160 protein-coding genes, 4 pseudogenes and 1 riboswitch (2 of these 165 only partly in view) are annotated in these 230,686 nt (G+C 70.3%); of the genes and pseudogenes, 78 read left to right on the top strand and 86 right to left on the bottom strand.

All coding sequences use genetic code 11. The features are described 5' to 3' along the window. Positions 1–616, top strand: partial view of a fatty acid desaturase family protein gene (locus EER30_RS11710; protein WP_127500415.1) — the 3' portion only. It extends 452 nt beyond the left edge of the window; the window shows 616 of its 1,068 coding nt (coding positions 453–1,068); its start codon lies beyond the left edge, outside the window; it ends in the stop codon at positions 614–616. Between the two features lie 168 nt (positions 617–784). Here EER30_RS11710 and EER30_RS11715 read toward each other — a convergent pair whose 3' ends face one another. Then, positions 785–961 (bottom strand): CsbD family protein, encoded by a 177-nt coding sequence (locus tag EER30_RS11715; protein WP_127500416.1) that lies wholly within the window; start codon positions 959–961, stop codon positions 785–787. 147 nt (positions 962–1,108) lie between these two features. Beyond that, positions 1,109–1,993 carry a YihY/virulence factor BrkB family protein gene (locus tag EER30_RS11720; RefSeq protein WP_240669964.1) on the bottom strand — a complete coding sequence of 295 codons (885 nt, stop codon included), beginning with the start codon at positions 1,991–1,993 and terminating at the stop codon, positions 1,109–1,111. Positions 1,994–2,236: 243 nt separating this feature from the next. On the opposite strand from EER30_RS11720, the gene EER30_RS11725 reads away from it, so the two are divergent. The 6 genes from EER30_RS11725 to EER30_RS11750 are packed head-to-tail and all read left to right on the top strand — an operon-like array spanning position 2,237 to position 8,929. Further along, positions 2,237–2,680 carry a formate dehydrogenase subunit gamma gene (locus EER30_RS11725; RefSeq protein WP_205650195.1) on the top strand — a complete coding sequence of 148 codons (444 nt, stop codon included), beginning with the start codon at positions 2,237–2,239 and terminating at the stop codon, positions 2,678–2,680. Then, positions 2,677–4,218 carry a formate dehydrogenase beta subunit gene (locus EER30_RS11730; protein ID WP_164842291.1) on the top strand — a complete coding sequence of 514 codons (1,542 nt, stop codon included), beginning with the start codon at positions 2,677–2,679 and terminating at the stop codon, positions 4,216–4,218. The genes EER30_RS11725 and EER30_RS11730 overlap by 4 nt, the downstream gene beginning before the upstream one ends. After that, complete coding sequence (gene fdhF, locus EER30_RS11735) at positions 4,215–7,016, top strand: formate dehydrogenase subunit alpha (RefSeq protein WP_127500420.1); 2,802 nt, start codon at positions 4,215–4,217, stop codon at positions 7,014–7,016. The genes EER30_RS11730 and fdhF overlap by 4 nt, the downstream gene beginning before the upstream one ends. After that, positions 7,016–7,222, top strand: a complete 207-nt coding sequence (locus tag EER30_RS11740; RefSeq protein WP_127500421.1) for a formate dehydrogenase subunit delta — start codon at positions 7,016–7,018, stop codon at positions 7,220–7,222. Before fdhF ends, EER30_RS11740 begins: the two co-directional genes overlap by 1 nt. 8 nt (positions 7,223–7,230) lie before the next feature. Beyond that, on the top strand, positions 7,231–8,043 hold the full coding sequence (locus EER30_RS11745) for a hydroxypyruvate isomerase family protein (RefSeq protein WP_205650196.1): 813 nt from the start codon (positions 7,231–7,233) through the stop codon (positions 8,041–8,043). Position 8,044: 1 nt separating this feature from the next. Then, complete coding sequence (locus tag EER30_RS11750) at positions 8,045–8,929, top strand: 2-hydroxy-3-oxopropionate reductase (protein ID WP_127500423.1); 885 nt, start codon at positions 8,045–8,047, stop codon at positions 8,927–8,929. Here EER30_RS11750 and EER30_RS11755 read toward each other — a convergent pair. Further along, positions 8,921–10,156: a molybdopterin molybdotransferase MoeA gene (locus tag EER30_RS11755; RefSeq protein ID WP_205650197.1), complete on the bottom strand. Its 1,236-nt coding sequence runs from the start codon at positions 10,154–10,156 to the stop codon at positions 8,921–8,923. The genes EER30_RS11750 and EER30_RS11755 overlap by 9 nt on opposite strands. Further along, positions 10,153–10,386, bottom strand: a complete 234-nt coding sequence (locus tag EER30_RS11760; RefSeq protein WP_127500425.1) for a DUF6457 domain-containing protein — start codon at positions 10,384–10,386, stop codon at positions 10,153–10,155. Before EER30_RS11760 ends, EER30_RS11755 begins: the two co-directional genes overlap by 4 nt. 103 nt (positions 10,387–10,489) lie before the next feature. On the opposite strand from EER30_RS11760, the gene EER30_RS11765 reads away from it, so the two are divergent. Together EER30_RS11765 and fdhD are read left to right on the top strand one after the other, a co-directional pair. Next, positions 10,490–11,851 carry an MFS transporter gene (locus EER30_RS11765; protein WP_127500426.1) on the top strand — a complete coding sequence of 454 codons (1,362 nt, stop codon included), beginning with the start codon at positions 10,490–10,492 and terminating at the stop codon, positions 11,849–11,851. 19 nt (positions 11,852–11,870) lie between these two features. Then, positions 11,871–12,716: a formate dehydrogenase accessory sulfurtransferase FdhD gene (fdhD, locus tag EER30_RS11770; protein ID WP_127500427.1), complete on the top strand. Its 846-nt coding sequence runs from the start codon at positions 11,871–11,873 to the stop codon at positions 12,714–12,716. An 89-nt stretch (positions 12,717–12,805) separates the two neighbouring features. On the opposite strand, the gene sucD is transcribed toward fdhD, so the two are convergent. Continuing rightward, entirely contained in the window at positions 12,806–13,681 is an 876-nt protein-coding gene (gene sucD / locus EER30_RS11775) for a succinate--CoA ligase subunit alpha (RefSeq protein ID WP_127500428.1), read from the bottom strand. Positions 13,682–13,686: 5 nt separating this feature from the next. Further along, positions 13,687–14,865, bottom strand: coding sequence for an ADP-forming succinate--CoA ligase subunit beta (gene sucC / locus EER30_RS11780; RefSeq protein WP_127500429.1), 1,179 nt, complete (start codon positions 14,863–14,865; stop codon positions 13,687–13,689). Positions 14,866–15,202: 337 nt separating this feature from the next. Between sucC and frc the strand changes: the two genes are divergently transcribed. The 5 genes from frc (at position 15,203) to EER30_RS11805 (ending at position 21,856) form a co-directional block, all read left to right on the top strand. Continuing rightward, positions 15,203–16,432, top strand: a complete 1,230-nt coding sequence (frc, locus tag EER30_RS11785; RefSeq protein ID WP_127500430.1) for a formyl-CoA transferase — start codon at positions 15,203–15,205, stop codon at positions 16,430–16,432. Positions 16,433–16,461: 29 nt separating this feature from the next. Continuing rightward, positions 16,462–18,627 carry an acetate--CoA ligase family protein gene (locus EER30_RS11790; RefSeq protein ID WP_127500431.1) on the top strand — a complete coding sequence of 722 codons (2,166 nt, stop codon included), beginning with the start codon at positions 16,462–16,464 and terminating at the stop codon, positions 18,625–18,627. A 138-nt stretch (positions 18,628–18,765) separates the two neighbouring features. Further along, the gene (locus EER30_RS11795) at positions 18,766–20,280 is read left to right on the top strand and encodes an Nramp family divalent metal transporter (RefSeq protein WP_205650198.1); all 1,515 of its coding nucleotides are present in this window, start codon (positions 18,766–18,768) and stop codon (positions 20,278–20,280) included. A 20-nt stretch (positions 20,281–20,300) separates the two neighbouring features. Then, positions 20,301–20,852 carry a hypothetical protein gene (locus EER30_RS11800; protein ID WP_127500432.1) on the top strand — a complete coding sequence of 184 codons (552 nt, stop codon included), beginning with the start codon at positions 20,301–20,303 and terminating at the stop codon, positions 20,850–20,852. After that, positions 20,852–21,856, top strand: coding sequence for a TerC family protein (locus tag EER30_RS11805; RefSeq protein WP_127500433.1), 1,005 nt, complete (start codon positions 20,852–20,854; stop codon positions 21,854–21,856). The genes EER30_RS11800 and EER30_RS11805 overlap by 1 nt, the downstream gene beginning before the upstream one ends. Before the next feature lie 20 nt (positions 21,857–21,876). Here EER30_RS11805 and EER30_RS11810 read toward each other — a convergent pair whose 3' ends face one another. Beyond that, positions 21,877–22,086 carry a hypothetical protein gene (locus EER30_RS11810; protein ID WP_127500434.1) on the bottom strand — a complete coding sequence of 70 codons (210 nt, stop codon included), beginning with the start codon at positions 22,084–22,086 and terminating at the stop codon, positions 21,877–21,879. A 670-nt stretch (positions 22,087–22,756) separates the two neighbouring features. Here EER30_RS11810 and oxc point away from each other — a divergent pair. Together oxc and EER30_RS11820 are read left to right on the top strand one after the other, a co-directional pair. Then, a complete protein-coding gene (gene oxc / locus EER30_RS11815) occupies positions 22,757–24,490 on the top strand; it encodes an oxalyl-CoA decarboxylase (protein WP_127500435.1) in 1,734 nt (577 codons plus the stop codon). Positions 24,491–24,581: 91 nt separating this feature from the next. Continuing rightward, the gene (locus tag EER30_RS11820) at positions 24,582–25,943 is read left to right on the top strand and encodes an NAD-dependent succinate-semialdehyde dehydrogenase (protein WP_127500436.1); all 1,362 of its coding nucleotides are present in this window, start codon (positions 24,582–24,584) and stop codon (positions 25,941–25,943) included. Between the two features lie 3 nt (positions 25,944–25,946). On the opposite strand, the gene EER30_RS11825 is transcribed toward EER30_RS11820, so the two are convergent. The 7 genes from EER30_RS11825 to EER30_RS11855 all read right to left on the bottom strand — a co-directional run bounded on the left by EER30_RS11825 (position 25,947) and on the right by EER30_RS11855 (position 35,019). After that, the gene (locus EER30_RS11825) at positions 25,947–26,708 is read right to left on the bottom strand and encodes a GntR family transcriptional regulator (RefSeq protein ID WP_127500437.1); all 762 of its coding nucleotides are present in this window, start codon (positions 26,706–26,708) and stop codon (positions 25,947–25,949) included. A 136-nt stretch (positions 26,709–26,844) separates the two neighbouring features. Beyond that, complete coding sequence (gcl, locus tag EER30_RS11830) at positions 26,845–28,548, bottom strand: glyoxylate carboligase (RefSeq protein ID WP_127500438.1); 1,704 nt, start codon at positions 28,546–28,548, stop codon at positions 26,845–26,847. Positions 28,549–28,552: 4 nt separating this feature from the next. Further along, complete coding sequence (locus EER30_RS11835; protein ID WP_127500439.1) at positions 28,553–29,539, bottom strand: 2-dehydropantoate 2-reductase; 987 nt, start codon at positions 29,537–29,539, stop codon at positions 28,553–28,555. 369 nt (positions 29,540–29,908) lie between these two features. Next, positions 29,909–30,361, bottom strand: coding sequence for a hypothetical protein (locus EER30_RS11840; protein ID WP_127500440.1), 453 nt, complete (start codon positions 30,359–30,361; stop codon positions 29,909–29,911). 126 nt (positions 30,362–30,487) lie between these two features. Beyond that, positions 30,488–31,006 (bottom strand): hypothetical protein, encoded by a 519-nt coding sequence (locus tag EER30_RS11845; protein ID WP_127500441.1) that lies wholly within the window; start codon positions 31,004–31,006, stop codon positions 30,488–30,490. A gap of 29 nt (positions 31,007–31,035) precedes the next feature. Continuing rightward, entirely contained in the window at positions 31,036–31,890 is an 855-nt protein-coding gene (locus tag EER30_RS11850) for a hypothetical protein (protein ID WP_127500442.1), read from the bottom strand. 48 nt (positions 31,891–31,938) lie between these two features. After that, positions 31,939–35,019 (bottom strand): AfsR/SARP family transcriptional regulator, encoded by a 3,081-nt coding sequence (locus tag EER30_RS11855; RefSeq protein ID WP_127500443.1) that lies wholly within the window; start codon positions 35,017–35,019, stop codon positions 31,939–31,941. A gap of 609 nt (positions 35,020–35,628) precedes the next feature. On the opposite strand from EER30_RS11855, the pseudogene EER30_RS48560 reads away from it, so the two are divergent. From EER30_RS48560 to EER30_RS11865, 3 genes and pseudogenes are all read left to right on the top strand, one after another. Continuing rightward, positions 35,629–35,904 (top strand): annotated as a pseudogene (locus EER30_RS48560) (PA domain-containing protein); the annotation flags it as partial. 69 nt (positions 35,905–35,973) lie between these two features. After that, positions 35,974–36,648, top strand: a pseudogene (locus tag EER30_RS48565) (M28 family metallopeptidase); the annotation flags it as partial. Between the two features lie 164 nt (positions 36,649–36,812). Continuing rightward, positions 36,813–37,451, top strand: a complete 639-nt coding sequence (locus tag EER30_RS11865; protein ID WP_240669965.1) for a DUF4352 domain-containing protein — start codon at positions 36,813–36,815, stop codon at positions 37,449–37,451. 10 nt (positions 37,452–37,461) lie between these two features. On the opposite strand, the gene EER30_RS11870 is transcribed toward EER30_RS11865, so the two are convergent. The 5 genes from EER30_RS11870 to EER30_RS11890 all read right to left on the bottom strand — a co-directional run bounded on the left by EER30_RS11870 (position 37,462) and on the right by EER30_RS11890 (position 46,078). Then, positions 37,462–38,013, bottom strand: coding sequence for a PASTA domain-containing protein (locus EER30_RS11870; RefSeq protein ID WP_127500444.1), 552 nt, complete (start codon positions 38,011–38,013; stop codon positions 37,462–37,464). 92 nt (positions 38,014–38,105) lie between these two features. Further along, entirely contained in the window at positions 38,106–39,326 is a 1,221-nt protein-coding gene (locus tag EER30_RS11875) for a TIGR02679 family protein (protein ID WP_127500445.1), read from the bottom strand. Further along, a complete protein-coding gene (locus EER30_RS11880; protein WP_127500446.1) occupies positions 39,323–43,372 on the bottom strand; it encodes a TIGR02680 family protein in 4,050 nt (1,349 codons plus the stop codon). Before EER30_RS11880 ends, EER30_RS11875 begins: the two co-directional genes overlap by 4 nt. Then, positions 43,372–44,586, bottom strand: coding sequence for a TIGR02678 family protein (locus EER30_RS11885; RefSeq protein WP_127500447.1), 1,215 nt, complete (start codon positions 44,584–44,586; stop codon positions 43,372–43,374). The genes EER30_RS11880 and EER30_RS11885 overlap by 1 nt, the downstream gene beginning before the upstream one ends. Next, positions 44,579–46,078: a TIGR02677 family protein gene (locus EER30_RS11890; RefSeq protein ID WP_164842292.1), complete on the bottom strand. Its 1,500-nt coding sequence runs from the start codon at positions 46,076–46,078 to the stop codon at positions 44,579–44,581. Before EER30_RS11890 ends, EER30_RS11885 begins: the two co-directional genes overlap by 8 nt. 87 nt (positions 46,079–46,165) lie before the next feature. Here EER30_RS11890 and EER30_RS47000 point away from each other — a divergent pair, with 87 nt between their 5' ends. Then, positions 46,166–46,885, top strand: coding sequence for a hypothetical protein (locus EER30_RS47000; RefSeq protein ID WP_164842293.1), 720 nt, complete (start codon positions 46,166–46,168; stop codon positions 46,883–46,885). A gap of 137 nt (positions 46,886–47,022) precedes the next feature. Continuing rightward, positions 47,023–48,360, top strand: coding sequence for a DUF2786 domain-containing protein (locus EER30_RS11895; RefSeq protein WP_127500449.1), 1,338 nt, complete (start codon positions 47,023–47,025; stop codon positions 48,358–48,360). Between the two features lie 132 nt (positions 48,361–48,492). Here the strand turns inward: EER30_RS11895 and EER30_RS11900 are convergent, their stop codons facing one another. Further along, positions 48,493–49,380 carry a PPK2 family polyphosphate kinase gene (locus tag EER30_RS11900; protein ID WP_127500450.1) on the bottom strand — a complete coding sequence of 296 codons (888 nt, stop codon included), beginning with the start codon at positions 49,378–49,380 and terminating at the stop codon, positions 48,493–48,495. Positions 49,381–49,447: 67 nt separating this feature from the next. Between EER30_RS11900 and EER30_RS11905 the strand changes: the two genes are divergently transcribed. Beyond that, positions 49,448–49,975 carry a hypothetical protein gene (locus EER30_RS11905; RefSeq protein WP_127500451.1) on the top strand — a complete coding sequence of 176 codons (528 nt, stop codon included), beginning with the start codon at positions 49,448–49,450 and terminating at the stop codon, positions 49,973–49,975. Here the strand turns inward: EER30_RS11905 and EER30_RS11910 are convergent. Continuing rightward, positions 49,929–52,040 carry an MMPL family transporter gene (locus EER30_RS11910; RefSeq protein WP_127500452.1) on the bottom strand — a complete coding sequence of 704 codons (2,112 nt, stop codon included), beginning with the start codon at positions 52,038–52,040 and terminating at the stop codon, positions 49,929–49,931. The two genes, EER30_RS11905 and EER30_RS11910, sit on opposite strands and share 47 nt — an antisense overlap. 158 nt (positions 52,041–52,198) lie before the next feature. Between EER30_RS11910 and EER30_RS11915 the strand changes: the two genes are divergently transcribed. Next, positions 52,199–55,651: a PQQ-dependent sugar dehydrogenase gene (locus EER30_RS11915; protein ID WP_240669966.1), complete on the top strand. Its 3,453-nt coding sequence runs from the start codon at positions 52,199–52,201 to the stop codon at positions 55,649–55,651. Here EER30_RS11915 and EER30_RS11920 read toward each other — a convergent pair. Genes EER30_RS11920 through EER30_RS11935 form a run of 3 tightly spaced genes read right to left on the bottom strand, consistent with a single transcriptional unit; the run spans position 55,639 to position 79,791 of the window. After that, positions 55,639–78,330, bottom strand: coding sequence for a DUF8616 domain-containing protein (locus EER30_RS11920; RefSeq protein WP_164842279.1), 22,692 nt, complete (start codon positions 78,328–78,330; stop codon positions 55,639–55,641). The two genes, EER30_RS11915 and EER30_RS11920, sit on opposite strands and share 13 nt — an antisense overlap. Before the next feature lie 13 nt (positions 78,331–78,343). Further along, entirely contained in the window at positions 78,344–79,381 is a 1,038-nt protein-coding gene (locus tag EER30_RS11930; protein WP_127500456.1) for a hypothetical protein, read from the bottom strand. Beyond that, positions 79,378–79,791, bottom strand: coding sequence for a YbaB/EbfC family nucleoid-associated protein (locus EER30_RS11935; RefSeq protein WP_127500457.1), 414 nt, complete (start codon positions 79,789–79,791; stop codon positions 79,378–79,380). Before EER30_RS11935 ends, EER30_RS11930 begins: the two co-directional genes overlap by 4 nt. A 324-nt stretch (positions 79,792–80,115) precedes the next feature. On the opposite strand from EER30_RS11935, the gene EER30_RS11940 reads away from it, so the two are divergent. From EER30_RS11940 to EER30_RS11990, 11 genes are all read left to right on the top strand, one after another. Next, positions 80,116–80,436: a WXG100 family type VII secretion target gene (locus EER30_RS11940; RefSeq protein WP_164842294.1), complete on the top strand. Its 321-nt coding sequence runs from the start codon at positions 80,116–80,118 to the stop codon at positions 80,434–80,436. A 34-nt stretch (positions 80,437–80,470) separates the two neighbouring features. Beyond that, on the top strand, positions 80,471–80,773 hold the full coding sequence (locus EER30_RS11945; RefSeq protein WP_127500458.1) for a WXG100 family type VII secretion target: 303 nt from the start codon (positions 80,471–80,473) through the stop codon (positions 80,771–80,773). Positions 80,774–80,866: 93 nt separating this feature from the next. After that, a complete protein-coding gene (locus tag EER30_RS11950; RefSeq protein WP_127500459.1) occupies positions 80,867–81,679 on the top strand; it encodes a hypothetical protein in 813 nt (270 codons plus the stop codon). A gap of 64 nt (positions 81,680–81,743) precedes the next feature. Then, positions 81,744–84,206: a hypothetical protein gene (locus tag EER30_RS11955; protein ID WP_127500460.1), complete on the top strand. Its 2,463-nt coding sequence runs from the start codon at positions 81,744–81,746 to the stop codon at positions 84,204–84,206. Further along, the gene (locus EER30_RS11960; protein ID WP_127500461.1) at positions 84,199–84,564 is read left to right on the top strand and encodes a hypothetical protein; all 366 of its coding nucleotides are present in this window, start codon (positions 84,199–84,201) and stop codon (positions 84,562–84,564) included. The genes EER30_RS11955 and EER30_RS11960 overlap by 8 nt, the downstream gene beginning before the upstream one ends. Continuing rightward, positions 84,561–88,514 (top strand): type VII secretion protein EccCa, encoded by a 3,954-nt coding sequence (gene eccCa, locus EER30_RS11965; protein WP_127500462.1) that lies wholly within the window; start codon positions 84,561–84,563, stop codon positions 88,512–88,514. The genes EER30_RS11960 and eccCa overlap by 4 nt, the downstream gene beginning before the upstream one ends. Before the next feature lie 13 nt (positions 88,515–88,527). Further along, positions 88,528–89,907: a type VII secretion integral membrane protein EccD gene (eccD, locus tag EER30_RS11970; RefSeq protein WP_127500463.1), complete on the top strand. Its 1,380-nt coding sequence runs from the start codon at positions 88,528–88,530 to the stop codon at positions 89,905–89,907. Positions 89,908–89,913: 6 nt separating this feature from the next. Further along, positions 89,914–91,257, top strand: coding sequence for a type VII secretion protein EccB (eccB, locus tag EER30_RS11975; protein WP_127500464.1), 1,344 nt, complete (start codon positions 89,914–89,916; stop codon positions 91,255–91,257). Positions 91,258–91,263: 6 nt separating this feature from the next. Further along, positions 91,264–94,305, top strand: coding sequence for a hypothetical protein (locus EER30_RS11980; protein WP_127500465.1), 3,042 nt, complete (start codon positions 91,264–91,266; stop codon positions 94,303–94,305). Continuing rightward, positions 94,305–97,460, top strand: coding sequence for a right-handed parallel beta-helix repeat-containing protein (locus EER30_RS11985; protein WP_127500466.1), 3,156 nt, complete (start codon positions 94,305–94,307; stop codon positions 97,458–97,460). The genes EER30_RS11980 and EER30_RS11985 overlap by 1 nt, the downstream gene beginning before the upstream one ends. Positions 97,461–97,476: 16 nt before the next feature. Further along, positions 97,477–97,776 carry a YbaB/EbfC family nucleoid-associated protein gene (locus EER30_RS11990; protein ID WP_127500467.1) on the top strand — a complete coding sequence of 100 codons (300 nt, stop codon included), beginning with the start codon at positions 97,477–97,479 and terminating at the stop codon, positions 97,774–97,776. A gap of 43 nt (positions 97,777–97,819) precedes the next feature. Here EER30_RS11990 and EER30_RS11995 read toward each other — a convergent pair whose 3' ends face one another. Beyond that, positions 97,820–98,899 (bottom strand): aldo/keto reductase, encoded by a 1,080-nt coding sequence (locus EER30_RS11995; RefSeq protein ID WP_127500468.1) that lies wholly within the window; start codon positions 98,897–98,899, stop codon positions 97,820–97,822. 90 nt (positions 98,900–98,989) lie between these two features. On the opposite strand from EER30_RS11995, the gene EER30_RS12000 reads away from it, so the two are divergent. Then, positions 98,990–99,874, top strand: coding sequence for an AraC family transcriptional regulator (locus tag EER30_RS12000; RefSeq protein ID WP_127500469.1), 885 nt, complete (start codon positions 98,990–98,992; stop codon positions 99,872–99,874). A gap of 2 nt (positions 99,875–99,876) precedes the next feature. On the opposite strand, the gene EER30_RS12005 is transcribed toward EER30_RS12000, so the two are convergent. The 6 genes from EER30_RS12005 to EER30_RS12035 form a co-directional block, all read right to left on the bottom strand. After that, positions 99,877–101,877 (bottom strand): M6 family metalloprotease domain-containing protein, encoded by a 2,001-nt coding sequence (locus EER30_RS12005; protein ID WP_127500470.1) that lies wholly within the window; start codon positions 101,875–101,877, stop codon positions 99,877–99,879. A gap of 50 nt (positions 101,878–101,927) precedes the next feature. Next, positions 101,928–102,239: an Rrf2 family transcriptional regulator gene (locus tag EER30_RS47890; RefSeq protein WP_349290863.1), complete on the bottom strand. Its 312-nt coding sequence runs from the start codon at positions 102,237–102,239 to the stop codon at positions 101,928–101,930. Positions 102,240–102,317: 78 nt separating this feature from the next. After that, the gene (locus EER30_RS12020; RefSeq protein ID WP_127500471.1) at positions 102,318–103,892 is read right to left on the bottom strand and encodes a peptide chain release factor 3; all 1,575 of its coding nucleotides are present in this window, start codon (positions 103,890–103,892) and stop codon (positions 102,318–102,320) included. A gap of 91 nt (positions 103,893–103,983) precedes the next feature. Further along, a complete protein-coding gene (locus EER30_RS12025; protein WP_127500472.1) occupies positions 103,984–105,078 on the bottom strand; it encodes a Gfo/Idh/MocA family protein in 1,095 nt (364 codons plus the stop codon). Beyond that, positions 105,048–105,752 carry a ThuA domain-containing protein gene (locus EER30_RS12030; RefSeq protein WP_127500473.1) on the bottom strand — a complete coding sequence of 235 codons (705 nt, stop codon included), beginning with the start codon at positions 105,750–105,752 and terminating at the stop codon, positions 105,048–105,050. The genes EER30_RS12025 and EER30_RS12030 overlap by 31 nt, the downstream gene beginning before the upstream one ends. A 94-nt stretch (positions 105,753–105,846) precedes the next feature. Further along, positions 105,847–107,058, bottom strand: a complete 1,212-nt coding sequence (locus tag EER30_RS12035) for a cupin domain-containing protein (RefSeq protein WP_205650201.1) — start codon at positions 107,056–107,058, stop codon at positions 105,847–105,849. Between the two features lie 230 nt (positions 107,059–107,288). On the opposite strand from EER30_RS12035, the gene EER30_RS12040 reads away from it, so the two are divergent. Genes EER30_RS12040 through EER30_RS12055 form a run of 4 tightly spaced genes read left to right on the top strand, consistent with a single transcriptional unit; the run spans position 107,289 to position 110,457 of the window. Continuing rightward, positions 107,289–108,191, top strand: coding sequence for a metal ABC transporter substrate-binding protein (locus EER30_RS12040; protein ID WP_164842295.1), 903 nt, complete (start codon positions 107,289–107,291; stop codon positions 108,189–108,191). Next, positions 108,188–108,922, top strand: a complete 735-nt coding sequence (locus tag EER30_RS12045; protein ID WP_127500474.1) for a metal ABC transporter ATP-binding protein — start codon at positions 108,188–108,190, stop codon at positions 108,920–108,922. The genes EER30_RS12040 and EER30_RS12045 overlap by 4 nt, the downstream gene beginning before the upstream one ends. Continuing rightward, complete coding sequence (locus EER30_RS12050; protein ID WP_127500475.1) at positions 108,919–109,794, top strand: metal ABC transporter permease; 876 nt, start codon at positions 108,919–108,921, stop codon at positions 109,792–109,794. The genes EER30_RS12045 and EER30_RS12050 overlap by 4 nt, the downstream gene beginning before the upstream one ends. A gap of 6 nt (positions 109,795–109,800) precedes the next feature. After that, entirely contained in the window at positions 109,801–110,457 is a 657-nt protein-coding gene (locus EER30_RS12055) for a hypothetical protein (RefSeq protein WP_127500476.1), read from the top strand. 718 nt (positions 110,458–111,175) lie between these two features. Here the strand turns inward: EER30_RS12055 and EER30_RS12060 are convergent. Beyond that, on the bottom strand, positions 111,176–113,992 hold the full coding sequence (locus EER30_RS12060) for an ATP-binding protein (protein WP_164842296.1): 2,817 nt from the start codon (positions 113,990–113,992) through the stop codon (positions 111,176–111,178). A gap of 131 nt (positions 113,993–114,123) precedes the next feature. Further along, a riboswitch (cobalamin riboswitch) is annotated at positions 114,124–114,332 on the top strand. Between the two features lie 119 nt (positions 114,333–114,451). Here EER30_RS12060 and EER30_RS12065 point away from each other — a divergent pair. Next, positions 114,452–116,752 carry a ribonucleoside-diphosphate reductase subunit alpha gene (locus EER30_RS12065; RefSeq protein WP_127500478.1) on the top strand — a complete coding sequence of 767 codons (2,301 nt, stop codon included), beginning with the start codon at positions 114,452–114,454 and terminating at the stop codon, positions 116,750–116,752. Between the two features lie 17 nt (positions 116,753–116,769). After that, positions 116,770–117,765 carry a ribonucleotide-diphosphate reductase subunit beta gene (locus EER30_RS12070; RefSeq protein ID WP_127500718.1) on the top strand — a complete coding sequence of 332 codons (996 nt, stop codon included), beginning with the start codon at positions 116,770–116,772 and terminating at the stop codon, positions 117,763–117,765. 47 nt (positions 117,766–117,812) lie between these two features. Here the strand turns inward: EER30_RS12070 and EER30_RS49915 are convergent, their stop codons facing one another. After that, positions 117,813–118,304: a PepSY domain-containing protein gene (locus tag EER30_RS49915; protein ID WP_164842297.1), complete on the bottom strand. Its 492-nt coding sequence runs from the start codon at positions 118,302–118,304 to the stop codon at positions 117,813–117,815. Positions 118,305–118,418: 114 nt separating this feature from the next. Between EER30_RS49915 and pdxY the strand changes: the two genes are divergently transcribed. Further along, complete coding sequence (gene pdxY / locus EER30_RS12080; protein WP_127500479.1) at positions 118,419–119,270, top strand: pyridoxal kinase PdxY; 852 nt, start codon at positions 118,419–118,421, stop codon at positions 119,268–119,270. Here the strand turns inward: pdxY and EER30_RS12085 are convergent, their stop codons facing one another. Beyond that, positions 119,271–122,267, bottom strand: a complete 2,997-nt coding sequence (locus EER30_RS12085; protein ID WP_127500480.1) for a discoidin domain-containing protein — start codon at positions 122,265–122,267, stop codon at positions 119,271–119,273. Between the two features lie 71 nt (positions 122,268–122,338). After that, positions 122,339–122,536 carry a hypothetical protein gene (locus EER30_RS12090; RefSeq protein WP_127500481.1) on the bottom strand — a complete coding sequence of 66 codons (198 nt, stop codon included), beginning with the start codon at positions 122,534–122,536 and terminating at the stop codon, positions 122,339–122,341. Between the two features lie 117 nt (positions 122,537–122,653). Here EER30_RS12090 and EER30_RS12095 point away from each other — a divergent pair, with 117 nt between their 5' ends. Continuing rightward, complete coding sequence (locus EER30_RS12095; protein WP_205650202.1) at positions 122,654–123,544, top strand: SDR family oxidoreductase; 891 nt, start codon at positions 122,654–122,656, stop codon at positions 123,542–123,544. A gap of 60 nt (positions 123,545–123,604) precedes the next feature. On the opposite strand, the gene EER30_RS12100 is transcribed toward EER30_RS12095, so the two are convergent. The 3 genes from EER30_RS12100 to EER30_RS12110 all read right to left on the bottom strand — a co-directional run bounded on the left by EER30_RS12100 (position 123,605) and on the right by EER30_RS12110 (position 128,158). Beyond that, positions 123,605–126,406: a PQQ-dependent sugar dehydrogenase gene (locus EER30_RS12100; RefSeq protein ID WP_127500482.1), complete on the bottom strand. Its 2,802-nt coding sequence runs from the start codon at positions 126,404–126,406 to the stop codon at positions 123,605–123,607. A gap of 195 nt (positions 126,407–126,601) precedes the next feature. Further along, positions 126,602–127,354, bottom strand: a complete 753-nt coding sequence (locus EER30_RS12105; RefSeq protein ID WP_127500483.1) for an SDR family oxidoreductase — start codon at positions 127,352–127,354, stop codon at positions 126,602–126,604. 102 nt (positions 127,355–127,456) lie between these two features. Further along, positions 127,457–128,158, bottom strand: coding sequence for a class I SAM-dependent methyltransferase (locus EER30_RS12110; RefSeq protein WP_127500484.1), 702 nt, complete (start codon positions 128,156–128,158; stop codon positions 127,457–127,459). Between the two features lie 468 nt (positions 128,159–128,626). Here EER30_RS12110 and EER30_RS12115 point away from each other — a divergent pair, with 468 nt between their 5' ends. From EER30_RS12115 to EER30_RS12125, 3 genes are all read left to right on the top strand, one after another. Further along, positions 128,627–129,091 (top strand): hypothetical protein, encoded by a 465-nt coding sequence (locus EER30_RS12115; RefSeq protein ID WP_127500485.1) that lies wholly within the window; start codon positions 128,627–128,629, stop codon positions 129,089–129,091. Next, positions 129,058–129,249, top strand: a complete 192-nt coding sequence (locus EER30_RS12120) for a hypothetical protein (protein WP_127500486.1) — start codon at positions 129,058–129,060, stop codon at positions 129,247–129,249. Before EER30_RS12115 ends, EER30_RS12120 begins: the two co-directional genes overlap by 34 nt. 69 nt (positions 129,250–129,318) lie before the next feature. Further along, positions 129,319–130,455 carry a Fic family protein gene (locus tag EER30_RS12125; protein ID WP_127500487.1) on the top strand — a complete coding sequence of 379 codons (1,137 nt, stop codon included), beginning with the start codon at positions 129,319–129,321 and terminating at the stop codon, positions 130,453–130,455. A 46-nt stretch (positions 130,456–130,501) separates the two neighbouring features. On the opposite strand, the gene EER30_RS12130 is transcribed toward EER30_RS12125, so the two are convergent. Next, complete coding sequence (locus tag EER30_RS12130) at positions 130,502–131,278, bottom strand: NPP1 family protein (RefSeq protein WP_127500488.1); 777 nt, start codon at positions 131,276–131,278, stop codon at positions 130,502–130,504. A gap of 169 nt (positions 131,279–131,447) precedes the next feature. Further along, entirely contained in the window at positions 131,448–133,865 is a 2,418-nt protein-coding gene (locus EER30_RS12135) for a X2-like carbohydrate binding domain-containing protein (RefSeq protein ID WP_240669969.1), read from the bottom strand. A 337-nt stretch (positions 133,866–134,202) separates the two neighbouring features. Between EER30_RS12135 and EER30_RS12140 the strand changes: the two genes are divergently transcribed. From EER30_RS12140 to EER30_RS12150, 3 genes are read left to right on the top strand one after another with little or no spacing between them, the layout of a single operon-like run. Next, positions 134,203–135,189: an ABC transporter permease gene (locus EER30_RS12140; RefSeq protein WP_205650203.1), complete on the top strand. Its 987-nt coding sequence runs from the start codon at positions 134,203–134,205 to the stop codon at positions 135,187–135,189. Beyond that, the gene (locus EER30_RS12145; RefSeq protein WP_127500489.1) at positions 135,186–136,079 is read left to right on the top strand and encodes a carbohydrate ABC transporter permease; all 894 of its coding nucleotides are present in this window, start codon (positions 135,186–135,188) and stop codon (positions 136,077–136,079) included. The genes EER30_RS12140 and EER30_RS12145 overlap by 4 nt, the downstream gene beginning before the upstream one ends. A gap of 30 nt (positions 136,080–136,109) precedes the next feature. Next, on the top strand, positions 136,110–137,768 hold the full coding sequence (locus EER30_RS12150) for an extracellular solute-binding protein (protein ID WP_240669970.1): 1,659 nt from the start codon (positions 136,110–136,112) through the stop codon (positions 137,766–137,768). 54 nt (positions 137,769–137,822) lie between these two features. Here the strand turns inward: EER30_RS12150 and EER30_RS12155 are convergent, their stop codons facing one another. Further along, a complete protein-coding gene (locus tag EER30_RS12155) occupies positions 137,823–140,060 on the bottom strand; it encodes a glycoside hydrolase family 95 protein (protein WP_127500491.1) in 2,238 nt (745 codons plus the stop codon). A gap of 215 nt (positions 140,061–140,275) precedes the next feature. Between EER30_RS12155 and EER30_RS12160 the strand changes: the two genes are divergently transcribed. The 3 genes from EER30_RS12160 to EER30_RS12170 all read left to right on the top strand — a co-directional run bounded on the left by EER30_RS12160 (position 140,276) and on the right by EER30_RS12170 (position 147,951). After that, positions 140,276–141,397, top strand: coding sequence for an ROK family transcriptional regulator (locus EER30_RS12160; RefSeq protein ID WP_240669971.1), 1,122 nt, complete (start codon positions 140,276–140,278; stop codon positions 141,395–141,397). Between the two features lie 226 nt (positions 141,398–141,623). Then, positions 141,624–147,383 carry a ThuA domain-containing protein gene (locus EER30_RS12165; protein ID WP_127500493.1) on the top strand — a complete coding sequence of 1,920 codons (5,760 nt, stop codon included), beginning with the start codon at positions 141,624–141,626 and terminating at the stop codon, positions 147,381–147,383. A 64-nt stretch (positions 147,384–147,447) separates the two neighbouring features. Next, entirely contained in the window at positions 147,448–147,951 is a 504-nt protein-coding gene (locus EER30_RS12170) for a hypothetical protein (protein WP_127500494.1), read from the top strand. Here EER30_RS12170 and EER30_RS12175 read toward each other — a convergent pair. Genes EER30_RS12175 through EER30_RS12230 form a run of 13 tightly spaced genes read right to left on the bottom strand, consistent with a single transcriptional unit; the run spans position 147,946 to position 159,982 of the window. Further along, positions 147,946–148,653, bottom strand: coding sequence for a DUF6390 family protein (locus EER30_RS12175; RefSeq protein WP_127500495.1), 708 nt, complete (start codon positions 148,651–148,653; stop codon positions 147,946–147,948). The two genes, EER30_RS12170 and EER30_RS12175, sit on opposite strands and share 6 nt — an antisense overlap. Position 148,654: 1 nt before the next feature. Continuing rightward, entirely contained in the window at positions 148,655–149,698 is a 1,044-nt protein-coding gene (hypE, locus tag EER30_RS12180) for a hydrogenase expression/formation protein HypE (protein WP_127500496.1), read from the bottom strand. Continuing rightward, positions 149,698–150,798 (bottom strand): hydrogenase formation protein HypD, encoded by a 1,101-nt coding sequence (gene hypD / locus EER30_RS12185; protein ID WP_127500497.1) that lies wholly within the window; start codon positions 150,796–150,798, stop codon positions 149,698–149,700. The genes hypE and hypD overlap by 1 nt, the downstream gene beginning before the upstream one ends. Continuing rightward, positions 150,795–151,043, bottom strand: a complete 249-nt coding sequence (locus EER30_RS12190; RefSeq protein WP_127500498.1) for a HypC/HybG/HupF family hydrogenase formation chaperone — start codon at positions 151,041–151,043, stop codon at positions 150,795–150,797. The genes hypD and EER30_RS12190 overlap by 4 nt, the downstream gene beginning before the upstream one ends. Before the next feature lie 11 nt (positions 151,044–151,054). Next, a complete protein-coding gene (gene hypF, locus EER30_RS12195; protein ID WP_127500499.1) occupies positions 151,055–153,538 on the bottom strand; it encodes a carbamoyltransferase HypF in 2,484 nt (827 codons plus the stop codon). 1 nt (position 153,539) lies between these two features. Further along, on the bottom strand, positions 153,540–154,073 hold the full coding sequence (locus tag EER30_RS12200; protein ID WP_127500500.1) for a hydrogenase maturation protease: 534 nt from the start codon (positions 154,071–154,073) through the stop codon (positions 153,540–153,542). Further along, positions 154,070–154,192, bottom strand: a complete 123-nt coding sequence (locus tag EER30_RS49375; RefSeq protein ID WP_255436569.1) for a DUF6893 family small protein — start codon at positions 154,190–154,192, stop codon at positions 154,070–154,072. The genes EER30_RS12200 and EER30_RS49375 overlap by 4 nt, the downstream gene beginning before the upstream one ends. Further along, a complete protein-coding gene (locus EER30_RS12205) occupies positions 154,186–155,523 on the bottom strand; it encodes a hypothetical protein (protein WP_127500501.1) in 1,338 nt (445 codons plus the stop codon). Before EER30_RS12205 ends, EER30_RS49375 begins: the two co-directional genes overlap by 7 nt. Continuing rightward, positions 155,520–156,149, bottom strand: a complete 630-nt coding sequence (locus EER30_RS12210; RefSeq protein ID WP_127500502.1) for a DUF6084 family protein — start codon at positions 156,147–156,149, stop codon at positions 155,520–155,522. The genes EER30_RS12205 and EER30_RS12210 overlap by 4 nt, the downstream gene beginning before the upstream one ends. Continuing rightward, positions 156,146–156,724, bottom strand: coding sequence for a DUF5947 family protein (locus EER30_RS12215; RefSeq protein ID WP_127500503.1), 579 nt, complete (start codon positions 156,722–156,724; stop codon positions 156,146–156,148). Before EER30_RS12215 ends, EER30_RS12210 begins: the two co-directional genes overlap by 4 nt. Then, a complete protein-coding gene (locus EER30_RS12220; protein WP_127500504.1) occupies positions 156,721–157,176 on the bottom strand; it encodes a hypothetical protein in 456 nt (151 codons plus the stop codon). Before EER30_RS12220 ends, EER30_RS12215 begins: the two co-directional genes overlap by 4 nt. 3 nt (positions 157,177–157,179) lie before the next feature. Next, positions 157,180–158,937 (bottom strand): nickel-dependent hydrogenase large subunit, encoded by a 1,758-nt coding sequence (locus tag EER30_RS12225; RefSeq protein WP_127500505.1) that lies wholly within the window; start codon positions 158,935–158,937, stop codon positions 157,180–157,182. A gap of 13 nt (positions 158,938–158,950) precedes the next feature. Beyond that, a complete protein-coding gene (locus EER30_RS12230; protein ID WP_127500506.1) occupies positions 158,951–159,982 on the bottom strand; it encodes an NADH-quinone oxidoreductase subunit B family protein in 1,032 nt (343 codons plus the stop codon). 165 nt (positions 159,983–160,147) lie between these two features. Here EER30_RS12230 and EER30_RS12235 point away from each other — a divergent pair, with 165 nt between their 5' ends. Then, positions 160,148–160,471, top strand: coding sequence for a hydrogenase maturation nickel metallochaperone HypA/HybF (locus EER30_RS12235; RefSeq protein WP_127500507.1), 324 nt, complete (start codon positions 160,148–160,150; stop codon positions 160,469–160,471). Between the two features lie 31 nt (positions 160,472–160,502). Next, complete coding sequence (hypB, locus tag EER30_RS12240; RefSeq protein WP_240669972.1) at positions 160,503–161,120, top strand: hydrogenase nickel incorporation protein HypB; 618 nt, start codon at positions 160,503–160,505, stop codon at positions 161,118–161,120. Here the strand turns inward: hypB and EER30_RS12245 are convergent. Together EER30_RS12245 and EER30_RS12250 are read right to left on the bottom strand one after the other, a co-directional pair. Next, positions 161,110–161,628: a hypothetical protein gene (locus EER30_RS12245; protein WP_127500509.1), complete on the bottom strand. Its 519-nt coding sequence runs from the start codon at positions 161,626–161,628 to the stop codon at positions 161,110–161,112. The two genes, hypB and EER30_RS12245, sit on opposite strands and share 11 nt — an antisense overlap. 175 nt (positions 161,629–161,803) lie before the next feature. Continuing rightward, positions 161,804–162,781: an NADH-quinone oxidoreductase subunit B family protein gene (locus tag EER30_RS12250; protein WP_127500510.1), complete on the bottom strand. Its 978-nt coding sequence runs from the start codon at positions 162,779–162,781 to the stop codon at positions 161,804–161,806. 46 nt (positions 162,782–162,827) lie between these two features. On the opposite strand from EER30_RS12250, the gene EER30_RS12255 reads away from it, so the two are divergent. Both EER30_RS12255 and EER30_RS12260 read left to right on the top strand, forming a co-directional pair. Then, positions 162,828–163,394, top strand: a complete 567-nt coding sequence (locus tag EER30_RS12255) for a helix-turn-helix domain-containing protein (protein ID WP_164842298.1) — start codon at positions 162,828–162,830, stop codon at positions 163,392–163,394. A 124-nt stretch (positions 163,395–163,518) separates the two neighbouring features. Then, the gene (locus EER30_RS12260) at positions 163,519–163,905 is read left to right on the top strand and encodes a VOC family protein (protein ID WP_127500512.1); all 387 of its coding nucleotides are present in this window, start codon (positions 163,519–163,521) and stop codon (positions 163,903–163,905) included. A 9-nt stretch (positions 163,906–163,914) separates the two neighbouring features. Here EER30_RS12260 and EER30_RS12265 read toward each other — a convergent pair whose 3' ends face one another. Then, a complete protein-coding gene (locus tag EER30_RS12265; RefSeq protein ID WP_127500513.1) occupies positions 163,915–164,781 on the bottom strand; it encodes a pyridoxamine 5'-phosphate oxidase family protein in 867 nt (288 codons plus the stop codon). Continuing rightward, positions 164,778–165,377, bottom strand: a complete 600-nt coding sequence (locus EER30_RS12270; RefSeq protein WP_240669973.1) for a CGNR zinc finger domain-containing protein — start codon at positions 165,375–165,377, stop codon at positions 164,778–164,780. The genes EER30_RS12265 and EER30_RS12270 overlap by 4 nt, the downstream gene beginning before the upstream one ends. A gap of 221 nt (positions 165,378–165,598) precedes the next feature. On the opposite strand from EER30_RS12270, the gene EER30_RS12275 reads away from it, so the two are divergent. Beyond that, positions 165,599–170,311, top strand: coding sequence for a family 78 glycoside hydrolase catalytic domain (locus EER30_RS12275; protein ID WP_205650204.1), 4,713 nt, complete (start codon positions 165,599–165,601; stop codon positions 170,309–170,311). Between the two features lie 47 nt (positions 170,312–170,358). Here EER30_RS12275 and EER30_RS12280 read toward each other — a convergent pair whose 3' ends face one another. Continuing rightward, positions 170,359–170,652 carry a hypothetical protein gene (locus tag EER30_RS12280; RefSeq protein ID WP_127500515.1) on the bottom strand — a complete coding sequence of 98 codons (294 nt, stop codon included), beginning with the start codon at positions 170,650–170,652 and terminating at the stop codon, positions 170,359–170,361. Between the two features lie 23 nt (positions 170,653–170,675). Between EER30_RS12280 and EER30_RS12285 the strand changes: the two are divergent. From EER30_RS12285 to EER30_RS12295, 4 genes and pseudogenes are all read left to right on the top strand, one after another. Continuing rightward, positions 170,676–171,032: pseudogene (locus EER30_RS12285) on the top strand (alpha-L-rhamnosidase-related protein); the annotation flags it as partial. A 283-nt stretch (positions 171,033–171,315) separates the two neighbouring features. After that, the gene (locus EER30_RS47010) at positions 171,316–171,453 is read left to right on the top strand and encodes a hypothetical protein (RefSeq protein WP_164842299.1); all 138 of its coding nucleotides are present in this window, start codon (positions 171,316–171,318) and stop codon (positions 171,451–171,453) included. A gap of 172 nt (positions 171,454–171,625) precedes the next feature. Further along, entirely contained in the window at positions 171,626–173,005 is a 1,380-nt protein-coding gene (gene tnpB / locus EER30_RS12290) for an IS607 family element RNA-guided endonuclease TnpB (protein ID WP_127500517.1), read from the top strand. A 53-nt stretch (positions 173,006–173,058) separates the two neighbouring features. Then, complete coding sequence (locus EER30_RS12295; RefSeq protein ID WP_127500518.1) at positions 173,059–173,745, top strand: HAD family hydrolase; 687 nt, start codon at positions 173,059–173,061, stop codon at positions 173,743–173,745. Positions 173,746–173,796: 51 nt separating this feature from the next. Here EER30_RS12295 and EER30_RS12300 read toward each other — a convergent pair whose 3' ends face one another. Beyond that, positions 173,797–175,281 (bottom strand): MFS transporter, encoded by a 1,485-nt coding sequence (locus EER30_RS12300; RefSeq protein ID WP_127500519.1) that lies wholly within the window; start codon positions 175,279–175,281, stop codon positions 173,797–173,799. A gap of 105 nt (positions 175,282–175,386) precedes the next feature. On the opposite strand from EER30_RS12300, the gene EER30_RS12305 reads away from it, so the two are divergent. Continuing rightward, on the top strand, positions 175,387–175,830 hold the full coding sequence (locus tag EER30_RS12305; protein ID WP_127500520.1) for an OsmC family protein: 444 nt from the start codon (positions 175,387–175,389) through the stop codon (positions 175,828–175,830). Here the strand turns inward: EER30_RS12305 and EER30_RS12310 are convergent. Beyond that, entirely contained in the window at positions 175,803–179,396 is a 3,594-nt protein-coding gene (locus tag EER30_RS12310) for an alpha-L-rhamnosidase (RefSeq protein WP_127500521.1), read from the bottom strand. The two genes, EER30_RS12305 and EER30_RS12310, sit on opposite strands and share 28 nt — an antisense overlap. A gap of 155 nt (positions 179,397–179,551) precedes the next feature. Here EER30_RS12310 and EER30_RS12315 point away from each other — a divergent pair, with 155 nt between their 5' ends. Continuing rightward, positions 179,552–180,058 carry a hypothetical protein gene (locus tag EER30_RS12315; protein WP_127500522.1) on the top strand — a complete coding sequence of 169 codons (507 nt, stop codon included), beginning with the start codon at positions 179,552–179,554 and terminating at the stop codon, positions 180,056–180,058. A gap of 444 nt (positions 180,059–180,502) precedes the next feature. On the opposite strand, the gene EER30_RS12320 is transcribed toward EER30_RS12315, so the two are convergent. The 6 genes from EER30_RS12320 to EER30_RS12345 all read right to left on the bottom strand — a co-directional run bounded on the left by EER30_RS12320 (position 180,503) and on the right by EER30_RS12345 (position 186,496). Beyond that, complete coding sequence (locus tag EER30_RS12320; RefSeq protein ID WP_127500523.1) at positions 180,503–181,057, bottom strand: Uma2 family endonuclease; 555 nt, start codon at positions 181,055–181,057, stop codon at positions 180,503–180,505. A gap of 336 nt (positions 181,058–181,393) precedes the next feature. Next, the gene (locus EER30_RS12325; RefSeq protein WP_127500524.1) at positions 181,394–181,639 is read right to left on the bottom strand and encodes a hypothetical protein; all 246 of its coding nucleotides are present in this window, start codon (positions 181,637–181,639) and stop codon (positions 181,394–181,396) included. Between the two features lie 173 nt (positions 181,640–181,812). Continuing rightward, on the bottom strand, positions 181,813–183,567 hold the full coding sequence (locus EER30_RS12330; protein ID WP_349290864.1) for a hypothetical protein: 1,755 nt from the start codon (positions 183,565–183,567) through the stop codon (positions 181,813–181,815). Positions 183,568–183,631: 64 nt separating this feature from the next. Next, positions 183,632–184,432 (bottom strand): polysaccharide deacetylase family protein, encoded by an 801-nt coding sequence (locus tag EER30_RS12335; protein WP_127500526.1) that lies wholly within the window; start codon positions 184,430–184,432, stop codon positions 183,632–183,634. Positions 184,433–184,550: 118 nt separating this feature from the next. After that, positions 184,551–185,207, bottom strand: coding sequence for a response regulator (locus EER30_RS12340; RefSeq protein ID WP_127500527.1), 657 nt, complete (start codon positions 185,205–185,207; stop codon positions 184,551–184,553). Next, the gene (locus EER30_RS12345) at positions 185,204–186,496 is read right to left on the bottom strand and encodes a sensor histidine kinase (RefSeq protein ID WP_127500528.1); all 1,293 of its coding nucleotides are present in this window, start codon (positions 186,494–186,496) and stop codon (positions 185,204–185,206) included. Before EER30_RS12345 ends, EER30_RS12340 begins: the two co-directional genes overlap by 4 nt. Positions 186,497–186,652: 156 nt before the next feature. On the opposite strand from EER30_RS12345, the gene EER30_RS12350 reads away from it, so the two are divergent. Further along, positions 186,653–187,345, top strand: coding sequence for an ABC transporter ATP-binding protein (locus EER30_RS12350; RefSeq protein WP_127500529.1), 693 nt, complete (start codon positions 186,653–186,655; stop codon positions 187,343–187,345). After that, positions 187,342–189,669: an ABC transporter permease gene (locus EER30_RS12355; RefSeq protein ID WP_127500530.1), complete on the top strand. Its 2,328-nt coding sequence runs from the start codon at positions 187,342–187,344 to the stop codon at positions 189,667–189,669. Before EER30_RS12350 ends, EER30_RS12355 begins: the two co-directional genes overlap by 4 nt. A gap of 44 nt (positions 189,670–189,713) precedes the next feature. Here the strand turns inward: EER30_RS12355 and EER30_RS12360 are convergent, their stop codons facing one another. From EER30_RS12360 to EER30_RS12375, 4 genes and pseudogenes are all read right to left on the bottom strand, one after another. Next, positions 189,714–190,298, bottom strand: a complete 585-nt coding sequence (locus tag EER30_RS12360; protein ID WP_127500531.1) for a hypothetical protein — start codon at positions 190,296–190,298, stop codon at positions 189,714–189,716. 270 nt (positions 190,299–190,568) lie between these two features. Beyond that, positions 190,569–191,975 carry a non-reducing end alpha-L-arabinofuranosidase family hydrolase gene (locus EER30_RS12365; protein ID WP_127500723.1) on the bottom strand — a complete coding sequence of 469 codons (1,407 nt, stop codon included), beginning with the start codon at positions 191,973–191,975 and terminating at the stop codon, positions 190,569–190,571. Between the two features lie 134 nt (positions 191,976–192,109). Then, positions 192,110–193,507, bottom strand: a pseudogene (locus EER30_RS12370) (glycoside hydrolase family 10 protein); the annotation flags it as partial. Positions 193,508–193,624: 117 nt separating this feature from the next. Further along, positions 193,625–195,688 (bottom strand): family 43 glycosylhydrolase, encoded by a 2,064-nt coding sequence (locus EER30_RS12375; RefSeq protein WP_127500533.1) that lies wholly within the window; start codon positions 195,686–195,688, stop codon positions 193,625–193,627. Positions 195,689–196,152: 464 nt separating this feature from the next. Here EER30_RS12375 and EER30_RS12380 point away from each other — a divergent pair, with 464 nt between their 5' ends. After that, positions 196,153–197,577 (top strand): sigma-70 family RNA polymerase sigma factor, encoded by a 1,425-nt coding sequence (locus EER30_RS12380; protein ID WP_127500534.1) that lies wholly within the window; start codon positions 196,153–196,155, stop codon positions 197,575–197,577. 7 nt (positions 197,578–197,584) lie between these two features. On the opposite strand, the gene EER30_RS12385 is transcribed toward EER30_RS12380, so the two are convergent. The 4 genes from EER30_RS12385 to EER30_RS12400 form a co-directional block, all read right to left on the bottom strand. Next, positions 197,585–197,869, bottom strand: coding sequence for a hypothetical protein (locus EER30_RS12385; protein WP_127500535.1), 285 nt, complete (start codon positions 197,867–197,869; stop codon positions 197,585–197,587). Positions 197,870–198,039: 170 nt separating this feature from the next. Beyond that, entirely contained in the window at positions 198,040–199,416 is a 1,377-nt protein-coding gene (locus EER30_RS12390; RefSeq protein ID WP_127500536.1) for a sensor histidine kinase, read from the bottom strand. After that, positions 199,413–200,144 carry a response regulator gene (locus EER30_RS47015; RefSeq protein WP_284699706.1) on the bottom strand — a complete coding sequence of 244 codons (732 nt, stop codon included), beginning with the start codon at positions 200,142–200,144 and terminating at the stop codon, positions 199,413–199,415. The genes EER30_RS12390 and EER30_RS47015 overlap by 4 nt, the downstream gene beginning before the upstream one ends. Positions 200,145–200,234: 90 nt before the next feature. After that, positions 200,235–200,594, bottom strand: a complete 360-nt coding sequence (locus EER30_RS12400; protein ID WP_127500537.1) for a hypothetical protein — start codon at positions 200,592–200,594, stop codon at positions 200,235–200,237. Positions 200,595–200,902: 308 nt separating this feature from the next. On the opposite strand from EER30_RS12400, the gene EER30_RS47020 reads away from it, so the two are divergent. Continuing rightward, positions 200,903–201,058, top strand: a complete 156-nt coding sequence (locus tag EER30_RS47020) for a hypothetical protein (protein ID WP_164842300.1) — start codon at positions 200,903–200,905, stop codon at positions 201,056–201,058. Beyond that, positions 201,055–202,179, top strand: coding sequence for a glycosyltransferase (locus EER30_RS12405; protein ID WP_127500538.1), 1,125 nt, complete (start codon positions 201,055–201,057; stop codon positions 202,177–202,179). The genes EER30_RS47020 and EER30_RS12405 overlap by 4 nt, the downstream gene beginning before the upstream one ends. An 88-nt stretch (positions 202,180–202,267) precedes the next feature. On the opposite strand, the gene EER30_RS12410 is transcribed toward EER30_RS12405, so the two are convergent. Next, complete coding sequence (locus EER30_RS12410; protein ID WP_127500539.1) at positions 202,268–202,876, bottom strand: FHA domain-containing protein; 609 nt, start codon at positions 202,874–202,876, stop codon at positions 202,268–202,270. Continuing rightward, positions 202,873–204,525 (bottom strand): serine/threonine-protein kinase, encoded by a 1,653-nt coding sequence (locus tag EER30_RS12415; RefSeq protein WP_127500540.1) that lies wholly within the window; start codon positions 204,523–204,525, stop codon positions 202,873–202,875. Before EER30_RS12415 ends, EER30_RS12410 begins: the two co-directional genes overlap by 4 nt. Positions 204,526–204,651: 126 nt before the next feature. On the opposite strand from EER30_RS12415, the gene EER30_RS48580 reads away from it, so the two are divergent. Both EER30_RS48580 and EER30_RS12425 read left to right on the top strand, forming a co-directional pair. Beyond that, a complete protein-coding gene (locus tag EER30_RS48580; protein ID WP_349290865.1) occupies positions 204,652–204,963 on the top strand; it encodes a hypothetical protein in 312 nt (103 codons plus the stop codon). Next, positions 204,924–205,367 carry an ATP-binding cassette domain-containing protein gene (locus EER30_RS12425; protein WP_205650205.1) on the top strand — a complete coding sequence of 148 codons (444 nt, stop codon included), beginning with the start codon at positions 204,924–204,926 and terminating at the stop codon, positions 205,365–205,367. The genes EER30_RS48580 and EER30_RS12425 overlap by 40 nt, the downstream gene beginning before the upstream one ends. A gap of 43 nt (positions 205,368–205,410) precedes the next feature. Here the strand turns inward: EER30_RS12425 and EER30_RS12430 are convergent, their stop codons facing one another. Beyond that, on the bottom strand, positions 205,411–206,424 hold the full coding sequence (locus EER30_RS12430; RefSeq protein ID WP_127500543.1) for a hypothetical protein: 1,014 nt from the start codon (positions 206,422–206,424) through the stop codon (positions 205,411–205,413). Beyond that, complete coding sequence (locus tag EER30_RS12435) at positions 206,421–206,690, bottom strand: hypothetical protein (RefSeq protein WP_127500544.1); 270 nt, start codon at positions 206,688–206,690, stop codon at positions 206,421–206,423. Before EER30_RS12435 ends, EER30_RS12430 begins: the two co-directional genes overlap by 4 nt. 501 nt (positions 206,691–207,191) lie before the next feature. Between EER30_RS12435 and EER30_RS12440 the strand changes: the two genes are divergently transcribed. Then, entirely contained in the window at positions 207,192–207,473 is a 282-nt protein-coding gene (locus EER30_RS12440) for an SCO0607 family lipoprotein (protein ID WP_127500545.1), read from the top strand. A 53-nt stretch (positions 207,474–207,526) separates the two neighbouring features. On the opposite strand, the gene EER30_RS12445 is transcribed toward EER30_RS12440, so the two are convergent. Beyond that, positions 207,527–209,089, bottom strand: coding sequence for a lysyl oxidase family protein (locus EER30_RS12445; RefSeq protein ID WP_127500546.1), 1,563 nt, complete (start codon positions 209,087–209,089; stop codon positions 207,527–207,529). A 290-nt stretch (positions 209,090–209,379) separates the two neighbouring features. Here EER30_RS12445 and EER30_RS12450 point away from each other — a divergent pair, with 290 nt between their 5' ends. After that, positions 209,380–214,737 carry a GH92 family glycosyl hydrolase gene (locus tag EER30_RS12450; protein WP_127500547.1) on the top strand — a complete coding sequence of 1,786 codons (5,358 nt, stop codon included), beginning with the start codon at positions 209,380–209,382 and terminating at the stop codon, positions 214,735–214,737. Between the two features lie 598 nt (positions 214,738–215,335). On the opposite strand, the gene EER30_RS12455 is transcribed toward EER30_RS12450, so the two are convergent. Beyond that, the gene (locus EER30_RS12455) at positions 215,336–215,656 is read right to left on the bottom strand and encodes a nuclear transport factor 2 family protein (protein ID WP_127500548.1); all 321 of its coding nucleotides are present in this window, start codon (positions 215,654–215,656) and stop codon (positions 215,336–215,338) included. On the opposite strand from EER30_RS12455, the gene EER30_RS12460 reads away from it, so the two are divergent. Continuing rightward, positions 215,655–216,485: a MerR family transcriptional regulator gene (locus tag EER30_RS12460; protein WP_127500549.1), complete on the top strand. Its 831-nt coding sequence runs from the start codon at positions 215,655–215,657 to the stop codon at positions 216,483–216,485. The two genes, EER30_RS12455 and EER30_RS12460, sit on opposite strands and share 2 nt — an antisense overlap. A gap of 71 nt (positions 216,486–216,556) precedes the next feature. Here EER30_RS12460 and EER30_RS12465 read toward each other — a convergent pair whose 3' ends face one another. Continuing rightward, on the bottom strand, positions 216,557–217,921 hold the full coding sequence (locus EER30_RS12465) for a CBM96 family carbohydrate-binding protein (protein ID WP_127500550.1): 1,365 nt from the start codon (positions 217,919–217,921) through the stop codon (positions 216,557–216,559). Between the two features lie 150 nt (positions 217,922–218,071). Here EER30_RS12465 and EER30_RS12470 point away from each other — a divergent pair, with 150 nt between their 5' ends. Continuing rightward, positions 218,072–219,316, top strand: coding sequence for an MFS transporter (locus EER30_RS12470; RefSeq protein ID WP_240669975.1), 1,245 nt, complete (start codon positions 218,072–218,074; stop codon positions 219,314–219,316). Continuing rightward, positions 219,313–220,320 (top strand): TolB family protein, encoded by a 1,008-nt coding sequence (locus EER30_RS12475; protein ID WP_127500551.1) that lies wholly within the window; start codon positions 219,313–219,315, stop codon positions 220,318–220,320. The genes EER30_RS12470 and EER30_RS12475 overlap by 4 nt, the downstream gene beginning before the upstream one ends. Before the next feature lie 77 nt (positions 220,321–220,397). Here the strand turns inward: EER30_RS12475 and EER30_RS12480 are convergent, their stop codons facing one another. Together EER30_RS12480 and EER30_RS12485 are read right to left on the bottom strand one after the other, a co-directional pair. Further along, positions 220,398–220,934, bottom strand: a complete 537-nt coding sequence (locus EER30_RS12480; protein ID WP_127500552.1) for a FadR/GntR family transcriptional regulator — start codon at positions 220,932–220,934, stop codon at positions 220,398–220,400. A 702-nt stretch (positions 220,935–221,636) separates the two neighbouring features. Continuing rightward, positions 221,637–222,746, bottom strand: coding sequence for a MerR family transcriptional regulator (locus tag EER30_RS12485; protein ID WP_127500553.1), 1,110 nt, complete (start codon positions 222,744–222,746; stop codon positions 221,637–221,639). A 295-nt stretch (positions 222,747–223,041) separates the two neighbouring features. Here EER30_RS12485 and EER30_RS12490 point away from each other — a divergent pair, with 295 nt between their 5' ends. Next, entirely contained in the window at positions 223,042–225,999 is a 2,958-nt protein-coding gene (locus EER30_RS12490; RefSeq protein WP_127500554.1) for a GH92 family glycosyl hydrolase, read from the top strand. A 225-nt stretch (positions 226,000–226,224) separates the two neighbouring features. Here EER30_RS12490 and EER30_RS12495 read toward each other — a convergent pair whose 3' ends face one another. Next, a complete protein-coding gene (locus EER30_RS12495) occupies positions 226,225–226,887 on the bottom strand; it encodes an HAD family hydrolase (RefSeq protein ID WP_127500555.1) in 663 nt (220 codons plus the stop codon). A 256-nt stretch (positions 226,888–227,143) separates the two neighbouring features. Between EER30_RS12495 and EER30_RS12500 the strand changes: the two genes are divergently transcribed. Beyond that, complete coding sequence (locus tag EER30_RS12500) at positions 227,144–228,277, top strand: glutamate--cysteine ligase (protein ID WP_127500556.1); 1,134 nt, start codon at positions 227,144–227,146, stop codon at positions 228,275–228,277. Between the two features lie 460 nt (positions 228,278–228,737). Here EER30_RS12500 and EER30_RS12510 read toward each other — a convergent pair. Beyond that, positions 228,738–229,630, bottom strand: a protein-coding gene (locus tag EER30_RS12510; protein WP_432417531.1) for an IS5 family transposase whose coding sequence is annotated in 2 segments (ribosomal slippage) — positions 228,738–229,270 and positions 229,270–229,630 — 894 coding nt in all. Because the reading frame shifts where the segments join, the coding sequence is not laid out codon by codon here. Between the two features lie 285 nt (positions 229,631–229,915). On the opposite strand from EER30_RS12510, the gene EER30_RS12520 reads away from it, so the two are divergent. Further along, positions 229,916–230,686, top strand: the 5' portion of a protein-coding gene (locus EER30_RS12520) for an acyl-CoA dehydrogenase family protein (RefSeq protein WP_127500559.1). It continues 288 nt past the right edge of the window; the window shows 771 of its 1,059 coding nt (coding positions 1–771); the start codon lies at positions 229,916–229,918; the stop codon falls past the right edge of the window.

Here is a 230,686-nt window from a genome sequence, read left to right on the forward strand (position 1 = left end):
GGGGATCAAGGGCTTCGTCAGCCGGCACCAGGCCGGGCTCTTCTTCCCCTTGCTCACGCTGCTCAGCATCGACCTGCGCATCTCCAGCATCAAGGCCCTGCGACGCCCGGGCATGAAACGCCGCGGCCTGGAAGCGAGCCTGATGGGGCTTCACCTGGTCGCCTACGCGACGGTGCTGCTGCTGGTCCTGTCCCCGCTGCAGGCGCTGGTGTTCTTCGTCGTGCACCACGCGGTGTTCGGGGTATATCTCGGCATGACGTTCGCTCCCAACCACAAGGGCATGCCGCATCCGACCGGTGACGAGGACTACCTGCGCAAGCAGGTGCTGACCTCACGCAATGTCACCGGCGGCCGGCTGACCGACGTGGCCCTGGGCGGGCTGAACTATCAGATCGAGCATCACCTGTTCCCGGCGATGCCCACCCCGAACCTGCCGAAGGCGCAGCCCATCGTGCGGGCCTACTGCGCGGAAGTCGGGGTCTCCTATGTGGAGACAAGCTTGCTGACCTCGTACCGCCAGGCGCTCAATCATCTGCATGCCGTCGGCGCTCCGCTGCGGACGGCGCGGCGCGACCGGCGATTCGCCGCCGACGAGTTCACGCCGACGTCCCGCTGACCTCAGTCCGGCCACCAGAGCTTTTCTCGCACTGGGTTGGTTCCTGCGGGCCGCCTGTCCGAGGGGGATGCCGGTCGGCCCGCGGGGGCCACCTGTACCGGCGAGCCACCTGTACCGACGAGCCGGCATCCGGGAACGGATGCCGGCTCGCCGACGCGTGCGCCGTCATCAGTCCTTCTTGAAGGCGTCCTTGATCTTCTCGCCGGCCTGCTTGATCTTCGACGACCTCTCGTCCGCCTTGCCCTCGGCCTTCAGTTCCCGGTCGTCGGTGGCTTCGCCGACACCCTGCTTGGCCTTGCCCTCGGCTTCTTGCGCCTTGTTCTCGATCTTGTCGTCGAAACCCATGACGTTCCTCTCCCGTGCTCCCGCACGGACGTCGTCGGCTGACGACGTCTCGCTGAAGCGACGGTGCATCAGGTGGGTGCCCTGAACCAGCGATGCGAAACGCCGCGTCGGCCTGATCGCCCACTGAGGTGGGAGCGCCGGGCCGCGTCATCCGTCGGTTCCGCTGGTGACGGCCGCCTCGCCGGCATCGTCCGCCGTGAGGTCGGCGGGCCGGCCCGCCTCGCTCGTCGCCGTCAGAGCGGCGGCGAAAAGGACGGTCTGGTTGACCGCATTCAGGAAGACCAGCAGTCCGACCGAGCCCGCGACCAGGTGGTACGTGGGGTTGGCCTCGGTGGCCCGCACGTAGACCCGGCCGAGGGTCTTGAGCAACTCCAGGACGACGGCCACGAGCAGCGCGGGCCCCAGGACCCGGCGCAACGGCATCCGCACCCGGGGGAGCCCGGTGAGCATGCCGGCGGCCAGCGCCATGTTGACTCCCAGGCCCAGCACGAGCCCGACCGCGGCGAGCAGCCACCGCGAAGGGGTCGCGCCGGTGTCGGCCGCGTCGACCAGCCGGTTCGCGACCGACGTGGTCAGGTAGGCCACCGAGAGCGAGACGGCCAGCAGGACTCCCAGCCCGGCCAGCACGAGCAGGTCGATCAGCACGCGAGTGACGAGCCGGCCCGGGTATTCCGGCAGGTGCCACATCTTGCGGATCGACGAGCGCAACACGTCGGCCCAGAACCAGCCGGTGATCGGCAGACCGATGAACGCGATGACGCCGGCGGTGTTCCGGGCGTCGCGCAACGTCCGCACATTGACGTGGGGCAGGTACTCCGCGAAGTAACGCTCGACCGCACGCATCACCGCCGGGTCGTCCAGGAGGAACCCGAAGGCCGCGAAACCCATCAGCCCCAGGGCGAAGATGGCGAAGAACGCGTAGTAGGTCACCGCCGCGGCGAGCCGGCCACCGTCGGCCTCGTCGTACCGCAGTCCGGCTCGGGTCAGGTGATCGAGCCAGCCGACCCGGCGACGCAGCCGCCGCCAGGTCACGGGGAGACCTCGCAGAAATCGTCGACTCGTCACCCAGCCACCGTTACCCCCTGGCGGGGTTAGGCATGTCAGCGCGGTCCGGGTGAGTACGCCCAGCCGGACGGCAGGAAGCGCGGCCGGTCCGAATAGGGCACAGCGATTGCATACGGTATCCAGATCGCAGTATGGTGGATCCGCGGTCGATCGGTGTCGATTGGAGGCGGGGACGTCGTGGTCAGTCCTGGCAGTTCGGTGACGGATCGGGTGCGTGCGCTGGTCGCGGCGCATCGTGGGGATCGAGGGGCACTGCTCCCGATCCTGCATCGCATTCAGGCCGAGTTCGGCTACGTCGACTCCGACGTCGTGCCGGTGCTCGCGGCCGAGCTCAACATCTCCCGCGCCGACGTGCACGGCGTGATCACCTTCTACACCGATTTCCGCTCCGAACCCGCCGGCCGGACCGTGCTGAAGCTCTGCCGGGCCGAGGCCTGCCAGTCGGTCGGCGCGGAACAACTGGTCGCGCACGCCGAACAGGTTCTCGGCATCAAGTGCGGCCAGACCACCCCGGACGGTTCGGTGACGCTGGAGCAGGTGTTCTGCCTGGGTAACTGCGCGCTCGGCCCAGCCGGTCAGGTCAACGACAGGGTGCGGGGACGGCTCAGCCCGGCCCGGCTCGACGCCCTGCTGACAGAAACGGTGAACCGGTGACGACGATCTACGTACCCCGGGATTCGGCCGCACTGTCCCTCGGCGCCGACGAGGTCGCCGCCAAGCTGCGACAGGCAGCGGGGGACCGCCCGATCCAGATCATCCGCAACGGCTCGCACGGCATGCTCTGGCTGGAACCACTGGTCGAGGTGGTCACCGAGCGCGGACGGATCGGCTACGGCCCGGTCGAGCCGGAGGCGGTCGACGACCTGGTCGCAGCCGGCCTGTTCGACGGCGCCGACCACGAGCTGTGCCAGGGCGTGGTGGCCGACCTGCCGTGGCTGAAAGACCAGACCAGGCTCTGTTTCGCCCGCGTGGGCGTCACCGACCCGCTCGACCCCGACGACTACGTGGCCCACGGCGGCCTGGCCGGCCTGCGGAAAGCGCTCGAGAAAACCCCGGAAGAGGTCGTCGCCGAGGTCACCGATTCGGGCCTGCGGGGCCGCGGCGGCGCCGGTTTCCCGGCCGGCATCAAGTGGAAGACCGTGGCCGGCACACCCGGCCCCCTCAAGTTCATCTGCTGCAACGCCGACGAGGGCGACAGCGGCACGTTCGCCGACCGCATGCTGATGGAGGGCGACCCGTTCACCCTCATCGAGGGCATGGCGATCGCCGCCTACGCCGTCGGAGCGTCCGAGGGCTACATCTACATCCGCTCGGAATATCCCGACGCCGTCCGTACGATGCGCGAGGCCATTGCCGTGGCCCGTGACCAGGGTTGGATCGGCGAGAAGGCCGGGCACCGGTTCGACCTGCACGTGCGGGTCGGCGCGGGGGCGTACATCTGCGGTGAGGAAACCGCGATGCTGGAAAGCCTCGAAGGCAAGCGGGGCATGGTGCGCGCGAAGCCGCCCATCCCGGCGATCACCGGCCTGTTCGGCAAGCCGACCGTGGTGAACAACGTGCTGACGCTGGCCTCGGTGCCCGCGATCCTGGCCGGCGGCGCGGCGGCCTATCAGGAACTGGGCGTCGAGCGGTCGCGCGGCACCCAGGTGTTCCAGTTGGCCGGCAACGTCGCGCGCGGCGGCATCTTCGAGACGGCCTTCGGCATGACCCTTGAAAAGCTCATTCACACGTACGGTGGGGGAACGCGCACCGGTCGCCCGGTGCGCGCGGTGCAGGTCGGCGGCCCGCTCGGCGCCTATCTGCCGGCCGACGGCCTCGACCTGCCGATGGAGTACGAGGCGTTCGCCGCCGCCGGGGCGATGCTCGGGCACGGCGGCGTCGTGGTCTTCGACGACACCGTCGACATGGGCGCGATGGCCCGGTTCGCGATGGAGTTCTGCGCCGAGGAGTCGTGCGGCAAGTGCACACCCTGCCGGGTCGGCGCCGTGCGCGGCGTCGAGGTGATCGACAAGATCCGCGCGGGCCAGGACCCGGACGACAACCTCGCCCTGCTGGGCGATCTGTGCGAACTGATGACCGAAGGGTCGCTGTGCGCGATGGGCGGCTTGACGCCGATGCCCGTACGAAGCGCCCTGTTGCACTTCGCCGACGACTTCGGCCCCGGAAGCCCGAATGGAGGAGGCCACCGATGAGCCTGCTGAAGGAACCCGACCTCGGAACCCCCGCCAAGCCCGGCCCGGCAACAGTGTCGCTCGAGGTGGACGGCCTGCCGGTGACCGTGCCCGAAGGCACCTCGGTCATGCGGGCCGCGGCGTTGAGCGGCATCGATGTCCCGAAACTCTGCGCCACCGACAGCCTCGAGGCGTTCGGCTCGTGCCGGCTCTGCCTCGTCGAGATCGACGGCCGCCGAGGAACCCCGGCCTCCTGTACGACCCCCGTCGCCGAGGGCATGCGCGTGAGCACCCAGACGCCGAAGCTCGAGAAGCTGCGGCAGGGCGTCATGGAGTTGTACATCAGCGACCACCCGCTGGACTGCCTGACCTGTTCGGCGAACGGCGACTGCGAGCTGCAGGACATGTCCGGCGCGGTCGGCCTGCGGCAGGTCCGCTACGGCTACGACGGCGCCAACCACCTCGACGAGAAGACCGACACCAGCAACCCGTACTTCGACTTCGACGCGTCCAAGTGCATCTCGTGCTCCCGCTGTGTGCGGGCTTGCGGCGAGGTGCAGGGGACGTTCGCGCTGACCATCGAGGGCCGCGGCTTCGAGTCGAAGGTCTCGGCCGGCGGTACGGACTTCATGAGCTCGGAGTGCGTCTCGTGCGGCGCCTGCGTGCAGGCCTGCCCGACGGCGACGTTGCAGGAGAAGTCGGTGATCCAGCTCGGGATGCCGAGCCGCAGCGTGATCACGACCTGCGCGTACTGCGGGGTCGGCTGCTCGTTCAAGGCCGAGCTGCGCGGGAACGAACTGGTCCGCATGGTGCCCTACAAGGACGGCGGCGCCAACGAGGGCCACTCCTGCGTGAAGGGCCGCTTCGCTTTCGGGTACGCCTCCCATCCCGACCGGGTCCTCACGCCGATGGTTCGCGAGAGCATCACCGACGAGTGGCAGCCGGTCGACTGGGACACCGCCATCCTGTTCACGGCGGCGAAACTGCGCGACATCCAGTCCCGGCACGGCGTCGGCGCGATCGGTGGCATCACCTCTTCCCGCACCACCAACGAAGAGGTGTACGTCGTACAGAAGATGATTCGAGCGGCGTTCGGCAACAACAACGTCGACACGTGCGCGCGGGTCTGCCACTCGCCGACCGGATACGGCCTGAAGCAGACCTTCGGCACCTCGGCCGGCACGCAGGACTTCCGTTCGGTTGCCAAGTCTGACGTGATCATGGTGATCGGCGCGAACCCGACCGACGGGCACCCGGTGTTCGCGTCCCGCATGAAGCGACGTCTTCGCGAGGGCGCCAAGCTGATCGTGATCGACCCGCGCCGCATCGACCTGGTCCGTTCGCCGCACATCGAGGCGCAGCACCACCTGCAGCTCGCCCCGGGCACCAACGTGGCCATCGTGAACGCGATGGCCCACGTCGTGCTGACCGAGGGGCTGGTCGACCGGTCGTTCGTCGACGAACGCTGCGAGGACTTCGACGACTGGGCCGCGTTCATCGCCCGGCCCGAGAACAGCCCGGAGGCGGTCGAGGAGCTCACCGGCGTGCCGGCCGAGGAGGTGCGGCAGGCGGCGCGGCTGTTCGCCACGGGTGGCAACGGCGCGATCTACTACGGTCTCGGCGTCACCGAGCACAGTCAGGGCTCGACCATGGTCATGGGCATGGCGAACCTGGCCATGGCGACCGGCAACATCGGCCGCGAGGGTGTCGGGGTCAACCCGCTGCGTGGGCAGAACAACGTGCAGGGCTCCTGCGACATGGGTTCGTTCCCGCACGAGCTGCCCGGCTACCGGCACGTCTCCGACGACGTCGTACGCGGAGTGTTCGAGAACATGTGGGGCAGCACCCTGCAGGCCGAACCCGGTCTGCGCATCCCGAACATGTTCGACGCCGCGATCGAGGGCAGTTTCCGCGCGCTCTACGTTCAGGGCGAGGACATCGCGCAGTCCGACCCGAACATCAAACACGTGCACGCCGCCCTCAAGGCGCTCGAGCTGGTCGTCGTACAGGATCTGTTCCTGAACGAGACGGCCAAGTTCGCGCACGTGTTCCTGCCCGGCACGTCGTTCCTCGAGAAGGACGGCACGTTCACCAACGCCGAGCGCCGCATCAACCGCGTACGCCCCGTGATGGCGCCCAGGACCGGCAAGCACGAGTGGCAGATCGTCGCCGAGATCGCGCAGGCCATGGGCTACCCCATGCAGTACGGCCACCCGAGCGAGATCATGGACGAGATCGCCGCCCTCACCCCGACGTTCGCCGGGGTCTCGTTCGCCACGCTCGACAAGCTGGGCAGCGTGCAGTGGCCGTGCAACGAGAACGCCCCCGAGGGCACGCCGATCATGCACATGGACGGCTTCGTGCGCGGCCGGGGCCGGTTCGTGCAGACCCCGTTCGTGCCGACCCGCGAGCGCAGCACCCGTAAGTATCCGCTGATCCTGACCACCGGGCGCATCCTCAGCCAGTACAACGTCGGCGCCCAGACCAGGCGTACGGCGAATGTGGCCTGGCACCCGGAGGACGTGCTCGAGATCCACCCGCACGACGCGGAGGTGCGGGGCATCAACGACGGGGACGAGGTCGTGCTGACCAGCCGCGTCGGCGAGACCTCGCTGCGCGCGGTGCTGGCCGACCGCATGCCGGTGGGCGTCGTCTACACCACCTTCCACCACCCGGTGACCGGCGCGAACGTCGTCACCACGGAGAACTCCGACTGGGCGACCAACTGCCCGGAGTACAAGGTCACCGCCGTCCAGGTGGGCCTGCGGACCGCGCCGAAACCGGTCGAGGAGTTGCAGACGGCGATGGCGGCCGAGTGATGTCCCCGCAGATCCGCATGATCAACGACATCGCCGTCCAGTTCCAGCACCAGGCGCCGGACGCCGCGGCGGCCGCCATCGCCGAGCACATCCGGGCGTTCTGGGATCCACGGATGCGCGCCGAGCTGATGCGGCGGGTCGATTCCGAACCCGAGATGCTCGACCCGATCGCCCTGGCCGCCGCCCGGCTGCTGACGACAGGATAGGAGCGCCCGTGCCCCGTTTCGACGTCAACTGCTCGATCCTCTTCACCGAGCTACCCCTGCTGGAACGGCCCGCCGCGGCGAAAGCGGCCGGCTTCGACGCGGTCGAGTTCTGGTGGCCGTTCGCCTCGGCCGTGCCGCCGGTCTCCGAGATGGCGGCGTTCATCAAGGCCATCCGCGACGCCGGCGTTCAACTGGTCGGCCTCAACTTCTTCGCCGGGGACATGGCCGGCGGCGACCGGGGCGTGGTGTCGTGGCCGGCCCGCTCGGCCGAGTTCCGTGACAGCGTCGAGCTGGCCGCCGAGATCGGTTACGCCACCGGATGCCGGTCGTTCAACGCCCTGTACGGCAACCGGATCGCCTACCTCGACCGGGAGGTGCAGGCCGAGACGGCCGTGGCGAACCTGGCCTTCGCGGCGGCCGCGGTGTCCCGGATCGGCGGCACCGTGCTGGTCGAGCCGGTGAGCGGGCCGCACCCCTACCAGTTGCGCACCGCCGCCGACGTCGTCTCGGTGCTCGACCGGGTGCGGACCGAACGCGGCGTCGACAACCTGGCGTTCCTCGCCGACCTCTACCACCTGACCGTGAACGGCGACGACGTGTCCAAGGTGCTGAAGGAGCACGCCGACCTGATCGGGCACGTGCAGATCGCCGACGCCCCGGGGCGGCACGAGCCGGGCAGCGGCGACATCGATCTCGACGCTCTCCTGAACCAGCTCGACCAGGCCGGGTACGACGGCTGGGTCGGCCTCGAGTACATCCCGAGCGGGGCGAGCGCGCTCAGTTTCGATTGGTTGCCCCGCGAGTGGCGAAAGGGAAGCTGACATGACAACCGTGGGGTTCATCGGTCTCGGCATCATGGGCGGTCCGATGGCCGTCAACCTGGTCAAGGCCGGCTACGACGTCCTCGGTTACGACGTCACCCCGGCCCGCACCGAGCTGCTGGTCGAGGCCGGTGGCCGGGCCGCCGTCGGCATCGCCGAGGCGGTGCAGAAGGCCGACGTCGTCGTCACGATGGTCCGCGATTCGGCCGACGTCGAGGCGGTCGCCCTCGGCGATCACGGCATCCTGGCCAACTCCCGGCCCGGCCAGCTCTACATCGACACCAGCAGCATCTCGCCCACGACCTCCCGCGACGTCGCCGAGGCGGCAAAGCCCTTGGGCGTACGGGTCCTCGACGCGCCGGTCAGCGGCGGCGAACCCGGCGCGATCGAGGGCAATCTGTCCATCATGGTAGGTGGCGAAGCGGACGACTTCGAGGCGGCGCGGCCGGTTCTCGAGGTGGTCGGCGCGACCGTGGTGCACGTCGGCCCGCACGGCGCCGGGCAGACGGTGAAGGCGGCCAACCAACTGATCGTGGCCGGCACCATCGAGCTCGTCGCCGAGGCGATCGTCTTCCTCGAGGCGTACGGGGTGGACACCGAGGCGGCGATCCGGGTGCTGGCCGGTGGTCTGGCCGGCAACCGGATCCTGGACCGCAAGGCGGCCGGGATGCTGGCCCGCCGCTTCGAGCCCGGCTTCCGGATCGACCTGCACCACAAGGACATGGGCATCGTCACCTCGGCGGCCCGGGAAGCCGGGGTCGTCATCCCGCTGGGGTCGGCGGTCGCGCAGCTGATCGCCTCGCTGAAGGCGCAGGGCGACGGCGGCCTCGACCACAGCGCCCTGCTGAAGCTGGTCGAGCAGCTCTCGGGCCGCGTCTCACGATGAAGTAGGAACACGCACGGGCCGGCGGCCCGCCTCGATCACCGGGGGCGGGGCGCCCGCCGGCGCGACGGGAACCTGCACGGGCGCTTCGACGGCGGGCAACGGGAGCAGTTCGACCTCGCCGCCGTGCCAGCGCGGCGGCACGACCGCGAGCGCTTCCGCCCCGGCGGCGCCCCAGAGCGAACCCGGCCGGTCGTGCCCGACGGTTACGGCCAGGGGTCCGAGCCGGGTCACCGGCACCAGGCGGGTGTCGTGGGCGTGCGGCGTTACCGGGCCCGCGAGGGTGGCCGTCGCCAGCGGCGGTTCGGTCCGCCCGGCCAGCGCGCCCAGCAGCGGGGAGAGCAGGGTCAGGGCGGCGACCAGCGCCGCGAACGGGTTGCCGGGCAGGCCGACGACGAACCGGCCGTCCGGCAGCACCGCGAACAGCTGCGGATGACCGGGGCGGCAGGCGACACCCCGGATCGGGACACGCGCGTCCACGGTGTCGAGGGCGGCGCGCAGGTGGTCGGCGGCACCGGCCGACGTGGCCCCGCAGACGACCAGGACGTCGGCGTCCGAGCGCCGCAGGGCGTCGACCAGCGCGGTCGGCCTGTCGGTGACGCGGGTTTCCCACGCCGGCTCGGCGCCCGCGGCCCGGATCAGGCCGGGCAGCATCGGCCCGATGGCGTCGCGCACCTGACCCGCGGCCGGGATTCCGGAGGTGCGCAGTTCGGCCCCGGTGACCACGACCGCGGCCCGGGGACGGCGGTGCACGGTCAGCGTGTCGTGGCCCAGACTGGCGGCCAGCCCGAGCACGACCGGGTTGACCACGGTGCCGGCGGCGAGCACCTCCTGGCCGGCCGGGCAGTCCTCACCCCGCCGGCGGATGTGCCGGCCGGGAGAGAGGTTGCCGTTCACCATGCCGTCTGTGCGGGTGCATCGCTCGTACGGCAGCACGGCATCGGCGCCGACCGGCACGAGCGCGCCGGTGCCGATCTCCATCGCGGTCCCTGGCCGCAGCGGCGAGGCCGGAGCCGGGTCGCCGGCCAGGACCCGCCCGACGATCCGCCACGGGCCGGTGCCCGCGACGGCGTACCCATCCATGGCGGCGGAGTCATAGGCCGGCAGTGGAGACAGCGCGACCAGCGGTTTCGCCAGGGTGGCGCCGGCCGCTCCGCCGAGCGGCACGTCGATCGGGGGGAGCGGGCGGCCCGCCTCACGGGCGAAGCGCCTCGCTTCGTGCCAGTTCATCGTGCGGGCCATTCCTGGGCGAGCTTGGTCAACCGCTCGGCCGCCTCGGCGAGGGTGGCGCCCTGGCCGACGACCACGCCGAGCAGGAAGGTGCCGAGCGGCGCCGCCGGCCGGGTGACCCCGTGCGCGACGTCGCGGGCGACGTCCAGGATCAGCCGCTGGTCGAGCACCGCCGGATCGAGCCCGAGCTCGTCGATCGCCTTACGGGTCCAGTCGTCCAGCACGCTCATCGCTGAGCCTCCTCGTCATCGCCCGGACCTGGACAGTCAGCCCGCTCCGGGTGGAGAATATGGATTCCACATACTGTATACGATGGTCGGTCGGAGGTGCCAGATGACGGATTCCCGTGACGACACGACAGTGCGTGAGGTAAGGGACTTCTACGGTCGTCGCTATCGGGTCGGCGAGAGCGATCACGTCCTGTTGGGACGGTCGCGAAGCTGGATGCTCGTGTTGCCCGTGGCCGCGATGCTGGCGATCAGCCTCTTCCAGTACGGGTTCGGCGCGGCCCTGCCCACCCTGGTCGAGGCGAACGGGTGGAGCGTGTGGCAGGCGTTCGGCGTACTCGGGCTCTGGGTGATCTTCCAGGCGGCCGGCTCGCCACTCGGCGGGTGGCTGTACCGGCGGATGCGGACGCGGCTCGCCGTGCCGATGCTCGCCGGAGCGACCTGCTGCCTGATCGCGCTGGTGACCCTGGCGCACGGCGACGCGCTGGTCACCGTACTGCTGGGTTATTCGGTCCTGGGTGGTCTCGGCGCCGGCGTCATCTACATGACCTGCATCGCCACCGTCGCCGAGTGGTTCCCCGAGCGGCTCGCCTCGCGGGTGGCGATGGTCGGCGCCGCGTTCGGCTACGGCGCGATCCCGTTCGTCGTCCTCGCCGGCTACACCCTCGACCCCGGCAACCGTACGGTCGTGCTCGACGGCACCGCAGTGGTCGTCTTCGGCGTGGTCGCGGCCTGCGGGCTGCTGATGCGCAAGCCGCCACGGAACTGGTGGCCCGCGCGGATCGACCCGAAGAGCTGGGCTCTCGACCGGCGGCTCAACCGCAGCCTGCCGAATAATCGTCCCGCCACCCGGCCCTATCCGCCGCGGGCGGCCTGGCGCAGCGGCATGCTGCCGATGATGTTCGTGGTCGTGGCGCTGACCGCGGCGATGGCGCTGTTCGACCTCGCCTACCTCGCCGGCACCGCGTACACCCGAGGTCTGTCGGCCTCGACGCTGGTCGCCGCGATGGCCGCGCTGGCCGCCTCGAACGGCATCGGGCGGGCGGTGACCAGCTCGCTGGCCGACCGCATCGGCCGGCGCGGAACCCTGGGGCTGTCCCTGCTGGTCGGCGGGGTGGCCCAGTTCGGCCTGCTCGCCGCCGCGACCAACGACAACCATCCGGGCGCGCTGGTGGGCTTCGCCGCGCTGGCCGGGGCCGGAACCGGGGCGGGCTACTCGCTGCTGGTCAGCCTGGTGCGCGACTGGTTCGGCGACGACGGGACGGTGCCGAACTACGGGATCGTCTACAGCGGCAAGGCCGTGGGCGGGTCGGCCGGCATCGTGCTCGCGGGGCTGGTGGTGACGACCCCCGACTCGGTCGTGCCGTTCGTGGTGGCCGGCTGCCTCGGCCTGCTCGGCGCGGCGCTGACCCGCTGGATGCGCCAGCCCGGCCTGACCTTGCGCCTGCTCCCGGCCGACCGGATCTAAGAGAAAGGACGGTGACGTAATGGGACGGGTGACGAGTAGGCGAAGAGTGGTGCGGATCGTCGACGGGGTGGACAGCGAGCCGGTCGACACCCTGGCGGCCGAGGAGCCGCTGGAGATCCGGGTGAACGGCCGCTCCCTGGTGGTGACGATGCGGACCCCGGGCGACGACTTCGACCTGGCGGCCGGGTTCCTGGTCAGCGAGGGGGTGGTGCGGCGGGCCGACGAGATCGCCGGCATCCGGTACTGCGCGGGCGCCACCGCCGACGGGGTCAACACCTACAACGTGGTCGACGTGGTGCTGGCCGCCGGGGTGGCGCCACCCGACCCGTCGCTGGAGCGCAACTTCTACACCACCTCGTCGTGCGGCCTCTGCGGCAAGGCGAGCCTGGACGCGGTGCGTACGGTCGCGGCCTGGTCGGTGCGCGACGATCCCCTCCGGCTCGAACCCGACGTGGTCAGCTCCCTGCCCGACACGTTGCGCACGGCTCAGCGGGTCTTCGACCGCACGGGCGGCCTGCACGCCGCGGGGCTGTTCTCGTCCGAGGGGCGGCTGCACTGCCTGCGCGAGGACGTCGGCCGGCACAACGCGGTCGACAAGGTCGTCGGCTGGGCTTTACGCGACGGACGGTTGCCGTTGCGCGACACCGTCCTGATGGTCAGCGGCCGGGCGTCGTTCGAGCTGGTGCAGAAGGCGGTGATGGCCGGCATCCCGGCGCTGGCCGCGGTCTCGGCCCCGTCCTCGCTCGCCGCCGACCTGGCCGCCGATTCCGGGCTCACCCTGATCGGCTTCCTGCGGGGCCGGTCGATGAACGTGTACGCCGGCGCCCACCGAGTATCGCGCGAGGTCCGGGCGGAGGCGGGCTGACTCCGCCCGGACCGACGCTGCCGCGGGCGCGGCGCCGCGGGTCAGCCGGCCGAGGGAAGCGCGGCTGACCCGGCGCCGATCGTCGTCGGTCAGCGTGCCGGTAACGTCTCGCGCATCAGTGCGGCCGCCTCGGACGGCGTCCGGCCGACCCGCACCCCGGCCGCCTCCAGGGCTTTCTGCTTGGCCGCCGCGGTTCCGGACGATCCGGAGACGATCGCGCCGGCGTGCCCCATCGTCTTGCCCTCGGGCGCGGTGAAGCCGGCCACGTATCCGACCACCGGCTTGCTGACGTGTTCCCTGATGTAGTCGGCGGCGCGTTCCTCGGCGTCCCCGCCGATCTCGCCGATCATCACGATCGCGTCGGTCTCGGGGTCGTCCTCGAACGCCCGCAGGCAGTCGATGTGGGTGGTGCCGACGATCGGGTCGCCGCCGATGCCGACGCAGGTGGAGAAGCCGAGATCGCGTAGCTCGTACATCATCTGGTAGGTGAGGGTGCCGCTCTTGCTGACCAGGCCGATGCGCCCGCGCGTGGTGATGTCGGCCGGGATGATGCCCGCGTTGGACTGGCCGGGGCTGATCAGGCCGGGGCAGTTCGGTCCGATGATGCGGGTGGCGTTGCCGGCGGCCTGCGCGTACGCCCAGAACGCCGCGGTGTCGTGCACCGGGATGCCCTCGGTCAGCACCACGGCCAGGGCCAGCTCCGCGTCGATCGCCTCGATCACCGCGGCCTTGGCGAAGCGGGGCGGCACGAAGACCACCGACGTGTCGGCGCCGGTCTCCTTGACCGCCTCGGCCGCGCTGTTGAAGACCGGGATGCCGTCGACCTCGCGGCCGCCCTTGCCCGGGGTGACCCCGGCGACGATGTTCGTGCCGGCGGCGACCATCCGCCGCGTGTGCTTGGAGCCTTCGCTGCCGGTGATGCCCTGCACCAGCACCCGGCTCTTGTCGGTGAGGAAGATTGACATGGCGGTTACGCCCCCTTGCCGGCGAGCTCGGCGGCGAGTCGCGCCGCGCCGTCCATCGTGTCCGAGCTGATCACGCCGGGCAGCGCCGCCTCGGCGAGAATCTTGCGCCCTTGCGGGGCGTTGTTGCCGTCGAGCCGCACGACGATCGGTTTGCTGACCGTCTCGCCCAGCTCGTTGAGCATGCCGATCGCCTGGACGATGCCGTCGGCGACCGCGTCGCACGCGGTGATCCCGCCGAAGACGTTGACGAGCACACTCCGTACGTCGGGGTCGCCCAGGATGATCTCGAGACCGCCCGCCATGACCTGGGCCGAGGCGCCACCGCCGATGTCGAGGAAGTTCGCCGGTTTCACCCCGCCGAACTGCTCGCCCGCGTACGCGACCACGTCCAGGGTGCTCATCACCAGCCCGGCGCCGTTGCCGATCACACCGACCGAGCCGTCGAGCTTGACGTAGTTCAGGTTCCTCGCGGCCGCCCGCACCTCCAGTGGGTCGGTGGCGGTGACGTCGACGTACTGCGGGTGGCCCGGCTGGCGGAAGCGGGCGTTGTCGTCCAGGGTCACCTTGCCGTCCAGCGCGAGCACGGTGCCGTCGGCGAGCTTGGCCAGCGGGTTGATCTCGACGAGAGTGGCGTCCTCGCCGCGGCACACGTTCCAGAGCCGCACCAGCACACTGGCGACCTGATCCCGTACGTCGTCCGGTAGCCCGGCGTCGTAGGCCAGCCGCAGCGCCTCCTCCCAGCCGAGCCCGGCGTCCGGGTCGACCTGGAGCCGGGCCAGCGCGGCCGGGTTCACGGCGGCCACCTGCTCGATCTCGACGCCGCCCTCGCGCGACGCGAGCGCGAGGAACGACCGGTTGGACCGGTCGAGCAGCAGCGACACGTAGTATTCCTCGTCGATGTCGCCGGCCTCGGTGATCAGCACCTTGTGCACGGTGTGGCCCTTGATGTCCATGCCCAGGATCGCGTCCGCGACCTCGCGGGCGGCGTCCGGGCCGTCGGCCAGTCTGACCCCGCCGGCCTTGCCCCGGCCGCCGGTCTTCACCTGAGCCTTGACCACTACGCGTCCGCCGATCTCGGCGGCGGCCGCGTACGCCTCCTCGGGGGTGGTGGCGACGCGGCTGCGACTGACCGGTACGCCGTGTTTGGCGAAGAGTTCCTGGGCCTGGTGCTCCAACAGATCCACCGGGCCTCCCTTCTGTTCGACCTTCGGTGGGTTGTTCCCGGCGCGGACGCATCGGGCGGGATCGATCGTGATGACGGTGCCGATCGGTCCACGGAGGAATCCGGCGGCTGGTCCGCGCCGAGTTTCGGGGAAGGTGCCGATCCGCTGAGGACTTGCCGGAAAACGTTCCGCGATCCCCTAGACACCTGGCTGTTACATGGGCCACGATATTGCCTACCCCATACGGTATGCAATCCCCGAAGCCGGCGGAGGTCAGGCCCTCAGCGGCGTCGGCACCAGCGGAAGTTCGTCTTCACGGTCCGACGTGCACGGCGCGGCGCACACAGGAGGTTCGCTCATGGGTAAGGCACTGGAGGGCGTACGAGTCCTCGACATGACGCATGTTCAGTCCGGCCCCTCGTCCACGCAGATCCTCGCCTGGCTGGGCGCGGACGTCATCAAGCTGGAGGCCCCGGGCCAGGGTGACATCACCCGCTCCCAGCTGCGGGACATCCCCGACGTGGACAGCCTTTACTTCACGATGCTGAACGCCAACAAGCGCAGCATCACCCTCAACATGAAGCACCCGCAGGGCAAAGAGGTCTTCACCAAGCTCGTGTCCGGAGTGGACATCCTGGTCGAGAACTTCGGCCCGGGCGTGGTCGAGCGTTTCGGCTTCCCCTGGGAGAAACTGCAGGAGATCAACCCCGGCCTGGTGTACGCCTCCATCAAGGGCTTCGGCCCCGGCCGGTACGCCGATTTCAAGGCGTACGAGGTGATCGCGCAGGCGATGGGCGGCGCGATGAGCACCACCGGTTTCGAGAGCGGGCCACCGACCGCGACCGGCGCGCAGATCGGCGACTCCGGCACGGGCATCCACCTGGTCGCCGGCATCCTGGCCGCGCTGTACCAGCGGACCAACACCGGGCGCGGTCAGCGGGTGCAGGTCGCCATGCAGGACGCGGTGCTCAACCTGTGCCGGGTCAAGCTGCGCGACCAGCAGCGACTGACCCACGGCCCGCTGGGGGAGTACCCCAACGAGACCTTCGGCGACGAGGTGCCCCGGTCCGGCAACGCGTCCGGCGGCGGCCAGCCCGGCTGGGCCGTGCGCTGCGCCCCGGGCGGGCCGAACGACTACATCTACGTGATCATCCAGCCGGTCGGCTGGAAGCCGATCTGCGAGCTGGTCGGCCGGCCCGAGCTGGTCGAGGACCCCGCCTGGAGCACGCCGCAGGCCCGCCTCGACAAGCTCGACAAGGCGTTCGCGCTGATCGAGGAGTGGACCGAGCGCCACACCAAGCAGGAAGTCATGGAACAGCTCAACGCGCGCAACGTCCCGTGCGGGCCGGTGCTGTCGACCAAGGAGCTGATCGAGGACGAGACCCTGGCCGCGCTGGGCTCGGTGGTCGAGGTCGACCACCCCGAGCGGGGCCGGTTCAAGACGGTCGGCAACCCGATCAAGCTGTCCGACTCGCAGGTCGACATCGAGCGGTCGCCGCTGCTGGGCGAGCACACCGAGCAGGTGCTCGGCGAGCTCGGCTACAGCGAGCAGGGCATCGGCGAGCTGCGCGCCGCCGGCGCCGTCTGACGATCTTCAACGACGAAGGAGACGACGAAATGCCGATCGACGATCGCGGCTACGACCGCGAAACCGTACGCCGGGTGCTCGAGCAGGCCGGCGCCGAGGGACGCAGTTCGCTGACCGCTCCGGAGGGGCGGCTGGTGGTCGAGGCGTACGGGATCGCCACGCCGGGCGAGGGCCTGGCCGGCGACGCCGACGAGGCGGTGGCGCTGGCCGAGAAGATCGGCCTGCCGGTGGTCCTGAAGATCGTCTCGCCCGACATCCTGCACAAGACCGAGGCCGGCGGCGTGCTGGTCGGGCTGGGCACGGCCGCCGACGTCGCCGCCGGCTACGACACGATCATCGCGAACGCGAAGGCCTACAACGCCGGGGCGAAGATCGTCGGCGTGCAGGTGCAGCAGCAGCTCACCTCCGGGCACGAGGTCATCGTCGGCACGGTCACCGACCAGACCTTCGGCAAGGTCATCGCTTTCGGGCTCGGCGGCGTGCTGGTCGAGGTGCTCAAGGACGTCACCTTCCGCCTCGCCCCGACCGACAACGCCACCGCGCTCTCGATGATCGACGGCATCGCCTCGGCCGAGATCCTGAGGGGCGTACGCGGGGCCGAGCCGGCCAATCGCGAGATCCTCTCCGACCTCATCGTGCGGCTGTCGGACCTGGTGACCGACTTCCCGCAGCTGGCCGAGGTCGACCTCAACCCGGTGCTGGCCACCTCGACCGGCGCGACCGCGGTCGACGTACGCATCCTGGTCGACCCCAAGGCGGCCGAGCGCCCCGAGCAGTTCACCGACGAGGAGATCCTCGCGAGCATGAACCGGATCATGCGGCCCGCGTCGATCGCCGTCATCGGCGCGTCGGCCGAGACCGGCAAGATCGGGAACTCGGTGATGAAGAACCTGGTCAACGGCGGCTACCAGGGCGAGATCTACCCGATCAACCCCAAGGCCACCGAGATCGAGGACCGGAAGGCGTACCGGAGCATCTCCGACGTGCCCGGCCCGGTCGACGTGGCGATCTTCGCGATCCCGGCCAAGTTCGTGCCGGCCGCGCTCGAGGAGGTCGGCGCGAAGGGCGCGGCCGGGGCGATCATGATCCCGTCCGGGTTCGGCGAGATCGGCAACCACGAGCTGCAGGCCGAGGTGCTCGGCATCGCGCGGCGGCACGGCGTACGGATTCTCGGGCCGAACATCTACGGCTACTACTACACCCCGGAGAGCATGTCCGCGACGTTCTGCACCCCGTACGACGTCAAGGGCGGGGTGGCGCTGTCGTCGCAGAGCGGCGGCATCGGGATGGCCATCCTCGGTTTCAGCCGGTCGGCCCAGATGGGCGTGTCGGCGATCGTCGGGGTGGGCAACAAGGCCGACATCGACGAGGACGACCTGCTGACGTTCTTCGAGAGCGACCCGAACACCCAGCTCATCGCCATGCACCTCGAGGACCTCAAGGACGGCCGGTCGTTCGCCCGGGCCGCCAAGCGGGTCTCGGCGACAAAGCCGGTGCTGGTGCTCAAGGCCGGCCGCACCGACCAGGGCGCCAAGGCGGCCAGCTCGCACACCGGCGCGCTGGCCGGCAACGACAAGGTCTACGACGACATCCTGCGGCAGAGCGGCGTGATCCGCGCTCCCGGCCTCAACGACCTGCTCGAGTACGCCCGCGGCATCCCGCTGCTGCCCACCCCGCAGGGCGAGAACGTCGTCATCATCACCGGCGCCGGCGGCTCCGGGGTGCTGCTGTCGGATGCGTGCGTCGACAACCAGCTCACGCTGATGGAGATCCCGGACGACCTCGACGAAGCGTTCCGCAAGTTCATCCCGCCGTTCGGGGCCGCCGGCAACCCGATCGACATCACCGGCGGCGAACCGCCGTCGACCTACCGCAACACGATCGCGCTCGGCCTCTCCGACCCGCGCATCCACTCCCTGATCCTCGGCTACTGGCACACCATCGTCACCCCGCCGATGGTCTTCGCCGAGCTGGTGGTGGACGTGGTCGAGGAGTTCCGGGCGAAGGGCGTCAACAAGCCCGTGGTCGCCTCGCTCGCCGGCGACGTCGAGGTCGAGGAGGCCAGCGAACACCTGTACCGGCACGGCATCGTCGCCTATCCGTACACCACGGAGAAGCCCGTCGCCGTGCTCGGCGCGAAATACCGGTGGGCACGCTCCGCCGGACTGCTCGGCGACCGGCCGGACGGCCACTGAGTCGTGCACAGTTCCACCACACCGGGCAGGTGGAGGGGCCACTAGCGACACAGCGACCGCTCCGCGGCCAGGGTCAGAGGACAGACGCCGTGCCGGGCCGTCCCTCGGTCCGGACGTCGCAATTCCAGGAGGTCCAACGTGGACGCTTCGAACAACCCCTCTCCCAACGAACCCACCAGCAGCACGACACCCACCGCCACCGTCACCGCTCCCGACGACCGAGTATGGCGGGCCGGAAGGCTCGAACCCATGCCGATCAGGGAGCTGCCCAAGGCGCCGCCCTCGATCCACCTGCTCGGCCCGACCGTGTTCCTCGTCGCCCTCGGCGTGGGAATGGGCGAGTCGTACATGTGGCCTCGCCTGGTCCTGATCTTCGGGCCGGAGATCCGGTGGCTGTTCCTGATCGGCGTCACCCTCCAGGCGTTCGTCATGCTGGAGATGGCCCGCTACGCGATGGCGACCGGAGAGAGCATCTTCTTCGGCGCCGCGCGGGTCTTCAAACCACTGATGTGGTTCTTCTTCAGCGTGGCGATCCTGGTCTATATCTGGCCCGGGCATCTGTCCACCGGCGCCGCCGCCTTCGAGGAGGTGACCGGCATACCCTGGACCGTCTCGGCCTGCGTCGGTCTGATCCTGGTCGGCATCGTGTTCAGCCTGGCCAAAGTCATCTACCCGCTGCTCGAGAGCCTGCTCGGCCTGCTGATCGGCGTGCTCGTGGTCGGCACCTCGGTCGTCGCCTCGCTGGTCGGCCGGTGGAGCGACGTCACCTCGACCCTCGGCGGCATGCTCCACTTCGGTTACCTGCCCGACGAGGCGATGTCGGCGGCCTGGTTCCCGGTCATCGTGGGCGCGATCGCGTTCGCCGGCCCGTCCGGGATGCAGCAGATGTGGTACACGCTGCACCTGCGGGACTCCGGCGCCGGCATGGGCGCGCACATCCCCAAGATCCGCGGTCTGCGGCACGCGGGCGAGCAAGAGGTCATGCCTTCGCGGGGCTTCATGTTCGACACCGACAACCCCGAGGAGATGAAGAAGTGGAAGGGCTGGCGGCGGTGGGTCACCTTCGACGCCCTGCTGCTCTTCTGGGGCATCACGATGCTGGTCACGGTCTCGTTCACCGTTCTGGCCCAGACCGCCGTACGGGAGAACCCGAACGTCGGTGACCTCATCCGCGACGGTGATCGGGAGGTCGCGCTGACGGCCATGGCCGACGCGTTCGCCTCGGCCGGCGCGCCCGTGCTGCACGGCGTGTTCCTCGGGTTCATCGCGCTGATCGGGCTCAACGCCACGCTCGGTCTGTTCGACTCGTTCTCGCGGGGCCAGGCCGACATGACGTACCACTTCGTGCCCGGTGCGAAGCGGTTCAGCATGTCGAAGCTCTACGCGGGCTTCCTCTGGGGCGTCATCACGTTCGGCATCCTGATCCTGAACTTCGGCCCCGCCGACGGTCCGGGCGCGATCCTCGACGTGCTGGCCTTCCTGTCCACCTTCGCGATGGGCGCCTACTGCGTCGTGCTGCTGCTGGTGAACAACCGGATGCTGCCCAAACCGATCCGTCCGGGCCTTCTGCAGAACGCCGTGATCGGGTTCGGCGCCGTGTTCTACCTCGGCATGCTGGTCTACAGCCTGGTCCGCTTCGGCGTGGTCATCTAGTGGCGGGGCAGGGGGAACTCATGACCAAGTGGCGTCACCTCGGGAACCTGGCCCTGCCGGGCGTCGGCATCGGAGCGATCGCCGGTCCGGCCGCCTTCGGGCTGGCCCTGATCGCGGGGCAGCCCCTCGACTGGGCCCTGGCCACCGCGTTGGCCCTCGGACTGCCCCTGGCGCTGCTCGGCGGCGGATTCGGGCTGCTGATGGCGGCCGGGAAGATCTCACCGGGGGTGTTCGCCCCGACGGCGCTCTACTGGCTCGTCGGGTTTCCCCTCGCCCGGTTGACGCACGAGGTGCTGGTCGGCCTGCTCCTCACCGGCCGGCCGACCCTGCCGCCCGACGTGTGGGGGTTCCTGGCCTTCCAGGCGATCGTCAGCCTCGGCTTCGCGATCGGGTTCAGCTGGCTCTACGAGCGGGTGGCGCCGGGCTGGCTGCGCCGCATCCGGCACGGTGATCCTCGCGCCGAGCGGCTGTACCAGTTCTACCTGCGGCACGCCGAGGCGCAGTGGAAGACGAGAGAGAACCGCCGGCAGGCGCGGGCCGCCGCCCGTGCCGTCCGACACAAGGGGGCGTAATGAATTTACCGCTCTGGGTATGGGCCGTGACGATCATCGGGTTCGCGGTGATGATCGCCTTCGACTTCTACCTGGTCGCCCGGAATCCCCATGAGCCGTCGTTCCGGGAGTGCGTGGCCTGGGTCAGCTTCTACGTGCTGGCGGCGGTCGCGTTCGGGTTCTTGATCATGGGAACGGCCGGGGTCACCTACGGAGGCCAGTTCTTCGCCGGGTGGCTCACCGAGTACTCGCTCAGCGTCGACAACCTGTTCGTCTTCATCATCATCATGAGCCGGTTCGCGGTTCCGGTGAAGTACCGGCAGAAGGTGCTGCTCATCGGCATCGTGCTGGCGCTGCTGATGCGGGGCGTGTTCATCGCGGCCGGCGCCTCGGCCGTCGCACGGTTCGACTGGTTGTTCTACCTGTTCGGCGCGTTCCTGATCTACACCGCGTTCAAGCTGGTCGGCCCGCAGCAGGAGGACGAGTTCTCCGAGAACTTCGCCCTCCGTACGGCGAAGCGGATCCTGCCGACCACCGAGACGTATCAGGGCTCGTCGGTGCTGGTGCGGATCGACGGCCGGCGGATGGTCACGCCGATGCTGATCGTGATGGTGGCGATCGGCACGACCGACCTGCTCTTCGCGCTCGACTCGATCCCGGCGATCTTCGGACTGACCCAGGAGCCGTACCTCGTCTTCACCGCGAACACCTTCGCGCTGATGGGTCTGCGGCAGCTCTACTTCCTGCTGGGTGGCCTGCTGAACCGGCTGGTCTATCTCAGCAAGGGCCTGGCGTTCGTCCTGGCCTTCATCGGCGTCAAGCTGGTGCTGGAGGCGCTGCACCACGACGGGGTGTCCTGGGCGCCGGCGGTGCCGATCACCGTCTCGCTCGGGGTCATCGTCGGCACGCTGGCGATCACCACCGTCGCCAGCCTGATGAAGTCCCGGCGGCAGACCGCCGCCACGGAAGACGCGGAAGCCGAAACCTCCCGCGAGACCGTGACGGCGGACCGGGACGCGGTCTGACCGAGTGGTTCGGCCCGTTGTCAGGCCTTGATCAGGTCGTCGTCCGGGGCGGTGCCACGGAAGAAACGCGCGATCTCCTCGTCGCTCGGCCGGGCGGCCCGGCGCTGGTTCTCCAGCGCGGCCGCCAGGCCGAGCCCGAGGGAGCGTCCGTCGGCCGGGGACCCGGACGGCAGGGCCAGCCGGTCGGTGAGGCGGTTCAGGGAACGGGAGAGCTTCCGCCAGGTGGTCATGACAACATCACTCCTGCTTGTCGGTCTTCCCGGGAACGGCTTTTCCCGGGGCCGTGCGCACCGGACCGGACTGGAACTGTCCGGAACGGTGGTCCGGCAGGACACCCGGGTGGGCCTGGTGGGGCCGGGCACACCCGGGTCGCCGGAGCTTTCGCCGTCACGCGACGTCGCATTACGGCCGGAACCATGCTTTCGCCGTCACGCGACGTCGCACGACGGCCTGAACCATCTCTGTCACCGGAGAGGGCGACCGGCGGGGGTTGCCCGCGGCGGCCGTGTGGGGGCTTCGGCCTCGCGCCCGCATGATCGGGACGCTGCGCCGCGTCTCCTGCGGTCGACTACCCGCAGCCGTGCCACCACAAACCCTCACTGCTCGTCCTCTGGGGACAGGTGCCTGTTGGCAATTTCAGGATACAGGCTTCGGTATACAAAAAACGATTGAGTGAGACCTAGGCCACCGTTCCACCGGCCGGTTCCCGACTGATGGCACGGCCGGTAGGGGCCTGTGGCCCTACGGGAATCTCTCCGTCGCCCCTAGACACTCCGCCGTCGTATGGTCCACGATTATTGCCTACCCCATACGGTATACAACTCGCGGTACGGCCCGGCGGGCGGGTACGACCGCTGACTGTGTACAGAAGTCGCGCGACCATGATGGAGGGCTCGGATCATGACCATCGCTCCACACCGGGAATCAGAAGCCGGCGACACCGTCGACGCCCAGCAGCTCACCGACGGGATCCACCTGGTCGTCGATGCGCTCAAGCTCAACGAGGTCGAGGCCATCTACGGCGTGGTCGGCATTCCCATCACCGACCTGGCCCGCCTGGCGCAGGCGTCGGGCATCCGCTATGTCGGCTTCCGGCACGAGAGCGCCGCCGGGCACGCGGCGGCGGCGGCCGGGTTCCTGACCAAGAAGCCGGGAATCTGCCTGACGGTGTCCGCCCCGGGATTCCTCAACGGACTCGTTGCCCTGGCCAACGCGACCGTGAACTGCTTCCCGATGGTGCAGATCTCCGGCTCCAGCGAGCGGCACCTGGTCGACCTGCAGCGCGGCGACTACGAGGAGATGGACCAGCTCGCGGCGGCCCGGCAGTTCGCCAAGGCGGCCTACCGCGTGCACCGGGCCGAGGACATCGGCCGCGGCATCGCCCGAGCGATCCGCACCGCCGTATCGGGACGGCCGGGCGGGGTCTACCTCGACATCCCGGCCGCGGTCCTCGGCGAGGTCATCGACGCGGAACTGGGCGCGAAGTCGCTGTGGCGGGTCGTCGACCCGGCACCGCGTCAGGTGCCGGAGACCGCCGCGCTGGACCGCGCGATCGAACTGCTCGCCGGTGCCGAACGGCCGCTCGTCGTGCTCGGCAAGGGCGCCGCGTACGCCCAGGCGGACGAGCAGATCCGCCAGTTCGTCGAGCTCACCGGCGTGCCTTACCTGCCGATGTCGATGGCGAAAGGGCTGCTGCCCGACGACCACCCGCAGTCGGTGGCCAGCACCCGGTCGCTGGCGCTGAAAAGGGCCGACGTCGTGCTGCTCGTCGGCGCCCGGCTGAACTGGCTGCTCGGGCACGGCGACGCGCCGCAGTGGAACCCCGACGCCAAGTTCATCCAGGTCGACATCGCCAGCACCGAGCTGGACAGCAACCAGCCGATCGCGGCGCCGCTGGTCGGTGACGTCGGTTCGGTGATGCAGGCGCTGCTCGAGCGGACCAAGCCCGGCCAGATCTCGGTGCCGGCCCCGTGGCGCGACGAGCTGTCGTCCCGGTCGGCCGCGAACGTGGCCAAGATGGCCAAGCGGCTCGAGGCGGCCGAGACGGCCCATCCGATGAAGTTCCTGGGCGCGTTGCGGGCTATCCGTGACGTCCTGCGGGAGAACCCCCGGGCGTACGTGGTCAATGAAGGCGCGAACGCGCTCGACCTGGCCCGCAACACGATCGGGATGAGCGTGCCACGGCACCGGCTCGACAGCGGTACGTGGGGCGTGATGGGCATCGGGCTGGGGTTCGCGATCGCCGCGGCGGTCGAGAGCGGTGACCCGGTCGTGGCCATCGAGGGCGACAGCGCGTTCGGGTTCAGCGGCATGGAGCTCGAGACGATCTGCCGCTACGACCTGCCCATCGTCACGATCGTGCTGAACAACAGCGGCGTCTACCGTGGCGACGCGGCCGCCTCGGCGTCGGGCGACCCCGCTCCGACCGCCCTGCAGGCCCGGCACGACGTGATGATCACCGCGTTCGGGGGTAAGGGCTATCAGGCGACGACGCCCGAGGAGGTCACCGCCGCCCTCCGCGAGGCCCTGGCGCTGGGCAAGCCCGCGCTCATCGACTGCGTCATCGACCCGGCCGACGGGACCGAGAGCGGCAACATCGCCCACCTCAACCCGAAAGGCATTACGGTCCGGTGAGGACCTCGACCTAGACGCCGGGCGGCCCGCGCACGCGGGCCGCCCCCGTGTGCGCGTCAGATCACATCCTGGAAGAAGACGGAGGCTCGCTATGTACACAGTGACCAATCCCGCGACGGGTGAGCTGATCGAGAAGATCGAGAACTCGACCGAGGAGGAGATCCAGGACGCGATCGATCGAGTGCACCGCGGATACGTCGCCTGGCGGCAGCGTACGGTGGCTGACCGGGCTGAGATCGTGGCCCGCGCGGCCGACCTGTTCGCCGAGCGCGCCGACGAGCTGGCCGCGATCATGACCCAGGAGATGGGCAAGCGGATCAACGAGGGCCGCGGCGAGGTCGGCGTGGTCGTCGACATCTTCCGGTACTACAGCGGCAACGCCGCCGCGCTGCTGGCCGACGAGCCGCTGGAGATCAAGGGCGGACGGGCGGTCATCACCAAGAACCCCATCGGGCCGCTGCTCGGCATCATGCCGTGGAACTTCCCCTGCTACCAGGTCGCCCGGTTCGTGGCGCCGAACCTGGTGCTGGGCAACACGATTCTGCTCAAGCACGCCTCGACGTGCCCCCGGTCGGCCGTCGCCATCGAGAAGATCCTCCACGAGGCCGGCGTGCCCGAGGACGCGTACGTGAACATCTTCGCCTCCAGCTCGCAGATCCCGATGATGCTCGCGGACCCGCGCATCCAGGGGGTCTCGCTGACCGGCAGCGAGCGGGCCGGCATCTCGGTCGCCGCCGAGGCCGGCAAGAACCTGAAGAAGGCCGTGCTCGAGCTGGGCGGTTCCGACCCGCTGATCGTGCTGGACAGCGACGACCTCGACCGTACGGTGAAGGCCACCGCGACCGCCCGCATGCGCAACTGCGGCCAGTCGTGCAACGCCCCGAAGCGGATGATCGTGCTGGGCGACGTCTACGAGGAGTTCGTCGACCGTCTCACCAGGTATGTGGCCGAGACGTTCGTGCCGGGCGACCCCAGCGACCCCGCGACGAAGCTGCCGCCGCTCGCGTCGGTCGCGGCGGCCGACGAGGTGGCCGGTCAGGTCGAGCTGGCGATCCGGCAGGGCGCGACGTTGCGTACGGGCGGTCGTCGTATCGACGGGCCGGGCGCCTATCTCGAGGCCACCGTGCTCACCGACCTGACCCCGGACATGGACGTCTACTACGAGGAGGTCTTCGGTCCGGTCGTGCTGGTCCTCCGCGCCGAGACCGAGGAGGAGGCGATCGCCATCGCGAACGACTCGCCGTTCGGGCTCGGCGCCAGCGTGTGGGGGACCGACCCCGACCGGCTGCGCCGCGTGGCCGGGCAGATCGAGTCGGGCATGGTGTATCTGAACAGCGCCGGGGGATCGCAGGCCGATCTGCCGTTCGGCGGGATCAAGCGCTCCGGGATGGGCCGGGAACTGGGCCCGGCCGGCATCGAGGAGTTCATGAACAAGAAGTCGATCAGGCTGTAGTACCTAGCTCGCGGCGTCCTGCTCCTCGCCGTCCTTGCGGCGCTGGTGGTAGGACTCGCGGGTGCGTTCGGTGTGCCGGCGCATCAGCTCGCCGGCACGCCGGCTGTTCCCGGTGGCGATCATCTCGATCAGGAGCGCGTGCTCGTCCCACGCCTCGCGGCCGCGGGTGCGGGCGATGGGGGAGTAGTACCACCGCACGCGGCGGTCGACCATGGCGATCAGCTGGGCCAGGACCTTGTTGCCGGACATCTCGACCACGTGCGCGTGCAGGGCCGCGTTCGCGGCGACCAGGGCCACCTGGCTGTCGTCGCTGAGGGCCTGTTCGCCGACGCTCTGCAGCTCTTTGAGGCGCTCGATCTGTTCCGGTGTGGCCAGCTTGGCGGCCAGCCGCGCCGATTCGGCCTCGAGCAGGGTGCGGGTGGAGAGAAGCTGGTCGGCCTCTTCCTCGGTGGGCACGTGCACGAAGGCGCCGAGGGCGGGCCGCAGGTCGACCCAGCCCTCGTTGTGCAGCCGCTGCAGGGCCTCGCGGACGGGCTGGCGACTCACGCCGAGGTGGGCGGCGAGCTCGTTCTCGACGAGGTGCTCGCCGGGCTGCAGCTCACGATTGATGATCATCTCGGCGATGACGTCGTAGACCGCCTCGCGCAGCGGAGCGGGTCGCTCGAGGGGCTGACGCGCCGCCCGGGGTTCGCCGCGGGCCGCGCCGAGGGACCGTCGCCGGCCGTTGGCGCCGGCCGGTGAGGTCGTGCCTCTCCGATCGGTCATGGAATACCTCCGGGTGCGAGAGCGATCGGGTGGGCTATAGCATACAGTCGGCGAGATGCAATGAACGACAGGTCGGCTTCTCGGGGCGCGACGAGGGTGGGCGGTTCGACCGCCCACCCTCGCACTGTCATTGCTCTCAGCCGGCGACCGGGTCCGGCTCGAACTCGTTGACCTTGGCGATCGAGAGGCCGTGCGCGGTGTTCCCCTCGCGCTCGATCATCACCTCGACCAGGACCGGCCGGCTGGTGCGCCTCGCCTCCTTGCTGGCCCAGGCCAGCGCGTCGGCGATCTCACCGGGCTGCGACACCCGGCGGCCGGAGCATCCGTACGCCTCCATGATCTTGACGTTGTCGGTGCCGTACTCGTCGTAGTGGATGTCGACCTCGTAGTTCATGTCGTAGCCGATCTCGGCCTGACGGATCAGCCCGAGGTACTCGTTGTTCAACATGATCAGTACGAAGGGGATGTCGTACTGGGCGGCGACGGCGAGCTCCTCGACCAGGAACTGGAACGAGTAGTCGCCGACCACGCCCACCACCTCCGCGTCGGGCCGGGCCGACTTGACCCCGATCGCCGCCGGGATCTCCCAGCCGAGCGGGCCGGCCTGACCACAGACCTGGTAGTGCCGGGGCTTGAACACGTTCTGGAACTGGCCGGACCAGATCTGGTAGAGGCCGATGGCGGTGACGAAATAGGTGTCCGGGCCGAAGAACTCGTTGATCTCCCTGAACACGCGGGGGGCCTTGATCGGGACCGTGTCGAAATCGTCGCGGCGGCCCAGGGTCTCGCGGAGCTGCCGCACCCGCGCGGTCCATCGGCCACGATCTGTTCTTGCCCGCCGTTGTCTCGCCGCGGCCAGCAACGCCGCGAGGAACGGTTTGGCGTCCGACACAACGCCGAGATCAGGGCCGAACACCCGGCCGAGCTGGGTCGGCTCGATGTCGACGTGGATGAACTTGCGGCCGGCGCGGTAGGTCTCCAGGTCGCCGGTGTGCCGGTCGCCGAAGCGGGCGCCGATCGCCAGGACCAGGTCGGACTCCAGGAAGGAGGCGTTGCCCCAGCGCTGGGTGGTCTGGATGCCGGTCATGCCGGCGAACAGATCGTGGTCCTCGGGCAGCGCGCCCTTGCCCATCAGGGTCACCTGCACCGGGATGTCCAGGGTCTCGGCGACCTCGCGCAGCAGGTCGGTGGCCTCGCCGATGATGACCCCGCCGCCGGCCAGGATCAGCGGGCGCTCGGCCGCCAGCAGGAGGTCGAGGGCCCGTTCCACCCGGGGGAGGTGCGGTTCGACCACGGGCACCGGCAGCGGCGCGTCGATCGTGGCGTCCCATTCGATCTCCTGCCGGGCCACGTCGATCGGCAGGTCGATCAGCACCGGTCCGGGCCGTCCCGAGCGGGCGATCCGGAACGCCTCCCGGAAGATCCAGGGTGCCTGGGCCGCCTCCTTCACCTGCACGGCCCACTTGGTCACCGGCTTGGCGATCTCGACGATGTCGACCGCCTGGAACGCCTCCTGGTGCAGCTTGCCGGTGGGCGCCTGCCCGGTTATGCAGATCATCGGGATGGAGTCGGCCTGCGCCGTGTAGAGCCCGGTGATCATGTTGGTGCCGGCCGGTCCGGACGTGCCGATGGCCACGCCGACCCGGCCGTTGGTGCGGGCCCAGCCGTCGGCCATGTGGGTGGCGCCCTCTTCGTGCCGGACGATCAGGTGCTTGATCTCGCTGCGCTTCAATGCCGCGTAGAGCGGCAGAATGGCGGCGCCGGGACAGCCGAACGCGATGTCCACGCCCTCCGACGCGAGCACCGCGACGACCGCGTCCATGCAGGGAATCTTGGCCATGGAATCAACCTCCTGGTCGGGAGCGGGACATGGTTTTGGCCAGCAGATCGGTCGCGGCGTAGACGGTCCGCAGCGTCGGGGCCGGGGCGCCGGTGATGTCGGCCATCTCGACCACGGCCGCGACGACGGCGTCGAGCTCCATCTCTTTACCGGCCTCGAGGTCCTGCAGCATGGAGGTCTTGTGGTGACCGACCCGTTGAGCGCCGTCGAGCCGCTTCTCGATGGAGATCTCGGGCTTGCTGCCCACCCGGGCGGCGATGTCGAGCGTCTCCTCCATCATCTGCTCGACGACCCGCCGGGTGCCCGCGCTCTCGCAGATCTCGACCATGGTGGCCCGGGTGAGCGCGCTGATCGGGTTGAGCGAGGCGTTGCCCATCAACTTGATCCAGATGTCGTCGCGCAGCCGCGGTTCGACCGGGCACTTCAGACCGCCGGCGACCATGGCTTCGCTGAACTTGAGGCACCGCTGTGACACCGTGCCGTCCGGTTCGCCGATCGAGAACCGGGTTCCTTCCAGGTGCTGGATCACCCCGGGCGACTGGATGACGGTGGCCGGGTAGACCACGCAGCCGATCGCCCGTTCCGGCGCCATCACCGCCGAGGTCGCGCCGCCCGGGTCCACGGCCTCAATCCGATGATTCTCGTACGGTCCCGGAAGCTGGTGGAAATACCACCAGGGGATGCCGTTCTGGCCGGCGACGAGGGCGGTCTCCGGGCCGAGCAGGGGAGCGAGCAGGGGGCCGGCCGAGGCGTACGAATGTGCCTTGAGGCCGAGAAAGACGTAGTCGACCGGCCCGATCTCGGCGGGATCGTCGGTGGCGTGCGGATGGGCTTCAAAGTCGCCCCGAGGGCTGATGACCCGTACCCCGTTCGCCCGCAGCGCGGCCAGGTGCGCCCCGCGGGCGATCAGATGGACGTCCACTCCGGACCGGCACAGCGAGGCGCCGACGTACGCGCCGATGGCGCCGGCTCCGAGCACCGCAACTCGCATAAGCGACCCCTTCTCGCGCCGGCCGTCAAGAGACCCCCGTCGTGCTGCCCCGTTTTCACGCCGCAGGACCGAGAGGCCGGCAAGAAATGTGTATGCATTATGGCGAGTACAGTATGCAATCTGGGAGACAGTGACAAGCCTCGAACTGCGGCGACGGGTTCGCTGTCGTCGGGCCGGGAGGGCTTGTGGCGGCAACCAGGCGGAGCGGACAGCGGCCGGCGCCGGCATGATGCGGGCGCCGGAGGGCCATGCCCGGCCGCCCCTGTTCAACGACCCGCTGGCCGGGCGCTTCCTGAGCGGGTGGCCGGCCGTCGTCGCCGGCAACTGCGCGCTGCAGCGTCTTCGAAGGCGAGCGGGTGGTGGACGCCGTCAGGCGGTGGCGGTGGCGGCCAGGCTGACGACCACCGCGTCCTCGAGCAGGGCGGCGGGGATCGCGGGCCAGCCCCGGTCGGCGGCGTAGGCGCGCCACCGGGCGCCGGCGAAGCTGCCGGCGAGGGCTCCGGCTGCGGCCGGCAGCACGACCCGGGCCGGGTTGGCGCCGCTCCGGGCGGCCAGCAGCGCGGCCGATGCGACAGCGGAGGCGGTTCGGCCGGCGAGGGAGCCCGGCGCCAGCCTGCTCGGGGTCTGGGGCAACTTGTCGACGACCAGCTCGCCGGCGGCGGCGACGGTCAGCAGGGTCCGACCCCGCCGGCCGGCCACGGCATTCCACGGCGACGGCAGCGCGCTGGGCTTCGTGGTGCGGGCGACCGCGGCCAGGCCGGTGACGCTGCGGCCGCCGGTGGCCAGCCCGAGGAGGAAGGCCCGGAGAACGAGGGTGCTCATGACCTCAAGTGTGCTCGCCCTGGTCTTCTGCACGACAGGAAACGGGTTCCCGGGAGGATCTCCCGGGAACCCGTCTCGCTCGGCCGCCGCCACTGCCCCCGAAGTGGCGTCCGGCCGGTCCCCTAGTTAAAGCGTGTTGTTGTTACCGCACCAGTCGACCCACTTGTGGGAGGTTCCCCGGTCGTGGACCGTCTCCCACAGGGGATCCAGCTCGAAGCCGGAGTCGTCATGCGCGTGGGTCCACGAGAAGACGTAGTCGTCCTCACGGAGGTTCCAGAAGTCGCCGTTGCCGATGCAGGCGTAGGCCCCGACGTGCCACGGATAGTCGTAGATGTTGACGTCGTCCTGCGAGCCCGGGAAGCCGTTGTTCCACAGCTGGTCGACCTTGTCGTTCCACCCGGTCGGCCACTGCGTCGAATTTCCTGCGTAGGTCTGGTCGCTGCCCATGTCGTCGGAGTAGACGTAGAACAGGCCGTTGCGGTCGGCCATGGGCTTCACCCCCGCTCGCAGCGAGCCGGCGATGGTCCCGTCCGGCTTGCTCTGCTTCACGGCGGCGGGCGGCGCCGTCGGCTCGGGCGCGGCGTGGGCAACGCTGGGGGTGCCGACGATCGCGGCGGCGATCACGGCGGCGAGGAGTTTTCTCATGGAGCGGTTCCCTTTCTTCGCCTGGTGTGTCATTGGGACACCAGGTGGTCAGATGACCGGGTGAGCACGTCACGCGCTCTCGGCAGGGCTGCTTGCCGAAGCCGTTCGGCGGTGTCGTACTCGGCCCGGTACTTCTTCTCGAGGGCCGACGCGTTGGCCGCGTCCAGTTGCCGGGCGACCGTCGACAGTTCGGACCGCGCCGCACATCTCGCCTCCGACATCGCGGCGGCCCGATCCCGGGCCTCAGCGTCGGCTCCCTCGTACTCGAGCTGCTGGATGCGGAAACTGAGCGGGGCCCCGGCGGCGAAGCCCTCGGCGCTCATGCACTCCTGCCAGCGCTTCCTCGCGGCGACGTAGCGCTCGTCCCGGCTGGTCTGCCCGACCCGCATCTGGCCGAGAGCGTCCGTGATCCGGCTGACCCGGAACCATTCGCGCATGTCGCCGTACAGGTCCTGCCAGGCCCGCGCGGCGCAGCCCTGGTCGCTGTGGCCGACCGTTCCCCCGAACGGCAAATCGGCCTTCAGCCCCGAGGCCCGATCGCCGTGATAGGCCGCGAGCCACGCCTTTTGCTGTTCTTTCGGCAACCCGCCGTAGTAGCTCGCCGTCGAGGAGGCTTCCTGCTCGAGCTGCCGCCGTTCCGCCCGGCCGTATCCGTTCGCCCGCGCCCATTCCAGGTCGTCGACCACGTAGGGAAAGCGTTCGACGTCGGGTGCGGGCGTCCGCGGCCGGGGCTCGTACGTGAAGCCCTGTCTTGCCATGCAGTCGCGGACAAGAACTTCCTCGGCCCGATGGAGCACGTCGAGGGCCGGTTTGTCGGGGGCCGGCGTGCAACCGGATCCCATCAGGACGGCCACCAGAATGCCGACCCGCAGTGGCGCTCGCATCTCGTCTCCTCATCCCTCGGCCGGTGCCGGGGATGAGAGTTCCAAGGGCTACTCTCGCATCGCTCTTGTCAGGTCCTCGAGGAGCGAGCGCGTCAGGTCCTCGCCGATGCGGAACCCGCAACGTTCGTGTGCGGTGAGGGCGCGCCGAGCCGTCTCGATCGCCTCGTCCGTCCGGCCCTCCGCGGCCAGGATCCGGGCCTCGACGGTGAGGCACAACGCCGCGAGGGCGGGCAGCGCCGAGGCCGCGACAGCACCCTGCGTCAGGTGTTCACGGGCCGCGTCGAGCCGGCCGACCGTGACATAGGTGTCCGCCAGCCCGATCCGCGCGGCCGCCTCGTACCGTCGGCTCACACCACCCGCGGCGAGGTGCAGCGCTCGCGTGTACTGCTCGACCGCCTCGCCGTGCTTTTTCGCACGAAGGGCGGCTGAGCCGAACTCCACGTGGGCGCCGGCCAGCAGATCCGTCGCGCCGATCGTGGTGGCCAGGGCGAACGCCGTGTCCGCGTGCAACCGCGCGGTGTCGTCCCGGCCCGCCGACGCGTAGACCCGGGCGAGCGTCAGATGTGCCGAGGTCTCCGGCCGGCGATAGACCACGCGTTTCGCCAGCACCAGACAGCGTTCGAGGGCCTCCGCCGCCTCGGCGAGCCGCCCCGCGTGCCAGTGAGCGCCGCCGAGGTCGAGCAGGCCGAAGAGCACACCCTCGGTGAGATCCAGCTCCTCCGCCGCCGCGATCGTCCGCAGGTAACAGTGGATCGCCTCATCGGTGCGGCCCACCAGCTCGTACGCGTTGCCGAGATTGCTGATCGCATTGGCGTTGACGGCCAGCACGCCGGTGCGGCGCGACAGCTCGGCCGCCCGCGTGAGCACCTCCACGGCGTCCTGCGCGCGGCCCAGCTCGACATAGTCCTCGCCGAGCCCGATCAGCACGCGCGCCTCCTCCGCCTCGTCACCGAGGGCCCGGGCCAGCGCGGCCGCCTGCTCGGCGTAGTCGGCCGCCGGCTCGCGCTCGCCACAGACGGCGTGCCCGTCGGCGAGGAACCGCAGCATCCGCACTTCTTGTTCGCGGTCCTGGCTCGCCCGGGCCGCGCGCAAGCCGGCGGCGGCGACCCTCTTCAGCTCCTGCCCGTGCGACCCGAAGTAGAAGTAGCCGACCAGGACGGTGGCCAGGCGGATCGCTCCCGCGTCGACCGCCGCGATGAGGTTCTCGCGTTCCTGGTCGAGCCAGGACCAGGCCGTGTCCCGGTCGGAGAACTTAGTCGCGTGCGCCACGTCCGGCACGTCCTCGTCGGTTCCGCCCGACAGCGCCGGATTGATCTGCCCGGCCGCGTTCGTGGAACTGGCGACGTAGAAGTCGAGCAGCCGTCCGAGCCGCGCCGTCTCGGGCTCGGCGAGCTCCGCCGCGTACAGCTTGATCAGGTCGTGCTGCTGATAGCGCCCGGGCCGATATTGACGTACGAGGTGCGCCGTATCGAGGCGGTGCAGGAGCCGCTCGGCGTCGGCGGGATCGCATCCGGCCAGCGCGGCGGCGGCCGACACGTCCACATCCTGGCCCGGCACCAGCCCGAGCAGCCGGAACAGGTGCCGCTCGGCGTCGGCCAGGGTGACATAAGACAGATCAAAGGCCGCGCGTACGCCGACACGCCGGTCTCCCGGCACCGCGAGCCGGGCGAGGCGACGGCCGGCGTCGCGCAGACTGTCCAGGTAGGGCTCGACGCCGGAGCCGCGGGCGGCGATGTCGGCACCGGCGATGCGCAGCGCGAGGGGAAGCCGTCCGCACAGCTCGACGAGCTCGGCGACGGCCCCGGGCTCCCGTTCGCCGATGATCTCGGTCATCAGGGACGACGCCTCGTCGACGTCGAGGACGTCGAGGGTCAGGCACAGCGCGCCGAACCGTACGGCCAGCCCGATCAGGTCTTCCCGGCTCGTGACCAGCACGGCGCAGCCGGGGCCGCCGGGCAGCAGCGGCAACACGTGCTCGACGTCGGCCGCGTCGTCCAGGACGAGCAGCACGCGCCGTCCGGCCAGGCGGCTGCGCAGCGCGGCCGATCTTGCTGCCGGGCTGGGCGGCACCTGCGCGTCGCCCAGCCCGGAGGCCAGCAGCAGCTCACCGAGCACCCCGCCGACGTCTTTCGGGGCCGAGCCGCCGCCGAGCTGCACATACCACTGCCCGTCCGGGAAATGACCGGCGACCGCGTGGGCAACCCGTACGCCGAAAGCGGTCTTGCCGACGCCGGCGAGCCCGGTGAGCGCCACGATCGGCATGGTGCTGCCCGCGTCGGCCAGCCGGGCGATCACCCGCGCGGCCGGCTCGGTCCGGCCCACGAATCCGGGCAGGTCGAGCGGCAGTTGGCGGTGCACCGTCCACTCGGCCTCGACCGCCGGGTGCGCGGACGTGGTGGTGCCGAGCGACGGGTCGGACACCAGGATCGCCTCGTGCAGACGGCGTGCGGCCGGGCCCGGATCGATGCCGAGCTCGTCGGCCAGCATGCGGCTCAGACGCCGGTACGTGGTGAGGGCCTCGCTCTGCTGCCCGTCGCGGTAGAGGGCCAGCATCAACTGGGCCCAGAAGCCCTCGCGCAGCGGATGCTCGGCGGTGAGGGCGCGCAGCTCGGGCACCACCTGGGTGTGGCGGCCCGCCTCGAGGTCGGCGTCGACGCGACTCGACAGCGCGGCCAGGACCTCGTCGGTCAGGGGCGGCACGAGGTCGCGTTGCAGCACGTCGTGGCGGATGTCGGTGAGGATCGGCCCCCGCCGCAGGTCGAGTGCCGCCCGCAGCCGCCGCGCGGCCTCGCCCGCGCTTGCTGTTTTCGCCTCCGCGACCAGGGATCGGAACCGGTCCAGGTCCCGCTGGTCGGTGGTGAGCAGATAACCCTGTGGCCGGGTGACCAGGCCCCCGCCCACTTTCTTGCGCAAACGCCATACGTAGTTCTGCAACGTGGCCCGCGGGTTGTGCGGCGAGCCGTCCGGCCACAGCCACTCGATCAGCTCATCGACGCTGACGACCTGGTTGGCGTGGATCAACAGCACCGCGAGAAGCAGGCGCTCCTGATCGGCGCCGATCGTGACTTCCTGACCGTCGCGTTCGACCACGAGCGGCCCGAGGAGCCCGAACCACGTCTGCTCGGTCACCAGGCGCAGCCATACATCGACATATGTCGCATCTTACGGGTCACCGCAAAACGATTTCCCCGGACGCATTCCGGGACCGGCCGATCGGGCCATCCCCGGCTCCTTGAACGCACGTTAGATTCCGAGCGACGCGTCTCATGAGAATCACGGTGATCAATCGTCCAGGTATCAGGGGGAACCGTGCTCATCCATCGTCGAAAGGGAGCCGTCGGCGTCGCTGCCATAGTCGCGACGCTGGCCCTGGTCTTCGCTCAACCCACACCGGCGAGCGCCTCGTCGCTCGACGACGTCTTCGCCAAACTGCTGGTCAAGCAGGTGACCGGCGCGCACGCCAAGGAGCACCTCAACGCCCTGCAAGCGATCGCCAACAAGAACGGCGGCAACCGCGCCGCCGGCACGTCCGGCTACCGGGCCTCGCGCGACTACGTCGCCAACAAGCTGCGGAAAGCCGGCTACAAGGTCACCCTCGACCCGATCAACTTCATTCAGAACTGGACCGAGAACAGCCCGCCCACGCTGACCCAGACCGCGCCGACCAGCAAGGTCTACATTCCCAACGAAGACTTCTTCACCTTCCAGCCCTCACCCGCCGGCGACGTGACAGCGCAGGTGCAGGCGGTCGACCTGACCCTGCCGCCGACCCCGGCGCCGACCTCGACCAGCGGATGCGAAACCGCCGACTTCAACGGTTTCGTCGCCGGCCGGATCGCTCTCATTCAGCGCGGCACATGCGCCTTCGCCACCAAGATTCGTAACGCCGGATTCGCCGGCGCCTCCGGGATCATCGTTTTCAACGAAGGCCAACCCGGACGCACCGACGCATTCGCGCTCGACATCGGAGAATGGCGCGCCGGCATCCCGATGGTCTTCGCCGACTTCGCCGTCGGCAACGAACTCGCCGCCAATCCGGGCACCACCGTCCGGCTCAAGGTCGACGCCACCCTGACCCTCGGCACCGACCACAACGTGATCGCCGAGACGCGCCTGGGCAACCCGCGCAACGTCGTCATGGTCGGCGCCCACCTCGACAGCGTGCCCGCCGGTCCCGGCATCAACGACAACGGCTCCGGCACCGCCGCGATCCTCGAGACCGCCCTGCAGATGAAACACTTCCCGGTACGCAACAAGGTCCGGTTCGCGTTCTGGGCCGCCGAGGAGATCGGCCTGCTCGGCTCCGACCAGTACGTCGAAGGCCTGTCCGCCGCCGAACGCGACCGGATCAAGCTCTACCTCAACTTCGACATGATCGCCTCACCCAACTACGCGTACAAGCTCTATGACGGCGACGACTCCGACGCTGTCGGCTCCCCGGCCGGGCCGCCCGGCTCCGCGCAGATTGAACAGCAGCTCGCGGCCTTCTTCGCCCGCCGCGGCCTGGCCACCGTCGGCACCGACTTCGACGGCCGCTCCGACTACGGCCCGTTCATCGCGGTCGGCATACCCGCAGGCGGCATCTTCACCGGCGCTGAAGGCATCAAGACGCCGGAGGAACAGGCCCTGTTCGGCGGCACCGCCGGCGTCGCCTACGACATCTGCTACCACCTGGCCTGCGACACCATCAGCAACCCGAACCTGACGGCGCTGGACGTCAACGCCGACGCCATCGCCGACTCGGTGGCTCGATTCGCCTTCAACACCAGCGCCATTCCGTAACCATGGCCACGGAAGCCGCCCGGCGTCGAGTCCGGGCGGCTTCCCCAGCGTGGTGAAAAATCCGCGATCGGCCGGCAGTGCAACCTTCCGGTGATGGGCTGAACCTCGTTCCATCGGCCCCGATTCGACGGAGTTTCGCCGTGACTTACCAGCCACCGCAGTACGGGACTCAGCCCACTTCAGGCGCGTCGCACGGCGCCCCGCCTCCCGGTTACGCGCCGATCCCGCCGCCGAAGAAGAAGCGCAAGTGGCCGTGGATCGTCGGCGGCATCGTCCTGCTCGGCATCGTCGGCTGCATCGGCGTCTTCACCCTGTTCGTCGGAGGGGCGGCGAAGGTCGCCACCGACCTCGACAACAACAACAAGGGCAAGAACGCCGTCGCCGGTGAGATGAACTCGCCGGCCACCGACGGCAAGTTCGAATTCACCGTGACCAGCATGAAGTGCGGCGCGAAACAGGTCGGCAGCGACCTCCTGAACGCGAAGGCGCAGGGCCAGTTCTGTCAGGTGAGTGTGACGGTGAAGAACATCGCCGATTCGGCCGAGACGTTCGACGGGTCCTCACAGAAGGCCTACGACGCGAGCGAGGTCGAATACTCGTACGACGGGACCGCGAGCCTCTACGTCAACGACCAGAACCAGACCTTCCTCGAGCAGATCAACCCGGGCAACCAGGTCAAGGGCGTCCTGGTGTACGACGTGCCCGCCGGCACGAAACTGACCTCGATCGTGCTGCACGAGAGCGCGTTCACCGAAGGCGTCCGCATCCCGCTGAAGTAGCCCCGCCGGATCAGTCGTCGCTGTACTTCTTCACCGTCGCGGTGATAGGTGTGCCCGTCGCGACCTTCGAGCCGGCCTTCAGATCCTGCGAGAGAACCACCCAGTTCGCGTCGAGCACCGGCAGGCGATTGGCCCCGGTGGCGTCGGTGGCCGGCGCGACGACGAGGCCCGCCGAGCGCCACAGATCCTGCGCGGACTGGTAGTTCATTCCCACACCGTCGGGCACTTCGATCGTGGACGCGGCCTGGGTCGTCGTCTCCGCTGCGGGCTCGGTCTGCTTGACCGGCTCGGCGGCGACGGCCGTCGGGGTGGGTGCCGTCGTCGCCGGGGTGGTCGGTTGAGCCGGGGCCTGCGCCGCTGCGGCACCCGGCGCGTAGCCCTCGGCGAAGCTCTCCTTGTCGCCGTCACTGGACACCGCCGCGATGATGGTGCCGCCAAGACACAACGCGACGACCACTGCGACCCCACCAAGAACGTACGGCAGCTTGTTGCGCTTCTTCGGCGCGGGGCTCGGCCATGCCGGCTGAGGCTGCTGCGGCTGGTGAGGCGGAGGGTAGGACACGCTGCACTCCTCAGGATTCGTCTTAGCTGCTCCGGTCCTCCTCCGAATCGGCCGTCAATGGAATCGGTTGAGGAATCGCGGCGGGTGGCCCCTCAGCGAGGTCGACGCAGGTCGTTGAGGAGGCTTTCGATCAGGGCCTCCTCGTGGATGGCGATTCCGAGTGAGGACATGGATTCGGTCAAGGCCGGGTCCCACGACGCAGCCGTCGGACGCCCCGTCAGGTTCTGGCGCGGCGTGCCGCGCGATGCTGCCTGCTCGACGGCCGAGCGGTAGTCGGAGGAGCTGAACTGCCAAGGGCGGGTGGGATAGCGGGCGAAGACGCGGTTGGCGATGCCGACGCCGGGCCAGTCGAAGTCGCCGTGGTAGGCGAGTTCAACCTGTTCGGTGGCGGTGATCGCGTCGAGGAGGGCCAGGGTCACCGTGGTCGGGTTGCCCATCGTGCAGACGATCGGTGCTTCGATTTCGTTGTCCACGGCGGCTTCGAGGACGCGGGGGTTCTCGCATACGAACACGGTCCCGGACGAAAGGCTCATCGGCGCGAGCCGGCGGACCTCTCGTAGCGTCAGATGAGTCTCCCAGCCGCGGTCGGTCCGTTCGCACAGCCAGGGAACGTCGCGCGGGCGGAGCCCGTACGTGAGAACTGTGGTGGCCACGGTGTCGCCGGCGACGCCCGCTGCGTCCCACAGGGCCCGCCGTTCAGCGGCGCCGCCGGGGAGGTCCGCGCTGCCGGTCAGGGCGAGCGCCAAGCCGCGCGTCACCAGGCGGTTCAAGGTCGTGTCGTCGTCCAGGCCGTGGGCGCTGCCGGTGACGGCCTGGGCGAGTTCGCCCCGGGACCAGGTGCGGGCGTGGGGGCCCACGGTCAAGCTGAGCACGGTAGCGGCCTGCCGCACGTAGGCAGTGGGTAGACGGGCCGGAAGCCAGGCGGAGATCCAGGCGTATCCGTCCAGGCCGGCGTCGCGTACGGCGGCTTGGGCCTCTTCTTGGAGCAAAGCGCGGCGTTCGCGCTCGGCTGCGGCGTCGGCGCGCCGGTCCGGGATCGGGCCGATGACGGCTTCGACCACGCCGAGCAGGCCGGTTCCCGCCGCGGTCGCCCGCAGCCGCCGATCCAGCTGGGACAGATCGACGGTGGGGGAGTCGCCGACGACGCGGGCGAGGAGCTGGCCGAGGGCGTCGCGTTGGGCGAGGTCGAGGCCGGTCAGCGTGAGCCGCCCGGTGGCGACGCGGCCGTTGCCGGACAGGCGGCGGTGAGCGGCGGCCCAGAGCACGCGTAGCGCGGGGGATTGAAGATAGGAGAGGGCGCTGCTCGGGATCATGTGGCTAGCACCGTGCGGCGGCGGCCGTCCCAGCGGAAGTGAAGTGTGGCGACGCCGGGCTGGGCCGGGTCGCGCAGGCACTCGTAAATGCCGAGCGACGGCACCTCAGGGAAGCAGCCCCAGAGACGTTCGCTGGTGAGCACGGCGTCCAGGTCGAGGTCGACGAGCAGGCCGAGCAGTCGTCCGTGGGTGGGCTCGTCGACCTTCGCGAAGGCGTCGTCCAGCAGGATCAGCCGGGGCGCGGGCGGGTAGCTTTCGCCGACCGACGTGAAGTGGGCGGCCGCGGCGGCGAACAGGACCAGGTAGGACACCACCCGTTGTTCGCCTTGGGACATCGCGGTGCGGGCGGAGAGCGTACGCTCGCGGTCCGGCCGGGCCTGGTCGGTGACCTTGACCGTGAACGAGAACCAGCTCCGGTAGTCGAGCGCCGCTCGCAGGTGAACGGCGTAGCCGGCGGACGGGTCCGAGCGGCGGGCGTCCTCGACGCGGCGGGCCAGCGCCTCGCGCAACCGGTCGTTGTTGTCCCGCGTACGCAGTTCGAGCGGGGTCCGCAGCAGAGCGACCGCACCGCGGGTGTCGGCGTCGGAGTCGTCACGCAGCGCCCACACGAGCCGCGCCCCGAGCCCGTGCGACGTGCGGACCTCGGCGAGGGTGGTGTTCATGGCGGCGACCAGGCTCTCGGCCGAGCGGATCTGGCGGGAAAGGGCGTCGCCCAGCTCGCCGAGCAGGAACCGTTCGAAGGCGTGTTGTTCGCGTTCGGCCAGGGCGGAGCGCTTCTGCGCCAGCTCCGCACCGAGCCGCGCGGTCGCCGCCGCGACAGGGTGCTGGCCGATGTCGTCGGTGATCTCGACGACCTTGACCCCGTCGCGGTCCTCCCAGACCAGGTCGAAGCCGCCCGGCAGCCGCCCGCGGACGTCGGTGTAGCGCTGGTGCAGGCCGTTCTCGCCGAGGTCCTGCTGCGGCCGTCCGAGTGCGTCCCGCAGTCGGGCGGCGAGGTTGTCGAGCTGCCGGATCCGCTCGGGCGGCGTACCCGTAGCCACCTCACCGATAACGTCGGCCGCCAGGTCGAGCGCGGAGCCGACCCCGGGCAGCGTCAGCACGCGCGGAAGGGCGGTGCCGGCCTGGAGGGCGTCCTGTTCGTACTCGGTCAGCCGGAGGCGATCCTGGTCGCGCGCCGAAGCGGCCTGGACCCGGCGGTCGCGGCTGTCCTCGTACTCACGGCGGGCGGCCGGGAGCCGTTCGTCGGCGGTTCGTACTCTGGCCTCCGCCGCGGTCTCCTGACGCAGGATCTCGGCCGGCTCGACGCCGAGGGAGCGTTCGAGCACCGCGAGTTCCTGCTCGGCGGCGAGGTGATTGCCGGCGGCGACCCCCGCGAGGTCGGCGGAGTGCGCCGCCTGGGCGACAGCTTCACCGTGCTTGTCCAACAGACCACGGTACGGGCTCAGTTGCGCGACGAACTGTTCGGCGTTGCGCGCCTCGCGGGGCAGGTCGGTGGCGAGCTGCCGCAGCCGCTGGCCGACGAGGGCGAGCTCGGCCCGGTCGGTCGGCAGCAGGTGGGCGGCCGCGGCCGACTCGGCGGCGGCCTGTTGCCGGTCGGCGTGACCGCGCAGCTCGCGGGTCCGGCGCCGGGCCTCGGCGACCTGCCGCGCGAGTCGTTGCACGGCTTTCGCGGCCTCGTCGTGGCGGGTCCAGCTCTCCCGCAGGCCGGCCCCGTCGGGCAGCGCGCGCAGGGCCTCGGTAAGCTCGCGCCGCCGCTGCTCCACGACGCCGAGCTGGTCGTCGAGCCCGGCGATCTGTTGCTCCAGCTCGTCGATGCGGGCTTGCAGTTCGGACAGCCGTCGCCGGCGCAGGGCCGCCCGGCTGGTGGCGCCGACGTACTCCGCCTGCGGTTTGCTCCACGCGCCGTGGGCGACGCCGAGACGCCACCGGCCGTCGGCGGCGATCCAGCTCGGCGCGGTGCTGTCCGAACCCCAGCCGATGCCGCTCAGCAGAGTGGCGACCGCTTCGGCGCCGGGGACGACGACCAGGGCGTCCAACAGGGACGCTCCTGGCACGGGTGCCTCCGGCCGCAGCACGATCTCACCGCTGTGCGGGTTCAGGACCGGGCCGTCCGCGGCGAACACGCCGTCGATCAGGCCACTGGACTCCAGAGCGGCCTCCAGCCCGGCCCGGCTCCGCTGATCGAGGTGGCCGGCGAAGTCGATCAGCCGGAACAGGGGAGTGCCGGCGGGCACCTCGCGGCCACGGAACCGCGATCGCGGCGGCTCCGGGTCGGTCATCGCACTCCAGTCACGGTGCTCCGACCGTACGGAATCAAGGTCCTGCTCGGCTGCACGCCGGGCCTCGCGCAAGGCGTCCCGTTGGGCCTCGGTCGCGGTTCGCAGGGGCTCCGCGGCGTCCTCGGCCGCCCGTCGCACGATCACCGGAGTGTCGGCCGGCATCGGCTCGTCGGCGAGCAGGGCATCCCGTACGGCCGTGAGGTCGGCCTCGGCCAGCACCGGCCGGGCGATCCACTCGCGCACGTCCGACGTGAACCGGACGCCTGCCGCGGCGAGGTCGGCCGACACCTGATCGAGACGAGCCTGCGCCTCGCCCTGCTGGCCGTCGAGGAGGTCACGTTCGTCCTCGGCACGGGCGGCCGCGGCGGCGGTGGCGGTGGCCTCGTCGAGTCGCTGCCCGACATCGGTGACGGCTGATCGGCGGGCCCGGACCGCGTCCTCGGCGGCGGTGAGCCTCGCGCGGTACTCGCCGAACTCCTGCTCGGCCAGCCGATGGTGGACGATCTCCAGGGACGAGTCGTCGGGAGCGTTCTCGTGGCGCAGCTCCGGCACGGCGCCGACGTGGCCGACGTCGAGCCCGGAGCCGTTCGCGAGCTCGCGCACCTGATGGTGGCCCTCGCGCAACCCGGCGACGGCGGACCCGAGCCGCGCTGTCTCGGCCTGCAGACGCTCGACCAGCGCGTTCACGGTCTGCCGGTCCGAGGACGCCGCCGCGGTGGCCGACCGGGCTGCGGCCTCCAACGCCTGCACGGCCAGACGGCGCTGCCCCAACTCTTGAACGGCCTGATAACCGGCGCTCTCGCGAAGCGCGCGAAGTTCGGCCGACGCCTCCCGCTGAGTCTGCTCCCAGTGACGTACTCCGGTCTGGGCCTGCTCCTCGGTGTTGATCGCCTGGGCGACCTGCCGCTCGGCCTGGCCCGCCTGACGCCGCTGAGCCCGCAACCGGGTCAGGGCCTCATCAACCGCGTGGACGCGACGGCGCAGCTCGCCGCGAAGGTAGGCGCGGTAGGCCGTCATCAGCTCGGACAGCGCCCCGTGAGTGGCCTCGAGCCGGCCCAGATCAGCCCGTACGGTCTCCAGATCGTCGAGGTTGTGCGCGACCGAATCGAGCACCTCGTCGTCGACCGGTGGCAGCGCCTCGCCGAGCTCGGTGGTGAGCTGACCCGCCTCGATCCGGTCGCCGATGGTCGGCCGCCGCAGCCGGTAGAGCAGGTGAACCAGGTTGCGGTAGCGGCCCGGATCGGCGATGCCGAAGACCTCCCGGCCGACCCGGGCACGGTATTCGCGGGCGCTCGTGACCATCGCGCCCTCACCCAGGATCTCTCGCACCCGATCGAGCGGCACCGGCCGGCGGCCCTCGATCAGCCGCACGTCGACGCCGACCCGGGCCGGGGTGACGAAGTACTGCAGACGCGCCTCGGCGGTCGACGAGGACCACCGGACGACCGCGCCCAGCGTCAAGAACTGCTCGCCGCCGTCCTGGTCGACGCGGCGCAGCTCGAGCCAGAGGAAGCCCTGCCGGTTGACGCCGGTCGCCCCCTCGCTCATCAGCCAGCGGAACGTGGTTTTCCCGGCGCCGGTGGCGTCCAGCCGCTTGGTGTCGCCGTCGAGAAGGAACGGCAGCATCAGTTCGAGCGCCTTCGACTTGCCGGCGCCGTTCTTGCCGCGCAGCAGCAGCCGGCCGTCCTCGAAGTCGAACACCTGCTCGTCGTACTGCCAGATGTTGCAGATACCGGCCCGGTGGAGGCGGAATCGGTGCGGGTGCATCAGCGGACCGCTTCCGTCGGCGCGTATCGGGCAGTGGCGGCCAGCAGGACGAGGCCATGCCCTGCTCCGCGTACGCCGCGGGCGTCGACCGCACGTTCGGTGGCCAGCACCGAATCCTCGGGTTCACTGTCGGCGACGGTCGGTGCCGCCCGCGCGACCAGATCCATGCTGATCAGCAATGTCTCCACCGCCTCACGAAGCAGGGCTGGATCGGTGACGTACTGGCCCGCCCACCGGCGCGCGTGACGTTCGGTGAGCTCGACCAGAATGCCGTCGAGGAGGTCGTCCGGGATCGGCACACCGACCACGAGCGTACGAGGATCCGGGCGCAACGCCTCGACCAGCGCGCCGATCGTCAACAACGCGGCCTGCGCCACCGTGCCGTTGCCCGGGAACAACACGTCGGTCAGGCTGTCATCCGGATCGAGCAAGGCCACACCCTCCGTACGCAACTCTGCCTGCAGACCGAGATAGTCGAGGTAAACGCGTTCGTCGCGGCGCTGTTCGCGGCGCAGCCAGACCCGGTCGGCGGCGGTCAGATCGTCGACGTAGAGCACCGGTTCCTCGCACAGGCGACGCCGTACGCGGTGCCGGGAACCGCCCTGACCGGGGTCGGCGGCGAGGGCGACGAACTCCGCCGGTGTCGCGGCCCGTCCGGGCGGGGTGGCCATCAGGTGCGCGACGATGTCACGGTTGACCGTGAGCAGCGCCTCGGCCTGGTCGTCGTCGGCGTAGCCGGCCACGCTGCCCTGCTCCTCGTGCAGCGCGGACCACGCGATCATCTGCCGCAGCGCGGCGCCGAGAGCCCGCCGCTCGGCCGGCCGTTGCGCGTCGCCCAGCTCGATGCCGGCCTCCACGGCGGCCGCGCGGACATCGGCGACGAGCTGCGACAACAGGATCTGCTCGGGGCAGGTGAGCAGCACGGCCGTCGTGAGGGCGAGGTAGGCGTACATCCGTGGGGTGAACGGGCCGGTCGGGCGTTCCAGCGGCCGGCCCCGGCCCGGGCCGAGTCCTGTCTTGAAGAGCCGGGCGAACCCGGCCTCGACCACGAGCCGATAGCCGAGGAAGGTCCCGAACCACGTCCGCAACCACTCGGCGTGCCGGCGCACCAGGGCGAACTCGTCGCTGTCGGGCAGCAGCAGCGGCTTGGCCAGCAGCGCGCGGATCGCCCGGCGACGCTCAGTCTCGAGGGCGATGTCGTGGTCGTCAGCCATCGGCGGGATCCAGCCGGGTGATGAGGATGGCGATGTCCTGCGTGGTCAGGTCACCGGTCGCAGACCGCAGGGTGAGCTCATATCGCGGCTTGCTGACCAGTTCACACCGTACGGAAAGGTCGAGGTTGGACGTGACCGCGGTGCCGGCGGCCGGATCACCGGCGCCCAGGGCCTGCGCCATCAGCTCCAGCAGCAGGTGGATCGCGGGCGCGGACAGGCGTACGGCACCCAGGTCTGAGGCGGCCGACAGCAGCTCGGCGGCGGCGGCCGACCGCAGCCGCTGCTCGTCCGCCGCCTGCTCGATCAAAGCCTCGCGCTGAGCGCTGCGGTCAGCCATCCCGGACACCCGGCCGCGCGCGGCCCGGACGCCCCGATCGCGCAGCGAGACCGGAACCTCGACCGCCGGGGCCGGCCACCAGCTCGTGGTCGCGGCGACGACGATCTCGGGGTCGGCAGCCAGGCCGAGGTGCCGCGCCGGATAGAGGCCGAAGGCTGACGTGAACAGGTCAGTGGCGGTGTTCTCGTCGGCCGCGTCGAACCAGGCGGCCAGCCGTAGGAGCTCGCGGCGGCGGGAAGCGCCCCCACCTCCGGCACGGATCATCCGCTTGGCGTTGGCCAGCAGCGACTGCAGCGCGCGCATCGTCGCGTCGCGCAGCTGGGACACCTCGCTGCGGCGGCCGTCGGTGCCGCCGTCGCTTTCACTGAACCAGGCGCGCAGGCCGGACCAGTCGGCCAGGTCATGGCCGCGGCTGTGCTGCACGGCGACACCCAGGTCAGCGGCGGCCCCGGCCAGACCGCCCTCCCGCAGCATCTTCACTAGGCCTTCGAGGTGCGGCTCGAGCCGGTCGAGGTGGCGTTCGATGCGGGGTGCGAGCAGCACGATCTCCTCGGTGATCGATTCGATGTAGTCGAGGAGGAGGTCTTTGAAGCCGGCGTATTCGGCGCTGTCCAGGTCGTAGCGGGCGAGGACCTGGCCGAGGAAGGCGTAGAAGTCGCGGACCTCGTCGCGGAACGTCCAGAACTGGGCGAACACGGTGGCGACCGTCTCGCGGGCGGTGCCGGCATCGAGACCGCCGGGCTGATCCAGGCGGTCGGCCAGGTCGGTCAGCCCCTGGCTGATGAGGCCGAGCAGCTCGCGGCTGATCTCACGGGCGGCGTCGGTGCTGGCGAGCAGTTCGTCGGCTTGGCGCTGAACCCGCTCGCCGAGAGGGGAGAGCTGATAGCGGGAGCGGGTGCGCTGATATTCCTCGATGCTGCGGACCCGGACCGTGTGGGAGCTGGGGAGAAGGTTTCCCCAGGTGACGAGCTTGTTGAGACGGCTCGTCGCGGTGTCGAGGCTCAGGTCCAGTTCCTCCGCGACCTGCTGGCCGGAGAGGTCCGTCATCAGGGACCGCGTGAACAGCCGCATGATCGCGAGATAGGAGGCCCGCTCAGGCACGGTGAGGTAGGTGAAGGCCTCGAGACGTTCGAGATCCTCGTCCTCCTCACCCACCCGTCGAGAATAGGCGACCGCGAAGGCCTGACCCGAACAGGTGGTTGCGTTTTGTGGCGACCATGTCGCAAGGGGAACAATGTCCGAATGACGGAAGCGGAGATCCTGGAGCAGGTCCGGCAGATGCGCGAACGCGGCAGCGCGCCGAAGCAGATCGCTCGAGCCCTCGGGCTGCGGCCGGCCCAGGTCGCGCCGTTGATCCGGCAGGTCTCCGAGGCGTCGCAGGCACAGGCCGATCCGGCCGACCGTGCTCTGCTGGGGTGCTGGATCAGCCCCGGCTGGAGCGTCGGCCTCGGTCTCGAAGGGGAAGCCGTCCAGTGGGGTGCCGCCGATCCGCTGCGTACCGAGGAGCAGGTGACCACGGGTGGGCTGGCGCAGGCTTTGATCGTGCGCCGGGAGCGGGCGAGCCGGGTGACCGTGTGCGGGTTCCTGGTCGATACCTACTGCCTGGGAGTCAAGGCCTGCACTGGGCCGGAGACGATGGCCGCGGGATCGGTCGACGACTATCGGCGCAGCTTCTTCGAGGCTTTCGACGCCCCTGAGGTGCCGGCGCCGTTGGAGTTGGTCCAGCACCTGGTGCACGGCGGAGTTGCGTACGCTCGGGGTCTCGGGTTCGAGCCGCGCGACGATGACTTCGAGACGGTCAGGCCCTATCTGGGCACACCGGAGGGGCCGACCCCGATCACCTTCGGGCGCGACGGCCAGCCGTTCTTCTTCGCCGGACCCCACGACGATCACCGCGCGGTGCGCGCGACCCTCGACAGCACGGTCGGGGCCGGCAACTACCACTTCCTGGCTCCGGCGTGACTGGCCGGACTACGACAGTGGGCCGTACTCCGTAGTCGGGCCCGAGACGATCATCATTCGGGCTGTGCGACTCTCGACCGCACGGTCGGAGCTCCTGACTCCGGCCTGATTCCCTCAACCAGGAAGAGGTCAGCTCGGTGGGCAGGAACAGCCGGGAACGGCACAAGGCCAAGCGGAAGGCGGCGGACGCGTCCCAGCGGCGTAGAGGTCTGACGGAGCCGGGCTTCGACGGCCCTGTGTTCTTGCGAGCCGACCGTCCCTCGCCCGCGCAGATCGTCGCCGAGCTGATCGACCGGGCGGTCATGGCCGCGGACCGTCAGCAGCCCGCCGAGTTCGCGCGCTGCCGCGACCTGCTGGTCGTCGGCCCCGGCGGAGCGGCCGGCATGCAGGTCGTCAACCGGGAATTGTTCGCCACGCTGCTCGATGAGGTCGAACAGTGCTGGCAGCGCGGCTGGCAGCCGGCCGAGCTCATCCGGGCCGCCCGCAGGGAAGGCGGCGCACGGCACGCCCGGTTGATGACGGACGCCTGCGCCGGACAGATGCGTGAACACCCGGCCGCCACCGTCGGACAGGCCTGGAGAAACCAACTCGCCGGCGCGACAACCTGGTGGACGCACGACGACCGTTTCGTCAATGACTGGGCGGCGCACCACAACGTCGACCGGGCCGAAGCGGTCGCGACAATTCTCGAGACGGTTCATCTGTTGCTGGTCATGCCGCCGGTCGACATGATCGGCCCGATGTCGGGTGCGCCCGATGAGGGGGACTCGAACGGCGAGCTGGATCAGCGGCTGCTCGACCGGGTGCGGGCGCTGCTGGCCAAAGCCGAGGCGACCGACTTCCCGGAAGAAGCCGATGCCTACACGGCGAAGGCGCAGGAGCTGATGACCCGCCACCGCATCGACCACGCACTGCTGGCGGCCAAGGCCGACAAACGTGACCGGCCGGGCAGCCGCCGAATCGCCGTCGACAACCCGTACGAGATGCCGAAGTCGCTGCTGCTGCAGGCGGTGGCCGAGGCCAACAGCTGCCGCGCGGTCTGGATGAAGCGGTTCGGGCTGGTCGCGGTGGTCGGCTACGCGGCCGACCTGGACGCCACCGAGGTGCTGTTCACCTCGCTGCTGGTGCAGGCGACTCGCGCCATGACCGGGGCAGGCTCGAAGACCGACCGGGCTGGCCGCAACACCACCCGCTCGTTCCGCCAGTCCTTCCTGACCTCATACGCCCACCGAATCGGCGAGCGCCTCACCACGGCCTCAGAGCAGGTCGCCCAGGAAACCGCCGCCTCAACACGCGGCGCCGCCCTGCTGCCAGTGCTGGCAGCCCGCACCGACGCCGTCAATGACGCCGTGGCCGAGCAGTTCCCCGAGATGACCCACGTCTCGACCAGCGTAAACAACCACGACGGCTGGGCCTCAGGCCGAGCCGCCGCCGACCGCGCTCTCCTCCACGGGCGGGAGGAATTGGCTTCATAAGGACTCGTTACCACTTGGCCGCCGACGTTGGCGGGACCGGAGCCCGCGGTGGATGCACGAAGGGCCTGCGTTTCGGAATAGGCGCGAAACCAAACGGCGAGCGTGACTGGCCCTGGACAAGACGACATCGGTTCAAGCTGCCTTGCTGAGTTCGGCTCGCTCGGCCGCGACGTCGAAGTCCGGCGGAGGGTACTGCGGGTTGAGGTCGCCGAATGCCTGGTGCAGCAGGTTTGCTACGGCCCAGTTGCGGTACCACTTGCGGTACCACTTGCGGTACCACTTGCGGTCAGCTGGGACTACGTACCAGGGGGTCGCTTCGGTGCTGCACTTGTTCAGGGCGTCTTCATAGGCCTGCTGGTAGTCGGTCCAGCGGGCTCGTTCGGCCAGGTCGCCGGGGTTGTATTTCCAGGTCTTCGTGGGGTCGTCCAGGCGAGCCAGCAGGCGCTTCTTTTGTTCCTCGTGGGAGATGTGGAGCATCACCTTGACGATCGTCAAGCCGTCGGACGACTCCTTGGCCTCGAAAGCGTTGATCTCGTCGTAACGTTTGGACCAGACCTTGTCGGGGACCAGGTTGTGTACTCGGACTACCAGGACATCTTCGTACTGGGAGCGGTTGAAGATTCCTACGTAGCCTGAGGGTGGCAGGGCTCGGCGGATGCGCCAGAGGAAGTTGTGGCTCAGCTCTTCCTTGGTGGGTGGGCCGAAACCTACCGCCTTCAGGCCGGCGGGGCTCATGCCTGCGGTTACGTTGCGGACCGTGCCGTCCTTGCCGCCGCAGTCCATCGCCTGCAGGAGCAGCACCACCCTCCGATTGGTTGCGCCCTCCTTGGCTGAGGCGAAGAGCTTTTCCTGGTACGAGCCCAGCTCGGTCGAGATGTCGGCAACCGCTTCGGCCGACCACAGTTTGGGGTCTTTGCCGACTGTGCGTTTCGACGGTAGGCCGGGGGTCGCGCGGGGGTCTATGTCGGCCAGCCGCAGGGTGCCGGGGTCGACTTTCAGCAGGTCACGGAGGTCCGCCATGTTTCTGTTCTACCCCACCCGCGGCGGCGCGCACCCCGGCGGCCAACATTTGTAGCATTCCGTCGCGATGGTGGCGGAATCAGTGGTCGAGCGGCTGGAAAGGGCAGCCGACCGTGACGCTGCTCGTTGGGCCGCCCATGACGTGGCCCGCGTCGCGGTTGACGATGCGGTGGTGGTGACCCCCGGTTCGGCCGCGTGGGTGGTGGCTGCCGTGCGCCGGCTGATCGAGGACGGCACCCCGTGGCGGGCCGACGCGTTCGCGGTCCTGATCTACGTGTTGGACCACAACCGTGTCTATCGCGAACTGCGGGCGGAGACTCGCACCTACCGCGGTCAGTGGAAGTTCGGGATCGACGAGGAGGAGGCGGTCGAGCGCGCCCTGAACGGGTTCGACACCGTGGTCCGGAACATGCTCGATGACCTCGATCCGGAGACCCGATCGCTGGCCGCCGTGTTGCTCGCCCGGATCTCCAGCGAGCCGGACGCCGATCGCGAACTGATGTTGATGCTTGCCGAGGCTGACTCGAACGAGCGGGTCCGCGCCACCCTCATGGGAGCGCCGCGGGAGTGGCGCTGGCCGGCCGAGGAGTTCTGACAACGGGACGGTCGAACCAACGATCGTGCAGCCGGCGCAAGGGGCGCGGCGCCCACCAGTTCCAGTCGCCGAGCACGCTCATCACGGCTGGGAGGAGCAGACCGCGTACGACTGTGACGTCCAGCAGCAGGGCCACCGCCATCGCGAAACCCAGCTCCTTGAGGGCGGTCAGGTCGCCGAGCAGGAAGCCGCAGAACACGACCCCAATGCACAGGGCGGCGGCGGTGACCACCGGGCCGGACTTCTCGATGCCGGCGCGGACAGCCTGATCACCGGAGGCAGAAAAGGAGCGCTCCTCCTTGATACGGGCCAGCAGGAAGACCTCGTAATCCATCGACAGCCCGAAGATGAAGACGAACAGCAGCACCGGGGTGGTTATGTCGATGCCGCCCCACGAGTCGAAGCCGAGCAGGGTGTCGCCGACGCCCCACTGGAAGACGACCACCAGTAGGCCCAAGGACGCCAGCAGCGTCAGGGCGTTCATTACCAGCGCCTTGAGCGGAATCACCAGCGAGCCGGTCAGCACGAAGAGCAGCACGGTCGTGGACAGGACGATGATCAGCAGGGCGATGGGGAAACGGGAGGCCACCGAGTCGCTCTGGTCGACCAGTTCCGCCGCAGGCCCGCCGACGAGCACCGGAAAGGGCGGGTCCAGCGCGCGGACAGCCCGCACCACGTCGGCCGGAGAGGAGGTGGAGGCGGAGTCGGAGGCGGTGACGTCGATGACGGTGGGGAGGTCGAAGCGGGGCGAAACCCGTACCACGGCGTCCAGGCTGTTCAACGAGTTCAGGTAGTCGCGAACGGCGGCGTCGGCCGGGTCGGCGTCGACCACCACGACGATCGGATCTGCCGGGCCGTCGTTGAACAAGCGCTGCACGGTCTCGTGCAGTTGGCGGGACTCGGCCGAGGCGGGCAACGCCCGGGCGTCGGAGTTCGAGAGGTTGACCCCGAACACGAACGGCAGCGACAACGTGAGCAGGCCGGCCGAGACCGTGAGCGCCACCGGGCGCGGGCGGCCCTGCGCGTAAGCGGTCAGCCGCGCCAGCAGACCGGGGCGAGCGGCTCGGGGAACGGGAATGCGGTGGTGGGCCACGGCGATCAACGCGGGGACCAAAGTCAGCGCGGACAAGACGGCCAGCAGCGCCGCGATCACACCGCCCAGCGCCATCGAGCTGAGCAGCGGCTCAGCGAACACCGAAAGCCCGGTCATCGTGAACGCAACGGCAAGACCGGAGATCAGCACCGTACGGCCGGCGGAGGCCACCGTGAAAGCGACCTGTTCCGTGACAGGGAGAGAAGAAGCAGCACGCTCCTCCCGGAAGCGCGCGATCATCAACAGCGCGTAATCAACGGCCAGCCCAATGCCCAGCAGCGTGACCACGTTGACCGTGAACGGGCTGACCGCGGGCAGAAACGCCAGCCCGAGCAGCGTCACCGACACGGTCGTCACCGCGGCCGCGAGCGGAACCAGCCCGGCCACGAACCCGCCGAGGATGACCACGAGCAGGACGAGCAGGACGGCGAGCGCGACCGACTCGCCGAGCGCAGCGCCCGAAAGAGCCGCATCTTCGAAAGCACGCGAAGCGAGCTTCTCCCCGCCGACCAGAACTGAGGGGGCGTCGATGCGGTGCAACGCGACAGCGACCGCGTCTTCCACCCGTTCGCGCTGCGAGTCCGGCAGGCCCTGCTCGAGCGTGACGCGGATGAGCGAACTCCGGTTGTCCGACCCGATCTGCCCGCCCGGCGCCCCGTACAGATCCGATACCTCGGCAACGCCATCGAGAGCGCGAATCTCACCCGCGATCGCGGTCACGTCCGCGACCAGCGCGGGGTCGTACACGTCGCGTCCACCGACGACGGCGATGACCACCGGGCCTGATGGGTCCAAGGCGGAGACCCGACGGTCGGCCAACTGTGACTCGGCGTCCGGCCGCAGGCTGTCGGTGACGGTCATGCGGTCGAAGACCTGACCACCGAAAAGAAGCCCGGCGAAGGTCAGTGCGAGCCACACACCGAGCACCGGCCACCGCCGGCGGGCACACGAACGACCGAGGGCAGCCAACATCACCGGACCATGCCAGCACCGTCGAACGTAGATCACCACCGCCGATCGATCAGCATCGTCGAGACGGTTGGCCGACACCTCGCAGCGTCCGCGACTGGTTACGCTTCGCCGATCTAGGCCAGTGATGACCGTCACTGCCGTACGGGGGAGGAATGCCGATGTTCCGGCGTGCGCTCGGTGGGTTCCTCGCGTTGGCGACCGTGTTCGCGACACTCTCGTTCGTCGGCTCGCCGCCCGCGACGGCGGTCGCGTTACCGACCGGCTTCCAGGAACAGGTGGTCTTCAGCGGTCTCAGCTCGCCCGTCGATCTGGAGTTCTCCCCGGACGGGCGTATCTTCGTCGCCGAGAAGGGCGGCCGGATCAAGGTCTTCGACGACCTCGCCGACACCACCCCGACGCTGTTCGCCGACCTGTCGGTCAACGTGCACAACCAGTGGGACCGCGGTCTGCTCGGCCTGAGCCTGCCGCCGAATTTCCCCACCAACCCGTACGTCTACGTCCTTTACACCTACGACGCCCCGCCCGGCCAGACTGCTCCGGTGTGGAACGACGTCTGCGCCAACGGCAACGACGGCCGTTGCGTGGTCACCGGCCGGCTCTCGCGTCTGCAGGCCGGCGGCGACACGATGACCGGCAGCGAGCAGGTGCTGCTGCACGACTGGTGCCAGCAGTTCCCGAGCCACTCCATCGGCGACATCACGTTCGGCGCGGACGGCATGCTCTACGTCGCCGCCGGTGACGGTGCGAGCTTCAACGCGGTCGACTACGGCCAGTTCCCCACGGGCGCGCCGACCAACCCGTGCTCCGACCCGGCCAACGAGGGCGGCGCGCTGCGGTCGCAGGACATTCGCACGACCGGCGACGAGACACAGCTCGACGGCACGCTGCTGCGGCTCGACCCGGCCACCGGCGCGGCCGCGCCCGGCAACCCGAACATCGGCTCGGCCGACCTCGACACCCGCCGGATCGTCGCGAACGGCCTGCGGAACCCGTACCGGATCACGATGCGGCCGGGCACCAACGAGACCTGGATCTCCGACACCGGCTGGACCACCTGGGAGGAGGTCAACCGGGTGGTCAACCCGACCGCGGGCGTGACGAACTTCGGCTGGCCGTGCTGGGAGGGCAACGCCCGGCAGTCCGGTTATGACAGCGCCAACCTGCCGATCTGCGAGGCCCTCTACACCGCGCCGGCGGGCACGCACACCGCGCCGTTCGTGGCCTGGAACCACGCGAGCAAGCTCATCGCGAACGAGGCCTGCCCGACCGGCAGCTCGTCGTCGACCGGGGTGGCGTTCTACCCGACGGCCGGCGGGCCCTACCCCGCGGCGTACAACGGGGCGGTCTTCTTCGCCGACTACTCGCGCCGCTGCATCTGGGCGTCGCTGCCGTCCACCCCCGGCGGCCTGCCCAGCGCGACCAACCTGCGGACGTTCGTCTCGGACGCCGCCGCCCCGGTCGACCTCGAGGTCGGTCCCGGCGGGGAGCTCTACTACGCCGACCTGGGCGGCACGATCCGGCGGGTGCGCTACTTCCCGGGCAACCAGCCGCCGACCGCGGTCATCGACGCGTCGCCCACGCAGGGCCCGGCGCCGCTGACCGTGAACTTCAACGGCACCGGTTCGACCGACCCCGACCCGGCCGACGACGGTCGTCTGCGGTACGCCTGGGACTTCACCGGCGACGGGACGACCGACTCCACCGCGCCGACGGCGTCGTTCACGTACACGACGTCCGGCAACTACACCGCGCGGCTGACGGTCACCGACACGCTGAACGCGACCCACACCAGCACGATCACGATCACGCCGGGCAACGACTCGCCGACCGCCGTGATCGACACGCCGACGGTGGGCACCAGCTGGGGGGTCGGTCAGACGCTCGCCTTCACCGGCCACGCCACCGACCCGCAGCAGGGCAACCTGCCCGCGTCCCGGCTCAACTGGGACCTGATCATGCACCACTGCTCGTCGCCGGAGAGCTGCCACGAGCACGCCATCCGCAGTTGGACCGGCGCGGCCTCCGGCTCGTTCACGGCGCCTGATCACGACTATCCGTCCTATCTGGAGCTCAAGCTCGTCGCCACCGACCAGGAGGGCCTGTCGCACACGGTGACGCGCCGGCTCGACCCGAGGACGGTCGACCTGACGTTCAACTCCGTGCCCTCCGGCCTCCAGCTCGCGGTCGGCTCCGGCACAGGCACAACCCCCTTCTCCCGTACGGTCATCGAAGGCTCGGACAACTCGGTGTCCGCGCCGTCCCCGCAGGGGTCGTCGACGTTCGCGTTCTGGTCCGACGGCGGGGCGCAGACCCACGTCATCACCGCACCGACGACGTCGGCCACGTACACCGCGAACTATGTGCCCACGCCGGCGCCGCAGCAGATCGGCTACCCGCAGATCGGCGCGACGCTCGACGTCGGCGACCAGAACCACATGAACGGCTCGCGGTTCACGACCGGCACCGACCCGGCGACGGTCACGTCCATGTCGGTCTACCTGAAGGGCGTGCAGGCGGCGCCGAACAACCAGTACCAGCTCGCCGTCTACGCCGACGCGAACGGCTCGCCCGGCGCCCGGGTGGCCACCAGCAGTTCGGGCACGCTGACGGCGAACTCGTGGAACACCCGGCCGATCAACGCGTCGCTGGCGGCGAACACCCCGTACTGGCTGATGTACAACACCAACGGCGACAACAACATGAGCTACGACGCCGGGGCCTCGAACCAGGGCGCGTGGAGCGGAACGACCGCGTTCGGCACGTGGCCGACGCCGTTCGGAACCTCGAGCCGGTGGAACGCGAAATACTCGATCTACGCGACCACCGGTACGGACACCACCGCGCCGACGGTCAGCTCGACCAGCCCGGCCGGCGGCACCACCGGCGTGGCCGTGAACACGCCGATCACCGTACGGTTCAGCGAGGACATGACGGCGAGCACGATCACGGCGGCCAACCTCGAACTGCGCGGGCCCGGCAGCACGCTGGTCAACCGCACCGTCACCTACGACCAGGTCGCTCAGGCGGCCACGATCACGCCGTCCGCGGCGCTGGCCGCCTCGACGCCGTACACGGTGACCGTCAAGACGGGCGTGACCGACGCGGCGGGCAACGCGCTCGCGGCCAACCACCAGTTCTCGTTCACCACGACCAGCCCGAACGCGCCCCGGTTCGGCTACGACCAGGTGGGCGGCTCGGTCGACTACGCCGAGATGAACTACATGAACGGCTCGCGGTTCGTCACCGGCGCCACCGGGCACACGGTCGGCCAGATGTCGGTCTACCTCAAGACGGTGCGGGCCGCGCCGGCCAACCAGTACCAGGTGGCGATCTACACCGACGTCTCCGGCTCGCCGGGCACGCTGGTGGCGTCGAGCTCGACCGGCACGCTGACCGCCAACGCGTGGAACAGCCGCCCGATCACCGCGACCCTGGCGCCGAACACCGCCTACTGGCTCGTCTACAACACCAACGGCGACAACAACATGAGCTACACGACGGGTGCCGCCAACCAGGGCGCCTGGAGCCAGCCGCGCACGTTCGGCACCTGGCCGTCCTCGTTCGGCACGGCCTCCCGGTGGACCGCGAAGTTCTCGATCTACGCCTCGTAACCGTTGGCCCGAATGTGGGCGAGCAGCTCCGGGTCCGGGCTCAGACCGTACGTGGCCAGGTAGTACGCGGTCGCGTCGGACCAGACCCACGTGCCGTCGGTGCGCAAGCCGAGCGGCACGACCGGGTCGCCCTCCGGGTCGTAGATGTCGGGCTCGCGCTCGTCGGTGCTCTCCACCGGGGTGCCGCCGGACAGGTAGCCGAGCACGCGCCTGAGCTCGTCACCGGAGTGCAGGGTCGGATGGTCCACGTCGAACTGGCCGCCGGTGCCCGGATCGTAGGCGTCGAAGACCTTGGCGACGCGCTGCGGCGGCCCGTCGGCGTCGGCATCGAACAGTACCTCCGGCGGCGCGTCGGCCGGCTCGATGCGCGACGCCACCGGGCGGCTCTCGGCCAGCGGCCCGGTCGTAGCCTCGGCGGGCACGCGCAGGCTCCCGTACGACTGACCGAGCGCCAGCGACAGCGAAGCGGCAGCCCGTTCCCCGTTGCGGTCGTACTCGGCGGCGATCATGGCGGTGATCCCGTCGAGGACCGCGAACTGGTTCCGCTGCCCGGGAGTGGGGCCGTGGGTGACCAGGGGCCGTTGGTGGTCGACGGCGACCCGGAACCGGGCCCACGCCATCGCCTCTTTGTGCGCACTGGTCTGAGTTCCGAGGAGTTCGAGATGCTTCTCGGCGTCCGTGAGCTGGTCGCGGTGCGCGGCGAGAAGGCCCGGTACGTCCTGACGATCGGCCCAGTCGTGGGCGGATCGGTCGCCCAGCGCCGCGATGAGCCCGTTCGGCGTGGTGACCGCTGAATCGACGACCGGTGCGCCGAGGGCTTTTCCGACGAACCGGGTCGCGAAGTCGACGCAGTTGGTGCGCAGCAGGTGGTAGTCGGCCTCGGTTCCTTCGGTGGCGAAGACGTACGCGTCGGCGAGCTGTTTGGCGTCGATGTTCCAGGAGGCGAGGATCCGTGAGCGCGGCGCCGTGACGTATTTGCTGTCGTCGTTGACCCGGCCCTGAGCCCCGAACAACCCGTCCTTCGGGTAGAAGCCCAGCGCGACCTGCTGGCCGTCGGGGAGCCGGATGGCCACCACGGCGTGCCCGGGGCTGAACGCGGCGTCGGTGGCCATGACCCGCAGCGGCGCCGCCAGCAGGACGACTTCGATGTCCTGGGCGGGGTTGTCGGCTTCGCGGGTCGCATGTTCCTGCAGCGGGCGGGCGAGGTCGATGAACTCCTCCACCCACTGACGCGAGTCGTTCCCGGGCACGACGAACTCGGTGACCGGCGGCGTGAACAGCGTGAAGTCACGGCCGGTCCCGTACGTCGCCCCGAGCTCCCGCGACAGCGAACGAGCCGCTTCCTCGCCGGCTTCGTCGTGGCGAACCGCGATCAGCGTGGCCAGGGATTCCAGCATCGCCAGCTGCGCGTTCTGAACGTCGGTCGGATAGCCGGTGACCAGGGGTCGTTGGTGGTCGATGGCCACCTGCTGCCGTGCCCAGGCGAGGGCCGCAGGGGAGGGTGACGAGGCGACCCGGATCTGATCCGTGTCGTTCAGACGCGTCTCCGGATCGGACGCATCGGACCAGGAGCGGCTCGAGTGTTGGGCCATCGCGGCGGCGAACTCGCTCACCGTAGCGGTCATCGGGGCGTCGGTGATGCGGTGACCCACGGCCGCCTTGGCGAACCGCCGGACGAATTCCGGGTCGCCCTCGCGCATCGAGCGGTCCGCGAGCTCGGCCTCTTCCAGGCTGAACAGGATCGCGTCGGTGAGCTGCGAGGGGCTGACCTGCATGGTCGCGGCGACCCGCACGGACGGGTCGAGCAGGGCGCTCGGTCCCGGCCCGAACGTCACCGGTTCGGCCCGGCCGGGCAGCCGCACCTCGACCCAGACCCGGTCGGTCGCCCCGGACGCGGACATGATGACGACGTCGATCGGGCGTGGATCGCCGCCGGCAACGTGGTCCTGCAGCGGCTTGAGCCGTTCCATCATGCCCAGCAGTGGGTCGGGAGCCAGGGTCAGGCCGGAGGTGTCCTCGGGGGCGTCCTCGGCCTTGATGCCCTCGAATTCGACCTCGTCGTTGACGACGTCCCAGGGTTCGCCGTCGTTGGTGAACAGTTGCCACGACCGGCCGTCGACCGAGACGGGGGCGCCCGGCTTGGAGGCAACGCCGACGCGGATGTGGCCGTCGGGGGTGAGCACGTCGCGCCCGGTGGCCTCGGCGAGCTGCTGGGCGAAGGTGGACGAGACCTCGCCGTTGTGACACGCCAGCAGCGTGATCGTCGAGTCGCCGGGGTCGAGCATCCGCGCCACCTGCTCGGCGGAGAGCGAGACGGTCCCACCGTCTTCGAGGGGGACACGGACGAGAGGCGGGCCGCCGTCGGGCACGCCGTGCACCAGCACGACTGGGCCGCGGCCGTCGCCGGACAGCACGCTGCGATCGCCGATCGTCGCTAGGTCCTCGTCGGAGAGCAGGGTGACGCCGTCACGGCCGTCAGGGGCCGGCCCGACCTTCAGCGGTACGCCGCCCGCCGTCCACTGCCCTTCCGGCGTACGAGCGACCACGGGATACGCCGGTGCCGGATCGGACTGCGAATAGGACGGCGCGGGCGGCTCCGTCGCGGGCGGCAGGGCGACCGTGCGAGCGGCGGCCGGATCGGCGACGGCGTGGAACTCGTCGTCCTCCGGCACCACGGTGAAGCGATGCGCGTCCAGCGCCGCCGCGTCGACCAGCACGAAGTCGGCCGGCCCGTAGCCGACCGAGCGGACGTAACGCGCGGCGACGGTGATCCGCGCGCCGGACTCGTCGCGTCGTACCACCGCGATCTCCGAGCCGGCCAGCCAGTCCCGGATCGACTCCGCCGTGGCTCCGGCCCGCACCGGCAGGGTGACCGTTTGCGGCGCTCGGTCGGCCGGCAACGCGGCGTCCTCGAAGGCCTCGCGGGCCAGTCCGTTCAGCGCCGGTTCCGGCGTGGTGCCCTCGGACAGGGCGACCACCGCGTGGCGTGGGCCGAACGAGGGCGCGACCTGGCCGTCCGGGCCGCTGATCCCGAGGAGGATCTCGCGCAGGTTCCACTTCGAGAGCGTCACCAGCCGGTCCGCGTACGTCGTCGCGTCCCACCGCACCGATCGTGCGCCGCGCGGCACCTGACCCGGCGGTGAGCTGCCGTACCTCGGGCTGATCACGACGGCGTGCCGGCTGAGCCCGAAGAGGAACTTGCGGTACGACCAGTCGGGGTGATCGTCGGGGATCATCAGCACGACGGGCCGGGCGGCGGCGGACGACCGGGGGAGCAGCGCCGCGTACTCCTCGGCGGTGAGGAAGCGGTCGCCCTCGGGCGAGCGGATGAGCGTCTCCGACTCGTCGAAGACCGGACGTTCGACGACGAGCCGCGTGCCCAGCCCGTCCGGGAGGCGGTCGCGCAGATACGGTCGCCACTCGGCCGGCATCATCGTGGCCACGAGCAGGCCGTCCCGGTACCCGTTGACCCACAGATCCTGCGGGACGGGCCGTCCGTCCGGGGACAGGAAGTCCTGGGCCGGCATGGCGAGCACGGCCAACTCGGGCAGCCGCAGCACGCCCCCGCGGACGGGTTCGGCCAGGCGGACGCGGACCGTGTTGACGTCGGGGCCCGGCCAGACCCGCACCGTGCCGAGCCGCGCCCAGCGCCGCAGCGTGACCAGGCGCTGGGCCGGGGTCGCGGCCGGGTCGACCGGCACCAGCAGCGTCTCGCCAAGAGGACCGCCGGGTTCGTCGGCCGAGTAGGCCGGGAGTGCCGGGATCTCGCGCAGGGTGAGCTCGGCGAGGTCGTCGTCGGTGATGCCGCGCGGGGGCAGCCCGCCGGCCAGCCGGTGCCGCAGGGCCGACGGCACGTCGAGCTCGGGCAGCGTGCCCCGCACCTGGCGGACGGCGAGGTCCAGGTCGCCGACCGGGCCGAAGACGCGGTCGGTGCCGGGCAGCGAGACCAGCCAGCGGGCGGGCCGGGGACTGGTCGGCAGGGCGACGTTCAGGGGCCAGGCCCAGGGTTCCGCGGTCGCCGAGACGACCAGGCCGGCCGGCATGCGCCCGGGCTCGTCCGGCGCGTGCGCGTCGGGCACGTCGGTGCGCCGGTGCGCGAGCCGCGTCACGTGGCTGTCGAGCACTCCGCGCAGTTCGGTGGCGAACGCGGTGCCACGGTCCACGTCCGCGTCGTGAAGGTAGAGCACCACCGTGTCGGCGCCGCCGGCGAGCTGCTCGATCGTGGTCACGGCGTTGACCGTGCCGTCCGGCTCGGTCTCCGACACGAGCCGCAGCGACGGGCCCGGGGGCAGCGCCGCCGCGATGACGACCGTGCCCTCCGGCACCGTGATCGAGGCGGCGGCCCGCTCGAAGTCCTCGGCCCCGGTGGGCGGCGCGAAGTACCAGACGCCGTTGTCCAGTCGTCGCCGAGGCTTGGGCGTGGCGTCGTCGTAGACGCGGGCCGGTGGGCCGGAATCGGGCCGGCGCTCGGGCTGGAGGGCGCCCTCACGGGCGGCGGCGATGCGGTCGACGTGCCGGTCGAGCAGCTGCGGGTCGTGCTCGGCCTCGACGGTGCCCATCAGCGAGTTGTCGGTGGCACCGCGGTGGCGAAGGACCCGCCGCTGGTCGACGTATTCGTCGGCGAGGCCGAGGTAGTGCCCGATCTCGTGAGCGAGAGTCACGTCGCGGCTGTGGGTGGACCACTGGCTCTGCGTGGCCGGAGTGTCGGTGCCGACCAGGGCGATGGTCGTGTGTGCGGTGGCGGGGTCGTCGGTGAACTCGACGGTGACGTGGAATTCGTCGTCGCCGATGCGGAAGCCCTGGTTGTAGGCGTCGTCGACGGCGGCGACCGCGCGCCGCCGGACCTGTTCGGCGCCCGCGGCGGCCTGGGGACCTCGGGGGGCGAGGTGGATGCGCAGGGTGAAGTCCTGCACGGTGCGGCCGTCGGCGGTGGTGAGCAGCCGGTGGTCATAGGCGACCCGGCCCTCGGTGGCCGTGAGCCGCGGTCGTGGCCGGTCGGTCTGCGGGACGGGCAGTCCGGCTTCCCGGTAGGAGGCGGCCACGACGTCGGGCACGCCGGAGGTGGTGGGGTCGAGCTCGACGACGTCGAACGAGACGGCGTCGGCCGCGCGACTCGGAACGCTGTCACGCAGCGCCGCGATCTCGTCGGCCGGCACCGGCGCGGCGACCTGTGAAGGACGACGACCCGGCGTCCGCGGACCCGTCTGGGCGGGCGGCTCCGGCAACGAGTCAGGGAAGTCGGCGTCGGCGTCGAACAGTACCTCCGGCGGCGCGCCGGTCAGCTCGATGCGGGACGTCACCGGGCGGCTCTCGGCCAGCGGGCCGGTCGTCGCGTCGGCGGGCACGCGCAGGGTCCCGTACGCCTGACCGAGCGCCAGGGAGAGCGAAGCGGCGGCCCGTTCCCCGTTGCGGTGCATCTCGGCCGCGAGCATCGTGGTGAACGCGTCGAGGACCGCGAGCTTGTTCCGTTCGCCGGGAGTGGGGGCGTGGGTGACCAGCGGCCGCTGATGGTCGACGGCGACCCGGAACCGGGCCCACGCCATCGCCTCCTGGTACGCGTTCGTCCGCGTCCCCAGCAGCTCGAGATGCTTGCCGGCCGCGTCGAGCTGATCCTGGTGCGCGGCGTGCAGGCCCGGTACGTCCCGGTGGTCAGCCCATTCCCGGTCGGACCGGTCGCTGAGCGCGGCGATGAGCCCGTTCGGCGTGGTGACCGACGAGTCGACGACCGGCGCGCCGAGGGCCTTCCCGACGAACCGGGTCGCGAAGTCGACGCAGTTGGTGCGTAGCAGGTGGTAGTCGGCTTCGGTGCCCTCGGTGGCGAAGACGTACGCGTCGGCGAGTTGTTTCGCGTCGATGTTCCACGAGGCGAGGATCCGGGAGCGGGGCGCCGTGACGTATTTGCTGTCGTCGTTGACCCGGCCCTGAGCCCCGAACAGACCCTCCTTGGGATAGAAGCCCAGCGCGACCTGCCGGCCGTCCGGGAGCCGGATCGCGACCACGGCGTGGCCGGGGCTGAACGCCGTGTCGGTCGCCAGCACACGCATCGGCGCGGCCAGCAGCACCAGCTCGATGTCCTTCGCGGGGTTGTCGGCTTCGCGGGTCGCGTGTTCCTGCAGCGGCCGGGCGAGCTCGATGAACTCCTCCACCCACCGGCGGGATTCGTTCCCGGCCAGCTCGAACCCGGCCGGCGGGGGCGTGAAGAGCGTGAAGTCGCGGGCCGTCCCGTACGTCTCCCCGAGCTCCCGGGACAGCGTTCGGGCCGACTCCTCGCCGGCTTCGTCGTGGCGCGCCGCGATCAGCGTGGCCAAGGACTCCAGCATCGCCAGCTGGGCGGTCTGGGCCTCGGTCGGATAGCCGGTGACCAGGGGCCGCTGGTGGTCGATGGCCACCTGCTGCCGCGCCCAGGCGAGGGCGCCGGCCGACGGCGGCGAGGCGGCCGCGAGGCGGGCCCGGTCCGGCTCGGTGAGCACCGTGTCCGGCGCGGTCGCGTCGGACCACGAGCGGCTCGAGTGCTCGGCCATCGCCGCCGCGAACTCGCTTACGCTCCCGGCCGCCGTGGGGTCGATGATGCGGTGACCGACCGCGGTCTCGGCGAACCGCCGGACGAACTCGGGGTCGCCCTCGCGCATCGAGCGTTCGGCGAGTTCGGCTTCTTCGAGGCTGAACAGGATGGTGTCGGTGAGTTGTGCGGGGCTGATCCGCATGGTTGCGGCGACGCGCACGGACGGGTCGAGCAGGGCGCTCGGCCCGGGTCCGAAGGTCACGGGTTCGGCGCGTCCGGGCAGGCGCACCTCGACCCAGACCCGGTCCGTCGTCCCGGACGCGGACATGATGACGACGTCGATCGGGCGCGGGTCGCCGCCGGCAACGTGGTCCTGCAGCGGCTTGAGGCGTTCCATCATGCCCAGCAACGGGTCGGGAGCCAGGGTCAGACCGGAGGTGTCCTCGGGGGCGTCCTCGGCCTTGATGCCCTCGAATTCGGCCTCGTCGTTGACGACGTCCCACGGTTCGCCGTCGTTGGTGAACAGTTGCCAGGACCGGCCGTCGACCGAGACGGGGGCGCCCGGTTTCGAGGAGACGCCGACGCGGATGTGGCCGTCGGGGGTGAGCACGTCGCGGCCGCTCGCCTCGGCCAGCCGCTGAGCGAAAGTGGACGACACTTCGCCGTTGTGGCAGGCCAGCAGGGTGACCGTGGAGTCGCCCGGGTCGATCATCCCGGCGAGCTGTTCCGGCGTGAGCAGAGCGTCGCCGCCGTACTTGAGCGGCACGCGGACAAGCGGCGCGCCGTCGCCGGGGACGCCGTGCACCATCACGACCGGGCCGCGGCCGTCGCCCGAGAGCACGCTGCGCCCGCCGATCGTCGCCAGGTCGGCGTCGGAGAGCAGGGTGAGGCCGTCGCGGCCGTCCGGGGCCGGCCGGACCTTCAGCGGTGCGCCGTCCGCCTCCCACTGTCCTTCCGGCGTACGGGCCACCGCCTGGACCGGTCTCGGCGCGACCTCGAGCGGCGGGTCGGGCACGTCGTCACCGATGGCGACGTACGTGGCCTGGAAGTCGTCGAGGTTCGCGTAATGCTGCCGCAGCGCCGTCCAGAACGCGTCCTCGCGCGTGTTCCGCTCGGTGACCTTCGCCTCCCAGTCCGCGCGGACCCGAGGATCGTCGCTGCCGTGGGCCGCGTATCGGGCCGCGGCCTCGGCGTCGGCCGCCCCGACGAACGCGTCCGCCTTGATCTTGAGGTCCTTCTCGGCCGCGACCAGCGCGTCGAAGTCCCGCGTGGCCGTGGCCGGCGCGCCGTGGCCGATGCCCAGGATCCGGCGCGCCTCGGGCAGCCCGACGCGCACGAGCAGCCGCACCTCTTTGCCGGTCTCGGTCGACGTGTGACCGCCGAACGTGCCCGACACCGTTGGCTGGGTCACGTACTCGATGAGCACCGACGTGTTCTCGGGCTTGAGGTTGCCGAAGGAGGTGGCGCCGCTGTCCTCCCCGGTGGCCAGCGCGGCGGTGTCCCCGCTGGCCGGACCGGTCGCGGTCGTCTCCAGCGGCTCGTACGGCTCACCCATGTAGCCGCGGCCGAGCAGCAGCCGGGGCATCTGGCTGTTGACGTTCTGCCGGCTGAGCGCCGCTCCCGCGCTGGTCGTGGTCTGCGAGATGTGCTCGCGGTAGACCGTGGAGTCCAGCCCGGCCAGCCGCGCCGCCACGGGGGTGAGCCCGATCTTCGGCAGCAACCGGCGCAGCCGTACGTCCGAGGCCGGCACTCCGGGCAGGTCGAGCATCTCCTTCGACAGAAGCTGCGCGGCGTTGGGCAGCAGCACGTCCGGGGTGAGGCCGGAGCGCACCTGGTGGGCGCCGGGATAGCCGGGCTTACGCAGACGTTTGGCGGCCCCGTCGAGCATCCCGGCCAGGGTCTCCTGCAGGTCCTTGGCCGAACCGAGGTCCTCCGGCGCGAACCGCGGGGGCACGAGCAGGCCGTTGCGCCGGTCCCAGCCGGGCTCGTCACCCTCGGTGGCGTGCGGGCGGTAGGCGCCGACCGAGTCCGTCGCCGCGGGCGCGTGCTGCGTGGCGTTCGTGCGCAGGTCGCCCGCCCACCGGTCGACGGTGACGTTCTCCTGGAACGTGACCGTGCCGTCGGGAACCGCTTTGCCCCGGTGATAGACCTTGATCTCGAAGGTCGGCCGCAGCACGATGCGCGCCTTGACGCCGCGGGCCGAGCTGATGCTGGTCTCGCGCTGCTCGGTGTCGACGACCGACGAGTGCGCGACCAGGTGCGACGACGTGAACTGGTGCCCGGGGCCGATCGCGGCCTGCTTCCCGTCGGGGTTGATCACGGCGGTGCCGGCCGCGCTCGCGAAGAACTGCCCGCCGCGCGCGGTGCGGACGAGTTTGCCCTGCCCCCGGGTGCCGACCGTGCGCACGTCGACGTCGTCGTGGTCGGCCTGGAAGCCGTCGAAGACGATCTCCTCCTGGAGGGTCGCTTCCAGGCGTACGTCGTACAGGTGCTGGGTGAGCTTGCCGGTCTCGGCGTGGATGAGCGAGACGCCGCCGTCGAACAGGTTGCCCCACGACCGTTTCACGCCCGAGCGGCTGAGCATCTGCAGCATCCGGTCGCGGTTGAGCATCGGGTCGGCCAGACCGGTGCCGTTGAGGGTGTCGAGCACCGGCTTCAGTAACTCGCGCCGGCCCGGATGGTCGGCGATCGCCTTCTCGATGGCCTCGGTGGCCGGCTTGACGAGCGACGGCACCTCGCGGAAGACCTGCAGACCCTGGCCGGGGGAGCGGCCCGGCGGCAGGCTCACGCCGCTCGACTTCACCTGGGCGGTGAAGGCGGGCCGGGGACGCGGACCGTGCGGCACGTGCCGGCCGTCGTCCTCGGTCTTCAGCAGGCCCGCCTTGATCGCCTGAGCCTCGGTGATGCGCAGGTAGACGCCGTTGCGGACCACCGCGTTGTGCTGGACCGACTTCTGGTGCTCCCACTTGGCCGGCTGCAACGGCCCGGGCACCAGCGACTTGAGGTATCGGCCGGGCGTGCCGACCTCGGCCGCGGCGGTGAGCTTGAGGTCGGCGACGACCAGATACGTACGGGCCTTGCCCTTGCGGTTGTTGACGTTGCGCTCGGTGAAGCCGCCGACCTTGTCCCGCTTACGGCTCAGGCGATAGTGGAGGATCTGCTGGTAACCCGCCTGGGCCGTGGCGCCACCGCCGAAATCGTCCTTCGGGGTGCCCGGCTGACGCAGCGACAGGGCCCCGACGACGCGGGCCAGCAGCTGGCGTTCGCGGGTGCGCGATCCCGACACCTGGGTGCCGCCGCCCGGGGCGTTCTCGCTGGTCGTCTCGATCCGCTCGGCGACGATGCGCGGGTTGACGACGCGGGCCGCGAGGGCCACGTCGAGCCGGCCGCCGCTGTCCATAGTGGTCAGCGTTTCCGGGCTCCACCGCGCCTCGGTCATGGCGTCCAGGTTCGCGCTCTGCCGGTCGATCGTGAGACGGTCGGTGAGCTCGGCCCACACCGGCATGCCCTCGGCCATCGACTCGTCGCCGCGCAGGCCGCCGAGCTGCCGCACCGACTGACGATTGCCGTAGTTCTGGGTGTCCCGCGCGGCCTGCCGGGCCAGGTCCAGAGCGGTCGCCGAGCCGGGCATCGCCTCGACGAACTGCCATTCGGTGATGGTCTTCTCGTCGTCGCTCTCCGGACCGTCGACGAAGTTGCGCAGCGTCGTCAGGTCGGTCGGGGTCTTACGGGCGAGGCCGGTGCTTCCCCTGGGCTCCACCTCGACCGGGTGGGTGTCGAGCACGTTGTCCGGGATGGCGCTCTTGGCGTAGAGGACCCGCACCGGTTTGCGGTCGGTGAGGCGGTAGCGCGGCACGTCGCGGCCCCGCACCTGCACGGCGTCGCGCTTGAAGTCGGTCCCGAGCGCGTGCTCGGAGCCCTTCACCGTGCGGCCGAGCTTGATCCGCGAACCGGGGTCGACGCCCACGGCCGTCTTGAACGTGTACACCGTCACGACCAGTTCGAGGTCGCCCTCGTACGCCTCGGAGTCGGGCGTGCCGCCGTGCAGCGAGGTCTCCTGCCCGCTGGTCTCGACGCCGCCCTCCACGCCGCGGCGCGCGCTCGCCTCGATCCCGCCGCCGACGGAGACGCCGACGTTGACCTTGTCCCCGGGGAACCGGGCGATGTAGGCGCCCTCGGCGGCGAGCGCGGCCCGCCACTGGCTGCCGGCCGAGACCCCGTCCTGCTCGCCCGAGGACTGGAACGTGCGAACCGCGACCCCCGTCTGCGTGCCCTTGTAGCGCAGGTCGCCCGGGTGCACGGCCTCCACGTGCACGACCATGTGCCGGTCGTGGAGCATCCCGGTGCGGGTGAGAACCGCGGTGGTGCCGCCGTTGAGCAGCGCCTTGTAGTTCTGCCGCAGACCCGGCACCGACAGCACGCGGTCGAGTTCGGCCTGGTTGCGCTGCCGCTCGGCGGCGGAGGCGGCCAGGCCCATCTTCTGGACGACCCCGTCCGTACGGAACCGGGGCAGGAACCCGCCGCCGACCCGGCGCACCAGGGTGTCGGTGCTGGTCATCAGGTTGCGGAACCTGCTCATGCCCAGCGGCATGGCATGCCCGCCGTGCTTGGCGAAGTGCGGCGCCGGTTTCGCCGGCGGATCGTCCGCCGGGTCCGGACCGGTCCCCAGCAGCTCGGCCAGTTTGTCCTGGGGCAGCCGGCTCAGGACGGTCAGCTCCACCTCGACCGGGCCCGCGCCGGGATCGCGCCGCATCGGGTGCCGCAGCGCGTTGAGCCGCACCGACGGGTCGATCGTGACCTTCACCTTGAGCTCGGTCAGCGTGTTCGGGACGTCCTTGAACTCGGTGCCGGTGCGGGTGGTGCTGCTCTGCCGGGCCGAGGTGGCGGTGGTGCGCCGGAAGCCGGCCGAGATGCGCGCCTGCACCCAGGCCAGCCCGAACCCCCACCGGATCGGTACGATGCTGCCGCCCGCGCCGACCTGGCTCGAGTGCTGCTGCCGGCCGGTGTCGGTGATGCCCGGCTGCCACCGGAACGACGACTTCGCGACGTCGGCGATCGGTCGTACGCCCATGACCTGGGCCGTCATGCGCAGGCCGACCGCCTGCCGGCGCGACGGGCTCAGGATCAGCGGTGAGTGCGCCGGGCTCTCCATCGCCGGCATGAGCTGCCCGAGGATGTTCTGCTCGGTCAGCAACGACCGCACCTGCTCGCGGCTGATGCTGCCGGCGTCGACGACCCCCGTCCCGCGCAACTGCTCGAGGATCTGGTCGGAGGCCTCGTTCCAGGTGATCGTCCTCGAGTCGAGGCTCGCGTCCATGATGCGTACGGGATGGACGTTCTCGACCAGCGTGGCGCTCTCGAAGGGCCCGTTCGTCCAGTCGTCGTCCCGGGCGGTGGCCGAGGCGATGTCCTGCAGGCCGTAGAAGGACACGTCGGCCGTGATGCCCTCGGCCCACGCGGTGGGGGCCCGGCCCGGCTTGGTCACGGCGACGGCGAACGACACCGGTGAGCGCAGGAGGTCGACCCCCTTGCCGCTGCGGACGTTGTGCGAGTCGAAGACGGTGGCACTCGACTCGACGTTCTCGCTCGCCTGGGCCAGGGCGAGTTCGCCGCTGATCGCGCCGCCGGGACCGAAGCGTCCGCCGAGGCTGAACCCGGTGCCGACGGTGAGGCTCTCGCCGGCCGTCTGGGTCTCGCGGACGGCGGTGGTGGCGTCGTTGCGGGTGTCGTACTTGGCCTTGTCCAGCTCAACGATCGTCTCGTCGCCGGGGAGCCGGGTGGGCCGCACGACGACGCTGTGCCAGCGGCCCTTGCCGTCCTTGACGTCGAACGTGCGGCCGCCGGTGACGAAGAACGACTGCGGGTCGTTGCGGAGCGCGTTCTCGATCCCGCTGGTGTCGACCTTGATCGCGTCGCGGCCGCCGCGCGTCATCCGGGCGACGTGCGGCTTGATCCGCGTACGGACCTCGGCGGTGACGGTCCTGGTCACCTCGGCCACGAGCTTGTCGAGGTCGTCGACGCCGGCCACCTCGTACAGCAGCTCGGGGCGGTCGGCGTACTGGCCGAGCTGCTGCGGGGTGGCCGGCACGGGGGCCAGGGTGAGGCCGCTGGGGTCGTCCGGGGCGTCCTCGGCCTTGATGCCCTCGAAGGATCGCACGTCGTTGACGACGTCCCACGGCTCGGCGTCCCCGGGCTCGCCGTCCCGGGGCGCGGTGTCGCCGGTGAAGAGCTGCCAGGACCGGCCGTCGACCGAGACGGGGGCGCCCGGCCTGGACTCGACGCCGACGCGGATGTGGCCGTCCGGGGTCAGCACGTCGCGGCCCGTGGCCTGGGCCAGGCGCTGGGCGAAGACGGCTGACACCTCGCCGTTCCAGCAGGCCAGCAGGGTGATCGTGGGGCCGCCGGGTCCGACGAGCAGGGCCACCTGCTCGGGGGAGAGCAGGACTGTCCCACCGTCCTCGAGCGGGACGTGGACGAGCGGCGGCCCGTCGCCGCCGACGCCGTGCACCATCACGACCGGGCCGTGGCCGTCGCCGGACAGCACGTCGCGGCCGCCGATCGTCGCCAGGTCCGCGTCGGAGAGGAGGGTGACGCCCGGGCGGCCGTCCGGGGCCGGTCGCACCCGCAGCGGCCGGCCATCGGCCAGCGGGCGGCCGTCAGGCGTCGTCGTCACCTCGGTCACCACCGCCGGCGGCGGAACCGGCGGGTTCGCCTCGGCCCGCTGCGGGACCACCGTGACGGTTCGTGTCTTCGGTTTCGCGCCGCGGCCGCCCTTGCCGCCCTTGGCCGCCGGTGCGGGTTGCCTCTTCGCCGCCTCGTCGAGCTGCGCGAGGCGTTCGTCCAGTTCGTTGGTGCCGCTGTCGAACCGGGTGCGGCTCAGGTAGTCGTTGCGGGCGCGGACCAGCGACCCGTGGAACCCGGCGAGCGGCGCCTTGGAGCTCGGATTGGCCGGGTCCAGCCGCGTCTCGGCCGCCGCGGTCAGTCCGTCACGGATCGTCTCGTCGAGCCGGCGCAGGTCGTCCCGCAGTTCGCGAAGCTCGTCGCGGAACAGGTCGGTCGTGGTCGGGTCGGCCTCGGCCCGGACTGCGAGGTCGTCGACGCGCTCGACGAGAGCGCTGATCCGGTGCATCTGGTCCAGCCGCACTTTCGACCAGGCCTGCTCCGGTCCGCGCAGCGCGGTGGCCAGCTCCGCTGTCTGCTGACCGAGGTCGATGGCGTCCGGCCACAGGCCGAGGCCGGCCATGGCGATCGGCTGGGCCGGGAAGTACGACTCCACCGGCGGGTCGGCCCGGGTCGCGGCCAGTTCGTCGCGGATCGCGCTCAGGTCGCGCTTGGCCGCCCCGGAGCCGTCGCGCATCGCCCCGATCTGCGCGGTCAGCCGGTTCAGCTCACCCGGCGACAACGTGATCGAACCGGTCAGGCCGTACGTGCCGGGGACCGCGTGGGCGGGCAGGCTGGGCAGCGGCCCCTCCGACCCGGTGACGTGGGCGATCAGGTCGGTGACCTCGGCGACCAGGTCGGCGTCGTCGCTCTCGCTCAGCTCGGTGAGCCGGTCGCGCAGCCCGGTGGCGGCGCCGATCCAGTCCCGGCTGCCGTCGACCGAGGCCGAGCGCGTCTCGTCGTACTCGTTCAGCACGGCGATCCAGTCGAACATCGCCTGCCGCAGCCGCTCGGGCGGGGCGTCGGCCGCGAGCAGCCGGTTGATCCGGTCGATCTGGAACAGCCACTCGGTCGGCGCCTCGAACTGCTGCCGCCGCCAGGTGCTCACCGGGCCCGGCTGGGCCTGGGCGTCGCCCCCGGCCGGGTCCTGGGCGGCGGCACCGGAGACCATCATCCAGCGTTCGGCCTTGCCCGTACGCATCCCGCGGTGCTCGAGATAGACCGTCTTCATGCCGAGCAGCGCGGGCATCTCGATCGCGCCGCTCTCCATGCCGATGGCGACCGCGTCGTGCCGCTGGTGGAGCTGGTCGAGCACGAAGAGCTGCTCGGCCCGATTCAGCGGCGGCCGGCCGGGGAGCAGCGTCTTCCAGAACTGCACGAGGCTCTTGTCGGTCAGGTCGCGGAAGTCGGTGCCCGGGTCGTCGCCGACGAGCACCACCTGCGCGCCGAGGTCGTCCCGGGCGTAGTCGGAAAGCTGCCGCAGCATGCCGTCGAACATGTCGAGCTCCGGGTACGCCCCACCCGCGTTCAGCCCGGAACGGCGCACCCACAGCAGCACGACTGGCTTTTCCGGGTCGAGGCCGAGCTGCTTGTCCAGGGCAGCCGTGAGCTCCGCGGCCCGCGGCACGTCGCTCAGCACGTTGTCGCGCAACGTCTGCCGTGCCCGGTCCTCATCGGACAGGAATCGGTCCGCGACCGTCTCGTGGGTTCGGCTGACGGCCCGCTTCCAGCCGGTGCCGCCGGTGTCGAACGTCTCCTCCAGCGTCACCCGCTCGGGCGGGATCCCCATGGCCAGCACGTCCGCGCGCAGCCGCTCGGCCTTGGTCTGCCCCTCCGCGATCAGGTCAACGGCCGGTTTCCGTACGCCGGACTCGGCCTTTTCCAGGGCCCGGCGCTCGTCCAGGAAGTAGGTGAGGTCGTGCTCGACCACCAGGCTCGACGGGCCGGCCGCGAGGTGCATGGCCGCGGCGTGGATGGGGGCCTCACCCGAGAAGTGGGCGTGGATGACGTGCGCGTCGGCCGGATGCTTGACCGGATGCGGCGCGACGGCGGGCCGCTGACGAGCCGCGGCGACCAGCGCGTCGACGTCCTCGGGGTCGCGGGCGGCTCCCCGCTGCCGGGGACGGTCGATCGTGCCGTCGTCGTTCATGCGGGGCGTGTTCTGCCACGAGTGGCCGTACTGCTCGCGCAGAACCGCGTTGAGCAGCCATTCCTTGTCGGGGTTGCCGGTGGGGTCGCCGATCGCCGCCCGGATCGCCATCGTGCGGGTGGCGAAGTCGGCCTGCTCGATGCCGCCCTTGCTCTCGCGATCGGCGGTCTCGGCGGCGGCCCATTCGTCGAGCAGGGTGGTCAGCGTCGACTGGTCGTCCGGGGCGCGGCGGCGCCACTCGTCCCGCAGCGCGTCGACCGGGGCCGGCTGTCTCTTTGCGGGCGCGTGGGACGGCGTCTGCACTTCCTCGTCGTACGGGATGGATCTGAGGGCCTTGTCGGTGTCCTGCGCGAGGTTCGTCAGCAGGTCGGACTCGGCGGCCGGGACGCTGTCCCGCAGGTTCTTGAGGGTGCCGAGGATCTGCTTCTGCCGCTGCTTGGTCGGGGGGTCGGTGCTGCGGAACGCGAGATCGGCCAGGGCCTGGGCCCAGTCGTTGCGATAGACGCCCGGGTGCTGCTTCACCAGGTAGCGATCGACCTGTTCGCGCCACACCTTCTTGTCGGCGTGGCTCTGCGGGATCGCGTCCGGCTCGGTCGTCTTGTATTTCTGGAGCAGGCGTTTGCTCTCGGTGGTGACGGCCAGTCCCGGGTCGAAGACGACGGCACCGCGAGCGTCGGCGTTGTAGCCGCGGCTGGAGATCACCGACTCGGAGAGCCCCCGCCCCTCCTTCGACGTGTAGGTGAGGGCCGGGCTGGTGGGATCGGCCTGGTCGCCGAAGGTGATCTCGTTCTGCAGGCGGGTCATGGGGCTGCTGACCCGGATCAGCGTGTTGGGCTCGGGCAGATAGACCGTGCGCGGGATGACCTTGGCCATGGCCTCGCGGACGGCGAGATCGCGCCGGTTGGCCGTGTTCGCTGTCGCGTCGGTCCTGGCGTCGAAGCTGTAGCCGCCGCTGAGCAGTTGGATGGTCTCATCGTCGTCGTTCCGGATGATCGCGTCGGTGCGATCGAACAGGCCGGTCATGGACTGCACGTCAGCGTCGCCGGTGTGGATGAACGCGGGCGCCTCGCCGCCCTGGTCGACCAGGCTCTTCAGCACGGCCTCGGTGCCGGGATGCCGCACGATCGTCTCGCGGATGGCCGCGTACGGGATGGTTCGCTGGTCGGGGCCCTCGATCCCGATGGCCGAGTTGTGCCAGGTGAATCCGACGATGCTGACCGGGAACGGCAGTTGACGGTCCTGGACGCGGCCGATGGCGGCGCGGATGTCCTGGTCGCTCACCTGGCCGTCGAAGCCGTTGATGCCGATGACCAGCGCGAAACGCCCGTCCGCGGGGTTGTTCTCGAAGGCCTCGGCGTAGCGGTCGATGAGTTCCCCGAGGTCGGTGTCCACGGTGGCCGGAACCGTCGCCAGATAGCTGGGCTTGTCCTCGGTCGCGGCGTTGCGCGGCGGCAGGCTGCCGATCCGCCGGGTGCCGATCTCGCGGATGCGGAAGTTGCGCTGGGCGTCCTTGAAGTCGTTGCCGCCACTGATCGAGATCGGGCCGGCCGGCGGGGTCACGGGAGCGGGAGGTGGTGGCGGCGCGGCGACCGCCCTTCCCCTGCGCGTGGTCGGGGCCGGCGACGGCGTCTGCACGCCGTCCGCGGTGAACGGGTGGGCCTTCAACTGCTCGTGGGTGACCCGGGCGGGCGCGCTCCACTCGATCGCCGCCGCCTTGCCGTGCTTCTGCCGGAACTCCTTGAAAATCGTCTCGATCTCGGTCTGCCGCTCGGGCGACGGCTCGGCGACGCTGCGGAAAGCGGAATCGGCCAGGGCCTGCGCCCACCGCGGGTTGTAGTCGCGGCCGTAGCGCATCAGCAGGAAACGGTCGATCTGACCGGTCCAGACCTGCTTGTCGGCGTGGCTCTGCGGGATCGAGTCCGGTTCGCCGTCGTCGTAGTTCTGGAGCAGGCGGTCGCTCTCGGTCGTGACAGCCAGCTTCTGGTCGAAGACCACGGCCGCGGCCGGGTTGCCCTCGTTGAAACGCTTGCGGGTGGACAGGACCGACTCGGCGAGGCCGCGGCCCTCCATCGACGTGTATTTGCGCGTCGACGACGTCGGGTCGGGCTGCACGCCGAACGTGATCTCGTTGTCGAGGCGGGTCATGCCGTCGCCGATGCGTACCAGGGTGTTCGGCTCGGGGTAGTAGACGGTGCGCGGATCGACCTCGGCCAGCGCCGTGCGCACGGCCAGGTCGCGCTCGGCGGCCTGCCGCGCGGTGGGATTCGTGCCGGACGGGAACCGGTAGCCGCCGCTGATCAGTTGTGCCGTCGGGTTCTCGGCGATGGTCTCGTCGGTCAGGTTGAACAGCGAGGTCATCGACTGCACGTCCGCGTCGCCGGTGTGCAGGAAGACCGGCGCGCCCGAGCTGCCGTCGACGACGTCCTTCAGCGCGCGCTCGGCGTCGGGATGCCGCACGATCGTCTCGCGGATGGCCGCGTACGGGATGGTCGCCTGATCGGGTCTGGCGTCGGCCGCGATGGCCGAGTTGTGCCAGGTGAAGCCGACCACGGTGACGGGGAAGGGCAGATCACGCTGCTTGATGCGGGCGACGGCGTCGGCGATCTGCTGGTCGCTGACGTCGCGGTCGAAGCCGTTGACGCCGATGACCAGCGCGAACCGGCCGGTGGCGGTGTCCGGGTCGAAGCCCTCGACGTAGCGGTCGATGAGAGCGTCGAAGTCGGTGCCGACCGTGGCCGGGACGGTGGCGACATAGCCGGGCAGGTTCTGGGTGCCGGGGGTGCGCTCGGCCAGGGCGCCGATCTGGCGGGTGGCGACGGGCCGGACCCGATAGTTGCGCAGGGCCTCGCGGAACTCCTTGCCGCCGCCCTGGGTGTTCGGCGTGTTCGCCGTCCTGCCGGCGCCGCCCTGGGTGTTCGTCGCGTTCGTGGTCTTGCTGCCGCCGGCCCTGGGCGCTTTGGGGGCGTGCGAGGTCGTCTGGTCCGGGCCGGGACCGGAGGTGGCCGAGCGGATCGGGCCGGCCTGCGGGGCGATCTCGGCCAGCAGATTCAGCTCGGCCGGGTTCAGGTAGGGGCGGGTGTCGTTGTCGGTGAGGTCGATGGCGTCGTTGCCCATGACGCCGGGCTGGTCCTCGGAGCGGAAGAGCCGCTCGGGCGAGGCGTAGCCCTCCTTGAGCCCGAGGTAGTGCATGACCTCGTGCACGCCGAGCGCCGGGTTGTCGTCGGCCCGCCACTGATGCTGGTGCATGTCGGCGTCGGGGTCGAGGGTCATCTCGACCGGGGGCCTCCGGGCGGGGTCGTCCTGCCAGCCGCGCGTCATCCCGGGCGTCCAGGGCGGGGTGTCGAAGCTCAGATTGACGTGCAGTTTGTGGCCGTCGTCGAACGTGTAGCGCCCGTTGATCGCGGTCTCGATCGTCTGCCGCACCCGGTTCGCATAGGCGGCACGGTCGGCCGGGGACACGGCGTCGTTCCGAGAGACCAGATCCAGGTGTACGTCGTACGCGCGGGTCTTGGTTCCGTCGGAGGTCACGAATTCGCGGACCTGGAAGTCGATCGTCGTGACCTCGCCGCGCAGCTTGCCGCCGGGCTGATCCAGCCGCAAGCGCGACGACGGGACGAAACGTTCGGTACGCAGGAATCTCGGCGGGGCGCTGTCGTACGCCTGCTGCCAGTCGGCCGGTCGCGCCGTAGCCGGCGGGACCTGGACCGGCGGCGCCTCGACGACGGTGACCACGTTGGTGGGCGGTGCCGACGACGGGGACTGCACGGCAGCGGGGCGCGGGTTGGCGTTCAGTGCCTGATGGGTGCGACCGGCGAGCCGCCACAGGTGCTGGGCCGCCTTCTTCGGCTGAACCGCCTGGATCCTGTCCTCGGCCGCCTTGAGGTCGGTCTCCGAGATCGGGTCGACCGTCCTGAAGGCGATGGCCTCGGCACTGTCGACGATGGACAGATCCGTGTCGGGGTGGTTCTCGGTCAGGTAGCGGGTGACCTGATCGCGCCAGGTCTTGCGGTCCGCGTGACTCTGCGGAATGCCGTCCGGGTTACCGGGCGTGTAGTTCTGCAGGAGCCGGTTGCTCTCGGTGGTGACGGCCAGTTCGGACCGGTAGACGCCGATCTTCTCGGGCTTCGCGAAGTCCTTGCGGGACTTGAACACCGACTCGGTGAGGCCGCGACCCTCCATCGAGGTGTACTGGAGTGCGTTACCGTCCTTCGGACGTACGCCGAAGGTGATCTCCTTGTCGAGCCGTGGCATGGCGTCGTTGACGCGGATCAGCGTGTTGGGCTCGGGATAGTAGACCGCGCGGGGATCGGCCAGGGCCATGCCGTCGCGGACCGCCTGGTCGCGCTGGTTCGCCAGCACGGCGTTCTCGTCGGTGCCGGCCGGGAAGCGGTAGCCGCCGCTGATCACCTGAGCGTCCGGATTGTCGGTGATGATCGTGTCGGCCAGGTTGAACAGCGGCCGCTCGCCGCCGTTCATCGCCTGCACGTCGGCGTCACCGGTGTGGATGAACATCGGCGTGCCGTTGCCCTGGTCGACCAAGTCTTTCAGGACCTGCTCGGCGTCGGGATGCCGCACGATCGTCTCGCGGATGGCGGCGTACGGGATGGTGCGCTGGTCGGGGCCCCGGCCGTCCTTGATGGCCGAGTTCTGCCAGGTGAACCCGGTGACGGTGACCGGGAACGGCAGCGGCCGATCGGTGATGGCGGCGACGGCGTCGCGGACGCGCTGCTCGGTGCCCGGCTTCTCGAACCCGTTGACGCCGATGACGAGCGCGAAGCGTCCATCGGCGGTGCCGTTCTCGAACGCCTCGACGTAGCGGTCGATGAGCGCGTCGAGATCGGTGTCGGCGGTGGCGGGGACGGTGGCCAGATAGCCGGGCTTGTCCGCGGTCTCAGGCGTACGCGGAGACAGCGCGCCGATCTGCCTGGTGGCGACCTGCTTGAACCTGTAGGTCCGCAGCGCCTCCTGGAAGTCCTTGCCACCACCGGGAGCGATGGGGCCGGCCGGGTTGCTGCTCCCCGAGGCCCGCTGCGACGTCGAGGCCTTCTGTGCGGTCGAGGCCTTCTGCGGCGCCGGGGCTTTTTGCGAGGCTGGGGTCTTCTGGGGGGCCTTGTCCTTCTTGCCCTGCGGGGCGTGCGAGGGGACCTGGACCTGCTCGGTGAGCTGCTCCTCGGCCATCGGCTCGGCGACGACGAGCGTGACGGGCGTGACGGGCGCGACGGGCGTGACGGGCGTGACGGGCGAGTCGACGGTGGTGATCCCGGTCGACTCCGGAGAGACCGGCGGGGGTACGGCCTCGAGGAGCGTCGCCGGGTCGGTGGACTCGCCCGTTGTGGCGGCGGTGCCCCTCGTCGAAGTAGCGGCCGTCGGCGCGGTGGGGCCCGTCGTGGCGGTGCTCGCGGCGGTGCTCGTGGAGGTGGCGGTGGAGGTGCTCGCCGAGGTGACGGGCCGACTGGTGGGGGTGGTAGCCGGAGCGGCAGACGTGCTCGCGGAGCTGGCGGGCGAAGTTGCGGGCGTGCTGGACGTGCCGGCGGGCATGGTCGTCGGGGTGATGCTCGTAGTGGCGGGGTTGCTGGCAGACGTTGCCGGTGAGGTGGAGACCTCAGCGACCGCCGGAACGGCGACGGGGGGAGCCGTGGCGGGCACCGTTCGGGTTTCGAGACCGGGCAGACCCTCGGCTGTCGAGACAGGACTGTCCGAGCTGGATGGCCGCGCCGCAGGAACGGCTTCGGTTCCGGTTCCGGTTCCGGGGGAGGGGGAAGAGGCTGGGCCGCCGGTCGTCGGCGATGCCGGTCTGTCCGTTCCCGGTGTCGAGGTGTCGGGTGCAGCCCCCGGTGCTCCCGAGGTGGGGGTTTGCACGGCCGGGGTGTCGGACGGTCCTGGCGCGGAGGTTTGTGGCGTCGGGCTGACGGGAGACTCGACGGTGGGCACGGCGCTGCCGCCCGGGCCGAGGCCACCCGGTCCGGCCGCGGGCGCGCTGTCGGAGCTGCCGCTGCCTGGACCGCGCGGGCTCTCGCCGGCGGGCGGTTGAGCCGAGTTCGGAGTGCCGAGTTCCGTGCCGGTCCCGGTCCCGGTTCCTGTGCCGGTTCCAGCTCCGGTCCCGGTTCCAGCTCCGGTCCCGGTTCCTGTGCCGGTTCCGGTTCCTGTGCCGGCCCCGGTTCCTGTGCCGGCCCCGGTTCCTGTGCCGGCCCCGGTTCCTGTGCCGGCCCCGGTTCCCGTGCCGGTTCCTTTGCCGGTTCCGGTTCCCGTGCCGGTCCCGATCCCGGTTCCTGCGCCTGTCCCAGTTCCTGCGCCTGCCCCTGTCCCTGTTTTGGGACCTGTTCCTGTCCCCGTTCCCGTTCCCGTTCCCGCTCCGGTGCCCGAGCCCGCCCCAGTGCCCGCACCACCGCTGGGCGGGGGAAGCGCCCCTCCGGCGCCCGGTGGCGTGACCTGTGGGCCCTGGCCGACCGCTGACTCCAGCGGCGGTGGTGCCGCCGGAGGGCGGGGGGCGCCGTGCCCGGCTCCGGCGCCGCCGCCGATCTGGTCCGCCCAGTGCTGGGCCATGCCTCCGATGATGGAGCTCGACATCGTGGCCAGGCCGTTGAAGCCGCCACCGCCGAGCATCAGCGAGAACAGGCCCTCGAAGCCGGTCTCACCTGCGGCGCCCAGTCCTTCCTTGCCCCAGATGTTCTTGGTGAAGTTCGGGAAGAGCTTGCCGCCGATCGCGTGGAGGCCGCCCACGCCGCCGCCGATGAAGACGCCACCGGCGAAGGACAGGCCCAGGTCCTTGTAGTCGAGGCCCTTGCGGTTGCCTTCGAGGATCTGGGTCACCTGCCCGGCCGCGCTCTGCCACAGCTCCTCCAGGCCCTCCTGGAAGGCTTCCCAGGCCAGGCGCATCAGGGTTTGGCGCAGGCGGGCCTTCAACAGGTTGACCAGCTCGCCGACGATCTCCTGGCCGATCTTGATGAGGCCGGGGACGGCGGGGGCCCCGAAGCCGGACGCCAGTGCGATCGCGATCTCGACCACCTGCGTGAAGGCGGCGATGACGATGCCGTACTGGGTGGATTCGGAGTTGAGCGCGAACTCGTACGAGGCGCCGCCCAGACCGTTGGAGATGTCGCCGCCGGCCGGGACGTTCTGGGTGATGCCGCGGTAGAAGTTCTCGAACGCGTCGGCGGCCGGGCCCTCCTGGAACCCGTGCACCCCGTTGCCCAGCGCCGCCGTGCCCGACGCGGTGTTGAGCAGCGCGGTCGTGAAGTCGTAGAGGTCGTTGCCCATTTCCCGCAACGCGGTCGGGTCCGCCTTGGGGAACTCCTCACCTACGCCGTAGAGGATGAGGTCGTAGACCCACTGCCATTCGGGGTCGTTCGGGATGTGAAAGTCAGGCACGGTCGGGCGAGGCTCAGGCGCGGTGACCGGGGGAGAAGTTCACATACATCGGGCGGTAGCCGTCGGTGCGCGGGTCGGCGAGCGGGTTGTCCTTCACGACGAAGAACTGCCCGTTGCCGGCGTCGAGCGGGGTGCCGTCGGCGGCCGTGACGGAGGTGAACCCGACGGGGGAGACCGCGTCGTACAGGTTGGCGTCGACCCGGCTCGTGCCGTCGGCCAGCGGGTGCACCAGCTCGAGACGGAAGCCGTCGGCCAGCGGCTGTCCCCCGACCAGCACCGGGTGGCCGGCCGGCGACGCCGGCACCGAGGGTGTCGTGGGCGCGAACGACCCGTGGGTCGGCTCGGCCGGCGTGACACCGGCTACGACCTGGGCAAACGGCGTGGCCGGGGTGCCGTTGGCCGGGATCCCGACGGCCGGCGTGACGGTGGCCGCGGTGAGGGGTTTGGCGGGCACCGCGGGGGTGGCCGCGGTGAGCGGATTGGCGGGCAGCGCCGGGGTGGCCGCGGTGAGCGGTTCCGCGAGCGTGGCCCGGGTGGCCGCGGTCGGGCTGAGCGGGATGGCCGGAGTAGCCGGCGTGAGCGCCCCGGTGTGGGGCTTCGCTCCGGAGGTCGCCTCCCGCAACAGCCCTGGCTGCTGTGCCGTGCTGCCGCCGCCACCGCCGGATCCGTCGCCGCTACCCCCGGTTCCGCCCCCGCCACCGTTGGTCGCCAGCACGTTGCCGAAGTTCCGCGCCATCTTGTGCCCGGCCTGTCGCGCGTCGTCGTCGGCGTCGCCGTACGCGGTGCCGCCGGACCGCAGGCCGGCCGCCGTGTAGTCGAGCGTGCCCTTCACCCCGCCGACCAGGCTTTCCAGGTTGTCGAGCCCGGACAGGAACCGCTCGGAGAACTGCCGCCCGGTGTCGTCGTCGCCCCAGGCGTCCTTGTACGTGCTCCGCAGCGTCTGCAGCCGGCGCAGGTGGCCGGCGTAGATGTTGGCGTGCTCGGCATAGCGGTTACCCAGCTGCTTCACGCCTTCGGGATCGACCCACATCGACCCGCGGACGTCGCTCATCGGTCGGATCCGCCCATCAGCATCTCGCGGACGCTGGTGGCCATCCGCGGCTCGGGCGGCATGAAGGCGTCGACGCCGCCCTGGCCGCGCACCATCGCGGCGGCGTCCACCCCGTCCGGCAGCATCGGCGCCAGGATTTTCGCGGCTTGGTCGAAGGCCGCCTCCTTGGCCTCGGCGAAGGTGGCCATCACCACGGCGCTGAGATCGGCCGGTGTCATCCGCCGGTAAGCGCCGTTGGAGAAGTCAATGGACTTCAATACGCCATTCTGACCGACGGTGACCGTGATCTCGCGGCGCGGTGAGGTGGCGGAGGCGGAGATCTCGCTCATCCGGCGCTGCATCTCGGCCAGACCCTCGCGCTGCCGCTGGTAGTCGGCGAAGAGCCGTTCGATGCGTTCGCCGAACTCCATGAGCCGCATCTCCTTCAGTGGCAACGGGTCTCGTGCATAGCGAGGCCGATCGAGGGCCGGGACGATCGGGACCGTAGCACCCTACTGGCGGGTACCGCCGCCTCCAGTGGACAACAGTGACAAGAAACAAGATGAGGTGCATCCGCGTCACTGTCCGTTCACATTGGGAGCGTTGACACGCCGACCTTCCAACGTCTTTCATGTCCTGCGGCGCTCGGGCAGTACCTCGTGACGGCTGGCAGGAATGGGATCGCTGCGTAACCGTGCGTGACTGCGAACCGCGCGTCCCCGCCCGACCTAGAACGACGAACAGGAGTCATCGCCGTGACGATGCCAACGGTAGGTACCAGCCAGTCCGGCATGCAGTTCGCCATCCAGCAGTTCGGCGACCGCGCGACCGAGTTCACCGGCCTGCTGCAGAGCGTCAACTCCAACATGGCTCAGCTGCAGTCCAGCTGGACCGGCCAGGCGTCGGCCGGGTTCAACCAGGCCATGGACAACTGGGAGAACTCCTTCAAGAAGGTCATCGACGAGCTCATCCGGATGCTCGACGTCATGGGTGCGACGACCAAGGGCTACACCGAGGCCGAGGACACCGCCCTGCAGACCGCGCAGTCGTTCGGCCAGGCACTGCCCGGCATCTGAACCCCGTTCCCCCAGACCGACGAAAGGACTGACGGTGTCCGACTACCGTTTCGACTTCAACCAGGCCGACGCCGTGCTGTACGACATGGACCAGCACACCAAGCGCATCAACTCCGCTCTCGACGAGATGGAGAAGAGCGTCGAGGCCCGCATGCAGGACTGGGACGGTGCCGCCAAGGAGCAGTACGCGGTCTCCAAGGCGGTGTGGGACCAGTCGGCCAAGGAGATGGGCGTCTTCCTGGACCAGGCACGGCTGACGCTGCTGCAGATCTCGGACAACTACGGGACCACCGAGCAGCGCCAGGCCCAGATCTGGAACGACGTCCGCGGCGGCTGACCGCGCGGACATCGACGTCATCGCCGGCCTGACCCTCGAGTGCGGGCCGGCGATGTTTTCCAGGCCGGCACAGCGAGCGACGGAGGGTAGGACATGGGGACGAGCTACGACTACGCGAACGACGACGCCATCAAGCAGATGGGTCTCTACAACCTCTACGACGACGGTCTAGGCGGTACGTCGTCGACGCACCCGAACGGCTGGACCCAGCTCGTCATCAAACGGATCGAGGACGTCGGTGGCGACACCACCGGGTTCAGTCCGGACGAGGTAAAGGCCTGGGAGTGGTACCAGAACAACGTCCTCGACCCGGACGGCTGGGACAAGACGGTCAGCCAGTACAAGGACAGCCCGTACAACAGCGGGCAGCCGACTCCGGACTCCTTCAAGCCGTTCGACTCGAAGGACGACTACATCACCAAACCCGGCTCCGGCTTCAAGCCGCCGTCCCTCACCGCCTACAGCGGACCGGACAACAAGAGCGGCCAACTGTCGGTCAGCTTCGAGGCGATCCAGTACTTCATCAACGAGCTCAAGGCGATCGCCGGTGACGGCAGCGGGATGCTGCTCGACGTCCGGGCCGACGTCAACAAACTGGACATCCGGCCGGGCGGCTTCGCGCGGGCCGAGCTGATGCGTCAGAAGGTCATGGGCAGCGCGGGCGGCGACCCGGGTCTGCGCGGCGACACCATGGACCTGTTCACCAACGTCCACTCGACGCTGTTCGACATGCAGGTCGAGCTGCGCAACATGCTCACCGAGTACCAGAACGCCGAAGACTTCAACAAGATGACGGCCGACCAGTTCGGGGACGTCCTGGACGGCACCCTCGGGAAGATGGACAACATCTCCCAGTACGGCAAGTCCAACTCCAGCAGCAGCGGCGGCGGCGAGACCGACTCCTGACCCGGCCGGCCCCCTGCCGGGGCGGCATGGCGTACGCAGCAGGCTCACTCGAGAAAACAGGTCGATGGCGGAGAAATACAACCGGGACGATTGGAAAGGCACGGATGGCGGCTGGTTCCCGCCGTCCACAGTCCCGATCGACAACCCCAACGACTACAACGACTGGGCGAAGGTCTCGGGCGGCTGGGCCATGCTGAAGGCCGCGATCAACGGCGGCTCCGGTCTGTCCTCCGACGCGATGCGGTCGCAGGCCGCAAAGAACGTGAACCCTCAGTCGCTGGTCGACGGTTACGCCGCGTTCCAGCGGGCGTACGAGACGTTGAGCTGGCTGGAGACCTTCGTCCGGGACCACTCCGCGGCCATCGCCGGTGAGGGTAAGCCGTGGCAGGGCGCGGCCGCGAACGCGTTCCTCGCCAAGATGGAGTGGTACTCCAAGTTTCTCGGCGCGCAGGCCGAGCGGATCGCCGGCGCGTCGGGAACCGGTGGTATCGGCTCGCTGCCGATGCAGCTCTGGAACAACGGCAACCACCTGGCCTACTCGCAGCAGTACATGGACTACCTGGACCAGTACTACGCGGCGTTGTCGTCGGCCGCCGGCAACGGTGGCGCCAACGGTCTGGTCAACATCACCGGTTCGGAATACGAGAAGCCGATGACCGAAGCGATGGTCAAGGTGGTCGACGACCTGGCGAAGAACTACGACCTGACCTACAGCTCGGTGACACCCCCGAAAGGGGACGGCTCGCCCAAGATCCCGACGCCGGACCCCAAGGGCGCCCCGCCGCCGCCGAACGCGCCGAAGGGTCCGGGCGGCGGCGGAGCCGGCGGCCCCGGGCCGAACGCCCCGAACTTCAAGCCCCAGGGCGGTGGCCCGGGCGGCGCCAATCTGCCGAAGCCGCCGGCCGGCGGTGGTGCGAACCTGCCCAAGCCGCCCGCCGGTGGCGGTGCGAATCTGCCGAAGCCGCCGGCCGGCGGTGGTGCGAACCTGCCCAAGCCGCCGACGGGTGGGGGGGTGAATCTGCCGAAGCCGCCGACGGGTGGCGGGGTGAATCTGCCGAAGCCGCCGACGGGTGGCGGCGTGAATCTGCCCAAGCCGCCGACCGGTGGAACGGTGAATCTGCCGAAGCCGCCGATTGGGGGCGGGGTGAATCTGCCCAAGCCGCCGACGGGTGGCGGCGCCAATCTGCCCAAGCCGCCCGCCGGTGGCGGTGCCAACCTGCCCAAGCCGCCCGCCGGCGGAGGCCTCAACCTGCCCAAGCCGCCGACGGCACCGGTGGGCGGCGGGATCGGCAGCGGCATCGACATCCCGGGCGGCGTGCACACCGGGAAGCCCGGTGGGATGCCGGGAGGAATGCCGGGTGGCATGCCCGGCGGCGCGCCCGGTCAAGGTGCGCCCGGCGGCGGTGGCGGCGGCGTGAATCTGCCGGACGCCCCGGATGCCGGGGGTCTGCTGACCGGTGACGAGACCGACTGGCAACCACACGCCGAGAACGGCGTCGACGTGCCGGACGCTCCGGGCGGAGCGCATCCTGGCGGATCCGGGCTGGGCGGCTTCCCCGGCGGCGCGCCCGGTCAAGGTGCGCCCGGCGGCGGTGGCAGCGGTGTGAATCTGCCGGACGCTCCGGACGCGGGCGGGTTGCTCACCGGCGACGCCGACGACTGGCAGCAGGATGTCGGCGGGGTCGACGGCCCCGAGGCCCCGGGCGGCACCAATCCGGGCGGCGCCGGGCTGGGTATGCCGGGCGGCACCCCCGGCGGCGCGCCGGCTGCGGGCGGCGCGACCGCCCTGCCGGAACGGCCGGACGCGGGTGGCCTGGTCGACGGCGACGAGACGGACTGGGCGACGCCCGGCGACGCGGCCGCGCCGGACGCTCCGGGCGGCGCGAACCCGGGCGGCGCGGGTCTGACCCCGGTCGGACTGATTCCCGATGTCCTGAGTCCCCTGGCCCGGCCGGAGCCCCCGGCCGCGTACACCGGGCCGTCGACGGCGCCCGGCCGCACCACGGCGTCCGACCTCGTCGCGGGTGATGCCGAGATGTGGGCCCGCGACCCGGCCATGGTCCCGGTCGACGCGATCGACACCGAAACCCCTCCGGTCGAGGAGAAGGACGACGACAAGGACGGGTCGGCTCTGCTGGCCGTGCCGCTGATCTTCGGTGGCCGCGGCGGACCGGCCGAGCCGGTCGAGGAGACCGAGTTCGTCGTGGACGCCGTACCACCGTCGCCGGTGGCGCCGGCCGAGGAGGCGGAGCCGGTCCAGGCCGTCCACGCCGGGCGGGCCGAGCCGGTCGAGGAACGCGAGGGACTCGACCGCCCCGACGCCGCCGAACTGCTCGCCGAGGACGCGGGCCGGTGGGGCGAGGAACCCTCGGGCGAACCCCCGGCTCCGGAGTCCGACGCCGGCCAGGACGACGTTCCGGTCGAGGATCACGTACCGGTGGTCCGGCCGGACGAGTCCGCCGACGACACCTCCGGCTGGGACGACGGCGCCGACTGGCTGCTCGACGAGAAGCGGGCCAATGTCTGACGCCGGCCAGGACTGGCTCGACGCGCCGCGCCGGGTGTGGCGGCCGACCCGGCCGGAACCGTCCGCGCCGTCCGAGCCGGAGCGGCCGCTGATGTGCGGCGGCGACACGGATCGGGCTCTTTCGCCGGACGAGGAGTTCGAGCTGATGCGTCAGCGCGAGCGCGAGATGCGCGAGGCGGAGAGGCTCGAGGCGGAGGAGACGGACGAGCCGGACGACAAGCCCGAGCCGAAGCGCGACGACGAGGACGAACAGCGTGTCCTGGAACGATTCCGCAACGACAAGTACGCCGTGAAGCTGCTCAAGCAGGACACCGACGTCTGGGGCGGCGGCAGCGGCGACAGCGGGGCCCTCGGATGAGCACGGTCACTGTCAAGCGGCCTCCGCGCCAGCCCGGTCCGGAGGCGCCCGACGGCGAGATCGAGCTGCAGGAACCACCGCTGATGGCGGAGGAGGCGCCGCTCGACTTCCGCTCGTTCGCGATGATCGTGCCGATGGGTCTGGGCATGGGCGCCATGATGGCCATGTTCGGCCTCTTCAGCCGGGCACCCATCATGTACGTGATGGGCGGCGCGATGGCCGGCGGCATGTTGCTCGTCGGCGTCATGCAGATCGGTAAGTCGGCCGCCGAGCGCAAACGCAAGATGCGCGGCGAGCGGCGTGACTTCCTGCGCTACATCGCGCAGCTGCGCAAGCAGGCCCGCGCGGCCGCGGCCCTCCAGCGTGAACACGTGCTCTGGAACAATCCGCAGCCCGACTGGCTCTGGTCGGTCGTGGCCGGTTCCCGGCTGTGGGAGCGGCGCCCCAGCCACGACGACTTCGGCCGGGTGCGGATCGGGCTGGGCCGGCAGAGCGCCGTGCTGAAGTTCGTGCCGCCGACCACCAAACCGATCGAGGACCTGGAACCGTTGTCCTCCATCTCGTTGCGCCGCTTCTCCGAGGCGTACCGGACGGTCGGGGGCATCCCGGTGTCGGTGGGACTGCGCAGCTTCAGCTCGATCGAGCTGGAAGGCGACGCGGAACCGGCGATCGACCTGGTCCGAGCGATGCTGGCCCAGCTGGTCACCTTCCACGGCCCGGACGAGGTGCGCGTCGCGGTGCTCGCGTCCGAGGCGCACCGCGGGCCGTGGGACTGGGTGAAATGGCTGCCGCACAACGCGCACCCGACCGCGGTGGACGCGGCCGGTCCGGTGCGGTTGTTCGCCAGCAGCCACGACGACCTGATGGACCTGCTCGGCTCCGAGGTCGGTGACCGCGGCGACCACGACCGTACGGCCCGCCCGTCGTCGACCGAGCCGTTCATCGTCGTCGTCGCGCACCTGGCCGACATCCCGGAGAGCTCGCGGCTGCTCGGCGCCGGCATCAGCAACGTGGTGCTGCTCGACCTGACCGGCCTGATGCCGGGTGGCCCGAAGGTGCTGCGCCTGACCGTGGACGGTGACCTGGTGACCTTCCCGGCCGGTGACTCCACCGGGTCGGCGGTGCGTGACGTGCTGGACGACGTGCAGGCCCTCGCGCTGGCCCGGGCGCTGGCCCCGAAACGCACCAGCGGTACCCTGGACGTGGTCGAGGAGCCGCTGACGAAGGATTTCGACCTCGCCTCGCTGCTCGGCGTGCGCGACCTCTACTCGTACGATGTGCATGCGCTCTTCCGCACCCGGGCCTCGCAACGCAACCGGCTGCAGGTGCCGATCGGTGTCACCGAGGACGGCGAGGTCATCGAGCTCGACCTGAAGGAATCGGCGCAGGGTGGCATGGGACCGCACGGCCTGCTGATCGGGGCCACCGGTTCGGGCAAGAGCGAACTGCTCCGTACGCTCGTGTGCGCGCTCGCGGCGACGCACTCCTCCGAGATCTTGAACCTCGTGCTGGTCGACTTCAAGGGTGGCGCCACGTTCCTCGGCATGGAACGGCTGCCGCACACCTCGGCGGTCATCACCAACCTGGCCGACGAACTGCCCCTGGTCGACCGCATGCAGGACGCGCTGAACGGTGAGATGACCCGGCGGCAGGAATTGCTGCGCGCCAGCGGGTACTCGTCGCTGTTCGAGTACGAGAAGGCCCGCGCCGCCGGTGCGCACCTGGTGCCGTTCCCGGTGCTGCTGGTCATCGTCGACGAGTTCAGTGAGCTGCTGTCCAGCAAGGCCGAGTTCATGGACCTGTTCGTCTCGATCGGCCGGCTGGGCCGCAGCCTCGGCGTGCACCTGCTGCTCGCCTCGCAGCGCCTCGACGAGGGCCGGATCAGCCGCGTCGAGGGGCACCTGTCGTATCGGGTGGCGCTGCGGACGTTCTCGTCCATGGAGTCGCGCGCGGTGATCGGCGTCGGGAAGGCGTACGAGCTGCCGTCCGAACCCGGAAACGGCTACCTCAAGATCGACACCACCAACCTGGTCCGCTTCAAATCCGCGTACGTCTCGGGGCCGTACGCGGGCAGTGGCGGAGGCCCGGCGGCGGTGGGCGCGTTCAACGCGCAGCGCGAAATCGTCGAGTTCACCACCCGTCAGGTCGACGGTCGACACGACCCGGCCCTCGAGGAAGCGGCGGAGACGACGTTCGAGCCCGAGAAGTCCGGGCCGAGCCTGGTCGAGGTCCTGCTCGACCGTCTGGCCGGCTCCGGACCGCCGGCTCGGCAGGTGTGGTTGCCGCCGCTGGCCGCCGCGCCGAGCATGGACGCGCTGATGCCCAGCGTCGTCCCCGACCCGGTGCGCGGCATGACCGTCGACGAGCCCGCGATGCAGGGCCGCCTGCGGGTGCCGATCGGCATCGTCGACCGGCCGCAGGACCAGATCCGCGAGTTGCTCGCCGTCGACCTGGGCGGCGCCGACGGGCACGTGGGCATCGCGGGCGCGCCGCAGAGCGGCAAGTCCACCCTGCTGCGCAGCCTCATGCTCGGCCTGGCCCTGATGAACACCCCGAGCGAGGTGCAGTTCTACGGCCTCGACTTCGGCGGCGGCGGTCTCGCCTCGATCGCCGGGCTACCGCACGTCGGTTCCATCGCCACCCGGCTGGAGCGCGACCGCGTGGTCCGTACGGTCGAGGAGATCCTGCAGATCATGGAACGCCGGGAGAACGAGTTCGCCCAGCGCGGCCTCGACTCGATGGCGTCCTACCTGGCGGCTCGGGCCCGCGGCGAGATCGACGACCAGTTCGGTCACGTGTTCCTCATCGTGGACGGCTGGTTCACGATGAAGCAGGACTTCGCCGACCTGGACTCCAAATTCCAGGAGATCGCGTCGCGTGGCCTGTCCTACGGCGTGCACGTCGTGGTCACCGCCACCCGCTGGTCGGAGATGCGCACCTGGCTGCGTGACCTGATGGGCACCCGCCTCGAACTGCGGCTGGCCGACTCGATGGAATCGGACGTCGGCTCCCGCAAGGCGGCCACCGTGCCGAACCAGCCCGGTCGCGGCCTCACCTCGTCCGGTTTGCACTTCCTGGGCGGCCTGCCCCGGATGGACGGCAGCTCGTTCACCGGCGACCTGGCCGAGGCGACCAAGGCGGTCACCGAGGAGATGAGCACGTTCTGGCGCGGCCCGGTCGCGCCTCCGGTGCGGATGCTGCCGGCCGTGCTGCCGGTCAGCGCACTGCCCGCGCCGGAGCCGGAGTTCCGGGTGGTGCTGGGCCAGGACGAGCAGCGCATCGCCCCGGTCTGGCACGACTTCATGACCACCCCGCACCTGCTGGTCTTCGGCGACAACGAGACCGGCAAGTCGAACATGCTGCGGCTGGTGCTGCGGGCCATCCAGAGCCGGTACACCCCCGAGCAGGCGAAGGTGGTGCTCGGTGACTCCCGCCGGGACCTGGACACCGCGATCCCCGCGGCCTACCAGGTCGGGTCGGCGTTCACCGGGGACCGGCTGCACGAGCTGGCCGGCCAGACGTCGGTGTCGATGAACCGGCGCCTGCCGGGGGCGGACATCTCGTCCGAGCGGATGCGCCGCCGCGACTGGTGGGAGGGGCCGGAACTGTTCGTGGTCGTCGACGACTACGACCTGATGACCAAGGGCGTCGGAGCCGGTTCCACGCTGGAGCCGCTGCTTCCGTTGCTGGCCCAGAGCCCGTACATCGGTCTGCACGTGATCCTGGCTCGCAGCACCTCCGGCGCGATGCGGGCGATGATGGACCCGGTCGTGCGCCGCATGTGGGAGCTCGGCACTCCCGCCACCCTGTTCTCCTACCCGAAGGAAGAGGGCAAGTTCCTGGGTGAGGCCGCGCCGCGCCGCCTCCCGCCCGGACGCGCCCAGCTCGTCACCCGGCGTGGCGTGCGGTTGATGCAGACCGGACACGTCGACACGGGTGCGGGCCGATGAGAGAGGTATGCCGATGACCGCGGCGATGAGCGGAGCGCTCTGCCGGATCACCGTGATCGGACCCGACCGCAAGGTGGACCTGGCCGTCCCGGTCACCACCCCGGTCGCCGACCTGCTGCCGATGCTGTTGCAGCACACGACGACCGGTGTCGGGTTCGAACGCGAGGTGCCGGAAGGCCCCTGGGTGCTCCAGCGGCTCGGGGAGGGACCGTTCGAGCTGTCCGGCACCCCGGAGAGCCTGGACTGGCTGGAGGGCGAGCAGCTCTACCTGCAACGGGCCGAGGATCCGCTGCCCGAGCTCGACTTCGACGACCTCGCCGAGGGCGTCGCCACGATGGTGAACCGTCGCTCCGACCGGTGGCAGGCCGAATACCGGCGGCCCTTGTTCCTGGTGCTGTCCGCCGTCGTGCTGCTGATCGTCGCGGCGGCCGTGGTCGCCGAGGGGCCGGTGCTGCCGCAGGTGGTCAGCGGCGCCGCGCTCGCCGCCGCCCTGCTGGCGGCCGCGTTGGTCAGCGCCCGCAAGGTGACCGACGGCAACTTCGCCCTGCTGTTCGGCTGCGGGTCGGTGTTCTTCGCGGCCCTGGCGGCGGTGCGCGGATTCGACGACCAGCCGGTGCTCGCCGGGGCGGTCGCGGCGGTCGTGATCAGCGCTCTGCTGCTCGTCACGCAGCGGACCGTCACCCCGTACCTGCCCTTCGGCCCGATGTTGTTCGTCGGGGTGGCCGCCGTCACCGTCGTGCTCGTCACGCTGCTCGGCGCGGCCGCCGGCACCGACGTGAAGCAGACCAGCGGCGCGGCGGCTGCGGTCCTGTTCGCGATGATCGTCATCGCGCCCCGCGTCGCGGTCAAACTGTCCCGCCTGCGCGGCCCGCAGCTGCCGAAGACCGGCGAGGACATGGCGTACGACATCGAGCCGGACGCCTCGGCGCTGGTGAAGAGCCGCGCCGACCACGCCGAGACCTACCTGACGGTCGCCGTCGCGGTGGCCGGAGTGCTCCTGCCGGTGCTGTTCCACTACGTCAACACCGTGCCCGGCTGGTCCGGCTGGACGCTCATCCTGCTCATCTCGAGCGCGATCCTGCTGCGCTCGAGGTCGTTCTTCGGGCTGTGGCAGCGGCTCGTCCTGGTCGCGGCCGGCGTTATCGGCTACGTCATGGTGGTGCAGCGGTTCGCGCACACGCTTCCCGAAGGCGCGCGCTACGCCATGGTCGGCGTCCTGCTCGCGCTGCTCATCCCGCTGGTGATGGCGGCCCTGCGGCCCTGGCCGCAGCGCATGCTGCCGTTCTGGGAATACGCGGCGACCTTCCTCGACGTGGCGACCGGCGTGGCCGTGCTGCCGGTTCTGGCCCAGGTGCTCGGCGTGTACGCCTGGGCGCGCGGACTGTTCGGGTAGGCGCCGGTGCAGACCCAGCGCGACCACGTCCACGCCCATCAGTTCATGATGGGCCGGCTCAGCTCCGCCCTCGTGCAGGGCGACCCGACCAGCGCCGAGATCCCCGGCCACCGGGCGCTGACCGGGCTGATGTTCGGCATCCTGGTGGCGGTGCTCGGCATCGGTGGCGTCGCCGTGTACGGGTGGATCGTCCCGGGCGGGAGCAAGGCCTACAGCAAGCCGGGCACCATGCTGGTCGAGAAGGAAACCGGCAACCGCTATGTCTACGTCGCCGGTTCGGTGCACCCGGTGGCCAACGTGACCACGGCGTCGCTGCTGCTCGGCGGCAAGATGGCGGTAAAGCTCATCTCGCAGAACTCGCTCAAGGACGTCCCGCACGGCGGCGAGCTCGGCAACGTCCGGTGGCCGCAGTCGGTCAGCACGAGCCGGCCGGTCGCCGGCCCGTGGATGGTGTGCCTGCCCGGCTCCCGCGTCAAGGAGCCGGCACCGGCCGCGCTGGGCCTGAACCTCGACCCGGCGGCGCCCTCGGAACCGCTCGCGACCGACCGGTTCACCGTGGTGCGCAACCCCAAGGGCAAGGTCTACCTCATCAACCAGGGCCACAAGTACGAGGTCGGGAACGACTCGGTGCTCACGGCGCTCGGCGCCGGCGACGCGTCGGCCGTGCTGGCCCCGCAGCTGTGGCTCGACTGGCTGCCCGACGGAAAGCCGCTGCGGGCCGCCGTGATCCCCGGCGCCGGCTCGCCCGGCGGGTCGATCGGTGGCGAGAACTATCAGGTGGGCCGGCTGTTCGAGCAGAAGTCCCAGCTGTTCGTGCTGTTCAAGGACGGGCTGGCGCCGATCGGGCCGACCGATTTCCTGCTGACCGCGGCCAAATCCGACAACCCTCCCGTACGTCTCGACGCCGCGGCGGTGGCGGCGGCGCCGAAGTCCAAGAACAAGTCGCTCGCGAAGCGGCTGCCCGACTTCACGGCGATGCACTGGCAGGACCCCGGCGGCCTGGTCCTGTGCCAGCGGCAGGCGCCCAAGGACGAGAAGACCTTCCAGACGATGATCGTCTACACCTCGGCCCCGGCGTCCGGTGTGGACGGCTACGGAAAGGTGCGCGTCGTCGCGCAGCCCGGAACCGGCATGACGGTGACGCCGGTCCCGCACGCCAGCACCGCCCGCCCGCCGGTTACCTTCATCTCCGAGGCCGGGATCGCCTATCCGGTGGCCGACCAGAACACCCAGACCGCCCTCGGTCTCAACCGCGTGCCGGCGACCCCGTTCCCGCAGAGTTTGCTGTCGACGCTGGAGCCGGGCCCGTCGTTGAGCCAATCGGCCGTCACCGGACCCACAGGAGGCTGACCAAGAATGGCGAAGGGTATCCGCGGCATGCTGCGCGGCCGGGGCGACGAGCCCGGCGGTGTCACCCAGCACACCGTCGGCAACGCGCTGGTGCTGCACAGCGAAGAGAAGATCAGCGCCGAGGCGCAGGCGCTGGCGTTGTCCGTGGTCGCGGATGCCGAGAACGACATCGTGGTGCTCGACCTCGGTGACGGCCTGCCCATCCACTCGTGGGAGTCGATGGCCGGGGCGCTGCCGCGTCGCCGCCGCGGAATCCGGCTGGTGGCCTGCGGCAAGCACCACAACGCCGCTGCGATGGCCGGTCAATGGCTGTCCGAAAGGCTCGGCCGTACGGTCATCGCGCCGGACGGCGACCTGATCCGCGGTTCGGCCGGCGCGCTGTTCGTGCACTCGGCGCCGGGCAGCGGCTGGGTGCGGTTCCGCCCCGGCAAGGCCCCGGCCTGGGACGCCAAGCGCTATCCGGCGCCGCTGTGGGACCGCGCGGTCGTCGACAACCGTGCGTCCAGCTCGGTCGGCGAGATCGAACCCCTGCCCGGCGGGGTGTGGGTCCACGACACCCGGGACACCGAGACCGTGGCCCGGCACCGCGCACGGCTGATCTCCGGGATCCCGACCCAGACAGACCGGATGACCGTCCTGCTCGGCTGCCCGGGCACACCGGCGCTGTCGCTCGACGACGTCGTCCGGTTCTGGCGTGACCTCGACCCGGAAGCGCGCGCCCAGGTCCGGTTCGTGCAGTACGGCGACGTGCGCCTGCCCGAGGGCGAGACGTTCGGTCAGACCCTGGCCGACCTGCTGGCCACCGACATCGTCTGCTACACCGGCGTCCCGATCGGCAGCCCGGCCCGCTTCGACCTGCGCACCGTGCGCGCCGACGGCACGCTGGGCTGGCCGCCGTTCGCGCTCGAACTCGCCTACACCCCCCGCGCGCACCCGAACTCGCGTGCCCGCCGCCCCGTCGTGCTCAGCCACCGCCCGCCGCTGGGCCGGACCGAGGAGATCAGCCCGCGCGTCTACTGGTACGCGCCGGACGCGGTGGTCGAGATCGTCCAGGCAGGACTGTGGATCCGCGGAGCCGAGGAACCGGCGAACGCCGAACGGGTTCGCGGCGCGGTGCTCGACCCTGACGGCGGCACGCTCATCTTCGACGACACGGTCGCCGAGCGGACCGCCCGGATGCGTGAACTCGCCGCCGACCTCGCCGCCCGTCTGGACGACCTGTCCGCCGCCGGGAGTGCGCTGGTGCCGGCTTCGGTGCTGGTGCCGGGCATGAAGCCGGCCGGCCGGGCGAGGGCCGCCGCGGACGTGGAAGCGGTGGCCGCGGTCCGTACCGTGCAGGCCTCCGCGCCCGCCCCGGCGCCGGCACAGCAGCCGGCCGCGATGTCGGGCCTGGTGGTGCCGGAGGTGGCCGCGCCGGCGGTGGAGGCGTTGCAGAGTTACCTCTCCAGCCAGAAGACCCAGGCGATCGGCCGTCCGTCGGCCGCCCAGCTGCGGGCCTACGTCCAGGGCAAAGCGCAGGTGCCAGGAGCCGCGAACCAGTCTGCGCCGCAAGCCCCCCAGGCTTCGGCCCCGGCACCGCAGGCTTCGGCCCCGGTTCCGGCGCCGGTGCCGGCCCCGCAGGCGCAGGTCTCGGTCGAGCCGAAGGTATCCGTCGAGGTGCCGGTCGAGCCGCCGAAGCCATCCGTCCCGGCGGCTCTGCAGGAGCCGACCGGCTCGGTGCCGGTCGTCGAGCCGCGCCGGCCCTCCGGGAAGTCTTCCAAGGGCAAGCTGGGCGATGCCCCCTCGATGGTCATCGTCCTTCCTTCCGCGGCGACGTCCACTCCGAAGCCCGCCGCCGCACCGGATGCCGCGGAGGGGGCGTCCGTGCCGCCGCCTCCGGCTCCCGCCGCGCCGCCCGCGCCGACGGCTCCGCCCGCGCCGACGGCTCCGCCCGCGCCGACGGCTCCGGTTGCGCCGACGGCTCCGCCCGCGCCGACGGCTCCGGTTGCGCCGCCCGCTCCCGCCGCGCCGCCCGCTCCCGCCGCGCCGCCCGCTCCGGTCGCGCCGCCCACCCCCGATGCTGTGGCGCCTCCGATCGAGGGCGGGATGTCGACCGTTTTCGAGGTGAGCGTTCCGGGGATCGGCTCGCCGGAGCCCGTTCAGGCTCCGGCGCCGGCCGGCGGAAAGCCCGCCGACGAGCCCTCCGGCGAACCGCTCAAGCCCGCGGCGAACAAGCCCGCGCCCCCGGCCGGCGCGGCGTCGCCGCAACCCGTGCCGGGCGCTTCGGCCAGTGCCCTGCTGCCCAGCCGGCCGCTGGACGAGGAGCGCACCTGGCTGCGGCGTACGCTCAGCCGCGAGTTCGACACGATGGCCAGTTCGGTCGCTCGCATCATGTCCGAGCACCCGGGCATGCAGAGTGCGGGGCTGAGCAACGACGATGTGCTGGCCGACGCCGTCGCGGCCCGCCTGATCCTGTCGCCGCGTGGAGCCGCGGTGGATGCGGGGCTGCGCTCCGGCGGGAACGGACCGCACGTGCCGCTCGCCCGGTGTGCGGTCTCGGGACTCTCGCGGCTGCCGTCCTTCCGGGGCACCACCGTGTTCCGGGCGTCGCCGGACGCGGCCGTGTGGAACCTCTATCGGAGCCGGCGTTTCATCACCGAATGGGGGTTCGTCACCGCGCTGACCCAGCCGTGCGAATCCCAGGACGGCGACGCCGACGTCCTGGTGTGGTCGATGACCGGGCGCCGCACCGCGTTGCTCGAGCCCGAAGGGGACGAGCGCATCGATGACCGGGTGCTGTACCTGCCCGGCACCAGTTTCAAGGTTCTCGAGCTGCGCGAGCCCGGCCCCGGCGTACGGGGCGCGATCCTCATGCGGGAGATCGGCAGCAACGAGATCGACGACAACGGCCGGGTCGACCCCGACCGCGTCTCCCTCGACGACCTCGCCGTGACCGCGCTCAACCGCAGTCTGGAGCGCTGGGCCGGTGGGCAGACCAAGCGACGCATCGGTTCCGCCGCGCGGGCACGCTTCGACGTGCTTCCCGGCCTGGCAGGAGGTTCGCGGTGATGAGCCGACAGGTTCTGGTGGTGGGGTCCGGGGCGCCCGGCGCGTATCCGACGATCGGTGCGGCGCTGGTCCGGGCCGAGGCCGGCGCGACCATCAGCGTCCACCCCGGCCGGTACTCGGAGAAGCTCGTCGTCGGTAACCGCGTGACGATCAGCGCGGAGCCGGGCGGACCGGTCGAGGTGCACGTGGAGGAGGGCAGTGTCCTCGTCGTGCACGGGGAGGGCGCGCAGCTGCGTGGCCTGACGCTGTCCAGCGCCGATCCGAAGCTCGCCGCGGTCGACGTCTACGCCGGTGAGGTCGCGCTGGACCACTGCCGGATCGGCGGCGCGTCCTGGGCCACCCTGCTGGCTCGCCTGCAGGGTTCGCTGGCGATGCGCAACTGCGAGGTGACCAGCACCGGCGGCGCGGGCATCGTGATGATGTCGACCGGCACCGGCACGGTCGAGGACACCACTGTCTCCGAGGTCGGCACGTCGGGCATCGTGGTGGGCGAGACGGCCCGGCTCACGTTGCGCCGCTGCGTTGTGCGGGACACCCCGGCCAACAGCATCTGTGCCAACGGTGACAGCCACCTGGTGATGGACCAGTGCCAGATCATCGGGGCGCAGAAGCCCGCGCTGGTCCTTGAGCGCAGCACGCACGCCCGGATCAACGGCCTCACCATCTCGGGCAGCGCGAACGTCGACCTGTTCGCGCGCGGCGAGATCGACGTGGTGATCAGCGATTCCACCTTCACCGGGGCCGCGCTGCAGTCGGTGCACGTGACCGACGCCGCGACCCCGGCCTTCACCCGGTGCACCTTCACCGGGGTGGGCCACACCGCCGTGCACGTCACCGGGGGAGCGCGGCCCGTCCTGACCGACTGCACCGTCACCGACAGCCCGATCGCGGTCGTCACCGAGGCCGCCGGCTCGCCGACGCTGACCGGCCTGACCGTGCGCGGGAGCCGCGACCAGGCGGCCCTGCTGGGCGGCGGTGGCACGGTGACGATCAAGGGGTTCCGCGCCGAGGTCGACCAGGGCGACGGCATCGTGGTTCGGGACGAGACCACCGTGGACGGGGCCGATCTGGCGGTCACCGGTGGCGGGCTGCAGCTTTCCGGCACGGGCCGGGCGACGATCCGCGACGCGCGTTTCATCAGCGCCGGCATCGTGGTCACCGGGGGACGCCTGCAGTTGCGCGACAGCGAGATCGCCTTCGCCGCGGGCGACGGGATCACGGTCGCCGGTGGCGGGCAACTGGTCGCCGCCGAGGTGCGGATCCGTGACGCCTCGCGCAACGGCGTCGCCCTGGAGACCGGCGCGCGGGCCACGCTGACCGCCTGCGAGATCCTCGGCAGCGGCGCGGAGGCGATCAGCCGCGCGGACGGCGTCGAGCTGAAGGTCGATTCGGTCGTCACCAACGCGACGAAATTCGCCAGTCCGGAGCCCAGCGGGAGCTTCGCGGGAACGGCCGCCCGCCCGTACGAGGAAACCGAGGAGGGGACCGAGGACGAGACGGACGAGCCCTCCGGTGAGCTGTCCGGCCCTCTGCAGGAACTGAACGACCTGATCGGCCTGCGCGGGGTCAAGCAGGAGGTCACCGCGCTGATCAACCTGATCAAGATGGCCCAGGTGCGGCTGCAGAAGGGCCTGCCGATGCCGCCGATGAGCCGGCACCTGGTCTTCGCCGGCCCGCCCGGCACCGGTAAGACCACGGTGGCGCGCCTCTACGGCTCGGTGCTGGCCGAGCTCGGCATCCTGTCCAAGGGGCACATGATCGAGGCGGCGCGGGCCGACCTGGTGGGCCAGTACATCGGTTCGACCGCGATCAAGACCACGGAACTGGTCACCAAGGCTCTCGGCGGTGTCCTGTTCATCGACGAGGCGTACACCCTGTCGGCGGGGTCGGGCGGCTCCGGGCCGGACTTCGGCCAGGAGGCCATCGACGCGCTCATGAAGATGATGGAGGACCACCGCGACGAGCTGGTCGTCATCGTCGCCGGCTACTCCGAGCTGATGGAGAGGTTCCTCGAGTCCAACCCGGGTCTGGCCTCGCGGTTCACCCGGACCGTGGAGTTCCCCAACTACTCGGTCGCCGAGCTGGTCACCATCACCTCCAACCTCGCCACCAAGCACTACTACGAGCTGACCGACGACGCGGTGGACGCGCTCACCCACTACTTCGAGCGCATTCCGAAGAACGCGACGTTCGGTAACGGCCGGGTGGCCCGCAAACTGTTCGAAGCCATGATCAACAACCAGGCGTCGCGGCTGGCCACCGCGCCGCCGGCCAAGGACACTGAGCTGAACCGGCTCACCTCGGCCGACATCACGCCCGAGCTCGACCTGCTCGACGATCTGCCGGTCGAGCAGAACAGCCGGCCGGACAGCGCCACCGATCCGGCCGGCGCCATCAAGGCCACCCGTAGCTGGAAACGCGTCTGTGACCTGGTCGGCGCGGCCCCGGTGCGCGAGTCGCTGGGCAGCGCGCTGCTCGCGCTCTGCGACCTCAGGAACAGGCGCCGGGCGTACGGGAAATCGGCGAACGTGATGCTCGGTGGCGTCGGCGGCAGTGGTCGCAGTGAGATCGCGGGGTTGTACGCGGCGGCGCTCTCCGAGCTCGGGCTGGTGCCGGTCGGCCGGCTGGTCCGCGTGGCCACCGGCGTCGATCTCGCCGCGCAATGGCCGGGCCAGGCCCAGAGCCTGGCGAGGGCCGCGATGGACGACGCGGGCGGCGGGGTGCTGATCGTCGATTACGAACCGGGGGAGAGCTCGGACGAGGCGGTCGAGGCGCTCGTCGAGCAGATGCGCGCCGCCGGGGGCGATCCGGTGGTGGTGCTGATCGGCGAGAACGACGCCCTGTCCGCCCTGCGCCGCTCCGTGCCGGGCGTGGCCGACGTCTTCGGGCAGCAGTGGACCATGCCGGCCTATGCGACGGCCGAGCTCGGCGAGATCGTCGTACGCCACCTGGTTCGCCGCGGCCATGAGGTGCCCGCCGACGTGCGAGCCGCCATCGTGGAACTGTCCGTGAAGCTGCCGCAGCCGACCGTCCGCGCGGCACACGCGTTCGCTTCGTCACTGAGCCGCACGGCCGCGTCACGTACGCTCGCGCTCGCCGACCTGGGAGTTCCGATGCCCGGGGCGAACGTCGGCGGGCTCGCCGCGGTCGTTTAGAGGAGAACACAGCACAATGCAGCCCGAAATGCAGGAGTTCCTCGACAACGCGCGGGCGTTCGAGCAGAGGATGCGGGACGCCGAGTCGTCGCTGCGGCAGGCCGTGGTCACCGGCCGGTCCGCTGACGGCACGGTCGCCGTGCTCGCCAGCGGCCTCGGCCAGCTTCAGGGCGTGCGCGTCGACCCCGGGGTCTTCGAGCATCGCGACCCCGAGCGGTTGGCCGAGGCGATCGCCGAGGCGATCCGAGCCGCCGGGGCCAACGCGCGCAGCCTCGCCGAACAACGGATGGGTCCTGTCGAGATCAACCTGTACTGAGCAGCACCCGGCCCGGCCGGGATCAACCTTTACCGAAGGTCGGTCAGTACCGCACCGGGCTTGCGCCGAGCAGGGGCGACACGGCGGTCGTGCGGCCGTCGACCGTCGCGCCGGCGAACGCGAGGGCCGGCGCCAGGTGCCGGTTGTTGTCGGCCGGGAAGTTCAGCGCGGGGGCCGAGACCTCGTCGAGCCGGGCGATCTGGTGCGGCGACAGTTCGGCGTCGACCGCGTCCAGGTTCGCCTTCAACTGGTCCAGGCGCCGCGCGCCGATCAGGACCGAGCTGACCCCGGGCCGGGCGGCGACCCAGGCGAGTGCCGCCGCGGCGGGCGTCACCGCGGCCTCGGTGGCGACCTCGTGCAGGACGTCGATGACCCGCCAGTCCCGTTCGGCCGGGCCCCCGACGAGGCCGGCGCGCAAGGTGTCGACGTCGCCGGCGCCGCGGACGAACTTGCCGGACAGCCAGCCACTCTTGAGCGGGCTCCACGGCAGCACCCCGAGCCCGTGCTCGGCCGCCATCGGGATCAGCTCCCCCTCGCTCGTGCGTTCCAGCAGCGAGTACTCCAGTTGCAGGCCGATCGCCGGCGTCCAGCCGCGGAAGTGTGCGACGACCTGAGCCTCGGCCGCCTTCCAGGCCGGTAGGTCGGACAGGCCGACGTACCGGATCTTGCCCGCGGTGACGAGGTCGTCGAGGGCGCGCAACGTCTCGTCGACGGGAACCCCGCGGTCCCAGTTGTGCAGCCAGAAGATGTCCAGGTAGTCGGTGCGCAGCCGGCGCAGCGACTCTTCGGCCTGGGCGACAGTGGCCTTGCGGCCGGCGCCGCCGCCGTTGGGGTCGCCGGGGAACAGGTTGCCGAAGAACTTCGAGCCGAGCACGATCCGGTCGCGCAGGCCGGGCCGGGCGGCCAGGTAATCGCCGATGATCTTCTCGGAGTGCCCGTTGGTGTAGATGTTGGCGGTGTCGATGGAGTTGCCACCACGTTCCAGGTACTCGGTGATCATTGCTTCGGAGTCGGCGACCGGGGCTCCCCAGCCGTGGTCCTCGCCGAAGGTCATCGCGCCGAGCGTGAACGGGCTGATGCGCAGGCCGGAGCGGCCCAGGGTGACGAAATTGTCGAGTGGCATGCCTCGATCTCACACCCGGCGGCCTCGCATCGGGTAGATCGATGCTGCCACCGGGTTGCCTGATCCTGCCAAAATCTGCACTATTGGTCAATGAGCGCTCTGCCCGAGATCCGTGACCTGGTGCTGCGTCATGCCGGGCGGCCCGCACCGGGCGGTCTCGTCCTGCACCGCAGCGACGTGCCCACCGAGCCGATGCCGGCCCAGAGCGAGCCGGTGTTCGCCCTGGTCGTGCAGGGTGCGAAGACCGCCGTGGTCGGGGAGACCGACTTCTCGTACGGCGCGGGTGAGTTCCTCGTCGCGGCGGTGCGGCTGCCGGTGATCGCGCACGTGTCGCGGGCCTCGGCCGCCGAACCCTACCTGGTGCTGGGCCTGCCCCTGAGCCCGACGCTGATCGCGGAACTGCTGCTGGACGCCCAGCCCGCGATGCCCAGCGAGCCGGCGCCGGGCATCGCGGTCAGCCCGGCCGGCGACGACCTGCTCGACGCGGTGGTGCGCCTGCTGCGGCTGCTCGACCGCCCCGGCGACCAGCGGGCACTGTGGGCCGGTCTGGAGAGGGAGATCGTCTGGCGGCTGCTGACCGGGGATCAGGGCGGCACGGTCCGCCAGATCGGACTGGCCGACAGCAACGTCGCCCAGATCGGGCGGGCGATCCGCTGGATCCGCGAGCACCACGCCGACCTCTTCCGCGTCGAGGACGTGGCCCGGGTGGCCGGCATGAGCGTGACATCCCTGCACCGGCACTTCCGGGCGGTGACGACGATGACGCCGATCCAGTTCCAGAAGACGATCCGCCTGCACGAGGCCCGGAACCGGCTGCTGGCCGCGCCGGGTGACGTGGCGGCCGTCGGCTTCGCGGTCGGGTACGAGAGCGCGTCGCAGTTCAGCCGGGAGTACCGGCGGATGTTCGGCCTGCCGCCCGGCCGGGACGCGGCTCGTCTCGCCCTGGCCGGTGCGGCGCGGCTCGCCGAGGTGTGAGGTCAGAGCGCCACGCACGAGGTTGTCGCCCGGGCGGCCGGGTTGCTCTCCGACGTGACGGTCACCTTCGCGTGGCGGGTGTCCTTCGTCCAGACCTCCACCGAGGACGTCTTCCCGGCGGGGACGGCGACCACCGTACGGGGGAGGGCGGCGCCGGGGGCGGTGACTCGCAGGACGTCGACGGCTCGGCCGGTGTTGCGGACGGGGATCGTGCAGCGCGCCCAGCCGTCGTGGTCGCGGCGGGCGATCGCGGGGTAGGCTCGCACGCCCCGCTGGGACGGGCCGGCGCCGTCGAGCGAGCGGACGGCCACCTCGTACGAGAGAACGCCCTTGCGGTCGCGGTGGCGGTCGAGGACGTAGAAGTGCAGGCGGTTCGCCGTGTCGACGTGCTCGAACTCGCTGCCTGAGTTCGTGCCGGCGTGGAAGAGGGCGTCGGAGAGCTGGCGGTAGTCGCCGATCGTCATCTTCTGGGCGGTGCCGTCGGGCAGGACGAAGTCGACCTTGTCGATGTCCTGCGGGTTCGCGTCGATGGTCCAGATGAACGGTGCGGCGTCCTCGTCCTTGGTCTTGGCCAGCAGCACACCCGAGTCGGGCGTGAACGAGTCGTAGCCCATGCGGTCGACGACCTCGAGGGTGTAGTTGTCGTAGCCGCCGCCGTCGCAGAACGGGTCGGTCGAGGCGTCACAGGCCGCGCTCCGGTCGCCGCCGTCGAGGGTGATGTTGATGCCGGCGAGCTTGTGGTCGACCGCGCGGGCCGTCACCTTCGTCACCACCACGCCCGAGGTGGCCAGGGCGTCGCGGGAGAGCTTCAAAACCGCGGCGTCGTCGACGATGCCGAGCTTCATCTTGTTGCGCAGCATGTGCTGGGCGCCCATCGACGAACCCGACGTGCCCGGGATGAGCCAGCGGCTGTGCGGGCCGCCGGGACCGTTGAACGTGCCCCGGCTGAGCATCTCCCACGGACCGCTGTAGTCGCGGCGCGCCGGGATCCCGTACGGATTGTTGTAGTTGTCACCGACGCCGAGGATGTGGCTGAACTCGTGCGCGTAGGTCGACATGCCCGAGCTCTCGGCCTGCAGCGAACTGCCCTGGGTGGCGTTGGGCCAGATGTTCGCCGACGCCTGCCACGAGGTCCATTCGACGTACCGGGTGGCGTTCCAGTTGGGCAGCGCGGTGTCCGGCGGACCCCACTCGTCGGTCACGTCCTCCTTGGTCGTGAACTTCATCTGCCCGAACTCCTGCCAGGTGGCCGACTCGTCCTGCCCCGAGGACAGGAAGAAGACGAAGTCGTACTTGGCCGCCTCGGTCTCCCCGACCGCCGCGATCCAGGCCGCCCGGGCATCCGTACGCAGGTTGCGGGCGCAGCGGTCGCCGGCCGGGCAACCCTGCCCGCGCTGCATCTGGGTCTCGATGCCGTACTCGTGGCTGTCGGCCGGCATCTGGTAGACGCCGAAGGAGTTGAGCTCGATGCCGAACCGGCCGTTCGAGTCCTCCATCCAGTATTCGTGAATGGTGTGACCGCGGTTGAGCTTGCCGGGCTTGTTGAGGAAATCGCGATAGAACGCCGGCACGTCGTCACGAGCGAGATTCTGTACGCCCGACGGGTTGCCGTAGATGGTGGAGTTCGCGGGCTGCGTCACGACGAACGGCTGATTCGGATAGTCGACGAGCACGAGAGCGCCGTTGAAGTTGCGGTCCGAACCGCGCACGGCGGGGTTGGCCCAGTCGGTGCCGGGGACCGGTTTGTAGTCCGACCAGGTCATCGTGTCGGGCAGTTCGTAGCGTTGCGGGTCGATCGGCTGCGGGCCGCCGCCTGTGCGGGCGAGCGCGGCGGCCTCGTCGACCTGCCAGGGCTGGGTCTGCGGCCAGTGCCGCATGCGCCAGGGTGTGTCGGGGTCGACGTCCCCGGGCGGCGCGGCGGTGGCCGGGGAGGCGGTGAGGGTGCCGGCCAGCGCCAGCACCACGACGGACGTTGCCGAGACCAGGCGTCGCGCACGCGTCATGCCGCCATCCTGGCATGCTGATCGACACACTTCAATGCAAGGCGGAACGATCAGCTCGAGGTCGCCAGCACGGCCTTGCGAACGTCCTCGAGCGTGACCTCGGCGAGCTCCTGCCGCGGCGTGTTCTCGATGCCGCCGTAGATGTCCCGCATCGCGGGCTGGATGCCCCGGCCGATGACGCACTCCTGATCGGGGGTGGCCCGGTGCATCGCGAACAGCGGGCCGGGTTCGACCGCGTCGTAGACGTCGAGCAGGGTGATCGACGCCAGGTCGCGCGTCAGCGACCAGCCCGCTCCGGCTTGCTGGCCGAGCAGGGCGCCGACGTCGCCTTCAGCTACATCAGCTCCCAGGCGAAGGCGCAGGCCGTCGTCGACGAGGTCCGCGCCACGGGGGCGAACGCGGCCGCGTTCCAGTCCGACCAGGCCGACACCGCCGCCGCGTCAGCCGTCGAGGCGCAGGTCGGGGTAGCGGCCGGCGATCGAGCGCATGCGCCAACGGTGCGGGAACAGGGCGAGCATCGCGCCGTCCCGTACGCGGGTCATGACCTCGACGTTCGACTCGGCTTTCAGGATTTCGCGGCCGGCGTCGTCGGTGCGGGCGGCGATCTCGTACGGCAGGTGGTCGAGGTGGACGGTGACGCCGAACTCGGCCTCGAGGCGGTAGGTGGCCACCTCGAACTGCATCGGCCCCACCGCGGCCAGCACCGGGGCCTGGTCGCCGCGCTGGTCGGAGCGGAGCACCTGGACCACGCCCTCGCCGTCGAGCTGCTCGATGCCGCGGCGGAAGCGCTTGAAGGCCGACGTGTCGTTCGTGCGCACGACGGCGAAGTGCTCGGGCGGGAACGAGGGCAGCGGCGGGTACTGCACCGCGCCGCCGCTGTGCAGGGTGTCGCCGATGCCGAGCGCGGTCGCGTTGACCAGGCCGACCACGTCGCCGGGGAAGGCCTCGTCGATCGTGTCGCGGCCCTGGCCGAAGATCTGCTGGGCGTATTTGGTGGTGAACGGCTTGCCGGTGCCGGCGTGCTTGACGATCATGCCGCGTTCGAAGCGGCCGGAGCAGACCCGCACGAACGCCACCTGGTCGCGGTGGGCCTTGTTCATGTTCGCCTGGATCTTGAAGACGAAGCCGGAGAACGGGGCGTCGACCGGCTGGTCCGGTCCCGCGACGGTGGGCCGGGCCGAGGCCGGGGGCGCCAGCTCGACCAGCAGGTTGAGCAGTTGCCGGACGCCGAGGTTGGCGACCGCCGCTCCGAACAGCACCGGCGTGGTCTTCGCGGCCAGGAACGCGCCCTGGTCGTGGTCGGCGCCGGTCATCGCGAGCAGGTCGAGCTCTTCGGACGCGGTGTCCCAGTCGGCCCCGAACCGCTCGGCCGCCTCGGTGGCGTCCATCTCCTCCTCGATGGCCAGGTCGGTGCCGCCGGGCGAGCGCTCCATGCGGGTGAACACGCCGGTGCGGCGGTCGACGACGCCGTGGAAGTGCCCGGCGATGCCGACGGGCCAGGTCAGCGGGGTCGGCTTCAGCCCGGTGCGCTCCTCGATCTCGTCGAGCAGGGCGAGAGCGTCATGCCCGGGACGGTCCCATTTGTTGATGAACGTCATCACCGGGATGTTGCGCTGGCGGCACACCTCGAACAGCTTGAGCGTCTGCGGCTCGAGGCCCTTGGCCGCGTCGAGCAGCATGACGGCGCTGTCGACCGCGGTCAGCACCCGATAGGTGTCCTCGGAGAAGTCGGCGTGCCCGGGCGTGTCGAGCAGGTTGATGACCGTGTCGCGGTAGGAGAACTGCAGCGCGGCCGAGGTGACCGAGATGCCTCGCTGCTGTTCCATCGCCATCCAGTCGGACACCACGCCCTTGCGGTCGCCCTTGCCGTGCACCGCGCCGGCCTGCCCGATCACCCGGGCGTGCAGGGCCAGGGCCTCGGTCATGGTCGACTTGCCGGCGTCCGGGTGGGAGATCACCGCGAACGTACGCCTCCGGCCGGCTTCGACGGCGACGGCCGGTGCGTTCTGACTCACGTTCTCTCCCCACGATCACTGCCCGAGGTCTCTATCGTCGCATCCGGCGAAGGACCCTAAGTACGGTAGCTCGCCCGGGCCGTGACGGGGCTCACCCGCGGCGCCACCGCGTGGCCGGGGTCAGCGGCACCGGGTCGGGCCGTCCGGTCGTCGTGGTCAGCTCGACGCGGCGCCCCTCGCCGGCCGAGCGGAGCAGCGACATCATGGCGTCGAGCACGTGCAGGGCCAGTTCGCCGCCGGCCCGGGGCGCCGGCGCGGTGAGCATGTCGATCAGCCCGACGCCGCGGGACGCGTCCTCGTAGCCGGCCGTCGGCGGCACGGTGCGCCAGTCGGCGGCGCCCAGCTCGAAGACGCGTACGTCGCCGGCGAACAGGTTCGGGTCGGGGACGGCGACGGTGCCGCCCTCGCAGTGCACCTCGATCGGGGCGGCCGTGGTGCGCACCGCGTCGAAGCTGGTGGTGATCGTGGAGAGTGCGCCGTTCGCGTGGTGCAGGATGCCGGTCACGTGCGTGTCCACCCCGACCGGGATCCGTTCACCGGCCCGCGGTCCGGTGCCGATCTCGCGGAGGGCACGCGGCCGGGCGGAGGCGCCGGTGACGGCCACGATCGGGCCGAGCAGGTGGACGAGGGCGGTCACGTAGTAGGGACCCATGTCGAGCAGCGGGCCGCCACCGGGCTGGTAGTAGAAGTCGGGGTTGTGATGCCAGCGTTCGTGGCCCGGCGTGGCCATGACCGCCACGGCGGACAGCGGGCGGCCGACCGAGCCGTTGTCGATCACGGCGCGGGCGGTCTGCACGCCGGTTCCGAGCACGGTGTCGGGGGCGCAGCCCACCGTGACTTCGAACTCGGCCGCCCGCTCCAGCAGGGAACGGGCTGCCGGCAGCTCGGCCGCGAGGGGCTTCTCCCCGTACACATGCTTGTTGTTGGTGATGGCGCCGAGCCCGATCGAGGCGTGGGCCGCGGGGGTCGTGAGGTTGAGGATCGTGCCGACGGAGTCGTCGCTCAGCAGCCGGTCGACCGGCAGGGCTTGGCATCCGGCCAGGCCCTCGGCGACCGAGGCGGCCCGCGCGGCGTCGAGATCGGCGACCGCGGCGATGGTCACGGACGGGTGGTCCCGCAGCGTCGCGAGGTAGGCGCCGGAGATCCAGCCGGTTCCTACGATGCCGACGCGGTGCGGCTCGCCCACAGCATGCCCCTCTCGATCACGGTACGTACGGAGGGGTCGCCGAGGACGTCGAGGCTGTGGCCGGGCGTGGTGACGACGATCCGGCCCGCGCCCCACTGCCTGGTCCAGACGGCCGGCGACGTGATCGGGCGATGCCAGGGCTGCCACGGCTGGACGGGGTGGGTGGTGGTGGCGAGCACGTCGATCAGGTCGTCGTGCAGCACCCAGTACTGCTCGGTGGTCAGCTCGAAGTCGTCGAGCCCGGCCGTGATCGGGTGTTCCCGGCCGAGCGGGGTGATCTCGACGGTGTGCGGCAGGAAGTTGTCGGTCTCGTCGCCGCAGCGCGCGGCCGGGTCCTTACCGGGGTGGGTGGCGAACTGGCCGCCGGTCAGTTGCGGATAGTCGGACGAGGCGCGGAACGAATCGACGATGCCGCCGTGCCAGCCGGTGAACCCGGTGCCGGCGGCGACGGCGGCCCGCAGCCCGGCCAGCGCCTCCGGCTCGATCGACGACATGGACACGCACTGCACGATCAGGTCGGTCGCGGCCATGACCGCCGCGTCGCCGTAGATCGACGCCGAGTCGGCGACTCGGACCTCGAAACCGTTGTCCTTGAGGAACGGCAGGAACAGGTCGGTCGCCTCGATCGGCCGATGACCTTCCCAGCCGCCGCGAACCACCAGAGCATCAGGCATCCCCCAGACCTACCAGATCACGGCCGTCACCGCGACGGTGACCGATCGACGGCATCAGGCGCCGCCACGAGACGTGACGACGCCTGCGTCGCGGTCAGCGGAGCGGGACGATGCCCTGGGCGCCGCGGGGGAACGTCGCCAGGACGTCCTCGGGGATGTTCAGGTGCTGCGAGACCAGCTTGGGCGGCAGGTGGCTGAGCCAGTTCGCGAGGGAGACCTCCTCGTAGTGGTCGCTGCGGAACGTCTCGAGGTAGATCAGCGGGACGTCGCCGGTGTTCTCGACGTAGTGACCCAGGTTGCGGCGCACGAGACCGACGTCACCGGCGTTGAAGTCGGTCGTGTTCGCGTGCGGGCCGGTGTTGAACACGGTCATGCGCCCGGTACCCTGCAGGTAGTACTGCCACTCGTCCGCGTTCGGGTGCCAGTGCAGCTCCCGCATCGAACCCGGCTCGATGATCGTCAGCGCCGCCGCCACGGTCTTCGACGCCGTGTAGTTCTTGCTGTCGGCGATCCGGATGCTGCCCCCGCTGTTCTGGTAGCGCGGCTGCGAGCGCGACAGCCGGAAGATCACCGGGTTGGTCGCCCCCCACTCCACACCCGCCGCGGCCTGGTCGTCCTCCAGTTCGCCGGGCTCGTCACCGGGGAAGATCCACAGGTTGTGCAGCGGGATGTCCTTGAACGCCTCCTGGGCCACCCCGAAGTTCTTGGCCAGTACGTCCGGGGGCGTGTGCGCGAACCAGTCGGTGAGCAGCAGAGTGTTGCTCTCCGACTGTTCGCCGTCGTCGAACGCGAGCACGAACTCGGCGCCGTCCGGTCCCAGGCCCTGCAGCGAGTGGGGCAGCCCGGCCGGGAAGAACCACAGGTCGCCGCTCTCGACGTCGTCCACGCTGGGCAGGCCCTCGCGGCTCAGCGTCGTGATGCGGCAGCGGCCGCGGCTCATGTACGCCCATTCGGCGGTCTGGTGCCAGTGCAGCTCCCGGATGCCGCCCGGCTCGAGGTACATGTTCACACCGGCGATCTCGTCGGAGATCGCGAAGTCCTGCTGGGTGACCTCGCGGGCCCAGCCCCCGCGCTGCTGGCGGCGGGGCGAGATGTTGAACGACGACCAGAAGAACGGCTGGGTGCTGATGTCGGTACCCGGCGCCGTGACGGCGCTCGGGAACTGGCTCTCCAGCACCGGGTTGCGCGGTCCGGTCATGCGCGTGCTCGCCGGGTCGCCGGCGATGTTCTCCATTCCCTCCGGCGGCAGATCCGGGTTTCCCAGGCTCGGCGTCTCGTGGTGCGGCACCCGGTTGTCGGGGTCCATGTGGTTCTCCTCGTTCTCGTGGGGCAGTGCACGTTTTCCCAGGGCACCACCGGTTCTGAGGCGCCGCCTAGAGGCAGGTGACCTCATTTGCGAGCGGCCCGCACGGCGTACGGAAAGGGGATTTCCGCCGGCTCGAGGTCGAGTCACTTGACGCTAGGCGGGCCCGCGGCGGGCGGCGGAGGCTGAACCTCGGCGGTCGGTCAGCCCGGCCGGGAGGGGAAACAGGAGCCGTGAAAAAGATCCTGTCGCTGGCGCTCGCGATCGGCCTGTCATCGGGGTGCGCCTCGATGGGGACGCCGCGCGAGAAAGAGAAGCTGGTCGTTCTCACCACGTTCACGGTGCTGGCCGACATCGCGCGCAACGTCGCCGGCGACCACCTGACCGTCGAGTCGATCACCAAGATCGGCGCGGAGATCCACGGCTACGAACCGACCCCGGGCGACATTCGCAAGGCCGCCCGGGCCGATCTGATTCTCGACAACGGCCTCAATCTCGAAGCGTGGTTCAAACGGTTCGTCGGCGGGCTCGACGTTCCGCACGCCGTTCTGTCGCAGGGGGTTCAACCGATGGACATCACCGAGGACGCCTACGCCGGAAAGGCGAATCCGCACGCGTGGATGAGCCCGCTGAACGTGCGGATCTACGTCGACAACGTCGTCAAGGCGTTCACGGCGCTGGATCCCGCGCACACCGCCGACTTCGCCGCGAACGGGGCCACGTACAAGAAGGAACTGCAGGGGATTCAGGACGATCTGGTCGGGCAATTGTCGCGGCTGCCGCAGAAGCAGCGGGCCCTGGTCACGTGCGAGGGGGCCTTCTCCTATCTCGCGCGCGACGCGGGGCTGACCGAGAAATACATCTGGCCGGTCAACGCCGAGCAGCAGGCCACGCCCCAGCAGATCGCCTCGACGATCGAATTCGTGAAGGCGAACGACGTACCGGCGGTGTTCTGTGAATCGACGGTGTCGGACAAACCGATGCGCCAGGTGGTCGGGGCCGGTGAAACGACGTTCGGGGGCACGCTCTACGTCGATTCGCTGTCCGGGGCCGACGGACCGGTGCCGACGTATCTCGACCTGATCCGCCACGACGTCGCCACGATCGTCGGCGCGCTCACCGGGCGGGCGTCATGACCCCCGCGATCGACGTGGCCGGCCTGACCGTCCACTACGGACAGGTGCGCGCCCTGGACGACGTGTCCCTGCGCGTACGGCCCGGCCGGGTCACCGGACTGATCGGGATGAACGGATCCGGCAAGTCGACGCTGTTCAAGACGATCATGGGCATGACCCGCCCGGACCGGGGGACCGTCCTCATCGAGGACTCCGCGCCGGCCCGCGCCCGCAAGAATGGACTGGTCGGCTACGTGCCGCAGACCGAGGACGTCGACCGCACCTTCCCCGTCTCGGTGCGCGACGTGGCGACGATGGGCCGCTACGGCCGCATGGGCTTCACCCGGCGGGTGCGAGGCGAGGATCGTACGGCGGTCTCGAAGGCCTTGGAACGCGTGGAGCTCAGCGACTATGCGGACCGCCAGATCGGGCAGCTCTCGGGCGGGCAGGCCAAGCGCGCGTTCCTGGCCCGCGGCATCGCCCAGGGGGCACGGATCCTGCTGCTCGACGAACCCTTCGCGGGGGTCGACAAGAGGTCAGAGGCCACCATCGTACGGCTGCTGCGCGAACTCGCCGAGGAAGGCCGCACGGTTCTCGTCTCGACACACGACCTGCACGCGCTGCCCCGGCTGGCCGACGAGGCGATCCTGCTGCAGCGACGCGTCGTCTTCCACGGCACGGTGGCCGAGGCGCTGCGGCCCGAGACGCTGGCGCTGGCCTTCGGACTCGACATGCTGGAGGCCGTCGCATGAACCCCGTCGACTTCGTTCTCGAACCGCTGCACTACGAGTTCATGGTGCGGGCCCTGGCCACGACGGTGATCGCCGCCGTCGTGTGCGCGCTGCTGTCGTGCTGGCTGGTGCTCATCGGCTGGTCGCTGATGGGCGACGCCGTCTCGCACGCGGTGCTGCCCGGGGTGGTGCTCGCCTACGTCGTCGGCGCGCCGTTCGCGCTCGGAGCACTCGTCTTCGGCGGCCTCGCCGTCGGGCTGATCGGGGCCATCCGCGACACGAGCCGGGTCAAGGAGGACGCGGCGATCGGCATCGTGTTCACGACGCTCTTCGCGCTCGGGCTCGTGCTCATCTCGGTCACGCCCAGCCAGACCGACCTGAACCACATCGTCTTCGGCAACATCCTCGGTGTCTCCACATCGGACGTGGCGCAGATCGCCATCCTCGCCGCCGTCGCCCTGGTCGTGCTCGTCCTGAAACGCCGAGACCTCATGCTGTACGCCTTCGACCCCACCCACGCGCAGGCCATCGGGCTCAACCCTCGCCGCCTCGGGGCCCTGCTGCTCGGCCTGCTCGCGCTGACGGCGGTCGTGGCGCTGCAGGTGGTCGGGGTGATCCTGGTCGTCGCGATGCTCATCATCCCGGGCGCCACCGCGTACCTGCTGACCGATCGCTTCGGCCGCATGCTGGTGATCGCGCCGGTCACGTCGACGGTGTGCGCGGTCGTCGGCCTGTATCTGAGCTACTGGCTGGACGCGTCGTCGGGCGGACTCATCGTCGTCGTCCAGGGCGTGCTCTTCGGTCTCGTCTTCTTCCTGAGCCCCCGCCACGGTGTGGTCGCCCGGCGCCTCACGCGCCGTCGCCGCCGCCGCTCCTACACGTTGGCCAGGTGACCTCGCATGACCAGCCTCAGCTACCCGGTTCCCTCACCGAAAGCGGTCTCGGCGACAGCCACCGCGTTCGTCCTGGCTTTCTCGGTCGGCGCTCTTGCCTCGTTCGCCTTCCTAGGTCTTTCCGCGTACGTGGCCCCGCTGCTCGGCGGCGCCGTCGCGGTCCTCGCCTTCGCCGCGACGCTGTCACTAACCCGAAAACTTGTCGACCCTGGACAGACACGCCCCCGGACGCCTGCGGCCCCCGGAACTGTGCCGTCCCGGATACCCGCCGCTCCCGCAACCGCGCGCCCCCTGGTGCCGACGGTGCTTCAAGGCTCGGCCATCATCGCGGTGCTGATCGCCGGCAACATCTCGGCCGGGTCGGGCGCAGCCGCTGGGCTGCTCGTCATCGCGCTCTCGGCCGCCGCGCTCGCGCTCCAGGCGGCCGGAACGCGCCGCATCATCGAACTCGCCGGCGTGACGACCAGCGTCCCGCACGACTTCGCCGGCCGTCGCGACAGCCACCTGTGGCTGCGCCTCGGCTCGATCCCGACCCTGGTGGCGGGCGCCATCGTGGGAACCGCGGTCGTCGTAGCAGCGCCCGCCGTGGCGCTGCTGACCTCGGCGCTCGCCGCCATCGCAGCGGTGACCCTGGTGCGCCGGGTGGACGTGCATCGCCTCTGACCAGCTTTTGGTTGCCGTCGATCCCGTCGGCCGCGCCTGCGGCGGCCCGCGCCTGTGCCGGCCCGCGCCTGTGTCGGCCCGCGCCTGTGCCGGGCCGCGCTTCGCGCGAGAGCGCGGCTGTTCGACCCGCGGCGGGGCGGTCGGGTTCGGTCAGGGGGCGTACGGCTGGATTCTCGACGAAGAGCCACGGGATCTGGCCGGCGGGGCCGGTCACGGCACGCGGATGGCTCGGCGCCGTGCCCCGAAACCAGGAACCAGGCCCTCCTTCTCCTTGATCGTTCTGCTGATCCTTGATTCAGGGGCCTCGAGAGCGTTCGAGGGGCCTGCATCAAGGACCTCGGATTGGCCAAGGGATGAGAGTGGCCTGTCTCGCTGGAAGTCGGGACCTGTCGATCGGCTTGGCGTGAGCGCTTTGTCAGCGTGACGCTTTCGAGCCACGCCGTGGGGCTGTCACTGCGCGCCCGACCCCGCCCAGCCAGCAGATCTGCCCGTGGCGAGGGCGTGCCGCCCCAAGCGTGCACGGCTCAGAGCCCACCCTCCCTGGGGGAACCCCCGCTGGTCATTGTGGTGGGACGGGGCGATCTTGGCGGGGTGGGCTGTGGACGGAGGGCTGGTGTGGATAACGGTTGACAAGAGGACGCGCGGGCGCTGGCACGGCAGTTGCAGCGGCATGGGCTGTGGGTGACGGCTGACGTGAGCCGTTGACCAGGGCCGGCCCTCAGCCATCGACCGCCCTGAGGTCGACCAGGGCCGCGTGCAGCTGCGCCCGCGACGTGATCCCGAGCTTCGGGAAGATGCGGTACAGATGGGCCGCCACCGTGCGGTGCGACAGATAGAGCTGCTGCCCGATCTGCCGGTTCGACATGCCGTCCGACGCCAGTTGCGCGATCTCCAGGTCGGCCGGGGTGAGCACCGCCGGAGCCGTGTTCGACGACGCGTCGCTTCGCAGGCCGGCGACTCGGGCCTCCCGCCGAGCCCGATCGGTCCACGCCGGCAGCCGCAGCGCCTGGAACGCGTTCAACGCCGCACTCAACGGCGGCCGGGACGCGGCCACCCGGCGGCGGCGTCGCAGCCATTCGCCGTACGCGAGTTGCAGCCGGGCCCGGTCGAACGGCTCGGACGAATGGTCGTCGGCCAGGGCTCGCTGGAAGTGGTGTTCGGTGTTCGCGCCGGTCGACAGCAGTGCTTTCGCGTAGGTGACCGCCGCCCGCGCTCGGGTGCCGTCGGTCTGTTCGGTCAGCTCCTCGACTGCGGGCAGCAGGGCGCGTGCTTCCGCGGCCCGCCCGAGGTAGGTCGCGGTCTCGGCCAGGTCTCCGAACATCCAGCATCCGAGCAGTGGGTCGTGCGCCGCGTCGTCCGGGTCGAACAGTCGCAGCAGCGCGCTCAGGGCAGCCTCGTGGTCGGCTGCGGCCAGGTGGGTCAGCCCGCGGACGGCCTGGGCCCGGGCCACGAGCCGGCCGGCCTTGTGCGCCGACGCCTCGAGTTCGGTGGTGGCGGTCGCGGCCAGCGCGTCCTCGGTCTCGCCCCGCACTCCGCGGACCGCGGCGACGACGAGCCGTCCCGCGGACGCCCACAGCGGCTGGCCGGTCTGTTCGGCCAGCCGGATGCCTTCCGCCGCGTTGTCGTGGGCCGCCGCGTACTGGCCCAGGTGGATCTCTGCCCAGGCTTGTTCGACGAGGACGCCGGGCAGCCGTCCCCAGCGGCCCTGGGCGCGGAATAGGTAGCCGGCCTCGTTCAGCAGCGGAACGGCGAGGGTGAACTGGCCTGTCCGGGCTGCGGCCGCGCCGAGCGCCGCGGGCTGATCACCGCCGACGGGAGCGGTCGCGTCGAGCAGTGCGGAGGGGTCCGCGGTCCCGGAAAAGGCCGGGTCCGCCAGGAGCCTGGCGAGGGCCTTCGCCACGGTGGCCGGCGCGACCAGCGCCCCGATCGCGACCCGCTCGATCTGCGGTAGTGGTTCGGCGGCGGCGAGGATCAGATCGCGCAGACCCTCGCTCGGCCGGACCCACACGCCGCGTTCGGCGGCCAGCCGCAGCAGGTGTCTACCCAACGACTGGTCGCCCTGTTCGAGGGCGTGCGAAGCCCATTGCGTCGCCTCGCGGACGATGCCGGCCGGTACCGGGCCCTGGTGGTGGGTGAGCCCGATCCATCTCAGCCGGTGCCGGTCGACCGGTCGCAGCGTGCAGGCGGACGCCGTGCCGACGAGGCCCAGCACGCTGTCCTGCTCGCCCAGTTGCACCGCCAGTTCGGCCGCGTCGAGCAGGCGGCGTCCGCGCTGGGCCGGGTCGGCGGTGAGGTCGGCCGCCCGCGCGAGGCTGCTCACGGCGGCGGTCAGCATGCCCCGGTCGTAGGCGAGACGGGCCGCGGCGACCAGCGAGTTCGCGGCCGATGCGTCCGGGCGCACCAGGGTCGCCGCCGAATGCCAGGCGTGCCGCACCGGGTCGTGCCGTGAGACGTCGGCCAGCGCGAGGTGGGCCTGAAACCGTACGGAGGGGGAAGCGTACTGATAGGTCGCGGCGCGCACGAGGGGGTGCCGGAACGTGAGCTGCCCGGCGTCGATGCGGATGACCTCGGCGTCCAGGGCCGGTGACAGGGCCGGCAGCGAGACGGCCCGGCCGAGCAGGCGTGCGCTCGCGTCGAGCAGTTCGGGCGTGGCGGTGCTCTCGTCGGCGGCGAGAACCACGAGCATCGTCAGCGTCTCTTCGGGCAGCCCGAGCACGTGGGCCGCGAAGCGCCGCACCAGGGTGGGGGTGAGGGTCGGTGCCGGCCCGAGCGCGAGGGCGCCGCCGAGCTTCTTGCCGAGCGGGAGTTCCCGCAGCACGAGAGGGTTGCCCGCCGCCTCACGCCGCCACTGGGCGCGAACCGCGTCCGAGGCGTCGGGGTGGGCCTCGCGCAGCAGTTCGGCCGCGGCTGCCTCGGGTAGGGGCCCGACCCGGCGCTGCCGGAAGCCGGTGCGTTCGAGGGGTCCCGACCCGACCGCGCCCGACCGGCCGGCCACGAGTATGCCGATCCGTTCGTCGTTGAGCCGGCGTGCGACGAAGGCGAGCGCGTCCAGTGAGGCCGGGTCGAGCAGGTGCGCGTCGTCGACGACGATCAGCATCGGTGCGTTCTGCGCCGCGTCCGACAGCAGTTCGAGCGTGGCCGACCCGACCAGGAACGGGTCGGGGCGCGGGTTTTCGACGGCGCCGAACGCGGCCAGCAGGGCCGAGCGCTGCGCGGCCGGAAAGGTGCTGGCCCGGGGTGACAGCGGTCTCAGTAACCGGTGCAGTCCCGCGTGCGGCAGATCCGTCTCGTCCGGCTCGCCCGCGGTGGAGAGGACGCGTAAGCCTTGACGGCTCGCGTGCGTCCGCGCGAATTCCAGCAGTGAGGATTTGCCGATTCCCGGCTCGCCGTGGAGCAGCACCGCGAACCCGTGGCGGCCCAGGTCGTCGACGAGTTCCCGGAGTTGGCCGGCCTCAGCGTCACGCCCGGGCAGATGGATCGCCAAGATCGTCTCCTCACGCTCGGCCCCGTACGTCGACCTTGCGGTGCGCGTCACGGCACCCACATCGCACGATCACGCGATACCACCGTTGCGGTGATCACAGTGGGCGAGGCGGGGGTGACGTTCAGACGCGACACGCCCGGCACACGATCTGGTGTTGCTGTCACTGGCCCTCACCCATATATGGTGTTGACCGCAGCTGGTTCGAACGCCTGTGAAACGGGTGTTCGAGGCAAGAGGGAACCCGGTGTGAGTCCGGGACTGCCCCGCAGCGGTGAGTGGGAACGAAAGCCGTCATCCAAGCACTGGGCGTCACGCGCCTGGGAAGCGACGGCCGGTAGGCACAGGTAGCGCGCCCACGAGTCCGAAGACCTGCCAGCGCGCCGGACGCCGTCGTGGTGTCCGGCGGTCGAAGGCCGCGTGGGACGGCCGACGCCGAGAGCCGGGCTGGTCGTGCCCGGCGGCGTCCTCCTGCGCGCCCCAGACCTTGGGTGTGGTGACGAGGGGGAACCGATGCAGGTGCGCAAACGCAACGGCGATCTGGAGACGGTCGACGTCAACAAGATCGTCAAGGCGGTCGAGCGGTGGGTGGCCGATCTCCGCGAGATCGACCCGCTGCGGGTGGCGACCAAGACGATCAGCGGTCTGTACGACGGTGCGACCACGGCTGAGCTGGACAAGCTCTCGATCCAGACGGCGGCCGAGCTCATCGGCGAGGAACCGCAGTACTCGAGGCTGGCCGCCCGGCTCCTGGCCACGTACGTGGACAAGGAGGTTCGGCTGCAGGGGGTGGCGAGCTTCTCGCAGTCGATCCGCTACGCGCACCAGCAGGGTCTGATCGGCGATGAGACGGCCGAGTTCGTGGCCCGCAACGCCCGCAAGCTCGACGACGCGATCGACGTCGACGGTGACCTGCGTTTCGAATACTTCGGGCTCCGTACGGTGGCCGACCGCTATCTGCTGCGCCACCCGCAGACCCGCGAGGTCGTCGAGACCCCGCAGTACTGGCTGCTGCGCGTCGCGTGCGGGTTGTCGCAGACCCCGGCCGAGGCGATCGGCTTCTACCGGCTGATGTCGTCGCTGGCCTATCTGCCCAGCTCACCGACGCTGTTCAACTCGGGCACCCGGCACACGCAGATGTCGTCGTGCTTCCTGGTCGACTCGCCCAAGGACGAGCTCGACTCGATCTACGAGCGTTACCACCAGGTCGCGAAGCTGTCGAAGTTCTCGGGCGGCATTGGCATCGCGTGGTCCCGGGTGCGTGGCCGTAACGCGCTGATCCGCGGCACGAACGGTAAGTCGAACGGCATCGTCCCGTTCCTGAAGACGCTCGACGCGGGTGTGGCGGCGGTCAACCAGGGCGGGCGGCGCAAGGGCGCGGCCTGCGTCTACCTGGAGCCGTGGCACCCGGACGTCGAGGAGTTCCTCGAGCTGCGCGACAACACCGGCGAGGACTCGCGGCGTACGCATAATTTGAACCTGGCCAACTGGATCCCGGACGAGTTCATGCGCCGGGTCGAGGCGGACGAGGAATGGTCTCTCATCGACCCGTCCGACGCGCCTGAGCTGCCCGATCTGTTCGGCGCCGAGTTCGACGAAGCCTACAAGGCGGCCGAGAAGAAGGCCGTCAAGAAGGTCAAGGCCCGCGATCTGTACGGCCGGATGATGCGCACGCTCGCCCAGACCGGCAACGGGTGGATGACGTTCAAGGACCGCTCGAACGCGCTGTCCAACCAGACCGGCGTGCCCGGCAACACGATCCACCTGTCGAACCTGTGCACCGAGATCCTCGAGGTGAACAGCGACGACGAGACGGCCGTCTGCAACCTGGGCTCGATCAACCTCGGCGCTCACACCACGGCCGAGGGTGGCGTCGACTGGGAGAAGCTGCGCGCGACGGTACGTACGGCGGTGGTCTTCCTCGACCGGGTCATCGACATCAACTACTACCCGTCCGACCAGGCGGCGAGGTCGAACCCGCGCTGGCGTCCGGTCGGTCTCGGGCTGATGGGGCTGCAGGACGCGTTCTTCACGCTGCGGCTGCCGTTCGACTCCGACGCCGCCCGCGAGCTGTCCACCCGCGTACAGGAAGAGATCTTCCTGACCGCCCTCGAATCGTCCGTCGGGCTGGCCGAGCAGTTCGGCGCTCACCCGGCGTACGCCGAGACGCGCGCGGCGAACGGCGACCTGCATCCCGAACTGTGGGGGGCCGACCTGGGCCAGCCGGAACGCTGGACGGCCCTCAAGGAGAGGATCGCCGAGCACGGGCTGCGGAACTCGCTGCTGATCGCGATCGCTCCGACCGCGACGATCGCGTCCATCGCCGGCTGCTACGAGTGCATCGAGCCGCAGGTCTCGAACCTCTTCAAGCGCGAGACCATGTCGGGCGAGTTCCTGCAGATCAACACCTATCTCGTACGGGAGTTGAAGGCTCGCGGCCTGTGGACCGGCCCGGTGCGCGAGCAGATCAAGCGGGCCGAGGGTTCCGTGCAGGGCCTCGCCGAGTTGCCCGCCGACGTCCGCGAGCTGTTCCGCACCGCCTGGGAACTCCCGCAGAAGGCCCTGATCGAGCTGGCCGCCGCGCGGGCCCCCTACATCGACCAGTCGCAGTCGCTGAACCTGTTCCTGAGCGCGCCGACGATCGGCAAGCTCTCCTCGATGTACCTCTACGCCTGGAAGGCCGGGCTGAAGACGTCGTACTACCTGCGCTCGCGTCCGGCGACGCGCATCCAGCAGGCCACTGTCTCGATCGCCCCGGTCGAGGCCGTCGCCTGCTCCTTGGAAAACCCCGAAAGTTGTGAGGCGTGCCAGTGACCACCCCGTCCACTCAAATGCTGCTCGACCCCGGCATGGATCTGACGCTGCGCCCGATGCGCTACCCGCAGTTCTTCGACCGGTTCAAGGACGCCATCAAGAACACCTGGACGGTCGAGGAGGTGGACCTGCACTCCGACCTCGCCGACCTGGCCAAGTTGTCGCCGGCCGAGCAGCACCTGGTGTCGCGGCTGGTCGCGTTCTTCGCCACCGGCGACACGATCGTGTCCAACAACCTGGTGCTCAACCTCTATCAGCACGTCAACTCGCCCGAGGGCCGGCTGTATCTGTCGCGCCAGCTGTTCGAGGAGGCCGTGCACGTCCAGTTCTATCTGAACCTGCTCGACACCTATGTGCCCGACGCGGACGATCGCGCGGCGGCCTTCTCCGCGGTCGACAACATTCCGTCGATCGCGCGCAAGGCCGAGTTCTGCTTCAAGTGGATCGACTCGATCTATTCGCTGCGGACGCTCTCCTCGAAGGCGGACCGGCGGGCGTTCCTGCTCAACGTGATTTGCTTCGCGGCGTGCATCGAGGGCCTGTTCTTCTACGGCGCTTTCGCGTACGTGTACTTCCTGCGTTCGCGTGGCGTGCTGCACGGGCTGGCCAGCGGGACCAACTGGGTGTTCCGCGACGAGTCGATGCACATGGCGTTCGCGTTCGACGTCGTCGACACCGTACGCAAGGAGGAACCGGACCTGTTCGACGCCGAGATGGAGCAGCAGGTGCGCGACATGCTCTCCGAGGCTGTCGAGTGCGAGGTTCAGTTCGCCGCCGACCTGCTCGAACAGGGCGTCTCGGGCATGTCCCTGGCCGACATGCGCGAGTATTTGCAGCACGTGGCCGACCGCCGCCTGCAGGTCCTCGGCATCGAGCCGATCTATCACTCGAAGAACCCGTTCGCCTTCATGGAGCTGCAGGACGTGCAGGAGCTCTCGAACTTCTTCGAGCGCCGCGTCTCGGCCTACCAGGTCGGCGTCACCGGAAGCGTCAGCTTCGACGACGACTTCTGATCAGTCGGGCCTTGTTGCAGATCTTTTGCAATTGCCTGACCATGGGCTCAGAGGGCGCCCCGATCGCGATGATCCAGCAAGCGGGGCGCCCTCAAGTTCACCTTCCGGCCGGTGCGGGGGAGACCGGGATGTCCTTGCCGCGCCGCCTGCGGCGGACGGCGTCGACGGTGAGGTCTGCGAGCAGGAACGCGGCGAGGGGGATGCCGAACAGCGGCAGGAACCAGCTCACCGCCAGCACCACGGGAACGCCGGCGACGACCGCCCACGCGGGCAGCTGCTGCCAGGCGCCGGGGCCGACCGGCGGGGCGCCGACCGGGGCACGACGGTCGACGCGGGTCGGGCGGCGCTGCCACCACATGCGGTAGCCCCACGAAGACGTACGCGAGGCCGGTCAACGCCGCAACCAGCAGGAACGGGGCGACGAGAATGCCCGCGTAGAAATGCATTCTCAGCAGCAGCGGGCCGAAGCTCTTCGCGGACCGGTTCGCTCGTTCACCAGTGACCGGTGGGGCCTCGGTGGGCGGCGCGACAGCAAACATAAAATTCCTCGCTTCGAAGACGCGGACGGCGGCGACGGCTGAGACGGCGTGAACGCTCTATCGGTCGCCGGACCGGCCGCTTTAGTTCCCGGAGGAGGTCTTTAGGCTGGGGGTATGAAGGTGTTGTCCATCCAGTCGGCGGTCGCCTACGGCCACGTCGGCAATTCCGCGGCCGTGTTCCCCATGCAGCGCCTCGGTGTCGAGGTCGTGCCGGTTCCCACCGTGAACTTCTCCAACCACACGGGGTACGGCGCCTGGCGCGGGCCGCTGCTGCCACCGTCCGACGTCGCCGAGATTCTGCTCGGGGTGGAGGAGCGTGGGGTGTTCCCGAAGATCGACGCCGTGCTCTCCGGCTATCAGGGCGGCGTCGGCATCGGTGACGTCATCATCGACGCCGTACGCCGTGTCAAGGCCGCGAACCCGTCGGTGGTCTACGCGTGCGACCCGGTCATGGGCAACGCCAAGTCCGGCTGCTTCGTCGCACCCGAGATCCCCGTGCTGCTGCGCGACCGGGTCGTGCCGGTGGCCGACATCATCACCCCGAACCAGTTCGAGCTGGGCTTCCTGACCGGCACCGAGCCGGCGAGCATCGAGTCGACCCTCGTCTCGGCCGACCTCGCTCGTGACATGGGCCCGTCGACCGTGCTGGTCACGAGCGTCGAGCGCCCCGACCGCGAGGAGGGCACGATCGAGATGCTGGTCGTCGACGACGCCGGCGCCTGGATCGTGACCACCCCGCATCTGCCGTTCAAGGCCAACGGTTCCGGTGACGTCACAGCGGCCCTGTTCACGGCCCACTACGTCGCCACCGGAAACGCCGCGCTGGCCCTGGAGCGTACGGCCTCCAGCGTCTTCGACCTGATCGAGACGACCTACCGTTCCGGCGAGCGCGAGCTTCAGCTGATCGAGGCTCAGGACTTCTACGCCACGCCGCGCATGCAGTTCAGCGCCAAGCAGGTGCGCTGACTACCCTCCGGTGACGTTCAGCTCGGTGAGCTCGGCGTCCCCGGAGCGCCAGCCGGGCACGACGACCGCGACATAGCGAGCGGTCACCGTCCCGGCGATCGGTGCGTACGCCACCCCGTCCATGGACGCCTCGACAACCGCTGACCGGCGGCGGCCGCGGGTCCAGGTCAGCTCGACGGCGGCGACGGTGCGCGCCGCGCCCAGATCGACGACCATCCGGCCGTCCGGGCCGGGGCGCCACGACGTACGCGGGTCGCCGTCCACGGCGCGGCCGGGCTCGCCCATGCCGGTGGGCAGCGGCGACGTCGGGAACGTGACGCGGCCCCGGGCCAGGTCGGCCGTGGGCGTGACCGGGCCGTCGACCGGCACGCTGTACGTGCGGCTGCGCCCGGCGGGCACGCGTGTGCGGACCGACCAGCGGCCCGCGGCCAGCCGCACGGCGACGGCTTTCCCGGCCGGCGCCGTGACCGTGACGTGGTGCGAGTCGGCGACGGTGAACCGGGTGCCCGCGGGCGCGCGGCCCGTCACCGTGAACCGGGGCGGCTCGACCGCTCCGGCGCCGGCCGCGACCGAGACGGTCAGGTCGAGGCCGCCGTCGGCGCGGGCCATGGACTCGCCACGGTAGAGCCGTTGGCTGTTCGTCAGGATCAGAACCGCGCCGGTCACCGCGGTCGGTGACAGGTTGAGCAGGCTCAGACAGCCGTCGGCGTCGCTCACCCGCAGGGTTTCCGGCCCGCCGACCGGCAGCCGTCGAGCCGCCGCGGCGGCCAGATCGGTGCCGTCGCCGGGATAACCCTCGACCAACGTGGCGGGCGGCACCGAGACACGTGCCGACGCGGCGGTGATCGGCCCGGTCGCCCCGTGCGCGACCAGCCCGAACCGGCCGTCGACGTCGGCCCACGCGCCCAGCTCGGCGGTGGCGGGTGCGGCGGCCGCGTCCGTCCACGTGAGGCCGTCGGCTGAGGTCTGCACGAGGTAGGACGCGGCGTACGCGGCCTCCCAGCGCAGCCGCACCCCGGTCACGTCGGCGACCGCACCCAGGTCGACGGCGAGCCAGCTGTCGGTCCGTCCGCGCTCGGCCCGCGCCACCGCCCACCGGGTTGTGTCGTTGCCGTCGACTGCGTTCGCGGCCGGGTAGGCGGGGTCGGCCGACGACACGTTGACCGTCTTGCCGCGGGCCAGATCGGTGCCGGTGGCGTCGAGCGCCTCGAACGCGAACAGCGAGTATCCGTACTGGCCGGAGGGAACGCGACCGAGGAACCGGACGTGGCGCGCCGCGCGCGGGGAGTCGAACGTGATCTCGTCGAGGCCGCCGTCGCCGAGCCCGGCCACGGGTGTCACCGAGCCGTCCTTGCCGGTGAAGCTGCGGCTGCCGTCGAGACCGGGTACGCCCGGCATGGTCAGGTTGAACAGGGACAGCTCGGCCGGGCCGGGTCCGGCGTAGACGACGGTGCCGGTCGGCAGGGTGGCGTAGCCCGCGAAGCCGGCCGGGGTCCGCAGCACAGTGGCGGTGGCGTCGACGCCGTCGCGAGCGGCGCTGTAGGCGGCGGACCACCGTTGCAGCGGCGCGCCGGCGTTGGCGGGCAGGAACGCGGGCGCCCGGGTGTCGATCAGCCAGTTGTCGTGACCGGGCTGCCACAGGAACCGTACGAAGCCGGGCTTGGACACGGCGGCGGCGAAACCGGCCGTGGTCTGATGAGCGGACATCCCGACTGTCGCACCGAAGTCACGCGTTCCCGCGGCGGCCGCGAAGAACTTGTCGCTGGAGACGGGCCGCACGGGCTTGCGGCGCAGGCGATGGAACAGATAGGCGATGGCCAGTTCGGCGCGCGCCTCCGGCTCGTACTTCTCCTCGCCGCTGAACTTCGTCAGCCGATACTCGGGCGCATATCGCAGATAGGGCATCAGCCGCGCGGCCAGGTCGGCCTCGGCCCGGGCGGCGTGGGCGTCCCCCTGCACCTGCGCGAGGAACGCCAGCGGCAGCACGTCACGCCCGTAGAGGTGATAGCGGTCGGCGACCATCGGCATCACCGGCTCGCCCGCGTCGCTGGCCAGCAGGCGCAGTGTCGCCCACAGCTCGCGGCCGTTCGGCTGGCGGGTCAGCACCTGCGGCAGCGGCCGGCCGGCGACGAGGAAGTGCACGGCCGCCCGCCCGGCGGTGCGCCACAGCTCGGCCTGATAGTGCGGGTTGACCGACTCGTGGTTCTCCACCACGAACGAGTCGTGCAGATTGTGGGCGACGTTCCACTCGCTGACCGGGCGGCCGTCGACGATCGCCGGGTTGGCCCGGTCGGCCGCGGGCAGTCCGCTCGCGTTGGCGGCCCAGAACACGAACCGCTCCCGCCACCGCTGCGCCTCGGCGTCCCCGGGCGGCGCCCAGGCCAGCCCCGGAGCGATGGCCTGCGCGTAGACGCCCATCTCCTCGAGCTTGGTGTCGCCTCGATAGCCGCCGGTGCTGCCGTTGGGCGTCCAGCCGCCGCTGAGCGGATCGTTGCCGGTTCCCAGCCCATAGGCGTACGCGGCCTGGCCGCGCGCGATGGCGTCGATGTTCGCCCGGGTGGCTTCGTCCAGGTCGGACCAGAGCAGTCGCGCGGCGAGAACTACGTACAGTTCGAAAGTGGAGTCCCAGAACAGGGTGCGCCCCCACTCGGTGCCTCCGGCCAGCCGGTTCGTGGCGGCGAACCGCGTGATCGTGGCGAGGGTGCGCTGCCGCAGGGTATCCGCGCCGACGCCCGCGAGGTCGGCGTCGTACCCGTCGGTGGTCAGCAGAACCGCGTTGCCGAGCACGGCCGCGAACCGGAAGTCGGCCCGGCGGTAGGCCCCGATCGCCGGGTCCCACTGCTGCTCGACCCACCGGGTGTGCACGAGCAACAGTCGCCGGTATTCATCAGCGACCGGGTCTGTGTCGTGGTTGCCGGCCAGCGCGGGCAGGGGCGCGGCGATCGCACCCCCGGCGGCGGCTCCGGTCAGGGCGAGCAGTGTTCGACGGGAGATCATCTTCCCACCCTCGCCCCGCGGCCGCCTTCAAGTCAAGATCATCAATCGGGCCGTCACGAGCGGCCGGGAGATCAGGTCCGTCGCAGATCGCGCCACGATTCGACCAGGATCCCGGCCCCGAACATCAGCATCAGAACGCAGGCACCGAACCGCCACCTCGTCGTTCCCGACGGAAAGAGCAGCACCGCTCCCACCACCATGGCAGCACCCGCGGCCAGACCGGCGGCGCCGCACAGCATCCTGAATCGACGGTGTCGCCTCCGGTCCACGGCGGCATCGTAGCCGCGGCACGCCCAGTTCCGTGCCTTGCCTTCAAGTGGACTTGAAGTTCTAGGGTCGACGGTGACGCCCGCCTCGGGCGCCGATCGACGGCCGGGAGGCTCAACGTGGCAGGCAAGTACACCGTGGCGGTGACCGGAGCGACCGGGCGAGTGGGTGGGCAGGTGGTCGCCCAGTTGACCGGCATCGAAGGCATCCAGGTGCGGGCCCTCGCCCGCGATCCGGCGGCCGCGTCGGCCACCCTGGGCCCGGCGGCGGAGGTGGCCGGCGCCGACCTCACCGAGCCGTCCACGCTGGCGGCCGCGGTGGACGGGGCCGACGCGGTCTTCCTCGTCTTCCCGTCGGTGACCGCCGACGCGGCGGCGCGGGATGTGGTCGCGGAATTGACGGGTTCCGGTCGGCGGGTCGTCTACCTGTCCGCCCATGGCGTCCCGGACGAGCCGGACCACCGGGCCGAACCCGGCGGAGGCATCCTGGGATCGCATGCCCATCTCGAGGGGCTGATCGCGGCCTCGGCCGCCGAATACACGTTCCTGCGGGCGAGTGGCTTCGCCGCCAACACGTTGGCCTGGGCTCCGCAGATCCAGCACTCCGACGTCGTGCGCTGGTTCGTGCCCGACGCCCGGCGAGCCCTGGTGCACGAGGCCGATCTCGCTGCGGTCGGCGTGCTCGCGCTGACCCAACCGGGACACGACCGCAAGGCGTACCACCTGACCGGGCCGGAACAGCTCACCCAGGTCGCGCAGCTCGCCGCCATCGGGGACGCGCTCGGTCGATCGTTGCGGTGGGAATCCGTCGACTCGGCCGCCGAACTGTTTCCCGGCATGCCGGCCACGGTCGCCGAGTCCATCGTGGCCGGCCACGCCGCCATGGTGACCCACCCGGAACCGGTCACCGACACCGTGGCTCGGCTGACCGGCCGGCCCGCGCGATCGTTCGCCCAGTGGGCCCACGACCACACCGGCGACTTCACCACCGCGCCGCCCCGGCCGGCCTGAACCCAGCCCGCCTCGACCCCGGTCCCGCCCCGGCGCCGACGCGCCGGGGCGGATCCCCGGCTAAACGCCGGGGAGGGCCCAGTTCTGGGCGCCGGTCGTGTTGCAGTCGTAGATCTGGAGCTGGGTGCCGTTGGTGGTGTTCGAGCCGGGGATGTCGAGGCAGCGCCCCGACTGCGGGTTGCGCAGGCTGCCGCTCGGACCGGCCTGCCACTGCTGCGCCCCGGTGTTGTTGCAGGTGTAGAGCTGCACCTTCGTGCCGTTCGTGGTGCCGCTCGACTGCACGTCCAGGCACTTGCCCTGGGTGCGCAGTGTGCCGTCGGTGCCGACCGTCCATGACTGGTTGGCGCCGCCGTTGCAGTCCCAGATCTGCGCCTTCACGCCGCCGGCCCCGTCGACCTCGGCGCATTTGCCGAGCGCCCGCACGGTGCCCGTACGCACGGTCGGGGTGCTGATCCCGGCACCGAGGAACGTGTAGCTGTCGAGGTCGAGGATCGCCCCCGAGCCGCCGTTGAACACGATGTAGAGGTCGTGCGTGTTGTCGTCCGGTCTGGTCACCGGAGCTGTGATCTCGCGGTAGTTGTCCCAGCCGCCGGTGCTGGGCACGGTCACCCGGGCCACCTCGGTGCCGGTCGGCGAGTCGAGGCGGAACGACACCGTGCCGCCCCCGCCGCCCGACGAGACCCGGGCCAGCACACCGGTGATGCCCTTGAGGCTGACCGCGTGGTGCCGCACGGACTCGCCGTTCTGGATGTCGCCGAGCCGCTTGCCGCCCTCGGCCGCGGCCTGGTCGATGACCTGCGGCCCGTTCAGGGACACGAAGTGCTCGGCCTGCCACTGCTTCGGATAGACCAGCACCTGCTTCTCGCCGGTCAACGGGGCCGGGCCGCGGTCGGTGTAGCTCGCCCGCAGCACGAAGAACTGCACCGCGTCGTGCCCGGCGTGCACCGGCCCGGTGTTGACGGTGAAGCCGCACCCGGTGCCCTCGCCCTCCTCGTGCGCGTGTTCCTGATGCCCGAGCGCGGCCCGCAGCACGACGTTGGCGCAGGCGATCGTGCCGTCCTGCGCGTCGGTGGCCGCACCCGTGACGGTCAGGTTGTCAGTCCAGGAGTACAGCCCACCCTCAGGTATCCCGTTGACCTGAACAACCGGACGGTTGTTGCCGACGACCACGGCGACAACCGCGGTTCCGGTACGCCCGGTGCCGTCGGAAACGGTCAGCCGAGCCCGTTTCTCACCCGCGGTGGCGTACGTGTAAGTCGGGTTCGCCACCGTTGAATCGGTGCTGCCGTTGTCGTCGAAATCCCAGGCGTACGTCAGTGGATCGCCGTCGGCGTCGGTGCTCCCGGCCGACGAGAACCGGACGGTCAGCGGGGCCAGCCCGTTGTCGGGGCTCGCGGCGGCCACGGCGACCGGGGAGCGCCCGCCCGCCACATAGTTGATTTTGTAGAGCCCGGCCGTCTCGTGCCCGGAGAAGTATCCGTCGCCGTACTCGAGCAGGTACATCGACCCGTCCGGGCCGAACTCGAAGTCGATCGGGTGCCGGAACGACATGCCGTTGAGAACCGGCTCGATCGCCGTCGGCGCGCCGGACGCGTCGAACTGCACCTCCTTGATCCAGTTGCGGCAGTACTCCGAGATGATCCACTTGTTGTCGTAGTACTGCGGCCACTTCACGTCCGACACCAGGTTCGGGTCGTAGTGGTAGACCTCGGTGTGCGCGGGCGAACCGCAACCGCCGGGCTGGTCGAGCTGCGGCCATTCGCGGCTGCCGCCGTGCTGCTCCCAGACCGTGGCCGGTTTCGTCGGCGGCAACTGCTGCAAACCGGTGTTGCGCGGCGAGTTGTTGACCGGCCCGGTCGTGCCGCCGCACGGGAACCAGCCGCGGGGCGCGTTCGCCGCGAAGTCCCAGTCGTTGTACGCCACGTTCGGGCCACCGCAGTACGGCCAGCCGAAGTTGCCCGCGGTCGTGGTGCGGTTGAACTCGTCGTACGCGGCCGGGCCGCGGTTGGCGATCGTGGCGCCGGCGTCGGGCCCGACCTCGCCCCAGTAGAGCGTATTGGTGCGCTTGTCGGCCCAGATCCGGTACGGGTTGCGCACCCCCATCACGTACACCTCGGGCCTGGTGTTTGCTGTTCCGACGGCAAAAAGGTTGCCGGACGGGATCGTGTAGCCGCCACTGCCGTCCGGTTTGATGCGGTTGATCTTGCCGCGTAGGTCGTTGGTGTTGCCCGAAGTGCGTTGTGCGTCATATTGCGCGTCGCGGCTCGTGCGCTCGTCGATCGGAGCCATCCCGGCCGAGTCGCCGCCGGAGTTGGTGTTGTCACCGACCGCGAAGTAGAGGTTGCCGGCCGCGTCCCACGTCATCGACCCGGCCGAGTGGCAGCACAGCCGCCGTTCGGTCGGCCACTCGATGAGCAGGTCCTCGGTGGACGCCGCGATCGTGCCGGTCGCCGGGTTGAACGTGAACCGTGAGATGCGGTTGACCAGCGGCGTGCTCGCGGGCGAGTAGAAGAGGTAGAGCCAGCGGTTGGCCGCGAACTGCGGGTGCAGCGTGATGCCGATCAGGCCGTCCTCGAACCGGGCGTCGAGCGGCAGGGTGAGCGCGACCGTCGTGGTGCGGGTGGCCGGGTTGTAGAGCCGCACCTGACCGCCGGCGGCGGACGTGCCCCGGTTGATGTAGAGGACCTTCGCGTCGGGCAGCACGGCCAGTTCGATCGGTTCGCCCATCGACAGCCCGCCGTCGAGGCGGACCTTCTCGAAGGCGCTGGTCGGTGGGGGAGCGGCCGCGGCGGGGTAGGCCGGGACGGCGATCGCGGCGGCGACGGTCAGCAGGAGGACAGCGAACAGACTTCTTCGGCGCATGGGGAAACTCCCGTGGGGACGTCGGGGGATGACCGGGAGTGCAGGATCGGGCCGCGGCCCGTGACATGTAGTTAACAGTGAGCGACTCGCCCGGTCAATCAGCAACCGTCTATGCGCCGACTCCCGAGTCCGTGCCTCCGAACGCGTGCCGCGGTCGGCTTTCGGTAACGCTGACCGGATCCCGGCGGGGTCCGGTCAGCGACGTTCACGGGTGACCCACGCCGCCAGGTCGGTCGTGGCCAGCCGGGCGCCCGGGCCGGGCAGGAGATCCCGCTCGCCGACGTCGACGCCGAGCATGGGGTGCCGCGACGGGTCGGTGACCACGGTGCGGCGATCGCCGTGGGCGGCCAGCAGGCGGCGGGCGAAATCGTCCATCGCCAGCGCCTCCGGGCCGGCGACCTCGACGATCGCGTTGGCCGGAGACGCCGGCGCGACGTCGGCGAGCATCGCGGCCAGGTCCAGCAGGGCGATCGGCTGCACCAACGTGGACGGCAGACGCACCGTGCCGCCGTCGGTGTTGGCGTCGACCAGCGCGCCGATCAGCTCGAAGATCTGGGTGCTGCGAACGATGGTGTACGGCAGTCCGCTGTCCTCCACGGCCCGTTCCTGCGCGAGCTTGGCGCGGTGATAGCCGGGCTCGGCGTGGCGGTCGACGCCGACGATGGAGACCAGCACGTGGTGACGTACGCCCGCCTTCTCCTCGGCAGGGAACAGGTTCCGGGCCGAAGCGCGGAAGAACTCGGTGGCCGCCTGCTCGTCGACGTCGGGGGAGTTGGTGATGTCCAGGACCGCCTCGGCGCCGTCGACCACGGCCTGGACCCCCTCGCCCGTGATCGTGTTGAGGCCGGTCTCCAAGCCGGCGGCCACCGCGTCGTGACCCTGCCGCCGAAGGTTGGCGACGACGCCGCGCCCGATCATGCCGGTGCCGCCGATGACCACGATCCTCATGTGTGCCTCCTCGTCTCGACCTCGACGAGCGTGACGCTAAAGGGAGGCAGTGACGATCGAGTGCTGGGTACGCTTGACGCGTTGCGGGACCGCGTGGGTGCCTCAGTCGGCGCGGACGGCCTGGGCGATCAGGGAGACGCCGGGCATCGACCGCACGGGCAGGTAGCGCTCGGCGACGATGACGGCGGTCAGCGCGGAGTTGACGAGCGGGTTCATCTTCTTCAGGTCGCTCGTCGTGGACCGCTTGCGGGAGTAGGCCGCGGCCGGGCGCAGCAGCACGTTCCAGCTCCACAGCTGGTCGATGCGCAGGCCGCCGCCCTCGAGGGCCGCGCGCAGGGTGTCGCGGTCGTAACGCCGAACGTGCCCGACCGCCTCGTCATGGGCCGACCACAGCTTCATGTCGCAGGGGACGGCGATGAGCGCGCTGGCGCCGGGCCGCAGGACGCGGCGCATCTCGGACACCACCTGCTGGTCCTCGTCGATGTGCTCGAGCACGTCGAAGGCGACGATGAGGTCGATCGAGTCGGAGGCGAAGGGCAGGAACCGGCCGTCGCCGCGCACTGTGGACAGCGAGCGCTGACGGGCGGCGACCGCGCCGTCGTGGCCGTACTCGACGGCGATCGGCGACCAGCCGTGCTGCTGCAGGACCCGGGTGTTGCCGCCGCCGGCGGCGCCGATGTCGAGGGCCGTGCCGGGCGAGCCGGGCAGTTGACGAAGGCTGCGGGCGAGAAGCGCTCGCCGTTCCCGATACCACCAGTGGCGGTCCTCGAGCGCTACCAGCTTTTGAATTTCCGCGCTGTCCACCGGGACATTATTGAAGCCCGGAGTCGATCGAGCAAGTTTTGCGGTGGGCGATTTTCGGTAAATGTCGGCGCGGCCGGGCGCGGCGCTCGCGAAAAGGGCCTCGCTTATCCACCGCGGTCATGTTGCGACATGTCGGACTCGGTGGGGCGGCCGACCCGGGCAGGATCCCTCGGAGCTGGGCCTTGACCTGGGCAGCGGCCGCGAAGCCGTCAAGGCTGGGCTTCGACGGAACGTCACGCAATCGGCCGGCCGATGCTATTTCGAAATCGAAAGTCTCAGATAGGAAACGGCTATCGGACTTCAGTCCCGGTGACGTTTTCATAAGGTCGGGACGTCGCCGCCGGGCATTACCTCGCGGGTGAATTGCGCGACGGCCGAGTCGGGGGTGACCGCTCGACCGATGGGTGACGATAGCGCACCCTCCGGGCGTCGCTGATACCGGGCGGCGTCGCCGTCACGTCGCGGGCCGTGCCGGCCGACCCGCCGGAAGAAGACCTGTCGCTCGTCCCGGTCGTCGTCGGGCTGGCCGTCCTGGAGATCATCCTGCTCGCCGGGCCCGCGTTCGCGGTCGGCGCACGAGCCGGCGGCTACCGGTTCAACCCGGCGATGCTGGCCGGGATCGCAGCGCTGGCGGTCGTCACCGGCGTGCTGGCCGCCATGGTCGGCAACCGGGAGACGCTCACCGCGCTGACCGGCATCACCAGCGCCGAACTCGACGGGGCCGCGGCGGTGCTGGACCGGGGCGGCGTCCGGCTTCCGCGTCGCCGTGACCGGCCTGGTCGCCGCCACCACGGCCGTTCCGCCGGCCCGGGTCATCGACCAGCTCAACGCCGCGGCGGCCGAGGCCGGCAGTCAGCCCGCCTATGTCGAGCCCGCGACGGGCAAACGGCAGCACGCCGATGTTCTACCTGCTCGCGCTCGCCTCCGCCCTGATCACCCTGGGCGCCGACCGGCCCGCCCCCACGCCGTACCAGTTGGTCGTGCCATGGACGAACCTGGCCCTGATCCTGCTGGTGCCGCTGCTCGCGATGCTCGGCGCAGGCCTGCTGACCCGCTCCCGCCTGCCAGCCGAACAACGCCGCCCGACCTGAGCCTGAACGGCTCCCACAACGCCTTCCTGCTACTTTGCTCTGATGCTACTGGCGCGGTAGCATGGGTGCATGCTGTACGAAATGCCCGCGCTGGATCCGGCGGACCTGCGGGTCCTGGACGAGTTGAGCGAGATGCGAGCCGAACTGCGGGCGCATCTGCGGTCAAAGCCGCGCTGGGAGGGGCAACTGCGACGGAGCCTGTTCGCGGCGGCAATTCAGGGCTCCAACACCATCGAGAACATCACGATCAGTAACTCGGATGCGCGAGCGTTGGTGGAGCATGCCCCGATGTCCGCCGAGGCGGGGGAGCGGACGCAGCAGGCGGTCATCGGCTATCGCGATGCGATGACATATGTCCAGCAGACGCCGATGATGGGCTTCTTCGACTACTCGGAGACGTTACTCTCGGCGCTGCATTTCATGATTACGAAGTATCAACCTGAGAAGTGGCCGGGGCGCTATCGCGCCGGTGGGATCTACGTGACGAGCGCCGACCCGCTGGAGCCCGCTTTCACGGGGCCGGACCCTGACTCGGTCCCAGGTCTCATGGGTGAACTGGTCGATTGGTTGCACGGCGGAGACCTCGATGCTCCCGCCTATGCGCGGGCGGCAATGGCTCATCTCAACCTGGTCGGGATCCACCCCTGGCGCGACGGCAATGGCCGGACTGCGCGAGCGCTGCATACCTTGGTGCTGGCGCGGGTCGGAGAGGTGGCTCCCGAGTTCTCCTCCATCGAGGAATGGCTGGGGGAGCAGGTCAACACTGTTCAGTACTACGAGGCTTTGCGATCGGTACAGCGAGGAAGCTTCCAGCCGGAACACGACGCCCACCCCTGGCTCAGATTCGTCTTCACGGCCCACCACCGACAGGCGCAGCGGGTGAGACGGCGATACGACTGGACCGTGCGCCTGTGGAACGACCTGGCGCTGCTGGCCGACGAGAAAGGACTGGCTGAACGCACGGTTTCCGCGCTGTATGCCGCAGCGGTCGGTGAGGTCAGGCGAACCACATATCAGCAGGACGAGAGCCTCAGCCGTGACCAGGCCATCCGCGACATCCAGGCCTTGACGCGGGTGGGTCTGTTGGCTCCGCGAGGCAATGCGACCACGCGGGTTTACGTACTCGACGGTGCGGCCACCGACATTGCGGAGGCCGCCGCCGCTGCGGTTCGGGGGCACGGGCGCGACCCGTACGCGAACGCTTGATCAACGCGGTGGGCTGACCATGCGTCAGCCCACCAGCGGGTTGACCTCAGGCGTAAGGGTTGAAGGGGATGCCGGACGGCTTGGAGGCGTTCAGCAGGTACTCGAATGAGCCGTCCTTGATTTTGATGCTGGCTGAGCCGAAGTCGGCGGCCATCAGGCGGTTGCGCAGGTCGACGGTGGGCCAGCCGTTCCAGTCGACCAGGGGCGGGTAGCGCCAGTTGTGGTAGTGGTTCTCCGGCGGCTCGTCGTTGCTGTTGGCCAAGCGGTAGAAGTGGGTCGACGCGCCGTCCTTGTGGTAGACGACCTTCGGGTGGGTGCCGTCGAAGCGCACCTGTGACCGGGCGTAGGTCACCTGCGAGCTGTGCTGCGTGGTCGTCACGTATTCGACCTGGTTGGAAGACTGGTTCACCCAGGAGATCACGTGCTCCCAGTCGTGCCGGTGGCCGCCGAGTCCGCTGCCGGCCACGGCCTGGTCCTTCTCGAAGTAGCCGGCGTAGACGATCGCGCACCAGCCGTTGTTGCACTTCGAGCGGGCGTAGGTCTGGGAGTTGTCGAGATCGGACTGATCGCGGCAGCTGCCGTTGACGGCGCCGGTGGTCTTGAGGCCGGGGGCGATCGTGCCGTCCGGGCCGATCGCCGGGGTGGCGTAACAGCCGTCGGTGTCGTAGTCGAACGCGGGGGAGAACGACTGTTCCCAGCCACCCGCGTTCTGCGGGAGGTTGCGCGGCGGATCGGCGAAGGCGGGCGCGGCCGAGGCTACGAGGAGGAGGGCGGCGAGGCCGGACGTGACCCCGATCCGAGCCAGGGAGCGGTTACGACGCATAAGTCGGAGACCCTTCGTGTCGTCACGCCAGTGGGGGCTGGCGCTTCGAAGTGATCTTCGCGCTGACAATCGAGGTCGGTCAATAGATGATGGATGGATCCCAGGGGAACCGCTGGGAAAGACAGGAGGGCCGGAGCGCACGCGCGCCCCGGCCCTCCCGCGGTGATGGTTACTTCGTGGTGTAGCGGATCACGTCGGTGCGCATGACGTCGCCGGTTACCTTTACGGCCTTGAAGGTGTGCTGCTTGTTCTTCAGGCCGGTCGCGGTGAACAGCGTCTGCTGGGTGGTGCGGGTGGCGCTGTGGGTGTCGACGCGCTTGGTCAGCACGCCGTCGATGTAGATGTCGACCGCGCCCTGGTCGGGGGCCGTCGCGGTGATCCAGTCGACGCCGGTTCCCGTGAAGGTGTATGAGACCGCGTCGCCGGTGACCGTGGTGGCGTGGACGTCGTCCAGGTAGTCACCACGGAAGGCGAAGTCGAGCTGAGCCTGGCCCACCGGCAGGCCGGCCAGGTACGACGACTTCAGGGTCACGGTCGAACCCGACACCGTGTAGTCGGTGTCGCGCACCAGGGCCGTGCCACCCGACGAGACGGCGAGCAGGCCGTCGCGCAGCAGCTTGACCGAGACGTCGGCCGGCGCCTTGCGGTCGAAGGACGCCGACGGCGGGTCGAGCAGGCTCGGCTGCAGTACGTCGATGCGGTCGAGCAGCATGTAGTCGCCCGACTTCTTGACGGCCATCAGGGTGTGGCTGCCGTTGGGCAGGTCGTTCACGGTGAACACGGTCTGCTGGGCCAGGCGGGGCTCGCCGGGAGCGCGGCCGGTGTTCACGGTTTTCACGAACTGGCCGTCGAGGTAGATGTCGACGTTGCCCTGGGACGTGTCCATCTCGGTGATGTAGGAGACGCCCGTGCCCTGGAACGCGTACTGGAAAGAGTCCCCGTTGCGCTCGGTGAAGTGCACGTTGTCGTTGTAGTCGCCGAGCCCGCGGCCGGTGCTCTGCGACCACGATCCGGCGTACGAGATGGCCGGGTCGTTGTTGTCGTGAACGATGGTGCGCACCGGGCCACCCGTCGACGGCGGGGCCGGCGTGCCGGTGTCGGTGACGGTCACTTCGAGCGGCTGCGTCGTGGCGGCCACCCCGTCCCGCTTCCAGTCGCCCTCATATCCCACGCGCAGGGCGTCGTCGTTCACGGCGACCTTCGCGCCGGGCTGCGGCGTCACCTTCAGCAGGCGTACGCCGTGAATCGGCACGACCGGGGCGGTGAACTTGTTCGTGAAGCGGCCGAGGTCCTTGCGGGCCCACAGGTCACGCACGGTGGCGCTGCCGGAGAGACCGAGGTGGGCGAACGTGGCGGTGATGTCCTTGTCGGTGCGGCCGTGGTTGAACAGCGCGACCGTGTAGCTGCCGTCGGCGTTCAGGGCGTACCAGACCTGCTGCTGCGCGGTCGCCGAGACCGGCCGCGCGGGGGTGCCGGCCTGGTTGACCGCGATCACCTCGGGGTTGGTGAGCAGGCTCAGACCGTACGCGTCGAGGTTGGTCAGGTCGTTGCCGGTGTAGAGCGGGGCCGCCGAGACCGCCCACAGGGTCATCGCGGTGCGGCGTTCGTCCTGGGTCAGGCCGTCCATGCTGCCGTTGCCGACGTTGAGCGAGTCGAGGTCGTTCCAGCCGCCGTTGCCGCCGTGCCGCCACCAGTTCGCCAGGTTCGGGAAGAGGCGGGCGATGTTCTGCCACTGGGTGAGCGCCTCGTTGGCGCAGTAGCACTCGACGTCCCAGTCGATGCGCCAGCCGTTGGCCTTCGAGCGCCACAGGTCGGCGTACTTCGGGTCGACGGCCCAGGAGAGCTCGAACCAGATCTTGTGCCGTTTGAGGGCGGACGACCAGGCGGCGACGTCGTCGCGGGCGTCGAGGGAGAGGTCGCTGACCCCGGAGCCCGGCGTGACGCTGTCGAACTTGACGAAGTTGACACCCCAGCTCGCGAAGAGGTCGGCGATCGAGTCGACGTACTTCTGCGAACAGGGGTTCGAGAAGTCGATCCGGTAGCCGATCTTCCAGTAGTCGGACGGCTGGATCGGCTGTTTGACGATGTCGTGGGTGGTGCAGCCGGGGGCGCCCGCGATCGGCAGGCTCGCGTTGTACACCTCCGGCGAGATGCCCGGGATCGTGTAGAGCCCGAACTTCTGGCCGTTCGCGTGGACGTGGTCGATGACCTTCTGCAGGCCTTGCGGGTAGAGCGTGGCGCTGGGCTTGGGGCGGCCGTTGGCGTCGAATCCGTCGTTCCAGGCGGCGTCCACGTTGATGTAGTTGTAGCCGTACTTCTGCAGCTTGGCCTTCATCGCGTCGGACTGCTTGACGAGCTGGTCCGCGGTGATCCACTTACCGTTGCCGGAGTAGACCTGCATGCTGTAGCTGCTCCAGCCCATGTAGGGCTTGGCCGCCCACGGGTCACCGGGCCCGACCGGCGCCACCGCGGTGGACGGGGCAACCGGCAGGACTCGGGTGGCGGCGGCCGGCGGGGGAGACGGCTTGGGCCCGACGGCCTGCGCGGCCGAGGCGCCCGCCAGGGGAAGCAAAATCGCCGTGCTCATGACGGCGACGGACCGGGCGCGGCTCCATCGGGGACGGCCGGGTGGGGGGAACCTCAAGGTGACTCCTCCTGATGAGGACGGATGTGAGTCGAGAAAGCCCTGGCTGCCGCGTGTCCCCAGGGGAGCGTGAGGAGGCGGGCAGAGGGTGCGAAGAGCGTAGGGCGAGCGAGATATGCAAATCAATACTTGACGAAGGAAATTATTGAGCCTAGGTTTCGGCCATGTTTCCCGAGATCAGCTATCGGCCGAGAGCGCTGCTGCTCACGGCCCGCCGTCAGCTGATGACCTCGGCCGTGGGTGCCGTCCAGACCGCCCCCTCCGGCCGGAAGGACGCTTGATGGCGATTACGACAACGCATCCCCCGGTCGCTCCGGCGAGCGCGCCGGCCCCGCAAATGGCCCGCAGGAAGAGCCGCTGGACCGAGGCGAAGCGAGCCTGGCGCCTGCACTGGCAGCTCTACCTGCTGATCATCGTGCCGCTCGCCTACTTCGTGATCTTCAAATACATCCCGATGGCCTTCAACGTCATCGCGTTCAAGGAATACAGCCCGGTGCTCGGCCCGTGGGCCAGCGAGTGGGTGGGCCTGCGCAACTTCGAGCTGCTGTTCACCAACCCGGTGTTCGGCACGCTGCTCAAGAACACCTTCATCCTGGCGTTCTACCTGGTGCTGGCCAGCTTCCCGATCCCGATCCTGCTCGCCATCGCGCTGAACGAGATCCGCAACGGGTGGTTCAAGCGCACGGTGCAGATGGTCACCTACGCGCCCTACTTCATCTCCACCGTCGTGGTGGTGTCGATGACGATCCTCCTGCTGTCGCCGGAGGTCGGGCTCGTGACCAAGGGGCTCGACGCGATCGGTGTCCCCGCGATGAACCTGCTGGGGGAGCCGGACTTCTTCCGGCACATCTACGTCTGGTCCGATATCTGGCAGACGATGGGCTACTCGGCCGTGATCTATCTGGCCGCGCTGGCCGGCATCGACCCCGCCCTGCACGAGGCCGCGAAGATCGACGGGGCCAGCCGGCTGCAGCGCATCCGGAACGTCGACATCCCGGGCATCATGCCGACCGCGGTGATCATGCTGATCCTCGGCGTCGGCAACATGATGGCGATCGGGTTCGAGAAGGCGTTCCTGCTGCAGAACAACCTGAACCTGGCGCAGTCCGAGATCATCCCGACCTACGTCTACAAGACCGGTCTGATCAACGCGGACTTCAGCATGGCCACCGCCGTGGGCCTGTTCAACTCAGTGGTCAACCTCTGCCTGCTGCTGGCGGTCAACTTCATCGCCAAGCGGGTCACCGGGAACGGATTGTGGCGATGAGTACCACCAAGATTCGCGAACCGTTCCGCGACCGCATGTCGCTGATCGTCATCAAGCTCATGCTGGCCGTGGTGCTCGTCCTGGTGCTGATGCCCCTGGTCTACATCGTGGCCAACTCGTTCAGCAGCCCGCCGGCCGTCAACGCGGGCCGGGTGAGTTTCTGGCCGGTCGAGTTCTCGCTCGAGGCGTACCGGGCCGCGCTGAGTAATTCCGAGGTGCTGACCGGCTACTACAACTCGCTGATCTACGCGATCGCCGGCACCGCCATCAGCGTCAGCCTGACGGTGGCCATCGCCTATCCGTTGTCCCGCAAGACCTTCTTCGGGCGCAACGTGATCATGACGGTGCTCATCTTCACGATGCTGTTCTCCGGCGGCCTGATCCCGACCTACATGGTGGTCAACAACCTCGGCCTGCTCGACACCCGCTGGGCGATGCTGCTCCCCGGCGCGATCGGCGTCTGGCAGGTCATCATCGCCCGTACGTTCTTCGCCAACTCGATCCCGGACGAGCTCTACGAGGCGGCGATGCTCGACGGCGCGAGCGAACTGCGAGTGCTGCGCTCGGTCGTGCTGCCGCTGTCGAAGCCGCTGCTCGCGGTTCTCGCGCTGATGTACACGGTCTACCAGTGGAACAGCTACTTCGACGCCCTGGTCTACCTCAAGGACCCCGATCTGTTCCCGCTGCAGATCGTGCTGCGCAACATCCTCATTCTGAACACGCCCCGGGGCGGCGCCGGCGATCTCGCGCAGTCGATGCACCAGATCCAGCTGGCCAACGTCCTGCGCTACGCGCTGATCGTCATCTCCAGCCTGCCCGTATTGATCATCTACCCCTTCGTCGCGCGCTACTTCACCAAGGGCGTGATGGTGGGCGCGGTCAAGGGCTGATCCCTCCCCGAAGAAGAAATGGAAGGAACCATGGCCAGAAAAATAGTTACCGCGCTGACCGTCACCGCGTTGCTCGCGGCGGCCGGCTGCGGCGGCGGCGGCGACAAGACCAAGGCGCCCGAGGCCAAGATGGAAGGCGACAGGGTCGTCATCTCGGCCCTGGCGCCCAAGGACCCGGACACGAACCTGGACACCAACCAGGTCAGCACGCTGCTGATGGACAAGTTCAAGATCAAGTTCAAGTGGGACAACACCACCATGGACGGCGGTCCGGCCAAGGAGAAGCGGCAGATCGCCATCTCCAGCGGTGACTACCCGGACATGTTCCTGCTGATCCCGTGGGTCGACGCGTTCAGCAAGACCGAGGTGCAGAAGCTCGGCCAGCAGGGCGTGGCCGTGCCGCTCGAGGACCTGATCAAGGAGAACGCGCCGAACCTGCAGAAGACGCTCGACTCCAACCCGGTGCTCAAGGCGATGTCGACCGCGCCCGACGGTCACATCTACGCGCTGCCGCAGTGGTCGGACTGCTACCACTGCACGTACCCGTACAAGCTCTGGATCAATTCGGCCTGGCTGAAGAAGCTCAACCTTCAGATGCCGAAGACGACCGAGGATCTGCGCACCGTGCTGCGGGCCTTCAAGACGCAGGACCCGAACGGCAACGGCAAGGCCGACGAGATCCCGATGACCACCAACGCGCAGGACAGCCGGCTCATCGGCTATCTGATGGGCGCGTTCGCGCACGCGCCCTACGGTGACAACAACGGCGCCCCGGCCCTGCTCGAGCTCAACGGCGACAAGGTGGCCAGCCCGGTCGCCAAGCCCGAGTGGCGTGAGGGCCTGAAGTACATCAACTCGCTCTACAAGGAGGGCCTGATCGCGCAGGCCTCCTTCACCCAGAACGCCGAGGCTCTGCAGGCCGTGGGCAACAACCCGGCCGCCGTACGCCTGGGGTCTGTCCCGGTTCTCTGGCCGGGCATCTTCGTGCAGCTCGGCTCCAAGGACGGGCGCGACAAGCAGTACGACGCGGTGCCTCCGCTGACCGGGCCGGCCGGCAAGAGCTACACCGGCTACAACAACCCGACCTCGCTCGGCTACACCTTCATGCTGACCAACAAGTCGAGCAAGGAAGCGCGGGTCGCGGCGCTCAAGATGCTCGACTACATGTACACCGACGAGGGCCAGACCATCGTCAACGCCGGTCCCGAGGGTGTCGGTTGGGTCAAGCCCGGCCCCGAGGACGTCGCGCTCGACGAGACCGTGAAGCCGACCTGGAAGGCCGTCCCGGACACCCAGCGGCCGAAGAACGTCAACTGGAACGCGCTCGGGCAGTACAACGTCACCCTCGCGCTGCGCAACGCCCAGGCCGTGCCGAAGGACATCTACGCCGAGGACGGCCTCGAGCGGCGCCTGTTCGAGGCGACCAAGCTCTACGAGCCGCACGTCGACAAGGCCCTGGTCTTCCCCGAGGCGCAGGTCTGGGCCGACCAGAGCTCGGTCTCCGAGCTGGCGACGCTGAAGACCAACCTGGACAGCTACATCAACCAGGGTGAGCTGGCCTTCATCACCGGCCAGAAGAACATCGACACCGACTGGGACGCGTTCGTGAAGGGCCTCGACGGCGTCGGCCTGCCGCGCTACCTCGAGCTCAACCAGAAGGCGTACGACCAGTTCAAGTCCAAGAACTGACGAGAGAGCCGGGCCGTCCTCGCGACGGCCCGGCTCTAGCGGTAGAGACTCAGCCTACCGGTGCAGGATGAGTTCCCCGGCGAAGTCGATGACCGCGTCCCGATAGCGGACGCGGCCTTTCGCGTCGCCGTGGATGTGCGCCTCCCGCAGCCGCCCGTCGCGCCAGGTCAGGTCGACGGTGTAGCCACCCCGGCCGCGCAGCCCGCGCACCGAGCCGTCGCGCCAGGCCGACGGGAGCGCGGGCAGCAGCTCGATCTCCTCGCCGTCCGACTGCAGCAGCATCTCGGCGATCGCGCCGGTGCCGCCCGAGTTACCGTCGAACGAGTAGATGTTCTCCGGCGCGCCCGCGATGCCCCCGGCCGAATAGCTGAGCAGGTTGGTCTCACTGGCGTCGGCGATCAGCCGGGTGACGTGGACGAGGGCCTGGTCGCCGTCGAGCAGCCGGGCGTAGAAGGCGGCGAAGTTGGCCTCGACCCACTCGGTCTGCTCCCACCCCGAGGCCTGCTGACGCCGCTCGATGGTGACCCGGGCCGCCTGAGCCAGTTCGGGCGTACGCCGGGGCGAGATCTGCCGTTCCGGGAAGAGCGCGACCAGGTGCGCGGTGTGCCGGTGAGCGGGATCGGCCTCGTCGAAGTCGTCCAGCCACTCCAGCAGCTGGCCGTGCCGGCCGATCGCGAAGGGGGACAACCGTTCCCGGGCTTTCTCCACTCGCGCGCGCAGGTCGGGGTCGACGTCCAGGATCTCGGCGGCCCGCCCGCAGATGCGCAGGATCGCCTCCGCGAACGCGCGGTCGGCGGTCGTGCCCATCGCGACCGAGCACGGTGTGCCGTCCGGGGCCAGATACCAGTTCTCGGGCGACTCGGCCGGGCCGGGCAGCAGCAATCCGGTGGTCGGGTCGGGCACCAGGTAGTCCAGGAAGAACAGCGCGGCGTCCCGCAGCACCGGGTACGCCTCCTCGCGCAGATAGCGTTCGTCGGGCTGGTATTCGTAGTGCTCCCAGAGCTGCAGGGCGATCCAGGCCCCGCCGGTCACGTTCATTCCCCAGCCGATGCCGCTGCCGGGCGCCGTGTAGCCCCAGGCGTTGGTGACCGTGTGCGCGACCCAGCCGTCCGCGCCGTACATCTCTCGCGCCGTGCTGCGCCCGGCCTCGGCGAGGCGCTGCACGAACCGTACGAGGGGGGCATGGGCCTCGGCCAGGTTGCCCGACTCGGCCGCCCAGTAGTTCTGCTGCGTGTTGATGTCGAGGTGGAAGTCGTTGCTCCAGCCCATGCTGCTGGCCAGCCCGTCGTTCCACACGCCCTGCAGCGCGAGCGGCAGCGGCGAGTCCTCGCGCGACCCGGCCATCGTCAGATAGCGGCCGTACTGGAAGTACAGCGCGATCAGGTCGTCGTCCCGCTCACCCTTGGCCAGCCGTTCCCGGCGTACGTCGGTCGGCAGCTCGACGGCCGGGCCGAGGTCGAGCGACACCCGCCGCATCAGGCGCTGGACGTCCTCGATGTGCGCGGCGCGCATCGCGTCCCAACCGGCCGCGGGCCTCTCGGCGCGCTCTACGGGATCGTCGCCGCCCCAGTCGGTGCCCACGGCGATGACGACGACGACCGCGTCCGCGCCCTCGACCGTCAGCGTGTCACCGTCGGCCCGCAGCGATCCGCCCTCCAGCTCGAAACGGGCGCGGATCTCGAGCGCGGCCCCGTCCTTTCCGTTGCTGTGCATGGATTCGACAGCGCGGCCGCTGAACGCGAGGCCCTTTTCGCCGGCGACGGCCGCGCCGGGCAGCGCGGTGTCGTCCAATGTGGCCGTGAGGTCGAGAGCGGCCGGGCGGTCGGTGGAGAGCCGCATCGCGATGACGCCGTGCGGGTGCGAGGCGAACACTTCGCGTACGTGGTGAACGCCGTTCTGGTCGAACTCGACGCGGACGATGCCGGTGTCGAGGTCGAGGGTGCGCCGGTAGTTCTCGGCCGGGCCTTCCGGAAGCTCCAGGTGCAGCCGGGGCAGTGGCACGTTGGTGCCGAACGACGTCGGACGGCCGGGGAGGTGCTGTTCGGCCAGCCGCTGGGCGTGCGCGTGCTGCCCGGCGAACAGCAGCCGACGGATCTCGGGCAGTTCGCGCAGGGCAGTCGGGCTGACATCGGTCGTCGACGGCGCGCCGGACCACGCGGTCGACTCGGACAGTCGTACGGTCTCGGTCGTCACGCCACCGTAGACCATGCCGCCGAGCCGGCCGTTGCCGATGGGTAACGCCTCGAACCAGCGCTCCGCCGGCCGGTCGTAGAACAGAACGGTGGAAGGCATCGAAATTCCTCTCAGCCAACGGATGAGGGTTGTTCCGGGCCCACCTCGAGTTGCCCGCAGCCGCGTCAGAAGCTTGGTCTCCACCGCTCTGAACAACCCTCACTGACGGCGGCGAGCGTAGGTCTCGCCTCGCGCCGGAATCAATAGTTGACGAAGGAAATTATTTAGCTTAGATTTCCTCAATGCTTCCCGAGGCTGACGCCTTAGCTCCCGCAGTGACTGCCGTCTTCACAACCGTGTTGACCGAGGGTCCGCTCAGCCGCGTCGCGCTCGCCCGCCGCCTCGGGCTCTCCTCCGGCGCCGTCACCAAGGCGGCCCGGCCGCTCATCGAGCTGGGATATCTCGAGGAGCTGGCCGCGACCGAGCGCACCGGGCCGGGCGCCGGACGCCCCGCCAGCCCGCTGGCGATCCGCGCCGACTGCGAATATTTCGTCGGCGTGAAGATTACCGGCGACGAACTCATCGGTGTGGTCTGCGATCTGCGTGCTCAGGTGCGGGCCTCGGCGCACCGGCGGCTCTCCGCGCCCGACGCCGGCCACGTGCTCACCGAGCTCGGCGAGCTCGTGGACGACCTGCTCGACGGGCCCGGCGACTTCCGCTCGCGCACCCGCCGGCTCGGGCTGGCCGTCTCGGGCGACGTCGACCACACCACCGGCCTGGTCCGCTACTCGCCGTTCCTGCGCTGGCGGGACGTGTCGCTGCGCGAGCGGGCCGAGAAGGTCACCGGCCTCACCGTCACGGTCGAGAACGACGTGAAGGCACTGACCGTCGCCGAGCACTGGTTCGGCGAGGGCGTCGGGGCCGAGTCGTTCGCGCTGGTGACCGTGGGCGCGGGCATCGGCTGCGGGCTCGTCGTCGGCGGCCGTCTGGTCTCCGGCTCGCGCGGGGTGGCCGGCGAGATCGGCCACATCGCCATCGACCTGAACGGGCCCGCCTGTCACTGCGGCAGCCGCGGGTGCGTCGAGGCGATCGCCAGCACCGACGCCATCGTGCGGCAGGCCCGGGTGGCGGCCCGGCAGCCCGAGCTGACGTTCGACGACGCGGTGGCCCTGGCCCGCGCCGGCGACATCGCCGTCGGCGCGGTCTTCGCTCGTGCGGGGGACGCGATCGGCTCGGGCATCGCCGCGGTCGCAAACCTGGTCGGCCCCGATCGCATCGTCGTCTCGGGCGAGGGTCTGGCCGCCTATGACCTCTTCGAGCCGCACATCCGGGCCGGTTTCCAGCTGCAGGCATTCGGCACCGTGGCCGACTGTCCACTCTCCATCCGGGCACTCCCGTTCGAGGAGTGGGCCCGCGGGGCCGCCACGGTGAGCATCAAGGCCCTGGTCGCCTCCTGAGCGACTTCCAATCTGGACGATCACCCGCATAGCGGCGATTTTACCGTGGGTTATCAAACCGTTACACGATGATCCCTTGCTTGAAACGAAGCGCAGGACCGAAATTTGTCCAAGACATAAACAAATTTCGAAACAGCGCGCCGGTGACCCCCCGACCGGCCGCGACGGGACGCCCGCTCCGACGGGCGCCCGGCTGTCCACTGCCTAGTCAGGACAAGGAGACCACGTGTTCCGACAACGGAACCTGTTCGCTGCTGCCCTGTTGTCAGGCCTGTTACTGACGACCCTGATCGGCGCGCCCTCGCCCGCGTCGGCCAAGGCCGCCCAGGCCGCCGCCGCAGATCCCTACTCCGTCCTCGTCTTCTCCAAGACCGCCGGTTTCCGGCACGACGCCATCCCCGCCGGCATCGCCGCCGTCCAGAAGCTCGGCACCGAGAACGGCTTCACCGTCGACACCACCGAGGACGGCGCCGCCTTCACCGACGCCAACCTGGCCAAGTACAAGGCCGTCATCTGGATGTCGACCACCGGCGACGTGCTCGACGCCGCCCAGCAGGCTGCCTTCGAGCGTTACATCCAGGCCGGCGGCGGCTACGCCGGCGTGCACGCCGCCTCCGACACCGAGTACAGCTGGCCCTGGTACGGCGAGCTGGTGGGCGCGTACTTCAACGCTCACCCGGCCAACCAGCAGGCCACCGTCAAGGTCGAGGACCACGCTCACCCGTCGACGGCCTCGCTGCCGGACAAGTGGTCGCGTTTCGACGAGTGGTACAACTTCCGCAGCAACCCGCGCGGCAAGGTGCACGTGCTGGCCAGCCTGGACGAGACCACCTACACCCCGGGCACCGGCGCGATGGGCGCTGACCACCCGACCGCCTGGTGCCGCGACTACGACGGCGGCCGCACCTGGTACACCGGTGGCGGCCACACCCAGGCGTCGTACACCGACCCGCAGTTCCTCGCCCACCTGCTCGGCGGCATCCAGACCGCGGCCGGAGTGGTCGACGCCGACTGCGGCGCCTCGCTTACCAGCAGCTTCGAGAAGGTCGCGCTGGACGGCAACACCAGCAACCCGATGGAACTGGACATCGCCAAGGACGGCCGCGTGTTCTACGTGGAGCGTGACGGGCGTGTCCAGATCATCAAGCCGGACACCGGTCGTACGGTGACCGCGGTCGACCTGGATGTGTTCACCGGCAACGAGGACGGGCTGATCGGCATCCGGCTCGACCCGGACTTCGCCACCAACGGCTGGGTCTACCTCTACTACGCCCGCAACGACGGGATAGCGCGAAACCTGCTGTCGCGGTTCACCGTCACCGGCGACACCATCGCCACGTCCACCGAGAAGGTCGTTCTCGAGGTCACGACGCAGCGCAACACGTGCTGCCACGCCGGCGGAAGCATGACCTTCGACAAGGACGGCAACCTCTACCTGGCGACCGGTGACAACACCAACCCGTTCGAGTCGAGCGCGTTCACCCCGATCGACGAGCGGGCCGGACGCCAGGACTACGACGCGCAGCGGACCTCCGGCAACACCAACGACCTGCGGGGCAAGGTGCTGCGCATCCACCCCGAGGACGACGGCACCTACACGATCCCGGCCGGCAACCTCTTCGCGCCGGGAACGGCCAAGACCCGTCCGGAGATCTTCGGCATGGGCTTCCGCAACCCGTTCCGGATCGGTACCGACCCGAAGACCGGCGTCCTCTACGTCGGTGACTACGGGCCGGACGCCAGCGCGGCCAACCCCGACCGGGGACCCGAGGGCACGGTCGAGTGGAACATCGTCGGCACCGCGGGCAACTACGGCTGGCCGTACTGCACCGGCGCGAACTACGCCTACAACGACTACCAGTTCCCGTCGGGACCCAGCGGCGCCAAGTTCAACTGCGCGGCGCCGGTCAACGACTCGCCCAACAACACGGGCCTGACCGACCTGCCGCCGGCCCTGGTCGCCACGGTCGACTACGACTACAGCGGCAACCCGCTCTTCCCCGAGATCGGTGGCGGCGGCGCCCCGATGGGTGGACCGGTCTACCGCTACGACGCTGCTTCGACCTCGCAGCACAAGTGGCCGGCCTACTTCGACGGCAAGGCGCTGTTCGGCGAGTGGAACCAGTCGAAGATGTACACGATGCAGGTCACGCCGGACGGCAAGTCGCTGGTCGACATCAACCAGCTGCTGAACGGCATGTCCTTCATCCGGCCGATGGACTTCGAGTTCGGCCCGGACGGCGCGCTCTACATGATCGAGTGGGGCAGCGGCTTCGGCGGCAACAACGACAACTCCGGCGTCTACCGGATCGACTACATCGCCGGTGACCGCGCCCCGATCGCGGAGGCCAGCGCCACCCCCACCTCGGGACCGACGCCGCTGACGGCGACGTTCTCGAGCGCGGGCTCCCGTGACCCGGACGGCGGCGCGCTGACCTTCGCCTGGGCGTTCGGCGACGGGACGACCTCGACCGAGGCCAACCCCACCCACACCTACACCACGGCCGGCAACTACACCGCGCAGCTCACCGTGACCAACCCCAAGGGGCGTACGGCGGTGGCGAACGTGCCGGTGACGGTCGGCAACACCGCTCCGACCGTCTCCATCGAGTTCCCGCCCGACGGCGGCTTCTTCGAGTGGGGCGACCAGGTCAAGTACACCGTCAAGGTGACCGACCCGGAGGACGGCACCATCGACTGTGAGCGGGTGAACCTGCAGGTTCTGCTGGGCCACGACGAGCACGCCCACCCGCTCGAGCAGCACAAGGGTTGCACCGGCACCGTGCAGACCGCTCTCGCCGCCGGCCACGGCGCCGAGGCCAACGTCTTCGCGGTCTTCGAGGCGACCTACACCGACGACGGCGGCGCCGGCGGTTCGGCCGCGCTCACCGGTCGCGCGATCGAGCAGTTGCAGCCCAAGCGCAAGCAGGCCGAGTACTTCAGCGCCACCGGCCGGGTGGCCGGCAGCACCGGAGGCGGCGACGCGGGCGTGGTGCGCGAGACCACCACCGACCCGTCCGGCGGGGGCCAGAACATCGGCTTCATCGAGGACGGCGACTGGTGGTCGTTCGACCCGGCCAGCCTGACCGGCGTCGACTCGATCCGTTTCCGGGTCGCCTCCGACGTGGCCGGCGGCCGCATCGAGGTCCGGTCCGGAGCCACCGACGGCCCGCTGCTCACCACGGCCACCGTGGCCAACACCGGCGGGTGGCAGAACTTCGTCGACGTCACGGCGCCGGTGACCGCCACCAGCACGGAGTCGCTCGTCTTCGTCGTCCGCGACCCGAACGGCGGGGCAGGCTCCCTGATCAACGTCAACTGGGTCGACTTCCTCGGCAAGGGCGTCACCGACAACGCGCCCCCGGTGGTCAGCGCGGTCGCGACCCCGGCGACCGGCACCGCGCCGGTCACGGTCGCCTTCGACGGCACCGCCACCGACGCCGAGGGTGACACGCCACTGACGTACGCCTGGGACTTCGGCGACGGCGGCTCGGCGACCACCCTGGACGCCAGCCACACCTACACGGCGCCGGGCAACTTCACGGCCACCCTCACGGTGACCGACAGCCGCGGCGCCAAGGCGTACACCAATGTGCCGGTCAAGGTCGAGGCTCCGACCACGGCCTGCCCCGGGGTCCGCTCGGACGACTTCAACGGCGCGGCGCTCGACCGTGACCGCTGGACGGTCGTACGGGAGAACCAGGCCTTCTCGGTCGCCAACGGGTCGCTGCTGCTGCCCACCGCCGTGGGTGACCTCTACGGCACCCGCAACGACGCCACCAACCTGGTCGTCCAGCCCGCACCCAGCGGCGCCTGGCAGGCCACCACCAAGCTCACCCTGCCGGTGACCGCGAACTACCAGCAGGCCGGTCTGATCGTCTACGGCGACGACGACAACTACGCCAAGCTCGACCTGCTCTACAGCGGTTCCCGCCGGGTGGAGTTCATCCGCGAGAACGCGGCGACCCCGCGCAACGAAGGCAGCGACAGCGTGGCGGCCCCCGCCGGCGACACCGTGTACCTGCGGGTCTCCAGCGACGGGACGAACCTGACGGCGGAGGTGTCGGCCGACGGCCAGACCTTCACCGCGGCGGGTCGCTCGGCCGCCCTGGCCGGCATCACCAACCCGAAGGTCGGGGTCTTCGCCCTCAACGGCGGCACCGAGGCGCCGGTGGTGAACGCGAGCTTCGACTGGCTCCGGATCACGCCGGACGAGGCGGTCAAGCCCGCGCCGTCGGACGAGTTCACCGGGACGTCGGTGGACAAGTGCAGGTGGGACGGGATCGTCCGCGAGGACGCGGCCGCCTACCGGGTCGCCGACGGGGCGTTGCGGATCGACGTGGCCAACGGTGACATCTACACCGCCGGTAACACCGGGCCGACGAACTTCTTCCTCCAGAACTCGCCCGCGGGCGACTGGACGGTGGAGACGAAGGTCGACGGCAGCCTGCTGAACGAGCAGTACCAGCAGGCCGGTCTGATCGTCTACGGCGATGACGACAACTACCTCAAGCTCGACTACGTGCTCGACAACCAGGCCGGGCAGACGCTCAGCCGGCGACTCGAGTTCCGCAGCGAGATCGGGGCGGCCGTGCAGGACCCGCAGCCTCAGGCGGGCAACCTGACGTCGGGGGTCTGGTACCTGCGACTGGCCAAGGTGGGCACGACCTACACCGGGTCGTACTCGGCCGACGGCACCGACTGGACGACGTTCGAGAGCCTGACCAACGCCGCCGTCGGGGCCACCCCGAAGGTGGGCCTGTTCAGCCTGGGCGCCAACCAGACCGCACGGAAGACGGTGGCGTTCGACTACTTCCGGATCAGCACCGCCTCGGCTGACACTCAGGCGCCGGTCACCAGCGCCGCGGTGTCCGGGACCCCGGTCGACGGGTGGCTCACCGCCGCGGCCACGGTCACGTTGACCGCGGCTGACGCCGGGTCGGGCGTGGCGAGCACCGAGTACCAGCTCGACGGTGCGACGGCCTGGACCGCTTACACCGCCCCGGTGGCGGTCAGCGGTGACGGGTCGCACGAGGTGCGGTTCCGGTCGACCGACAAGGCCGGCAACGTGGAGACGGCGAAGTCGGTCGCAGTCAAGATCGACACCACCGCGCCGCTCACCACCGCGCAGTTCGCCCCGGCGAACGACAACGGCTGGCACGCCGGGGCCATCCCGGTCACGCTGACCGCGACCGACGCCGGTTCGGGAGTCGGCAAGCTGGAGTGGTCGCTCGACGGCGGCGCCTGGACGCCGTACACCTCGCCGGTGGATGTGAAGGGCGACGGGCAGCACGAGCTGCTCTACCGTTCCGCCGACAAGGCCGGCAACGCCGAGACGCTCAAGTCGGCCGTCCTGCGGATCGACGGCAGCAAGCCCACCCTGCTGGTCTCCGGACTGGCGCACGGTCAGCTCTACGGCGACAGCCAGGACGTCAGGGTCTCCTGGCAGGCGGTCGACCCGAGCTCGGGCATCCAGAGCACCTCGGCCACGCTGGACGGGCAGGCGTTCACCAACGGTTCGCTCCTCGCTCTCTACGAGCTGCCGCTGGGCCTGCACGACCTGACCGCGACCGCGGTCGACAAGGCCGGGAACCGCACCACCACGACGGTGCAGTTCTTCGTGGCCACCTCGTTCCGGGACATGCAGAACCTGCTGGACCGGTTCAAGGCGACCAGCCGGCTCTCGACCAAGGCCCACAAGGACCTGTCCAAGAAGCTGGACGCGGTCCGCAAGGCCGAGGCTTCCGGTAATGACGACAAGGCGATCAAGGAGCTGAACGCCTTCAAGAAGCTGGTCAACGACGCCAAGCTGGTCAACGACACCGACGTCCGGGACACCCTGCTCCGGGACGCCGACGCGATGATCGTTCGGCTCGGCGGCTCGGCCACCACGGCCGGGGTCAAGGCGAACAAGGGCAAACCGGTGAAGGACGCCGGCCGCCTCGGCGGTGACCCGACCCGGGTCGCCCCGCACCGCTCGCGCTGACGCAGGAGAGGGGGCCCGTCCCGGTTGGGGCGGGTCCCCTCGCGCCGAGAGAGAGGAAACACCGATGCGCCGTATAGGTGCCGCTGTTCTCGCCGGACTGGTGCTGGCGTTCGTGCCGGTGGGCAGCCCGGCCTGGGCCCACGAAGGAAAACTGAAGCTCGAGGTGGCCGGCGACGGTGCGACCGGCGTCACCGTGCAGGCCCTGCACGCCGACGGGCACCGGCTGGAAACGGTGGTGCGGCTGGTGGTCAGCGCGACCGGGGCCGGCGGGCAGACGGTCGGGCCGGTGCAGCTCGATCCGGCCGGGGAGGGACAAGGGTTCTATTCCAGCGGGGCCGTGCTGACCCCCGGGGACTGGCGGGTGACGGTCCGCGCGCCGAAGCCCTACACCGGGGAGGCGACCGTCGCGGTGCGGGCCAAGGCCCCGCAGGCCGCCCCGTCGGCGTCCCCCGTACCGGCCTCGTCCTCTGAGGGCGGGAGCTGGTGGCCCTACGCGGTCGGCGGGCTGGCGGTCGCCGTCGTCGCCCTGGTGCTGGTGCCGTTGGTGGGTCGCCGGCGCCGGTCATGATGCTGACACCAGATCGAGCTGCCGCCGTTCGTAGGTCTCGATCTGGGCCGCCTGGTTCTCGGTGAGGATGTCGCAGACCCAGTGCCAGTGCAGGGCCACGACGTCGCCCGGACTGAGACCGGGCAGCAGCGACTGGCCGTGCGCCGACCAGGTGGCCTCCTCGACGACCGCCGGGCCGGCCCGCAACGACGAGCCGTCCCAGCGCAGCGGGCGGCACGACACCTGCGCCGACTCACCGGCGACCGCGGTGACGACTCCGGTGCGGATGCGGCAGCGGTCGAGCACCGAGACGGCGGCCGGGTTGCCGGTGCGGCGCAACAGGGCCGCCCACGGATAGACCTCGAAGACGTGGAAGCTGTGGTGGGCGACCGCCCGGGAGCCGGCCGACTCCCAGGTGCCGCCCACCTGGCCGGCGAACCGCTGGCGCAGGAACTCGTGCAGTTCGGCGGGGACGGGCCGGCCGACCAGGGCGTTGCCGATCCAGTAGGCCTCGACCACCCGCTCGTCCAGCGGGTCGTCGAGGCCGGCCCGGGCGGCCAGGAACTCCAGGTAGGGCCAGGCGCCCTCGAAACCCCGGGCCCGGCGGGCGATCTCGTCGGCCGGGGACGACAGCAGCGAGTCGCCGCCGGGCGGGCCGCAGTAGCCGAGCAGGTTCGGGGGATAGGCGTAGCGGGCGAACAGCAGCGCCCCGGCTGTGCTCACCTCAGCAGATCCGCGGGAGTTGCTCGCCGATCGGCATGGTCACCACGCGGGTGCCGCCGAGTGCGGTGCGGGCCACGACCGTGCCGGGGTGGTCGGTCGTGCAGGTGCCGATGCGCCGGGCGCCGCGACCGTGGGGATGGGCTCGCATCGCGGCCAGCACCGCGTCGGCGCCGTCCTCGGGCACGAAGGCCAGCAGCTTGCCCTCGTTGGCCACCTGCAGCGGATCGAGCCCGAGCAGGCTGCACGCGTCGGCGACGGCCGCCGGGACGGGCAGATCGCGCTCGACGAGGGCGATGCCGACCTGAGCGGCGCGGGCGATCTCGTTGAGCGACGCCGACACCCCGCCACGCGTCGGGTCGCGCAACGTGTGAACGGGAACCCCGGTGGCGAGCATGTCGGCGACCAGGCCGTGCAGGGGTGCGGTGTCCGACGAGACGGTGGTGCCGAACTCCAGGCCGGAGCGGACGCTCATGACGGCCACGCCGTGCACCCCGAGGTCGCCGCTGATCAGCACGGCGTCGCCCGCGGCGGCCCGCGACGGCCGGATGTCCACGCCGGGGGCGACCACCCCCACCCCGGCCGTGTTCACGAACACCCCGTCCCCGCTGCCGCTGTCGACGACCTTGGTGTCGCCGGTGACGAGCTGAACCCCGGCGGCCCGCGCGGCCGCGCCGATGGCCGTGGCGATGCGGCCCAGGTCCGACAACGGCGTGCCCTCCTGAAGGATGAACGCGGTGGACAGGTAGAGCGGCTGGGCGCCCGACATCGCCAGGTCGTTGACGGTGCCGTTGACGGCCAGGTCACCGATCGAGCCGCCCGGGAAGAACATCGGCTTCACGACGTACGAGTCGGTGGAGAAGGCGAGCCGTCCGCCCGGGAAGGGCAGCACCGCGCTGTCGGACAGCTCGGGCGACGACCCGTACGCGGGAAGGAACAGATGCCGGACGAGCTCTTCGGACATCGCCCCGCCACCGCCGTGACCCATGACGATCGCCGGGGTGTCCCGCAGCGGAACCGGGCAGGTCCAGTTCTCGAAGTCGAGCATCAGAGGCGCACCAGGTCGAGCCGCCGGTAGGCGTAGTAGGCGGCGCAGGCCCCTTCGCTCGAGACCATCGTCGCGCCGAGCGGGTTACGCGGCGTGCACTGCTTGCCGAACGCCGCGCACTCGTGCGGTTTGAGCAGGCCTTGCAGAACCTCCCCGGAGCGGCACAGCGGCGACTCCGACGTGTGCACATCGGTCACCGAGAAGCGCTCCTCGGCGTCGTACTCCCGGTATCGCGACGACAACCGCCAGCCGCTGCCGGGAATCATCCCGATGCCGCGCCAGGTGCGGTCGGTCACCTCGAACACGTCCCGCAGCATCGCCAGGGCGGCCGGGTTGCCCTCGGCCCGCACCGCCCGCGGATAGGCGTTGCTCAGCTCGTGCCGGCCCGCCTCGAGCTGCACGATCGTCTGACGGATGCCCTCGAGGATGTCCAGCGGCTCGAAACCGGTGACCACGATCGGCACGCCGTAGCGCGAGGCCAGCGCCGGATACTCCGACGTTCCCATCACGCTGCAGACGTGCCCGGCGGCCAGGAACGCCTGCACCCGGCAGCGGGGCGACTCCATGATGGCCGCGATCGCGGGCGGCACCAGCACGTGCGACACCAGCAGCGAGAAATTCGTGATCCCCAGCCGCCGGGCCTGATAGACCGTCATCGCGTTGGCCGGGGCGGTGGTCTCGAAGCCGATCCCGAAGAACACCACCTGCCGGTCCGGGTTCTCCCGGGCCAGGGTCAGGGCGTCCATCGGCGAATAGACCACGCGTACGTCGGCACCCGCGCTCTTGACCCCGAAGAGATCGCGGTCGCTGCCCGGCACCCGCAGCATGTCGCCGAACGAGCAGAAGATGACGCCGGGCTGCTCGGCGATGGCCAGGGCCTTGTCGATGGTCTCGAGCGGGGTCACGCACACCGGGCAGCCCGGCCCGTGGATCATCTCGACACCCGAGGGCAACAACTGGTCGATGCCGTGCCGGATGATTGAGTGCGTCTGCCCGCCGCAGACCTCCATCATCGCCCAGGGGCGGGTGGTGACCGCGTGGATCTGCTCGACCAGACGCCGCGCGAGATCGGGGTTGCTGAACTCCTCCAGATATTTCATGACGCGCCGAACTCCTCCTCGAGATATCCCATGCGCTCGAACTCCGCCAGGGTCCGCCGCGCCGATTCCTCGTCGAGCCGCTGGATCGCGAACCCGACGTGCACCACCACGTATTCGCCCTCCCGGGCGTCGGGCACGTACTGCAGGCACACGTTCTTGCGCACGCCGCCGAAGTCGACCTCGGCCATCGGCACCCCGTCGACCTCGGCGACGCTCAGCACGCGGCCCGGAACCGCAAGACACATGACCGGCCTCCCTAGTTAGATCCGATGGCGATCTGCCCCAGCGCGATGCCACCGTCGTTGGGCGGCAGCAACCGGGGCCGCAACACCGTGAAGCCGTGCTCGCGCAGAAGCCGCTCGGCCCGCGCGACCAGCAGCGTGTTCTGGAAGACGCCGCCGCCCAGCGCCACGACGTCGAGGCCGGTCTGCGCACGGGCGCGTTCGGCGAGATCGGCGATCAGCGTGGCCACCGCCGCGTGGAAGCGGGCGCCGATCACTGCCGCGGGCACACCGGCGAGAACGTCGGCGGCGATCCGGCGGATCATCGGGCCGGGGTCGGCCAGTTCCCGTTCAACTTCGATGCGGTACGGGTCCTCGCGCGCGGCGGCCCGCGACACGCCTTCGAGAACGATGGCGGCCTCGGCCTCGTACTCGACGGTCTGCCGCACGCCGGCCAGGGACGCCACCGCGTCGAACAGCCGGCCCATGCTCGACGTCGGCACGCAGCCCACCCCGGACGTGAACTGCCGGTCGAGCAGGTCGCGCTCGTCGGCCGGGCACGCCGCGACCGGAGGCAGGCCGCGATGCCACGGCACCCCGGCCGCGTGCAGGTGGGCCAGCGCCATCCGGTAGGGCCGGCGCACGCTCGCGTCGCCCCCGGCCAGCGGCACGTAGGCGAGGTGCGCCAGCCGCGTGAACGACTTGTAATCGCAGGCCAGCACCTCGCCGCCCCACACCGCGCCGTCCGGCCCGTAGCCGGTGCCGTCGAACGCGACACCGAGAACCTGCTCGCCCGGTTCGAGGCCGTGCTCGGCCATCACCGAGGCGATGTGCGCGTGGTGGTGCTGCACCAGGCGCACCGGGCGGTCGCCCGCATACCGTCGCGCCCATTCCGCCGAACGATAGGCGGGGTGCAGGTCGGCCACCACCGCCGTGGGCCGCACCCCGGTCAGCTCGGTCAGGTGAGCCGCGGTGGCGCCGAGCGCGTCGATCGTGGCCAGGTCGTCCAGGTCGCCGATGTGCTGGCTGACCCACGCGTAGCGGCCGCCGGCGACCGCGCACGTGTTCTTCAGGTCGGCCCCGGCGGCCAGCACGGGTGCGACCTCGAACGGCAGGACGATCGGCAGCGGCGCGTAGCCCCGCGACCGGCGGACCGGAAGCTCGACGCCGGCCACGAGCCGGCTCACCGAGTCGTCGCAGGGCACCCGGATCGGCCGGTCGTGGGTCAGCCACGCGTCGACCAGGGGCGCGAGCCGTTCCCGGGCCGCGTCGTCGTCGTGCGCGATCGGCTCGCCCGACAGGTTTCCGGAGGTCATCACCAGCACGTCCGGGCCCGGTGGATCGCCGGGCAAGCCCAGCAGCAGGACGTGCAACGGAGTGTAGGGCAGCATCACGCCCAGATCGGGGTTGTCCGGCGCGACCAGGTCGACGTCTGCTCGTTTGGGCAACAGCACGATCGGGCGGCGGATGCCGGCCAGCAAGCGCTCCTCGTCGCCGGTCATGGTGACCAGCCGTCGTGCGGCCGCGACATCGGAAACCATGACGGCGAACGGCTTCCCGCCGCGCTGCTTGCGGCGGCGGAGCTCGGCCACGGCGCCGGGATTCCGGGCGTCGCAGGCCAGGTGATAGCCGCCGAGGCCCTTGACGGCCACGATCAGGCCGGCGGCGAGCAGGTCGCGGGCGGTCCTGATCGGGTCATCGGTCGCGATCGGACCGGCCGCGCCGGACAACGACAGCCGGGGGCCGCACTGCGGGCAGGCGATCGGCTGGGCGTGGAACCGGCGGTCGGACGGATCCTCGTACTCGGCCCGGCAGCGCTCGCACATGACGAATTCGGCCATCGTCGTGCTCGCCCGGTCGTACGGGAGGGAAGTGATGATCGTGAAGCGGGGGCCGCAATTGGTGCAGGTGATGAACGGGTGGCGGTGGCGGCGGTCGGCCGGGTCGCGCAGCTCGCGCAGACAGTCGTCGCAGGTGGCGACGTCGGGGGAGGCGAGGGTGCGGGCGGGGCCGCCGCGGGAGTCGTCGATGGTGAAGCCGGTGCCGCCCACGGCCGGGACGTCCTGCTCGGCGACGGCCAGGACCATGGCCAGGGGCGGGGCGTCGTGGCGCAGGCGATCGCCGTATTCGTGGACGGCGTCGGGGTCGCCTTCGGCCTCGATCACGACGCCGTCGGGGGTGTTGGCGACCGAGCCGGTCAAGGCCAGATCGGCGGCGGTGGCGTAGGCGAAGGGGCGGAAGCCGACGCCCTGCACGAGACCCGAGACGGTGAAGCGGCGGCGCAGGCGGCGGGCCTGACCGACCAGTTCGAGGCCGGCCATCGCTCGGGCGGCGCCGGCCGCGTCGATGACCTCTACGGCGAAGCCGAGGTGGATCAGCACCCAGGTGCCGGGTTCGGGGGCGGCGTCCAGCATGCCGATGTTGACCCGGCGACTGGCCCCGGCCACGTCGACCAGCGCGACCTGCCCGGCGTAGCCGTCGAGGACCTCGATCACCTGTCCGGGGATGCCCAGGCACATCTCAGGTCCTCCCCGCGGGAACGAGCAGCGCCCGCACGGCCGCCACCGCTGCCGGAATCGCCGCCTCAACCTGCGGCGACAGTCCGATGCCCTCGGCGACCGAGACGGCCCGGCACCCCACGACGTACGACGGTGGCAGCGTGCCGCCCAGCCGGGAGACCTGGGCCAGGACGGTTGCCGGGTCCATCCCGTGCGCGTCGAAGGCGCTTGCGGTTTGCGCATTTGCGGTTTGCGCATTTGCGGTTTGCGCATTTGCGGGTTGCGCATTTGCGGGTTGCGTATTTGCGGGTTGCGCCACGATCTCGAGCACGACAGTCTCGCCCGGCGGGCCGTCCCCGGCCGGCAGCGCGTCGATCAGCACCAACCGGTCGTAGCCTTCGAGCAGGTCGAAGGCCAGGTGCAGACCGCGGATCCCGTAGTCGGTCACCCGCACGCCCGGCGGCAGTTCCGACGCGGCGAGACGCCGGGCGACCTCCGGGCCGAATCCGTCGTCGCCCAGGAACACGTTGCCGACGCCGGCCACCAGGACGTTCACATCGAGCGGATTTTGAGATAGCGGCGAATGTCGGGAATCGACGCGACCAAGAGATTCGCGAGGTAGACGACAACAAGTCCGGTCGCGATCAAGGTGAGAAAACCGAGGAACTTCAGCATTTTTCCTCCTCCGGGAGTGAGGGGCGGGGTGGAGGCAAGGGGGCCGATGACGGCGGTGGGAGGGGTGGCGCGGGCGAAGGTGGAGAGGGTTGGGGGAGGGGTTCGAGTTCTTCGGGGGCGAAGTAGAGGTAGCGGCCGTACCAGTCGTGGAGGTCGGCTGCCGGATCGTCGACCAGGACCAGGGCCACGTGGGTGTTGCCGTCGACGTCGGACACCACCGCTGTGACCCGGGCGGTCCGGCCGTCGAAGAAGAGGTCTTGGGCGTCGGCTCGGCGGGTCGGGTGTACTCGGACCAGGCTGCCCTCGGCTACCCGGACGCCGGCGATCATCACGGAGGGGTCGGCCGGGGCGTCGAGCCAGGTGCCGTGCAGTTGTTCCAGGTCGGACGGGCCCATCGAGTCGCAGCGGTCGACGATCGCGCGGGCCCGTTCGTCGGTGGCGCGGGCCTCGGCCTTCTCGGCGTCGGTCATCGTCAGCACCCGCAAGGTCAAGATCTCGTCGATCTCGGTGAGGTCGAACAGCTCACCCCGGCTCTGCGCGGCCACGGTCGGGTGGTCGTAGAGGATGATCGGCGCGCCCAGCAGCACGTCGTCCGAGCCGGCCAGCACCGGCCAGCAACGGTCCTGGCGGCAGCGGGCGGCCGCGTCGGCCGCGTCGGGTGATGGGTCGATCAGCGAGACGAAGGTGGCGTCCCGGGCGGCCAGCAGCAGGTGGGCGCCGACCAGCGAGCACCGGATCGCGTCGTCCTGGCCGATCACCGGATCCGGGTGTTCGTTGGTCACCGTGACGGTCAGACGCAGCAGGCCACCGTCGGCCTCCACCACAGTTCGCGCCCGGGCGGTGAGCGGCCGTCGCCGCCGCCGGATCAGGCCTTCGGGCAATCGCTCCTCATCGACGCCGCCGGGCACGGCGACCGGAAACTCCGCCAGGCCGGGCGACGGGCGACCGGGCACGTCGGTCGCGGTGGCCGGGCCGGGCAACCCGAGTTCGGGCAGGGTGATCTCGTGCTCCACGGCCTCGTCCCAGGCGAACAGGGTCTCCCCGCCGCTGACGAGAGAAGGAACGGCAGCGCCCGAGGCGTCCAGCAGCTCACGGGTCTGCAGCTGCAGGAACCTCAGGTGGATCGTGACCGCCCCAGGGCGTACGCCCGGCCGGAGGAGGCATTGCAGCGAGAGTGACGGAGGCTCAGCCGCCACGGCCGAAGGTGGGCCGAGGACGCCGAACTGCCAGCGTGACCGGTTCTTGAGGGCGCTCGCCCGGTAGGGATAGAGCAGATAGCCCTCGTAGAGCACCGCGTCCGCGACCGCCCGCGCCGCGGCCAAGGCGTTCACCGCTCGCCCCGCAGCAGGCGTTGGAGGGTCTCGTCCCAGCTCACCAGGTCGTGCCGGGTGCGGTAGGCGGTGAGGTCGCCGAGCACGTCGGCGCTGACCCGCAGCCAGCCGCTGTTCGGGAAGTACGACGCCATCATGTCGTGCCACACCGACACCGGCAGCCCGTACGCGGCCTCGCACGCCCACGGCACCGGCTCGACCTCGAAGCCCGCCTCGCCGCGCAGGAAGACCGTGCCCGAGAACAGGAAGTCGAGCGGCATGTCCCCGGCGCCCAGCGCGTGCAGATAGCGCGTCCCGATCACGTCCAGGTCGTACGTGCAGGGCAGCGGGAGGTCCACCTCGGTCTCGCCGTCGAACCCGGGCACGGTGGTGTTCGTCTGCATCCACTGGAACGGCTTGAGGGTGTCGCCCCAGCGGGCCGGCTCGCCGAACAGTCCGCGCAGCCCGGCCTGCTCGTTCTCGTCGTAGCGGCGGCGCAGCGGGGCGACCCGGATCTGGCAGCGCAACGCGATGGCGTGGATCGTCCGCCCGGCCGGTCCGGTGATGCGCAGGCGGGCGGTCAGTTGAGGGGCCAGGGCGTACGGCTCGGCGACGACGTCGAGCACCTTGAAGGCGTACGCGGTCATGACGCTCTCTCCGCCAGCCGCGCGAAGAACTCGTCGACGGCCGCGTGGGCCTGCTGCCCGCCGTCGAAACCCCGCCACAGCGTACGAAGCCGGCCGGTCAGCTCGTAGCAGGCGTCGATCGGCACCACGTACGCGTCGCGACCGCGCCGGGCCAGCAACGCCTCGACGTCGGGCCGCAGGGTGGCGAGGAAAGGCAGGTCGGCAGCCGGTAGTTCCGACTCGGTGGCGCCGGCCGGGCCCGGATAGAACGCGACCGTGCGGTCCTGGCCGGAGTGCCGCAGCAGGAAGGCGAGCCCGACCGGGATCCGCAGCTCGTCCCAGGTTCGCTCGTCGAGAACCGGCCCCTCGAGACGCCGCACCCGGTCGGGGACCGCCCGGTAGCGCAGGTGCGCGTGGTCGTCGGTGAAGAGCAGGTAGCAGGGCCGGCAGGCGCACAGCAGCCGCCGGGAATTGAGGTCGACCACGTGCGAGTGATCGGCGGTCACCGGCGCCGTGCACATGTCGCAGCGTTCCTCCGGCGGCGCCGGCCGGCTGCGGGCGATGCGGCGCAGGGTGCGCAGCGGGGAGTCGGTCATGACGTCCGCGCCACCCGTGAGAACAGCGAGGAGACGGGGATGACCGGCGCGGGCTGCTCGAACTCGATCCGGGTGACCTCGGGCGCCACCGCCTCGATCGTCTGCTCGAGGCCGTGCGGCCGGTGCCCCGGCGGGATGCGCAGCCGGCACACCCCGTCCGGGGTCAGCTCGACGAGCTCGGCGGTGGTGCCGGTAAGGGCCGCCGCGATGCGGGTCGTCGCCTCGTGCGGATGCAGCCCGTGCACCAGCAGCAGCCCGGTGACCAGGTCGTCGCCGGCGAACGCGGCGGCCACCTCGTCGGTGAACGCGCCCTGCTCGTGCAGCAGGTCGAGGATCCGTTCCAGCCCGGCGCCGTAGAGGTCGGCGACGACCCGCACGAGTTCCTCGGCCTGCTCGCCGGTGGCCAGCGTGTCGATGCGGGCGGCGGCCGACCGCCAGTCGTACGACGCCACGGCTCACTCGATCCCGGCGGTCTGGGTGGGCGAGTGCAGCAGGTCGAGCTTCTTGCCGCCGCCGAGGTACATGTGCACGCCGCAGGGTAGGCAGGGGTCGAAACTGCGTACGGTCCGCATGATGTCGATGCCCTTGAAGTGCTCGCGGTCGTTCTCCTCGAAGATCGGCTGACCCTGCACCGCGTCCTCGTACGGTCCCGGGGTGCCGAAGCTGTCGCGCGGGTTGGCGTTCCACGGCGTCGGCGGGTACGGGTGGTAGTTCGCGATCTTGCCGTCGCGGATCACCATGTGGTGCGAGAGGACACCGCGGACGGCCTCGGTGAACCCGCAGCCGATGCCCTCGTCGGGCACCTCGAACGGCTCCCACGTCTTGGTGCGGCCGGCCCTGATCTCGGCGAGCGCCTTCTCGGCGAAGTGCAGCGCGCACGCGGCCGCGTACGCCTGGAAGTAGGTTCTGGCCCGGTTGCGCTCGATCGTGTTGCTCCAGCGCGGGATCTTCCACTCCATCTCGACCGGGCCCTTGAGCGCGGTCTTCGGCAGGTTGATGCGTACGCTCGTGCCGGTCGACTTGACGTAGCCGATGTCGACCAGGCCGGCCAGCGCGGTCGCCCACAGCCGGGCGAGGGGTCCGCCGCCGGTGTCGAGGGCGAGGTAGTTCTGGCCGTCGAACCAACGCGGCGACATCACCCAGCTGTAGTTGCCGTCGAGGTCGCGTTTCTGCGGGCGCGGGTTGGTGTGCTGGTTCCACGGGTGCCGCCGGTCGACCGGGTTGCCGAGCGGGTCGCGGGTCACGAACATCTCCTGCTCGGTCCAGTCGTCGTAGTAGGACGAGCCGAGCAGGATGCGGATGCCGAGGTTGATCTCGACGAGGTCGGTGGTGATGAGTTTGCCGTCGACGACGATGCCGGGGGTCACGTACATCTTGCGGCCCCAGTCGGTCATGTCCTCGTACTTGAAGTTGCAGGCCTCCGGGTCCTGGAACGATCCCCAGCAGCCGAGCAGCACACGACGGTTGCCGACCTCCTCGTAGCCGGGCAGCGCCTCGTAGAAGAAGTCGAACAGGTCGTCGTGCATCGGCACGACCTTCTTCATGAACTCGACGTAGCGCATGAGCCGGGTGAGGTAGTCGGTCATCAGCTGAATGGTCGCGACCGTGCCGACCCCGCCCGGATAGAGCGTGGACGGGTGCACGTGCCGGCCTTCCATCAGGCAGAACATCTCGCGCGTCATGCGGCTGACCTGCAGCGCCTCGCGATAGAACTCGCCGGTGAACGGGTTGAGCGAGCGCATGATGTCGCCGATGGTCTTGTAGCCGTGCGCCTCGCCCCGCGGGCATTGCGTACGGTTGGCCCGCTCGAGCACACCGGGATTGGTCTCGCTGACCATCTTCTCGCAGTAGTCGACCCCGACCAGGTTCTCCTGGAAGATGTTGTGGTCGAACATGTACTCGGCGGCCTCGCCCAGGTTCACGATCCACTCGCCCAGGTGCGGAGGTTTCACCCCGTACGCCATGTTCTGCGCGTAACAGGAGCAGGTGGCGTGGTTGTCGCCGCAGATGCCGCAGATCCGGCTCGTGATGAAGTGGGCGTCCCGCGGGTCCTTGCCCTTCATGAAGATCGAGTAGCCGCGGAAGATCGAGCTGGTGCTCTTGCACTCGGCGACGACCTTGTTGGCGAAGTCGATTTTGGTGTAGATGCCGAGGCTGCCGACGATCCGGGTGATCGGGTCCCAGGCCATGTCGACGAGTTCGGTCGGGCTCATGGTCGTCCTTCCGTCACCAGGTGCGGGTGGCACCGGTGGTCAGGTCCTTGCCGGGGCGGCGCCACTTGGGTTCCCGGTCGAGGGTCTGCGTGGTGAGGCCGCGCAGGCGTTTCACGGTCGTGCCGTACCAGCCGACCGCGGCGGTGGAGAACTTGCCGCCGGGCGGCTCGTCCATGAACGGCATGAACTTGTCGGGGAAGCCGGGCATCGTGCAGCCGATGCAGATGCCGCCCACGTTGGGGCAGCCGCCCACGCCGTTGATCCAGCCCCGCTTCGGCACGTTGCACATCACCACCGGCCCCCAGCAGCCGAGCTTGACGATGCACTTGGGCGATCCGTACTCGTCGGCGAAGTCGGCCTGCTCGTAGAAGCCGGCCCGGTCGCAGCCCTCGTGCACCGTGCTGCCGAACAGCCACCGCGGGCGCAGCGCGTCGTCCAGCGGGATCATCGGCGCCTGCCCGGTCGCCTGGTAGAGCAGGTAGGTCAGCGTTTCGGACAGGTTGTCGGGCTGGATCGGGCAGCCGGGCACGCAGACGATCGGGATGCCCGCCTTCGACTTCCACTCCCAACCCAGATAGTCCGGCACGCCCATGGCTCCGGTCGGGTTCCCGGCCATCGCGTGAATTCCCCCGTACGTGGCACAGGTGCCGACCGCCACGACGGCGGTGGCCTTGGGGGCGAGCCGGTCGAGCCACTCGCTCGTGGTCATCGGCTGGCCGGTCACCGGGTTGTTGCCGAACCCGCTCCAGTAACCGTCGTCGTGCAGCAGTTCGTTGGGGATCGACCCCTCGACGACCAGCACGAACGGTTCGAGCTCGCCGCGGTCGGCGCGGAAGAACCATTCCAGGAAGTCGTCAGCGCCGCCCGTCGGGCCGCACTCGAAGTCGATCAGTGGCCAGTGGACGGCGACCGCGGGGAGACCGGGCAGGGCGCCCAGGGCGATCTCTTCGACGCTGGGCTGGGTGGCGGCGGTGAGTGCGACCGAGTCGCCGTCGCAGCTCAGACCGGCGTTCATCCACAGCACATGAATGACGGGATCAGGCATGACAGACCGCTTTCCGGGGTCGTCCGAACCCCTGCGACAGTCAGGGTCAAGGCTCGGCCCGGAGGTGTGAGACAGGTAACAGATTGGACCGCGGTGTGTGACAATGTCAATCCGCTCGGTGGCTTCCTACCCGGCTGGGCGATCTCTGGTAATTGGGGCATCTCGATGCATGAGCTCGCCATCGCGACAAGCGTGGTGGACGCCGTCTGCGCCCGGGCCGGTGATCGCCGCGTTCATCTGGTGACCCTTCGGATCGGAGCGCTGACCGCCGTCGTACCGGACGCGATGCGGTTCTGCTTCGACCTGGCCGTCGAGGGGACGGTGGCCTCCGGCGCGCGCCTCGACATCGTGGCGGTGACGGCGACGGGTTCGTGCCGGGACTGCGGGGTGTCGGGGGAGATCGACGGGCTGCTCTGCCCCTGTGGGAGCGCGGACGTCGAGGTCACCGCGGGGCGGGAACTGCAGATCGTGTCGATGGAGGTGGGCTGAGCTCATGTGCGGAACCTGCGGATGCTCGACGGTGATCACTCTTGAGGAGAAGGTGCTGGCCAAGAACGACCACCTCGCGGGGCACAACCGGGAACTGTTCGCCGCGCGAGGCGTGCGGGCGATCAACCTGATGAGCTCGCCCGGTTCGGGCAAGACGACGCTGCTCGAGCGGACCCTGCGCGCCGTGACGGACCGGCCGGTCGCCGTGATCGAGGGCGACCAGGAGACGGCCCTGGACGCCGACCGGATCCGCGCCACCGGCTGCCCGGTCGTGCAGGTCAACACCGGGGCGGGCTGTCACCTCGACGCCGCGATGGTGCGCGACGCGGTCGAGCGGCTCGACCCCGCGCCCGGCACCCTGCTGTTCATCGAGAACGTGGGGAACCTGGTCTGCCCGGCGCTGTTCGACCTCGGCGAGGACGCGCGGGTCGTGGTCGTCTCGGTCACCGAGGGCACCGACAAGCCGCTGAAGTATCCGGCCATGTTCGCGGCGGCCGACCTGGTGGTCGTGAACAAGCTCGACCTGTTGCCGTACGTCGACTTCGACCTTGAACTCTGCCGGAAGTATCTGGGCTCGCGTGCGGTGGTGGCGCTCTCGGCGACCCGCGGCGACCAGGTCGAACTCTGGTTGGAGTGGCTCACCGGCTGATCTCCCTCGTGGGGCGTTCCCAGGCCGGCCCCAGCGTGCGCAGCACCCGGTCGGCCCTCAGATAGCTGGCGATCTCGGCCGTCACGTCGTTCAGGGCGGCCGCGGCGGTGATCACCACGGGCAGGCTGCCCAGGTCGAGAAGCCGTTCCACCCGGGCCGCGTCGCGCAGCAGGCTGCCGTGGCGGTGCCGGACGAACAGCGCCACGATGTCGTGCCGGGGCAGGCGGCCGCGCAGCCCGTTCAGGATCTCGTGCTGCACGGCCCGCCTGCCCGACCCGAGAACGATCAGCAACTCGTCCTCGGCGGCGAGCACCGCCAGACCGGCGAGCGCGGACACCTCGCTCTCGCGGACCGCCGCCACGGTCGTCGCCGACCGGGACCGTTGCGCCCACCAGTGCGTCTCGGGCTCGCGGACCACCAGCGGAGCGTGCGGCCGGCGCGTGCTGCCGCCACAGTCGACCGGTACCTCGGTGAGCGTCCGCCGCGCCCAAAATCGTCGCCAGATCAAGGGATCCACCTCGTCGTGTGTCTGCCGTATGCCGGTTCACACGTTGCTCCCGACGTGACCGGCTGCGCCAGACCCACTCGTGTCCGCGCGCAACTGACCGGTCACGCTTCGCATCGCCGCAGGTCAGCGCGGTGGCCGGACAGATGTGTCCGACCGGGTCGGGGGATGACCCGCGTCAAGCCCCGGCGACGCGGAGGGTGAAACCGCGCAGCGTGCGGACCAGAGGGGCGTACTCGGGCTCGCCTGTCGTGGCGGCCCCGGGCGGCTCCATGAAGGGCATGAACTTGTCGGGGAAGCCGGGCATCGTGCAGGCGATGCAGATGCCCCCGACGTTCGGGCAGCCGCCCACGCCGTTGATCCAGCCGCGCTTGGCCACGTTGCACCGCACGACCTGGCCCCAGCAGCCGACCTTGACCAGGCAGTTGGACGATCCGTAGCCGTCCGCGAAGTCGCTCGAGTCGTAGAAGGACGCCCGGTCGCAGCCCTCGTGCACCGTGCGGCCGAACAGCCATGTCGGGCGCAGCGCCTCGTCGAGGTCCATCGCGGGCGCCTGACCGCCGACCTGGTAGACGAGCTGCAGGATCGTCTCGGCCAGGTTGTCCGGGTGGGTCGGGCAGCCGGGCACGCAGACGATCGGCAGGCCCGCCTTCGACCGCCAATCCCACCCCAGGTGGTCGGGCACGCCCATGGCCCCGGTCGGATTCCCGGCCATCGCATGCACCCCGCCGTACGCCGCACAGGTGCCGACCGCCATGATCGCGGTGGCCCGCGGCGCGAGCCGGTCGAGCCACTCGGTCGCGGTGATCGGCTGACCGGTCCCCGGGTCGTTGCCGAACCCGCTCCAGTAGCCCTCGGTCTTGTTCGTCTCGTCGGGCACCGAGCCCTCGACGATCAGGATGAACGGCTCGAGCTCGCCCCGGCCGGCCCGGTGGAACCACTGGATGAAGCCGTCTTCGGCGTGCTCGGGGCCGCTGTCGAAATCGAAGTAAGGCCAGTGCAGGGCCACCGTGGGCAGGCCGGGCAGGGCGCCGGCGACGATCTCCTCAATACTGGGCTGGGTCGCGGCGGTCAGCGCCACGGACTCGCCGTCGCAGCTCAGACCTCCGTTCATCCAGAGGATGTGCAGCACGTCGGGACCGTCCACCTCGGGCATCGGGCGATGGTAACGCCACCGGTGAGTGTTCCGTAAGCTACCTTCCGTGTCCGAGAACATCGAGATACTTCCGCTCGAGATCGTGACGAGGAGCTTCCCGGCCCGCCCGTCCGCGCTGCCCGACGTGCGCGACTTCGTGCGCCGGCACCTGAGCGGCCGCCCGATCTCCGACAACGACGTGCGAACCCTGGGCGAGCAGGTCGCCGGGGTGCTGCTGCAGGGGGCGGGCCTCGCGGGCGCGATCCAGGTGTCGCTGCGGATCTTCCCGCAGGCGGCCGAGGTCGACGTGCTGTTCGTGCCGGTAGATCCGGCCCCCGCGCCGCCGTCAGCGCTGCCCGCGCCGCTGTCGTCGCCGCCCCAGCCGTCATCCCCGCCTCCGCCGTCGTCCCCGCCGTCGTCCCCGCTGTCGTCCCCGCCCACGCAGCCGGGTCAGACCTTTGCGGCGTGGCTGACCGATCGGCTGCGGGCCGACAACCTGACGATCGAGGCGGCGGCGCGGCGGCTCGAGGTGTCGACGAAGACGATCAGCCGCTGGATGTCCGGGGCGACCGAGCCACGCCTGCGCGATCTCTACCGCATCCGCGAGTCGTTCGGCGAGCCGCCGTTCCATTGATCGGCCGGCGGCGGCGCGGACCGGCTCAAAACCTCCGCCTTTCGGGGCATTGCCGCAGGTCAGACCGCATTTTGATCGCTTCGCGGGCGTAAGCTCCCGGCATCGCTCGACTTTGGGAGAAGCCATGCTCGACCACAGCGCAGTGGAAGCCAACATCCCCGCCGCCGATCTCGACCGGGCCCGCCGTTACTACGCCGACATGCTGGGGCTGAACCCGGTCAGCGAGGTCGAGGGGCAGGCCCTGCGATACCGCACCGCGAACGGGACGTTCTTCAACGTCTACCGCACCGACTTCGCCGGGCAGTCCGGCCACACGATCGCCCAGTGGCACGTCGACGACGTCGACGGCGAGGTGGCCGACCTGGCCGCCAAGGGGGTCGCGTTCGAGGTCTACGACATGCCCGGCGTCTCGTGGGCCGGGCAGGTGGCCACCATTCCGGGGATGGGCAAGGCGGCCTGGTTCCGCGACAGCGAGGGCAACATCATGTGCATCGACAACGGCGTGTCCTGAGGGCCCGCCCTACGCCGGCGGGTTGAAGCGGGAGTAGGCGTGCAGCTGCCAGCGCAGCGAGCTGGCGTGCTCGATGTCGACGACGCCGGCCACCTCGAACTCGACCGTACGATCGGCACCGTCCCAGTTGATGCGGGAGGTGCCGGTCAGCTGCAGGGTGCGTCCGGTCTGCCAGTCGAGGAAGACCAGGCCGCTGCGGGGGTCGAGCTGCAGGTTGCCGAGGGTCATGAAGAACGAGTTGCCGACGTAGTCGGGCCAGCTGATCCGGCGCTCGTCGAGCACGGTGACGAAGCCGGGCTGCCCGCCGCGGTGGTTGGCGTCGGCGCCGTGGCCCGAGGCGCGGCTGCCGATGAAGAACGTGTCGGCCGTACGGATCAGGGCCTGCTGGTCGAGGCTCAGCTCGCGGCTCGCGGTCGCTTCTGGTGAGGCGGAGGCTTGCTCCTCCACCACGGAACGGAGCTGGAGGTATTTCGGGCAGTTCCCGAGCACCTGTTCGGTGTGCACGACAAGGCGGTCGCCCTCGCGCTGGGCCGTGCCCGCGACCTTGACCCGGCGCAGGGCCTGCGGAGCCATGACGACGGAGCCGATGTCGGCGGGCTCGTCGAAGGCGTCCCGCAGCGGGTCGCCGACCGGTGGCAGCGCGTGGATGACCATGGTGCGGTCGTCGGGGACGTCGATGAAGCCCTCGTCGCCGGTGAGCACCGTCGACCACATCGCGCCGTCCGGGGTCGCGCCCGAGATGGCGACCAGGCGCTGCCGGCGCAGGAACCGGCCGAAGACGCCGACCTCGCCGTCGAACATCGGCGAACCCCAGCCCGGCCCGCCCTCGCCGGCCCGCCGCTGAACTTCCTGCTCTCCTGCGTGTTCCCGGCTCATTCGGATCCTCCACGGTTGCGCTGGTAGTGGCGGCGGGCCTTCATGCGGTTGCCGCAGGCGGCCATCGAGCACCAGCGGGCACTGTTCGCCTTGCTGTGATCGACGAGAAAGAGCCGGCAGGCCGGGTTGGCGCAGGCCCGCAGCCGACCCGGTCGCTTGGTGCGCAACGCGTCCCAGGCGAGCACGGCGCGGGCCGCCGCCGACCGGCCCTCCGGCAGGTCGAGGACCCAATCGAGCCCGTCGGGGCCTGGTTCGGGCCGGTAGGCCACACCATCCAGAAACGCCGAAAGCGACGCCACGCCGGCTTCCTGCGACGCCACGCCGGCTTCCTGCGACGCCACGCCGGCCTCCTGCGACGCCACGCCGGCCTCCTGCGACGGCGCGGCGGGGTCGGCGGCGGTGGGGTCGACGCTGCGGACGATCTCTTGCAGTACCGAGCGGGCGGCGATCAGCGCGCGCCACTCATCGGCGGTGGCCGGTTGATCGTGGGCGGTCAGCCACCGCAGTCCGGCCGCGGCGTCGGCCAGCTCGTCGGTCGGCGAGCCGTCGACGACGGGTGTCGTGTTGAGCAGATCGAGCAGCAGGTTCTCGTCCAACCTAACCTCCTTGGCGCATTTTGAAGGTTACATCGCGATCAGGCGGGATCCAAACGGATCCACTTAGGCCGATCATTGCGCTGCTGTGACGAGATCCGTACGATCGTGTTACCACCGTCTATGAAACGTTTCACGGCGCCGTGATACCGGCTCGGCATGCCCTCACGTGCCGCGCTGTCGCATGCCCGTTTATGGCGGAAGACCCATCGAAAGGGTGCAACTTGAAACGTCACCTGTTCGCCCGCAGGGCGGCTACCCACCTCCTCGCGATAGTGACGCTGGCCTCGGCGGCCCTCGCCACCCCGGCCGCTGCCACCGCGGCCGCGCGCACCGGCCCGACCGCGACCGCGCGAGGCGTGTCCGCGGCGGCCGGCCCGACCGCGACCGCACGCGGCGCGTCTGCGGCGGCGGGCCCGGCGCCCACCGCCAACGGCCTCACCGTCGAAGGCGTCTCCGGTGCTCTCGGCATCGACACCCCGGCTCCGCGACTCGGCTGGCTGATCAGCTCGAACCGGCGCGGCGTCGTCCAGTCCGCGTACCAGGTTCGCGTGGCCTCCACCGCCGCCAAGCTGAGCCGCCCCGACGTGTGGGACAGCGGCCGCACCGCGGGCGCCGAGTCGACCCAGGTCGCGTACGGTGGCCCCGCCCTGACCTCGGCCACCCGCTATCACTGGCAGGTGCGGGTCTGGGACGCCGACGGCCGTGCCTCGGCGTGGAGCGAGCCGTCGTGGTGGGAGACGGGCCTGCTGAAGCCCGAGGACTGGCACGCGAAGTGGATCGGGCGGGAGCGGCCCAGCGCCTCCTGGTCCGACTACACGGTTGACCTGCGGCTGACCGTCACGCGCGACGCGGCCGGCGTCTTCTTCCGGGCCAAGGGCGTCAACGACGCGTACATGTGGCAGCTCGCGAACTTCGGCAACGTTCCGGTGCTGCGACCCCACGTACGCGTGGGTGGCAGTTGGCAGTTGCTCAAGGAGGTGCCGGTCCCGATCGCGCCGGGCGACTTCAACAAGCCGCACGATCTGCGGATCGAGACCGCCGGCACGACCATCAAGACGTTCGTCGACGGCGTCCAGGTCGACACCACCGTCGACAGCCGGCGGACGACCGGAACCATCGGGCTGCGCACGTCGGGCACCGAGACGGCCGTCGTCCACTCGGTCAAGCTCACCGTCGGCGGGAAGACCGAGGTCGACGCCGACCTCACCAAGACCAACCCGTTCACCGCCGGCACGCTGACGCCCACGGGCCTCGAAGTGACCGGCAACCTCGAGACGCTGCTGGCCGACCCGGCCGGAAAACCGTTGCTGCGCCGCGAGTTCCCGGTCGACCGCAAGGTCAGCCGGGCGCGCGTCTACTCGACCGCGCTCGGCGTCTACGAGCTGTCGCTCAACGGCCGCAAGGTCGGCGACCACCAGCTCGCCCCCGGCTGGACCGACTACACCAAGCGCGTCCAGTACCAGACCTTCGACGTCACCGACCAGCTCGTCGCGGGCACCAACACGATCGGCGCGATGCTCGGCGACGGCTGGTATTCCGGCTCGATCGGCTGGTTCGGCGACAAGCTCTACGGCGAGCGGCCCGAACTGCTCGCCGAACTGCGCATCGACTACACCGACGGCACCTCGCAGACGATCGGCACCGACGGCACCTGGCGTTCGGCCGACGGTCCCGTGCTGCGGGCCGACAACGTCCACGGCGAGACGTACGACGCCCGCCTCGAACCGCAAGGCTGGCGGGGCTCGGCGTTCGACGACGCCGCCTGGTCCGCGGCCACGGTGCGTACGACCGCTCTGACCCAACCGTTGATCGCGCAGGTCGACCCGCCCGTGAAGGTGACCCAGGAGCTGGCCGCGAAGACCCTGACCCAGCCGAAGCCGGGCGTGTGGGTGTTCGACCTCGGCCAGAACATGGTCGGCGCGACGCGGCTGCGGGTCAGCGGCACCGCCGGGCAGACCGTGCGGATCCGGCACGCCGAGGTGCTGAACCCGGACGGCACGGTCTACACAGCGAACCTCCGCACCGCGCAGGCCACGGATTACTACACGCTCGACGGCAGCGGCGCCGAGGTCTACGAGCCCCGGTTCACGTTCCACGGCTTCCGTTACGTGGAGCTGACCGGTTTCCCCGGCACGCCGACGCTGTCGACGGTGACCGGGCGCGTGATGGGCACGGCGGCCCCCTTCTCGGGCGATCTGATCACCTCAGATCCGATGGTCAACCAACTGCAGAGCAACATCGTGTGGGGGCAGCGGGGCAACTTCCTGTCCGTCCCGACCGACACCCCGGCCCGCGACGAGCGGCTCGGCTGGACCGGTGACATCAACGTCTTCGCCGAGACCGCGACGTTCAACATGGACTCGCTCAGCTTCCTCACCAAGTGGCTGGCCGACCTGCGCGACGCCCAGTCAGCCAACGGGGCGTACCCGGATGTGGCTCCTAGGCAGTGCTGCGGCGACGGCGCGTCCGGCTGGGCCGACGCCGGGATCACCGTCCCGTACGTCCTCTGGAAGCGCTACGGCGACACGAAGGTGCTGGCCGAGCACTACGACTCCATGCGGCGCTACATCGACTACGTGCAGGCGACCAGCGACGGCCTGCTGCGCCCGAACGCCGGCCCGTACCTGGACTGGTTGAACCTGGACGACCCGACCCCGGCCGGTGTCATCGGCACGGCGTATGCGGCGTACAGCACCCGGTTGTTCGCGGAAATGGCCGCCGCGCTGGGCCGCACCGACGACGCCACGAAGTACGGCAACCGGGCCACCGCGGTCACCGGCGCGTTCGCCGCGGCGTACGTCTCGGCCGACGGCAAGGTCCAGGGCGACAGCCAGACCGCGTACGTGCTGGCCCTGAGCATGGGTCTTGTCCCGGCGGAACGGCGTGCGGCCGCGGGGAGGCAGCTCGCGGCGAAGGTGGCCGAGCGCGGCTATCACCTGTCGACCGGGTTCCTCGGCACGCCCGACCTGCTCCCGGCGCTCAGCGACACCGGCAGCCTCGACATCGCGTACCGGCTGCTGCTGAACAAGGACTATCCGTCGTGGGGCTACGAGATCGCGCGCGGCGCCACCACGGTCTGGGAGCGCTGGGACTCGATCAAGCCGGACGGCAGCTTCGGCGACGTCGGCATGAACTCCTTCAACCACTACGCGTACGGGGCGGTGGGCGACTGGATGTACCGGACGATCGGCGGTCTGCAGCCGGACGACGCGGCCCCCGGATTCAAGCACTTCACGATCGCGCCGAAGCCGGGCGGCGGGCTCACCTCGGCCAAGGCCACCTACCGTTCCCGGTACGGCCAGATCGCGAGCGGCTGGAAGCTCGACGCGGCCGGGCAGATGTCGCTCGACGTGACCGTGCCCGGGAACACGACGGCGACCGTGGAGATCCCGGCGGCCAGCCGCTGGGCGGTCACCGAGGGCGGCAAGCCGTCCGCGCAGGCCGACGGCGTGAAGTTCGTGAAGATGGCCGGCGGCAACGCGGTGTTCACCGTGGGCTCGGGCACGTACCGGTTCGCGGTCGACAGCGTGCGCGGCGACCTGGGCGAGTCGCGGGTCGCGGCGGCGGCGGTGGCCGATCTGATCACCGAAGGTTCCGCCGCCGACCGGCGCCCGAACCGCTGCGCGTGGCCGGTGGCGACCCTGCTGGCCAAGGCTCTGGTGGTCACGACCGAGGCCGCGGACCGTGGCTACGGCACGGCCTCGCCGGCGGGCACCGCCACCACCGTGCATCTCGCGCTGGCCACGGCGGCCGACCTCGACCGCTGGGTCGGCACCGAGCTGGGCCGCAAGCGCCTCGCCGAGCCGGCCGCGACCGAGATCCGGGCGAAGCTGACCGACGTACGCACCCGGCTGTCGCGGGTGTCGGCGGCGCTGGTGGGTGCGGTGGCCTCGCTCGGTGTGCCGGCCGGGGATCTCGTGCCCGGCGACGTCGTGCGGGTCGAGGCCAAGTTGCAGAACAAGGGCAGCGCGCCGCTCACGGACGTTCGCATCGGTCTGCCGGCTCCGGCGGGCTGGACGTCGACGCGGGTGGGGCCGGCTCCGGCGACGACGGTTCGGCCCGGTGGCACGGTGAGCGCGTTCTACGACGTACGCATCGGTTCGGGTCAGCAACCCGGCTCGGTGGACCTGGCCGGGACCGTCAGCTATCAGCGGCTGATCGGTTCGGCCACCCTGCCCCTGGCCGCCTCGATCACGGTCGCGCCCGCGATCGAGATCACCAAGGTCACGGCGGCTTCGGGTTCGGTAATTCCGGGCGGTACGACCGAGGTCAGCGTGGTGCTGCGCAACCGCTCGACTCTGCGGGCCCAGGGCGATCTGAAGGTCAGCTGGTCCGCCGGTGATCGGACCTATGACCTGGCGGCCGGTCAGGAGCGCACGGTAGTCGCGCCGGTCACCGCGCCACTGAGCGTCACCGAGGGCGCGGTCACGCTGACGGCGACCGCCGGTGGCGCGACAGCCGGGGTCGACGTGCGGGTCGTGGTCGAGGTGCCGCCGCCCGGTGCGCTGGACCACGCCGACCTGGGCAACGGCGCCTCGGAGCAGGCGCACAGGCTCACGGCGTCGGCGCAGTCGGGCACCAACACGGAGGCCGGTCTGACCCGGCGCTACACCCAGCAGGGTGTGGCCGGTGGCTACTTCGAGTTCGACCTGGCGGTCCCGCCCGGGCAGCCGTTCCTGCTGCGCACGGTCGAGACCTACAACCAGCCGCAGGTCAAGGACTACGACATCCTGGTCGACGGCGTCCCGGTCCACGCCCGCTCCTACCGCCGTACGGCGACCGGGGAGGGCACGGTCGGCTATCAGATCCTCGTGGACCGGGCTGACCTGACCGCCGACGGCACGGTGCGGGTCCGCTTCCAGGAGGACGCGGAGGGCCGCAACTACGACCCGTCGATCGCTGACGTCTGGTCGCTGCCGGTCACCACCGGCTGAGTCACGGGCCGTGGGCGGCGAACGCGCCGCCCACGGCCCTCTCGTCGTCACCGCAAGTGCTCGATCTTGACGGCGCCCACTCGGGTGCGCACGTCGATCCGGTGTTTCGAGGCGGCGTCCTGGTCGACTTTGATCTCACTTCCGCCGACGTCGGTGCCGACCGAGACGGCGTACGCGACGCCGGGGGGCACGCGCAGGCGGACCGCGCCCAGCTCGGTCTCGGTGACCACGGCGGCGGGCGGCTCGGCGAAGTCGAGCTCGGTGGCGCCGGCCTTGGTCTGTACGGTGATCCGGTCGCCGGTGATGGCGGTGGCCTCGACCGCGCCGGCCTGCGTAGTCACGTCGACGCCCGAACGACGGCCAGTACCTGGACTGGCTGAACCTGAACGACCCGACCCCCCGCCGTTTCATCGGCGCGGCGTACAGCACGCGGTTGTTCGCGGAAATGGCCGCCGCGCTGGCCGCACCGAGGGCGCCACGAAGTACGGCAACCGGGCCACCGCCGTATCCGAGGCGGTTCGCTACGCCGTACGTCTCGGGCGACGGCAAGGTCCAGGGCGTCAGCCAGGCCGCGTGCGTGCTGGCCTTGAGCATAGGTTTAGTCCCGGCGGAACGGCGTGCGGCCGCGGGCAAGCAGCTCGCGGACAACGTCGCGGCGCATGGCTACCACCTGTCGATCGGCTTTCTCGGCACGCCCGACCTGCCCCCGGGGGCTCAGTGACACCGGCAGACTTCGCCATCACGTACCGGCTGCTGTTGAACAAGGACTGTCCGTCGCGGGGTGTCGTCTACTCACCTGCCGATAGTCGGAAGTGCTCATTGACCGGCAATAGTGGCGGTGTGTTTAAAGGTGCGGGCACAGCGGCCGCTGGAAATTCGTACGGGGCCGCGCGGTGGCGTCGCATGCCAAGCCCTAGGCGAATGGCAATATGCCTCTTGACTAGTGGTCGTGCGACTGGGGAGACTGTTTTCGCTTCGATGGAGGGAGCGGAAAGGGGGGAACCGTGAGCGAGAGTGTTTGTTCCGGTTTCGCATCTGCGATCTCGGTGCCGGGCCGTGATGTCGACGGTTGGTTCAAGGTTGCGTTGCAGGCTGGTCAGGCCGTTGACCAAGTTGTCACTGAAGTGTCGCGGCTGTCGTGACCGCGCAGGGCCGCCGCCGTCTGCTGGTTGTCGCCCTGGCCGAGGCCTACGGCGACCTGGTGTGCGACGTTACGGAGGCCACGACTTCGTTGTACGCCAGGTTGTACGGTCGTCGGGCTGCTGCGGGCCGGGCTCACCGTACGGTCGCGGTCCTCACCGGGGATGGCTTGAGGTGAAGACGATCCAGGCCTACCGGTTCGCCCTCGACCTGACACCCCGCCAGCACCGCAATATGCTCGCGCACGCTGGGGCGGCCCGGGTCGCCCACAACTGGGCGCTGGCGAGGGTCAAGGCGGTGATGGGTCAGCGGGCCGCGGAACGCTCGTACGGGGTGCCCGACGAGCTGCTGACCCCGGCGGTGTCGTGGTCCCTCGCCGGGCTACGCAAGATGTGGAACGCGGTCAAGCCTGAGGTGGCGCCGTGGTGGGGCGAGGTGTCCAAGGAAGCGTTCAACACCGGCCTGGACGCTTTGGCCCGTGGGTTGAGGAACTGGGCTGATTCCCGGACGGGCAAACGTGCAGGTCGCGCGATCGGGTTCCCAGGATTCAAGGCACGCCGCCGCACCACCCCGAGTGTGCGGTTCACGACCGGGGCGATCCGGGTCGAGCCGGACCGCAAACATGTGGTGCTGCCCCGGATGGGCCGGTTGAAGCTGCACGAATCGGCCCGTAAACTCGCCCGCCGCCTCGAGGCCGGCACCGCCCGGATCCTGTCCGCCACAGTACGCCGCGACGGCGGGCGCTGGCACGTGTCGTTCACCGTCGAAGTCGACCGAGCCGAACGAACCCCGGCCCGGCCTGGCGCGACGGTCGGCGTGGACGTCGGGATCAAGCACCTGGCCGTATTGTCCACCGGCGATCCCGTGCCGAATCCACGCCACCTGGCCGCCGCACAGACCCGGCTGCGAGCGCTGGGCCGGGCCCTGTCCCGCAAGGCCGGGCCCGACCGCAGGACCGGACAGCGTCCGTCACAACGCTGGCAGCGTGCGGCGGCGCGGCTCGGCCGGGCGCACGCCCGGGTCACTCATCTGCGCCGCGACACCATCCACAAGCTCACCAGCAAGTTGGCCGCGACGTACGGCACGATGGTGATCGAAGATCTCAACGTCGCCGGCATGCTCACCAACCGGCGGCTGGCCCGGCATATCGCCGACGCCGGGTTCGCCGAACTCCGGCGGCAACTGGCCTACAAGATTTCGTGGAACGGCGGCCGGCTCGTCGTGGCCGACCGCTGGTATCCGTCCTCCAAAACCTGCTCGGCCTGTGGCACGGTGAAAACCAAGCTGGGCCTGTCCGAGCGTGAATACCGTTGTGAGGCGTGCGGGCTGGTCCTCGACCGGGACCGTAACGCCGCCCTGAACCTCGCCGCCCTCGCGGCACTGTTCGACACCGCCGGGAGTGGCTCGGTGGCAGCACGTGGAGCCGACCAGAAGACCCGCGTATGCGGGCAGGTGGCTGTGAAGCGTGAACCCGGCACGACATCAGTCGGTCAGACCGGGACCGTCCCGCCGCAAGGCAGGACAACCGATCATGTGCTGACCAAAGCACACTGAGAGGTAACGGCGGTTTTCTGGTGTGCGTCGCGGCCGGTAGTAGGGTCGCGGCCATGCCTCAAGGTTCGTTCCACGCCGTCCTGTTCGACTGCGACGGGGTCCTGGTCGACTCCGAAAGCATCACGAACGGGGTGCTGCGCTCGATGCTGCACGAGCTCGGCTGGCAGATCAGCGCGGACGACAGTTTCCGGCTGTTCGTCGGGCGGGCGCTGCGCGACGAGACCGCGATCATCACCGCGCACACCGGTTTCGTCGTCACCGACGAGTGGCTGGACGAGTTCCGGCGTCGGCGCAACGAGGCGCTCGTGGCGTCGCTCGAGCCGATCCCCGGGGCGGTGGCGGCCGTGCACAAGATCGACGAGTTGATGGCCGGCAAGATCGCCTGTGCCAGCGGGGCCGATCTCGGCAAGGTGCGGTTGCAGCTCGGCAAGGTGGGCCTCGACGAGGTCTTCGCGGGCAAGATGTTCAGCGGCATGGACCAGGCCCGCAGCAAGCCCGCCCCCGACGTCTACCTGGCCGCGGCCGCGTTCCTGGGGGTCGACCCGGCGCGGTGCGCGGTCGTCGAGGACACGGTTCCCGGCGTGACGGCGGGGGTGGCGGCGGGGGCGACCGTCTTCGGTTTCTGCCCGCCGGACAGCCCGGCCCACCACCCGGCCCAGGCGTTGCTGGACGCGGGCGCCACCCACATCTTCACCGACATGGCCGAACTTCCCGGCTTGGTGAACCACGCGGCGGGTTGACGGACGGAAGCCGTGAGCGCCAGGTTCGGCGCCCACGGCTTCCGATGATCGTCAGGCGTTCGAGCGGTGCAGCAGGTGGATCTCGTCGGGCTCGGGCGGGAGGTCGTCGACCCCGGCCGCCTCGGCCTCCTCATGACGCTTGTGAGCGCGGGGCAGGGCGAGCGCGGCGAAGACCGCGAGGACGGCCACGGCGGCGCACACCCAGAAGCCGTTGGTGAACGCGGCATCCGTGGGCAGGCCCTGCGGCGTCGTGTTCGAGGTGATGACGGCCGCGACGACCGCGGTGCCGATGGAGCTGCCGATCGTACGGGCGATGGTGTTGACGCTGGTGGCCTCGCCGGTCTGTGACGCCGGGACCGACTCGATGATCGCGTTGGACATCGCCGCGAACGCGAAGCCGATGCCCGCGCCGGTCAGGATGCCCGACGCCAGCACCTGCCAGAGCTGGCCGTGGGCGAGGGCGGGCAGGGTGAACGCGGCGACGACGAAGACCGCGCCGAGGAACATCGGCAGCTTCGGGCCGTACTTGCGGTTCAGGATGCCGGCCAGCGGACCGAAGATGACCATCATGACGACGGTCGGGAGCAGGAACAGCCCGGCCTGCGAGACTGACTTGCCGAAGCCGTACCCGGTGATCGCGGGAAGCTGAAGCAGGGTCGGGACGAGCAGGAACGTACCGAACATGGCGAAGCCGAGGATCAGCGCGACCAGGTCGGTGGCCCACACGCCGCGTACCCGCATCAGCTTCATGTCGATGAGCGGCTCGGCGACCCGCAGCTCGACCAGCACGAAGGCGAGAAGTCCGAGCGCGCCCAGCGCCATCAGGCCCAGCGTCATCGGCTCGCCCCAGCCCCACGATTGGCCCTTGCTGATGGCCAGCAGCAGCGCGACCAGCGAGATCGACAGGATGCCGGCGCCGAGCACGTCCAGCTTGCCGGGCGTGCGGACCGCGGACTCCTTCATGCCGAAGATCGCGCCGATCAGGGCGATGACGACCAGCACGAGCGGCAGCCAGAACAGCCAGTGCCAGGAGAGGTGCTCGACGATCGGGCCGGCGGCCACGATGCCGATACCGGCGCCGACGCCGAAGATCGCCGAGATCAGCCCGACCGTGGTGGAGACCCGCTCGCGGGGCAGCTCGTCGCGGACCATGCCGATCGACAGCGGCAGGATCGCGCCGGCCGCACCCTGCAGCACCCGGCCGATGATCAGCACGGCCAGGCTGGAGGCCATCGCGGCGACCACGGTGCCGACGGCCAAGACGGCCAGGACCCCGATCAGGACCTTGCGCTTGCCGGCGATGTCACCGAGGCGCCCGAGGATCGGCGTGAGCACCGACGCGGAGAGCAGGTAGGCGGTGACGACCCAGCTGACGTCGCTGGTGGAGGCGTTGAGCTCGTGCCCGATGGTGGCCAGCGCGGGCGAGACGAGCGACTGGAGCACCGCGAACGCCAGGCCGCCCAGGGCCAGGTAGAGGACCAGAAGGCCGCCGCCCTTGGTTCGGGTGTCGGCGCCTTCCTCGATGGTCTGAGTCATCGTGTTCCCGAGGCTAGATGTAAACGTGTGCTGACTTATTATCGCTCCTCGGGGGCGTAAGTAAACGGTCGCTTACGTCACATCTGATCGCGTAGCGTTCCTCTCATGAGTCACGAGAACCTTCGGTCGGTCGAGGTCGAGCGCACCGCGGTCGGCGAATACGAGGTGCGCAACGTGCGGGGCGGGGTCATCCCGCTGGGCACCGGCGACGACGAGCGGTTCAGCCCGGTCGAGCTGTTCCTGGCCGCGCTCGGCGGCTGCACCGGCATCGACGTCGACCTGGTCGCCAGCCGCCGGGCCGAGCCGACCCGGTTCCTGGTCACCGTGCGCGGCGACAAGATCAAGGACGAGGCCGGCGCCAACCGTCTCGACAACCTCGAGGTCGAGCTGTCGGTGACGTACCCCGAGGGGGTGGACGGGGACCGTGCGCGGGAGGTCGTGCCCCGCCTGCTTCAGCAGTCGCACGACCGGTTGTGCACGGTCACCCGCACCGTCGAGCCCGGAACGCCGGTGGCGACGTATCAGGCGGAGGCGAAAGAGAACGAGTAGCTGCCGGACGGGAGCGTGTAGCGGCCCGGCTCCTGCGGGACGGCCTCGGCCGGGGTGCTGAGGGCCGTGCCGGGAAGGCGGACGGTCGCCGTCGCGTTCGGCGGGACGACCACGGTCAACGTGGTGGTCGTTCCGCTCCGGCTCCAGGACGAGCTCGTCACCCCGTACGGTGTGCGCAGCGACGACGACGCGGCCGTGAGCGTGCCGCCGGGTTTCGGCGCGATGAGCGCCTGACGATAGCCGGGCGAGGCCGGGCCGACGCCGCCGACCGAGCGGTAGAGCCAGTCGCCGACCGAGCCGAGCCCGTAGTGGTTGAACGAGTTCATGCCCGGGTCCTGCAGCGTGCCGTCGGTGCGGATGCCGTCCCAGCGCTCCCAGATCGTGGTCGCGCCGCGCGAGTTCATGTAGCCCCAGCCGGGATAGGTCGGTTGCTGCAGAATGCGGTACGCGGTGTCGGCGTGCCCGTGATCGGCCAGCACCGGCAGCAGGTTCTCCACGCCCATGAAGCCCACCGACAGGTGCCCGCCGCGCGCGTCGACCTTCGCCGCGAGTTTGTCGGCCACCGCCTGGGTGCGCTCCGACGGCACCAGCCCGAAGCCGAGCGCCAGCACATATCCGGTCTGGCTGTTGTTGCCCACCGTGCCGTCGGCGGCGACGAACCGGCTGGTGAACGCGGCCGCGATGCGGTCGGCCAGCGTGCCGTACGTGCTTGCCTCGGCCGTACGCCCGGTGGCCGCCGCTATCCGGGAGACCAGGCGCGCCGACCAGCCGAAGAACGCCGTACTGCTGACGTTGTTGGGGGTGCCGTCGTCGACGTTGAGCCAGTCGCCGAACGTCTCGTGGTCGCGGATCAGGTCGGTCCCCGCGGTCGAGCGCAGGTAGTCGACGTATCTCGCCAGGGCCGCGAAGTTCCGGTCGGCCGGGGCGAGATCGCCGTAGCGCTGCCAGATCGTGTACGGCACGATGACGCCCGCGTCGGCCCACCCGGCCTTGCCCGCGCCGTCGATCACGGCCGGCGCCACGTCGGTGAACGCGCCGTCGGAGCGCTGCGCGTCGACCATGTCGTCGACGAACTTGGTCAGCAGCCCGTGCGTGTCGAAGCCGAACGTCGACGTGGCCGCGAACGACGCGATGTCGCCGGTCCAGCCGAGCCGCTCGTCGCGCTGCGGGCAGTCGGTCGGGATGGTCAGCAGGTTCGAGCGCGCACCCCACAGGATGTTGTGCTGAATCTGGTTCACCATCGGGTCGCTGGTGGTGAACGTGCCGGTCTCGGCCCCGTCGGTCCAGGCGGCCAGCCCGGTGAGGCTGTCCGCGGTCGGCGTGCCCGGGAAGCCGGTCAGCTCGACGTACCGGTAGCCGTGAACGGTGAACCGCGGTTCGAAGACCTCGGGTGCGCCGGTGCCGGCCAGCGTGAACGTGTCGGTGGCCTGGGCGGCGCGCAGGTTCGTCGTGTAGAGGGTGCCGTCGGCGTTCAGGATCTCGCCGTGCCGCAGCGTGATCCGGGTGCCGGCCGGCCCGGTGACCCGCAGGCGGTTCCAGCCGGCGAAGTTCTGTCCCAGGTCGGCGATCCATACGCCGGGCCGGGGCTGGGTGATCGCGCGCGGCCGGAACTCCTGCTGCACCCGTACGCCCGGATCGACCTGGGCGACCAGCCGGGGCAGCGCGCCGCTGCGCACCGTCACCGGCGTTCCGTTCGTGCCGGTGATACGCGCGTCCTGATCCTCACCGTGGTAGAGGTCGTCGGCGACGATCGTGCTCGGCGCGGCCGTCCAGGAACTGTCGGTGCGCACGTCGGAGCGGGTGCCGTCGGTGTATTCGATGCTCAGCCGGGCCGAATACCACGGCTGGGTGCCGTAGCGCTGCGCCCCCGCGAAGCCGAGACTGCCGGAATACCAGCCGTTGCCGAGCAGCGCCCCGATGGTGTTGCCGCCCGTGCGCAGCTTCGCGGTCACGTCATACACGCGGTAGGGCAGGCGCTTGTTGTAATCGGTCCAGCCCGGCGCCAGCCGTTCGTCGCTGACCCGCTGTCCATTCAGGAGCGTCTCGTGCAACCCGAGCGCGGTCGCGAACAGCCTCGCCCGGGCGACCGGCTTGCCCAGGTCAAAGGCCTTCCCCACGTACGGGGTGAAGCCCGCGACGGATACCTGGGCGCCCCACTGTCCGCCGCCGAACGGCGCGCTGACGCGGGCGGCGGGCCAGGACGCGTCGGCGAAACCGGGCTGCTCCCAGCCGGACGGGCCGGTCTGCGAGCTCTTCCAGTTGCCGTCGGTGACGACATTGTTCATTTTCGCGACCACGCTCGCCGGGCCGGCGGTCGTGTTGGTGCCGGCGATCGCGATCGTGTTGCTGCCGATCCGCAGCCGGGCACTGACGTCCACCGTGGTGGCTCGCTTCCACGAGTCGGTGACGCGGCGCGACGCGCTGACCCGGGAACCGTTGACCCAGACGTCGGCCGTGTCGTCGCCGGTCACGACCAGCGTCGCCGGGCTGGGGATCGAGCTCAGGTCGAACGTACGGCGGAAGTAGCGCGTACCCGCGGGCACGGAGTTGACCGGATCGCCCTCGGGATACCAGATCCAGCTCGCGCCGCTCAGGCTCGCGGTGACCGGCGCGCCGACGAAGCTCGCCTGCCACTCGGCCGCCGCGTCGAACAGGCCGGTGTCGAAGCGGGCGGCCGGGCTCCACGTGCTCGGGCGGCCCTGCGTGTCCCAGACCCGCACCCGCCAGTGATAGGTGCGGTTACCGGCCAAGGCGGGCCCGCCGTACGCGACGTCGACGCTCTGACCGGTCGCGACCTCACCGGAGTCCCAGACGTCGGCCGCGCCCGGCGACGTGCCGACGTTCACCTGGTAGCGGCCCTGCACCTGGCCGTTCACGGCCGAGACGAGCCGCCAGCCGAAGCGCGGCTGGGTGGCGTCGACGCCGACCGGGTCGGTGCGCCGCTCGGTGGTCAGACCGGCGAGGGTCACCGGGGAGGCGGCGTCGACCGGGGCCACGACGTTGGCCGCCCACGGCCCGGATCCGTACGCCCCGAGGTCTTTGGCCTGCACCCAGGTCTCGGGAACCGAGGTGGCGGCCTGCCAGGCGGTGTCGGTGACGAGGTCGACCGTGCCCGCAGCCGAGGCGATGCGGACGCGGCCCAGCAGGCCCGCGGGGCCGGCGGTGGTGTTGCGGGCGGCGATCCGTAGGGTGTTGGCGCCGGGGCGCAGCTCCGAGGCGAGGTCGATGTAGCGGGCCTGGCGCCACGCGTCGGTGGTTCGAGGGGAGCCGGCCAGATAGGCGCCGTTGAGCCAGACGTCGACGGTGTCGTCGCCGGTCACCACGAGCTGGGCGTCGGTGTAGGGGCCGGCCGGGGCGGTGAACGTGCGGCGTAGGTAGCGGGTCGCGGCGGGGGCGGTCTGGACGGGATCGCCCTCGGGGTACCAGATCCAGCGGGCGGTATCCAGGCCGACCGCCGGGGTCGCGGCGGCCTGGAGGGCTTTCGACGGGGGCGCTGGGGCGGCGCCGGCGGGGGTGGGGACGGCCGTGAGCGCCACGGACAGCGCGATCACGAGACTTCGGATCATCGGGGTCTCCTCGGTGGGGGAGTGCTCCGCGGGGGATACACGTATTTATACGTTTCAATACGTGCTGCCTCTTACGTTATGGCCCAGTCGTTGATCGACTCAAGCCTCAGCTCCGCTATCGTCCGGCTCACTGTCGTGCGACCGGGGGGAAGCTCATGAAGCGGGTTCTGCTGTTGGCCTGCGTGTTGCTGGCAGGATGCTCGCCCGACGTGGTGGAGGCGCCGCCGGTGTTCGCCGCGGGCTGCCCGCAGCTGTCCGCGCCGCCGTTCGGCATCGAGGCCAAGGGCAAGTGGGTCCCGGGCCGGCCCCAGGGCGCCTACGACCAGGTCGACTGCCAATACTCTTCGCCGGCCTCGGCCGACGCCGGCATGTACGTCGTCGGGCGGGTCTTCCCCGGCGAGGACCAGTCGAAGACGTTCGCCGCCGATGAGCAGACGGGCTGGGCCGCCGACGGCGACGAGTACATGGTCGTGCCGGACGTCGGCGACGGCGGCTTCGCCTGGTACGCCGAGTCGTCACTCTGCCTGGCCGCCCGCTCGGGCACCGCGTACGTCGTGGTCGCGGTGGCCCCCGGCCAGCCCCTCGACGACCCGGAACCCGTCCGCGAGCACCTCCCGGCGCTGAAGGCCCTCATGACCGACGCCCTGACCGCCCTGCGCTGACCGCCCCGCCCTGACCGCTCTGCCCTGACCGCTTTGCGTTGCCGTCCTGCGTTGACCGCCCGGCGTTGACCGCTCTCGGCTGACCCACCATGCTCTGACCGCGCGGAAGTCGCCGGGAATGGGATATTTCGGCCGCCGTCTGCGGAACTTTGCACCCTGCAAATGCGGAATCTACGAGCCGCAGATGCGGAACGATCCGGTGCTCAGAACCTTTCCGGCCATCCCGACGGCGCCCGCCACCATGATCAGCCGCACGTGGCGAATGCCCGCGCCGGGTCCAGCGGGATAGACCTCAACCCGCAGGCTCGCAGAGGCGTTGCGGGGTCGAGTAGAGCGCGGGTAGTCGCGCCTGAGCAGCGCCCGCTCGCGGTCGGCGGTGGCGAACTGGTGCTCCTCGACGCGGTTGAACGACAGGCGGCCCTGCAGGTACAGGTCGTATGCGTATCAGACCAGGTGGTCGCCGGGCTGGGTCTGCAGCAACCAGGCGAGCGGCATCTTCGCGCGTTCGATATAGGCGGAGTCAGCCGACAATTGGTGCAGGGTCACCGTCAACGCGTCGTCCCGGTCGACGACCCAATATTGCGGAATGCCGGCTGCGGCGTACTCACGGTGCTTGGTCACCTCGTCCATTGCCTCGGAGCCCGGCGAGACGATCTCTATAACGAGAAGGAGTTCGGCGACCGATAACCAGACCGCCCGCGGCGGAACCTTGCTCCACACGCTGACGTCAGGGATTCGACCTCCGTCACGCCCCGGCCCGGGAATGCGGATGCCGGCGACCTGAAGTACCTGCTCGGCCGGCCATCCCGCCATGATCAGCCACGCGAAGAGGCGGCTGGCGATCTGCGCGTGCTCCGAGTCCGCGGGGGGCATGACGGACAGAACTCCCTCAGGGCTTGTCTCGTATCGGTGACCGTTCGGGTCCGCGGCATTCATAGCCGCAAGATCGTCGAGCGTCACCATGGCGGGCATGTGCATGCCGACGGTCTCCGCGCTCATGCGCCCATCGTACGAGACGATGTTGTCCGTTTGTCGCCTTCGAGGGTGGCGACCTCGCCACGCAGGTGACGGGCCATATCTGTCCGGCTGGTGCGGGGCTGGCGGAATCGATCGCGGGACAGTCGGAGGAGCTCCAGGCACCCGGCAAAGCTGCCAGCCTGAGGCAACTCACACAAGGGTGTTTTGTAGGGAACTTCACGGGGGAGAATCCCTTTCCGACGTACCAGGAGCCGATTACGCCTGGTCAGGCGATGAAACGCCCCGCCGGCGACAAACATGTCGGAGTTTTGTCGGAAATCTTGTCGGTAACCACCAGTTACACAGCAACACACAAAGTCACAGTTCTCTCGGCGATGCGAGGCCACTCATCCGGCCTGCATCGCAGTCCCCGATCAATGCCTGATCGACCACACCCACCCACGGCTGGAACCGGATCCTGCCGTCGCGAACCACCGCTCGCGCACCGCCACCTAGCGCTTCCAGGTCTCCGAGGCTGCCATCCTGCAAAAATCGCTCAGCGGCCGCAACCACCTGCGCCGGGATCGAACTACGAAACGCAGAAACATCGATACGGACTGCCATGAGCGCTCACGATACCGTCAGAGCACTCAGGCCCCCGAGCTGAACAAAGCGTCATATTCGGGGCCATCTGGCCAAGGTGCAGCCACCCCTACCAACACACCAAACATCCGCGAACCACCGACCCGGCGCCGATCATGGCACCGGCCGGCTCGGCCGAGCCGGCCGGTTTCGTGTCAGCCGAGGCGGTAGAGCAGGGCTCCGTCGATCTCCTCGCGGGTGATGCCGAGGCCGTCGATCGGGCGCGAAGGCACGGGCTCCCAGGGGGTTCCGGCGAGCCACTCGGGCAGGACGACGACCGATCTGATGCCCTCGGCCCGCAGCGCCGCGATGCTCGGTGAGTCCGGGAACGTCATGCTGAGCGAGCGGATCCGTTCCTGGCCGGTCGGGACGAACGTGACCACGCCGTTGGGGATGCGCGGGAACCCGTTCGTGGTCCACAGCATGATGGACATCTCGAGGCTGCCTCCGCTGGGCAGCACCAGGGCCGGCTCCTGGGCGACGCCGAGCGCGGCCGGATAGCGCAGCACCTCGGGATGCTCCGTCTTGTTGACCCCTTCGACGGTGACCATCGCGAGCGGGATCAGCAGGGCGAGCCGCAGCGCGACGAACTTCCCGCGAGCCACGACGCCTGGTCGCCAGGGCGCGGACTCCCGTACCTCGTTGACCAGGGCGGTGACCGCCCCCGCGGCCAGCACGGCCAGCAGCAGCGAGCTCCACAGCGTCATGCGCCCGGGCGTACGCAGTGCGGCCCAGCCGGGCAGGTGCTTGGAGAGCGTCAGATAGCCCGGATCGCCGTGCCAGGGCAGGGTCGCGCCGAGGGTCAGCACCACCGCTACGGCGACGCCGACGGTCAGCAGCACCCGGTGACGAGTGCGGAAGACTGAGAAGAACACGCCGGTCGTGGCCAACACGATCAGGCCGATGCCGGGCAGCAGTGCCATCTCCGGCGGCCAGAACAGCTCGGATCGTTCCGCGGCGTGCCGGGCGCCCCAAAGCCACGACGACTCGGGTGCGAGGAAGAGGCCGCGCCAGGCCGGCGAGTACATCTCGGTCCAGTTCAGCCCGCGGTCGGCCTGCGGGTGCAGCTGCACCACGCGGGCGAAGGCGAGCCCCATGTAGACCGTGGCGGCCGCGAAGAACACGCCGCCGATCAGGTCGGCCGCGAGCAGTCGCCGCCCGAACGAGGGCCGGCCGCGCCGCCACCAGGACCAGCCGAAACCCGCCGCCACCACAAGACAGAGGGCGAGCATGACGTACGCGAAAGCCAGCCCGACGGCCAGCCCGAGCGTGATCTGCCAGGCGCCGACGAGCCAGCCGGCCAGCGCCCACCACGGGCGGTGCCGCTCGGGGCGATGACCGCGTCGCAACGACCAGCCGTGCCCGCGCGCGATCATGGCGAGGCTCAGCGCGATGCCGCCGGTGGAGATGACGTTCAGGTGCCCGACGTGCGCGAGCCGCCACGGTGCGAAGGCCCAGGCGACGCCGGCCACCGCCGCGCCCAGCGGGTGGGCGCCGAGCTGACGGGTCAGGGCGTACGCCCCGACGAAGGCGAGGGCGTGCAGAAGGACGTACAGGATGTTGTAGCGCAGGACCGCGTCGTCCATGCCGGACCCGATCATGCCGAACGGCGCGTAGCCGAGGACGGTGTCGGTGAAGGCCAGCGAGTGCGGATCGGGGTAGAACGTGTTCGAGTTCCACAGCTGCGACGGAAAGTTCAGCAGCGCGTGGCCGCCCCAGGCGATCTGCCAGGCGAACAGGGCCGGGTCGCCGATGTCGCCGGGCACGGTGTGCCGCGGGTCGCGCAGCGTCGGCCAGGTCAGCGCCGCGGCGAGCGCCAGCCCGCCGAGGACCACCAGGACCCACTCGAGCCGTTTCGCGAGGGACCTCGGAGTGCTCGCGGCGACGGCCTGCTCGTCACGTACGGCCACGGTGGCCTGACCTCCGCTCACACTCACGGCACGCATTGTCGCATATCAATGTTGAGGTCCGTGATCATGGCACGGGGACGGGACTCCGGGCGATCAGGTCGGAGACGGTGACGAACTCGTAGCCGCGGGCGATCAGGCCGGTGACCATGTCGTGCAGGGCGTCGAGGGTGGTCAGGCGGCGCTTGTCGCCCGCGTCGTGGGCCAGGACGATCGAGCCGGGGCGTACGGTGTCGACGATGTCCTTGGCCTGGGCGGCCGGGTCGTCCTTGAAGCGGCGCTCGTGCATCTGCCGGTCCCACAGGATCAGGTCGTAGCCGAAGGAGTCGGCGGCCAGCACGGTCGACCCGCCGAAGTGGCCGAACGGCGGGCGGAACAGCACTGGCGTACGCCCGAGCTTGTTCTGGATGACGGCGTGGGTACGCCGCAGGTCGTCCTGGATCGCGGGCAGATTCATGGTGGCCAGATCGCGGTGCTCCCACGAGTGGTTGCCGACCTCGTGCCGCCCGAGCCGGTTCTTGACCAGGCCGGCGTACTCGAGCACGTTGCGGCCGACCATGAAGAACGTTGCCGGGACGCCCAGTTCGTCGAGCACGTCGAGGAACCGGGGCGTGTACCTCGGGGCCGGCCCGTCGTCGAACGTCAGCGCCACGACGGGCCGCCACGACTTCACGAAGTAGCGCACGTGCACCGACGACGACCCGACCGCGGCCTGATTGTCGGCGGCGGCTGCATACCCGCCGCTCAGCGGAGGGTGATCCCAGCCGAACAGGCGCGGCACCTCGACGACCCCGACCGCGCCCAAAGCCGCCCCGGCCACCGCGAGCCCGCTCCCGCGCAGCAACCCCCGCCGACTTACCCGTTCCATCGCCTGCCCCCGTGTCCAGCAATACGCGGACACAACGGTCGCCGACCGGCGAAGTTCGAGCATCCCGCCGAGGTCACAAAAGCAACGCCCCGTCTCGGCCGAAAGGAGGAGCGGGAAGTCAGGGAGTGACCAGGCCGGTGCGGTAGGCGACGACTACGGCCTGGACTCTGTCGCGGAGGTCGAGTTTGGCCAGGATCCGGGCTACGTGGGTCTTCACGGTCGCCTCGGACAGGTGCAGGCGGGCGGCCAGTTCGGCGTTGCTCAGGCCGTGGGCGAGCAGGCCCAGCACTTCGAGCTCGCGCGGGGTCAGGGCGGCCAGGTCGCGGTGGATGGCCGGCGGCCCTGCGGCCGGCTGGGCGAACCGTTGCACGAGGCGGCGGGTGATCGCGGGCGCCAGCAGCGCGTCGCCGTCGCGGACGAGACGGACGGCGCCGACGAGCTGTTCCGGGGTGACGTCCTTGAGCAGGAAACCGCTGGCCCCGGCGGTCAGCGCCTCGTAGACGTACTGGTCGAGGTCGAAGGTGGTCAGCATGATGACCCGGGGAGCGGCCCCGGCGCCGGTGAGGATCTGGCGGGTGGCCGCGAGCCCGTCCAGCTCGGGCATGCGGATGTCCATCAGGACCACGTCGGGCCGGTGCCGCCGGACGGCGTCGATCGCCTCGGCGCCGTTCGCGGCCTCGGCGACCACGTCGATGCCGTCGGCGTTGAGGATCATCCGGAACCCGGCCCGTACGAGCGCCTGGTCGTCGGCGACCACCACTCGGAGCGCGGTCATGCCTGTTCCACCGGGATCGAGGCCTCCACGCGGTATCCGCCTCTGAGCCGGGGCCCGGCCTTCAAGGTGCCGCCGTAGACGGCGAGCCGTTCGCGCAGGCCGAGCAGGCCGCGTCCGGTGCCGGCGACGGTCGTGGAGGGCCGTCCGCCGGTGTCGGTGACCTCGACCCGCACGTGGTCACCGGCGAAGTCGACGAGCACTCGTACGGAGGCTCCGGCCGCGTGTTTGACGGTGTTCGTCAAAGCCTCCTGCACCAGACGGTAGACGGTCAGCTCGACACCGGACGGCAGCGGGCCGTGGTCCCCTCGCACCGTGAAGTCGACCTCCACACCCGAGTCGCGCATCCGCCGCACCATCGCCTCCAGCCCGTCGAGCCCCGGCTGCGGCGCCAGGTCGGCCCGGTCGAGCGCGCCGCCCTCCACCGTGAGCAGTCCCATCACGTGGCGCAGCTCGGTCATCGCGGCCCGTCCGCCGGCCTCGACCGCGAGCAGGGCCGTCCGGGCGTCGTCGGGGGCGGCGTCCATGACCTTGCGGGCCGCGCCGGCCTGGATCACCATCACGCTGACGTTGTGGGTGACGACGTCGTGCAGCTCGCGGGCGATCCGGGCCCGTTCGAGCTCGGTCGCCCGGCGCAGCGCCTCGATCTGTTCGTGTTCCATCGCCGACATGCGCGCCCGGCCCTCGTCGGCGTGCTGTTTCCAGCGCCGCAGCCCTTCGGCGGCGACCGCGATCGGGATCAGGATCAGGAACGGCACGGCGCCGTCGGAGACCGAGCTGGCGTCGGTCTGCAGCCCGGCGTGGAAGATCGCGGCCACCGGCACACTGGCCAGAGCCAAGATTTTGTACGGGCTGAAGACGGCCGCGCTGTAGGCGGCGATCACGCAGGCGAAGAAGGACAGCCGCAGGGCGGCCGGGTTCTCCTCGACCAGGGTCGCGATCAGCAGCAGCGTCCAGAGGGCCGCCAGCGGATAGCGGCGGCGGAACAGCAGCGGCAGCACGACCAGAAAGAGCAGCACGGTCGTCCAGGCGGTCCCGTCGTCCTCGACCGGCAGGAACGGCGGCCACACCGGCTCGGGCGGCACCGGTGGCCGCGGCCCCTCGAAGACGCGCGGATCGAACTCGATCCCGATCCGCCGCGGCGCCGGCTCGTCGTTGACGCCCGCCTGGAGCGCGGCGAGAGCCAGCCCCAGCGCGACGAGCCCGTCGAAGATCTGCCCGCGCCGCGACAACGGCGGCACCGAGCCGACCGGACGAGCCAGCGACCGGATGCCGGCCCACAGCCTGTTCATCCGCCCATTCTCACCGCAGGACCAGCCCGTACGCATTACACCGCTCGCCTACGCCGTAAGGATGACGCCGCCGAGAAGATGCCTCGCGCTGCCGATGCGTCCGGTTCGTGCCCGCTTCTAGCGTCAGCCCGGTCGATTGTGTTGAGGGGGATGGCTATGAGCACACCGCTGATCGAGCTGCACCAGGTGACCAGACGGTACGACGAGGGGCCGCCGGCGTTGAACGACGTGTCGCTGAGTGTCGAGCCGGGTGAGGCCCTGGCGATCCTCGGCCCGTCCGGGAGCGGCAAGTCCACGATGCTCAACCTGATCGCCGGGCTGGACCGGCCGAGCACCGGCACGGTCACCGTCGACGGGGTACGGGTCGACGAGCTGGGCGAGGCGGCCTCCGCGCGTTACCGCCGGGCCCGCATCGGCCTGGTGTTCCAGTTCTTCAACCTGCTCGACGACCTGACCGTCGCCGACAACGTCATGCTGCCCGCCCAGCTCGCCGGGATGGGCCGATCCACCGCCGAGCGCCGGGCCACGGAACTGCTCGGCCGGTTGGGCGTCGACCGGCACGCCACGGCGTACCCGGGAAGGCTCTCCGGGGGTGAACGGCAGCGCGTCGCCGTCGCCCGCGCGCTGATGAACCGGCCGGCGTTGCTGTTGGCCGACGAACCGACCGGGGCGCTCGACACCGCCTCGGGCGAAGACGTGATGCGGCTGCTGAGCGAGCTGCACGCCGACGGCCAAACCGTCGTCCTGGTCACCCACGACCTGGTGCTGGCCGAGCGGTGCGCGACCCGGACCGTGCATCTGCTCGACGGACAGGTCGCCAGCGACTCCGCGATGGAACTGCTCCGATGAGCGCGCTGACCCGGGTGGTCCGTGCCGGGGTGGGCCGTAAGCGCGTGCAGACGATCGTGATCGGGCTCGTCGTGGCGATCGCCGTCACCTCGGCCGTGCTCGGCGGGTCGCTGATGGTGGCGTCGCAGGGACCGTTCGACCGGGCGTTCGGCCAGCAGCGGGGCGCGCACCTCACCGCCCAGTTCGACGTCGGCAAGGTCACCGAGGCGCAGCTGGCCGCGTCGGCGAGCGCCGCCGGGGTCGCCGCGGCGGCGGGGCCGTTCCTGACCGCGCAGGTCGGGCTGACCGACCCGGCCGGGCATCCGCTGCCGCCGTTGAACGTCGCCGGGCGGGCCGACGCGGGGAACGAGGTCGACCGGGTCGATCTGGTCGAGGGCCGGTGGGCGACCGCCCCCGGCGAGATCGTGCTCGCCACGGGGGGCCATCTGCGGTTGCCGCCGAAGGTGGCCGGTGAGCAGTGGACGATCTCCGGTAAGCCGGTGACCGTCGTCGGGGTCGCCCGGTCGGCCTCGCGATCGGCCGACGCCTGGACCACGCCGGCTCAGCTCGCCGCGTGGGCCGAGGGTCCCCGGTCGTACCAGATGCTCTACCGGTTCACCGAGGCCGGCACGACCGAGCAGGTGCAGGCGGGCAAGAACGCGGTGCAGGCGGCTCTTCCCGCCGGGGCGATGACCGGCGCCCTGTCGTGGCTGGACATTCGCCTGGAGGCGATCAACGACACCCTCCTGCTGGTGCCCTTCCTGATCGCGTTCGGCCTGCTCGGCGTGGTCATGGCGGTGCTCATCATCGGCAACGTGATCGCCGGCGCGGTGTCGACCTCGACGCGCCGGATCGGCATCCTCAAGGCCCTCGGTTTCACGCCGTCGCAGGTCGTTCGGGCGTACGTGGGCCAGGCGCTGATCCCGGCGTCGGTCGGCGCGATGATCGGCGCGGTCGCCGGCAACCTCCTCACGATTCCGATCCTCGCCCAGACCAACGAGCTCTACGGCACGAGCGACAGCGGGGTCGCGTTCTGGGTCGACGCCGTCGTGATCGGGGGCGCCCTCGTCGTCGTGGCCGTGACCGCCCTGGCCGCCGCCGCCCGGGCCGGCCGTCTGCGCAGCGTCGACGCGCTCGCCGTCGGCCGCACACCGCGACCGGGCCGGGGCCGCTGGGCGACCCGGTTGACCAGCCGGCTGCCGATCCCGCGGCCGGTGACGCTCGGCCTGGCCCATCCGTTCGCCCGGCCGGTCCGCGCGGTCAGCATCATCGCGGCGATCGCGTTCGGGGCGGCCGCGGTGACCTTCGCGGTCGGGCTCGGCACGTCGCTGAACCGGGTGCAGGAGGTCGAGGACATCGCCGACGTGCAGGTCGGCGCACCGCACCGGATGGAGCCGGGCGGCCCGCGGCCGGGTCCCCGCGAGCCGGAGGCTTTCCCGGATCCGGCCGCGATCGAGAAGGTGATCGCCGCTCAGCCGGGCACGGCCGGCTACATGGGGGTCGCCCGCGGCGAGATCACCGCGGCCGGGATCGTCGGGGAGCTCGACGCGGTCGCGGTCACCGGGCCCGACTCGGCGCGCTACTACCGCATGGTGTCGGGCGACTGGCTGACCGGCCCCGGGCAGATCATCGTGTCGACGCCGTTCCTGACCGCCGCCGGCAAGCAGGTCGGCGACAGCATCGTCCTGACCCACGAGGGCGCGCAGGTGCCCGTGACGATCGTCGGCGAGGTGTTCAACACCGACAGCGACGGCATGCAGGTCGTCACCGAGCTGGCCACGCTCGGTTCGGTGAAGCCGTCGACCTATTACGTCTCCGTGCTGTCCGGCACCGACGCCTCGGCGTACACCCAGGCTTTGACGAAGGCCCTGGACCCGGTGGGCGCGATGGCCGATCGCCTCGATCACTCACCCGACGAGATGGTCGTCGTCGTGAACATCCTGACCGGGCTGCTCAGTCTCATGCTGACGGTGGTGGCCGGGCTGGGCGTGATGAACACGGTCGTCCTCGAGACCCGGGAACGGGTTCACGACCTGGGCGTGCACAAGGCGCTCGGGATGACCCCGCGGCAGACGACGGCGATGGTCATCGCATCGGTCGTGGTCACCGGCGTGATCGGGGGTGCGGCCGGCACGGCGATCGGTGTGCTGCTGCAACGCACGGTGATCACGGAGATGGCGAGCAGCGTCGGATTCCGGTTGCCCGCCTCGGTCGTCGACGTCTACGGCTCGTACGAGCTGGTGGTCTTCGGTCTGGCCGGGCTGGTCATCGCGGTGGTCGGCGCGCTGCTCCCGGCCGGATGGGCGGCGCGGACCAGGGTCGCGGTCGCCCTGCGTACCGAATGACGAAAGGGGCCGCTGCCACGACGGCAGCGGCCCCTTCGCGTGGATCAGGAAGCGATGGTGCAGAGTTCGTCGAACTTCTTCTCGTCGCCCTCGATCTTCGTCAGGGCGGCCGGGGTGGGCTCCTTGCCGGCCTTGGCGTCCGAGATGATCTTGTTGTAGCCGTCGGCGATGGCCTTGAGCGCGGTCTTGACTTCGGCGTCCTTGGCCTTGCCGGACGCGGCGTCCAGGTCGGCGGCCAGCTTGCTGACCTGGTCGATCGTCGGGTTGGTGCCCATCGCGACGATGGCGGCCCTACCGGCGGTGCAGCCGGGGTCGACGAGGGTCTTGTTGTCGTTCACCCAGTTGGCCAGCAGGAGGCTGTACGTGGTGCTGAGGATGACCGAGACGATGACGCCGGTGATGGCCAGACCGCGACCGGCCCGCTTCCCCGGGCCGGTCTTGAAGATGGCGATGAGGCTGAGGATGAAGCCGATGCCCGGCAGGAGGAAGGCCAGGACCAGGCCGGTGATGGCCAGTCCGCTGGTGCCCTGCTGCTGCTGCTGCTGCGGAGCGGGCGGCGGCACGGCACCCGGGTAGGCCGGCTGGTCAACGGGCGGCTGGCTCGGCGGCGGGGTCAGGGGCTGCGACACTATGACGGTCCTATCAGGAGATTCTCAGCTTGAGTCGGTCGCACGTTACTGGCTCCGCCCCTAAAATGCTGCCCCGTGTCAGGAACGTTATCGACGCCTGTCGACACTTTGGGGGTTTTCGTCGGCGATTGTGGCGAGTTTCGCGGGGATGATCCGGACCGGACGGTTAGCGCGGCCTGGCCGGAAGTATGATTTCCGTGCGAAGTGGACACCGGCAGCGCATCGTGATCAACCGATGACGCTGCCGGTTCGACCGTCGGCCGCGGGCCGCTACCGCTGGCGGGTCAGCAGGCCCGGCCGGTAGGGGAGCAGGCCGTAGTCGCCGCCCGAGCTGGGGGAGCGGCCCTGGTAGAGCAACTGCAGGTTGCAGGGGTCGATGGTCATGGTCTGGTCGGCGTTGGTGCGGAGCAGTTCACCGTGGCTGATGTCGTTGGTCCAGGTGGCACCGCTGTTGGCCTTGCCCGCGAAGGGGTTGCTCTCGGTGGCGGCGTTCGGGGTCCACGAGCCGCCGAGGCTGCTCGACGTGAAGGACCGGAAGAAGCGTCCCTGGCTACCGATCGCCTCGACGATCATCAGGTACTGGTTCTGGCCGGCGACCTTGTAGACCTGGGGCGCCTCGAACAGGTTGTTGGTCGAGTCGCTCATGATCGTGGTGTAGGACGAGCCGAAGTTGCCGGGGAAGTTGCCGATCGGCATCGACGCCCGGTAGATCTTGCCGTTGTCGCCCGCGAAGAACAGGTACATGTTCGTGCCGTCACCGATCAGCGCCTGGTCGATCGGGCCCGTGCCCGAGCCGGTGATGCTGCCGGTGAACAGGGTCTGCGGCGCCGACCAGCCGTTCGGGTTGGTCGGGTTGCTCGACGTCCGGTACGAGAACGCCGGCCCGCCCCATTGGTAGGCGAGCACCCAGATGTTCTTCGGCGCGAAATAGAACAGCGAGGGTGCGACGGTCGCCGACGACATCGCGTTCTGACTGGCCGAGCCCATGGACGACCAGTTGCTGAACAGCCCGAAGTTCATCGAACCCCAGGTCGACCCGGTGTCGTGCGTGGTGGCGTAGACGAGCTGCTGGCCGTTGTAGGGCGCCACGGTGAAGTCCTTGAGCGAGACCCAGCCCGATCGCGGTTGCGCCAGCGCGCCGGTCGACGACCACCGGTACGACGACGGCAGCGTGCACGAGCCTGACGGCGGCGGTGTCGTCGGGTCGGAGCCGCCGACGCGGACCATCTGCCACTGCTGGTTGGCGCCGTTCCAGTCGCTGTACTGCACGATGTTCGCGCCGTCGGCGGTCGAGGCACCCTGCACCTCGAGTGCCTTGCCGCTGTTGCGGTTGATCAGCTGGATGTAGCCGTCGATGTCCTGCACGCTGAACTGCTGGTTGTTGGTGTTGTTGTCGGTCCACTGGACGATCGAGGCGCCGTCGGCGGTCGAGAAGTTGTAGACGTCGAGCACCTTGCCGGACAGCCTCGACTTGAGCCGGTAGTTGCCGCCGCCCGAGTCGACGAACTGCCACTGCTGCTGACTGCCGTCGTTGCGGGCCCATTGGGTGATGCGAGCGCCGTCGTTGGTGGCGAGGTTGTAGACGTCGAGAGCCTTGCCGCTGTTGCGGTTGACCAGGATGTAGTAGGCGCTGGTGTCGATCGTCGCGGCCGAGGCTGAGGGCGCGTTCACCACCATGAACAGGCCGCCGGCCACGGCGGTGAACAGCGCGGTGAGCGCCACCAGCAAACGGCGGCGTCGGTTCGGGGATGGATTCACTTCTGATCCTCCGGGGATGTGATGCGGGGAAAGGGACTGGCGGCGTGTCAGCCGACCCTGTTGAGCTGCCACTGCTGGTTGGTGCCGTTCCAGTCGGCGTACTGGACGATGTTTCCGCCGTCGGCCGTGGAGGCGCCCTGCACCTCGACGGCCTTGCCGCTGTTGCGGTTGATCAGCTGGAGGTAACCGTCGATCGTCTGGATGCTGAACTGCTGGTTCACGCCGTTGGTGTCGGACCACTGCACGATCGAGGCGCCGTCGGCGGTCGAGAAGTTGTAGACGTCGAGCACCTTGCCGGACAGCCTCGACTTGAGCCGGTAGTTGCCGCCGCCCGAGTCGACGAACTGCCATTGTTGCTGGTTGCCGTTGTTGCGGGCCCATTGGGTGATGCGGCCGCCGTCGTCGGTGGCCAGGTTGTAGACGTCGAGAGCCTTGCCGCTGTTGCGGTTGACCAGCACATACCAGGCGCTGGTGTCCACGGGTGACGTGCCGCCGCCGCTGCCGCCGTTGAGCGCGTTCAGCACCGCGGTGTAGGCGGCCTTCTTGTTGCCGGAGTTGTCGAACAACAGCGGGTTGGCGCCGGTACGCCAGGAGTCGCTGTCGCGGATGCCCCAGACGGTGATGCCGGTGCAGCGGGACACCGCCAGGCAGGCGTTGGTGACCGTGGCGTAGATGTTCGCCTGGTTGCCGCCCTGCTGGATGTCGAGCTCGGTGATCTGCACGTCGACGCCCAGGTCGGCGAAGCGCTGCAGGTTGGCCTGGTAGGTCGAGTCGATGGTGGTGCCGAGGTGGGACTGGAAGCCGACGCAGTCGATCGGGACGCCACGGGACCGGAAGTCGCGGACCATGTTGTAGATGCCGGTCGACTTCGCGTTGATGCCGTCGGTGTTGTAGTCGTTGTAGCAGAGCTTCGCGGCCGGATCGGCGGCCCGCGCCGCACGGAACGCGGCCTCGATCCAGTCGTTGCCGGTGCGCTGCAGGTTCGAGTCGCGGCGGGCGCCGCTCGAACCGTCGGCGAACGCCTCGTTCACCACGTCCCAGGAGTGGATCTTGCCGCGGTAGTGGGTGGCGACCTGGGTGACGTGGTTGATGGCGGCGTTGCGCAGGTCGCTGCCGGACAGCGACTGGGCCCAGGAGGGTTGTTGCTGATGCCAGAGCAGGGCGTGGCCGCGCACCGAGGCGCCCATCGAGATCCCCTGGTTGAGGATCCGGTCGCCGCTGCTGTAGTTGAACGAGCCGCGCGACGGTTCGTTCGAAGCCCACTTCATCTCGTTCTCGGCCGTGACCGAGTTGAATTCCGTGGTCAGGATGCGGGTGTACGTCGAGTCGCCGAGCCGGCCGGCGGCGATCGCGGCGCCGAAGTAGCGGCCCTTGGCGGCGGCGGAGGCGCCCAGGGTCGTCGCCGCGTCGGCCGGTCGGGCGACGGCGAGGGTGGTGCCGGTCAGGAGCAGGGCGAGAACGGCTCGCCACCAGGCTCTTTTGATCATCGGATGCTGCCTTCCGGGAGCGGGGGGACGGGGCCGCCGCACGACCCGGCGGAAAGGTGCGGGCCGCACGGCGACGGGGAGTCAGGGGGCGGTCATGTCGAACCGGCTGACCGTGACCGAGCCGCCGAGGGCGCTGGTCGCGTAGTTGAACAGCCCGAAGCGGTAGCCCATGAAGAACTGCCAGTCGTTGTTCAGCGTCAGCGCCGACCCGAGCGGAGTGAACGTGCTGCCGTTGGTGCTGTAGGAGAAGGTCGCGGTGCGGCCGGAGCCGGGCTGGATGTTCGCGGTGGCCCGCAGCCAGATCGTGCCGCCCGAGACGGCCGCGCCGGCGGCCTCGATGCCGGTGCCGGTGGTGGTCCACCCGCTGGTCGACATGGTCAGGCCGTTGGTCATCGAGACCCGGGTCGTGCCGTTGTCCTTGCGGACGCCGATCCAGGCCGACCGGTCGCGCAGCATCGCCAGCCCGGCCCGGTCACCGTTGGCCATCGACGAGTAGTTCAGCTGGATCGTGGCCGTCGAGGCGGGCCCCTGAATGCGGTGGGTCAGCGTGTTGCGGGCGTTGTAGAGGTCGTTGGTGACGGTGGCGGTCGAGAGCCGCAGCCCGTTGCCGACGGTAAACCTTGACGTGTCCGGGTTGTGGTTCCACTCCCATCGGGGCGCCAGCTCCGAGCCGGTGAACGTGTCCGGCCCGACCATCGGCTGCACGGTCTTGGTGGTGCTGATGGCCGGCTTCGGGTAGGTCGCGCCCCAGCGGCCGTTCACGGTGGTCAGCACCGGCCAGCCGTCGCCACTCCAGGTGATCGGCGCGAGCGTCGGCATCCGGCCGCCGGGGTAGGCGTCGGTGAACGCCATGTACCACCAGTCGCCGCTCTGCGTCTGCACGAGGCCGCCCTGGTGCGGGACGCCTCCGCCGGAGATCGGGCCGGGCAGGTCGAGCAGCACCTGCCGTTGCTCGTACGGGCCCCACGGGCTGGTCGAGCGCAGCACGTACTGACCGTTCGCGGGCCGGGTCAGCCAGATGTAGTAGTAGCTGCCCCGCTTGTACATGCGGGCGCCCTCGAGGGTGCCGACGCTCGACGGGGTGGTGTAGACGGTCTGCGACCGTGTCTCCGAGGTCAGGTCGGCGTTCAGTTGCGCGACGCTGATGGTGCCGTTTCCATAGGCCACGTACGGGGTGTCGCCGTCGAACAGCAGCCCGGCGTCGTAGTAGCACTTGTTGATCCGGGCCTTCTTGCTCCAGCCCCCGTCGACCGTCGTCGCCGTGTAGACGTACGTGCGGTTGAACTCGGTGCAGCCCAGCCAGTAGTAGGTGCTGTTGCTCGGCCGGTAGTTGAACGCCGACGCCCAGATGCCCTTGACGTACGCGCGGCCGCCGTTGAGGTCGTAGGCGTTGGAGTCGAAGTCGAGCCGCGGCACCGAATGTCCGGCGAACTCCCAGTTCACCAGGTCGTACGACCGCAGGATCGGCGCGCCCGGCGAGTAGTGCATGGTGGAGGCCGAGTAGTAGTACGCGTCCCCGACCCGGATGATGTCACCGTCCGCGAAGTCCTGCCACACGACGGGGTTGGTGAAGGTCCCGGACGGCGGCGTGCCCGAGCCGACCTGGACCAGCTGCCACTGCTGATTCGCGCCGTTCCAGTCGGCGTACTGGACGATGTTGCCGCCGTCGGCGGTGGAGGCGCCCTGCACCTCGAGTGCCTTGCCGCTGTTGCGGTTGATCAGCTGGAGGTAGCCGTCGATGTCCTGCACGCTGAACTGCTGGTTGTTGGTGTTGTTGTCGGTCCACTGCACGATCGGGGCGCCGTCGGCGGTCGAGAAGTTGTGGACGTCGAGGACCTTGCCCGAGTGCCGTGACTTGAGCCGGTAGTAGCCGCCGCCGGAGTCGACGAACTGCCATTGCTGCTGGTTGCCGTCGTTGCGGGCCCACTGGGTGATGCGGGCGCCGTCGCCGGTGGCGAGGTTGTAGACGTCGAGGGCCTTGCCGCTGTTGCGGTTGACCAGGATGTACCAGGCGCTGGTGTCGATCGTCGCGGCTGACGCCGGCGGTGCGGTGAGCACTGCCGACCCGAGGCCGGCCAGCAGGGCCAGTGTCGCGGTCAGGGCCGAGAGAAGACGTTTTCGAGGGTAACCGGCGTGGGTGCTCATTCCTGCTCCTCGTCGTGCCGTGAGAATAATGCCAGTTAACGTTCACAAAAATAAGCAAGTGGCGAGCACTTCGGTAAGGGTTATTGAGAGGCCGTGAGGGTCGACATTCAAGGATGCCAATGTTGCCAGACTGTTTCCGCAGCCTCAAGGGCGGACTGGCCGATGAAGGGCATCTGCGCAGGTAGAGTGGGGTAAAGATGATTCCGGGGGATGGCCTCCGGGCGCTTTGATGGCGATCCGTTGTTGTCGTCGGGCTGGTCGTAACGGTTTTTCAGTGCCATTTCACCAAGTGAATACTGGGTCATATCGGATCGTGTGATGATGCTTGATAACGTTGCCAAAGACTTGGTTCGGAAGCGTTGTGAATGCCATCATCGATCAACCTCGCGCCGCGCCGGTGGTTGACGGGCGTACGGGAGGTCGTTCACAGTCATCGATACGCTGGGGAAGCTGGACGGTGGACAATGCACGCCAAGGCCGACACCACGCTCGTCATCGCCGCCCGCGAGGGTGACCGGGAGGCGTTGAACGAGCTGGTCGCCGCGCATCTCCCGCTCGTCTACAACCTCGTGCGGCAGGCCCTGAGCGGCGGGCCTGACGTCGACGACGTCGTGCAGGACGTGATGCTGCAGGCGGTGCGGCGGCTGCGCCGGCTGCGGTCGCCGGAAAGCTTCCGGCCGTGGTTGATCGCCCTCGCCGTACGGCAGATCGAAGCCCGCGACACCCGCGACACCCGTGCCGACGACCGTCCGGCCCGGCTCGACGAGGTCGCCGCGGCCGGCGTGGAGGACGCCGCGCTGCTGCGGGTCGAGCTCGGCGACCAACGCCGGCAGGTGCTGCACGCCGCCCGCTGGCTCAATCCGGGCGATCGGGCCGTGCTGTCGCTCTGGTGGCTCGAGGTGGCCGGCGAGCTCGACCGGGCCGACGTCGCCGCCGCGCTGCACATCACGGTCGCCCACGCCGGCGTACGCCTGCAGCGCATGGGCGAGCAGCTCGAAGCCGCCCGCGCCGTGGTCGCGGCGCTGGACGCCCGCCCCGGCTGCCCCGAACTCGATTCCCTCGCGGCCACCTGGGACGGTGTGCCCGGCCCGTTCTGGCGCAAGCGCTTCGCCCGGCACGCGCGGGGCTGCCCGGCCTGCTCGGCGGCTCGCACCGGCTGGATCCCGGCCGACCGGCTGCTGCTCGGCCTGGCCCTGGTCCCCGTCCCGGCCGCCCTGGTGACGAAGAACCTGACGGTGGCGCCGGCCGGTGTCCTGGCCGGTCTGGCCCAGACCGCGGCGCTGCACCCCATCGCCAGCGGCGTGACCGCGGCCGTCGTCGCAGCCGGGCTCACCGTCCCCGCCGTCGGCTGGGTCACCGCCCCGCAACCGGCGACCGCGGTCGACGCCGCGTCGCAATCCGGCTCGGGTGCGACGGCCCAGGGCGCGCTGCCACCACCGGCCGGCCGGTCGGCGATCGCCGCGGGCCCGGTGTCACTGGAGTCGGCGAACAGCCCCGGCCGCTTCCTCTCGCTCGGCACCGAGCCCGGCTCGCTGCGCGCACTGACCGCGGCCGATCCGCTCCCGGAGCGGAAGGCCGCCACCCTCCGGGCCGGGCCCGGCCTGGCCGATTCCGCCTGCTACTCGTTCCGCGCGACCGACGGCCGCTACCTGCGGCACTCCTCGTTCCGGTTGCGGCTGAGCCCCGACGAGGGCACCGTCCTGTTCCGCCGCGACTCCACGTTCTGTGCCCGCGCCGGGTCGGCCGCGGGGTCGGTGTCGTTCGAGTCCTACAACTTCCCCGGCTACTTCCTGCGCCACCTGGACGAAGAGCTGTGGCTGGACCAGTTCGACGGCGGCGCCGGCTTCCTGCCGGATGCCTCGCTCCTGGTGCGGCCGCCGCTGGGGTGAAGCGGCATCAGTCCTCGTCGAAGTAGGAGCGCAGAGCGCGGCGGGCCTCATGGCGGGAGCGGCGGCGGTCCTCGCGGCGGATGAGGGCCCACTCGCGGTAACCGTGGCTCTCGCAGCGGCGCACCCAGAACGAGTCGGTGCCACCCCAGTGGCAGCCGGCGGTCTCGCGGGCGTCGATCTCGTCGGGCAGCGTGCAGGGACCGAAGCGGTGGTCGTGCACGGGCTGGCAGGCGACCATCGGCGCGTGGGCCATCTGCACCCACCAGGGCCGGGTCTTGTCGGTACGGCTCATTGCGGGCACCTTTCGGCTCCGTGACGCCCCGGGTGGGGCCGTCATGAGTTCGGGTGCACCGCGATCGCCTCCTTGGTCGACGCTCCGAGCATAGGGACGAGACGCCCCTTCGGGCGAGCCGATTTCGGACGCGACCGGGCCGGGCGAACGGGCAGGCAATCGGATCGACGTCAGACGCGCGCGAGAGCCGGGCTGCCCGCCGGGAAGGTGACAACCGCGTCGAGGCCGCCGAGCCGGGCCGGGCGCAGCTCGACCGTGCCGCCGCCGGCCTCGGCGAGGGTGCGTACCAGGGACAGGCCGAGGCCGGTGCCGCCCGCGCCGGCGCCGGGGGCCCGCCAGAACGGGTCGAGGGCCCGCGTGCGCTGGTCGGCGGTGAGGCCGGGCCCCTCGTCGAGCACGTGCAGTTCGACCGTACGGCGGGTGCGGCGCCACGTGACCGTCACCGTGCTGCCGTACGGGGCGACGCGCAGGGCGTTCGAGAGCAGGTTGTCGAGGATCTGGTCGAGGGCCGCGGGGATGGCCCGCACGTTCGTGTCGTCCGGGCCGCTGGTCCGCAGGCGTACGCCCTGCTTGGTGGCCAGGGGTGCCCAGAACGTGGTCCGCTCGGCCACGACGCCGGCCAGCCCGGCTGTCACGCGGGGCAGGGTGCTCTGCTCGGCGCGGGCCATCAGCAGCAGCGACTCGATCATGCGGGACAGGCGGTCGGTCTCGTTCAGGGCCGCTTCCAGGTTCTTGCCGCCGCCGGCTGTGATGTCGGGTTCGAGGTTCTCCAACCGCAGGCGCAGGGCGGCCAGCGGTGTCTTGAGCTGGTGCGACGCGTGGCCGTTGAACGAGCGCTGCGACGCGATCAGCCCGTTCAGCCGTTCGGCGGTCGCCCTGAACGTGCTGGCGAGGCGCTGCACCTCGGGCGGGCCGTCGGTCGTCGGCAGCCCGGCCGGTGGTGCGCCGTCGGCCAGCCCGCGGGTGGTCAGCTCCAGGGCCCGGATCGGCCGGCTGATCCACCGGGCCAGCGCGAACGCGATCACGGCGGCCCCGGCCAGCACGAGCAGCCCGGCGGCGGCCAGCATGAGCTGGAAGTGGTGCACCCTCGTGGTCACGGGCGCGGCGGGCACGCTGATCCGCAGTGCGCCGCGCGGGTAGAGCCCGGGATCCAGCGCGACGGCGACCGACATCATCCGCACGCCCGCGGTCTCGGGCGTGCGAGCGCTGACCCGGCCCTGCCCCTGAAGCACCTCCTCGATGTCGGAGTGCGAGGACGGGACCCCGGCCGAGTGGCTGCTGGCCACCAGGTCACCGTGCACGTCCATGACGTCGACCCGCCCGCCGAGACGCTCGGCCGACTCGCGGGCCAGCACGTCGACCTGCGGCATGTCGTTGACGGCCAGCGCCGAGTCGATGTACGCCGCGAGCACCTCGGCGTCGTGTTCGAGCTGCTCGAAGGCCTGCTGCCGCTCGTTGCGCTGCTGCGCGTAGCCCAGCGGCATCTCCAGCCCCAGCAGGATCAGAAGGGCGAAGGACACGTACGTGACCAGGAGCCGCCGGGTCATCGAAGAGCCGTGGTGCGACGGCCCACCGTACGGATGCGGGCGACCAGTTCCCGCAGGCTGAACGGCTTGGTCAGGTAGTCGTCCGCGCCCAGCTCCAGGCCCCGCACCCGGCTCTCCTCGTCGCCGCGCGCGGTCAGCATGATCACGGGCACGTCGCCGGCGCGGCGCAGCTCCCAGAAGACGTCGATGCCGTCGATGTCGGGCAGCCCCAGGTCGAGCAACACCAGGGCGGCGGGCGGCGCGGCGAGCGCCTCAGCCCCGGTGGCGACCCGGCTCGCCGTGATTCCGTAGCGGGCCAGGCCCTCGACCAGCGGCTCGGCGATCGAGTCGTCGTCCTCGACCAGCAGCACTCGCAGCTCCGCCGCCGGGGCGGGCACGGAGGCCGTACCGGTCAGGGCCGCGGCGATCGCCGACCGGATGCTCGCCGGCACCAGCACGGCCCGGATCACCCGCCCGCTGCCGTCCTCGGCCCGGCGTTGCAGCTCGGCGTCGACCGGCCCGCAGACCACGATCGGCAGCACCGGCTCGAGGATCGCGCAGACCCCGTTCGGTGTCATGTCCGGCAGCCGGCTGTCGATGATCAGCACCTCGGCCCGGCCGGTACGGGCCTCGGCGATCGCGGCCGCGCCGGTGCGGCACAGCGTCACGGTGTGGCCCGCGCGCTCCAGCATCGTCCGGATCGTGCGGCGTCCCTCTGCGGTGCGGAAGGCAACGAGAATGGTGGCCACGACCGATCTCCTTCTGCACGGCGACTGCGGAAAGGCGACCGTGCCAGAGCGCCCTGTGGTCCGACTGAGGCGCGGCTTAAGCGGTTCGGTTCAGGCGGGCTGCCCCTCCCGGATCGGCGCGACCAGCCCGGCGAAGAGCCCGGCTCGCGGCAGTTCGAGGAAGCACAGCGAGGTCGGGGCGACGACCCCGGGGGCGTCGCTCACCTCCCAGAAGGCCCGGCCCGTGAAGACGTACGATATGGGCAGTAACTCGACCTCGGCCGAGATTACGACGCCGAGACCGCCGTCGCCGCCACGCAGTGCCCAGAACAGCTCGGCGTCCTGGGTGGCGTCGACCGTGGTCACCCGGCCGTCGGCCGGCACCACGGTCAGCGAGTGCACCAGGTTGGCGGCGACCCCCACCTGACGGCCGTAGAAGCTGACACCGTTCAGGCCCGGACCGAGCCGCAACCATTGCAGCGCGGACGGAGGCCGGGGAATCCGTGCTACGGTTATGTCGTTGCGGTTTTAATTCAGTAGACGTTTTACGTCCCAGACGTTTCAGCGCCTGATGGGTTTCATTTCGACCCACGGGCGCTTTTTCTTTTGCTGTAATTCCGCGCACGGGTGAGCAGCACGGCTGCCGGCACCCGATCGATCTGCCGCCGCGGCCCGACTGGTTCAGCGGGCCGCGGTCCGGCATATGTCTGTTCGCGCTGCTCCGGGCCCCGATGGGCCACCCCGGCCGCGTGATCGAGCCGCCCGAGAAAGGCTACCGAGTGACCACGATCAACACACCGTTCCTCGCCCCGCCGACCGCCGAGAAGGAGACGCCCGCACCGCGCGAGTCCAACCGCGGCGAAACGGCGATGCGGCGGCTGCGGAACCCGTTCACCGTCGCGGCCGAAGTCAAGCCGCGCCCGGACGGCGCATGACCATCAGATTCGGATTTCTCAGCACCCATCCGCCCACCCACTGCGGCCTGGCGTCCTTCAACGCCGCGCTGGCGGCCCACCTCGCGGCGGACGGCGTCGCGGGCGGCATCGTCCGGGTCGCCGAGAACAAGGACGATCTCAAGGCCGCGCCCGGCGTGGTGCACACCTGGGTCGACACGGATCTCGGCGGCTGGCGTGACTGTGCCGAGGTGCTCGACTCCTTCGACGTCGCGATCGTGCAGCACGAGTACGGCATCTACCCCGGCCGCGACGGTGGCGAGGTCCTGTCGGTGCTGCGCCGGCTCAAGGTGCCGAGCCTCGTCGTCCTGCACACCGTGCTCGCCCGGCCCACCGCACGGCAGAAGTCGCTGCTGGAACAGATCGCGGCCACCGCCGGCGCGGTCGTGACCATGACCGGGGCGGCCCGCGACCGGCTGCTCGACGGCTACGAGGTCGACGCCGCGAAGATCTCGGTGATCCCGCACGGCGCCTCCGGCAACCCCGGCACGGCGCCCGAGCCTGCTCCCCAGCCCCACCTGCTCACCTGGGGCCTGCTGGGGCCGGGCAAGGGCATCGAGTGGGCGCTGCGCGGCCTCGCCCTGCTGCCGGACCTCGAACCCGTCTACACGGTGGCCGGCCGCACCCACCCGAAGGTCATCGAGCTGCACGGCGAGGCGTACCGAGCCGGTCTGCACCGGCTCGGCGCGGCCCTCGGCGTCGCCCACCGGGTGCGCTACGAACCGGCCTACCTCGACGACGCGGCCCTCGGCGCCCTCGTCCGCTCGGCCGACGTGGTCGTGCTCCCGTACGACTCCACCGAGCAGGTCACCTCGGGCGTCCTCGTCGAGGCGGTCGCGGCCGGCATCCCGGTCGTCGCCACCCCGTTCCCGCACGCGGTGGAACTGCTCACCGACGGCCCCGGGCTGCTCGTGCCCCACCACAATCCGAAGGCGCTCGCGACCGCGATCCGGCGGATCCTGACCAAACCGGCCCTGGCCGCCACGCTGCGAGCCCGGGCCGAGCCGGTGCCGACGTGGCCCGCGGTGGCCCAGCGCTACCACGACCTCGCCACGACGCTGGTCGCGGCCGACCGGAGCCCCGCCGCCGTCGCGAGCGCCTGACCTTCCCGTCCAACCGGACCACCTTGCTCCCGCCCTACCAGCGGCGGAATTCGGGCTCTTGATCGACAGCTCGCCGACCAGCGCCGCTTCAGTCGCGGCTGGCCGAGCTCGAGAAGTGGGCCGCCTGACCGCGGCGGACGGCCTCGCTGGCCAGCCGGGGACGGCGTCGCTCGTCGTTGGTGACCAGGCCGAACTTGTCGTACAGGTTGGTCAGATGTTTCTTGACCGCGCTGTCCGACAGGCCCAGTGCCGCGGCGAGCTCGCGCACCGACGGCGGCTCGGGGAAGGCCTGGCCGGCGGCGGTCAGCGGGCGGCAGAGTGCGGCCAGCACGTCCTGCTCGCGGCGGGTCAGCGCGGGCGGCGGGGGTGCCGGTTCGACGGTGACCGTCTCGGTGGACGGCTCGGCCGCGGGGGAGCGGAACAGCAGCCGGGCCGGGCCGACGTCGATGCGGTCGCCGTCGTGCAGGGTGCGGGCCTGACGCAGCGGCACACCGTTCACCGTCGTGCCGTTGGTGCTGCCCAGGTCGCGGATGGACCAGCCGGACGGGAACCGTTCGAGGACGGCGTGCAACCGCGACACGCGGTGGCCGGCGATCGCGACCTCGTTCGCCGGGGCGCGGCCGATCGACAACAGGTCGCCGGCCAGCGTCACCAGCCGCACCCGGCCGCCCTCGTGCACCTCGAGATGGCCGGTCACGGACAGTGCTCCCCGGTGGCGATGGTCAGCGGCGCGGGCAGGCCGGTTCCGGTCATCGTCAGGGTGGCCCGCGCGCAGCCGTCGAGCGGTGCCGGCTCGGTCCACTGTTCGACCGGCTGCCCGTCGGAGACCGCGGGCCGCCCGCCCGGTTCGGCGGCGACGCGCACCCGCCACTGCCCGGCCGGTCCGGCCGTGTCGCGATACTGCTTCCAGATCCAGGTGTACGCCATCACCGCGCGGCAGCCCGGCGACCAGTAGAGCTTCACCGACACCGCCTTGAAACCGCTGACATACCCGTACGCCGACCGCGCGACCTGATAGGCGTCGGCGTAGCACTTCCCGGGTGGCGGGTCGTCGTCCCGGGCGTACGCGATCTTGCCTTGGCCGGTCATGACGACCGTACGGTCGAGCACGCGCAGCGTCCCCGTGCGCGACCCCGCCGCCCGTGGTGTGAAGGCCAGCCCCACGCGGCAGGTCTCACCGTGCGTCAGCGTGCGGCCCGTGCAGTCGTCGGCCGCCAGCGTGAAGTCGCCGCCGTCGAGGGCCACCCGCAGCGGGGTCGTCGCGTGCGACCCGGAGTTGCGGATCGTGACGAAGCGCGGCTCGGGCTCGGCGGTCACCTTCTGTTCGGCGAAGTCCACGGCGGCCGGTGCTTCGAGCTCGGCCGCCGCGACCGCCTGGGAACCGCCGGCGGCCAGCACCAGCACGGCGCCGGCCAGGGCGGGGGCGGTCTTCCACCAGGCGGTGGCCCGGCGGGGCACCGGCACGGTGGCCGAGAAACCCTCGACGGCCAGCATGCGCTCGGCCAGGGAAGTCGGCGGAGGGGGCGCCGCCACCAGGGGAGTCGCCGTCGCTGCGGCCTCGCGCAACTTCGCGGCGAACGCGGCGGCCGAGGCCGGGCGGGCCGCCGGGTCCTTGGCCAGCGCGCGCTGCAGGACCGCGAGCACCGGGGCGGGCACGTCGAGGTCGGGGACGGGTTCGGCGGCCATGCGCGCGATCAGGGCCCGGATGCTCTCGCCGGGCCGGGGGACGAAGGGAGGGCGGCCGCACAGGCAGCGGTAGAGGGTGGCGGCCAGCGAATAGACGTCCGAGGCGGGCGTGGCCGGGTCGCCGCGCAACACCTCGGGGGCGGCGTAGAGCAGGCTGGCCGTGATCCTCTGCTGCTCGCGCGGGGGCTCACGGCGTACGGGCCGGGCCAGACCGAAATCGGCGAGCTTCAGGTCACCGTAGCGGGAGACGAGGATGTTCTCGGGTTTGACGTCGCGGTGCAGAACGCCCGCCTGATGGGCCGCCTCCAGCGCGCCGGCCACGGCGACACCCCCGGCGAGCACCTCTTGCCACCCGGCCGCGGCCCGGTCGGCCAGGGAGCCACCCTCCTCGTAGGACATCAGCAGGTAGGGCTCGCCTGACGTGGTGCGCCCGGCCTGGTGCACGGTGACGATGTTGGGATGGCCGGAGAGGCGGCCCAGCGCCTGCACCTCGCGCTCGAAACGGGCCTCGTCGATGTCGACGGCCAGCACCTTCACCGCGACCGTACGCTGGAACTCCGCCTGCCAGGCCCGGTAGACCACCCCGAAGCCGCCGCGCCCGATCTCCACCGCGTCGTCACAACCGGGAACCCCGATCAACGCTCCCGACGGTGAACGCAAGACTTCCTCCGGGCAGCGGGACGATGACGACTGCCGATCTTAGCCAGCCGTCCGCAACGGCCCACGGCGGCTCAGGCCCCCGCTTCGGCGCACTTCCCGCGACTTCATGAACGGCGCGGCACGACGCTGACCTTCTACGCCATTTCGGCCGCGGTCATCGGCGGCACGGCGCTGGCCGGCGGCTCCGGCACGATCATCGGCGCCCTGCTCGGCGCGCTGGTGCTGGCCGTGCTGCAGAACGGCTTCAACCTCATCGGCTACAGCGCCAACACGATCTACCTGATCCTGATCCTGATCCTGGGCCTGGCCATCCTGGCCTCGATGATCGCCGCTCGCTGGGCATCGACACGGTCTATCAGGACCTGGCGCTGGTCAACGAGCTGTCCGTTTATCACAACATGTTCCTCAACCGAGAGCTCGTACGCTGGCCGCTGCTGAACAACCGGGCCATGCGCAAACGTGCCGAGCAGCACCTCAAGGACATGGGCGTGAACCTCCCCGACGTCCGCGTCGAGGTCGCCAAACTCTCCGGCGGCCAGCGCCAGGCGATCGCGGTGGCCCGCTCGGTCTATTCCGACGCCCGCGTGCTGCTGCTCGACGAGCCGCTGGCCGCGATGGGCGCGAAGGAGGGCACGATGATCCTCGACCTGATCCGCGACCTCAAACGCCGCGGCGACGTCTCGGTCATCATCATCGCCCACAACTACGCCCAGGTCCTCGACGTCTGCGACCGAGTCAACCTGCTGCAACACGGCCGCATAACCTTCGACAAGCGAGCCCAGGACACGTCCCTGAAGGAACTGACCGACCTGGTCGTCGCCGAATACCGCCGTCCCCGCTGACCAGGGCCGCCTGCGGGCGGCCCTGGCTCTCAACAACCCGCCGTCACCCCTTGACCGACCACCACGTCGCCGGGGCGAGCAGGATCCTTGTGATGGCGGACAGCACGGGAAGGGCCCGCCGCGACCGGGTTGTCCGGTCGATCGGGGCGGTGCCGGCGTTCCCGCTCGAGTGCAGCTCCTCGGCCTGTTCGGCCTGCGCCGCGCGGAGTTCTTCCGCTGCCTCGAGCCGTTCCTGGGCCTGCTTCCGCAGCCGCGCGAGGATTCTGTCCTCACGGCTGCGAGACGAGTAGAGCGTGCCCCGCCATTGCGCGTGGGCGTGCATGATGGCTTCCGACAGGGTCAGCTGCGGCGTGGGCTGGTCGACGGTCGCCCGGCCCAGGAACCGGCGATGCCCGGGCGGGATCTTCGCCCACTCCTCGGCCCGTCGCTGCCGAGCCTCCTCGGCCCGGCGCTGCGTCTCCTCCCGCAACGCTCGCACCCGAGCCCGGGCCTCCTCGTCGTCGAGGAACACGCCCTCGGCGACGTTGATGCGCATGCCCGGTTCCCGCCGTGGCAGTTGGGCGTGCAGCGAGCCCGACGACGCCGCGAACCGGCCGAGCGCCACCGGCGCGACGGCGGGGCTGGGCACCGCAGCCGGGGTGACCTGTTCCGCTCGGCGCGGTCTCGGCTTCTTCCGGGGCTGAACGGTCTTCTTCAGGTTCTGTTCGTGCTTGCGGCGGCCTTCCTCGTGGAGTTCGCGGATCCGGTCGTACTGCTGTTGCGTATAGGTGCCGCCGACCCGCTTGTCGGTGAAGACCTCGAGCCACTTCTCGACCGAGGGCCATCCCTTGTAGCGGCCGTCCATCGTGGTCGTGATCGTGTTCTTGGCAACGCCGGTGCGGGTCATCCGGCTGGGCAGGATGTCCTGCTCCCGCAGCATGTCCCGCAGGTATTGACCCAGCGCCTGGGCTTCTCGGTCGTCCGGGATCTCCTTGAACGCCCGCGGCGACAGCTTGGTCTGTTTCGGGCGATGGCCCAGGGACGCGGTGGCGCTGTCCTCCTTGACCGGCGCGCTCACCTCAGAATCGGTGCGAGGTCGTCGGCGGGGCGGCCCACGGCCCGCCCGCCGGCCGTCAAGGCCAGCACCTGATGCGTGAAGCCGATCGCGAAGGCACCCACGGCGGCGACCGTGGCCAGCGCCTCGGAGGTGGGCATGCCGCCGGTGACGAGCGACAACGGCGCCGCGACGGACAGGAACACCACTACGATGACGAGTGCCAGTCGCGACGAGTGCCGTCGGTGACGGCCCCGCACATGGACGGACAGGTTCGGGTAGAACGACATCGGTCTCACCTTCACATGTACGAAGGAAGCACCCCGGCCTGAACCGAGGCGCCCTGGGTTTCGTCCGGACATGCGAGGGCTTCACGTGGCTGCGACCCCACAGCCCCGCTCCTCCGGCGAGAGAAGACAATTCTCTCTTTGGAGCCACGGTGGAAGCCCGGGGCGCAACTCGATGTTCATCAAGATCCGAAATCGCGGCTTCGTGAACAAGCCCAGACCAGCATGTTCACGACCGGCGGTTTGACCGCGAACATAGCTGCGGTTTAGAAACCCCAGGTCAGGCCTTGCGTGAACGAACCACAGCCCGCATCGTTGACGCCGGTAGGCATTCTCGGCATCGGTCTCACGGGTTTCGCGAACGTCGAGAGGGCGGGGCCCCACTGCGACGGGGTCCCGCAGCCCCTCCGGACTTTCCGCTATGGGCCGGACACTTACGGCTATAAGCGCGACCTGAGTATCCGTACGCATGTCTGCTCGGCCGGGGTCGGGAAGACTTCGGGCATGACGCAGCGCCGCCGGATCTCGCTCTTGCTCCTTGTCGCCGTCGCCGTGGGAGGACTCACCGCCGCGTGTTCGTGGCGGGAGGCGATCTGCCGGTCCGGCGAATATCCGGTCGCGGCCGTGGACAGCACGACCGGCCGCGCCTGCGTGGCCGACGGCGAGGAGCCGCCGACCGGGTACGTCCGATTCCCGCAAGGCAAAGTGCCCGAGCACGTTGACGACGAGTGGGACCTCTACTGGCGGGAGCACAAGCTCGACGAGCGCGGCAACGAGGTCGCCTGACGAGCGAGCCCCGGTCCCACGGGGGGACCGGGGCTCATTCCGTACGGTGTGGATCAGCCCTTGATGCCGTGGACCGGCGGGACGGTCAGCGTGCGGGCGCCGGGGGTGCCGCCGAGGATGATCTGGCGCAGCGCCGAGTTGTTCGTCGTGTCGAGCTCGGCCAGCTTCTTCTCCGGGTTGGCCAGCACCTGGATGTAGTAGGTGCCGTTCGGCAGGTCGGTGATCTCGAACGACTGGCCCGGACGGTACTGGCTGTAGGTGTCGCCGTTACCGATGTCGAGCACTTCCCGTACGGCGACGACGGTGTTCGCGCCGCACGAGGTGGACAGGTCGGTGTTCTCCGGCCGCCACTTCGCGTTCGGGATGGTGAAGTCGACCGCGTCCGTGTTGGCCAGGCAGAACGCCTCCTTGCCGCTGCGGACCGAGAGCTTCTGGGTCGAGTCGAGCAGGTTGTACTGCGCGAAGTCGGTGAAGTGCCAGTGCAGGTGACCCTCGCGGGCGTCCCACTCCATGGTGCCGGCTGGGCGGCTGCCGACCTGGTTGCCCTTGGCGTCGAAGAAGTACTGGTACGCGTCCATCAGCTCGGTGCCGGTGCGGCGGAAGCCGTCGACCAGCAGCGGTGACGTGCCCGCGTTCCAGACCGTCGCGCCGAAGTTCACGTAGTCCTTGCCGTCCTCCTCGGACAGCGCGATCTCCCAGGCCGGCAGGGAGCGCAGGTCGGGCCGCGGTCCGCCGGTCGGCGTGGCCTTGAGCGGGGTGGGCCGCTTGGCCGGTGCGCGCAGCTCGGGCACGTAGGCCGAGACCTGCCGCTTCGCGTCCCCCTCGGCGGTGTGCAGCGAGTGCTCCTGCGCGGTGCCGGCCGCCTTCGCCCGGGCCAGCCCCCGCTCGTCGGTGTCGGCGTCGACCACGGTCACCCCGACCGTGGCGGTGGCCTGGTCGTTCGGGATCTTGAACAGGTCGCGGTAGACCTGGTTGACCGACGCGGTCGCGGTGTACTTGCCGACCGGCAGGTCGAACTGCTGCCCCGGGGTGTACGTGGGCTCGTCCTGCACTTCGGCGTTCCAGCCGGCCTGCACGCCCCAGACCGCGCCGAGCGTGAACGGGTTGTACCCGCCGCAGCTCTGCGGGTAGGGGTTGGTGGCCGGGGCGTCCGGCCGGGTGCGCGCCGACGACCAGGAGTTGCCGCAGAACGGGGTCGTGTACTCGCTGACCACGGTCCCGGCCTCGTCGGCGATCTTGATCGTGGTGAAGTCCTTCAGGCCGTTGAAGTCGGGAACCATCCCGGACGGCAACGTCACCTTCTTCTTCTTGCCGTTCTGCACGACGTAGCGCTCGGCCGTGATCGGCTTGTCGTAACCGGTGCGGCTGGCCCAGATCTCCAGCGGGTCCTTGCCGGCGATCACGTGCAGGCCCAGGTCGAGCGAGAGGTAGATCTCGCCGTCGTAGTTCCACCGCTCGGCGGTCACCTGCCCGGTGGCGGCCACGAACGAGAGCGGGGGAACGGTGGTCGCGGCCTGGGCCACGCCGACACCGGCGGCGGTCAGCGCCAGCGTGGCCGCCACGGCGCCGTACCTCATCAGGCGCGAGCGCCGGCGGTGCTTCAGCGGATCGGTCATGGGGTCCTTCCGGTCGGGCGGCCGCCGGTGGAGCGGCCGCTGACCGACCATCCAAAGCGATACTTATGAATATCTTGTGAGGTCTATGTGCGGTGGCACGAAAAGGGGAGGAAAACCGGTCCACGGTCGGAGCGGCGCATCGGCCGAAAGTAAGAGACGCCGGTCGGGGTCCATCGCGGACAGTCGTCCCGTTCCGTTTCGGGCAGATTTCCAGATCTTTTCTTGACAACGTTGTCAGGTGGAGTGAGGCTGTCGATCTCTATAGCGATCGCTCCCCTTGGAGTCTCTGCATGAAGTTGATTGGCGGCTCCACCGCTGCCTCCCTCCTGCCCCGACGGTGGCTCGCCGCCGCCGGGGCTTTCATCGTGCCGCTCGGGCTGATCGTCGCCGCTCCCGGCGCCGCCTACGCCACCAACGGCGGGGTCAAGCCCGGCGAGTTCAGCTCCTCGTTCGAGACCGCGGACCAGCAGCCCGCGGTGAGCACCGTCGAGCTGGACAAGGGCAAGCCGGTGCAGGACAACCTGACCGGCGACTCCCGGGTAGCCCTGCCGGGCAGCCAGCTGGAGCAGGTCAGCGCCGTGACCGCCAGCGCCGAGAACGCGCCCAACGAGACCGCGGTCAAGCTGAAGGACTACAACAGTTCGACCAAGTGGCTCGCGTTCAGCCGTACGGGGTGGGTCGCCTACCAGCTGGCCACGCCCACGATCGTCGCGAAGTACTCGCTGACCTCGGCCGACGACGCGCCCGGCCGCGACCCCAAGGACTTCGTGGTCCAAGGCTCGCAGGACGGCGCCGCGTGGACCGATCTGGACACGCGCACGGGCCAGAAGTTCGCCGGCCGGTTCGCGACCAACACCTACAGCTTCGCCAACACCACGGCGTACGCGTTCTATCGCCTGAACATCACGGCCAACTCGGGTGACTCGATCATCCAGCTCGCCGGCTGGGACATCAGCGACGGCTCGAACGTGCTGCCGCCCGCCACCCCGATGCTGACCGAGGTCGGCGCGGGCCCCAACCGGGGCTCCAACCAGAAGCCGAACGCGGGCTTCACGGGCGTCGCCTCGGTGCGGTACGCCGGTGGCGCGCGAACCGACGGACGGGCGTACGGGACCAACAAGCTCTTCGACGTGAAGATCCCGGTCGGGCCGAAGACGCGACTGTCGTACAAGATCTACCCCGAGCTGACCGCCGAGAATCTGCAGTACCCGTCCACATACGTGGCCGTTGATCTGCACTTCACCGACGGCAGCTACCTGAGCCGGCGCTCCCCGGTCGACCAGCACGGCTTCGCCCTCACGGCGGCCGGGCAGGGTAAGGCCAAGGCGCTGTTCGCCGACGAGTGGAACGCGGTCAGCTCCGACCTCGGCGCGGTCGCCAACGGCAAGACGATCGACCGCATCCTGCTCGCCTACGACAACCCCGCCGCCACCGCCACCACCCGCTTCCAGGGCTGGATCGACGACCTCGCCGTGATCGGCGCGGCCACCGCGATCGACGGCTCGACGCTGACCAACTACGTCGACACGCGGCGCGGCACGAACTCGTCGGGCGGCTTCTCGCGCGGCAACAACCTGCCGATCACGGCGGTGCCGAACGGTTTCAACTTCCTGACGCCGGTCACCAACGCCACGTCGGACTCCTGGGAGTACGAGTACGCGCGCAACAACAACGCGGCCAACCTTCCGCTGATGCAGGGTCTGGCGATCTCGCACCAGCCCAGCCCGTGGATGGGTGACCGCAACCAGTTCTCGGTCATGCCGGTGCCGGCCGGGGGCAACCTCACCGGGCAGCCGCGCGACCGGGCGCTCGCGTTCAGCCACACCGACGAGACGGCCCGGCCCGACCTCTACCGCGTCAAGTTCCAGAACGAGCTGACCGCGCAGATGTCGCCGACCGACCACGGCGCGATCATGCAGTTCGGCTTCCCGGCCGGGCAGCCCGGCAGCCTCGTGCTGCAGAACGGCAACTTCGCGATCGCCGCCGACGGCACGGTCACCGGATGGGTCGACAACGGCAGCGGCCTGTCCGCCGGACGTAGCCGGATGTTCGTGGCCGGCTCGTTCGACCGCGCGCCTTTCTCCACCTCGTCCACGTCGGCCACCTTCGACGCCACCACCGTGACCCTGCGGTTCGCGACGTCGTTCATGTCGGTCGACCAGGCCCGCAAGAACCTCGACTTCGAGGTCACCGGGCGCAGCTTCGACCAGATCCGGGCGGCGGCGACCGCGGCGTGGAAGGACCGGCTCGGCCGGGTCGAGGTGAAGGGCGCGACCGAGTCGCAGCTCGTCACGCTCTACTCGAACCTCTACCGGCTCAACCTCTACCCGAACTCGCAGTCCGAGAACACGGGTACGGCGGCCAAGCCGCGCTGGCAGTACGCGAGCCCGGTGTCGGCCGCGACCGGAGCGTCGACCCCGACCCAGACCGGCGCCAAGATCGTCGACGGTCAGATCTACGTGAACAATGGGTTCTGGGACACCTACCGTACGGTGTGGCCGGCGTACTCGCTGCTCTACCCGGACATCGCGGCGAAGATCGCGGACGGGTTCGTGCAGCAGTACCGGGACGGTGGCTGGATCGCTCGCTGGTCGTCGCCCGGCTACGCCGACCTGATGACCGGCACCAGCGCGAACGTCGCGCTCGCGGGGGCGTACCTCAACGGGGTCAAACTTCCCGACCCGCTGGCCGCCTACGACGCCTCGGTCAAGGACGCCACGGTCGCCTCCGGGCGGGGCGCGGTCGGCCGTAAGGGCATCGAGACGTCGCTGTTCCTCGGCTACACGCCGACCACCACCGGCGAGTCGGTGTCGTGGGCCCTCGAAGGGTTCATCAACGACTTCGGCATCGGCAACATGGCCGCCGAGCTGGCGAAGGACCCGGCCACGCCGCGTGCTCGCCGCGACCAGCTCAAGGAGGAGTCGAAGTACTTCCTCGAGCGGGCCCGCAACTACGTGAACCTGTTCGACAGCAAGACGAAGTTCTTCCAGGGCCGCGAGGCCTCGGGCACGTTCCTCGAGGGCGACCCGCTCGACTGGGGCGGCGTCTACACCGAGACCAACGGCTGGAACTTCGCCTTCACCGCCCAGCAGGACGGTCAGGGCCTGGCCAACCTGTACGGCGGTCGTTCCGCGCTGGAGAAGAAGCTCGACGAGTTCTTCGCGACGCCCGAGAAGGCCGACCACCCGGGCGGCTACAACGGCATCATCCACGAGATCCTCGAGGCGCGGGCGGTGCGGCTCGGTCAGCTCGGCATGAGCAACCAGCCGTCACACCACATTCCCTACATGTATGACTACGTGGGCGCGCCCGAGAAGACGCAGGCGATCGTGCGCGAGATCCTGCAGCGCCTCTACGTCGGCAGCGAGATCGGCCAGGGCTACCTGGGCGACGAGGACAACGGCGAGATGTCGTCGTGGTACATCCTCAGCTCGCTGGGCCTCTACCCGCTGCAGACCGGCTCGTCCGAGTGGGCCATCGGCTCGCCGCAGTTCGAGCGGATGACCGTGCACCGCAAGAGCGGCGACATCGTCGTGAAGGCGGAGAACAACAGCGCATCCAACGTCTATGTGCAGAGTGTGAAGGTCAACGGGCGATCGCAGCACGGCGTCTCGCTCGACTCGGCGGCGCTGGTTCGCGGTGGCACCATCGAGTTCAAGATGGGCTCGAAGCCGTCCTCGTGGGGCACCGGCAAGCACGACGCGCCGGAGTCGCTGACCAAGGGCAACGAGGTTCCGAAGCCGCTGCAGGACACGACCGGGCCGGGCCTCGGCACCGCGACGGTCAGCGGCGGGCAGGACGCGGCGAAGCTGTTCGACGACTCGTCGTCGACCCAGCTCACGATCGCCTCGGGCACGCCGACGGTCAACTGGTCGTACCACGGGGGCAAGCAGAGGGCGACCTACTACACCCTGACCTCGGGTGCCGCCGTCGGTGACCCGACCGACTGGAAGCTGCAGGGCTCCCGCGACGGGATCACCTGGACGACGGTCGACTCCCGCAAGGGTGAGGTGTTCACGTGGCGCAACCAGACGCGGCCGTTCGAGGTCGACCGTCCGGGGCGGTTCAAGCACTACCGCCTCGCCGTCACCAAGAGCACCGCGGCCTCTGTCACTCTCGCTGAGATCGAGCTGCTCTCGGGCGGCGACGTCCAGCTCGGTGGCGGCGACGTCACGGTGACCGCCGGGGCCTCGGTGCCGGCGCGCGCCGGCGCGGCCGTGTCGGTGCCGCTGGCGACTGTCACGGGTGGGACGGCCGATTCTTATGAATCGACTATCGATTGGGGCGACGGCTCTGCCCCGGTCGCGGGCACGACCGTGCTCGGGTCGCGGGCGGTCTACAACGTCACCGGATCGCACACCTACGCGTCGCCCGGTCACTACCAGGCCTCGGTCACGGTGACGGACGGGACCAGCCAGGATTCCGCGACCGTCGGCGTCGACGTGGCGTACGTGCCCTCGTCGGGTCTGGTCGCCGCGTTCGACACCGTGTGCATCGGTGACGAAGGGGTGCTGCCGGCCGACTGCGACGCCAAGGACTGGGCCTACTCGCGGGCGGCGCTCGCGGCGGGCGGTGTCGCGCAGGGTCAGCGTGTCGCGGTTCCGGGCACGGCGCTCGGCTTCACCCTGCCGGTCACCCCGGCCGGGCAGCCGGACAACGCGATCGGCAACGGCAAGACTCTTCAGTTGAACCTGCCGGCCGACGCGCGAACCATCTCGTTCATCGGCGCGGGAACGCAGGGCAACCAGAGCACGTCGGCGACGGCCCGGTTCAGTGACGGCACCACGGCGTCGCTGCCGATCCAGATGAGCGACTGGACCCTCGGGGGCAACCCCAACGGCACCCCGTCGTACGGCAACATCGTCGTGGCTCGCACGGCCTACCGTCTGCACGGCACGAGCCGGGACAGCGCTCAGCCGTTCCTGTTCGCGACGGCACCGTACGCGATCCCGGCCGGCAAGACGCTGGAGTCGGTGACCCTGCCGACGCAGTCCGGCGACCCGGGCTCGGCCGGCCGCATCCACGTGTTCGCGGTCGCCGACGACGGCACGCCGCACCCCGCGGTCTCGGTGACCGCTCCGGCCGGTCAGACGGCCACGGCCGGGCAGGCGTTCACGGCCCAGCTCGGTGCGGTGACCGGCGGCGTGGGCTCGCTGAACGCGCGCGTCCAGTGGGGCGACGGCACGGTTCCGCAGGACGCCACGGTCACGGCCGGGGCGATCAGCGGGCAGCACACGTACGCCCAGCCGGGTACCTACACGGTGCACGTCACCGCGTGGGACTCGCTGTCGAGCACGACGGCCACCTTCACGGTGACGGTGGCCAAGGCGACGGCGGGGGCGCCCACGGCGACGACCCTGAAGGTGGCCGCCGAGCCCGCTTCGCCTTCGGCCAGCCCCGAGGTGCAGTTGTCGGTGGAGTCGGGCCCGCGGGGCACGGCGATCACCGTCGACGGCTCCGGCTTCGCCCCGAACGCGGCCGTCCAGGCCACGTTCGGTGACGGCCTGTCGGTCACCACCCTGCACGCCAACGCCGACGGCGTGGTGTCGGGCGAGACCGTGAGCGTGCCTGGCGGGGCCGTCCCGGGCCCCACGAGCGTCACGCTCTCCGGTGCCGACGCGCAGCCCTTCACGGTCACCGCGAAGTAGCAGCAACCGAACCGCCGGCGGGCAAGCCTCCCTTGCCCGCCGGCGGTTCTTCACTGTCGGGGAAGCCGAGGGCCTGCGCGTCCCGCCGAGACCTGCCCCCAGCGTTTACCGTTCGAAGCAAAGCGCCGGTCCAGAGCATTCGGGTCGAGGTCTGTCGGCGGATGCTCGATGCAGGCACCGGGTTTGCGCGGCCTGGATTGCCGCGCAGTCCACCCGGGCCGGCCGCTGTCGTGGTGCCGCTGCGGCGCGGCCGGTTGCGGTGATTGGATGGTCCGCCGCGGTTGCTGGAGCCGGGATTCAGGCCCCTCCCGCGCTTGATCGTTCTGCAAATCCTTGATGTTGGCCCCTCGAACGTGATCGAGGGTCCCATATCCTGGCAATCGGATTGATCATGGGGCCAGGAGACCTTTCCGTGGAGTTTGAGGCTTTTCTTCCACCTGCCACGACGGCGAACGGGTACAGGTGGAGCTGAGGCAGCGACTCGGCCTGAGCACTTGCCGGCGCGGCAGGAGGCATGCCGAACTCCGCCGCTCGTCGCTTCACCTGAGGTCGGCGACGCGTTTCCTCCACGACGTGGCCGCCGACCCGGGCTGCGTCGTCATGGCTGGATCGTCAGGCGGGTGATCACGCCGTCGCGGAGTTCGAAGAGGTAGTGCAGGTCGACCTGGCCGCCCGGGAAGGTGCCCTCCAGGTGCTGGACCACGTCGTACGTGATGGTCGCGCTCTTGAATTCCGTGGTGTAGGTGTATTCGCCGGCCGCCTTCGTCAGCCAGGACTGGATCTCTTCGGTGCCGTGGTAGGTCTGGCCCTCGTCGGTCACGATCGCGTCGGGGGCGAAGGTCTGGGTGACGGCGTCGTTGTCGTGGGCGTCGTGTGCGGCCAGGTAGGCGGTGATCACGTCGGGTAGCTTGTCGGTCATGGGGCAAGACTCGACCCTCCCGCCGGGGGAGGGTCAACGGCTGACGATCGGGGCGTTCGCCACACTCACTCACCTGAGCGTGCGCACGCTCCGGCGCTATCACGAGGCCGGGCTTCTGGAGCCGCGCACGGTCGACCCGTTCAGCGGATATCGCTACTACGACGCCGGCCAGATTCCGGTGGCGCAGGTCATCCACAGGCTCAGGGAGCTCGACGTGCCCCTGGCCGAGGTGAAATCTATAGTCGAGACCGACGATCCGGGGCGGCGAGCCGATCTCGCCGCGGGACACCTGAAGCGTCTTGAGGACGAGCTCGAGCGCACGCGTAAGGCGATCGTCGCGCTGCGCCGCCTGCTCGACCCCGACCCGGCCGATCTTCGGGTCACGCTGCGGTCCGATCCGGCCCGCACGGTCGCGGCCATCAGCGGGCGGGTCTCGTTGAGCGGCGTGATCGAGTGGTACGACGCGGCGATGCGACGGCTGGACGAGGCGTATCCGATGGCCGAGCGCACCGGGCCGCCCGGTGGGCTGTACGACAACGAGCTGTTCACCGCGGGCGAGGGCCGGATGACGGTGTTCCGGCCGGTGCGCGAGCCGCGGGCGGAGGCGGTCGAGCTGCCCGCCGTCGACCTCGCCGTCGTGGTGCACGAGGGGCCGCACGATGACATCGACGTCACGTACGGCCGCCTCGGCGCCTGGGTCGTCGAGCAGGCTCTCGCCGTCGACGGGCCGGTCCACGAGACCTACCTGGTGGGCCCGCGGGACACCCCAGTCGCGGCGGAGTGGCGTACGGAGATCGGCTGGCCGGTGTTCCGCCTCACCGCAGGGTGAAGCGCACCGAGGGGTAACCCCGGCCTGGCACGGCCCCGCCGGAAATACCAGCGGGGCCGCGAAACCAGACGTCAGTGGCAGGAACCGGTGCCGCTGTCGCTGTACGTCTTGCCCGCGACCGGCACGAACTGCCAGTCGTACGAGCCCGAGTGCAACGTGAACTTCAGAACCCCGTACGTGTCGCTGTTGCGGGCTTCGCTGTTGGGCTGGATCGTGCCGAAGGCGTAGTGGCTCGCCCCGCCCATGCCCGCGACGAACGAGCGCAGACCCCGCGACGAGTCCGCGGCACCGTTGGCGTTCATCGGCGCGAACCGCTCGTAGACGTGGTTGTGACCCCACACCACGACGTCCGCGTTGTAGTCGTACAGCGCCTGGTAGAGCGGCCGCGTCGACGTCGAAGGCGCGTGGTTCGAGCTCGACGTGTACAGCGGGTGATGCCAGTAGGCGATCGTGCACGGCTTGCTGCTCGCGGCCAGGTCGGCGCGCAGCCACTGCTCCTGGGTCGAGCCCGCCGACATGCTGATGTTCGAGTTCAGCGACACGACGTGCCAATTGCCCAGATCGTACGAGTAGTAGCCGCGCCCGGACGGGCCGGCAACCGAGCCGAAGTAGCTGTAGTACGCCGAAGCGCCGCTGGTGTTGTAGTCGTGGTTGCCGGGCGTCGGCCGCGTGCGCGACTTGTGCCGGCCCCACGTCGGCTCGTAGTAGCTCGAGAACTCCGACGCGGTGCCGTTGTCGTAGACGTTGTCGCCCGTCGTGAACACCGTCCCCGAGATGCCGTCGAGCAACGCCGCCGTCTGCGTGTCGCCGCTGCCGCTGTTGGCGATGTCGCCGACCCCGACGAAGACCGGGTCGCCCGACGGGGGAGTGGTGGTGCCGGTCGTGACGACGAGCTGCGGGGCGTCCGCGCCGCTCTCGCGGGTGTCGTAGTAGGCGCCGTCCGAGTTGCTGGACGTCCCGGCGAAGCTGAACGTGCCGTTGCCCTTCACCACGGCCGAGGCGTCGACCTCGTACCAGGTGTTCTCGCCGACCGAGCCGATCGTGCCGAGGGTGGCGCCGTCGATGGCCGGCTGGTTGTTCCAGGTCGTGCCGGTCTCCGACCACGACGTGCTGGAGACGGCCTTGAACGTGCCGCCGGCCGGGCTGCCCGAGTTGCCGCTGATCGTGCGCAGCCGGATCTTGGCGCTGGTGATCGTGCCGCTGACGCCCGAGACGGTGAACCGCAGGAACGAGCGGCGCACCGGCGAGTTGTCAACGACGATCTGGGTGGACGTGCCGTAGTTGGTGGTGGCGGTGTCGCTCTGCACATAGGTGTCGGCGACCGGCGTGAAGGTGGCGGTGGCCGCTGACGCCGGGCCGGCGGTGCTGATGACGATCGCCGCCGAGGTCACGGTCAGGATGGCGACCGAACCGACGGTGAGCTTACGGATACCCATACGGGCATTCCCTTTCCTCGTACGGAATTGGAGCGGCCCGAATCTAAAGGCGTCAATGGGCGACCAGGTGAACGATGAACCCGCCGCCGGATGAAGATCTTTCGTGCCGCCTTCATGTCCCGCCCGCCTGCCGTACATCTGCGGTGGTCAATGTCGCTTCCCGTGTACCTCTCCACCATCGAGCGACCCTCTCGCGGGCGGCTCGCCTTCATGGGCGGCAACGTTCTCGCCCTCGGCACGGTCAGCCTGATCACCGACGTCTCGTCCGAGATGGTGACCGCGATCCTGCCGCTCTACCTCGTGCTCGGCCTCGGCGCCGGCCCTCTCGCGTACGGCGTCCTCGACGGCGTCTACACCGGAGCGACCGCCGTGCTGCGGATCGTGGGAGGCTTCGTCGCCGACCGGGTCCGCAGCCGCAAACTGGTCGCGGGCCTCGGTTACGGCCTCTCCGCGCTGGCCAAACCGGCGCTGCTGCTGGCCGGCCGCTCGGTGCCGGCGGTGGGTCTCGTGATCGCGGCCGACCGTCTGGGCAAAGGCCTGCGTACGGCACCTCGCGACGCCCTGATCACCGAAGCCGTGCCGCCTTCGCAGCTGGGCCGCGCCTTCGGGCTGCACCGCACGATGGACGCCGTCGGCGCGTTCCTCGGCCCGCTGGTCGCCCTCGGTGTGCTGGCGCTGACCGCCGGCTCGTACGACGCGGTCTTCGTCACCAGCTTCTGCGTCGCCGCCCTCGCGGTCGTGGTGCTCGTGCTCTTCGTCCGCGAGAAGGCCGCGGCAGCTTCCCCCGTCGCGGCCATCCGTCTGGGGGACGCGGTGCGGCTGCTGGCCGACGCTCGCCTGCGCCGGCTCGTCGTCGCGGCGGGCCTGCTCGGGCTGGCCACCATCGGCGACGGCTTCGTCTACCTGCTGCTGCAGCGGCGCGAAGAGCTGAGCGTCGTGTGGTTTCCGCTGCTCGCCGTCGGCACCAGCCTGTCCTACCTGCTGCTGGCGACGCCGCTGGGCGTGCTGGCCGACCGCATCGGGCGTCTGCCGGTGCTGGCCGGGGGCGGCGTCGCGCTGGCCGTAACCTATCTGCTGCTGACCGGGCCCCTCGGCGGGCCGCCGCTGCTCGTGCTGGTGCTCGGGCTCTACGGGCTCTTCTACGCGGCCACCGACGGGGTGCTGATGGCGCTGGCCGGCCCGCTGCTGCCCGCCGGGTTGCGGGCCACCGGGTTGGCGCTCGTGCAGACCGCGCAGGCCCTGACCTATCTCGTCTCGTCCGTGCTCTTCGGGCTCGCCTGGCAGACGTGGGGACCGGCCGGGGCCGGGCGGGCCGCCGCACTGCTGGCCGTGGTCGCCCTCGCCGGGATCGTCCTGCTGCTCCGCAACCGCACTCGCCCGGAGGTGGCGCGATGACCACGCGACGCAAGCTTCTCCTCACGGCCCTCGCGGCCGTACTGCTCGCCGCCGCGGCAATCGGGTACGCCGTCTCGCGTCCGCGCCCTTCGCCCCGGCCGGTCGCCGCCGCTGCCGGGCCGGTCACGCTGGCCACGGGGCCGGGCACACCGGCTGCGGGGCCGGGCACGCGGGCTGCCGGGCCGCGGATCCTCGCGATCACCGATCGGCATCTGACGGTGGCCCCGCTCGGCGGCGACTCGCGCTCGATTTCGGGCGTCGAGTGCCTTCGGGCGTACGCCGCCGCGGGCACCGCCATCTGCCTGCGGCCGAAGACGGCCTGGTCGTACGAGGCCGCCGTTCTCGACGAAGAGCTGCACGAGCGTACGGCGTTCGCCGTTCCCGGCCTGCCGAACCGGGCCCGGGTCTCGGCGAGCGGCCGCATGGTCTCGTGGACCACGTTCGTCGGCGGCGACTCCTATGCCGGCAGCGCCTTCTCGACCCGCACCGGCATCCTCGACACGCGGACCGGCAACCGCGCCGACACCCTCGAGAACTTCACGATCCGCCGCGACGGACGCCCCTACCGCAGCGCCGACGTCAACTTCTGGGGCGTGACCTTCACGGCCGACGACAACCGCTTCTACGCCACGATGTCGACCGGCAGGAAGCGCTACCTGGTGCTGGGGGACTTCGCCGCCCGCTCAGTCACGACCATCAAGGAAAACGTGGAGTGCCCGTCGCTCTCGCCCGACGGCACCCGTCTGGCCTTCAAGCAGGCCATCAACGCCGACCCGGCCCGGGGCTGGCGCTTGTCGGTGCTGGACCTGTCAACGATGCGGGTCACCGAGACCACCGAGCCCACGAGCGTCGACGACCAGGCCGCCTGGCTCGACGACCACACCCTGATGTACACCCTGCGAACCGGCGACGGCACGCCGACCGTCTGGTCCGTCCCCGCCGACGGCACAGGCGCGCCCCACCCGCTCCTGACCGGCGCCGAGTCCCCAGCCCCATTGAAATGAGCTGCTCAGCGGCACATCTCGTCCCGGCGGCCTGACCGTGGTTCCCGCCATTCTGCGCCGGCCTCAGTAGCCACGCCCTACGCCGCCCGGCGCAGCCATTCCTCCACCCCGGCGATGTGGACCGTCGCCCAGGCACGGGCCAGGTCGGGGCGGCGGGCGGCGATCGCGTCGTGGATGGCCTGGTGTTGTTCGCGGGTCTTGGCGACGGCGCCCTCCTGGGTGAGGCCGCGCCAGATGCGGGCCCGGGTCGTCGGGCCGGAGAGGCCATCGATTATCGAGCAGAGCACGGCGTTGCCCGCCCCGGCCGCGATGAGGCGGTGGGATTCGACGTCGTTGGCGACCAGAGCCTCGACCGTGGGGGCGGCGCTCAGCTCGTCGAGCAGGACGCGCAGCTTGGCGATGTCGGTGGTGGGCATGCGCTCGGCGGCCAGGGCGGTGGCGGCCGGTTCGAGGATGCGGCGGACCTCGAGGAACTGCAGGACCGTGTCGTCGCGGTGGAAGTCGACGACGAAGCTCAGCGCGTCCAGCAGCAGGGCCGGATCGAGGCTGGTCACGTACGTGCCGTCGCCCTGGCGTACGTCCAGGACGTTGATCATCGATAGCGCGCGCCGCATATTCGGCCTCTGCCTGCCGCCGCCCAAGGATGATCACTTTCTTTTCTTGCTGAAAGACCCGATGTCTAGAGAGCTTTCGCTGTGGAGGTCTGTCGTCGGCGGTCCCGGGCCGGGCGTCCCCTTCGCGCAGCCGGTTGCGGAGGGCGGTCGGGGAGGGCGACCGGTCACCGAGGACGCTCGGTCGCGGAGGACGCTCGGTCGCGGAGGACGGCAGGTCACGGCGGCACGACCGGTTGCGGCGGACGGCCGGTTGCGGCGGCTTCACAGGCGGGCCGGGGTCGTGGTCCCGCGTGGTGCCGCGGGTCGCGCTGACAAGTGCGCACGCCAACTAGGACGTCAGGTCCCAACTTCAGCGATTCAGGCCCCCCATCCCCTTGATCAATTCGAGATCCTTGATACAGGCCCCTCGAGCGCTCCCGAGACCCCTACATCAAGGACCAGCCAAACGATCAAGCAAGCGGACAGGCCCAGTTCCTGGATATTGGGTATTGCGGCGAGCCAACCGCTCGCCGTGACCGGCCGCATCACCGCCCTGCCACGACGACGGCCGGTGCGATCAGCCGCGCGAAGCGGATGCCCGCACGAGATCCGGCGGGGATAGACCTTGACCGCGAAAGCTCACTGATCAGAGCGCGTTTCCCGCGATGATCATGGTGAGGACGAACTCGTCGGCGAGGTAGGCGACCGGACTCAACCGTGGCGTCAGGCGATGAGAAGGCGCAGACCGAGTTCGGCGGCCTCCAAGGTCATGACGTCGCGGTTGCGCTCGGCCCACCGGCCCGACTCGAGGTCGTCGCGGAGTTCGCGCACTGCGCGGTCCTCGGCCTCTGCGCCGACCCTCGTCCACACCGACACTGCGCGGCGCACGTGTTCGTCCAGATAGGCCTCGGGTCTGCGCCAATGGGCCTCGAAGAAACCGTCGGCGCAGTCCCACGGGATCGGCACCGGCTCGGTGCGGGCGCCGATCGCCTGGGCGAGGTCGGCCAGCGCCGGCCGGCCGGTGAGGAGCCGGCCGAACTCGGGCAGATAGTCGCTCGTCAGCCAGAATCGGTCGCGCCAGCCGGCGCCCTCGTAGGTGAACACCACCACCCGGCGGGCCACCCGGCGCATCTCGCGCAGCCCGGCGACCGCGTCCGGCCAGTGGTGAACCGTGCTGACCGCCATCGCCGCGTCGAACGACTGGTCCTCGAAAGGCAGGTTCGCCGCCGCGGCCGCCACGCACGGCGCTGACCCCGCAGGACGTTGCGCCCGCATCACCGCCGAGGGCTCGACCGCGGTGACGAGACGGCCCGGAGGTTCGTACGATCCGGTTCCGGCCCCCACGTTCAACACCTTTTCGGCATCACCGAGCGCTTCCCAGATGCGCGCCGCGATCCGTGGTTCGGTGCGCCGCGTCGCGGGATAGGCCGATCCGATCGTGTCGTACAGCTGCGCACCGAACATCTGAAGCTGCTCCTCCGGCGTAGTCCTGATCCCTCTGGCCCGTGCGTGCAATTCCCGGTCGATGGCCGTGACCATCGCCGCCGCGCGATCCCGCTGCTCGACCAGCAACCCGCGAAGCCGGCGCAGATGCGCGACCGCGTCGGTAGCCGGATCGTCGACCAGGTCCGCGATCTCCCGCAGCCCGAACCCCAGCCTTCGATAGGCCAGCACCTCCCGTAGCCGCTCGACGTCCCTGGCGGAATAGGCCCGATGCCCGGCCGAAGTCCGCGCCGACGGCCGCAGCAGCCCGATCTCGTCGTAGTGATGCAGCGTGCGAACAGTGACGGCGGCCAGCCCGGCCACCCGCCCCACAGTCAGGTGTTCCTCCACACCCCGACTATCTGCCATCACGCCACGTGAGGCACAAGCCGCGCGCCGCCCCAACATCACCGACCGGCATGCCGAGGCCGGCGTGACCGGGCGGCGTTGCCGGCTTACGGGACCGAGTCCGGCGTGCTCGGGCGGTGGAGCCGGCTTGTCTCGCGGTGGGCGCGGTGCGGGTCACAGCGGTCACCAGAAGTTGATCTTCAGGATGCTGGGTGGCCTTGTGGTGGACGGCTGCTGGGGGCGGCGGTGGGTGAGAGTAGCGGCGACGAAACCTGTCGATAGCGTGAAGGACTGAGCAATGCCTGAATGGAGTTCTGGACGCGGATGGCGCCGGGCCCTCGTGGTCGCCGGCTGCCTCGTGCCCATGATGGCGTCCGCGGCCAACGCGGCCCCGGCCCTTGCGTCGACGCACGAGCTTTCGGCGGTCGACGCCGTCAATCAGTTCATCGGCACCGAGATGGACACGACGCAGAACAAGAGCAACGACGCGTACGGCAACACGTTCCCGGGCGCGGCGGTGCCCTTCGGCATGGTGCAGCCCAGCCCCACCACGTACAAGGAAGGCAATGCCCTCGTCGGGGAGAAGGGCGGCTACGAGTACACCGCGTCGCTGATCCGCGGCTTCGGCATGACCCGTTACTCGGGCACCGGCTGCACCGGGCGCTTCGGCGGGTATGAGTTCCCCACCATTCCGTACGCGGGGGATCTTGTTGATGGTGTGCTGCCGAGCAACCCGAACGCCGACATCAAAAAGTATTACTTGGGCTTCAGTCATGCCAATGAGGTATCGCAGCCCGGCTACTACGGAGTGAAGCTCGACAACGGCATCGAGGCCGAGCTGACCGCCAGCACCCGCACGGCCGTGAGCCGCTTCGACTTCCCGAAGACGACCGGAGCGCCCGGAGCGCCCGGAGCGGCCGAGCAGGTCGGCAGCTCGACCCTGCTGCTCGACGTCTCGGGACCGAACAACCGCACGTTCGGCAGCGAGGTCACCATCGACCCGAAGACCCGCACGGTCGAGGGCTGGATGTACGGCGTCGACGTCTGCGACAACGGTAACTACTACAAGGCCTACTTCTCCACCCAGTACGACCAGGACTTCGCGTCGTACGGCACCTGGACCGACGACGCGATGACCGCCGGCTCCGCGCACGCGGTCAAGAGCAGCACCGATGTCGGCGTAGACTACCGGCACGACAACGGCGCCTGGGTCACCTTCAAGACCGGCGCGAAGGTCGTCGCGAAGACCGGCTTCAGCTACACCAGCGTCGCCAACGCCGCGCTCAACCGGAATCAAGAGGTCGGCAAGCACGACTTCAACGACATCAAGCACGATGCAAAAAAGGCATGGAAAGACGCGCTCGGCACGATCGACGCGCATGGTGGAACCAACGAGCAGCGCATCAAGCTCTACACCGCGCTGTACCACGCGTTCCTCAACCCGAACGTCCGTGACGACGTCAACGGCGAGTACCGAGGCTTCGACGAGCAGATCCACACGGTCGAAAAGGGCCACCACTTCTACAAGAACATCAACTTCCCGGGCTCGGGCTGGGACGCGTACCGCAGCCAGGTGCAGCTCGTCGCGCTGACCTTCCCGAAGGTCGCGAACGACATCAACCGCTCGATCGTGGCGCTGACCCAGCAGAAGGGTTCGTGGGCGCCGGGTTCGGCCCGCATGCAGGGCGACAACTACCAGGTCATCCTGGCCACGCTCGACGACATGGGCGCGACCGACTACGACCGCGCGGCCGCCCTCGCCTCGATGAAGGCGACCCAGGTGCTGCCGGCCACGAAGACGTCACGCACCGACGGCTACCAGTACTTCGCCACCGGCATGATCGAGAACGCGAAGGGCGACTTCGCCACCTCGCGCGTCCTCGAGTACGCGACCGACGACTTCGCCATCGCGCAGCTCGCCCAGCGTCTCGGGGACAAGCAGGCGTACGACTTCTTCTCGGCCCGCTCGCAGAACTGGATGAACGTCTTCGACCCGCAGACGCAGCACATCCTGCCGCGCTCGCGGAACGGCTTCGACCGCTCGTTCGACCTGCGCGTGCGTGACGACTCCGCCGGTCGCGGCCAGTTCAACCAGTCGACCGGGTATCAGTACGGCTGGAACGTTCCGTTCAACCTCTCGACGCTGATCGCCAAGCGCGGCGGCATCGAGAAGTCCACGGCCGGGCTCGACGTGCTCATGGAGAAGCTCGACGCCGGCGCCTACACCCAGACCGGCAACTACCTGTCCAACCAGCCCGCCTTCGGCACCCCGTGGGTGTACAACTGGCTGCAGGCGCCGTCCAAGGGCGTCGACGTCCTCTACCGCGCCGTCAACGAGATGTACGACACCACGCCCTCGGGCCTGCCCGGCAACGACGACACGGGTGCGCTGAGCGCCTGGTACGTCTTCGCCAACCTCGGCCTCTACCCGGCCGTCCACGGCACCGGTGACCTGGTCATCAGCGCCCCCATGTTCGACAAGATCACGATCGACCCGGTCGGCTCGTCCCGGGAGATCAAGATCAAGGCTTCCGGTACGGCCGGGGGCGCGCGCTACGTGGGCGGTCTTCGCGTCAACGGCCAGAAGCGGAGCGCGTCCTGGATCGACAGCTCGTTCCTGCGCAAGGGCGGCACGCTCGACTTCACGATGACGTCTGCTCCCGGCGCGTGGGGCACCAGCGCCGCCGACGTCCCGCCCTCGTACACCGCCGGCGCCGACGCCCGTAACAACCTCGGCACCACCCCTGACGGTCAGGGCAACCTCGGTTCGCTCGACCTCAGCGACTGGTCGCTCTCGCGTACGTCGCTCGCGGCGGCCGGCATCACGCCCGGCGCGACCGTCCCCGGCACGGCGTTCACCTGGCCCGCCGCCGAGCCCGGCCAGCCCGACAACTGGATCCCGCACGGCCAGCGAGTCGCCGTCACCGACAAGACCGTCGGCGGCACGCTGTCGTTCCTCGGCCTGTCGACCAACGGCCCCGCCGCGGGCACGGCGATCGTCACCTACACCGACGGCACGACCCAGCCGGTGCCGTTCTCGCTGAGCGACTGGGGCGCGAACCCCGCCGCCGGTGAGACCGCCGTGGCCACCCTCGCCGGCCGCAACAACGCGAACGGCACGGCCGGCGGCGGAACGTTCCGCCTCTTCGCCTCCCAGCCGGTGGCACTCGACGCGGCCAGGACGGTCGCCTCGGTCACCCTCCCCGAGTCCACCGACCGCGGCATAATGCACGTCTTCGACGTCGCCGTGAGCTGACCTTCGCCAGACCGGAGGCCGTCGGGAGATCACCTTCCGGCGGCCTCCGCGGCCTCCGGCGGCTTCCAGCGGCTTCCGGAGGCCTCCGGCGGCCTCCGGCTCGTTCAAGTGACGTAGTCGGGGGAGCGGGTGGCTCGCGCCTGCCGCTCGACGTGCAGCGAAATCCGACTCCCGCGAGATCGGTGCCGGCCGACGCCACCGCCGGCCGGTTCTGCCGCAGACGGGTCAGCGGCTGGTGCGGACGGTGTCGAGCAGGGCCGGGAGCTCGCTCATGTGCTCGAAGACGACCGTTGCGGGGCCTTCGAGCCGGTGGGCGGGGGTGAGGCCGCCGGCGAAACCGAGGCAGCGCATCCCGGCCGTTCGCGCTGCCTGGGCGCCGTACTGGCTGTCCTCGACCACGACACACGCCGAGGGTGGCACCCCCATGCGGGCGGCGGCGTGCAGGAACAGGTCGGGGGCGGGCTTGCCGTGAGCGACTTCCGTAGCGCTGAAGATGCGGCCGGCGAAGCGGTCGTAGAGGCCGGTGCGCCCGAGCGTGTGCCTCATCTTCTCGTGGGTGCCGCTGGAGGCCACACAAGTCGGCAGGGTGATCTGGTCGAGTGCCTCCTCGATGCCCTCCACGGCGGTCAGGCCGGAGTCGACCTCTTCGCGGTGTTCGATGTCGAAGCGTTCGCGCCACGTGCCGGCGGCTTCGGCGCCGAGCCGGGCGGCGACGATCTCGCTGATGGAGGTGACCGAGCGGCCGACGAACTGGTCGATCACGTCCTGCGCGGTCAGCGGCCAGCCGAGCCGCGCGCCCAGCGCGACGTTGACCCGGACGGCGATGCGCTCGCTGTCGACCAGCACACCGTCACAGTCGAAGATCACAAGACCCAACGAATCGATCATCGCGAAACGGTAGCCCGGACGAGACGCACCACCGGCGCTGCCTACCCGGCCGGGGCCGAGCGGCCGCCCTAGCCGGCCCTTCAAGGTCGCCTGACCAGGGCCGGGGCCAAATCTCAAGTGAAGACTGTCGATTCCATGGAGCATCGGACCGATCGGAATTGGCGGGTAGGATGGCGATCATGAGCGTTGCGTCCCGGGCCGCGATCGCTCGGGGCGACATGTCCGGCATCTTCTGACAGTCGGTTGGGGCGGGTTCATGCGGATTGATTTCGGCTCGTCGCTGAGATCGCGTCTGGGGATCGAATGGGAGATCGCGTGCGTCGACCGCCGCAGCGGTGAGCTGACCGCGGCTGCCCCCGCCCTGCTCGCCAAGCTCGGCACCAACACCGGCTTCCCTCATGTGACCAGCGAGTTGCTCACCAACACGGTCGAGCTGGTCACCGCGCCCCACGACCGCACCCGTGACGCCGTCGCCGACCTCGCCCGCCTCGTCGAGCGCGTCAGCGCGTACGCGGAACCGATGGGTGTTGATCTTCTCTCGTCGGGGACGCACCCGTTCAGCCAGTGGTTCCAGCAGCAGGTGACGCCGGGCAAGCCGCGCTACGCCACCCTGATCGACCGCACCCGGTGGTGGGGCCGGCAGATGATGATCTGGGGCGTGCACGTGCACGTGGCGGTCGAGGACCGTCGCAAGGTCTTCCCGATCATCGACGGGCTGCTCGGCTACCTGCCCCACTTCCAAGCGCTGAGCGCGTCGAGCCCGTTCTGGTCGGGAGAGAACACGGGGTACGCCTCCAACCGCGCGCTGATGTTCCAGCAGCTCCCGACGGCCGGGTTGCCGCCGCAGTTCACCGAGTGGAGCCAGTACGAGTCGATGGTCGCCGACCTGAAGCACGTCGGTGTCATCGAGGAACTGAACGAGCTGCGCTGGGACATCCGCCCCTCGCCGACGTGGGGCACGATCGAGGTGCGCACGTTCGACGGCATCCCGAACGTGCGCGAGATCGGGGCGATCGCGGCCCTGACCCAGTGCCTGGTCGAATACTTCTCGCGCGAGCTCGACGCCGGGCGCGAGGTGCCACAGATGCAGCCCTGGTTCGTGCGCGAGAACAAGTGGCGCGCCGCCCGCTACGGCATGGACGCGATCATCATTCAGAACGCGGCGGGCGATGAGCGCCTCGTCTCCAAGGACCTCGACCAACTCCTGCCGGTGCTCGAGCCGATCGCCCATGCGCTGGGCTGCACGACCGAGCTGGGGCACGTGCGCGACATCGTCGACCGCGGCGCGAGCTACCAGCGCCAGCTCCGAGTCGCCGCGGACAACGGCGGAAGCCTCAAAGCCGTCGTCTCGTCCCTGGTCCGGGAGCTGCGCGAGGGCCACCCGAACTGAACCGGCGGCCGCCCCGGCCGAGGGGTGGCATCTGCTGACGTGTTGATAGTCGGTAGTGCTCAGTGGTTGGCAATAGTGACGGTGTCAATGGAAAGAATGGGCAGCGGCCACCGGTACCCGTAGGCAGCCGTGCCGCGACGCCACGTGCCAAATCCTAGGCAGACGACAATATGTCTCTTGACTAGTTGCCATGTGGTACGGGAGGCTGCTTTCGTCCCGATGGGCGCGGGCAGGAAGGGGGGCCGTGAGCGATGGTGTGCGTTCCGGTGTCGTCTCTGCGATCTCGGCGGCTGGCCGTGATGTCAACGTTTGTGCAAGGGCGCGTTGCGGGATCGCTTTTCCAAGACCTGCTCGGCATGGGGCGCGGTGACAACCAAGCCGGCTCTGTCCGAGCGCGAATTCGCCTGTGAGGCGTGCGGGCTGGTCATCGACCGGACCGGAACGCCGCGCTAGGGCGTGTCTAGTTGATCTTGGTGAGGTCGTGTAGCCAGATTTTGATGGTGGCGATGTCGATGGTGGCCAGGTACATGAAGGCGCGTTTGTCGTAGCGCGTGGCGACGGCGCGGAACTGTTTCAGTTTGTTGATCGCGCGTTCGATGGTGTTGCGCTGCCGGTATCGCTCTCGGTCGAAGCCGGGTGGGCGCCCGCCGTGGCGGCCACGGTTGAGCCGGTTTTTCTGCTGGTCCTTGCGTTCGGGGATGGTCACGCGGATACCGCGCCGGCGTAGCCCGGCGCGGATCGCGGCCACGGAGTAGCCCTTGTCACCCAGAAGGTGTGCCGGGCGGGTGCGGGGTCGTCCGTGGTGTCGGGGAATGCGGATACCGGCCATGACCGGGTCGAAGCCGATCCGGTCGTGGCGTTGCCCGGCGGTCAGGGCGCGGGAGATGGGCCTGCTGTGCAGGTCGGCAGCCAGGTGCAGCTTGGTGCTGAACCCGCCCCGGGAACGGCCCAGGGCTTTGGGTTCGCTGTCGGGTCCGGCCGCCGTCAGCGTTTTGACTCGTCGGCCGGGCGTTGATGGCGGGCCCCGGCGGCGTGTTGATGAGCGCGTACGACGCTGGAGTCGATACCCAAAGTCCACTCGGGATCGCCCAGATCGGTGTCCAGGCGCAGCTTCTCGGCGATGCGTTGCCAGGTCCCGTCCAGCGCCCACCGCCGTTTGCGCAGGTAAACAGTCTTCCAGTTACCGAAACGGGCAGGCAGGTCCCGCCACGGGATACCGGTGCGTTCCCGGAACAGGATCCCGGAGATGACCGTGCGGTGATCGATCCACCGGCCCCCACGAGGCGGATCGGCGGGCAGCAAGGGTTTGAGAAGTTCCCACTCGGCGTCAGTCAGTTCAAATCGGGCACTCATCGCGACATGATCAACAAGCGGGATGATCCGGATCTTCCCTCAAGATCCACTAGACACGGCCTAGACCCGGCCGCTCTCGCGGTCGAGTACGACAATACTGCCGGGAGTGGCTCGGTGGCAGCACGTGGAGCTGACCGGAAGACCCGTGTATGCGGGCAGGTGGCTGTGAAGCGTGAACCCGGCACGACATCAGTCGGTCAGACCGGGACCGTCCCGCCGCAAGGCAGGACTACCGACCATGTGCTCACCAAAGCACACTGAGAGGTAACGGTTTAGCATGCGAGCGTGGATCGCAGCCTGGGTGAGGCGCTCGCGGGGAATGTCCAGCAGTTCGCCGACCGGGTCCTCCGTCCGGCGGCCCTCGGCACCGACCGCGACGGGGTTCCCCCCTCCACCATCGAAGCGCTGGCCGGCCTGGGCCTGCTCAATCACCTCGCGCCCGCGGAGTACGAAGGCGCCGCCGCTGATCGGGGCACCGATCGCCGGCTGCATGAGATCCTCGCCGGCGCCTGCGCGAACACCTGGCTCGTCTGGGCCCAGCACGCCCCGATGGTCGGCCGAATCGCAGCCGCCGACGGCCCTCCGGGTCGGCTCGCCGAATCCGCCCTGCGTGGCCGCCTGCTGCTCGGGGCGGCGATCAGCGACGTCCGGCACTTTCCCGGCCGCCACATAGCGGCGACCCGCGTGGCCGACGGCTGGATCTTCGACGGCACCGTCAGCTGGGTCAGCGGCTGGGGCCTCAACGAGGCGCTCGGCGTGGCCGCGGTCGACTCCACCACCCGTACGGTGGTGACCGCTCTCGTGCCGGTCGGTGATCGCACCCGCGGCACCCCGCTGCGACTGAGCGCGGTCGCGGGCAGTCACACCGAACGGGTGCGACTCGACCGAGTGCCCGTTCCCGACGAGGACGTCATCGCCGTCCAGGATCTCGGTGAGTGGCAGCGGGCCGACCTCAACTCCACGGTCGACGCCCGGCCGCATCTGTTCGGGCTCGCGGCGACTGTCCTGGGTGAGCTCGCCAGCGAGCGTGCCGCCGCGGCCCGCGCGGTGGCCGAC

Source organism: Actinoplanes solisilvae (assembly GCF_003999975.1).
GTDB lineage: Bacteria > Actinomycetota > Actinomycetes > Mycobacteriales > Micromonosporaceae > Actinoplanes > Actinoplanes solisilvae.

What these genes read in the sequence shown, in the direction of transcription:
- EER30_RS11715 (WP_127500416.1), bottom strand. Translation starts at nt 961, where the DNA reads ATGGGTTTCGACGACAAGATCGAGAACAAGGCGCAAGAAGCCGAGGGC.
- fdhF (WP_127500420.1), top strand. Translation starts at nt 4,215, where the DNA reads ATGAGCCTGCTGAAGGAACCCGACCTCGGAACCCCCGCCAAGCCCGGC.
- EER30_RS11740 (WP_127500421.1), top strand. Translation starts at nt 7,016, where the DNA reads ATGTCCCCGCAGATCCGCATGATCAACGACATCGCCGTCCAGTTCCAG.
- EER30_RS11750 (WP_127500423.1), top strand. Translation starts at nt 8,045, where the DNA reads ATGACAACCGTGGGGTTCATCGGTCTCGGCATCATGGGCGGTCCGATG.
- EER30_RS11755 (WP_205650197.1), bottom strand. Translation starts at nt 10,156, where the DNA reads ATGAACTGGCACGAAGCGAGGCGCTTCGCCCGTGAGGCGGGCCGCCCG.
- EER30_RS11760 (WP_127500425.1), bottom strand. Translation starts at nt 10,386, where the DNA reads ATGAGCGTGCTGGACGACTGGACCCGTAAGGCGATCGACGAGCTCGGG.
- EER30_RS11765 (WP_127500426.1), top strand. Translation starts at nt 10,490, where the DNA reads ATGACGGATTCCCGTGACGACACGACAGTGCGTGAGGTAAGGGACTTC.
- fdhD (WP_127500427.1), top strand. Translation starts at nt 11,871, where the DNA reads ATGGGACGGGTGACGAGTAGGCGAAGAGTGGTGCGGATCGTCGACGGG.
- sucD (WP_127500428.1), bottom strand. Translation starts at nt 13,681, where the DNA reads ATGTCAATCTTCCTCACCGACAAGAGCCGGGTGCTGGTGCAGGGCATC.
- frc (WP_127500430.1), top strand. Translation starts at nt 15,203, where the DNA reads ATGGGTAAGGCACTGGAGGGCGTACGAGTCCTCGACATGACGCATGTT.
- EER30_RS11790 (WP_127500431.1), top strand. Translation starts at nt 16,462, where the DNA reads ATGCCGATCGACGATCGCGGCTACGACCGCGAAACCGTACGCCGGGTG.
- EER30_RS11800 (WP_127500432.1), top strand. Translation starts at nt 20,301, where the DNA reads ATGACCAAGTGGCGTCACCTCGGGAACCTGGCCCTGCCGGGCGTCGGC.
- EER30_RS11805 (WP_127500433.1), top strand. Translation starts at nt 20,852, where the DNA reads ATGAATTTACCGCTCTGGGTATGGGCCGTGACGATCATCGGGTTCGCG.
- EER30_RS11810 (WP_127500434.1), bottom strand. Translation starts at nt 22,086, where the DNA reads ATGACCACCTGGCGGAAGCTCTCCCGTTCCCTGAACCGCCTCACCGAC.
- oxc (WP_127500435.1), top strand. Translation starts at nt 22,757, where the DNA reads ATGACCATCGCTCCACACCGGGAATCAGAAGCCGGCGACACCGTCGAC.
- EER30_RS11820 (WP_127500436.1), top strand. Translation starts at nt 24,582, where the DNA reads ATGTACACAGTGACCAATCCCGCGACGGGTGAGCTGATCGAGAAGATC.
- EER30_RS11825 (WP_127500437.1), bottom strand. Translation starts at nt 26,708, where the DNA reads ATGACCGATCGGAGAGGCACGACCTCACCGGCCGGCGCCAACGGCCGG.
- gcl (WP_127500438.1), bottom strand. Translation starts at nt 28,548, where the DNA reads ATGGCCAAGATTCCCTGCATGGACGCGGTCGTCGCGGTGCTCGCGTCG.
- EER30_RS11835 (WP_127500439.1), bottom strand. Translation starts at nt 29,539, where the DNA reads ATGCGAGTTGCGGTGCTCGGAGCCGGCGCCATCGGCGCGTACGTCGGC.
- EER30_RS11840 (WP_127500440.1), bottom strand. Translation starts at nt 30,361, where the DNA reads ATGAGCACCCTCGTTCTCCGGGCCTTCCTCCTCGGGCTGGCCACCGGC.
- EER30_RS11845 (WP_127500441.1), bottom strand. Translation starts at nt 31,006, where the DNA reads ATGAGAAAACTCCTCGCCGCCGTGATCGCCGCCGCGATCGTCGGCACC.
- EER30_RS11850 (WP_127500442.1), bottom strand. Translation starts at nt 31,890, where the DNA reads ATGCGAGCGCCACTGCGGGTCGGCATTCTGGTGGCCGTCCTGATGGGA.
- EER30_RS11875 (WP_127500445.1), bottom strand. Translation starts at nt 39,326, where the DNA reads ATGATCCCGAGCAGCGCCCTCTCCTATCTTCAATCCCCCGCGCTACGC.
- EER30_RS11880 (WP_127500446.1), bottom strand. Translation starts at nt 43,372, where the DNA reads ATGCACCCGCACCGATTCCGCCTCCACCGGGCCGGTATCTGCAACATC.
- EER30_RS11885 (WP_127500447.1), bottom strand. Translation starts at nt 44,586, where the DNA reads ATGGCTGACGACCACGACATCGCCCTCGAGACTGAGCGTCGCCGGGCG.
- EER30_RS47000 (WP_164842293.1), top strand. Translation starts at nt 46,166, where the DNA reads ATGACGGAAGCGGAGATCCTGGAGCAGGTCCGGCAGATGCGCGAACGC.
- EER30_RS11900 (WP_127500450.1), bottom strand. Translation starts at nt 49,380, where the DNA reads ATGGCGGACCTCCGTGACCTGCTGAAAGTCGACCCCGGCACCCTGCGG.
- EER30_RS11905 (WP_127500451.1), top strand. Translation starts at nt 49,448, where the DNA reads ATGGTGGCGGAATCAGTGGTCGAGCGGCTGGAAAGGGCAGCCGACCGT.
- EER30_RS11910 (WP_127500452.1), bottom strand. Translation starts at nt 52,040, where the DNA reads ATGTTGGCTGCCCTCGGTCGTTCGTGTGCCCGCCGGCGGTGGCCGGTG.
- EER30_RS11915 (WP_240669966.1), top strand. Translation starts at nt 52,199, where the DNA reads ATGTTCCGGCGTGCGCTCGGTGGGTTCCTCGCGTTGGCGACCGTGTTC.
- EER30_RS11930 (WP_127500456.1), bottom strand. Translation starts at nt 79,381, where the DNA reads ATGAGCGACGTCCGCGGGTCGATGTGGGTCGATCCCGAAGGCGTGAAG.
- EER30_RS11935 (WP_127500457.1), bottom strand. Translation starts at nt 79,791, where the DNA reads ATGGAGTTCGGCGAACGCATCGAACGGCTCTTCGCCGACTACCAGCGG.
- EER30_RS11950 (WP_127500459.1), top strand. Translation starts at nt 80,867, where the DNA reads ATGGGGACGAGCTACGACTACGCGAACGACGACGCCATCAAGCAGATG.
- EER30_RS11955 (WP_127500460.1), top strand. Translation starts at nt 81,744, where the DNA reads ATGGCGGAGAAATACAACCGGGACGATTGGAAAGGCACGGATGGCGGC.
- EER30_RS11960 (WP_127500461.1), top strand. Translation starts at nt 84,199, where the DNA reads ATGTCTGACGCCGGCCAGGACTGGCTCGACGCGCCGCGCCGGGTGTGG.
- eccCa (WP_127500462.1), top strand. Translation starts at nt 84,561, where the DNA reads ATGAGCACGGTCACTGTCAAGCGGCCTCCGCGCCAGCCCGGTCCGGAG.
- eccD (WP_127500463.1), top strand. Translation starts at nt 88,528, where the DNA reads ATGACCGCGGCGATGAGCGGAGCGCTCTGCCGGATCACCGTGATCGGA.
- EER30_RS11980 (WP_127500465.1), top strand. Translation starts at nt 91,264, where the DNA reads ATGGCGAAGGGTATCCGCGGCATGCTGCGCGGCCGGGGCGACGAGCCC.
- EER30_RS11985 (WP_127500466.1), top strand. Translation starts at nt 94,305, where the DNA reads ATGAGCCGACAGGTTCTGGTGGTGGGGTCCGGGGCGCCCGGCGCGTAT.
- EER30_RS11990 (WP_127500467.1), top strand. Translation starts at nt 97,477, where the DNA reads ATGCAGCCCGAAATGCAGGAGTTCCTCGACAACGCGCGGGCGTTCGAG.
- EER30_RS11995 (WP_127500468.1), bottom strand. Translation starts at nt 98,899, where the DNA reads ATGCCACTCGACAATTTCGTCACCCTGGGCCGCTCCGGCCTGCGCATC.
- EER30_RS12000 (WP_127500469.1), top strand. Translation starts at nt 98,990, where the DNA reads ATGAGCGCTCTGCCCGAGATCCGTGACCTGGTGCTGCGTCATGCCGGG.
- EER30_RS12005 (WP_127500470.1), bottom strand. Translation starts at nt 101,877, where the DNA reads ATGACGCGTGCGCGACGCCTGGTCTCGGCAACGTCCGTCGTGGTGCTG.
- EER30_RS12030 (WP_127500473.1), bottom strand. Translation starts at nt 105,752, where the DNA reads ATGCCTGATGCTCTGGTGGTTCGCGGCGGCTGGGAAGGTCATCGGCCG.
- EER30_RS12035 (WP_205650201.1), bottom strand. Translation starts at nt 107,058, where the DNA reads ATGGACCCCGACAACCGGGTGCCGCACCACGAGACGCCGAGCCTGGGA.
- EER30_RS12045 (WP_127500474.1), top strand. Translation starts at nt 108,188, where the DNA reads ATGACCCCCGCGATCGACGTGGCCGGCCTGACCGTCCACTACGGACAG.
- EER30_RS12050 (WP_127500475.1), top strand. Translation starts at nt 108,919, where the DNA reads ATGAACCCCGTCGACTTCGTTCTCGAACCGCTGCACTACGAGTTCATG.
- EER30_RS12055 (WP_127500476.1), top strand. Translation starts at nt 109,801, where the DNA reads ATGACCAGCCTCAGCTACCCGGTTCCCTCACCGAAAGCGGTCTCGGCG.
- EER30_RS12065 (WP_127500478.1), top strand. Translation starts at nt 114,452, where the DNA reads ATGCAGGTGCGCAAACGCAACGGCGATCTGGAGACGGTCGACGTCAAC.
- EER30_RS12070 (WP_127500718.1), top strand. Translation starts at nt 116,770, where the DNA reads ATGCTGCTCGACCCCGGCATGGATCTGACGCTGCGCCCGATGCGCTAC.
- EER30_RS49915 (WP_164842297.1), bottom strand. Translation starts at nt 118,304, where the DNA reads ATGTTTGCTGTCGCGCCGCCCACCGAGGCCCCACCGGTCACTGGTGAA.
- pdxY (WP_127500479.1), top strand. Translation starts at nt 118,419, where the DNA reads ATGAAGGTGTTGTCCATCCAGTCGGCGGTCGCCTACGGCCACGTCGGC.
- EER30_RS12085 (WP_127500480.1), bottom strand. Translation starts at nt 122,267, where the DNA reads ATGATCTCCCGTCGAACACTGCTCGCCCTGACCGGAGCCGCCGCCGGG.
- EER30_RS12100 (WP_127500482.1), bottom strand. Translation starts at nt 126,406, where the DNA reads ATGCGCCGAAGAAGTCTGTTCGCTGTCCTCCTGCTGACCGTCGCCGCC.
- EER30_RS12105 (WP_127500483.1), bottom strand. Translation starts at nt 127,354, where the DNA reads ATGAGGATCGTGGTCATCGGCGGCACCGGCATGATCGGGCGCGGCGTC.
- EER30_RS12120 (WP_127500486.1), top strand. Translation starts at nt 129,058, where the DNA reads ATGTTCTACCTGCTCGCGCTCGCCTCCGCCCTGATCACCCTGGGCGCC.
- EER30_RS12125 (WP_127500487.1), top strand. Translation starts at nt 129,319, where the DNA reads ATGCTGTACGAAATGCCCGCGCTGGATCCGGCGGACCTGCGGGTCCTG.
- EER30_RS12130 (WP_127500488.1), bottom strand. Translation starts at nt 131,278, where the DNA reads ATGCGTCGTAACCGCTCCCTGGCTCGGATCGGGGTCACGTCCGGCCTC.
- EER30_RS12135 (WP_240669969.1), bottom strand. Translation starts at nt 133,865, where the DNA reads ATGAGCACGGCGATTTTGCTTCCCCTGGCGGGCGCCTCGGCCGCGCAG.
- EER30_RS12140 (WP_205650203.1), top strand. Translation starts at nt 134,203, where the DNA reads ATGGCGATTACGACAACGCATCCCCCGGTCGCTCCGGCGAGCGCGCCG.
- EER30_RS12145 (WP_127500489.1), top strand. Translation starts at nt 135,186, where the DNA reads ATGAGTACCACCAAGATTCGCGAACCGTTCCGCGACCGCATGTCGCTG.
- EER30_RS12150 (WP_240669970.1), top strand. Translation starts at nt 136,110, where the DNA reads ATGGCCAGAAAAATAGTTACCGCGCTGACCGTCACCGCGTTGCTCGCG.
- EER30_RS12155 (WP_127500491.1), bottom strand. Translation starts at nt 140,060, where the DNA reads ATGCCTTCCACCGTTCTGTTCTACGACCGGCCGGCGGAGCGCTGGTTC.
- EER30_RS12170 (WP_127500494.1), top strand. Translation starts at nt 147,448, where the DNA reads ATGCGCCGTATAGGTGCCGCTGTTCTCGCCGGACTGGTGCTGGCGTTC.
- hypE (WP_127500496.1), bottom strand. Translation starts at nt 149,698, where the DNA reads ATGCTCGACTTCGAGAACTGGACCTGCCCGGTTCCGCTGCGGGACACC.
- hypD (WP_127500497.1), bottom strand. Translation starts at nt 150,798, where the DNA reads ATGAAATATCTGGAGGAGTTCAGCAACCCCGATCTCGCGCGGCGTCTG.
- EER30_RS12190 (WP_127500498.1), bottom strand. Translation starts at nt 151,043, where the DNA reads ATGTGTCTTGCGGTTCCGGGCCGCGTGCTGAGCGTCGCCGAGGTCGAC.
- hypF (WP_127500499.1), bottom strand. Translation starts at nt 153,538, where the DNA reads ATGTGCCTGGGCATCCCCGGACAGGTGATCGAGGTCCTCGACGGCTAC.
- EER30_RS49375 (WP_255436569.1), bottom strand. Translation starts at nt 154,192, where the DNA reads ATGCTGAAGTTCCTCGGTTTTCTCACCTTGATCGCGACCGGACTTGTT.
- EER30_RS12210 (WP_127500502.1), bottom strand. Translation starts at nt 156,149, where the DNA reads ATGACCGCGTACGCCTTCAAGGTGCTCGACGTCGTCGCCGAGCCGTAC.
- EER30_RS12215 (WP_127500503.1), bottom strand. Translation starts at nt 156,724, where the DNA reads ATGACCGACTCCCCGCTGCGCACCCTGCGCCGCATCGCCCGCAGCCGG.
- EER30_RS12225 (WP_127500505.1), bottom strand. Translation starts at nt 158,937, where the DNA reads ATGAGCCCGACCGAACTCGTCGACATGGCCTGGGACCCGATCACCCGG.
- EER30_RS12230 (WP_127500506.1), bottom strand. Translation starts at nt 159,982, where the DNA reads ATGCCTGATCCCGTCATTCATGTGCTGTGGATGAACGCCGGTCTGAGC.
- EER30_RS12235 (WP_127500507.1), top strand. Translation starts at nt 160,148, where the DNA reads ATGCATGAGCTCGCCATCGCGACAAGCGTGGTGGACGCCGTCTGCGCC.
- EER30_RS12250 (WP_127500510.1), bottom strand. Translation starts at nt 162,781, where the DNA reads ATGCCCGAGGTGGACGGTCCCGACGTGCTGCACATCCTCTGGATGAAC.
- EER30_RS12260 (WP_127500512.1), top strand. Translation starts at nt 163,519, where the DNA reads ATGCTCGACCACAGCGCAGTGGAAGCCAACATCCCCGCCGCCGATCTC.
- EER30_RS12265 (WP_127500513.1), bottom strand. Translation starts at nt 164,781, where the DNA reads ATGAGCCGGGAACACGCAGGAGAGCAGGAAGTTCAGCGGCGGGCCGGC.
- EER30_RS12295 (WP_127500518.1), top strand. Translation starts at nt 173,059, where the DNA reads ATGCCTCAAGGTTCGTTCCACGCCGTCCTGTTCGACTGCGACGGGGTC.
- EER30_RS12300 (WP_127500519.1), bottom strand. Translation starts at nt 175,281, where the DNA reads ATGACTCAGACCATCGAGGAAGGCGCCGACACCCGAACCAAGGGCGGC.
- EER30_RS12305 (WP_127500520.1), top strand. Translation starts at nt 175,387, where the DNA reads ATGAGTCACGAGAACCTTCGGTCGGTCGAGGTCGAGCGCACCGCGGTC.
- EER30_RS12310 (WP_127500521.1), bottom strand. Translation starts at nt 179,396, where the DNA reads ATGATCCGAAGTCTCGTGATCGCGCTGTCCGTGGCGCTCACGGCCGTC.
- EER30_RS12315 (WP_127500522.1), top strand. Translation starts at nt 179,552, where the DNA reads ATGAAGCGGGTTCTGCTGTTGGCCTGCGTGTTGCTGGCAGGATGCTCG.
- EER30_RS12320 (WP_127500523.1), bottom strand. Translation starts at nt 181,057, where the DNA reads ATGAGCGCGGAGACCGTCGGCATGCACATGCCCGCCATGGTGACGCTC.
- EER30_RS12325 (WP_127500524.1), bottom strand. Translation starts at nt 181,639, where the DNA reads ATGGCAGTCCGTATCGATGTTTCTGCGTTTCGTAGTTCGATCCCGGCG.
- EER30_RS12335 (WP_127500526.1), bottom strand. Translation starts at nt 184,432, where the DNA reads ATGGAACGGGTAAGTCGGCGGGGGTTGCTGCGCGGGAGCGGGCTCGCG.
- EER30_RS12340 (WP_127500527.1), bottom strand. Translation starts at nt 185,207, where the DNA reads ATGACCGCGCTCCGAGTGGTGGTCGCCGACGACCAGGCGCTCGTACGG.
- EER30_RS12345 (WP_127500528.1), bottom strand. Translation starts at nt 186,496, where the DNA reads ATGAACAGGCTGTGGGCCGGCATCCGGTCGCTGGCTCGTCCGGTCGGC.
- EER30_RS12350 (WP_127500529.1), top strand. Translation starts at nt 186,653, where the DNA reads ATGAGCACACCGCTGATCGAGCTGCACCAGGTGACCAGACGGTACGAC.
- EER30_RS12355 (WP_127500530.1), top strand. Translation starts at nt 187,342, where the DNA reads ATGAGCGCGCTGACCCGGGTGGTCCGTGCCGGGGTGGGCCGTAAGCGC.
- EER30_RS12365 (WP_127500723.1), bottom strand. Translation starts at nt 191,975, where the DNA reads ATGGTGGTGAACGCGCCCTCAGCCTCGGCCGCGACGATCGACACCAGC.
- EER30_RS12375 (WP_127500533.1), bottom strand. Translation starts at nt 195,688, where the DNA reads ATGAGCACCCACGCCGGTTACCCTCGAAAACGTCTTCTCTCGGCCCTG.
- EER30_RS12380 (WP_127500534.1), top strand. Translation starts at nt 196,153, where the DNA reads ATGCACGCCAAGGCCGACACCACGCTCGTCATCGCCGCCCGCGAGGGT.
- EER30_RS12385 (WP_127500535.1), bottom strand. Translation starts at nt 197,869, where the DNA reads ATGAGCCGTACCGACAAGACCCGGCCCTGGTGGGTGCAGATGGCCCAC.
- EER30_RS12390 (WP_127500536.1), bottom strand. Translation starts at nt 199,416, where the DNA reads ATGACCCGGCGGCTCCTGGTCACGTACGTGTCCTTCGCCCTTCTGATC.
- EER30_RS12405 (WP_127500538.1), top strand. Translation starts at nt 201,055, where the DNA reads ATGACCATCAGATTCGGATTTCTCAGCACCCATCCGCCCACCCACTGC.
- EER30_RS12425 (WP_205650205.1), top strand. Translation starts at nt 204,924, where the DNA reads ATGTTCCTCAACCGAGAGCTCGTACGCTGGCCGCTGCTGAACAACCGG.
- EER30_RS12435 (WP_127500544.1), bottom strand. Translation starts at nt 206,690, where the DNA reads ATGTCGTTCTACCCGAACCTGTCCGTCCATGTGCGGGGCCGTCACCGA.
- EER30_RS12440 (WP_127500545.1), top strand. Translation starts at nt 207,192, where the DNA reads ATGACGCAGCGCCGCCGGATCTCGCTCTTGCTCCTTGTCGCCGTCGCC.
- EER30_RS12445 (WP_127500546.1), bottom strand. Translation starts at nt 209,089, where the DNA reads ATGACCGATCCGCTGAAGCACCGCCGGCGCTCGCGCCTGATGAGGTAC.
- EER30_RS12450 (WP_127500547.1), top strand. Translation starts at nt 209,380, where the DNA reads ATGAAGTTGATTGGCGGCTCCACCGCTGCCTCCCTCCTGCCCCGACGG.
- EER30_RS12460 (WP_127500549.1), top strand. Translation starts at nt 215,655, where the DNA reads ATGGGGCAAGACTCGACCCTCCCGCCGGGGGAGGGTCAACGGCTGACG.
- EER30_RS12455 (WP_127500548.1), bottom strand. Translation starts at nt 215,656, where the DNA reads ATGACCGACAAGCTACCCGACGTGATCACCGCCTACCTGGCCGCACAC.
- EER30_RS12465 (WP_127500550.1), bottom strand. Translation starts at nt 217,921, where the DNA reads ATGGGTATCCGTAAGCTCACCGTCGGTTCGGTCGCCATCCTGACCGTG.
- EER30_RS12470 (WP_240669975.1), top strand. Translation starts at nt 218,072, where the DNA reads ATGTCGCTTCCCGTGTACCTCTCCACCATCGAGCGACCCTCTCGCGGG.
- EER30_RS12475 (WP_127500551.1), top strand. Translation starts at nt 219,313, where the DNA reads ATGACCACGCGACGCAAGCTTCTCCTCACGGCCCTCGCGGCCGTACTG.
- EER30_RS12480 (WP_127500552.1), bottom strand. Translation starts at nt 220,934, where the DNA reads ATGCGGCGCGCGCTATCGATGATCAACGTCCTGGACGTACGCCAGGGC.
- EER30_RS12490 (WP_127500554.1), top strand. Translation starts at nt 223,042, where the DNA reads ATGCCTGAATGGAGTTCTGGACGCGGATGGCGCCGGGCCCTCGTGGTC.
- EER30_RS12495 (WP_127500555.1), bottom strand. Translation starts at nt 226,887, where the DNA reads ATGATCGATTCGTTGGGTCTTGTGATCTTCGACTGTGACGGTGTGCTG.
- EER30_RS12500 (WP_127500556.1), top strand. Translation starts at nt 227,144, where the DNA reads ATGCGGATTGATTTCGGCTCGTCGCTGAGATCGCGTCTGGGGATCGAA.